The 230,686-nt window shown below is 38.4% G+C and carries 191 protein-coding genes, 8 tRNA genes and 1 pseudogene (1 of these 200 cut by a window edge); 99 read left to right on the forward strand and 101 right to left on the reverse strand.

The genetic code is table 11. The annotated features are described in order from the left end of the window. Positions 1–70: 70 nt before the first annotated feature. Together BCU84_RS05980 and BCU84_RS05985 are read left to right on the forward strand one after the other, a co-directional pair. A complete protein-coding gene (locus BCU84_RS05980) occupies positions 71–925 on the forward strand; it encodes a diguanylate cyclase (RefSeq protein WP_102527186.1) in 855 nt (284 codons plus the stop codon). Positions 926–1,020: 95 nt separating this feature from the next. After that, a complete protein-coding gene (locus tag BCU84_RS05985) occupies positions 1,021–1,893 on the forward strand; it encodes a hypothetical protein (protein WP_102527187.1) in 873 nt (290 codons plus the stop codon). A gap of 270 nt (positions 1,894–2,163) precedes the next feature. On the opposite strand, the pseudogene BCU84_RS05990 reads toward BCU84_RS05985, so the two are convergent. Further along, positions 2,164–3,301, reverse strand: a pseudogene (locus tag BCU84_RS05990) (IS91 family transposase). After that, complete coding sequence (locus BCU84_RS05995) at positions 3,298–4,188, reverse strand: site-specific integrase (protein WP_102527188.1); 891 nt, start codon at positions 4,186–4,188, stop codon at positions 3,298–3,300. The pseudogene BCU84_RS05990 and the gene BCU84_RS05995 overlap by 4 nt, the downstream one beginning before the upstream one ends. 554 nt (positions 4,189–4,742) lie before the next feature. Here BCU84_RS05995 and BCU84_RS06005 point away from each other — a divergent pair. Continuing rightward, positions 4,743–4,928, forward strand: a complete 186-nt coding sequence (locus BCU84_RS06005) for a hypothetical protein (protein ID WP_102527190.1) — start codon at positions 4,743–4,745, stop codon at positions 4,926–4,928. 213 nt (positions 4,929–5,141) lie between these two features. Here the strand turns inward: BCU84_RS06005 and BCU84_RS06010 are convergent, their stop codons facing one another. Further along, the gene (locus BCU84_RS06010) at positions 5,142–7,160 is read right to left on the reverse strand and encodes a S9 family peptidase (protein ID WP_241906377.1); all 2,019 of its coding nucleotides are present in this window, start codon (positions 7,158–7,160) and stop codon (positions 5,142–5,144) included. Positions 7,161–7,582: 422 nt separating this feature from the next. Here BCU84_RS06010 and BCU84_RS06015 point away from each other — a divergent pair, with 422 nt between their 5' ends. The 8 genes from BCU84_RS06015 (at position 7,583) to BCU84_RS06050 (ending at position 14,903) form a co-directional block, all read left to right on the forward strand. After that, positions 7,583–8,830 carry an amidohydrolase family protein gene (locus tag BCU84_RS06015; RefSeq protein WP_102527191.1) on the forward strand — a complete coding sequence of 416 codons (1,248 nt, stop codon included), beginning with the start codon at positions 7,583–7,585 and terminating at the stop codon, positions 8,828–8,830. A 177-nt stretch (positions 8,831–9,007) separates the two neighbouring features. Continuing rightward, positions 9,008–9,409, forward strand: coding sequence for a GFA family protein (locus tag BCU84_RS06020; RefSeq protein ID WP_102527192.1), 402 nt, complete (start codon positions 9,008–9,010; stop codon positions 9,407–9,409). Between the two features lie 43 nt (positions 9,410–9,452). Next, entirely contained in the window at positions 9,453–10,151 is a 699-nt protein-coding gene (locus BCU84_RS06025) for an aspartate/glutamate racemase family protein (RefSeq protein ID WP_102527193.1), read from the forward strand. Between the two features lie 229 nt (positions 10,152–10,380). After that, positions 10,381–10,842, forward strand: coding sequence for a VanZ family protein (locus tag BCU84_RS06030; RefSeq protein ID WP_133146621.1), 462 nt, complete (start codon positions 10,381–10,383; stop codon positions 10,840–10,842). A 208-nt stretch (positions 10,843–11,050) separates the two neighbouring features. Then, complete coding sequence (locus tag BCU84_RS06035; protein WP_102527194.1) at positions 11,051–11,458, forward strand: hypothetical protein; 408 nt, start codon at positions 11,051–11,053, stop codon at positions 11,456–11,458. Next, a complete protein-coding gene (locus tag BCU84_RS06040) occupies positions 11,448–12,227 on the forward strand; it encodes a hypothetical protein (protein WP_102527195.1) in 780 nt (259 codons plus the stop codon). The genes BCU84_RS06035 and BCU84_RS06040 overlap by 11 nt, the downstream gene beginning before the upstream one ends. A 197-nt stretch (positions 12,228–12,424) precedes the next feature. Next, the gene (locus BCU84_RS06045; protein WP_102527196.1) at positions 12,425–14,338 is read left to right on the forward strand and encodes a S9 family peptidase; all 1,914 of its coding nucleotides are present in this window, start codon (positions 12,425–12,427) and stop codon (positions 14,336–14,338) included. A gap of 148 nt (positions 14,339–14,486) precedes the next feature. Further along, the gene (locus BCU84_RS06050; RefSeq protein WP_102527197.1) at positions 14,487–14,903 is read left to right on the forward strand and encodes a GNAT family N-acetyltransferase; all 417 of its coding nucleotides are present in this window, start codon (positions 14,487–14,489) and stop codon (positions 14,901–14,903) included. Between the two features lie 109 nt (positions 14,904–15,012). Here the strand turns inward: BCU84_RS06050 and rsgA are convergent, their stop codons facing one another. Further along, positions 15,013–16,098 carry a ribosome small subunit-dependent GTPase A gene (rsgA, locus tag BCU84_RS06055; protein ID WP_102527198.1) on the reverse strand — a complete coding sequence of 362 codons (1,086 nt, stop codon included), beginning with the start codon at positions 16,096–16,098 and terminating at the stop codon, positions 15,013–15,015. A gap of 588 nt (positions 16,099–16,686) precedes the next feature. Between rsgA and BCU84_RS06060 the strand changes: the two genes are divergently transcribed. The 8 genes from BCU84_RS06060 (at position 16,687) to lepB (ending at position 29,282) form a co-directional block, all read left to right on the forward strand. Next, entirely contained in the window at positions 16,687–18,225 is a 1,539-nt protein-coding gene (locus BCU84_RS06060; RefSeq protein ID WP_198589536.1) for a family 16 glycosylhydrolase, read from the forward strand. Positions 18,226–18,521: 296 nt separating this feature from the next. Beyond that, entirely contained in the window at positions 18,522–20,063 is a 1,542-nt protein-coding gene (locus BCU84_RS06065; protein WP_102527199.1) for a sulfatase-like hydrolase/transferase, read from the forward strand. Between the two features lie 324 nt (positions 20,064–20,387). After that, on the forward strand, positions 20,388–21,755 hold the full coding sequence (locus BCU84_RS06070) for a hypothetical protein (protein WP_102527200.1): 1,368 nt from the start codon (positions 20,388–20,390) through the stop codon (positions 21,753–21,755). 126 nt (positions 21,756–21,881) lie between these two features. Beyond that, the gene (locus BCU84_RS06075; protein ID WP_102527201.1) at positions 21,882–22,892 is read left to right on the forward strand and encodes a HEAT repeat domain-containing protein; all 1,011 of its coding nucleotides are present in this window, start codon (positions 21,882–21,884) and stop codon (positions 22,890–22,892) included. Between the two features lie 537 nt (positions 22,893–23,429). Further along, positions 23,430–24,881, forward strand: coding sequence for a sulfatase-like hydrolase/transferase (locus BCU84_RS06080; protein ID WP_241906367.1), 1,452 nt, complete (start codon positions 23,430–23,432; stop codon positions 24,879–24,881). A gap of 125 nt (positions 24,882–25,006) precedes the next feature. Beyond that, positions 25,007–26,911, forward strand: coding sequence for a CRTAC1 family protein (locus BCU84_RS06085; protein ID WP_102527202.1), 1,905 nt, complete (start codon positions 25,007–25,009; stop codon positions 26,909–26,911). A 317-nt stretch (positions 26,912–27,228) separates the two neighbouring features. Further along, on the forward strand, positions 27,229–28,422 hold the full coding sequence (locus BCU84_RS06090) for a cation:proton antiporter (RefSeq protein WP_102435612.1): 1,194 nt from the start codon (positions 27,229–27,231) through the stop codon (positions 28,420–28,422). Between the two features lie 188 nt (positions 28,423–28,610). After that, positions 28,611–29,282: a signal peptidase I gene (gene lepB / locus BCU84_RS06095; RefSeq protein ID WP_102527203.1), complete on the forward strand. Its 672-nt coding sequence runs from the start codon at positions 28,611–28,613 to the stop codon at positions 29,280–29,282. On the opposite strand, the gene BCU84_RS06100 is transcribed toward lepB, so the two are convergent. The 4 genes from BCU84_RS06100 to BCU84_RS06115 form a co-directional block, all read right to left on the reverse strand. Then, positions 29,268–29,687 carry a DUF3010 family protein gene (locus tag BCU84_RS06100; protein ID WP_102435608.1) on the reverse strand — a complete coding sequence of 140 codons (420 nt, stop codon included), beginning with the start codon at positions 29,685–29,687 and terminating at the stop codon, positions 29,268–29,270. The two genes, lepB and BCU84_RS06100, sit on opposite strands and share 15 nt — an antisense overlap. A gap of 300 nt (positions 29,688–29,987) precedes the next feature. Beyond that, positions 29,988–31,346, reverse strand: a complete 1,359-nt coding sequence (locus tag BCU84_RS06105) for a sodium-dependent transporter (protein WP_102527204.1) — start codon at positions 31,344–31,346, stop codon at positions 29,988–29,990. A gap of 251 nt (positions 31,347–31,597) precedes the next feature. Continuing rightward, positions 31,598–32,071 (reverse strand): Lrp/AsnC family transcriptional regulator, encoded by a 474-nt coding sequence (locus BCU84_RS06110; RefSeq protein ID WP_102527205.1) that lies wholly within the window; start codon positions 32,069–32,071, stop codon positions 31,598–31,600. Between the two features lie 353 nt (positions 32,072–32,424). Beyond that, the gene (locus BCU84_RS06115) at positions 32,425–34,974 is read right to left on the reverse strand and encodes a TonB-dependent receptor (RefSeq protein WP_102527206.1); all 2,550 of its coding nucleotides are present in this window, start codon (positions 34,972–34,974) and stop codon (positions 32,425–32,427) included. An 808-nt stretch (positions 34,975–35,782) separates the two neighbouring features. Here BCU84_RS06115 and BCU84_RS06120 point away from each other — a divergent pair. From BCU84_RS06120 to BCU84_RS06210, 19 genes are all read left to right on the forward strand, one after another. Then, complete coding sequence (locus BCU84_RS06120; RefSeq protein ID WP_102527207.1) at positions 35,783–37,249, forward strand: sulfatase; 1,467 nt, start codon at positions 35,783–35,785, stop codon at positions 37,247–37,249. Between the two features lie 128 nt (positions 37,250–37,377). Further along, positions 37,378–38,541, forward strand: a complete 1,164-nt coding sequence (locus tag BCU84_RS06125) for a mandelate racemase/muconate lactonizing enzyme family protein (protein ID WP_102527208.1) — start codon at positions 37,378–37,380, stop codon at positions 38,539–38,541. 54 nt (positions 38,542–38,595) lie between these two features. Beyond that, complete coding sequence (locus tag BCU84_RS06130; protein WP_102527209.1) at positions 38,596–39,492, forward strand: SMP-30/gluconolactonase/LRE family protein; 897 nt, start codon at positions 38,596–38,598, stop codon at positions 39,490–39,492. A gap of 393 nt (positions 39,493–39,885) precedes the next feature. Next, positions 39,886–40,182, forward strand: a complete 297-nt coding sequence (locus tag BCU84_RS06135) for a hypothetical protein (RefSeq protein ID WP_102527210.1) — start codon at positions 39,886–39,888, stop codon at positions 40,180–40,182. A 609-nt stretch (positions 40,183–40,791) separates the two neighbouring features. Then, entirely contained in the window at positions 40,792–42,411 is a 1,620-nt protein-coding gene (locus BCU84_RS06140; RefSeq protein ID WP_241903427.1) for an MFS transporter, read from the forward strand. A gap of 100 nt (positions 42,412–42,511) precedes the next feature. After that, entirely contained in the window at positions 42,512–43,291 is a 780-nt protein-coding gene (locus BCU84_RS06145) for a glucose 1-dehydrogenase (protein ID WP_102527211.1), read from the forward strand. A gap of 78 nt (positions 43,292–43,369) precedes the next feature. Continuing rightward, positions 43,370–44,377, forward strand: a complete 1,008-nt coding sequence (locus BCU84_RS06150; protein WP_102527212.1) for a hypothetical protein — start codon at positions 43,370–43,372, stop codon at positions 44,375–44,377. Between the two features lie 235 nt (positions 44,378–44,612). Next, positions 44,613–44,876 (forward strand): hypothetical protein, encoded by a 264-nt coding sequence (locus BCU84_RS06155; RefSeq protein ID WP_102527213.1) that lies wholly within the window; start codon positions 44,613–44,615, stop codon positions 44,874–44,876. Positions 44,877–45,319: 443 nt separating this feature from the next. Beyond that, the gene (locus BCU84_RS06160; protein ID WP_102527214.1) at positions 45,320–46,744 is read left to right on the forward strand and encodes an aldehyde dehydrogenase family protein; all 1,425 of its coding nucleotides are present in this window, start codon (positions 45,320–45,322) and stop codon (positions 46,742–46,744) included. Between the two features lie 78 nt (positions 46,745–46,822). After that, positions 46,823–47,986, forward strand: coding sequence for a mandelate racemase/muconate lactonizing enzyme family protein (locus BCU84_RS06165; protein WP_102527215.1), 1,164 nt, complete (start codon positions 46,823–46,825; stop codon positions 47,984–47,986). A gap of 20 nt (positions 47,987–48,006) precedes the next feature. After that, a complete protein-coding gene (locus BCU84_RS06170) occupies positions 48,007–49,029 on the forward strand; it encodes a 2-dehydro-3-deoxygalactonokinase (RefSeq protein WP_102527216.1) in 1,023 nt (340 codons plus the stop codon). Continuing rightward, positions 49,029–49,664 (forward strand): 2-dehydro-3-deoxy-6-phosphogalactonate aldolase, encoded by a 636-nt coding sequence (locus BCU84_RS06175; RefSeq protein WP_102435578.1) that lies wholly within the window; start codon positions 49,029–49,031, stop codon positions 49,662–49,664. The genes BCU84_RS06170 and BCU84_RS06175 overlap by 1 nt, the downstream gene beginning before the upstream one ends. A gap of 310 nt (positions 49,665–49,974) precedes the next feature. Then, the gene (locus BCU84_RS06180) at positions 49,975–50,715 is read left to right on the forward strand and encodes a FadR/GntR family transcriptional regulator (protein ID WP_102527217.1); all 741 of its coding nucleotides are present in this window, start codon (positions 49,975–49,977) and stop codon (positions 50,713–50,715) included. A 70-nt stretch (positions 50,716–50,785) separates the two neighbouring features. Next, entirely contained in the window at positions 50,786–51,517 is a 732-nt protein-coding gene (locus BCU84_RS06185) for a FadR/GntR family transcriptional regulator (protein ID WP_102527218.1), read from the forward strand. Positions 51,518–51,924: 407 nt separating this feature from the next. Beyond that, on the forward strand, positions 51,925–52,725 hold the full coding sequence (locus tag BCU84_RS06190; protein WP_102527219.1) for a 2-keto-4-pentenoate hydratase: 801 nt from the start codon (positions 51,925–51,927) through the stop codon (positions 52,723–52,725). Positions 52,726–52,951: 226 nt separating this feature from the next. Continuing rightward, positions 52,952–54,331 (forward strand): Na+/H+ antiporter NhaC family protein, encoded by a 1,380-nt coding sequence (locus BCU84_RS06195; RefSeq protein ID WP_102527220.1) that lies wholly within the window; start codon positions 52,952–52,954, stop codon positions 54,329–54,331. Between the two features lie 81 nt (positions 54,332–54,412). Continuing rightward, positions 54,413–54,880, forward strand: a complete 468-nt coding sequence (locus BCU84_RS06200; protein WP_102527221.1) for an NUDIX hydrolase — start codon at positions 54,413–54,415, stop codon at positions 54,878–54,880. 127 nt (positions 54,881–55,007) lie between these two features. After that, on the forward strand, positions 55,008–55,628 hold the full coding sequence (locus tag BCU84_RS06205) for an FMN-binding negative transcriptional regulator (protein ID WP_102527222.1): 621 nt from the start codon (positions 55,008–55,010) through the stop codon (positions 55,626–55,628). Between the two features lie 26 nt (positions 55,629–55,654). Next, a complete protein-coding gene (locus BCU84_RS06210; RefSeq protein WP_198589537.1) occupies positions 55,655–56,128 on the forward strand; it encodes a GNAT family N-acetyltransferase in 474 nt (157 codons plus the stop codon). A 77-nt stretch (positions 56,129–56,205) separates the two neighbouring features. Here BCU84_RS06210 and rrtA read toward each other — a convergent pair whose 3' ends face one another. Next, the gene (gene rrtA / locus BCU84_RS06215) at positions 56,206–56,841 is read right to left on the reverse strand and encodes a rhombosortase (protein WP_102527223.1); all 636 of its coding nucleotides are present in this window, start codon (positions 56,839–56,841) and stop codon (positions 56,206–56,208) included. 101 nt (positions 56,842–56,942) lie between these two features. Then, positions 56,943–57,626: a 7-cyano-7-deazaguanine synthase QueC gene (queC, locus tag BCU84_RS06220; RefSeq protein WP_102527224.1), complete on the reverse strand. Its 684-nt coding sequence runs from the start codon at positions 57,624–57,626 to the stop codon at positions 56,943–56,945. A gap of 238 nt (positions 57,627–57,864) precedes the next feature. On the opposite strand from queC, the gene queE reads away from it, so the two are divergent. Continuing rightward, positions 57,865–58,533: a 7-carboxy-7-deazaguanine synthase QueE gene (gene queE, locus BCU84_RS06225; RefSeq protein WP_102527225.1), complete on the forward strand. Its 669-nt coding sequence runs from the start codon at positions 57,865–57,867 to the stop codon at positions 58,531–58,533. 159 nt (positions 58,534–58,692) lie between these two features. On the opposite strand, the gene BCU84_RS06230 is transcribed toward queE, so the two are convergent. The 4 genes from BCU84_RS06230 to BCU84_RS06245 all read right to left on the reverse strand — a co-directional run bounded on the left by BCU84_RS06230 (position 58,693) and on the right by BCU84_RS06245 (position 60,345). Further along, positions 58,693–59,754 (reverse strand): PLP-dependent cysteine synthase family protein, encoded by a 1,062-nt coding sequence (locus BCU84_RS06230; protein ID WP_102527226.1) that lies wholly within the window; start codon positions 59,752–59,754, stop codon positions 58,693–58,695. A gap of 226 nt (positions 59,755–59,980) precedes the next feature. After that, positions 59,981–60,065, reverse strand: a tRNA-Tyr gene (locus BCU84_RS06235). 80 nt (positions 60,066–60,145) lie between these two features. Beyond that, positions 60,146–60,230, reverse strand: a tRNA-Tyr gene (locus tag BCU84_RS06240). Between the two features lie 30 nt (positions 60,231–60,260). Continuing rightward, positions 60,261–60,345 (reverse strand) — tRNA-Tyr (locus tag BCU84_RS06245). A 124-nt stretch (positions 60,346–60,469) separates the two neighbouring features. Between BCU84_RS06245 and BCU84_RS06250 the strand changes: the two genes are divergently transcribed. From BCU84_RS06250 to BCU84_RS06260, 3 genes are all read left to right on the forward strand, one after another. After that, the gene (locus BCU84_RS06250) at positions 60,470–60,973 is read left to right on the forward strand and encodes a VC2046/SO_2500 family protein (protein ID WP_102527227.1); all 504 of its coding nucleotides are present in this window, start codon (positions 60,470–60,472) and stop codon (positions 60,971–60,973) included. Positions 60,974–61,105: 132 nt separating this feature from the next. Further along, the gene (locus BCU84_RS06255; protein WP_102527228.1) at positions 61,106–61,393 is read left to right on the forward strand and encodes a DUF406 family protein; all 288 of its coding nucleotides are present in this window, start codon (positions 61,106–61,108) and stop codon (positions 61,391–61,393) included. 232 nt (positions 61,394–61,625) lie between these two features. Further along, on the forward strand, positions 61,626–63,803 hold the full coding sequence (locus BCU84_RS06260) for an EAL domain-containing protein (protein ID WP_102527389.1): 2,178 nt from the start codon (positions 61,626–61,628) through the stop codon (positions 63,801–63,803). A gap of 28 nt (positions 63,804–63,831) precedes the next feature. Here BCU84_RS06260 and BCU84_RS06265 read toward each other — a convergent pair whose 3' ends face one another. Further along, positions 63,832–64,314, reverse strand: coding sequence for a YchJ family protein (locus BCU84_RS06265; protein ID WP_102527229.1), 483 nt, complete (start codon positions 64,312–64,314; stop codon positions 63,832–63,834). 147 nt (positions 64,315–64,461) lie between these two features. Further along, positions 64,462–65,073 (reverse strand): DUF4440 domain-containing protein, encoded by a 612-nt coding sequence (locus tag BCU84_RS06270; RefSeq protein WP_241906369.1) that lies wholly within the window; start codon positions 65,071–65,073, stop codon positions 64,462–64,464. A 128-nt stretch (positions 65,074–65,201) separates the two neighbouring features. On the opposite strand from BCU84_RS06270, the gene smrA reads away from it, so the two are divergent. After that, the gene (gene smrA, locus BCU84_RS06275) at positions 65,202–65,792 is read left to right on the forward strand and encodes a DNA endonuclease SmrA (protein WP_102527230.1); all 591 of its coding nucleotides are present in this window, start codon (positions 65,202–65,204) and stop codon (positions 65,790–65,792) included. 789 nt (positions 65,793–66,581) lie between these two features. Here smrA and BCU84_RS20690 read toward each other — a convergent pair. Together BCU84_RS20690 and BCU84_RS06280 are read right to left on the reverse strand one after the other, a co-directional pair. Further along, on the reverse strand, positions 66,582–66,722 hold the full coding sequence (locus tag BCU84_RS20690) for a hypothetical protein (protein WP_157936199.1): 141 nt from the start codon (positions 66,720–66,722) through the stop codon (positions 66,582–66,584). Positions 66,723–67,344: 622 nt separating this feature from the next. After that, positions 67,345–69,219, reverse strand: coding sequence for a M2 family metallopeptidase (locus tag BCU84_RS06280; RefSeq protein WP_102527231.1), 1,875 nt, complete (start codon positions 69,217–69,219; stop codon positions 67,345–67,347). A gap of 193 nt (positions 69,220–69,412) precedes the next feature. On the opposite strand from BCU84_RS06280, the gene BCU84_RS06285 reads away from it, so the two are divergent. Further along, positions 69,413–70,057, forward strand: coding sequence for a TetR/AcrR family transcriptional regulator (locus tag BCU84_RS06285; RefSeq protein ID WP_102527232.1), 645 nt, complete (start codon positions 69,413–69,415; stop codon positions 70,055–70,057). 9 nt (positions 70,058–70,066) lie between these two features. Beyond that, positions 70,067–72,343: an acyl-CoA dehydrogenase gene (locus BCU84_RS06290; RefSeq protein ID WP_102527233.1), complete on the forward strand. Its 2,277-nt coding sequence runs from the start codon at positions 70,067–70,069 to the stop codon at positions 72,341–72,343. Between the two features lie 125 nt (positions 72,344–72,468). Here BCU84_RS06290 and pyk read toward each other — a convergent pair whose 3' ends face one another. Both pyk and BCU84_RS06300 read right to left on the reverse strand, forming a co-directional pair. Further along, positions 72,469–73,908 carry a pyruvate kinase gene (gene pyk, locus BCU84_RS06295; RefSeq protein WP_102527234.1) on the reverse strand — a complete coding sequence of 480 codons (1,440 nt, stop codon included), beginning with the start codon at positions 73,906–73,908 and terminating at the stop codon, positions 72,469–72,471. A gap of 206 nt (positions 73,909–74,114) precedes the next feature. Next, on the reverse strand, positions 74,115–74,969 hold the full coding sequence (locus tag BCU84_RS06300) for a MurR/RpiR family transcriptional regulator (protein WP_076541003.1): 855 nt from the start codon (positions 74,967–74,969) through the stop codon (positions 74,115–74,117). 330 nt (positions 74,970–75,299) lie between these two features. On the opposite strand from BCU84_RS06300, the gene zwf reads away from it, so the two are divergent. The 7 genes from zwf (at position 75,300) to BCU84_RS06335 (ending at position 82,579) form a co-directional block, all read left to right on the forward strand. Next, positions 75,300–76,772 carry a glucose-6-phosphate dehydrogenase gene (zwf, locus tag BCU84_RS06305; protein WP_102527235.1) on the forward strand — a complete coding sequence of 491 codons (1,473 nt, stop codon included), beginning with the start codon at positions 75,300–75,302 and terminating at the stop codon, positions 76,770–76,772. 9 nt (positions 76,773–76,781) lie between these two features. Next, positions 76,782–77,480, forward strand: coding sequence for a 6-phosphogluconolactonase (gene pgl / locus BCU84_RS06310; RefSeq protein WP_102527236.1), 699 nt, complete (start codon positions 76,782–76,784; stop codon positions 77,478–77,480). Between the two features lie 11 nt (positions 77,481–77,491). Further along, positions 77,492–79,318: a phosphogluconate dehydratase gene (gene edd, locus BCU84_RS06315; protein ID WP_102527237.1), complete on the forward strand. Its 1,827-nt coding sequence runs from the start codon at positions 77,492–77,494 to the stop codon at positions 79,316–79,318. A 19-nt stretch (positions 79,319–79,337) separates the two neighbouring features. Beyond that, on the forward strand, positions 79,338–79,979 hold the full coding sequence (locus tag BCU84_RS06320; protein ID WP_102527238.1) for a bifunctional 4-hydroxy-2-oxoglutarate aldolase/2-dehydro-3-deoxy-phosphogluconate aldolase: 642 nt from the start codon (positions 79,338–79,340) through the stop codon (positions 79,977–79,979). 163 nt (positions 79,980–80,142) lie between these two features. Beyond that, positions 80,143–80,820, forward strand: a complete 678-nt coding sequence (locus tag BCU84_RS06325; RefSeq protein WP_102527239.1) for a class I SAM-dependent methyltransferase — start codon at positions 80,143–80,145, stop codon at positions 80,818–80,820. A 68-nt stretch (positions 80,821–80,888) separates the two neighbouring features. Further along, complete coding sequence (locus tag BCU84_RS06330; RefSeq protein ID WP_102527240.1) at positions 80,889–81,878, forward strand: hypothetical protein; 990 nt, start codon at positions 80,889–80,891, stop codon at positions 81,876–81,878. 140 nt (positions 81,879–82,018) lie between these two features. Next, complete coding sequence (locus BCU84_RS06335) at positions 82,019–82,579, forward strand: hypothetical protein (protein ID WP_102527241.1); 561 nt, start codon at positions 82,019–82,021, stop codon at positions 82,577–82,579. 220 nt (positions 82,580–82,799) lie between these two features. Here the strand turns inward: BCU84_RS06335 and BCU84_RS06340 are convergent, their stop codons facing one another. From BCU84_RS06340 to yfbR, 4 genes are all read right to left on the reverse strand, one after another. Beyond that, complete coding sequence (locus tag BCU84_RS06340; RefSeq protein WP_102527242.1) at positions 82,800–83,342, reverse strand: DUF1569 domain-containing protein; 543 nt, start codon at positions 83,340–83,342, stop codon at positions 82,800–82,802. A gap of 203 nt (positions 83,343–83,545) precedes the next feature. Next, the gene (gene adhE, locus BCU84_RS06345; protein WP_102527243.1) at positions 83,546–86,164 is read right to left on the reverse strand and encodes a bifunctional acetaldehyde-CoA/alcohol dehydrogenase; all 2,619 of its coding nucleotides are present in this window, start codon (positions 86,162–86,164) and stop codon (positions 83,546–83,548) included. A gap of 621 nt (positions 86,165–86,785) precedes the next feature. Beyond that, complete coding sequence (locus BCU84_RS06350; RefSeq protein ID WP_102527244.1) at positions 86,786–88,165, reverse strand: anti-phage deoxyguanosine triphosphatase; 1,380 nt, start codon at positions 88,163–88,165, stop codon at positions 86,786–86,788. Between the two features lie 75 nt (positions 88,166–88,240). Continuing rightward, complete coding sequence (gene yfbR, locus BCU84_RS06355) at positions 88,241–88,849, reverse strand: 5'-deoxynucleotidase (protein WP_102527245.1); 609 nt, start codon at positions 88,847–88,849, stop codon at positions 88,241–88,243. Between the two features lie 191 nt (positions 88,850–89,040). Between yfbR and BCU84_RS06360 the strand changes: the two genes are divergently transcribed. Beyond that, positions 89,041–89,949: a hypothetical protein gene (locus BCU84_RS06360; protein ID WP_102527246.1), complete on the forward strand. Its 909-nt coding sequence runs from the start codon at positions 89,041–89,043 to the stop codon at positions 89,947–89,949. A 15-nt stretch (positions 89,950–89,964) separates the two neighbouring features. On the opposite strand, the gene BCU84_RS06365 is transcribed toward BCU84_RS06360, so the two are convergent. After that, positions 89,965–90,810, reverse strand: a complete 846-nt coding sequence (locus BCU84_RS06365) for an endonuclease/exonuclease/phosphatase family protein (RefSeq protein ID WP_277868759.1) — start codon at positions 90,808–90,810, stop codon at positions 89,965–89,967. A gap of 157 nt (positions 90,811–90,967) precedes the next feature. Here BCU84_RS06365 and cls point away from each other — a divergent pair, with 157 nt between their 5' ends. Then, a complete protein-coding gene (cls, locus tag BCU84_RS06370; RefSeq protein ID WP_102527248.1) occupies positions 90,968–92,419 on the forward strand; it encodes a cardiolipin synthase in 1,452 nt (483 codons plus the stop codon). A 142-nt stretch (positions 92,420–92,561) separates the two neighbouring features. Here cls and BCU84_RS06375 read toward each other — a convergent pair whose 3' ends face one another. The 7 genes from BCU84_RS06375 to BCU84_RS06405 form a co-directional block, all read right to left on the reverse strand. Continuing rightward, positions 92,562–93,776, reverse strand: a complete 1,215-nt coding sequence (locus BCU84_RS06375) for a pyridoxal phosphate-dependent aminotransferase (RefSeq protein ID WP_102527249.1) — start codon at positions 93,774–93,776, stop codon at positions 92,562–92,564. A 313-nt stretch (positions 93,777–94,089) separates the two neighbouring features. Next, complete coding sequence (gene efp / locus BCU84_RS06380; RefSeq protein ID WP_102527250.1) at positions 94,090–94,650, reverse strand: elongation factor P; 561 nt, start codon at positions 94,648–94,650, stop codon at positions 94,090–94,092. Positions 94,651–94,696: 46 nt separating this feature from the next. Continuing rightward, the gene (gene earP, locus BCU84_RS06385; RefSeq protein ID WP_102527251.1) at positions 94,697–95,944 is read right to left on the reverse strand and encodes an elongation factor P maturation arginine rhamnosyltransferase EarP; all 1,248 of its coding nucleotides are present in this window, start codon (positions 95,942–95,944) and stop codon (positions 94,697–94,699) included. Positions 95,945–96,215: 271 nt separating this feature from the next. Further along, entirely contained in the window at positions 96,216–96,743 is a 528-nt protein-coding gene (gene fldA, locus BCU84_RS06390; protein WP_102527252.1) for a flavodoxin FldA, read from the reverse strand. Between the two features lie 49 nt (positions 96,744–96,792). Continuing rightward, entirely contained in the window at positions 96,793–97,065 is a 273-nt protein-coding gene (gene ybfE, locus BCU84_RS06395; protein WP_055023987.1) for a LexA regulated protein, read from the reverse strand. A gap of 8 nt (positions 97,066–97,073) precedes the next feature. After that, on the reverse strand, positions 97,074–97,295 hold the full coding sequence (locus BCU84_RS06400) for a DUF2788 domain-containing protein (RefSeq protein ID WP_102527253.1): 222 nt from the start codon (positions 97,293–97,295) through the stop codon (positions 97,074–97,076). 133 nt (positions 97,296–97,428) lie between these two features. Next, positions 97,429–98,193 carry an alpha/beta fold hydrolase gene (locus tag BCU84_RS06405; protein WP_102527254.1) on the reverse strand — a complete coding sequence of 255 codons (765 nt, stop codon included), beginning with the start codon at positions 98,191–98,193 and terminating at the stop codon, positions 97,429–97,431. 334 nt (positions 98,194–98,527) lie between these two features. On the opposite strand from BCU84_RS06405, the gene seqA reads away from it, so the two are divergent. Together seqA and pgm are read left to right on the forward strand one after the other, a co-directional pair. Then, positions 98,528–99,151: a replication initiation negative regulator SeqA gene (gene seqA / locus BCU84_RS06410; protein WP_102527255.1), complete on the forward strand. Its 624-nt coding sequence runs from the start codon at positions 98,528–98,530 to the stop codon at positions 99,149–99,151. 22 nt (positions 99,152–99,173) lie between these two features. Further along, positions 99,174–100,814 (forward strand): phosphoglucomutase (alpha-D-glucose-1,6-bisphosphate-dependent), encoded by a 1,641-nt coding sequence (gene pgm / locus BCU84_RS06415; protein ID WP_102527256.1) that lies wholly within the window; start codon positions 99,174–99,176, stop codon positions 100,812–100,814. A gap of 142 nt (positions 100,815–100,956) precedes the next feature. Here the strand turns inward: pgm and BCU84_RS06420 are convergent, their stop codons facing one another. The 18 genes from BCU84_RS06420 to BCU84_RS06500 form a co-directional block, all read right to left on the reverse strand. After that, complete coding sequence (locus BCU84_RS06420; RefSeq protein ID WP_102527257.1) at positions 100,957–102,138, reverse strand: DUF1501 domain-containing protein; 1,182 nt, start codon at positions 102,136–102,138, stop codon at positions 100,957–100,959. A 1-nt stretch (position 102,139) separates the two neighbouring features. Next, positions 102,140–103,645: a DUF1800 domain-containing protein gene (locus BCU84_RS06425; protein ID WP_102527258.1), complete on the reverse strand. Its 1,506-nt coding sequence runs from the start codon at positions 103,643–103,645 to the stop codon at positions 102,140–102,142. 335 nt (positions 103,646–103,980) lie between these two features. Next, a complete protein-coding gene (locus BCU84_RS20800; RefSeq protein ID WP_198589538.1) occupies positions 103,981–104,145 on the reverse strand; it encodes a hypothetical protein in 165 nt (54 codons plus the stop codon). A 49-nt stretch (positions 104,146–104,194) separates the two neighbouring features. After that, positions 104,195–104,539, reverse strand: coding sequence for a hydrogenase maturation nickel metallochaperone HypA (hypA, locus tag BCU84_RS06430; protein WP_102527259.1), 345 nt, complete (start codon positions 104,537–104,539; stop codon positions 104,195–104,197). Continuing rightward, the gene (hypE, locus tag BCU84_RS06435) at positions 104,539–105,552 is read right to left on the reverse strand and encodes a hydrogenase expression/formation protein HypE (protein ID WP_102527390.1); all 1,014 of its coding nucleotides are present in this window, start codon (positions 105,550–105,552) and stop codon (positions 104,539–104,541) included. Before hypE ends, hypA begins: the two co-directional genes overlap by 1 nt. Beyond that, positions 105,545–106,666, reverse strand: coding sequence for a hydrogenase formation protein HypD (hypD, locus tag BCU84_RS06440; protein ID WP_102527260.1), 1,122 nt, complete (start codon positions 106,664–106,666; stop codon positions 105,545–105,547). Before hypD ends, hypE begins: the two co-directional genes overlap by 8 nt. After that, positions 106,666–106,908 carry a HypC/HybG/HupF family hydrogenase formation chaperone gene (hypC, locus tag BCU84_RS06445; RefSeq protein ID WP_102527261.1) on the reverse strand — a complete coding sequence of 81 codons (243 nt, stop codon included), beginning with the start codon at positions 106,906–106,908 and terminating at the stop codon, positions 106,666–106,668. The genes hypD and hypC overlap by 1 nt, the downstream gene beginning before the upstream one ends. Before the next feature lies 1 nt (position 106,909). Continuing rightward, positions 106,910–107,626, reverse strand: coding sequence for a hydrogenase nickel incorporation protein HypB (hypB, locus tag BCU84_RS06450; RefSeq protein ID WP_102527262.1), 717 nt, complete (start codon positions 107,624–107,626; stop codon positions 106,910–106,912). Between the two features lie 119 nt (positions 107,627–107,745). Beyond that, on the reverse strand, positions 107,746–110,220 hold the full coding sequence (gene hypF / locus BCU84_RS06455) for a carbamoyltransferase HypF (RefSeq protein ID WP_102527263.1): 2,475 nt from the start codon (positions 110,218–110,220) through the stop codon (positions 107,746–107,748). Between the two features lie 9 nt (positions 110,221–110,229). After that, positions 110,230–112,236, reverse strand: coding sequence for a hypothetical protein (locus BCU84_RS06460; protein WP_102527264.1), 2,007 nt, complete (start codon positions 112,234–112,236; stop codon positions 110,230–110,232). After that, positions 112,229–112,783, reverse strand: a complete 555-nt coding sequence (locus BCU84_RS06465) for a HyaD/HybD family hydrogenase maturation endopeptidase (RefSeq protein ID WP_102527265.1) — start codon at positions 112,781–112,783, stop codon at positions 112,229–112,231. The genes BCU84_RS06460 and BCU84_RS06465 overlap by 8 nt, the downstream gene beginning before the upstream one ends. Positions 112,784–112,786: 3 nt before the next feature. After that, entirely contained in the window at positions 112,787–113,452 is a 666-nt protein-coding gene (cybH, locus tag BCU84_RS06470) for a Ni/Fe-hydrogenase, b-type cytochrome subunit (protein ID WP_102527266.1), read from the reverse strand. 29 nt (positions 113,453–113,481) lie between these two features. Next, positions 113,482–115,185 carry a nickel-dependent hydrogenase large subunit gene (gene hyaB / locus BCU84_RS06475; RefSeq protein WP_102527267.1) on the reverse strand — a complete coding sequence of 568 codons (1,704 nt, stop codon included), beginning with the start codon at positions 115,183–115,185 and terminating at the stop codon, positions 113,482–113,484. 3 nt (positions 115,186–115,188) lie between these two features. Next, positions 115,189–116,325, reverse strand: coding sequence for a nickel-dependent hydrogenase small subunit (gene hyaA, locus BCU84_RS06480; protein WP_102527268.1), 1,137 nt, complete (start codon positions 116,323–116,325; stop codon positions 115,189–115,191). A gap of 512 nt (positions 116,326–116,837) precedes the next feature. After that, a complete protein-coding gene (locus tag BCU84_RS06485) occupies positions 116,838–119,324 on the reverse strand; it encodes a sialidase family protein (protein WP_102527269.1) in 2,487 nt (828 codons plus the stop codon). 258 nt (positions 119,325–119,582) lie between these two features. Then, entirely contained in the window at positions 119,583–121,817 is a 2,235-nt protein-coding gene (locus tag BCU84_RS06490; RefSeq protein WP_102527270.1) for a multiheme c-type cytochrome, read from the reverse strand. Positions 121,818–122,011: 194 nt separating this feature from the next. Then, complete coding sequence (locus tag BCU84_RS06495) at positions 122,012–123,724, reverse strand: alkaline phosphatase family protein (RefSeq protein WP_102527271.1); 1,713 nt, start codon at positions 123,722–123,724, stop codon at positions 122,012–122,014. Between the two features lie 136 nt (positions 123,725–123,860). Further along, positions 123,861–124,715, reverse strand: coding sequence for a hypothetical protein (locus BCU84_RS06500; RefSeq protein ID WP_102527272.1), 855 nt, complete (start codon positions 124,713–124,715; stop codon positions 123,861–123,863). Positions 124,716–125,003: 288 nt separating this feature from the next. Between BCU84_RS06500 and BCU84_RS06505 the strand changes: the two genes are divergently transcribed. Next, complete coding sequence (locus tag BCU84_RS06505; protein WP_102527273.1) at positions 125,004–125,252, forward strand: YdcH family protein; 249 nt, start codon at positions 125,004–125,006, stop codon at positions 125,250–125,252. Between the two features lie 314 nt (positions 125,253–125,566). Here BCU84_RS06505 and BCU84_RS06510 read toward each other — a convergent pair whose 3' ends face one another. The 3 genes from BCU84_RS06510 to BCU84_RS06520 form a co-directional block, all read right to left on the reverse strand. Further along, entirely contained in the window at positions 125,567–126,838 is a 1,272-nt protein-coding gene (locus BCU84_RS06510; protein WP_157936200.1) for an ectonucleotide pyrophosphatase/phosphodiesterase, read from the reverse strand. Between the two features lie 205 nt (positions 126,839–127,043). Next, positions 127,044–130,247, reverse strand: a complete 3,204-nt coding sequence (locus BCU84_RS06515; protein ID WP_102527275.1) for an efflux RND transporter permease subunit — start codon at positions 130,245–130,247, stop codon at positions 127,044–127,046. Between the two features lie 4 nt (positions 130,248–130,251). Further along, positions 130,252–131,448, reverse strand: a complete 1,197-nt coding sequence (locus BCU84_RS06520; RefSeq protein WP_102527276.1) for an efflux RND transporter periplasmic adaptor subunit — start codon at positions 131,446–131,448, stop codon at positions 130,252–130,254. 433 nt (positions 131,449–131,881) lie between these two features. On the opposite strand from BCU84_RS06520, the gene galE reads away from it, so the two are divergent. Continuing rightward, on the forward strand, positions 131,882–132,910 hold the full coding sequence (galE, locus tag BCU84_RS06525; RefSeq protein WP_102527277.1) for a UDP-glucose 4-epimerase GalE: 1,029 nt from the start codon (positions 131,882–131,884) through the stop codon (positions 132,908–132,910). 470 nt (positions 132,911–133,380) lie between these two features. After that, on the forward strand, positions 133,381–134,982 hold the full coding sequence (locus BCU84_RS06530; RefSeq protein WP_102527278.1) for a glycoside hydrolase family 43 protein: 1,602 nt from the start codon (positions 133,381–133,383) through the stop codon (positions 134,980–134,982). A 105-nt stretch (positions 134,983–135,087) separates the two neighbouring features. Here BCU84_RS06530 and tal read toward each other — a convergent pair whose 3' ends face one another. From tal to xylB, 3 genes are all read right to left on the reverse strand, one after another. Further along, positions 135,088–136,038, reverse strand: a complete 951-nt coding sequence (gene tal, locus BCU84_RS06535; protein ID WP_198589543.1) for a transaldolase — start codon at positions 136,036–136,038, stop codon at positions 135,088–135,090. A 37-nt stretch (positions 136,039–136,075) separates the two neighbouring features. Further along, complete coding sequence (gene xylA, locus BCU84_RS06540) at positions 136,076–137,395, reverse strand: xylose isomerase (protein WP_102527279.1); 1,320 nt, start codon at positions 137,393–137,395, stop codon at positions 136,076–136,078. Positions 137,396–137,468: 73 nt separating this feature from the next. Continuing rightward, complete coding sequence (xylB, locus tag BCU84_RS06545) at positions 137,469–138,929, reverse strand: xylulokinase (protein WP_102527280.1); 1,461 nt, start codon at positions 138,927–138,929, stop codon at positions 137,469–137,471. A gap of 207 nt (positions 138,930–139,136) precedes the next feature. Between xylB and BCU84_RS06550 the strand changes: the two genes are divergently transcribed. From BCU84_RS06550 to BCU84_RS06595, 10 genes are all read left to right on the forward strand, one after another. Continuing rightward, a complete protein-coding gene (locus BCU84_RS06550) occupies positions 139,137–140,093 on the forward strand; it encodes a Gfo/Idh/MocA family oxidoreductase (protein WP_102527281.1) in 957 nt (318 codons plus the stop codon). Between the two features lie 257 nt (positions 140,094–140,350). Further along, on the forward strand, positions 140,351–141,385 hold the full coding sequence (locus tag BCU84_RS06555; RefSeq protein WP_102527282.1) for a LacI family DNA-binding transcriptional regulator: 1,035 nt from the start codon (positions 140,351–140,353) through the stop codon (positions 141,383–141,385). 365 nt (positions 141,386–141,750) lie between these two features. Then, positions 141,751–142,467 (forward strand): NUDIX domain-containing protein, encoded by a 717-nt coding sequence (locus BCU84_RS06560; RefSeq protein WP_102527392.1) that lies wholly within the window; start codon positions 141,751–141,753, stop codon positions 142,465–142,467. Positions 142,468–142,601: 134 nt separating this feature from the next. Continuing rightward, positions 142,602–143,957, forward strand: coding sequence for an MFS transporter (locus BCU84_RS06565; RefSeq protein WP_102527283.1), 1,356 nt, complete (start codon positions 142,602–142,604; stop codon positions 143,955–143,957). 90 nt (positions 143,958–144,047) lie between these two features. Next, positions 144,048–145,115, forward strand: coding sequence for a glycoside hydrolase family 43 protein (locus tag BCU84_RS06570; protein WP_241906370.1), 1,068 nt, complete (start codon positions 144,048–144,050; stop codon positions 145,113–145,115). 373 nt (positions 145,116–145,488) lie between these two features. Continuing rightward, on the forward strand, positions 145,489–148,461 hold the full coding sequence (locus BCU84_RS06575; protein WP_241906379.1) for a TonB-dependent receptor: 2,973 nt from the start codon (positions 145,489–145,491) through the stop codon (positions 148,459–148,461). Positions 148,462–148,660: 199 nt separating this feature from the next. Beyond that, positions 148,661–149,389, forward strand: a complete 729-nt coding sequence (locus BCU84_RS06580) for a SapC family protein (protein WP_102527285.1) — start codon at positions 148,661–148,663, stop codon at positions 149,387–149,389. 129 nt (positions 149,390–149,518) lie between these two features. Continuing rightward, positions 149,519–151,006: a tryptophan halogenase family protein gene (locus BCU84_RS06585; protein ID WP_102527286.1), complete on the forward strand. Its 1,488-nt coding sequence runs from the start codon at positions 149,519–149,521 to the stop codon at positions 151,004–151,006. A 6-nt stretch (positions 151,007–151,012) separates the two neighbouring features. Beyond that, positions 151,013–151,696, forward strand: coding sequence for a DUF6445 family protein (locus tag BCU84_RS06590; RefSeq protein ID WP_102527287.1), 684 nt, complete (start codon positions 151,013–151,015; stop codon positions 151,694–151,696). 13 nt (positions 151,697–151,709) lie between these two features. Next, the gene (locus BCU84_RS06595; protein ID WP_102527288.1) at positions 151,710–152,558 is read left to right on the forward strand and encodes a ThuA domain-containing protein; all 849 of its coding nucleotides are present in this window, start codon (positions 151,710–151,712) and stop codon (positions 152,556–152,558) included. Between the two features lies 1 nt (position 152,559). Here the strand turns inward: BCU84_RS06595 and BCU84_RS06600 are convergent, their stop codons facing one another. Next, entirely contained in the window at positions 152,560–153,549 is a 990-nt protein-coding gene (locus tag BCU84_RS06600; RefSeq protein ID WP_157936202.1) for an SMP-30/gluconolactonase/LRE family protein, read from the reverse strand. 206 nt (positions 153,550–153,755) lie between these two features. Here BCU84_RS06600 and BCU84_RS06605 point away from each other — a divergent pair, with 206 nt between their 5' ends. Together BCU84_RS06605 and BCU84_RS06615 are read left to right on the forward strand one after the other, a co-directional pair. Further along, entirely contained in the window at positions 153,756–154,958 is a 1,203-nt protein-coding gene (locus tag BCU84_RS06605) for an endo-1,4-beta-xylanase (protein WP_241906371.1), read from the forward strand. A 549-nt stretch (positions 154,959–155,507) separates the two neighbouring features. Further along, complete coding sequence (locus BCU84_RS06615; RefSeq protein WP_241906372.1) at positions 155,508–156,674, forward strand: endo-1,4-beta-xylanase; 1,167 nt, start codon at positions 155,508–155,510, stop codon at positions 156,672–156,674. A gap of 153 nt (positions 156,675–156,827) precedes the next feature. Here the strand turns inward: BCU84_RS06615 and BCU84_RS06620 are convergent. The 3 genes from BCU84_RS06620 to BCU84_RS06630 all read right to left on the reverse strand — a co-directional run bounded on the left by BCU84_RS06620 (position 156,828) and on the right by BCU84_RS06630 (position 158,578). Next, positions 156,828–156,904: transfer RNA gene (locus BCU84_RS06620), tRNA-Val, on the reverse strand. A 22-nt stretch (positions 156,905–156,926) separates the two neighbouring features. Continuing rightward, positions 156,927–157,003 (reverse strand) — tRNA-Val (locus BCU84_RS06625). Positions 157,004–157,207: 204 nt separating this feature from the next. Next, positions 157,208–158,578 carry an MATE family efflux transporter gene (locus BCU84_RS06630; protein ID WP_102527291.1) on the reverse strand — a complete coding sequence of 457 codons (1,371 nt, stop codon included), beginning with the start codon at positions 158,576–158,578 and terminating at the stop codon, positions 157,208–157,210. 30 nt (positions 158,579–158,608) lie between these two features. On the opposite strand from BCU84_RS06630, the gene BCU84_RS06635 reads away from it, so the two are divergent. Then, the gene (locus BCU84_RS06635) at positions 158,609–159,250 is read left to right on the forward strand and encodes a riboflavin synthase subunit alpha (protein WP_102527292.1); all 642 of its coding nucleotides are present in this window, start codon (positions 158,609–158,611) and stop codon (positions 159,248–159,250) included. A 38-nt stretch (positions 159,251–159,288) separates the two neighbouring features. On the opposite strand, the gene BCU84_RS06640 is transcribed toward BCU84_RS06635, so the two are convergent. Next, positions 159,289–159,489 carry a CPXCG motif-containing cysteine-rich protein gene (locus BCU84_RS06640; RefSeq protein WP_102527293.1) on the reverse strand — a complete coding sequence of 67 codons (201 nt, stop codon included), beginning with the start codon at positions 159,487–159,489 and terminating at the stop codon, positions 159,289–159,291. Positions 159,490–159,845: 356 nt separating this feature from the next. Here BCU84_RS06640 and thrS point away from each other — a divergent pair, with 356 nt between their 5' ends. The 5 genes from thrS to BCU84_RS06665 all read left to right on the forward strand — a co-directional run bounded on the left by thrS (position 159,846) and on the right by BCU84_RS06665 (position 163,632). After that, positions 159,846–161,774: a threonine--tRNA ligase gene (gene thrS, locus BCU84_RS06645; RefSeq protein ID WP_102527294.1), complete on the forward strand. Its 1,929-nt coding sequence runs from the start codon at positions 159,846–159,848 to the stop codon at positions 161,772–161,774. A 3-nt stretch (positions 161,775–161,777) separates the two neighbouring features. After that, complete coding sequence (gene infC, locus BCU84_RS06650) at positions 161,778–162,320, forward strand: translation initiation factor IF-3 (protein WP_102527295.1); 543 nt, start codon at positions 161,778–161,780, stop codon at positions 162,318–162,320. 88 nt (positions 162,321–162,408) lie between these two features. Continuing rightward, positions 162,409–162,603, forward strand: coding sequence for a 50S ribosomal protein L35 (rpmI, locus tag BCU84_RS06655; RefSeq protein ID WP_055023949.1), 195 nt, complete (start codon positions 162,409–162,411; stop codon positions 162,601–162,603). Positions 162,604–162,621: 18 nt separating this feature from the next. Beyond that, positions 162,622–162,981 carry a 50S ribosomal protein L20 gene (gene rplT, locus BCU84_RS06660; RefSeq protein WP_012325107.1) on the forward strand — a complete coding sequence of 120 codons (360 nt, stop codon included), beginning with the start codon at positions 162,622–162,624 and terminating at the stop codon, positions 162,979–162,981. 108 nt (positions 162,982–163,089) lie between these two features. Further along, the gene (locus BCU84_RS06665; protein WP_102527296.1) at positions 163,090–163,632 is read left to right on the forward strand and encodes a GNAT family N-acetyltransferase; all 543 of its coding nucleotides are present in this window, start codon (positions 163,090–163,092) and stop codon (positions 163,630–163,632) included. 49 nt (positions 163,633–163,681) lie between these two features. On the opposite strand, the gene trxB is transcribed toward BCU84_RS06665, so the two are convergent. Continuing rightward, positions 163,682–164,632 (reverse strand): thioredoxin-disulfide reductase, encoded by a 951-nt coding sequence (gene trxB / locus BCU84_RS06670; protein WP_102527297.1) that lies wholly within the window; start codon positions 164,630–164,632, stop codon positions 163,682–163,684. Positions 164,633–164,789: 157 nt separating this feature from the next. Further along, entirely contained in the window at positions 164,790–165,269 is a 480-nt protein-coding gene (gene msrA, locus BCU84_RS06675) for a peptide-methionine (S)-S-oxide reductase MsrA (protein ID WP_102527298.1), read from the reverse strand. 174 nt (positions 165,270–165,443) lie between these two features. Between msrA and astE the strand changes: the two genes are divergently transcribed. From astE to nadA, 5 genes are all read left to right on the forward strand, one after another. Then, positions 165,444–166,475 (forward strand): succinylglutamate desuccinylase, encoded by a 1,032-nt coding sequence (astE, locus tag BCU84_RS06680; RefSeq protein ID WP_102527299.1) that lies wholly within the window; start codon positions 165,444–165,446, stop codon positions 166,473–166,475. Positions 166,476–166,625: 150 nt separating this feature from the next. Continuing rightward, positions 166,626–167,804 carry a thiamine pyrophosphate-dependent dehydrogenase E1 component subunit alpha gene (locus tag BCU84_RS06685; protein WP_102527300.1) on the forward strand — a complete coding sequence of 393 codons (1,179 nt, stop codon included), beginning with the start codon at positions 166,626–166,628 and terminating at the stop codon, positions 167,802–167,804. A 2-nt stretch (positions 167,805–167,806) separates the two neighbouring features. Further along, positions 167,807–168,784, forward strand: a complete 978-nt coding sequence (locus tag BCU84_RS06690; protein WP_102527301.1) for a transketolase C-terminal domain-containing protein — start codon at positions 167,807–167,809, stop codon at positions 168,782–168,784. A 9-nt stretch (positions 168,785–168,793) separates the two neighbouring features. Further along, positions 168,794–170,401 (forward strand): dihydrolipoyllysine-residue acetyltransferase, encoded by a 1,608-nt coding sequence (locus BCU84_RS06695; protein WP_102527302.1) that lies wholly within the window; start codon positions 168,794–168,796, stop codon positions 170,399–170,401. Positions 170,402–170,508: 107 nt separating this feature from the next. After that, a complete protein-coding gene (nadA, locus tag BCU84_RS06700) occupies positions 170,509–171,576 on the forward strand; it encodes a quinolinate synthase NadA (RefSeq protein ID WP_102527303.1) in 1,068 nt (355 codons plus the stop codon). 77 nt (positions 171,577–171,653) lie between these two features. Here nadA and gap read toward each other — a convergent pair whose 3' ends face one another. Continuing rightward, positions 171,654–172,664: a type I glyceraldehyde-3-phosphate dehydrogenase gene (gap, locus tag BCU84_RS06705; protein ID WP_102527304.1), complete on the reverse strand. Its 1,011-nt coding sequence runs from the start codon at positions 172,662–172,664 to the stop codon at positions 171,654–171,656. A gap of 234 nt (positions 172,665–172,898) precedes the next feature. Further along, positions 172,899–173,729, reverse strand: coding sequence for a DUF2989 domain-containing protein (locus BCU84_RS06710; RefSeq protein WP_102527305.1), 831 nt, complete (start codon positions 173,727–173,729; stop codon positions 172,899–172,901). Between the two features lie 201 nt (positions 173,730–173,930). Between BCU84_RS06710 and BCU84_RS06715 the strand changes: the two genes are divergently transcribed. The 5 genes from BCU84_RS06715 to BCU84_RS06735 all read left to right on the forward strand — a co-directional run bounded on the left by BCU84_RS06715 (position 173,931) and on the right by BCU84_RS06735 (position 177,576). Continuing rightward, positions 173,931–175,367 (forward strand): glyceraldehyde-3-phosphate dehydrogenase, encoded by a 1,437-nt coding sequence (locus BCU84_RS06715; RefSeq protein WP_102527306.1) that lies wholly within the window; start codon positions 173,931–173,933, stop codon positions 175,365–175,367. 239 nt (positions 175,368–175,606) lie between these two features. Then, positions 175,607–175,682, forward strand: a tRNA-Gly gene (locus BCU84_RS06720). A gap of 10 nt (positions 175,683–175,692) precedes the next feature. Continuing rightward, positions 175,693–175,766: transfer RNA gene (locus BCU84_RS06725), tRNA-Cys, on the forward strand. A 55-nt stretch (positions 175,767–175,821) separates the two neighbouring features. Beyond that, positions 175,822–175,907, forward strand: a tRNA-Leu gene (locus BCU84_RS06730). Between the two features lie 475 nt (positions 175,908–176,382). Then, positions 176,383–177,576 carry an amino acid aminotransferase gene (locus BCU84_RS06735; RefSeq protein ID WP_102527307.1) on the forward strand — a complete coding sequence of 398 codons (1,194 nt, stop codon included), beginning with the start codon at positions 176,383–176,385 and terminating at the stop codon, positions 177,574–177,576. Positions 177,577–177,678: 102 nt separating this feature from the next. Here BCU84_RS06735 and yvcK read toward each other — a convergent pair whose 3' ends face one another. Next, the gene (yvcK, locus tag BCU84_RS06740; RefSeq protein ID WP_102527308.1) at positions 177,679–178,569 is read right to left on the reverse strand and encodes a uridine diphosphate-N-acetylglucosamine-binding protein YvcK; all 891 of its coding nucleotides are present in this window, start codon (positions 178,567–178,569) and stop codon (positions 177,679–177,681) included. A gap of 172 nt (positions 178,570–178,741) precedes the next feature. Between yvcK and BCU84_RS06745 the strand changes: the two genes are divergently transcribed. Both BCU84_RS06745 and BCU84_RS06750 read left to right on the forward strand, forming a co-directional pair. Then, the gene (locus BCU84_RS06745; protein ID WP_102527309.1) at positions 178,742–179,548 is read left to right on the forward strand and encodes a glucosaminidase domain-containing protein; all 807 of its coding nucleotides are present in this window, start codon (positions 178,742–178,744) and stop codon (positions 179,546–179,548) included. 3 nt (positions 179,549–179,551) lie between these two features. Beyond that, complete coding sequence (locus tag BCU84_RS06750; RefSeq protein WP_102527310.1) at positions 179,552–180,184, forward strand: DUF2987 domain-containing protein; 633 nt, start codon at positions 179,552–179,554, stop codon at positions 180,182–180,184. 77 nt (positions 180,185–180,261) lie between these two features. Here the strand turns inward: BCU84_RS06750 and ttcA are convergent, their stop codons facing one another. The 11 genes from ttcA to ccoN form a co-directional block, all read right to left on the reverse strand. Beyond that, a complete protein-coding gene (gene ttcA, locus BCU84_RS06755) occupies positions 180,262–181,200 on the reverse strand; it encodes a tRNA 2-thiocytidine(32) synthetase TtcA (RefSeq protein WP_198589539.1) in 939 nt (312 codons plus the stop codon). Between the two features lie 69 nt (positions 181,201–181,269). Beyond that, the gene (gene uspE, locus BCU84_RS06760; protein WP_102527311.1) at positions 181,270–182,199 is read right to left on the reverse strand and encodes a universal stress protein UspE; all 930 of its coding nucleotides are present in this window, start codon (positions 182,197–182,199) and stop codon (positions 181,270–181,272) included. Between the two features lie 86 nt (positions 182,200–182,285). Then, positions 182,286–183,038 carry an electron transport transcriptional regulator EtrA gene (etrA, locus tag BCU84_RS06765; RefSeq protein ID WP_102527312.1) on the reverse strand — a complete coding sequence of 251 codons (753 nt, stop codon included), beginning with the start codon at positions 183,036–183,038 and terminating at the stop codon, positions 182,286–182,288. Between the two features lie 55 nt (positions 183,039–183,093). After that, positions 183,094–183,783, reverse strand: coding sequence for a sulfite exporter TauE/SafE family protein (locus tag BCU84_RS06770; RefSeq protein WP_102527313.1), 690 nt, complete (start codon positions 183,781–183,783; stop codon positions 183,094–183,096). Next, positions 183,776–184,039 (reverse strand): cbb3-type cytochrome oxidase assembly protein CcoS, encoded by a 264-nt coding sequence (ccoS, locus tag BCU84_RS20805; RefSeq protein WP_198589540.1) that lies wholly within the window; start codon positions 184,037–184,039, stop codon positions 183,776–183,778. The genes BCU84_RS06770 and ccoS overlap by 8 nt, the downstream gene beginning before the upstream one ends. After that, complete coding sequence (locus tag BCU84_RS06780) at positions 184,036–186,444, reverse strand: heavy metal translocating P-type ATPase metal-binding domain-containing protein (RefSeq protein ID WP_102527314.1); 2,409 nt, start codon at positions 186,442–186,444, stop codon at positions 184,036–184,038. Before BCU84_RS06780 ends, ccoS begins: the two co-directional genes overlap by 4 nt. Further along, positions 186,444–186,923 carry a FixH family protein gene (locus BCU84_RS06785; protein ID WP_102527315.1) on the reverse strand — a complete coding sequence of 160 codons (480 nt, stop codon included), beginning with the start codon at positions 186,921–186,923 and terminating at the stop codon, positions 186,444–186,446. The genes BCU84_RS06780 and BCU84_RS06785 overlap by 1 nt, the downstream gene beginning before the upstream one ends. A gap of 116 nt (positions 186,924–187,039) precedes the next feature. Then, positions 187,040–188,008, reverse strand: a complete 969-nt coding sequence (gene ccoP / locus BCU84_RS06790; RefSeq protein ID WP_102527316.1) for a cytochrome-c oxidase, cbb3-type subunit III — start codon at positions 188,006–188,008, stop codon at positions 187,040–187,042. Beyond that, positions 188,008–188,184, reverse strand: a complete 177-nt coding sequence (locus tag BCU84_RS06795; RefSeq protein WP_102527317.1) for a cbb3-type cytochrome c oxidase subunit 3 — start codon at positions 188,182–188,184, stop codon at positions 188,008–188,010. The genes ccoP and BCU84_RS06795 overlap by 1 nt, the downstream gene beginning before the upstream one ends. A gap of 10 nt (positions 188,185–188,194) precedes the next feature. Then, complete coding sequence (gene ccoO, locus BCU84_RS06800) at positions 188,195–188,809, reverse strand: cytochrome-c oxidase, cbb3-type subunit II (protein ID WP_102527318.1); 615 nt, start codon at positions 188,807–188,809, stop codon at positions 188,195–188,197. Between the two features lie 11 nt (positions 188,810–188,820). Next, complete coding sequence (ccoN, locus tag BCU84_RS06805; RefSeq protein WP_102527319.1) at positions 188,821–190,254, reverse strand: cytochrome-c oxidase, cbb3-type subunit I; 1,434 nt, start codon at positions 190,252–190,254, stop codon at positions 188,821–188,823. Between the two features lie 271 nt (positions 190,255–190,525). Between ccoN and BCU84_RS06810 the strand changes: the two genes are divergently transcribed. The 3 genes from BCU84_RS06810 (at position 190,526) to BCU84_RS06820 (ending at position 193,923) form a co-directional block, all read left to right on the forward strand. Then, positions 190,526–190,975 (forward strand): hypothetical protein, encoded by a 450-nt coding sequence (locus tag BCU84_RS06810; protein ID WP_133146622.1) that lies wholly within the window; start codon positions 190,526–190,528, stop codon positions 190,973–190,975. Between the two features lie 101 nt (positions 190,976–191,076). Next, the gene (locus tag BCU84_RS06815) at positions 191,077–191,310 is read left to right on the forward strand and encodes a hypothetical protein (RefSeq protein ID WP_102527321.1); all 234 of its coding nucleotides are present in this window, start codon (positions 191,077–191,079) and stop codon (positions 191,308–191,310) included. 810 nt (positions 191,311–192,120) lie between these two features. Beyond that, complete coding sequence (locus BCU84_RS06820) at positions 192,121–193,923, forward strand: protein adenylyltransferase SelO family protein (protein WP_102527322.1); 1,803 nt, start codon at positions 192,121–192,123, stop codon at positions 193,921–193,923. 205 nt (positions 193,924–194,128) lie between these two features. On the opposite strand, the gene BCU84_RS06825 is transcribed toward BCU84_RS06820, so the two are convergent. From BCU84_RS06825 to BCU84_RS06835, 3 genes are all read right to left on the reverse strand, one after another. Continuing rightward, entirely contained in the window at positions 194,129–194,992 is an 864-nt protein-coding gene (locus BCU84_RS06825; RefSeq protein ID WP_157936203.1) for a DUF1566 domain-containing protein, read from the reverse strand. Between the two features lie 14 nt (positions 194,993–195,006). Next, positions 195,007–195,294, reverse strand: coding sequence for a hypothetical protein (locus tag BCU84_RS06830; protein WP_102527324.1), 288 nt, complete (start codon positions 195,292–195,294; stop codon positions 195,007–195,009). Between the two features lie 162 nt (positions 195,295–195,456). Beyond that, positions 195,457–196,890, reverse strand: a complete 1,434-nt coding sequence (locus tag BCU84_RS06835) for a DUF4397 domain-containing protein (protein WP_102527325.1) — start codon at positions 196,888–196,890, stop codon at positions 195,457–195,459. 814 nt (positions 196,891–197,704) lie between these two features. Between BCU84_RS06835 and BCU84_RS06840 the strand changes: the two genes are divergently transcribed. Continuing rightward, positions 197,705–200,698, forward strand: a complete 2,994-nt coding sequence (locus tag BCU84_RS06840; RefSeq protein WP_102527326.1) for an endo-1,4-beta-xylanase — start codon at positions 197,705–197,707, stop codon at positions 200,696–200,698. Positions 200,699–201,324: 626 nt separating this feature from the next. On the opposite strand, the gene BCU84_RS06845 is transcribed toward BCU84_RS06840, so the two are convergent. The 10 genes from BCU84_RS06845 to BCU84_RS06885 form a co-directional block, all read right to left on the reverse strand. Continuing rightward, positions 201,325–202,611, reverse strand: coding sequence for a site-specific integrase (locus BCU84_RS06845; protein WP_102527327.1), 1,287 nt, complete (start codon positions 202,609–202,611; stop codon positions 201,325–201,327). A gap of 110 nt (positions 202,612–202,721) precedes the next feature. Beyond that, positions 202,722–203,804 carry a response regulator gene (locus BCU84_RS06850; protein ID WP_102527328.1) on the reverse strand — a complete coding sequence of 361 codons (1,083 nt, stop codon included), beginning with the start codon at positions 203,802–203,804 and terminating at the stop codon, positions 202,722–202,724. A 26-nt stretch (positions 203,805–203,830) separates the two neighbouring features. Then, entirely contained in the window at positions 203,831–208,606 is a 4,776-nt protein-coding gene (locus BCU84_RS06855; RefSeq protein WP_102527329.1) for a PAS domain S-box protein, read from the reverse strand. Further along, the gene (locus BCU84_RS06860) at positions 208,593–209,813 is read right to left on the reverse strand and encodes an EAL domain-containing response regulator (protein WP_133146623.1); all 1,221 of its coding nucleotides are present in this window, start codon (positions 209,811–209,813) and stop codon (positions 208,593–208,595) included. The genes BCU84_RS06855 and BCU84_RS06860 overlap by 14 nt, the downstream gene beginning before the upstream one ends. 313 nt (positions 209,814–210,126) lie before the next feature. Further along, a complete protein-coding gene (locus BCU84_RS06865; RefSeq protein WP_102527331.1) occupies positions 210,127–210,507 on the reverse strand; it encodes an STAS/SEC14 domain-containing protein in 381 nt (126 codons plus the stop codon). 114 nt (positions 210,508–210,621) lie between these two features. After that, positions 210,622–210,789, reverse strand: coding sequence for a hypothetical protein (locus tag BCU84_RS20695; RefSeq protein WP_157936204.1), 168 nt, complete (start codon positions 210,787–210,789; stop codon positions 210,622–210,624). 211 nt (positions 210,790–211,000) lie between these two features. Beyond that, on the reverse strand, positions 211,001–211,555 hold the full coding sequence (locus tag BCU84_RS06870; RefSeq protein ID WP_102527332.1) for a hypothetical protein: 555 nt from the start codon (positions 211,553–211,555) through the stop codon (positions 211,001–211,003). A gap of 257 nt (positions 211,556–211,812) precedes the next feature. Beyond that, entirely contained in the window at positions 211,813–212,121 is a 309-nt protein-coding gene (locus BCU84_RS06875) for a YkgJ family cysteine cluster protein (protein ID WP_102527333.1), read from the reverse strand. Positions 212,122–212,294: 173 nt separating this feature from the next. Then, positions 212,295–213,047, reverse strand: coding sequence for a pseudouridine synthase (locus BCU84_RS06880; RefSeq protein WP_102527334.1), 753 nt, complete (start codon positions 213,045–213,047; stop codon positions 212,295–212,297). 110 nt (positions 213,048–213,157) lie between these two features. Further along, complete coding sequence (locus tag BCU84_RS06885; protein WP_102527335.1) at positions 213,158–213,904, reverse strand: hypothetical protein; 747 nt, start codon at positions 213,902–213,904, stop codon at positions 213,158–213,160. Positions 213,905–214,198: 294 nt separating this feature from the next. Here BCU84_RS06885 and BCU84_RS06890 point away from each other — a divergent pair, with 294 nt between their 5' ends. Continuing rightward, positions 214,199–215,179, forward strand: coding sequence for a hypothetical protein (locus BCU84_RS06890; protein ID WP_102527336.1), 981 nt, complete (start codon positions 214,199–214,201; stop codon positions 215,177–215,179). A gap of 205 nt (positions 215,180–215,384) precedes the next feature. Here BCU84_RS06890 and BCU84_RS06895 read toward each other — a convergent pair whose 3' ends face one another. Continuing rightward, on the reverse strand, positions 215,385–216,503 hold the full coding sequence (locus BCU84_RS06895) for an acyltransferase (protein ID WP_102527337.1): 1,119 nt from the start codon (positions 216,501–216,503) through the stop codon (positions 215,385–215,387). A 556-nt stretch (positions 216,504–217,059) separates the two neighbouring features. Here BCU84_RS06895 and BCU84_RS06900 point away from each other — a divergent pair. Continuing rightward, on the forward strand, positions 217,060–217,692 hold the full coding sequence (locus BCU84_RS06900; RefSeq protein ID WP_241906373.1) for a hypothetical protein: 633 nt from the start codon (positions 217,060–217,062) through the stop codon (positions 217,690–217,692). 138 nt (positions 217,693–217,830) lie between these two features. Next, positions 217,831–218,151 carry a glutaredoxin domain-containing protein gene (locus tag BCU84_RS06905; RefSeq protein ID WP_102527338.1) on the forward strand — a complete coding sequence of 107 codons (321 nt, stop codon included), beginning with the start codon at positions 217,831–217,833 and terminating at the stop codon, positions 218,149–218,151. On the opposite strand, the gene BCU84_RS20810 is transcribed toward BCU84_RS06905, so the two are convergent. The 9 genes from BCU84_RS20810 to BCU84_RS06950 form a co-directional block, all read right to left on the reverse strand. Further along, complete coding sequence (locus tag BCU84_RS20810; protein ID WP_198589541.1) at positions 218,148–218,399, reverse strand: hypothetical protein; 252 nt, start codon at positions 218,397–218,399, stop codon at positions 218,148–218,150. The two genes, BCU84_RS06905 and BCU84_RS20810, sit on opposite strands and share 4 nt — an antisense overlap. A gap of 289 nt (positions 218,400–218,688) precedes the next feature. Continuing rightward, positions 218,689–219,030, reverse strand: coding sequence for a cupin domain-containing protein (locus BCU84_RS06915; RefSeq protein WP_102527339.1), 342 nt, complete (start codon positions 219,028–219,030; stop codon positions 218,689–218,691). 125 nt (positions 219,031–219,155) lie between these two features. Next, entirely contained in the window at positions 219,156–219,761 is a 606-nt protein-coding gene (locus tag BCU84_RS06920; protein ID WP_102527340.1) for a DUF998 domain-containing protein, read from the reverse strand. 88 nt (positions 219,762–219,849) lie between these two features. Beyond that, the gene (locus BCU84_RS06925; protein WP_102527341.1) at positions 219,850–220,290 is read right to left on the reverse strand and encodes a UPF0158 family protein; all 441 of its coding nucleotides are present in this window, start codon (positions 220,288–220,290) and stop codon (positions 219,850–219,852) included. Positions 220,291–220,550: 260 nt separating this feature from the next. Continuing rightward, complete coding sequence (locus BCU84_RS06930) at positions 220,551–221,612, reverse strand: serine hydrolase domain-containing protein (RefSeq protein WP_102527342.1); 1,062 nt, start codon at positions 221,610–221,612, stop codon at positions 220,551–220,553. A 247-nt stretch (positions 221,613–221,859) separates the two neighbouring features. Then, positions 221,860–222,384, reverse strand: a complete 525-nt coding sequence (locus tag BCU84_RS06935; protein WP_102527343.1) for a hypothetical protein — start codon at positions 222,382–222,384, stop codon at positions 221,860–221,862. A gap of 43 nt (positions 222,385–222,427) precedes the next feature. Further along, the gene (locus BCU84_RS06940) at positions 222,428–222,853 is read right to left on the reverse strand and encodes a hypothetical protein (RefSeq protein ID WP_102527344.1); all 426 of its coding nucleotides are present in this window, start codon (positions 222,851–222,853) and stop codon (positions 222,428–222,430) included. A 99-nt stretch (positions 222,854–222,952) separates the two neighbouring features. Continuing rightward, positions 222,953–223,498 carry a hypothetical protein gene (locus tag BCU84_RS06945; RefSeq protein ID WP_241906374.1) on the reverse strand — a complete coding sequence of 182 codons (546 nt, stop codon included), beginning with the start codon at positions 223,496–223,498 and terminating at the stop codon, positions 222,953–222,955. 790 nt (positions 223,499–224,288) lie between these two features. Continuing rightward, positions 224,289–227,003 (reverse strand): DUF1566 domain-containing protein, encoded by a 2,715-nt coding sequence (locus BCU84_RS06950; RefSeq protein WP_102527345.1) that lies wholly within the window; start codon positions 227,001–227,003, stop codon positions 224,289–224,291. A gap of 376 nt (positions 227,004–227,379) precedes the next feature. Between BCU84_RS06950 and BCU84_RS06955 the strand changes: the two genes are divergently transcribed. Then, positions 227,380–228,885, forward strand: coding sequence for a DUF1566 domain-containing protein (locus BCU84_RS06955; protein WP_102527346.1), 1,506 nt, complete (start codon positions 227,380–227,382; stop codon positions 228,883–228,885). 267 nt (positions 228,886–229,152) lie between these two features. Here BCU84_RS06955 and BCU84_RS06960 read toward each other — a convergent pair whose 3' ends face one another. Next, positions 229,153–229,557 (reverse strand): hypothetical protein, encoded by a 405-nt coding sequence (locus BCU84_RS06960; RefSeq protein WP_102527347.1) that lies wholly within the window; start codon positions 229,555–229,557, stop codon positions 229,153–229,155. 370 nt (positions 229,558–229,927) lie between these two features. Here BCU84_RS06960 and BCU84_RS06965 point away from each other — a divergent pair, with 370 nt between their 5' ends. After that, a complete protein-coding gene (locus BCU84_RS06965) occupies positions 229,928–230,335 on the forward strand; it encodes a S24 family peptidase (RefSeq protein WP_102527348.1) in 408 nt (135 codons plus the stop codon). Between the two features lie 16 nt (positions 230,336–230,351). Then, positions 230,352–230,686: the beginning of a Y-family DNA polymerase gene (locus BCU84_RS06970; RefSeq protein ID WP_102527349.1), read on the forward strand. 922 nt of this gene lie beyond the right edge of the window; 335 of the gene's 1,257 nt are visible here — the first part of the coding sequence; it begins with the start codon at positions 230,352–230,354; its stop codon lies off the right edge, out of view.

Here is a 230,686-nt window from a genome sequence, read left to right on the forward strand (position 1 = left end):
TCATGAACTATGATCGTTAGGCTCCAGCGAGAATTTTTATATTACTTCGATAGTAAGGATATATAAGGCAGTGAAAACTATCTTCAGTATTTTGGATAAACGTGCACCAAAATCCATATTATTACTAGCACTGCTTGTGATATTGGCTATAAGCATTGCACACATTGTAATAGGTGAAACTATAGATGTTGGGCTGTTCTATATATTTTCAGTTCTACTCGTCAGCTGGTATGGGTCAAAGAAAGCTGGTATTTCGCTGGCTCTTCTTTCTGTAATTGTTTTGGTCGTTACTGAAGATTATTTTTCTCAGTTTTCAGTACCAATGTCAGAATTACTACTATTTTCAGTTCCATATGCACTCGTATTTTCGGGAGTAGCAATTATGACTACGAATTTCAGGAATGTATATCGAGTCGAAACGGAGGCAGCGGATACAGACTCTTTGACAGGAGCTCACAGCGTCAGAAGTTTTTATGTAGAGCTTGCGAATGAGTTGCTTCGTTCTCAGAGGTATGACCATGTGTTTTCATTGGTCTATTTAGATATAGATAATTTTAAGGGGATAAATGATTCACTCGGTCATTCCGTAGGTGATAAACTACTGATAGAGGTTGCAAACTGTTTGGTATTGTCGCTAAGAGCTACGGATATCGTGGCGAGATTAGGTGGTGACGAATATGCTTGTTTGCTACCTGAAACAAAGCAAGAAGAAGCGAAGTCTGCATTTCTTAAAGCAAAAAAGTTACTGAAAGATAGAATGAGAAAAAACAAATGGCCCGTGAGCTTTAGTGTTGGCTTGGTTACATTTGAGAACATTCCAGGGGATATAAAAGAGGCGATGGAAATTGCAGATAAGTTGATGTACTCGGTAAAGAACGAAAAAAAAGACAATATTGCTTACAAAGTTTGGCATACAAAAGCCTAACCAAGCCATCAAAGACGACGCTCGTGCCTCGCGCGTTTTATGGCGACGTTATGCGTATCCGATAATTTCTCCCATCAATCATAATAAGAAGAATTATGCCATTCGAACGATATAAACTTATTGAAGAAAGATCACTTGCATATAGATTGTTCAAACGACACCACACACATTTTAATGATATTTACTGGTCTCATAAAGTATCCTCTGGTCACTCTTTTGCATCAACAAGTAAATTAAACCCGGCTGATACAGTGAACTCTCACTTTAATCCAAAACTTTCTGAAATCAGGAATGAAAGACCCTTAAAAGATTGGGCGCAATGGTATTCTGGTTTTGATGATTGGACAAGAATGGCTGCTGTAATCGGTATTGCAGGATACCTTGAAACATATATTGCTCAAATATCAGCAGCTGCATTTGAATCTACACCTTCATTAATCTTTGGTGGAGGCCCCAAAATTGATGGTGCAAGTTTTTTAAAACATAATTCAGAATATGATTTATTCAGCTATACCGAATCATTGACTCGAGGTGATTGGCAAGCAAGAATTTCAGCATATAAAAAGTTCTTTGGTACCTGTTCATTTGAAAATAGAATTTCAGACCTAGAGAAACTTAGGAAATTAAGAAATGATGCCGGTCATTCTTTTGGCCGTGATATTAAGTCGATGAAGTTTGCTCAAAGCTGGGAAGTTAAAAGCTTACCTAAAATAACAGACAAGAAAATGGCACTTTTCCTTGAGCTTGTTGAAACCATTGCAAGTGAAATAGAAAAACAAGTGGCACAGAACTACATAGGGCAATATGAAGTAATAAAACTCTATCACCTCTGGTTATCATCAAACAGGCAAATCAAGGCCAGCGGGAGAAAAATTGTAGTTAAAGAGTTTAAGAAACATTTTTATAATTTAACGTCTTCGATCTATGGAGCTGGTTTTGATTTATATGACTATTATGATGGGCTGTGAAGTAGGTTACGCATAACAGATAAGGATAGGCCGCGCGTAGCCGCGTCCTTATCCCAAGTGTTGAACAAGCCCGAGTGATACCTTTATAGTGTAAATATCGGCGTAAGAACTTACGCTTTTTCGATGTGTGCTGAGCAGTTACATTTTTTACTAGCCGCATCGATCCCTTAGCATCGCCAGCTAATTTCGTTGCCCCAAAATATCAATGCCTTAGCACTCCTGATACTTTTATTGTTCCGCATCTTAAGTGTTATTTTTTTATCCTTCCGCTTAAACAGTGGCGTTAGGTGTCGTTGTGTTTTTCCTAAGAAAGCTTGTCAGTCGCGCATGCGCTTTTTCATCCCTTCGTTGCCAGCAACCCATAAATATCATCGGTTGTTGGCAACAGGGGCAAGGTCGGACAGCTTTAGTTTTAGTGGTGTTTTCGAGCGGCGAAAACACGGTGCCAGCAACGGCTAACATCAAGCGTATTCGTTGCCGCAGCTTGGCAGCACTGCCTCTGAGTAATCCACTCTCATTGTTAAGAGTCTCTCACTCGCCGTAAGCCTTTCGGCAGTACATGTTGCAGTACCAACCATAGAAACTCAACAGTGGGTAAAGTACGTATTTCAGTGGTGTTGGTTTGGCTACTTTGATACTCAAAGGACACCTGATTACTGGTTGCACTGACGATATTTTTATCAGGCAGTACGCCGCGATAAAGGTATCGCGACAGGTACTTGAGCGCAGGCAGCCCTTTACCTACATGTTGGCAATCTACCACCCACTTTTTGGGGATTGAGGTTGGTATCTTGATGTTGAGCTTATCGGTTAGTTGCGTTAGCAATCTTGCTCGCCACACTTTGGCCAGGTTAAAGGCGTTAAACAGGTATTTACCCTTGTGTTTTTTCCACTGTTTTTTTGCTTTATCGAAGCTACCCGCAGGGATAATGAAATGGATGTGAGGATGAAAGTCACGCCTTCGGTTATGGGTATGCAGCACGCCCGTAAAACCAATCTCACCACCGATTTGCTTTGAGTTTTTAGCGAAGTCTTTGAGCACGCTGGCGGCCACCGAAAACATGGCTTGATACATCATTTCAGGTTGGTGTTTAGTGACGCTTCGTAGTTCATAAGGCAAGGTGAACGTCACCATGTAATACTCCACGGGCAGGAGTTTAGCTTGCTGTTTGTTGAGCCAGTCTGTCGTGGTGTTGTGCTGGCATTGAGGGCAACTGCGATGACCACATGACAGCGGGAAATCAGCAGTATGCGTGCAGCTGCGGCATGCCCAATGGCTGGTTCGTTCAGTATTGCTGCGACAATTAAGCATGGCGAAAATAGCTTGGCGCATGGATGATGTTATTTGACCATCATAAGCCTGATTAAAGGCATCGAGGTGGTCGCGTAAAAGTTCAATGAACTTCATAGGTTACACTCCCACTTGAGCACCAAATTATCAGTCAGTTGGTTAACGGACAGAGCAGTGTTTTTTCGAGTGATAGTGGTGAGGCGGGTATAACGGGCGGTTGTATTAAGGCTGTTGTGACCGAGCAAAGTTTGCACTGAGCGCAAATCTAACCCTTGCTCTAACAGATGAGTGGCGTAGCTGTGGCGCAGATTATGTGGGCTGATGGACTTATGAATATTGCACTCTGCAATGACTCGTTTTAAGGCTTTCTGAATACCGCCTTTATCTATCAATGAATCAGGCTGGCTATCTTTACCAGGAAAAATCAGTCGAGGATGGCGATGAGTTTGCCAGTAATATCGCAGTGCTAATAAGGTCCGTTTGGGCAGCGGAACTAACCTGTCTTTACCGCCTTTAGCGTTACGAATATGTACCTGCATCATTTGTGAATCGATATCACCAACCTGCAGTGAAATCGCTTCACCGAGGCGAAGCCCCAAACTGTACAAGGTGAGAAAACACACTTGATATCGTAGTTTATGGGTAAGACTAATGACGATAGACACTTCTGCGGGCGTAAGAATGTCGGGCAGTCTATGGACTTGCGGCGGCTTAACAATATTAAGCCACTCCCACTGTTGATTAAGCACGTGCCGGTAGAAAAACTGTAAGCCATTACGGTCGAGTTTCACGGTGCTCCATGAATGTGAATCAATTAAACTGACAAAGTAGCGCTTCAAATCATCCGTTGAAAGGTTATCAGGGCAAGCATCGAAATATGCACTAATACGCCTAACGGCGCGGCTGTAGGCATCGATGGTCGCAGGCCGCTTGCCTTGCAGGGTTAAGTTGGTAAGATGTTGTTCATAAAGAAAATCAAAGCGTTGTTGCTCGCGAGTGTTCATGATGATACTCCTAGATAAGTGCCAGAGTAGGCAGGGTCTAGTAAGTATTTAGGATGGGAGAATAAAGGTGAGCTTTTATCTTTTCTGCCGCAGAGCGGCTTCGTTCAACAAGAAAATCAACAAGGACACGTAACAGTTGGCTACGCTTCTCTACACAATTTAGCCAACCATTACTTAGCTTGTTATTTGGGCGTTATGTGTACAAGGAGGTTCCATGGGTAGTATACATAGTTACTATTTAGTTGGGTTCATGCTTTTATCAGCAATGTTAAATGCGTTCATAGAGCATGAGGAAGTCGGAATAAAGTTACTTTGCTTACTTTTATTATTCACGACTTTCATCTTTGCTTCTCTATTTCATTCTTTAATGGTTAAAGTTGCAAAAGAGAAAACAGCAAATGTCGAGTAAGGTAGACATACAAGCTGTTTAACCTGGATTAAATACAGTTGGTTTTTTCGTTCCTCAACATTTTAGCCAACAATATTTTACTCATAAAACAGTGGCGTTATGTGTTGAGGATGATTCGCAGTAAATCAAGGATGAGGAGCCCGAAATGAGAGTTGATAATAAACTTAATCAAGCCAAACTAGGTGCTTTAACCATCTGCTTAGGTGTTTCACTTGGTATGTCTATTTTCGTTGGAAGTACATCACCTTACATTGGATCAATGCTCGGTATAATTACTGTCGGTGTTTTCGTAATGATTGTCTCAGGAAAGTGGGGCACAAAAAGCACATAACCAGTTAATATTTAAAGCTTATATATTGACGAATTTCTCAGGCTTTATACTTTATCTCTACATCGTTTATCTCTCCAAGCTTTATCTCTCTGCCATTTATAAAAAGCTGGTCATTAAAAAAGAATAACGAGTGCGATAGACACTTATTGAATTCCAATAAAAAAAGCCAGCATATCGTTTAACGAAATATGCTGGCTGTTTGTATTGTACCTGTTAGTTGGTTTTCTCTGGTTGGTATTGTTCAAACCACCATAAGATATGGGCAACTTTTGACATTAAGTTACTTGGTCGTTTGTATATACCATGGGGCGCATCTGGGATCCTGACCATAGCGGTATCAATATTGCGTAATTTAAGGGCTTGATAAAATTGCTCAGTTTCAGCAATAGGGGTACGTTGATCCGCTTCTCCCGTTAATAGCATGGTAGGTGTTGTGACATTACCTACATAACTGATTGGTGATAACTTCATATAATGCTCGCTATCTTCCCAAGGCATTTTCTCAAACCAGTTTTTAATTACGAAGGGATAAATATCTGTTGTTAGCACAAAGCTATACCAATTGATCACAGGTTTGGCGACTACGGCTGCTGCAAATCTATCTGTATGGCCGACAATCCAAGCTGTCAGTACGCCGCCGCCTGATCCACCGGTGACAAATAATGCCTCTTCGTTAATTGCTTCTTTGGCAATAACACCATCGACTACCGACATTAAATCATCATAATCTTGGCTAGGGTAATTGTTATAAATGGTTTGTGCGAACTCTTTACCGTAACTGTCGCTTCCACGTGGGTTAGCATAGACAACGACATAACCACTGGCTGCCATTAATTGTACTTCTGCAGAGAAGTGAGGGCCGTAGTTCGTTACTGGACCACCATGAATCTCTAAAATTAGCGGGAAGGTTTTACCTGCTTTTTTATCCGCTTCATAACCTGGTGGATAGGCTACCCATGCTTGAATATCTCTATCATCAAAAGAGGATTTCACGTTCAACTCTTTTATTGAAGCTAAGGTTTTATAACTCAACGCATCATTATTTAAATCGGTAAGTTGGTTAGTTCTTCCTTTACGGGTAATGGCAATATCTGCGGGACGTTGAGGGTCTGAATAGGTAAATGCGATAGTGCCATCTTCAGCGACATCGAATTGGCTGCCCGTGTAAGGTCGACCAAATGAAAGGCCACCAAGGTTTTTAGCGGCAATTTCACGCTTACCTTTTAATGACTGATACGCCACATAAGTTTCACCTTTATCATGATAACTCATGTATATGGCTTTACTGTTATCAGCCCATTTTATGCTGTTAATCGAGCGATCTAAGTCGGCAGTGATAGAACGTTTATTACTACCATCAATATCCATTATAAACAGTTCAGTATTTTCATAGTTTTTGAAGTTTTGATCGTAGCCTAAGTACGCAATCATTTTGCCATTAGGTGACACGATAGGGGAGTTATCTGGTCCTACTCGATCAGTAAGTTGGGTGACTTGTTGATCATTAATATTAACGGCGTAGATATTGGTGTCTGTCCATTCTAAATCTTTCTCTGCGCGCTTATTGCTCGAGTAAATGAGCTGCTTACCATCTTTAGTCCAACTGATATTACTACGATGATCAAATTTCTCGTGGGTGACTTGTCTTGCTGCGCCGCCATTTGAGGACATCACAAAAATCTGACTATTACCTGCTTGGCTAAAACCTGCGCCATCAAAACGATAATACATGTCATCAATATAAACGGCAGGTTTTGCCCATTGGGCATTTTGTGGCTTACCAGGCAGTGAAACAACAGATTTAGGTTTACTGTTTACGAAGCGATTAAATGCGATGTACTTGCCGTCTGGTGACCAACTTAAATTAGATGGAGATTGGCTAAAGTGGCTCATTTGGCTGCTTTCACCGGTTTCTAGCCATTTCATATGGATTTGAGCTGAGCCACTGGCTGTTGAGATATACGCTAGTTTACTGTTGTCAGGTGATAGGCTTGGTGAGAAATCAACATGCAGGCCATTGGTAACAGGGGTAAGGCGCTTGTTTTTATCGACTTTCCAAATGTTACCTAGCTTTTTATCCGTCTGAATATCCATGTAATTACGTACAAAATACACTTCATCGCCGTCAGCGGTAATGGCTAAACCAGATGCATATTCTAAAGAAAACACATCTTCGAGCTGCAGCGTATTATGGACTTGGCTGTTATCGACATCATTTTGAGCATATGCCATTGTCGATGTTATAGCCGCAACGAGTGGCGATATCATGCATACCAGATAAATACCTTTGTTCATGAGTAATCCTTGACCTTAAATTGAACGATGAATATTTGTTATTAGTAACCCTAACTGAGTTATTGGGGATGAGTCAGCTAGAGAATTATTGATATTTATTGAATAAATTACCATAAGCTTAATAAAACACAAAGTTATGTGAATTGATATTTACATTAATCAAAGCTTAGGTATATTAATGAACAAGATTAATAACAATAAGCTGTAATGCCATGACTTTATTTCCATTTTCAACAAAACATAGAATAACTGAGTTCAAATCGTTCATCTCTACTACAGATTCAAACTCTAACAATATCCAAATCCTTAAGAATGATAAAAAAGCCTTTTCGCTTAGCGCGTTGGTTTTTGGTTGTTTAATGTCTCACTCGGTAATGGCTGATACAAAAGTCATTCATGCAGGTGAGTTGCTTGCTGTACCAGGTAAGGCCCCTTTAACAAAGCAAACTGTGGTCATTAAAGATGGTGACATCATTGCGGTTAAAAAAGGTTTCGTTGAGGTAAATAAAATTTCAGCTGATGCCACCTTGATAGATTTATCAGATAAGTTTGTTATGCCGGGCTTGATGGACATGCATGTTCATTTACAAATGGAGTTAGGACCGAATAATGTGTCAGATACTGTAAAACTATCTGATGCCGATGTCGCAATGAAAAGCGTTCACTATGCCAAAACCACCTTATTGTCTGGGTTTACTACAGTACGTGATTTATTAAGTGAGCCAGAGCAAATGTATGCACTGCGCGATGGTGTAGAAAAGGGCTGGATTGAAGGCCCACGTATTATTGCCGCGGCGGGTGTCACTATAACAGGTGGCCATTTAGATGCTGATGGCATGGCACCTGATATTTTAGCGATGAAATCCCCTAAAACGATTTGTGATGGCCCATATGAATGTCGAAAGGCGACGCGTGAAGCCATAAAATATGGCGCGGATGCCATTAAAGTGGCCTCAACTGGTGGGGTATTATCAGATACCGATACTGGTACTGGTCAGCAAATGACTGATTTAGAATTAAAAGAAATTGTAGAAACGGCTCACGGTTTAGGGCGTAAAGTGGCAAGCCATGCTCATGCAACAGCAGGCATTAATGCAGCGCTTCGTGCTGGCGTTGATAGTGTTGAGCACGGCAGCTATGCCGATAAAGAAACCATTAAGCTGTTTAAACAAACGGGTGCTTATTTGGTTCCTACTTTGCTAGCTGGTGCAACGGTTGTTGAGATGGCTGAAACGTCAGATTTTATGTCTACACCGATTAAAGCCAAAGCCATTAGGGTTGGACCTGACATGCTAGCTAACTTTGAAAAATCATATAAAGCGGGAGTCAAAATCGCTTTTGGTACAGACAGTGGCGTTTCTAAGCACGGAATAAACGCTCAAGAAGCAGTATTGATGCATCAAGCGGGAATGCCAACCAGTGACATTTTAAAATCAGCGACTGTAAATGCTGCAGACCTTATTGATATGTCAGATAAGCTTGGCACTATTGAAGTAGGTAAGTATGCCGACATTATCGCAATTGATACCAGTCCACTTGATAATATTGAAGCCTTATTAGATATTGGTTTTGTGATGAAAGATGGTGTGGTGTATAAGCAGCAGTAAACATTATCTTTGGTTCAATTGATACCAACAGTGATTGAATAAACAATTCATACATCATTTAATAAAAAAGGAGCTTAGGCTCCTTTCTTATTAGCATATTTTATTAATCTTAATTTAAATCATTCTTCTAACTAAGCGTGGTAACGTAAAGCTAGTTCGAACTCACAAGGAAGGGACATGGTAAATTTAACTGAGGTCAATGGTGTTGAGGTTATGCCTAAGCATAGAGCCAGTTGTCATTGTGGTTTAGTGGTCATGGAGCTTTCTTTACCAAAAGGAATACAGGATGTTAGGCGCTGTGATTGTAGTATGTGTCGCCGCCGAGGTGCTATTGTTGCATCAATCAATTTAGATGATATTCAGTTTATTCAAGGTGAACACGAGTTAAGCGTCTATCAATTTAATACCAAAACAGCTAAACATTATTTTTGCCGTCATTGCGGTATTTATACCCATCATCAACGACGCTCAAACCCGAATCAATTCGGCTTTAATGTGGCTTGCTTAGCAGGTATTAATCCGCTGAAAATTGATCAAGTAAAACTATATGATGGCGTGAACCATCCAGCTGACCGTTAGGTCCAGTACAGGACGTGTTAATTCGGTTTATTAGGGAAAAAATATGAAGACCATCGGTTTGTTAGGCGGCATGAGTTGGGAGTCCACTTCTAGCTATTATAAAGCGATCAATGAAGGCGTTAATCAGCAATTGGGTGGTCTGCATTCCGCTAAAATTAGCTTGTTTAGTGTTGATTTTGATGAGATTGAAAAGCTGCAACATCAAGGTGACTGGCAGCAAACAGCAACTATCTTGTCTGAAGCTGCTCAACGAGTAGAACTGGCTGGCGCAGATTTTATGTTGATATGTACTAACACCATGCATAAAGTCTATGACGATATCGACGCCGCCATTAATATCCCCATTTTACATATCGCAGATGCAACCGCAGACCGACTTAAGCTTGATAATATTGACACCGTTGGCTTACTTGGAACAGGCTTTACTATGAAGCAAGATTTTTATAAAGGACGCTTAAAGTCCTTGCATGGTATTGATGTCATCGTCCCTCATGAAGATCAGCAAAAAATCGTTCATGACATTATCTATCGGGAGCTATGTCTAGGAGAGTTTAAGCCGTCTTCTAAAGCCAGTTATCTACAAATTGTCGAGAATTTATTCTCTCGAGGGGCTCAGGCAATCATATTAGGTTGTACTGAAATTGCTTTACTGATTAATCAATCTGACACCGAAATACCACTCTATGATACAACAAGCATTCATGCCGCTGCTGCGGTTAACTACGGGTTAAATCTGAAATAGTAATTTCTTAAATACATGATTTAAGCTAATAAGATTGTCTAGTATCAATAATCGTTTTTTAAGTTAATACAAAGCTGGAGAATGTTAACTCTTTAAGTATGAGACAAGTAAAGTGTTTAGCCGATACAGTTCATCTACAGGGTGTATTTTAGTTAATGTTTCTTGCGTGATGGTGTCGCCGATTGTAGTCTTGAGGTCAAACATGTACCAGGTTAACGAATTCATTTACATGCAAAATACACCAGAGAAATTGCCATTACATAAAATTTCCTTAGACAACTATCATCTCAACTATCGCCTGATAATAAACGTAACTTGTATTTTAGTTTGTGTGAGTTTCTCTTTGTTTATAGGCTGGATTATTTACCAAGCCAATACAGGTGGAAGTAATGTCTTTTTCGATTTAGTTCGCACTATTCCCTATGGTGATAAAATTGGCCATTTTTGCTTATTTGGTTTGTTGACAACAATGGGATTACTGGCCAGTCGTTTAGCACACTTTAGCTTCAGAAATATTCGCATTTACTATGCTGTTCTAGTCGTCAGTATCTTTGTGTTAGTCGAAGAAATAAGCCAAGCTTTTATTAGTACAAGGACATTTGATTTAAGCGATCTCCTAGCCGATGCCTTGGGTATTACACTATGCTCATTTATCACTATTAAGTTGTTTACACGTTATACCTATTCTTAGCCTCCTAAGGATGAGTAAAAAAGATTGCAAATAGTATTTATATAGTTGATTGTAGCAGTTAATTATTTAATTCAATGTTTTAGTGGTTGATTTTATTTCATCTCAACCAGCTAGTTGTGATTGGCTGAAGACGTATTATTAATAATGCTGAAAACCTAAACGGATGTTTAAAAACAGCTATAAATTAGAAGTCTTATTGGAATAATTTATGCGCGGCTTGTTTGTTATTATCATATTAATTTCGTCTTTCACTGTCCATGCTGAGCAAATCAAACCGTTCACTTCAGATGGATGTAGTGTATTTCCTGATGGAACCTTTAGCCAAAATGAATTGTGGTTATCATGCTGTACTGCTCATGATTACGACTATTGGCAAGGAGGCACTTTTAAGCAACGTCTTGAATCGGACAGACGATTAAAACAGTGTGTAGCAAAAGTGGGTGAGCCTCATATTGCCAATATAATGTTGGCAGGAGTTCGAGTCGGTGGCAGTCCATATTTTCCCACCACTTATCGATGGGGGTATGGCTGGCCTTATCCGAGAGGGTATAAAGCGTTAACCGATAGTGAAATAAGCAAAATAGAGATAATTATTAAGGAAGATAATGACAATTGATTATTCAAAATACTCATTGGAAGAGTTATTAGACGTTAAAGAAAATATTAATGCAGCTAAGTACCCACGACGATATCAAGATCTATTAACAGAAATAGACAATCGGGCTAATAGCCCTGAAGAACAGTTATTAGAACAAAAGCAAGTTCAATCTGAAAATGAATTAGAGGACGCATATAATTCAAACTATGGATATAGACTTGAATACTTTGAGTTTGAAGCTAGAGGTGATGAATATAAAAGAGCTTTATTCTTACTGGCTTTTCTTCTGATTAATATCGTTTTTCTATGCTGGGCTGTACCTCAATATCATGTGGCTCCATTATCTGATGTCCACGAGTTTCGAACCTTAGTAGACAAAGTGAAGTGTAAAACAGAAACAGTTTACGACGAGGAGTTAGATAAAACTACTCGTTATTATGATCTTTATCTTCAGTCATACCCTGAAACATTTGCTGCGCTTGGTATTAGTCGAGCATTATGTCAAAAAATAGCAAAGACAATATCTGTTTCAATAAATGGGGCTGAAGCTCAAGAGCAAACAGAAATATCCCTATGGCATGAGCAAGGCCTGGTATACCAAATTGCGCACAAAAATCGTATTGTTTTACCTTATACCTATATGAAATCAAAAATTTATAATTTGCAAACGGCTAGTTTCAAAATGAATTGGTTTTTATTAATTGGAATTTGGATTATATGCTTTCCTTCATTCATTAATGCTATTTTTCCAGGTACTTTTGTGAAAAATAAAAGCATCAATGTGTAAACCATGTTCTTAAGATAGTGTAAAAGGAATTTCTGTGCCTGACACGTTTGTGTTGAAATGATTAGCCGCAGTTCAAGGTAAACTAATTGGCCAAAAATACAGGTTAGTGTTAGTTTAATTTGTGTTCAATTTCTTAGTAAGCTGTTGAGTTGTCGATTTATTGAGAAAACCAATTTCAAGCTAAATAAGGATATATTATGCTTAAGACATTGATGAGTACTGCTGTCATCGCGTTAGTATTGACAGGTTGCTCTACCGCAAATAAACAAGCTGCGCCGGCTCCACAGATATCCCCTCAAGCTCAAATCAACTTTGAAACTTACACAGCTGAAGAGTTTTATAAAACGACCAGTGTGTTTGGCTCATCTATTAATCATTCCGGAAGTGCGGTTTTGGTAAGTAATGATGATTCAGGGATCTTCAACGCATACAAAGTGCCAGTAGATGGCTCCAAAACAACTCAATTAACGTTTTCCACAGAAGAATCAATTTTTGTTGAATCTTGGTTCCCTAAAGATGATCGCTTTCTTTATAGTGCTGACAAAGGGGGAGATGAATTAAACCATCTATTTGTTAAAGACCTCGAAGGCAATGAAGTAGATTTAACTCCAGGTGAAGGCTTGAAGGCCATGATGTTGTCATGGCATGAAGATGATGATTCGTTTTTTGTTATGACCAATGAGCGTGATGCTAAATATTTTGACGTTTATCAATACAGTACTGCAGACTATAGTCGTAATGTAATTTATAAAAATGAGTCAGGATTTACAGTTGAAAGCATGAGTCCCAATGGTCGTTTTATTGCCTTAAGTAAGAACCACTCTAATAGTAATACTGATTTATATTTGGTTGATTTACGACTAAAAATGAACAAACCTCGCTTAATTACAGAGCATGAAGGTGATGTGTCTTATTATGCTTACACCTTCACCAAAGACAACAAGCAGCTGTTATATGCGACAAATGAGTTTGGGGAATTTAACCAAGCATGGACCTATGATATTGCTACCAGTGAAAGTGAGTTAAATTATAAAGCCGATTGGGATGTAAGTTTCAGTTACTTCTCGAAAGATGGTCGTTATCAAATCACAGGTATCAATGCTGATGCTCAAACTCAATTAACGATAACCGATCACAACAATAATCGTGAACTCTCTTTGCCTACATTACCAAGTGGCGATCTCCGTGGCGTTAACTTTTCACAAGATTCTAAATCAATGGTGTTCTATATCAATTCAGATACATCGCCATCAAATTTATACAGCCATAAAGTTGGTACTGATAAGGTATTGCGTCTGACGAACTCAGGCAATCCAGCCATTAAAGAGCAAAACTTAGTCGCTGGCGAAGTGATTAGATTCAAAAGCTTCGATGGCGTCGAAATTCCGGCTATTTTGTATAAGCCAAAACAAGCTGAATTTTCCAAGGTTCCTGCATTAATTTATATACACGGTGGTCCTGGAGGGCAATCGCGTAAAGGCTACTCAGCTACAGTTCAGCACTTAGTGAATAATGGCTATGCTATTGTAAAAATAAATAATCGTGGTTCAAGTGGCTATGGCAAAACCTTCTTCCATTTAGATGATAAACGTCATGGTGAAGACGATTTACAGGATGTGGTTTACAACAAAAAGTACCTACAAACCCTAGATTGGGTTGATGCTGAAAAAATTGGCGTGATGGGTGGCAGTTATGGCGGTTATTTAACTATGGCTGCAATGGCATTTACCGATGAATTTAAAGTCGGCATTAATATTTTTGGTGTCACCAATTGGGTAAGAACCCTAGAAAGTATTCCGCCTTATTGGGAAGCATTTAGAAAAAGTCTTTATGACGAGCTTGGAGACCCTGCTACTGATAAAGAGCGCTTACATAACATTTCACCAGTATTTTTTGGTCATCAAGTTAAAAGTCCAGTACTTGTTGTGCAAGGTGCTAATGATCCAAGAGTGCTAAAAATCGAAAGTGATGAAATGGTCGAGTCTATTCGCTCTGGTGGTACTCATGTTGATTACTTAGTTTTTGATGACGAAGGTCATGGCTTTAGTAAAAAAGAAAATCGCGTCAGTGCTTCGAACAAATACTTGGTCTTTTTGAAAGCATATCTATAACGTTTATCTCTTAAATGACTGAAATGTTAATTAAGCCATTTGTGTAAACAAATGGCTTTTGCATTTATAGCAGTTATAGATTGGTATTAATGATAAAATTAATATAATCATAAGTTTGAATGTGAAAAAACATGTAAGAGGAAAGGATGTGAATATAGAAGTTTTACACTCAGAAGAGTCGAAAATTGTTGATCAACTTGTTGATGGTGTTAGGGAGTTTAATTTTAGCCACATGGGTAATGAAACGTCCAAACCTTTGACTGTAATTATGCGAGATAGCAATAACACAATCGTTGCTGGCATATCTGGGCGAACGATATACCATAAATTTTTAATCAACGTGGTGTGGGTCAGTGATGAATACCGTGGTCAAAGACTCGGATATCAGTTGATGAAGTTAGCTGAACAGGAAGCCAAACAGCAAGGTTGCAAAGCTGCGCAAGTCGATACGCTGGCATTTCAAGCCCCAAACTTTTACCAGAAATGTGGTTTCGAGGTTATTGGAACAGCGCCTGGCTTTGACGGCTGCCCCGAACAATATTTCCTATTTAAACGTTATGAATAGTAAAGGGAAGCTCGCTGGTTAAATGAATTAAAATACTATTTGGCCTGCAATGGTTTTTAACAGAACTAATAGATTAATTTATTGAGCTAAGAACTTAATTACCACAGCGTTAATAAGTGCCTTTTTTAAAAGAACGCGAGGCTGTTTGCACTGAATTAATCATTTTTCCAAGTGCTTTATCTTTAGCTCTTTTTTGCGCTAACGTCGCGCTATTCATGGCTTGTTCTCGCATTAGTTTCTGATAGCTAACCAATCGTCTTTGATCAATATCCCCTTTATCTAATGCATTTTGAATCGCGCAACCAGGTTCTGAGTTGTGCTGACAATCTGCAAAACGGCATTGTGTTGCCAGTTCAGTGATTTCACTAAAGGTTTCACTTACCCCTTGCTCACAAGCACTGAGTTGTAATTCTCGCATACCGGGAGTATCTAGAATTAATCCACCTTGTGGTAATAATCTTAATGCTCTAGAAGTTGTCGTATGGCGACCTTTACTGTCATCTTCACGGATATCACTCGTTAGCTGCGTATCTACACCCATTAAGCCGTTGACTAAGGTAGACTTGCCCACACCAGATGACCCAAGCAATGCGATAGTTTTACCTTGTTTGCAATAACCGCTGAGTTCAATTAAATGATCTTTATCTAGAGCGTTTAATGCATGAACCATCATAAATGGATCAAGTGACTGTACTTGCTGACGTTTAACATCAGTATCTTCACATTGATCGGTTTTCGTCAGGATTATAATGGGTTCTACTTGCGCTTCTTTTGCTAACGCAAGGTAACGTTCAATTCGGCTTAAATTGAAGTCTTGGTTGAGCGAACAAACAATAAATAAGCTATCCACGTTAGAGGAAATTAGCTGAGTATCGATTTTACTGCCCGGTGCTTTGCGCTGAAACAATGATTGTCTTTCTAGTAAGCGTTCAAACTGAAGTTGAGTATTGAATAACAGCCAATCTCCGACACACAGTCTGTCAGTCTGTGTTGCTTGAAGGACTGTTTGGGTTAATGAAAATTGGCCTGAGCCATTCATCACCACAACCCCATTTCGATGGTGTTCAATAACACGTCCTGCATATAGCTTTTCATCAAGATTTTCTACAGACAATAACTCAAGTTCATTGAGCGACAATTGTTGTTGAAAAAATGGTCGCCAGCCAAGTTGTGCTAATGATGTTTGTGGGTTCATATTGAAGACCTTGCAAATCTTTATGGTTATTTAGCTCGAAGACGGGCTGTAAATTATCAACGTGTTTTAAGCGATGACGAAATTGATGGAGAGATTTTAGCAAGAACTAAGAAAAGGGGATTGTACAAATACGACAATTTTTAATATTGGTTTAAAGCTCCAGTAATCTTAATTGTTAACAGAAAAGCCTGCCTGCATGGTGAACAATGTCATTATTAAAACCTTATTGTAGTGATTTGTTTTGTGTGATGTAGAGGGAGTAGAACAAGTGTTGTTATTTATGGATATATTTTTAAAGGCAATTATATTAACTGGTTAGGTCTGCTAGTGTTGCGTGTGCTCGCTTGAATGATAGTGATGTTAAATATATCGAATATGGCTAATGTAAAGTAATGCAAAGCAACAAATAGATATTGCAAATGCAAACATCATATGTTTATATTGAGTTTCAATTTAACAAATTTCACAAATCTGTAAAGCGTGTTTTGAACGTTTTAACTGGACAATGTGGGGTTGATTTCAGTAAGTACAAATCTTGTTGGATGTGATTGTCATCATGGGATTTGATTATTAAAAGGACGTCCGTAAATGAAGCCTATTGTTGCCAAGTCAAATTTCGCTAAGACGATATTTGCACAAAGTGCTTTGGTGTTACTTATTTCTCAAAGCTTAATGGCTTGTCAAAATAATGAAAAAGCGCCTGAAACTGAGTTGGTAAGTCAACAAAGCAGTCAATCTTCAGTGGCACTTGATCAAGTTATGCCGTACTCAGATCCGAACAATGAAGGTGGCTGGGTATTAAATACTGAAATCAGTGATGAGTTTAACGCAGATGTTATTGATCAAGAAAAATGGTTTGTTCAAGGTGCAAATGATGAATACTACATTTGGAAAGGGCGCGCACCATCGCAGTTTGCGCCTCATAACGTTATTTTAGAAGATGGTTTACTCAAACTTCGCAGTCAGTGGGAACCCGACTTTGATTTTGCTGACGAAGCTTACGCAGATGGAAAAATTAAAGCCAAATATGGCACTGCAGAAAGTGGCGAGTTTATGCCTATTACTACTGCTGCTATTGTGAGTAATAAACGTTTTCTTAACGGTTATATGGAAATACGCTCTAAAGCGGTTAACGCATCCATGACTAGCGCCTTTTGGGCTATTGGTTACCAGTCTGAGCTTGATATTTATGAGCAAATTGGTAATCCAAAAATCATTGGTGATATTAAACCTGATCAATCTAAATCAACCGTTCATGATTGGAGCCCACCAGCAAAACGTCCTACACGTGTTTTTCATCATAAAGAAAACTTGCCATATCGCGTAGCTGATGAATTTCATATTTATGCAGCTGAGTGGGGTGAAGATTACTTAAACCTGTATTTAGACGGCAAATTACTGGAACGTTTTACTCAAAAAGAATTAGGCGATCGTTGGGTATTGAATAATCCACTAGAAATTTGGTTAGATTCAGAAATCTTTGCATGGCTTGGCATGCCAAATAAAGATGAACTACCAGCAGATTTCGAAGTTGACTATATGCGTGTGTGGCAAAAGCCTAACCCGCAGTTATTAGATAGAGCATTCTTTGGTTTTGAAGGGCCTATTTTATTCCAAGAAAATAAGCGTCCACTTAAGTTGGTACCTGAAAACTCAGCAAATAATGATTACCAAAAGTTCTGGGATATCAGTACTGAGTCAGCTAAATATGCCGAGATAACTAAAGAGCAACGCATTACAGGTTTGCGTAGCTTAAAAGTGTCAGCATTGGCTGCAGATGCTACGCAACCAATTATTATCAGCTCTCCTGAAGCTGCAGTTAAATTAGATGCTGGTAAGTATGTTTTTTCTATGCGCCTATGGGTTGATACCAGTAATTCGCTCAAAGAGTTTGATGTCACAGTCACTAACGATGCGAATACTGATGTTGGTTTTAATTTAAAGCCGATTAATTTAAGTCATATTGATCATGCACATAAAGCGCAATGGATAACCGTCAGTCAAGAAATTTACTTAACCCAAGCAGTTCCAGCGGATGCCAAACTGACAATCGCAATTGACCCTTCTCTTATAGCTAAAGAGTCAGCTTTGTTTTATATCGATGATATTTCGGTGGTTAAACAGTAAAGGGTACGACTTAGAGATATCAACATAGCTAAAAGCTAGTAAGACTGTTGTGCGGGCAATTTGGGGAAGAGTGTCAATGATCCATTTACATTCTTAAGAGCTCGCGCAGTCTTTACTCGTAGAACAATTTACTTATAAACACTTACTCATAATCACTTAGTCATAATCACTTACTCATAAAGAAGAGCACAATCTAGCATCATTGTTCTAAGGGGTTTTGTAAGTGACTGTTGTAAAACATGGTTTTAAGTAATTGTTTTAAATGAGTAGAGAAAGACCAAACAAGAGACAAAATAATGATAAAAAATAATCTGAAAACATTGCTGACATTAACCTGCGTTGGAATAAGCACATTAGTAAGTCAAGTTGTGCATGCTAATGAAGCAAACGACACCAATTTAAAATCAGCACAACAAGTTCAGCCTAATGTATTGATCTTGATGTTTGATGACATGCGTTTCGATACTTTTTCTTACCGTGATGGCCCAGTTAATACGCCTAACATTGATGCGCTAGCTCATGAAGGTGTTCGATTTGATAATGCAATGACCAGTACCGGTTTATGTTCTCCATCTCGAGCTGCAATGTTTACTGGACGCTGGGGTCATAAAACAGGCTTAGATGACAATGTCGGCTTATATCATTCACGGGTTGATGAATTAAACCCAGAAGAAGGAGGCGTTATTCGCCGCGCCGTTGATGTGGGTTACAAGGTTGGCTACGTCGGTAAGTGGCATATTGGCGCTCAAGGCCCAGCATTACGAGGAGCTGAGTTTATATATGGTCACGATAAAGACGTAGAGCGTCATGGCCGTCAATGGACACCTTATGAAACACAGGCCAATATCGAAAAATTTAATCGTGGTGAGCGTGATGCTAATGGTGAAAAGCACGAATATTACCGTACTATGCCAGGCACTTTTGAAGACACTAAAGCGGGTAAAGAGGTTCGTGAAGGTCAGAAAATGTTGCGCGCAGCCGCTAAAAAAGACGAGCCTTTCTTTGGTATCGTAAGTTTTGAGCAACCGCATCCGCCTTATCGCGTTCCTGAGCCATACGCGAGTATGTTTGATCCGAAAACTGTTGAGCTACCTAAGAATCATGGGATTGAACGTATTCATAAGCCGATGGCTCAAGATGATATTTGGTGGCCTTGGCACGATGTAAGCCATATGACAGATGAAGATTGGCGTAAGTCTCGGACCTTTTATTATGGAGCGATCGCCATGATCGATCATGCTGTCGGTGAACTGATTGCAACGGCTAAAGAAGTCGGGATGTATGATGATTTACGCATCATTATCATTGGCGATCAGGGCAGTATGCTAGGGGAACATAACCTTTATGATAAAGGGCCATATGCTTACGATGAATTAATGAGAATGCCATTAATTATTCGTGACCCAAGTGTTGAACCGAAGATTATCCAACGTCAAGTTTCTATGTTGGACATTGCTCCCACATTAGCAGATTGGATGACGCTTGCTGACGATGGTGATGTGGATGGCCGTTCATTGGTACCACTGATGGAACAAGGTGATGTGGCTGATAAAGGTAAAGATGATATCGCGCTATATGCCTACGAATGGTACAACGGTGGCTGGTTTGGAATAAGAGCTATCCGTACCCCAGAATTGAAATTTGTATGGAACCCAGGTGATAGTCGTGATGAGTTATATGACTTGAACAATGATCCTTACGAAATGACCAATTCAATCAAAGATCCCAAGTACAAAAAACAACTAAAACAGATGGTTAAATATATGCATGACGAACTGGTGCGCTTAGAAGATCCTTCTATCGTTAAGTTTCGTCAACATATGAAAGGCCTTTTGTAGACTTATATTTACCTTGCGAATATTACTCAAGGCGTAATGGTAAAAATAGGTAACAGTAACTTGTCACAACAACCATGAACTAAACAAAAATTGTTGTGATGACATATCGGCGCTGTGATTACAGCATCAGTATTAATGAAAGCTCATGTTAACTAAAGCATATGTTAACTAAAGCTTTTGTTAACAACTGAATGTGTCAATAACACAAGCGCCAACAATCCCTGTTTTAGATTGGAAACCACTTTTGGCTGTATAGCCAAGAGCGGGGTTTTTGCGGCTCCAATGTTGGCAAAGCAGTAAAAATAATGTGAATTAGGAGAAATTATGAACAGCGTTTTTAACACCAGCATCGGGAAAACTGCCCAGACATGTTTACTCGGAAGTATGCTAACGCTTTCAATGGCATCAATGACTTATGTCGCGCCAACAGCAGCTGCAAGTATTGGTAATCAAGGCCGTTATTTTACTAACAAAGTGACCGGAGCAACTGAAACCGTCACATTATCGGGTAGTGCAGCAGTGCAAACGCGAGCACTTCAAGCCGCTATCGATCGCGCTACTAATAAGCCAAATGGCGGCGTGGTAAAAGTGATGGGTAATGATTTGAAATTGGCGCAAGTTGATTTAAAAGCAAATGTTCGATTAGAAATTCAGTCAGGTAAAACCATTAAAATGGCTGATAAAGTTTTATTTAACCTCAACCGTAATGGTCAAGGTCCTCGTGCGCCTTTAATGCAAAATGTGGAGATTACCTCAACCGGTAATGCTCGTTTTAAAATTGACGTCAATAAAAATGCCATTTTTTTAAATGCAATTCCGGTACGTGTGGGTTATGTGAAGAACTTTGCGTTATCAAATTTTGATATCAAGGATAACTATTCTATTTTCCCATCACTATTTATGGTTGCTGATAGTGACGCTAGAACAGTGGCTAACAATGCGACTTATGGTCGCATTCCTCAAAAGGGTGTTGTCGAAAATATCTCTGCTACAAAGGTGGCAGCAGGTTACGCATTGATCCAACTATTCAGCGGTAAGCAGATGCGTCTAAAGAACTTAGATGCTGAAGGGGGGTTAACCATTCGTTTAGAGCCTGGTAGTGGCAGACCATCAGATTACTTAAACCAAGCAGGTCCCCGCGTCGGTAATATTGCAGATATCAAAATGATTGATATTGAAAACACTGAAGGTATGGCTGCTTTGTTTCTAAAACCGCATCAAAAGATTTGTTCTGATATCACCGGCACCAATATCCGTGGTGTAAACAGTGCATTTACCATAATGAGCAACTCAAGTGACTCTAGCACCTTTAGCCGTGGTTATTTTGAGCGCACTAAGTTTACTGGCCGCATATCTCTGACTAAAACTAAAAACACGCCGTTAGCTGATATTGGTGCGTCGTCACAATATTTTGTCGAACCAAGTGAAAGCGCGGGCAGAACTAAGATTGCTGATTTCCCGAACGATCCTTCTGGTCGTCGCTGGCACACCAAACCAATTGCACCAGTATTGTTGGCTTCTGCGCTTAACAAAAATAATGTTGGCACAGCTGTAAAAGGGCGTTTTGGTATTGATATTTCAAATGCCAATATTACAAAAACGGGCAATTACGAACGTGCAACGAAAGTCTTTTACCGTGAAGATGCCGTCAAACTAAATGGCAAAGCCGCGACAGTGTGGATTAACAAATAAGTTTAGATTAAGCCTTAGCTTGGTCATTACGTTAATAAAAGTGTTTGAGCAGTGAGTGATTCGCCGCTCAAACACTATAAACATTAATAGTCATATTGTTGAGTGGGTCATGAAAAGGGGAATGCAGTGTTAAATCATCAGGCAAATTTAGTGTTTAATATTAGAACTAATAAACAAATCGCAGCAGCCTTGTTATTTTCAGTATGCATGATGTTTATTGGTTTTCTGTTTGGGTTCTTCTTTAATGATTTAACTAATAGCGTTTCATCTAGATATGCAAGTGAATATCAAGAACGTGACCAAAACCAAGGCCAATTACAAAACTCAAACCCAAACCCAAACCAAGAGAACCCAGCTCAGTTTACTGATGACTCAAACTTGATTAGGGTAACAAATAACAAACCGCAGCCAATGATTATCGATAATCTAGATGCTGTATCCAGTGAGGCAATGACATTTGAGCAATGCCAGCTGATTTCATCATTGTATGATCAACAATGGGATTTATCTTCTAATACTGAATTTTACCAGTTGATGAGTGATATTAATTCACTGCAAGATTCAGCGATTAAACAAATGGCGATAACAGCCATGTTGTCGATAACGTCTGTTGAGGATGAAGGTTTAGAAGAGGGGATATTTGAGTTTTTAATTGAAAATCCAAATGATGTTATTGCGAATCAACTATACCAACAAAATTATTCACATAAGTTATTGCCAGAACAGCGACAACAATTAAGACAGAATTTAGTCAATATAACAGATCCTAATATATTAACTGACAGCATAAAGCTGACTAGCCAAGTCAGTTACATGGCTGAAGAGAAAAAGCAGCAATTCAATCAAGCGTATCAGCAATTTTATTATTCCCCTTATGACAATGTTCGTGCTGCAGCCATTGGAGTGATTGGTGTGGTTTCAAGGGACGATGAAGTGATGTTATTAACGGATGCGCTATCAGATCCCTCAGATGCAGTCATTGATATGGCTTTAGATGTCATAGGAAAAAGACAATTAACCGATCCGCAATTACTCAGTGCATTAGAAGAATTGCATTACCAAAGAACCGATCAATTAAATACTGCGCAGCAGCGTGACATGGTAGAGCACATTCTTTTTGAATCAGGCGCTATTTGAATAAAGTGCTATTTGACTCAGGTGCTATTTGACTCAGGTGCTATTCGAATCAGGGGCTATTCGAATCAGGGGTATATGCATAAGGCTAATTCGATACATGTTTAGTCGGCAAGTATAAGGTTGCAGCCGGTATAAAACTTTAAGCATGTGTATGAGTTTTTGCAGGAGTTTTAATGTGAGAGTTTTCACATCTCAGTAGCTAGATTTGCTACATAAAATTGTACAGGCAAACGACATTTATAATGCCGTTTGTATCGCGTTAAGCAAAATAAATGATCATATTTTATTAAATGAATTAAGTAACTTAGTTCTAGTAGTGATAATTTACTTTAGTGACGGTAAAGGCTTCGAGCGTTTAATACGTAATAAGTTAATACACGCTAAATTAATACTCGCTTAGTTTATAAAGCATGATTAATGATAATTGCAGTAATTAGAGAAATGGATGCTATGAATAGATTACTTACTACAAGTTCAACATTAAGCCCGTATCAGCACTTGAATTTAAAAAGGGAAGCTAAGGTCAAGGTTAATGTTTTGGGCGTTTTATCATCATTAGCCATGCTAGTGTCAACCTCGGTCACTGCTGTACCAGCTATCGCTGCAGAAACTGCGCATACCAGTCAGCAACAGCCGAATATACTGCTTATTTTGACTGACGATCTTGGCTATAACGACGTTGGATTTAATGGCTCGACTGATATTACAACACCAAACTTAGACGAGTTAGCTGCAAATGGGACTTCATTCTCACAAGCTTATGTGGCGCATCCATTTTGTGGTCCCAGCCGAGCGGCGTTAATGACAGGGCGATACCCACATAAAATTGGTTCTCAGTTTAATTTACCTACCAAAGGTTCATTTGTTGGCGTTCCAACCAATGAGCAATTTATCAGTAAGCTACTGCAAAATAACGGCTACAACACAGGAGCAATCGGTAAGTGGCACTTAGGTGAAGCGCCTGAGTTCCATCCCAATGCGCGTGGCTTTGATGATTTTTATGGTTTTACTGGCGGTGGGCATAATTACTTTCCTGAACAGTTTAAAGCGCAATATGCTAACCAAGTAAAACTGGGCAATACCAATATCAATCATTACATTTTGCCTTTGGAACATAATGGTAAAGAAGTTGATGAAAACGAATACATCACTGATGCGCTTTCTCGCGAAGCCAGTCGTTTCGTTGAAGATGCAGCGACCGATGACAAACCATTCTTTTTATATTTAGCCTACAACGCACCTCATGTTCCTTTAGAGGCGAAACAATCTGACATGGATATGTTTCCTAACATTACCGATGAAAAACGTAAAACCTACGCAGGAATGGTTTATGCGGTAGATCGCGGTATTGGGCGCGTTGTTGACTCGTTAGAAAAGACTAATCAATTAGATAACACCTTGATTGTCTTTTTAAGTGATAACGGCGGCAAGCTAAGCAAAGGTGCTAGTAATTACCCGTTAAAGGAAGGCAAAGGAAGCGTATATGAAGGCGGATTTAGATCGCCAATGTTGTTTCACTGGCCTAAACAAGTTGCTGCTGGTCAGCGCTTCGAACATCCCGTGTTAGCGTTAGATTTATATCCGACATTTGCAGCGTTAGCTGGCATAACAATTCCGAGTCAAAAAAGGTTAGACGGTAAAGATATTTGGCCTGCATTTAGTGCCGGAGAAGATCCGCATAAAGATGAGCTCTTTTATGTTTTACGTCACCGTAAAGGCTATAGCGATGCATCTGTTCGCCGCAATCAATGGAAAGCGGTAAAGCAGGGTGACAAGCCTTGGCAGTTGTTTAATGTTGAAGTGGACTTAAATGAAACCAATGATTTGAGTAAAAAGCATAAAACAATGTTGATTGACATGGTGCGTGAGATGGAAAAGTGGAGTTGGGATAATAAACAACCGCTTTGGTTCCATGAAGCCTATGAAGGCGCTGATTGGCGTTTAAAAGGCATGCCGCGTTTCGATCAAACCTTTTCTACCAGCAAGTAGATTTGACTCTCACTCATCTTAATTGATTGTGTTTATATCATTAGTTATGCACTATTAAAGCTCATCGGTATTAACTCATTAATCTAATTGAGTTAATACCATGACCCTTCATGCAGGAAGCACTCATGTTACAGTTTAGAAAATTATCGACGGCGCTCGCTGTCAGTTTAGCTATTGGCAGTTTGTTAGGTTGTGAAACTACAACTCAAGACTCTGGTTCAGCAGACACAGTGACCAATCAACGCATATTATTCTCAGACCAGCACCAAGATATCAAACTGGAAAGTGTTAATCGCCGTAAATGGGATAATCCGGTGATAGCCGATTTTGACCAGGATGGTTATCCAGACCTTTTGCTGACAGATCATGGATATTCAGTAAAGCTTTATTGGAACAATCAAGGCACATATTCGAAAGGTCATGATTTGATTGTGGGTGACATGCATGGCATTGGTGTTGCAGATTTTAATCAAGACGGAAAAGTTGATATTTTAATTTCTCGTGGAGGCGGTTCAGGCTCCAATGCACGTAATGCCAAGCTGTATTATTTTGATGGCCGAACGATCATTGAAGGTAATGAATTTACCCCGCCATTACAAAACTTACGTGGCAGAACCAGTAAGTTTTTTGATGCAAATAACAATGGTGAATTAGATTTAATATTAATGGGTTTTCCTTCGCGGGCTAAGGGGCCAAAACCTAAAAGTACAACTGAAAACTTTATTTATCAAAATGACGGTAAAGGCAATCTCAGTTATGCGACAGATTTACCGCAAACCTATCAGGATGGGCAAAAAATACTAATTACTGACTTTAACAATGACAAGATTGATGACTTACTTATATACGGTCATGGCCGACTAATCGCTTTAAAGGGAAATGGTGATTTAACTTACACAGAAGTGACTAATGGTGTGTTTGCGCAAGATATAAAACATGTCACTGGTATAGCTGAAATTGATTATGATAATGATGGTGACTTTGACCTCTATCTTACTAGAGCAAGACCATTTGAAGCGGGTGACACCTTCTTTGATAAAGCCAGAAATACTTTTGCCTTTTATACTAAACGTGGCAAGTTCCGCTTTGAGGATTTAATCATTGGTGACACTTTTGAATTAGAAAACTACCAGTCACCTTATCCAAATCAAGATGTGTTTATAGGAGAGGGAGCTTATAAGTACCAATTTGAAGGTGAGCGTCATAGTGGACAAAACATCAAGTTGGTTAGCAGTAATGCATTAGGCTGGCCTGACAAACTACCCAAAAAAGGGCTATATGTTGGTTACATAGGTAATGATACCTGGCGGATTGCTGGAAATACCTTCTCGCCAACTACTGGGGTAGTTAAAGGTGTTGAGTATTATGATGCGACAGAGCAACTGCCTGCGCCTAAAGACATGTTACTTGAGAATCGACATGGAAAATTTGTCAATGTCACGGCTAAGGCTAATCTTGCGATGAATGAGCATACTTCAAGTGTCGCGGTGGCAGACTTTAACAATTCAGGGTATCAAGATGTGTTTGTGGTTAAGCAAGGAGATTTGTCTCAGGCAACAGAACAGCTACTTTGGCTTAATAATGGTGATGGTACATTTACAGTTCAAGCGCACCATGGCATTAAATCACTGGAGCTCGGCGCAGCAGGCTCTGGCAGTGATGTGGTTGATTACAACAGAGATGGTTTTAATGATCTTGTTTACGCAAATGAGCGCGGTCAATGGCATGTTTACAAAAACCAAGCGGTCAATCGCGCTTCGGGGAATGCGAACTTCACTGTAGTAACAATTAATAACTCACCAAAGGATAAAGCAACTGCACAAGGGGCTTTGGTAAAACTTAGTGCTTGTGGCAGTAGTCAAATTAGGCGAGTTGGCGCATCTGGTGCGCCTTACACGCAATCTTATAATCAACAAATCCATTTTGGGTTGGGCGAATGTCAGCAAATTGATTCAGTTGAGGTCAGTTGGACTAATGGCGAAACGTCGACATTTAAAGACATTAACCCTAATCAGATTAATTTATTATGATGACTTTTGTCACGAAGCTAACACTATCTGTAGTCGTTAATGTGAAATTGTATTCTTTAACTGTTTAAGATAACTTTAGCTATTGATTTAAGGGCTATTTATATCAATTGATTCTAGCATTAAGTAGATTAACTAACTGGCCTCGATATATCTCGAGGTTTTTTATGGTGGATATTTGGGCTTGCCTACTAAAACTTGTCGTGCAGGATAATAAATAGGTCATAATCATTGGGTGATGTAATCTAGGTATTTTTAATAATGATTAAATTTAGATGATGCAATGAATTGCGTTAGCGCCTCGATAGGGAGATTGAGTCATGTATTTAGAATTAGCGATATTAGCTGTTTTCGCTTTTAGCTACAGTTTAATTGCAGGCCGAGTCGAGCGATCGATGATATCTGGCCCTATGGTGTTTGTTGTCGTGGGTTTCATACTGGGACCGTCAGCTTTTGGCTGGTTGGGCAATGAACTCGGTAATTCAGCTATGCGGGTGTTTGCCGATTTAACCTTGGCTGTGGTGTTATTTTGTGATGCCTCAAACAGTAATTTATCGATATTAAAACAGCATATAAATATTCCGACGCGGATGCTGCTATATGGGCTTCCAGGTGCCATTGGGTTAGGTTTTATTGCTGGTTATCTACTGTTTCCTAATTTATCTCTATTTGAACTCGCTGCGTTGGCAACCATGTTAGCTGCAACCGATGCCGCTTTAGGTAAAGCTGTGGTTTCCAGCCCTGTAGTGCCTGCAAAAATTCGTGAAGGTCTCAATATTGAAAGTGGCTTAAATGATGGGATTTGTGTACCTATTTTATTTGTATTTCTTGCGCTTGCTGGTGGCAGTATTGCAGAAGGGCAGGTATCCCATTTAGCAATGACCTATTTAGCTGAAGAATTAGGCATTGGTTTAGCGGTGGGGTTATCAGCAAGCTTTATCGCATCAAAGTTAATCAGATACAGTTATAAGAAAAATTGGATCACTGAGGCTTGGAGCCAAAACATTGTCTTAAGTTTAGCGCTATGTTGTTTTGCTATTTCTCAACAATTGGAGGGGAGTGGTTATATTGCGGCGTTTTCTGGTGGGTTGTTGTTTGGATACTTGATGAAAGACGTCAAACATAAATTGATATTACCCACAGAAGGTATTGGCGAAATTCTCGCATTACTGACTTGGATGTTATTTGGTGCCATTGTCATTGGCAATGCTATTGAAACGTTTACTTGGACGATGCTTCTGTATGCTCTACTAAGTTTAACTGTTGTTAGAATGATACCTATCTTCATATCTTTGGGGCGAAGAGGTGAGAATGTCCCCTCAAGATTATTTTTAGGCTGGTTTGGACCCCGCGGTTTAGCATCCATTGTGTTTGTTATCATCATGCTTGATCGTGATTTGCCGGGTGGTGACTTTATTGCGATGACAGTTATTTGTACTGTTTTTATCAGTCTTATTGCCCATGGCGCGTCAGCAAATATATTAGCTAAATGGATCAGCACGCGGGTCAAATAAGCTCATACAAAGGGAAGTACTTAGCTTCCCTTTATGCATTTCTATATTTGGCATAATAATGCCACACTTCTGCTTAATTAAATTAGCACATCATATTGAAGATTAAACATCATTTAAACTCACTGTTGTATTGCATTCCATTTCGCTAATCTACAAGTGAATTTGTTATTTAATAAAATGGAGTTTATATGACGAACAGGATTATAAAAGCGATTAAAGCTAATAAATCGATATTGTTATTTATTATCTTAATGAGTGTTTTTAGAAGTGCCGTTGCAGATTGGTATACAGTGCCGTCAGGTTCAATGAAACCGACAATCATCGAAGGTGATAGGTTATATGCTGATAAAATGGCTTATGATTTACGAGTACCGTTTACGCACATTTCGCTTTATAAGATTGCAGATCCTCAGCGCGGCGATATTATTATTTTCGAATCTACAGCTGCTGATAATAGACTGGTTAAACGTGTCATTGGCGTCCCAGGGGATGTCATTGCATTAACGGATAATGTGCTCAGCATTAATGGAAATACATTAGCCTATCAACCAATAAGTGTAACTGATTCATCCGAGGACAAAATTGAGCAATTATTTTCTGAAACTAGCACGGTTAACCATTTCGTTCGTACCAGTAACAGTGGCTCTAGGCTTTCAAATTTTTCTGAGGTTACCGTACCAGAAGGTCATTACCTAGCACTAGGCGATAACCGTGATCATAGTTCTGATTCTCGAGTGATTGGTTTTGTACCTAGAGATGAAATCATAGCCAAAACATCCAGTGTAGTAATGTCATTTGACTATGATAATTACTACATTCCACGTTCAGAGCGCTTTTTACATAGCTTAATTGAGGGCTAGTGCTTCATAAGCCAGATCATAAGCTTTGCCCAAGTCGACTGTTTTAGGTTTGGCTGACTTATGATCTGCTTCACGCTTATCGGTAGCTCTTAACGTTGCTGGATGCACAAAATCTATTTCACAATTTAATGTAGCTAATATGGCGCCTTCTAATAAAAAAGTTCCCGCTCCACCAGCTCCTTGACCTGTGGTAGAGCGTCGATTAATCACCGCTTTATTGATGTTGTTGGCGTTACAATAGTCCATAATTTGTTGTACTAGTTCTTTCACATCTTTTTGCTCAGGGTGCTTATTCAAAGCGAGCTTATTGAATTTAGCATTAACCATTTCATGACAGGTTCTGCTGCCCGTTAAAGTTACTATTCGCATTTCATTAGCTTTAAGCATGATGCCCATCACATTCATTAGATGATTCTCTTTTGTTTTTTATTGATAATTCAATGCCTTATGTAAACTAATGACATTATTACTATACTGGGATAGTTTAATTTATCATAATACTGTTTATTTATACAGTATTGTGTGTAACCTGATTTGTAGATGTGAAATGGGAAGTGTAAATCGCTTATATTTTACAGTGATAAAAAAGGCCATGTCGTCATGGCCTTTGTGTGATTGATTATTGTTTTAAAAAGATCCCTTTAGAGACTCAATGTTTAATAACGACTTTGCAGATGAACCCTTCGCTTACAGATAAGCTTCTAGCTAACCAATAAATAATTGTAGAATTATCACTGTTATTAATAGCGGACAAATATACTTAACGTAGACAGGCCATAAGCGCCAAAAAAAGCTATCTGGGTTAACAGAATCCTGCTGCGCAATATCTTCCATTAACTTATTTCTATGCCAAACCCAACCCATGAATATCGCAATACCTAAAGCAATTAAAGGCTGTGCTCGCTCTGTTGTTAAGGTAATGATAAGTCCGAATAATGCACTAAAGTTAAACACAATGATGCTGGCCATGATGGCGATAAAGACGCCGACAACTAACGTAGCTTTGTTGCGGTTTAATGATGTCTTTTCGACGATATAGCTGGTGGGCACTTCAACAATCGACATAGCAGAAGTTAATCCGGCAATGGTCATTAACGTAAAAAACACGATAGCGATAATATATTGACTGATGCCACCAATAGAGTCGAATAATGCAGGTAGAACACTAAACACAAGCGTATCTGAGTTGAGTAAGCTGCCATCGTCGGCAAATATTTGAACGCCATTATGTTGCGCCACATACATTGCTGGAATAATCATTAGCGCAGCAAGAAAAGCTACCATAGTGTCAGTTAACGTCACGTAAGCAGTTAATTGGCCGATGTTCTCTTGTTTATTTAGATAGGCGCCATAAACCATCATCGCTCCTGTTCCCACAGTTAATGAGAAGAAGGTTTGTCCTAAGGCACCAATTAAGACATCAGCATTAAATATCATTGAAAAGTCAGGAACTAATAATACCTTTAAACCTTGCATTGCCCCTGGCTGAGTTAAGATATAAACCGCCCCTAACACCAGCATTATCAGCAACAATGGCATTAAACGCTTAGACCACCGCTCGATACCTTTTTGGATCCCTTGTCGGATCACTAGAACAACTAACGTGATAAACACTAAAGAAAAGACTAAGTTCCTTGAAACTGAAAACTCGGTAAACCAGTTTGCAATATCAGGTTGGTCTGCCATTTGTGCAATGGGTGCTAGCGCAAAACTGACAAACCAGCCAGAAAGAATACTGTAAAAGGTACAAATCAGTGTTGCTGTGATAATCGAAATCATACCGATCGTTTTACCTATCTGCTTTGATATTGCAGAATTGCCCAGTTTTGCCATGGCATCTGCAGGGTTAGTTTGACCATGACGACCCACCATTAACTCAGCCATCAGCATTGGGTATCCCAGTAGGATAATGAGCAACACATATACGAGTAAAAATGCGCCTCCACCGTGGGTTGCAGCTTGTGTTGGGAATCCCCAAATATTACCCACACCTACAGCAGAACCTGCTGCGGCCATAATAAAACCGATTCTTGAACTAAAATGTCCGTTTGCTTGTGCACTCATGATGACTCTCTGATGAGGATGAAAATATAAAGAGCGCGCATGATAGTGTTTTATTGACGTGGTGCAATGGTTTTATATTGCTAGATTAATACCTGTGGCGATATTTAATTGCTGTATATAGAGGTTGTGCAGAAAATTAATGTAATATTTTTACATTGATTGAAATATGTTTTCGCCATAGCAACCAAGAAGGTTTGCTGGCGCAATTTAATATATTTATACAGATTGGCACAAACTTGATATAGCGCACATTAACTGATGGGAATGGCTGTGCTACTTTTCACTTTTTTAAGTACAAAGCTTGAATGGATCCCCGCTATATTTGGGTTTGTCGTGAGTTTATCCAGTAAGAATACTTTGTAATGCTGCATGTCTTTGACTAACACTTTAAGGTGATAGTCAGCTTCATTGCCGGTGATTAAACTGCATTCTTGAACTTCTTCATAATTAATAATATCGGCTTCAAATGCCTCTAATATGTCACTGGCGTGTTTTTCTAAGCGGATTTGAATGTACACCGTTAAGGCTAGGTTGAATTGTTCTGCATTTAATAGTGTTGCGTAACCTGCAATAAAACCAGCATCCTCTAAAGCTTTAACTCTACGAGAACACGGAGAAGGCGATAACCCCACATTGATTGCTAATTCTTGATTGGATAAGCGCCCATGGCGTTGTAGCGCTGAGAGAATCGCGAAATCAATTTTGTCTAAGGTGAGTTGTGTCATGGTGCTCCTAGTAAGGTTCTCGATAATTGGCAATCCGACAATTACAGATAACTTAGCAAGCAAGATAAAAAATTACATAGAATTATAATCCTCATGACGTGTGAAGTAACGACTTCTTATGCTGTAGACATAAAAAAACACCCGAAGGTGTTTTTGATACTTCCATCATGTTTAGCAATCACTGTGCTAAAAATCGCAAATTCAATGTAGGGCGAATGAGACAGGAAAGGGGATATCTCATTCGCCCTTATTGAACTGGTTAGCAACGTACTTGTTAGCTACGTGCTGTATTGCTTTAAGCCTTACTATCACTGTTGGGGCAATGACAGTAAGGCAACATGGATTAAACGAGCTTAGAAAGCATATTGCACGCTGCCGCCAAAGAAACGGTTCCAATCACGAGGGTAGAAGGCTTGTCCATAACCTTCTTGGTTGGTGTTTTGACGTGTGGTATATGGCTTGTCGAATAAGTTCTTCACATATAGGCTGAAACGTAAATTGTCTTGCCCAAAGTTAAAGTATAAATCCCAAATACTTGAAGAAGGATTAGCATTTTGATCAAGCGCTAGCTCATTAATAGTTTGTGTATGCGCACCGTTATAACGCCAAGCTGCTTGTACGTTACCATTCCAGCCCGTGTTACCGAATTCAGTTGAGTATTTCAATGTACTAAATACTTGCTGCTCAGCATTATTCGGGAAAGAAAGGCCTGTTTGATCAAATGTTTGACGACCGGTTACAGGATCAGTGTTACAACGATCTGCTAATTCGCCACCATCACCTGCAGGACAGTTAATCGGTGTATCTGAGAAATCTTCGTAACGCGCATCAAAAATGGCGTAACTTGCGGTCCAACGTAAATCTTCTGTGATATCAACTATCGCATCAGCTTCGAAACCCGTTGAGCGTGCTTCTTTTGCATTCACGTAGCCTGCGAAAACGATATTCTCTTCTTCATCAATCACACGTGTTGCGCGTACTTGATAATCTTCAACTGTCATATCAAAGTAAGTGATGTTGAATAGTACGTCATTATCAAAAAAGCCAGTACGTAAACCAACTTCAAAGTTACTTGATTGCTCAGGTTTTGTTGGGAATTGATCAGCATCTAATGGGTTAGTATTTGTAGTAACAAAATACGAAGAACCTTTATAACCCGTTGAGTAATTGACATAAGCACGAATTGAATTGGTAAAGTCGTAACCCACAACAGCCTTGTAAATAAATGCATCATCAGAATCTGAGAACTTGGTTTTTTCAGTTTGACGTTTAATCAATGAAGGATCTGTTTGAGACATTGCTAACACATCAGCGTATGTATCCATACCGATCCCATCTGATGGTGCAAACAAATCAGTACGCTCGAACGTTGCTTCACCTTCTTCATGCAGAGCACGGAATCCGAAAGTGGCATCTAGTTGATCTGTAATTTGGTATTCAAATTGACCGAAGATGGCAAAGTTTTCGAAGTTAGTGGTGAAGTTACCACCAGAGAGCAAACGGCCTGGATTTAGGTCGGCCATCATACTTTCGTCAAACTGTTGGCCTTCGTACATGCTTAAGAAGTTTCTTGTAGACTGGCGATCGTAACAACCAGATAACTCGCCGCCATTGATAAAGCCGAAGTTACCGGCGATACAACCATCTCGGTTTTCTGAACGTTGACCTTCAGTGTTGTGATAAAACAGACCTACAATCCAATCAAACTTTTCATTATCGAATGAGCTTAAACGAATTTCTTGTTGGTTCACGATAACAGATTCATTACCGCCAAATGCTGAACGCTCTAGTGGGAAGTTTAAAGTGAAAAAACCTGAACTGTTATATAGGTCGAAGTCTCGGTAACTACCATTATATGAAAGGGTTAAGTCATCATTAAGGTAATAATCAGCAGCAATAGAGAAACCTAAGTTTTCAGTTGAACCATAGTTTGCTTCGGGGTTACGAGCAGTAACAGGTTTACCTGTATCATCAAAAGATTTTGAAGAATTTATACGGTTATAAGTTGTGCCTTCAATGATGCCATCATCTTTAATGTTGATGATAGGTTTAGGGCCGTAATCTGGATTAACCGGACCAATCTGTGTCATTGAACAACAGTTACTGTCAGTTTCTGCATATTCAGCACGGAACAAGATATTAAATTGCTCGCCATCATCATAAAGAAGTTGACCACGTAAACCTGATTGATCTTTTTCACCTATTTTATAATCTTCATGACCTGGCATTGTATTGTCAATCCAACCGTCAACTTCGCTCCACTGTGCGTTCATTCGAAACGCCCAATTGTCAGAGAATGGCACATTCACTACGCCACTAACATTTATACCATTGTCTTGGGTGAGTTCGGTTCTAACTTTACCGCTAACGCCATTTAAATTAGGCTTTTTGGTCACATAATGCAGCATACCGGTTGAGGTGTTTTGACCAAATAAGGTGCCTTGAGGACCACGTAACGCTTCAACACGTTCAACATCGGCAACCGCAAGGTTTAGCATAGATTGACGGGGTAATACTTCACCATCAATAACCACAAGGTTTGAAGATTGCAAACCGATAGAGTTAGTAAAAGTACCAATACCACGGGTTTTTAATGTTGTTGTTCTAATTTCAGTACTGTCATCGATACCAAAGCCCGGTAGGTATTTAACGAGGTCGAAACCGTCTTGGACACCCATTTTTTCGACTAAATCACCATCCAAAACTTCAATAGAGACGGGAACATCTTTTAGTGCCTGCTCACGTTTTTGCGCGCTTACCATGATGACTTCAATGTCTTTAGTTGAAACCGCTTCTTCATTAGGCGCATCTACAACTTCCGCAGCATATAGGTTGCTTGAGAAGGCTGCAAAAGAACAACCAGCCAGCAATATTGCTTTATGCAATTTACTATATTTAGGCATTTTCTTACTCCGTGTATTTATTATTTATGTCTTATTGCGGGAAATAAATTCCCCCCCCATACAAATCAGAACTTGGTAAACCACGACTTAATGTTTACAGCGTATTTAAATAAGCTTGTTAGTATATGTATAAAAAACAAGCAATACAGTTCATATGAAGTATTTAAACATATGATGTTTAAATGTGCAACATGTTAAATATTTGTTGTTATTACGGTGCTATAGCATTGATTTATTATCATTTATCAGAGAAATTGTCGGGTTTTGTGGTGGTTTTGTAAATGAAATTTGTTAAAAAAACTTCTTCAATCGAATAGGAATTCGTTAAAATTTTGGCGATTTTTGTATGAAATGTTTGCTGTATCAACAAAGGTAATAGGCTTTTAGTTAATATTTTTGTTTGATATATATTCCGAGAAAATAAATTTAAGTTTCTATAATTACAGGGTAAAAAGTATTGATCGCACCAAATGTATGCTCTTTAGTCTCCATTTGTTGTGCCATAAATGATTGGTTGGTACAACATACTGTTTACAAGTGCAAACATCATATGTTTAAATATTTGTAACGTTTTACTGTTTGTTAATTGTTAAGTTAATGTGAGGCAAACTTGGTCTAATACTTTAGACGAGGTTTAGCTGCTTACCTGGCGTGATTTGTCACTGATTTTGATAGTTGAAGTTTGGCACCGTTTGTAGAAGTGCCAAACATGGCTAGTCATTATGAGCCAACGCTTCATTAGACAGCTTTGCGCGAACAAACAATATTAACGATGACAGTCGTTGTGAATACATGGAGCAGTTTCTAAATGAAAGTAAGAATAATCAAAAGCGTAGTGATATTGTCTAGCCTGTTAACCCTTAACGTCTATGCGCAAGGTGAGACGAGACAACAAACACAGAAACAGTCTGAAGCGAAGCTCACTACTGCGACTGACAAACCAAATATCATTCTCATTTTTGCCGATGATGCCGGCTATGGCGACTTTGGCTTTCAAGGCAGTCAAATCATGCAAACCCCGCATTTAGACAATATTGCAGAGCAAGGGGTTATTTTTAGTCAAGGCTATGTGAGTGATGCAACCTGTGGTCCATCGAGAGCTGGATTAATGACAGGTAAATATCAGCAAAGATTTGGCTACGAAGAAATCAACGTACCGGGTTTTATGAGTGATAACTCAGCGTTATTAGGGCCTGAAATGGGCTTGCCAGTTGATCAAACAACCATGGCAGACTACTTAAAAGAACAAGGTTATAAAACTGCCGTATTGGGTAAGTGGCATTTAGGCAGCGCCGAACGGTTCCATCCATTAAACCGCGGTTTTGACGAGTTTTTAGGTTTTAGAGGTGGCGATCGCAGTTACTTTAAATACCCAAAACAAATTGAAAATGACCCTAACAGCACTATGTATGACAAACAACTAGAACGCGGAATAGGCCATTTTGAAGAAAGAGAAGGCTACTTAACGGACATTCTTGGCCAAGCCGCTGCAGACTTTATTGAGCAAAATAAACACGATCCATTTTTCATCTATCTTGCCTTTAATGCTGTGCACACTCCGATGGAGTCAAAGCCTGATGATCTACTTAAATTCCCAAAATTATCGGGAAAACAACAAGAGTTAGCCGCCATGACCTTAGCCATGGATAGAGCAACCGGCATAGTGATGAACAAACTTGAAGCACTCGATTTAGCTGATAATACTATCGTGGTATTTACCAATGATAATGGTGGTCCAACCGATAAAAACGCATCGAACAATGCACCATTAGCAGGCACGAAATCTAATCATTTAGAAGGTGGGATCCGTGTGCCATTTATCATGAGCTGGCCAGCAAAAATTAAATCTAATCAACGTTATGACTATCCAGTTAGTACCTTAGATTTATTACCTACTTTTGTTGCAGCCGCAGGTGGTGCTGATAAAGTAACAGATACTGACGGCGTTGATTTGCTGCCTTATATAAACGGCGACAATGTAAGTCGACCGCATCAACAGATGTTCTGGAAAAAAGAAACGCGCGCTGTGATTCGCGATCAAGATTGGAAGCTTATTCGTTTTCCTGATAGACCTGCAGAGTTATATAACTTAGCTGATGATATTGGCGAGCAACACAATCTTGCAGCAGCAGAGCCTGAGCGCGTTAAAAAGATGTTCAAAGATTTGTTTACTTGGGAGCTCACTTTAGAGCGTCCGCGCTGGTTATTAAAGCGTAAGTTTGAAAAATACGATATGGACAGAATGGATAAATATCGTTTGCCAGCGACGCAGTAAGCTAAGTGCCAGTTAACTAGCGTAAAAAAGTTAAATTATTGGCAAGAAGATTAACTGGTTGTGGTGTAGTCATCGCCAAGAACAGAATAACCGCAAAAATAATGATAATAATTAGATGGTGCATTTAAATGAAAATTGAATCTGTAGAAGCGCTGCTAGGCTGTGTTGGTAGTCGTAATCAGTTACTTGTAAAAGTAGTTACAGAATGCGGAATTATCGGCTGGGGAGAGTCTGGTTTATCTAACCGTGAATATGCAGTGATGGGCGCTGTTAAACACTTTGCCCAGTTTTTAAAAGGCAAAGATGCAAGACAAATAGGTCGTATTTGGCAAGAGCTTTATCGAAGTCACTACTTTGAAGGTGGCAGGGTAATAACAGCTGCCATATCAGCAATTGATATTGCGCTTTACGATATTTTGGGTAAAAAGCTAAATGTACCAGTTTATCAATTGTTAGGAGGTAAACAGCGAGACAATATTCCTTGTTTTGCTTGTTGCTATACTGAGGCAGATCCTGACCGTTTAGATGAACTCGTTAACGAAGCTAAAGCGCTAATAGAACTAGGCTGGACCACAATTCGAGTGATCCCAAGTCGCTTTGACGATCCTAAATTATTTGAACCACAAGAGTCTATTACTCGCACAGCACGTTGTTTAAATGAGCTACGCAAAATTCTTGGACCAGATATTACCTTGGGGATTGATTATCACCATAGACTAAGTGTGGCGGAAACGGCTTCATTTTGTCAGCGATTAGCACCAGATACGCTGGACTTTATCGAAGAACCTATTCGCAATGAATCACCTGATGCTTATAAAACACTGCGCACCATGACAAATATTCCGTTTGCTATTGGTGAAGAGTTTAGTTCGAAATGGGCGGCCAAACCTTATATTGAACAAGGGTTAACTCAATATCTACGTGTCGATGTTTGTAATATTGGTGGCCTAACTGAAGCGATGAAAGTCGCAGGGTGGGCTGAAGCGCATTATATAGATGTGATGCCTCACAACCCATTAGGGCCGGTCTGTACAGCTGCAACAAATCACTTTGCCGCAGCTTTAGCTAATTTTAGTTTAATGGAAACCCATCAAGGACCATTCAGTCCATTCGGAGCCCATGACACTAATTTATTCCCATTACAGCACGAACTTGAAGGTAACGTTTTTATGTTGCCAGATGTTCCAGGTTTGGGTGTAGAAGTAAATGAAGCGGCATTTAGACAAGCAACCCCCATAGAGACAGAAGCCCCACATTTAAGTAAACGTGATGGTTCACATACTAATTGGTAATCAGAATTATTCTGAAAGTGGCGCAAAATACCACAGGCGAATCAAAGGAATAACATGAGCAGTCAGGTTTTTGATAGTAGAGTTAATTATGTTGGCGAGAGCCCACTGTGGCACCCTTTAACTGACACTTTATATTGGGTCGACTTCCCTAATAAGCAGTTGATGAGTAGAAAAGGTGAACAGACTAGCCAGCATACGTTTGATCAAATGGTGACGGCAATAGGTTGGGTCGATCAAAACCACTTAGTCATAGCCACTGAAACGGGCTTGTATAGATTCAATCTCGATACGAAACAAACGCAGTTAATAGTGCATGTTGAGCATCAAGTTAGCTCGAATCGCAGTAATGACGGCAGAGCCGATCCTTGGGGCGGTTTTTGGATTGGCACTATGGATAATGACGCAACGCCAAACAAAGGCTGTTTTTATCGCTATTACCAAGGTCAACTTAAGACCATAATTACCGATTTAACCATTCCCAATGGCATGTGCTTTGATAAATCACGTCAGCGCGCATATTACGCCGATTCTGCCGCGCAAAAAATGTATTGGATTAGCTTAGATGCCGTTACAGGTTGGCCTGTTGATGAATTTTCTGATTCAGAGCTTAGACGTCGAGATGCAAGGCTATTCTTTGACTTTTCAGACTCAGCAGTGTCGCCAGATGGTGCGATTGTAGATGCAGAGGGTAATGTTTGGGTGTCATTATGGGATGGTGGTTGTGTAGTTTGCCTTTCGCCAGAAGGTAAAGAGCTCGAAAGGGTAGATACCGGTACATCAAGACCAACTTGTCCGGCATTTGGCGGAGAACTCGCGGATAAATTATTTACTACCTCAGCACAATGTGGACTCGAGGAAGCGCCAGTTACCGCAAATATCCATGGCACGACAATCCTGTTAGATACTAAAGTCAAAGGGCTATTTGAGCCTGCTGTGAACCTAACGGAATAAGACTGTCAGTTAATAAAGGGGTAAATTACTGACAGTGTTATCTTCACACTCTTGTGGGTCACTCTACTTCTTCAAATTAGCGATTTGAGCTAAGTATGCTACTCAACGTAATCAAGCAGCTAGCTATAGCTTGGTTTCGCTTCGCTACACATTTTGGACTAGCATTATCAGCCCTGTGTTGAAGCTTTTGCACTTTACACTTTACACAAGGAGAGCGTTATCGAATACGCAGAAGAGTTCTCAAAACCTGAAAAGTTTAAGAGGATATTTTTATTTCTTCTATTGGCTGTGCTGATACTCATAATTAATGAAAAGTGGTACCTCCCTTTTATTAATGAGTATGTTGATACTGTACATTGCCGAACTCTGTTCGGTTACTCTGGGATCACAGTCATGTGGCATGCTTTATTTGTAGGTTTACCGCTATTCAGTGCCGTCATAATCGGTTTGGTTACTGTACCTCTTGGATATAAAGGCATTATTCATAAACAGTTTCCGCCTAAAGGGGTAAAAGTATATAAACCCACTCCAATTCTGCGAGGCTGGAAAGCAAGTGCTAAGTCAATATTTCACCTTTTAATACCTAGCTTATTTATATTATTTTCTGTTTGGGGTTATTTCCAAGTAGAGCAAATGCCACACGAAATACCAGATGATTTTGATTTAAGTGTTTGTGAAACTAATAAGTAATTTTGAATGAAGTCATACAGATATAGGCTAGGCGTAACGTTATGCAGAGTTAACACTTTTATCTGACTACAAACTTGTTGTTTCAGCACAAAAATCGTCTCCAGCCTGTTCATAACAATCAATTGAAAGACACGGCTAAACAGTATTGCGCTTATGCTTATACACTCGATAGATATTTGCAGAGTAATTTATCCTTCCTAACTTCGTTTTTCTTTACTGATTTCTTCACCGCTATTTATACGTTTAAAATGTGTATTTTGTAAAAAATATATGTAGTAACAACCTGAAAAGTAAAGTAAGTTACAATCAATTATCGTTGTACTCTGCCATCACCATTAGTCAGATTATTTGATAGTCGATTCAACTATTTTGAATTCCTTATTGCTCTCAGTTGTATCCACTCCACTTAATATCCCAATGTTAATATCCCAATGTTAATATAGTCAACAAACATGTTGCCTATTGAAACATCATATGTTTAAATCTTGTTAATGGAATGATTCATTCTTTATTTTGTATTTGAAAATATCAGCTTTTAATTTGCGTTATTGCATATATAAAGATGTTTTCTGACAGGGTAATTAAGAAACAAGATGTGGGGATATCACTTTGCTAGAAACAACAATGTCAGAAACGGCGTCTACTGGTAATAAGCGGGCCGATAACAAACTGACTGATAAAAATAAGCACTTTCAAGCGATTAAATTTTCGATGATTGCCGCATTTGGTGGCTTTGTATTTGGTTTAGATGCTGCGAATATTTCTGGAGCACTGAGGTTTGTTAGCTCTCAATTTGAGTTAACCAGTTTACAAACAGGTAACGTCGTAGGTTGTGCCATTGTTGGTGTTATTCTAGCTTTGTTCTTCACTGGTAGCTTATGTCAGCGTTTTGGTCGTAAAAAGGTGTTGCTTGGCATTGCACTCACGTACTCGTTATCTACTGTTATTTCTTCATTCGCCAACAGTTATGAAATGCTAGTAGTAGGGCGGTTTATTGGTGGAGTGGCATTTGCGTCAATCACTGTTTCGGCCATGTATATTGGTGAAATAGCCCCTGCAAAACAGCGCGGTCAATTTGTCTCTGTTAATCAGCTGCTTATTACTTTAGGCAGTTTGATTGCATTTGTTATTAACTATTTTCTTGTTAGCTCTATGGGCAGCATTGAATCATTAACGGATGAGAATATTTGGCGTTTAATGCTCGGCTTCGAGATTGTGCCAAATATTATTTGGTTTTCGTTATTGCTTACCATCCCGGAATCACCACGTTGGTTACTGAGCAAGCAGCGAGATGATGAGGCTAAAGCTGTATTTGAGCAAATCACTGCACAAGGTGAAGTCAGCGAGTTAATGACTGATATTAAGCAAACCATTAAACAAGACAGTACAAATACTGTCGTACAGCAGCTTAAATTACTGTTTAGCAAACCAATGCGGTTTTTAGTTATTATTGCTGTTGTGTATGCCGTTGTTCAAGGCGCGACAGGGATGAATGCGGTGCTGTTTTATGCGCCAACTGTATTTGAGCAAATTGGTATGAGTGTAGAAGATACTTTTTTACAAACTATTGTATTAGGTGGAGTTTCAGTACTGTTTACTTTAGTCGCAATTTTTACCGTAGAAAAATTAGGTAGGAAAGTACTTACGGTATCAGGCCTTTTATTGATTGTGTTAGCGCATGGATCAATTTGGTACGGTTTTGATAACGCGAGTTATCAAATTAGCCAGCCTGTTATTCAAAAAGTGGCACTGCAACAGGTCGATGCTGACAAATTATTACCATTTTTGGGTAAAACCTATGACACAGATGTAGCATTAAAAGCAGATTTGGCCAGTGTGTATACTAAAAAAGAATTGCCTTTGATCAGTGGTGTGGTGATTAACGAATCAATAACCATCAACCCAGCATTTGTTTTATTTGGCTTATTCGCATTTTTAGCGGCATTTAATATGTCAATTGGCCCAATTATGTGGGTCATATTCTCTGAAATATTTTCTAGCCGAGTGAGAAGTGTGGCGCTGCCTTTTGCTGCACTAGTGCAAAGTATTTCAAGTTGGAGTATTCAACAGTTTTTCCCGTGGCAATTAGAAAACATGGGCGCTGCGAATACCTTTTTATACTATGGCGGCGTTGCGTTTATCGGTTGTATTGTCATGGCGTTGATTTTGCCTGAAACAAAAGGCAAGACCATTGAAGCGATTGAGCGTGAATTGGTACACGAGCGTTAACACTAACTTTAACAGGGTGTTTACTGTCTCGTTAACTGGTTTGCTTACAGTTCTTAATCATAGTGTGAAAACCTAACTAATTAAAAAAAAAGAGAATAATATGTCTGATCGTTTAATGGGTGAAGTAGCCATTATTACCGGTGGAGCTGACGGCATTGGCTGCACTATTGCTGAAGAATTTTGTCAGCAGGGGGCTAAAGTTTGCGTAGCAGATATGAACCAAACATTAGGTCAACAAGTGGTCGATAAACTGGTTGCTCAAGGTCATCAGGCTATTTTCGCATTTGTAGATATTGCAGATGAAGATTTGGTCAATGCAATGGTAGCAAAAACAGTTAAGGAATTAGGTGAGCCTACAGTGTTAATTAATAATGCCGCCTTAATTAGTCCTGGTAACCAAATTGATGATGTGTCGGTCGATGCTTGGAAGAAAAGTTTTTCAGTTAATGTCGATGGAATGTGGTATTGCAGCAAAGCTGTGTATCCATACATGAAACAAAATGGCCGCGGCAGTATTGTTAATATTGGTTCAGTGCACTCGTTTAAAATTGTACCCGGTTATTTCCCGTATGCGGTTACCAAGCATGCAGTCATAGGCCTGACACGTAATTTAGCTGTCGAATTTGCTGACAGTAACATTCGCGTGAATGCACTTTGCCCTGGGATGATTGAAACGCCAATGGCATTTAAATCTTGGGACGCAACTGACGATCCGCAGAGCTCTCGTCAAGCTATGGCTGAGGTGCATCCTTTAAAGCGTAACGGCACTACCAGTGAAATAGCAAAACCGGCTTTATTTCTAGCCAGTCAAGATTCAAGTTTTATGACAGGTCAAAGCCTTGTCGTCGATGGTGGTCGCTCAGTTATTTATCATGATTAAAAGCGCATTGTTTTGGGCGATTGTCGATGAGCGCTTTTTGATAGGCACATGCTGTACAGTGTTTAGCGTTAATCTGCAGTGTTAAAGTTAATTTATTCTAAAATTGATGGCTTTGAAGCAATCACAATAGCTAATAACCAAGTGTCTATGACTGTCATGCCTCAACTTGGGGGCAAAATCATTTCCCTTAAGTCCGTTACCATGCAGCATGAATGGCTACAACAAACGCCATACGGCCAGCTTAGCAAAGCTCAATATGGTGATTCGTTTGTTGATGGTAATGACATAGGTGGCTGGGATGAGTGTTTCCCAAGTATTAGCCAGGAAATCTATTCCCACCCTAACTACAGTCACGTCAAAATTCCCGATCATGGTGAGTTATGGTGTATGCCATGGCAAGTTAGCAAAGTCGCTGAAATTAATGGGTATGTAGCTGTGACTCTGCTTTGCACAAGTAAACAATTACCGTATACATTTGAGAGAACCATCAGTTTAAGTACTGAAAGTGATTATTTTACAATTGAGTATTGTGTAACTAATCACGGAGCAGATGATTTACCATTTGTCTGGTCTATGCACCCTATATTCGCAGCTAAAGGGGGGATGACTATTCAATTATCTGAATCTATCCACCAATTCAGGGCTGACAGTGGTTTTAAAGACTTTTTTAATTCCTCACAACGACACATAAACTGGCTTTATTTTGGTGAATCAACCGATAAAGTGGTTAGCCTTGCTGACGTAATGCCTGAATCTAGCCAATTTGCTAGTAAACTATTCAGTAATGAGTTAGTTCGGCAAATACCTGAAGATAGTAATCAACTGGTTGAAGTCGCGCTCTTTGAACCAGAGCGCAAGCAGATGTGTGGTTTTCGCTTTAATCGAGGTGAGATTTCACATTTTGGCTTATGGCTTAATTATTGTGGTTGGTCAGGCAGTGATTTAGCGCCCGCTTATGTCATTGGCTTAGAGCCTTGTTTAGGAAGTGCGGATTCATTAAAAGAGGCTGTTGAACGAGATTCTGTAGCAGTTCTTCTTGCAAACAGTTGTCGTAAATGGTCCATCGAGTGCTTTATTAAAGGGTAATTGTTCAGACCTATCTCTTTCGCTTTGTGTCGCAAGTTAAACATGAAAAGCAATCACTATTACGGAGACATTCATTAAGGTCATTTCTTTTTTACTATTTAACAGCACCTATATGCTAACGTTAACAATTTATCCTGCTATGGACCTTTCTTTCATAGTCTCATGCTTATTCTATTCTTAATTGATTGAATTTATGATAGTTTAAATCTTGTATTTAATTTGAAAAGGAACTTCAATGCTTATAATAGAACTGTTTGTAAAATCATTATTGTGGCTTTCAATCGCACTGTCTCCAACGTTATTATGTGCAGGTATTGGCGCAGTATTAAGCCTATATCTAACTGGAGAGTTAACAGGTGTGATATTACCTGTTTGCACAGCTATTGGTTTTATCTTAGGTAGTCACTGGGCCGAAACCGTTCGCAAAGGTGTTGGTTTGTCGGAGTATTTAGGTCGCTTAGTGAGCAGTCAAAATGATGCCAAAGGTAAGTCCAAATAAATACTAATAGCATTACTATCTTTTCAAACATATCATTCTATAGCCTAATTCAGCACCTTAATATAAAACGATAGCAAGACCTTATAGAAGCTTGTTATCGGCTAGCTAAAATATTGCCGCTTTTTAAATATTCCTTCCTAAGTTCTGCCAGTTATTTATCTTCGCCAGCAAAGTCGCAATCCTTAACATCCTACTTGTATCCTCAAAGGTAAATGTTTTGTTAACATTTTTGTAAACATTTAGGCTTTGTATATTGCACTCTTAAACATCATATGTTTAAATACTTATTATGTTATGCGATTTATTCTTTTATTGGTTAACTGCCTAGTCATTAGATGTGTTATCTGTGAGTAAAGAGGGTTTTACTCACCATGGCTTTATGATGTTTATGTAACAGGTTTTAACGAATAGCGTATTAGAAATATACAAATGGAGCTGTGCTAATGCTTATAAAACAACTATATATCGGTGGTGAGTTGGTTTCTAGTGGATTGACAACTGAAGTTATCAACCCTGCAACTCTAACCCCTGTTGGCAGTATTGCAGCAGCAGATATTGCCCAGGCTGAACAAGCATTAGCGGCTGCAAATAAAGCATTTCCAATTTGGTCTAAAACCTCGATTAAACAAAGAACCGATTGGATGTACAAATTGCGTGATGCTGTGATTGAAAACGAACAACATCTTAGAGAGTGCATCCATCTTGAAATGGCAAAACCTTGGTCATCAACAAAAGATGATTACCAAATGTTGGTGGATAGCTTAAATTTTTACGCCGACGCTATGTTGAACCTTGAGCAAGAAACACTTGAAGATAAAGAGGGCACTCATACTCATGAACTTAGACGTGAGCCTGTGGGTGTGGCAGCAGCATTTTTAGCTTGGAATTTTCCACTACTAAACCTTGCCTACAAGATTGGCCCCGCAATGGCTGCGGGCTGTCCGATTGTCATTAAACCTTCAGTTAAAACTCCTTTATCTGCTTACGCCGTTGGTGAATTATGCGCAAAAATAGGCTTACCAGCTGGTGTGGTGAACATTATTTCTGGTCCGGATCATAAAGTGGGCGATGCAATTTCAGCATCAACTATCCCTTCAGTGTTAACTTTAATTGGTTCTACCAATGTCGGTAAACATGTTATCGCAACGGGCGCCACATCCATTAAACGCTACTCAATGGAATTAGGCGGTAATGCCCCTGCAATAGTCTTTGCTGATGCTGATTTAAACAATGCTGCAGACGTGATTTGTGGCGTGAAATTCGCGAACGCAGGTCAGATTTGTGTCACACCAAATCGGGTGCTTGTTGAACAATCCATTGCAGATGAGTTTATTGAAATGATTTTGACCCGTGCTCATTCTGTCAAAGTAGGTTTTGATAAAACAGCTGATATTGATATGGGACCTGTTATGGATGCTTCATCATGGCACCGAATCGATGCACTGGTACAAGATGCGATTGTTAAAGGTGCCACGTTACTAACGGGTGGCGGTAAGCCCGAAGGACATGAAACAGGCTATTTTTATAGCCCAACTGTCTTGTGTGGTGTCACTCCTGAGATGGATATTGCTAAAGAGGAAGTGTTTGGACCTGTTATCAGTATCATGACTTTCAGTAAAGATGATGAGGTTTTAGCTGAAGCTAATAACACTGAGGCAGGCCTGTCATCATTTATTTTCACGACTAATGAAGCCAGAGTTACGCGGTTTGCTGATGAGCTACGATTTGCAGAAGTACAAGTGAATGGCATTAAATATGCGATTAATTTGCCTCATTTTGGTATTAAGCAATCTGGAGTTGGAGTCGATTGTTCCTTGCTAGCGCTGGACGATTACCTTGCTTACAAACGAGTCTCTCGTGCCGTTTAGTTTTTAGCAATAGTTCTTTATTAGTTACTTAGCAAAAGTCTCAGTATCGCTGATTCGGTATTACCAGGAAGTTATTCGATGAAAATTATTGAAATAAAAAGCCACGTATTGCAATACGATCTTGAAGAAGAATTAGGTTATTCGCAGCAATACTACGCCCAAAGAACGACCCATTTAGTTGAAGTCATTACTGATGTAGGTATTACAGGTTGGGGGGAATGTTTTGGCGGTGGCGGTATTGCTTTTGCCAATAAAACTATTGTTGAAAAAGTAATACAGCCGATGATTCTAGGCATGGATCCACTGGATAGGGAAGTAATTTGGCACAAGGTCTACAACCTGATGCGTGATCATGGCCAAAAGGGAATGCCTATCCAATCATTGTCGGGTGTAGATATCGCTTTGTGGGATATTGCAGGCAAGTTTCATGGGCAGCCGGTGTATAAACTACTTGGCGGGGCATTTAGAGAGCGTATTCCAGCCTACGGTTACGGCATGATGCTACAACGTTTTGATGACTTAGAAGCTCGATTTACCGATGAAAGTGCTCGTATTAAAGAAATGGGTTTTACTGCGACTAAGATGAAAATCGGTCTAAGTCCTGATAGGGACATTAAACTCGTAGAAGCTGTACGAAAAGGCATCGGTAACGATATGCGTCTAATGGTTGATGCGAATCATGCTTATACTGCTAGAGAAGCGATTCCATTGGGGCGTGAGCTACAAAATTTAGGTGTTCACTGGTTTGAAGAACCTGTCGCTCCTGAAGATAAGCAAGGTTATCGTGATTTATGTGAAGCGTTGGATATGACCATCGCAGGTGGCGAAGCTGAGTTTACCCGTTGGGGCTTTAGAGACTTAATTGAAAACCGTTGTGTAGACTTACTGCAACCTGAGGTGTGCGCACTTGGCGGCATTACTGAATACCAAAAAGTTTTAGCGATGGCTCATGCTCATTTTATCCCAGTGATTAATCATGTTTGGGGCTCAGCAATTGCCGTCGGTACAAATCTTCATTTACTAGCTGCATTACCTGATTTACCGGGGGCTGCGCATCCAGTACAACCCATGCTTGAATATGACACTACACCGAATCGTTTTCGTGAAGACTTACTTAAAGAGCCGCTTAATATCTTAAAGCAAGTAAAAGACAGTGGCGGCAGTGTTGCCTTACCTCAAGGTCCAGGGATTGGTGTTGAACCTGATCCTGACTTTATTAAACATTACGAAGTCATTAATTAACCTTTCTAGAGAATTCTCCCATGATAGATGCATCATCGCCTCAACCTGCACTTATAGCGGTTGATTGGGGTAGTAGTAACTTTAGATCCTTCTTATTGGATAAAAGTGGCCATATTTTGTCCGAAGTGACGTCACCACAAGGTATGTTGTGCCTTGAAAAAGCGCAATTTGAACCTGCTTTACTTGAACAAATTCAACCTTGGTTGAATGACATTAGTGCGCAGAAAAATGTTGTACCTGTATTAATGGCTGGCATGGTCGGCAGTGCACAAGGTTGGTGTGATGCAGGCTATGTCGAGTGTCCTGCTGATGCTAAACAAGCAGCAACTCAATTACAGGCAGTGAACAATCAAGCAGGGTTACAGTTACATATTGTTCCAGGTTTCAAATGCCAAACATCTAATTTACAACCAGATGTTATGCGCGGTGAAGAAGTGCAAGTGTTTGGCGCGGTGTCATTGATTGAACATGAGTTAGGCCTTTTAAATAACGCCCAGCTTGAAAAATTAGTGTTTTGCTTACCCGGCACTCACTCCAAATGGATAAGAATGGCGAAAAGCGACCATGGCCATACCTTGATAGATGATTTATCAACGCATATGACGGGTGAGATGTTCAACATCGTGCTTGAGCATAGCATTTTGGGTAAAGGTTTAGATAAAAGTGCTGAATCGCATATTGAAGAAATAGATATGGACGGTTTTTTACAAGGGGTGCATACAAGCCAGCGTGAAGGTGGCTTACTGCATCACCTTTTTAGTGCCAGAACACTGAGGCTAGAGCAGCGTTTAGCCGATGATGATGTGACTAGCTATCTTTCAGGTTTACTTATTGGATCAGAACTTTGTTCGGTTTTAGCCTCATCGCCAAACCTAGAACATATTTATCTCATTGGCAGCTCTCAACTAAACAACCTATATAGCGAAGCGTTAAAAGAGTTGGGGTATTTGTCGACTACAGTGAGCAGTGCTAAAGCATCAGCCCTTGGGATGTTGTCGATTGCTAAACAGGCGAATTTAATTATATCTAAGGAAGCAAGTTAATGGCTATTTCGTTAAAAGATGCATTAAATGAATTACCTTTAGTTGCCATCTTACGTGGTGTGACACCTGAAGAAGTTATCGCTATTGCAGATGTGCTAGTAGAACAAGGCTATAAAGTGATTGAGGTACCGCTCAACTCGCCACGACCTTACGAAAGCATTAAGTTATTAAGTGATAAGTACGGTGAAAATCTTGTGATCGGTGCCGGTACGGTGGTGTCCAAAGAGCAAGTTGATCAAGTCGAACTTGCTGGCGGTCGGATAATTATATCGCCTCATGCTGACGTTGAAATTATTAAGTACAGTAAAGCTAAGAATCTTTATTGTGTTCCAGGTTTTTTTAATCCTACTGAAGCTTATGCAGCCATTCATGCAGGTGCGGATTCTTTAAAGTTATTTCCTGCTGATACTCTTGGCCCCAAAGGGTTAAAAGCGATGTCAGTTGTATTGCCTGACATCCAAATTTTACCCGTAGGTGGCGTTTCACCAGACACTATGCAAGCATTTATTGATGCAGGTGCCAGTGGGTTTGGTTTAGGAAGCGGCTTATATAAAGCTGGGATGAGTGTTGAGCAAGTTAAGCATAACGCTATGGCATATGTCCAAGGTTATAAAAGTACCTTAACAGTTCACTAAGCCAAATCTTTAGAGTTCAATAATGCCGTAAACTGAGTTCAGTGAGTTGTATTAGTTCAGTCATTTCAGAGATGATTTTGAACTTGTCTGTTGTCGCTTTATACAAATAGTGTTGTTTTGCTTTCCTTTATACTTATTCCTAGTAAGTATCTGTTGTAGCTTTAGCAGCCGAACGGCTGCTATTTTTTTAGTTACTTCTGCTTATCACCCAAAGCATCAATTTATCTAATGTGAAGTCAATATATTATTAAGTCTCAATCATAGATTGTTTCAATTGACACCTTAAACATACTATGTTTATATTTAACCTATGAGTGAATTAATATATTACGATTTAAAATGCACCCAAGGAATGTCGCCTAGTCTTTCAGTACAAGTTGCTAAAGAACTCGGTCGTCGCATTGTTTCTGGTGCATTCGAAGCCCACAGTCTTATTGATGATGAAAATGCCTTGGCATCTCGTTATCAAGTCAGTCGTGTTGTCGTCCGTGATGCCGTTAAAATTCTAGTAAGCAAAGGTTTACTAGAAGTCAGACGCGGTATTGGTACACGTGTTCAGTCACGCGATAAATGGAACATGCTAGATGATGATATTTTAGCTTGGCATTTATCTGCACCGCCAAACCTTGTGTTTTTAAAACAGTTGATGGACGTTAGGTTAGCATTTGAGCCAAAAGCAGCAAGATGGGCTGCAGAACGTGCAACTGAAGAAAACCTCGCTGAAATCGAATCAGCGGTAGAACGTATGGCAAAAGCTGACGGTACAGCGGAAGACTTTATTATTGCCGACTCTTTGTTTCATAAATCGGTGATGAAAGCAGCTAACAATAGTTTTCTCGCTTCTATGGAAGGAGTGATATATTCAGCTTTATTGGTCAGTATTAAAGTCACCAATAAAGACCCTCGTGATAATGGCGCTTCTGTTCCTTTTCATCGTGAAGTCTTTGAAGCGATTGCAGCTAAAGATGGTGATAAAGCTGAAAAATTAACCGAGAAACTGTTAAATGATGCCAGTATTCGCCTTTCTTTAACTCAAAGTAACAATAATTAACAATTCACGGTTGTCTATTGTCCAAAAATCAGATAAATAGTATGTAGTTATCTTTTTGGAAAAATATTTAATGAGTGAATTAACATACTACGATTTAAGAAGAACGAACTCGATGTCACCGAGTTTGCCTGTTCAAGTAGCAAAAGAGTTAGGTCGTAGGATTGTTGCTGGCACGTTTGTGCCTGGTACGCTTATTGATGATGAAAATAAACTGGCTGAACGCTATCAAGTCAGTCGAGTTGTCGTTCGTGATGCGGTAAAAATTCTCGTTGGTAAAGGCTTATTAGATGTACGCCGAGGAATAGGTACTCGTGTTAAACCTAGAAATAACTGGGCTTTACTTGACGATGATGTTTTAGCTTGGCACCTTTCTGCACCACTTAATCCTGACTTTTTAACTCAATTGATGGAGTTTAGACTCGCATTTGAGCCTAAAGCTGCCAGTCTCGCAGCATTAAATGCCACGGATGAAGATATTCAAGCAATTACTGAAGCACTCGCTGAAATGGAAGCGTCTACAAGCGATGTGGATCGTTTTGTGATTGCAGATGCGCACTTTCACAGTGCTATTTTAAAAGCGTCTCATAATGAGTTATTCATTTCGATGGAGTGCGTGATTTTTTCAGCCTTGTTAGTCAGTATTCGGGTTACTAACCAAAATGATGCTGAAAACAAAACATCGATTCCATTTCACCAAGAAGTATTTGATGCAATTAAAGCTAAAGATGGTGCATTAGCACAATCATTAACAGAAACCTTATTAAGCGATGCTAAAGCTCGTTTGGTTGCATTAATGGCATAAACAGCAGTGTTGTAAAATGAGTCTTTAAAGCTTGAGTATTCAAAGAAACGGTTCAATCATTGATTGAGCCGTTTTTTATTTTGATGTTATTTATGATGAATAATGATCTTTGATACAGCTATTTGACTAGGTTATTTCGCTCCGCTAAGTCTATTCCTTATGTTTAGCCTCTATATCCATGCTATTTGTGTTTCTGTTTCAGTAACATTCTGAGTATCTAAATTAAGTCAGCTGATTTGCGATTTTAATAACTGTCCTTGAAAAAATTCACATTGCACAGTTAAACATCATATGTTTAACTTTATAGAACAGATTCCAACTATTAATCGCTATTTCATAGTTAAATAGTCAACGCACTATTTAAAATCAAAAGATGATTCAAGTTAACTATTACACAAGGATCCAGTGTGGCTCATTCTGACTCAAACAATCTTACAAACAAACTAACGGTTTCAGACAAACTAGTTGGGTATGCCAAACATTTATTAATGCAACGAGGTGCTGCTAAGCCTGTTGCTGAAACGTCACAGACTACTGCACCTGATTCGTTATCTGAAGCGATAACAGTGCAGCAGATTATGGCTGAAATGCATCAACATCCTGTGGTTGGCTGGAAGTGCTTAACCCCACGTGACGATGGCAGTCTTATTGTGGCGCCGTTACTTGGTGAAAGTGTTGTTGAACAAACAATATGCCCAATAGCACCAGTGAACAATCAGGCTCTTATTGAGCCTGAAATTGCTTTTGTTTTAACTGAAGATTTACCCAGCGGTAAAGTATACTCAGAAGCGGAAATCGATAAGGCTGTTGGTGAAACTAGAATGGCTTTAGAGCTTATACAACCAAGGTTTACAAAGGACTATCCAGCTAATCACTTTGAACGCTTGGCAGATGGCTTAAGCAATCAGGGGCTATATTTGGGGCCTGAAATTGAAAAATCTTTAGCTTATAGTGCGTCTAATATTGCTTTGTCACTTCAACAAGGTGAACAACAACAAAATGTAGTGGGAGAGCACCCATGTGGTTTGCCACAAAACCCTTTGTATTGGTTAGTAAATCATTTAAGTGAAAGAGGGATTAGTTTGCAAGCTGGCCAAGCAATCATTACTGGTTCGTATTATGGTGTGGTTAAAATGGCACTAGATGTACCTCTTAAACTCGAATACGGCGGTTTAGGGCGCTTTGATGTGACGTTTATTGCTCGTTAAATTCCACGTTTCAATAAGAACAAACCTATAACCTTGACTGTTTATTCAGTTACCTGCGATATGGTGACTGCTTATTCAGTCATGATGAATTATTCATAGTTGATTTCTTTGTCAAAAATTCTTATTTTATTTGCTGTTTATGTTTTATTTTTGTTGACTCCAAGACATAACGACATTATTTTGCATCTCCATTTTTCAAAATCAAATTTAAACAAGGAAAGACGTCATGACAGAGCCATCTGCGATCAGCTTGATCCCGCCTGTGGTTGTTTTGATATTAGCAATTTTATTAAGAAGACCTATTCTCGCTTTGGTGATAGGTGCTGTTGTGGGTTTATTGATGCTTGAGCCAACAGAAGCATTAAATAACTTTTCAGAAATATCACTTAAAGTCATGGCAGATGAAACCATCGGCTGGCTTATTTTAGTGTGTGGTACTTTTGGTGCTTTGATTGCTTTATTGGTTAGAACAGGCGGTGCATTTGCCTTTGGTAAAAACGCATTAAAAGTCGCCAAAGGCCCTAAATCGTCTTTGTTGATGACGTTTGTATTGGGTGTTGCCATATTCATTGATGATTATTTGAATGCGCTTACAGTGGGTGAAACCATGAAGCGAGTGACTGACAAGTTTCGAATTTCTCGTGAAATGCTAGCGTATGTAGTTGATTCAACTGCTGCGCCAATCTGTGTATTAGTACCATTGTCAACTTGGGCGGTATTTTTTGGCGGCTTGTTGGTAGACAATGGCATTGCAGAAACGGGGCAAGCAATCAGTGTATATATGTCAGCGATACCTTATATGCTGTATGCCTGGGTTGCTGTCATCATGGTGCCGCTGGTTATTTTAGGTATTATTCCTTTAATTGGGCCGATGAAAAAAGCTGAATTAAAAGCACGCCAAGGTATTGGGATCCCTGTCGATGAATCTGCGGATATTCAAACCAGTAATGATTACGCTGTTAAAGCGATGGAAGATGAATTTAAAACTGCTGATCATCAGGGGAAACTACATAATTTTCTAGTGCCGATAATCATGTTGGTAGGCTTTACTGTGTATTTTGACATTGATGTCTGGTTAGGTTTATTAGCAACAATGGTGATAACTATTCCTTATTACGCAGTACAAAAGCTCATGCCATTTGCAGAGATGATGGAGCAAATGATTGATGGCTTTAAAAGTATGCTGCCTGCAATCGGCACCGTTATCGCAGCATTTATTTTCAAAGATGTATGCGATCAATTATTGCTACCGCAATTTGTCATTGAAAGCTTAAGCCCATATATGACAGCGCAGCTGTTACCGGCTGTGGTATTTATTGCTATGGCAATACTCGCGTTTGCTACAGGTTCTAGTTGGGGAATATTTGCGGTATCTATACCGATTGTTATGCCATTAGCACAAGCTGTTAATGCTGATATTCCTTTGGTGATTGGCGCACTATTATCAGCTTCATCTTTTGGTAGCCAGGCTTGTTTTTATAGTGATTCGACTGTACTTGCAGCGCAAGGTGCAGGGTGTAACTTGGTGAGTCATGCTGTTACTCAGCTACCTTATACACTGATTGCAGCGGCCATTACTTTCGTTGGGTTTATTGTTATCGCGTAACTTGTGCTTTTATTAAAACCAGTTTACTAAACCAGTGCTAGTCACTGGTTTTTTTATTGTTTTTTAAGGGATTATTTAACGATGTTGAATTTAATTATCAATGACAACGACAACGACAACGACAATGACAAAAGTAACGAACAAGGATTCACTGGTTGTAAATTGGCATTGTTTTATAACGAGCAATTAGTGGTTTATCTACGTGATAATATCAGTTCAATTCCGTTTGCAAATATGTGGGACTTTCCTGGAGGTGGGCGTGAAGGAAATGAAACGCCTGAACAATGTGTGTTACGTGAATTGCATGAAGAATTTTCTATTGCATTACCTACTGAGAGGTTGATATACAAACAACAAGCCATTAATCAAACATCTGATGGTATTTCATTCTTCTTTGTTGCACAGGCGACACAGCTAGAGATTGAGTCGATTCACTTTGGAGATGAAGGTCAATATTGGCAATTAATGTCGATTGAAGAATATATGAATGACAAAGATGCCATTTTGCCATTACAGCAGCGTTTGGCTTGTTACTTAGAGACTAAATAACATTAACTTAGTTAAGTAAGATTATTTATTCAAAGGATAAGTATTAAGATAAAAAGTTAACCTAAACACGTAGCATAGGGAGTTTATATAAGCTTTTATATAAGCTTTTTATATAGCAGGGAGCAATATGTATATACCTAAGAACTTACAAATGGAATCACTTGAACAGATCCATGACTTTATAGATGAATTCAGCTTTGCCATTTTAACCACTCAAGACTTAACGGCTTCACATCTCCCTTTATTATTAAAACGTGATGAAGGAGAACTAGGCACTTTATATGGTCATCTTGCTAAAGCGAATAGTCATTGGAAAGCTTTTGATACCCAAGCTATTTTAGCGGTGTTTTCTGGCCCTCATGGCTATATTTCTCCCACATGGTATGACAGTTATCCAGCGGTGCCGACCTGGAATTATGCTGCTGTGCATGTAAAAGGGCATATAAGTCTTACGAGCAGCGAAGATACCTTACAAATACTTTCAGACACGATTCAATATTATGAGCCGTCATTAACTGAAAGTGGCGGTTTTATTCCTGAGGAATATAAGCAAAAACTCGCTAAAGCCATCGTGGGTTTTAAAATTGAAATTACCCATGCTGAGGGAAAACTGAAACTAGGCCAGCATCGCTCAGAGGCTGATCAACTAGGTGTGTTAAATGGCCTAGCAAAGTCGTCAAGGATGGACGATAAAGCCTTACTTGCTTATACAAAGAGCCTGATTGAACATTCTGTAAATAAAACCTAATGACTAATTGTGTAAGGCGTGATGGCATGGATAAAAGCGGCAGTGATAGAAAAGACCTCCAAGTGAAAGGCTTTAAAATTAGCACAGATAAAAATGATATTGATATCAACATCATTCATCAATTTATCACTCACTCTTATTGGGCTAAAGATATTCCGATGGCGGTGTTGCAAAAAGCGATAGAGCATTCAAGTTGTTTTAGCGTGCTAACTGAATCAAATCAACAAGTCGGTTTTGCAAGATTAATTACGGACCATGCAACTTTTGGTTATTTAGCAGATGTGTTTATTATTGATGAATACAGGGGCAAGGGATTAAGCAAATGGCTTATCGATACCATTATGAATCATGAACAGATTAAAGATTTTCGTAGAATGATGTTAGCCACACGAGATGCACATGGCCTTTATGCCCAATTTGGATATTTACCTATAGATAATCCAGAAATTCTAATGCAAGTGTGGCGGCCTAATGTATATCAAACATCACTCAACCGATGATATTTTGCATCTACCTAATTTGTGGTTAAAGTATCAAACAAAAATGGGTGAAATTGCACCCATTTAATTTATTCGCTCTAACCAGAAACCAATTTCTGATGTTTGAAAAATCTGATAAGAGGCAACCAAACAAGACCACAAAGTAATCCGCTAAGTACACCAATGAAGTGTGATTCAGTGGCGACTCTTGCATTAATCAGTGAGCTAACACTTTCACTCGCGCCAAAGTACATTTCATAAGCCACTTTAAGACAGACTCCGACGAGTAATAAGTAGCCTGAAATATACCCTTTTCGGATGTCTAATAACGCACCAAAGGTAAATAAGCCGTGCAGTAGACCACTTAAACCGACGTATCCTTTAAGTTCTGGATAAAAGAAGTACAAACCTAGGCCTTCAAGAATACATAAACTGAAAAACAATCCCATAAACTTGCTAGCATGACCTTTGTAGTGCATCTCATGTAAAAACAAAATGACCCAAAAACCAGCTAAGTTCATTAGCAAATGCCATAGGTTAGTATGGAGTAAGTTGCCAGTCGCAATCCGCCATAGTTCACCAGCAGCGATATTGTCGTAACGATAACTGAGTAAAGCATCAATGTTTATGTTTGCCATTGGTGTCATCGTTGAGACAAATAACACAGTGCAAATGACACTGATTACTAGTGCGAAATAGTAGGTTCCTGCACTGCTGTTGCGGCTTCTTGGCATAGTAAAATCCATTTAAATCGAGTCATAGTGTTAATTGTAGCTAAGAATAAATTTTAATCTTTGATAACGATTCTGATTAGAATCAAATAATTCGAATAACGTTATTGCTTAGACTCTAAAGACGCCATCACAGTAGATTTATTACTAAGATAATCATCCAACCCACGTTGACGTAATAAACACGCAGGGCAGTCTCCGCAGCCACTGCCTTTAATGCCGTTGTAACAAGTGAGGGTTTCTTCAGTTACTAATGATAACGAGTGGTACTTATCTGCCAGTGCCCAAGTCTCAGCTTTGTTTAGCCACATTAATGGCGTCACAATTTTAAGTGGCTTATCCATACCTAATGCCAGTGATTGTTGCATGGACTTAATAAATTCATCGCGACAATCTGGGTAACCCGAGAAATCGGTTTCACAAACGCCCGTGATAATAGCGTCGCAACCTAGCTGATACGCATAAATACCAGCAAGAGTTAAGAACAAAATATTTCTACCTGGGACAAACGTACTTGGTAGACCGTTTTCCATCAGTTCATGTGAGACAGGAATTGCATCTCGAGTTAACGCTGAAATAGCGAGCTCGTTCAATAAGCTGACATCCATGACCTTGTGACTGGCGATATTAAGCTGTTTAGCTAATGATTGAGCTATTTCAATCTCTTGACGATGACGTTGACCATAGTCAAAGGTTATTGCATGAACTTCATCATATTCTGTCATTGCCTGTATTAGGCACGTTGTGGAATCTTGACCACCACTAAAAACAACGATTGCTTTTGACATAAAATCTCACTGTAAAACTCATATCGGCTTGTTATTAAACAAACTGAACCTCAGTTGTTTAAGAATGACTCGGTATGAGTTTGAAAAATACATTATCCCGCTATTTTATCTTATTGCAGCAAGCGATAGCAAAAACTTGCAGCTACATTGAAAATCATCTATAAATGCGCCCTCGAAACAAAACATACTCTTTATATAGCAGATAATTATCTGCACTTTTTAAAAGTAAGGCATTTACATGAATTATCCAGTAAACGAAGTGTTTGAAACAATCCAAGGCGAGGGAACGTTTACTGGCGTACCAGCGATTTTTGTTCGCCTACAAGGCTGTCCTGTAGGGTGTTCCTGGTGTGATACCAAGCAAACCTGGGAAGTACTCGCTGAAAACAACGTCTCACAAGAACAAGTTATTCAAGTTGATGGCACTATCGGCCGCTGGTCTGAACATGATGCATCAAGCCTTATTAATGCCTTTAAAGCGAAAGGATTTACCGCAAAGCATATTGTTCTAACGGGCGGAGAACCATGTTTATATGATTTATCAGCATTAACCAATGAATTGATTGACGCAGGTTACGATATACAAATTGAAACCAGTGGCACATTTGATGTGATTTGTCATAAAGACGTTTGGGTTACCGTATCGCCAAAAGTGAACATGAAGGGTGGTTATGCCGTACTTGATCAAGCATTAATGCGTGCAAATGAAATAAAACATCCTATAGCAACTCAAAAACATATCGATGAATTGGATGAATTGTTAAACCCAATAGATACCACAGGTAAAACCATTTGTTTACAACCAATCAGTCAAAAGCCAAGAGCGACTGAACTTGCGATGAAAACCTGTATTGCACGTAACTGGCGATTATCAATCCAAACACATAAGTATTTAGATATTGATTAATAAGTTGTACAAGAGAACTTCACGTTAAGTTACTCAGCATTCTGATTATAAAAAAAACCGCTATTAAGCGGTTTTTTTATGCAAACTAATCAGTCAATAAATAGGCTATTTGAGGGAGCTAGACTATTTGAGTAAGCTAGACTATCTGAGTAAGCGAGACTATTTAAGTGAACCAGACGTATTAAACTTTTCTAACAATGCATCATACTGCGCTGTTGAGCCGATATTGTTATCAATCCATTGTGCATTGTAATAAGTATCAAGATAACGTTCACCTGAATCACATAAAAGCGTCACTAGCGAACCTGTTTGGCCTGCTTGTTTCATTGCGCAGGCAAGTTCCAGCACACCGTATAAATTAGTTCCTGTAGAGGGACCGACTTTTCTTCCAATCAACTTGGCAAGCCAATTCATGGTTGCAAGAGAAGCAGCGTCTGGAATTTTTTTCATGTCATCTACAACACCTGCAATAAATGAAGGCTCAACTCTTGGTCGACCAATACCCTCAATTTTACTGCCATTTTCACACGTGATTGATTGATCGCCTTGATGATAGTAGTCATAAAAGACCGAGTTTTCTGGGTCTACAACACATAACTTGGTCGATAATTGCTGATAGTTCAAATAACGCCCTATGGTAGCGGATGTGCCACCAGTGCCTGGACTCATCACAATCCATTCAGGAATTGGATAGGGCTCTTTTTGCATTTGATTAAATATAGAATCAGCGATGTTGTTATTACCACGCCAATCGGTCGCACGTTCAGCATAAGTAAATTGATCCATATAGTGACCATTTAATTCCTCTGCTAAACGTTGAGATTCTGCATATATCTTACTGCTATGATCAACAAAGTGGCATTGGCCGCCATAAAATTCGATTTGCTCAATTTTGGTTTTTGCGGTCGATGAAGGCATGACGGCAATAAAAGGTAGACCTAATAAACGTGAAAAATATGCTTCTGATACGGCAGTGCTGCCTGATGATGACTCTATGATACTGGTATGTTCGTTTACCCAGCCGTTGGATATGGCATATAAGAACAATGATCGAGCTAATCGGTGTTTGAGACTGCCAGTTGGGTGAGTGCTTTCATCTTTAAGGTAAATATCGATGCCATCAAGTTGCGGAAGGTCTAATTTGATTAAGTGCGTGTCAGCGCTTCTCTGAAAGTCCGCTTCAATTTTGGCGATTGCCTGTTTAACCCATTGTTTAGACATAATGGAACCTTTAAATGAAAAGAGATCAATATCATAGTCTTATTTATATTTTGCTTAAAGGATGTTTTAGCTGATGAAAGGTAAAAATCATTAATTTACAGTTAGGTAATAGAAGGCGTTCTGGTTAATGTGAACAAGATCAAACAAAAAATATCAGTTTAAAAACGGAGCAGACTTAATCAAGAAATAAAGAATAAAATGAGATTTCATTTTAAAGCATAAGAAGTGGTGGAGGGAGAAGGATTCGAACCTTCGAAGGCTGAGCCGTCAGATTTACAGTCTGATCCCTTTGGCCACTCGGGAACCCCTCCACATTTTCTTACTTGTCTTACTTTTTATGCAAAATTGTTGGCCACAACAATTTATTTTTAATAATAACCATACCGATAAATGGTGGAGGGAGAAGGATTCGAACCTTCGAAGGCTGAGCCGTCAGATTTACAGTCTGATCCCTTTGGCCACTCGGGAACCCCTCCACGAAACGGTATATTTATCATTGGTGCAAATGGTGGAGGGAGAAGGATTCGAACCTTCGAAGGCTGAGCCGTCAGATTTACAGTCTGATCCCTTTGGCCACTCGGGAACCCCTCCTCAATTGCGGCGAGAATAATAGTCACGAATTAAATATAAGTAAAGCCAAAATCGAAAATAACTCTCAAGTATTTGTTCAAGTGGTCGATAAAATAACAATCGCAGTAATTAATGATGTTTTTATATGCAAATTGAGTTTCCTTTAGTCAATGAACTACAACTGGGCAATCGTTTAAATGATGCGATTGAACATGATCGTCGTGGTGAATTTGGCCTTCTTTTATCTATGTTGTCTGTTGATGCTCGTGACATGTCACAATTTCAACTTGATAAAGAACTCAATGTCGATGAAAAACTATACAAAACTTTTCAGTTACCTCAAGCTCAACAACTCGTATGTGATTTATCACAACAGCAAGCTATAGATAACGCCACTGATTTTCAACGCGGCGGGGTATCGCAATTTCATTTACAACAAGCTTTAAAACCCGAAGCATTAGTGACTCGCGGGCAATATGAGGATGAAATGCAAATCGTTTTGGCTAATTGCGATGAGCTTACTAAATTAAAACACCAACAATCAGTTCCAGAAATTACAGAAATAAATCAAATTCATTTCTTAGATCAATTAGCCACTCAGCGTAAAATAAGTGAGACTTTAGCAAACCAGCTTTATGCAGTTGCTTGATTTTTAAACTGTAATGATTGTTGTTGTCACATTTGTTGAATATTATGTTCTGCTAATTGTGTGAACTAGCTAGATAATAAATGACAGTTTTTACGTTATGCTGACGCTTTATAGCAGTGAAAGGCGATTAATATGATTAAAACGATTACTAAGCAAGACGTTCAAGTTAGTGATAGCTGTAATGATTGTGGTTCATTTGTTGATATCGGTACTGTGATCGATGAACAAGATACACAGTTGATTTTGCAAGTTGAAGGCGAAACAGCCTTAGCGGATGCTCAGGCGATTATTGAAAAAGCAGAAACACGTTTTGACTCTGTTAACACTCGTTTTGATGAAACCGACAATCACATCACGGTGTTTATTGAGTTTGAATTTACAGCTGAAAAAATGATTTTTCAGTTAGAAAACAGTCTGTAAAAGCGAAAACTCTTGGTTACAATCTAAATTTAAGGGTTACATCTTGCAATTTTATGTCGTAAGTGTAACCTTCGTAACACTAATACTTTTGGGATAGACCTTTTGTTTATTCCTATATACAGGTTTTTTTCTGTATAACACTTATGGGTATGATAATTACCCTGATTTTAAATGGATAAAGACCTCCTAAGAATGAGGTCAACCCGATTGCTATGCTGTCTTTTTGGGAATAATAATGAAGCAAACTGAGCAACACTTATTAGAGTTAATTGTAAACTCTGTGGCTAAAGAAAAGGGGGACTTCACCGGAACCTCTGAATTAGTCTGTAAATTGCTGTTGAAGCATTTTAATGCCACTTGTGTGTCTGTTATTTCTCTACGAAATAAAGCACTTGAGCAAAAAGTTGTTGCCTGCCTTTCCCCTGTAGTCGCTATTAGTGATGCGATTAAGCAATTACGTCATGATAATTTTGCCTCTGAATCATATTTTGAAGAAATCCGCCGTTATAGACACATTGCCAGTAGCATTTCAGCAACTGATAAGCGTTTAAGCTGTTTTTCTGACTATTATAAACAAACTGGAATTGAATCTAATCTTGATGTGGCCATCCGAATAAATGGCCATATCGAAGGTCTACTTTGTATTGAGTTTGATCACCAAGTTGAATTATCCATACCAAACATAGAATTTGCATGTCAATTTGCAGATCAATTAGCACTGACCCTCGCAACGCGTTATGCCTATGACAATAATGAACGACTAACTTTATTTCATAGTGCGACAGAACAAGCTAAGCATGTACTGATGTTAATCAATCTGAAAACTCAGATCATTGAGTACGTCAATCCTGCTCATGAAAAGATGACAGGGCTTGCTCGCGAAATTGTTCAAGATAACGAGTTAATTACTTTAGATTTTTTCCGTGGTAAACGCGAACTTGCCAATGAACTCACTGAAAAAATAATTGCTGGTGAAACGATTCAAGGTGAAGCAGAGCTGGAGAGAGTCGATAACACTAAATACTGGGTACAGTATCAAGCCAACCGCTTTGTAACTGAGCAAGGTAATTATTATGCCTTGGTTTCTTGTATTAATGTTTCTGAGCAGCGTCGACATAAAGACGAATTAGAAAACCTTGCTTGGAATTGTACTTTAACAGGCTTGCATAATCGGCTGCATTTCACCCAGCAACTTGACCGAGCTTCAAATGGTATACTGTTTTTAATCGATTTGATGGGCTTCAAACGTTTTAATGACACCAGTGGTCATGAGCAAGGTGATGCACTGTTAACTGAAGTTGCACGTAGATTAAAACACTTCGCACTAAGTAATAATGCCATTGATGTTGCACGTGTAGGCAGTGATGAGTTTGCCGTTTTGTTACCTGATCTTGAATCAACAGAAATTCTTGAAGAAGTTGTTTTTAAGCTTTATCAAAAGCTAGCTGTTCCTTCTGTTATCGGTCGCGAAAAAGTTGATCCTAAAGCAGCCATCGCGGTTGTGGATGTCGCTGCTGTTGCATCACAATTCTCGCCTTTATCTTGTGCTGATATTGCACTGCAATATGCCAAGAAGAAAGCCATGTTGAATTTTCAGATATTCAATGATGATTTATTAGCCACGTTTAAAAATAATGCTGATATAGAAAGAGATTTAATGTCTGCTATCCGTGGTAGGCAATTTGAACTCTATTATCAGCCGTTAATGGATTTAAAAAACCACAAGTATATTGGTGCTGAGGCGTTAATACGCTGGCATCACCCTAAAAAGGGCATACTTTATCCTGGTGCGTTCATTGAAATAGCAGAACAATCAGGAATGATTAATGCTATCGGTGACTGGGTACTCGAAGCGGCTTGTAAACAGCTTAATTTATGGCAGCGTAAAGATGTCGACATAGTGATGCATGTTAACGTTGCAGCAAGACAGTTCTTCAGTGGCAATTTATTCGAGCAAGTTTGGAATTTAGTCACTCGTTATAGAATAAAACCACAGAGTTTGATTCTAGAAATAACAGAAACTGAATTAATGGGTGATATTCGACATGCCACTCGCTTGTGTCAAGAATTAGCTGACTTGGGTGTAGGCTTAGCCATTGACGACTTTGGTACGGGCTATAGCTCTATGCGTTATCTAAAGCAATTTCCTATTACTAAATTAAAAATAGATCGTTCATTTATATCAGATTTAACCACTAGCCATGAAAGCCGAGAGATAGTTAGCGCAATTATCGCAATGGCCAAAGCCTTGAACATATCATTGACAGCGGAAGGGGTTGAAACTAAAGAGCAGGAAATATTCCTCGAAGATAGTAGTTGCCATCATGCACAAGGGTATTTATACAGTCCCGCTATAAGAGAAAACGAATTTTCAAAGTTCATTTTTGAGCAAAATACAGCGGTTCATTAAGCATTGATGTCACTTTAAAACTTTAACGTTAGACAATTTTTCGCATGCAACAAGCTTTAAACTTTTTTCCACTGTAGCAAACGCACTTATCATTTCGTTTGGGTAACTCAGCCGCTCTTTGTTCTCCTTCTGTGTAATACCACATGCCATTCAACTTCTGAAATTGTGAACACTCGTAAATAGCATCGATGTCATTATTGTTTATATACCATGCTTTAAAAGTGACTGTGCCTTCGACCAAATCATTTTGCGATTCTTCTACGTCTAATCCTAACCATTCAGTGTCATTTGCGCCTTGCGCTAGAAGTTCAACGGTTAAGCCATTTAAGTAGTCAGGGTGGTGGGTGTCGATTAAGTATTGATGATGCTGTAGAACAAAAGCGCAATAACGAGAGCGCATGAGTGTTTCTACATCATTTGCAGTGTTAACTTTTAAGTGAAATGGCTGGCAACACTGGGCGTAAGTGAGTGTTCTGCCGCAAGGGCAAGGAGATTGAATGTTTATTGTCATGTTAATGGCTAATGATCTGCTGGCATTTTATTGATTAGTATTGAAATGACAATGGTACAGATTTTTAAAGCGTAACAGAATATCTTTATCGATTCACCGTCGTTATGGCATTTCTAATTGCGATTTTATTGACTGAACATGAACAAATTAATGGTCGTGTTCGTCAGACTCTTGATGATTTTCATGTAAAGCCGTGGTTTCTTCATGTGATTCTATTAGTGGGTTAAATTGACGCCCGTAGTATAAGTTTGAACTTGGTTTTGCAGAGAAGTAGAAATCAGGTTTAACTTTAGTATTTGAATCAACGATAAACTTCCATTGTTGCTCACCAACTTTACGAGACACGAGAACAAACTTTCCTGAGAATACACTTGTTGGTTCGCCAGTTTCTTTACGGGGATGGAAACGCACTAAGTAATAACCTACATCGGTTGCATTTTCATCGGTCAATTCTCGGTTGATGACTCTAAAATCGACATCGATATGGGCTGATTTTTTGGCAATTTTCTTAAAAAAGACTTTATACAAGGATAAGATATTTTCTTTACCTGTCACAATTTCTTTATCGAAGGTTTCTGAAATGTAAACGGCATCGTCAGCATAAATTTGATCAATAATGTTGAGATCTAATTTTTCAAATCCTGAAGAAAAGACTTTATAGTTAGCATTAATTAAGTCGTTGTCTGTCATTGTTTCAGCAGTTGAAAAGTGACTGAAAAAAGATAAAACGAAAATAAACAAAAGTTTTATATGGCTCATGTAAATATAATGCTCTTAAAATGAGTTTTAAATGAATGCGTATGCAGTTCAAGATATGGATGACACTATAAATTATTATAATCCGCAGCAAAAGCGTGGAATCTTTACAAATTGTGTAGGAGTTGATGATGCAGCAAGAAGGCAGTGATTTATTTTGGGAAGAAATGGCAGGTGTTAAGCCACTTAAGGTCAATGATAGTCATTTTAATCAATCCACTCATTTGCCGACTGACTCACAGTTAGCAAGACGAGCTGCGGCAGCACAAAACGAGTATTTGGATAAACTTACTGTTGAACCTGCTTTGATATTACCGGTTGAACCAGAGGAGATCATTAGCTATAAAATCAATGGTGTTCAAGAAGAAGTGTTTCGTCATTTACGTTTAGGTAAATATAAAACTAAATCTGTAATAGATCTGCATGCTTATCGTTTGGTTCAAGCACGTGAATTGTTAATCGATGCTGTTCTACAAGCCTATGGGCGAGGTGAGAGAAATATATTAGTTATTCACGGCAAAGGGTTTAAAAGCAAACCTTTTGCTGGATTGATGAAGTCGGCTGTTAATCATTGGTTAGTTCAGTTAGAAGAGGTACAAGCTTTTCACAGTGCAACCCGCGAACAAGGTGGAACAGGAGCTTTGTTTGTGATGTTAGTCAAATCTGAACAGCAACGCGTAGTAGCAAGTGAAACCAATCGCAAAGGCAGCGGCTTTAGATAATGCATATGTCGTTAGGAATATGTGATTAATAAAGCCCGTGGGGAAGGGCTTTACGTGTTGTTTATCTTTGCTGCAGTTATATCAGTAAATAGCCAAGTACACCGATAAGAATCACAAATATAATGATTGTGGTTGTGTTGTTTGCTTTATCACTGCTTTCGTTATTTAAACGTTGTGATCGCTCATTTCTGTGTTTTTGATAACTTTTCTTGTTCATGTTGTGCCTAGGTTTCATTGTTTGAAACCGATTTAATGTTTTAGAAGGCTGCGGGATTAGGTTTGATGTCTTGTAGACTCGACCATAACTCCTGGAGATCATTAAATTGTATTAAGTAAAACAAAGGATATTGCGGCTTAGATACACCGATCGGAGTCAGTATTCTTCTCAATAGAAGCATTCAATCAAAGCTAATGATTAAATCTTTTAAGCAAAAAGTTGTAATCAACAACCATTGGTGACAATCACTAATAGCAATCACTAATAACAATCACTAATAACAGTCATTAATTAACAATCACTCATGTTCAAATATTAGTTAGTAGTACTGAGGTTTGAGTGCTTTTGAAATTGATTCCATTAATAACTTTGTCATTTTCATCTAAAAAAATAACTATGTTTTATCCATAAATGTGAACTAGTGAGACATTTCATAAAAGATATTGTATAAAGCAAAGCTGATGGTTATAAAATGTTTAAAGTCGAAACTAATAAGTTAATTAACAGTAGCTTACATGTTGTTTGTTGTTGCTGAATTATTCACAAAAGGCATCATTGAACCGGCTTTGCACTTACATGACGAAATACAACACTGCCATAGTGATGAAGAGAAAGTGAATGCTAGTTTTGTGGTTAGCATAATTTAATGTAGAACCTTTACGGATCCGTTTAGCTCGACCATTTCTTAGTTTTACATAGTTACTTTTTTTCACACAAAACTCCTTGCTCCTGAATAATTCAAGAAAACAATACTTAGAATGAAGAAGGGCTAATTAATAATTGAATGATTAATTATATTTTTAAACGAAGGCGGGTGTTTAACTGTATTGAATCAACAGAAATCCGAATGTGGATTGTTGATGTAATAGGATCACCTACGCATTCGCTGCACAAGTAACTCCATTCACTTTGTGTTCGAACGTAAATTACCACAAAGACTTGTCTCATAAACGGCTATTTATGTGATCTAGATCGTATAAGTCAAAATAACAACAGGTGTCATATTAATGTCGTTAAAAGGTGTGTAGGTTTTGGTTGCTCACCTGTTTCTCATTTGTTTTGATCTGGTTAAATTGTGGCGTTGTGTTCAGTAAAGGGATAAATGAGATTTTGTGTGATTGAAGAAGCAAAAGGTTATGTTGTTGGTATTTGTATTCGATTTATATTAATTGATTAGGATATGCAAAGACTGACATTAGCAGTCATCAGGTTAATGTGCCTAGAATTGATTTAAGGCTAAATATTACTGTAGCTACAAAAAGAGCACCTTAATTAGGTGCTCTTTAATGTTTTGATTATTTACCAAAACCAATAGGTGTATCTATATTGACTCGATTACCAACCGCATTGACGATTTTCGGTTTTATTCTGCTCATCAAGCCAAACCTGCAATGGCGCAAAATAATCCAATACCGCTTTAGCATCCATTGACTTAGTACCAGTAACAATATTCAGTGCTTCAGGCCAAGGCTGACTGAGTCCAGCTTCTAGCATTTGATTTAACTTATCGCCAGCTTCTTTGTTGCCGTAAATACTGCATCGGTGGACAGGGCCTTCATTACCAGCAATGTCACATAACGATTTGTGAAATTGGAATTGAAGTACATGAGCTAAGAAATAGCGTGTATAAGGCACGTTACCCGGTACGTGGTATTTAGCACCGGGATCGAAATCGGCTTCTGTACGTGCTATCGGTGCAGCCACACCTTGATATTTTTCACGTAAATCCCACCAAGCTTGGTTGTATTGTTCAGGTGTTATTTCGCCATTGAAGACTTTCCAGCGCCACTGATCAATCATTAAGCCAAATGGCATAAAAGCAATTTTATCGAGTGCTTGTTTTAATAATAGACCTATGTCTTTAGAAGCATCAGGTACCTCGTCAAGTAAACCTATTTGTTTTAAGTAGCTTGGGGTGATTGATAATGCGATGGTATCGCCAATAGCTTCATGGAAACCATCATTGGCAGAGCCTTTAAATAAATGAGGCTGGTTTTTATAGGCTCGTTGATAATAATTGTGGCCAAGCTCATGATGAATAACAGTAAAGTCTTCAGCAGTTTTTTGAATACACATCTTAATACGAATATCATCTTCGTTGTCTAAATCCCAAGCAGATGCATGACAAACGACATCACGATCTTTGGGTTGAACAAAAAGGGAACGTGTCCAAAAAGTATCTGGTAATTCATCGAAACCAAGGGATGAGAAAAAGCCTTCAGCTTGTTCAACCATTTTAATTTCGTCATAATTATTTGCAGCAAGTAGGGCTGTTACATCATAACCTGGATCAGCATCTTCAGGTGCCACTGAATTGTATATGGTTCCCCATTGCTGTGCCCACATGTTACCCAATAGATGAGCAGGAATTGGACCTTGCTTAGGTGCTATGTCATCACCATATTGCTCGTTTAACTCGCCTCGTACGTAACAATGTAGAGAATCATATAAAGGCTTAATGTCACCCCATAATCTATCGAGTTCTGCAGAAAAGTCGTCTGGTTCCATATCATATTGACTACGCCATAATTCAGATAGATCAGCAAAACCTAAGTCTCTAGCGCCTTCATTAGCAAGTTCAACTTCTCGTTCAAACAAAGGGCGCATCGGCTTAGCTATTTCACGCCAACCTTGCCAAGCCTCTAATAATACAGCGGGATCTTGAGACTCTGCCATTAACGCTGAAAGTTCAGGCTGCGTGAGACAACGTCCATCATCAAAACAGTATTTCCCTTTGCCATATAAGCCGTTTAATTCTGAACTGATTTGTGCAAGTTCTGCATTCTTTACTGGATCGAGAGGTGCGGGCAAAACAAGGCTACTGCGTAGAATATGTAACTTACGGGCATTGACAGGATCGAGTTCTACATTGGCATATTTGGCGGCTTCGGTAGCAAAGCTAACTGAGCGAGAAGTCATTTTCTCACCAATAGCAGCTGAGAGTGCGGCTGTATCTTCAGTAATAAAATTACTATATACCCATTCAGTACGAGCGCCTTCTATAGACAATTGAGCCAACTCAGCTTCTGCTTGATTAATAAACTTAATTGCTGATTCACTATCAATTGTTGATGTTGCTTTAATAACAGTATTTTGAACTTCCGCTGTTGAAGTGATGATTTCTTCTTCTGCTTGTTGGCAGGCAGTAAGCCCTAATGCAATTGAAATAACCAATGCAATTTTGGACGGCTGTTTAAAAGGGTGTTTCATCTTATCGTTTTCCTTATTTTTATTGTCGGCGTTAGTTTACATAAATAAGGCTTATATTGCATATAAGTTAACAGAACCCGCTGTGATGCCTATAAACCTGCTATTAACTTAGTCTGTTAACAGTAAATTAGATTGACAAGTGTGCGCTCAATGTTTAATTTAAACGAGTGTTTTAATTGAAATGGGTCATGGAATGGCAAGCAGAACAGATACAAAAACAAGAATTCTTGATGCCGCTGAAAAATTATTTGCCGAAAGAGGCTTTTCAGAAACATCGTTAAGGTTAATTACCAGTAAAGCTGAAGTCAATTTGGCATCCGTTAACTATCATTTTGGTTCAAAGAAAGAACTCATTCGAGCGGTGTTAGCACGCTACTTAGATGTGTTTATGCCTAGTGCAGCGGCTGAAATACAAAGGTTATTTAAAAATCCAGAGCTTGCTAATTTGAATGAAATATTTTCATCGCTAATTAAGCCCTTGCTGGAACTCAATCAGGTACGTCATGGTGGAACAACGATTTTTCTACAGTTGTTAGGTCGTGGTTATATTGAGAGTCAAGGTCATTTGCGTTGGTTTATCACAACGCATTATGGACAATATTTAGAAGCGTTCGTAAAAGCGGTTTCAGCAAGTGCGCCGCATATTCCGCCTGCAGAAATGTTTTGGCGTCTACACTTTACCTTAGGCACAATTGTTTTCACTATGGCTTCTGCAGATGCATTAAATGAAATTGCTGCAGCAGATTATGGTGAACATAACGATACCGAAGCAATTATACGTAAAGTCATACCATATATGGCAGCTGGCGTTTCAGTACCCATTTTAGCAAAGGAATAAGGGATTAACATGACTGTCCTCATACTAGTTTTAATAGCACTGATTGTGCTATTTGGTGTCCGAAATTTAAGGATGCGTTTTATTACTCGTCCTGTTTTTAGTTTTTTCAAAAAAGTGTTACCACCGCTCTCAAGTACTGAAAAAGAAGCTATGGAAGCTGGCGATGTATGGTGGGAAGGTGAGTTATTCCGTGGTAACCCTAACTGGAATACGTTACATAACTACGGCAAACCAACACTCTCTGCTGAAGAACAAGACTTTATTAACAATCAAGTGATGACAGCACTCACAATGATTGACGATTATGACATTGTTCATAATCGTAAAGATCTACCTCCTGAATTATGGGATTACTTTAAAAAAGAAGGTTTTTTCGCTTTAATTATCCCTAAAAAGTTTGGTGGTCGTGAGTTCTCTGCTTATGCGAATTCAACTATTGTAAGTAAAATTGCTACCAGAAGTATCAGTGCTGCTGTGACAGTTATGGTACCTAATTCACTGGGTCCTGGTGAATTATTGACTCACTATGGTACTCAAGAGCAAAAAGAGCGTTGGTTACCAGCATTAGCGGTTGGTGAAGAATTACCGTGTTTTGCGTTAACTGGCCCTGAGGCAGGTTCAGATGCTGGTGCTATTCCAGATGTTGGTATCGTTTGTCGTCGTGAGTTTAATGGTGAAGATACCCTAGGGTTAAGTTTAACTTGGGATAAGCGCTATATCACTTTAGCACCAGTTGCGACCGTACTTGGTTTAGCGTTTCAAATGCGTGATCCTGAAGGTTTATTAGGTGATGAACAAAACATTGGTATTACTTGTGCGTTAATTCCTACCGATCATGAAGGGGTTGAAATTGGCCGTCGCCATAACCCACTCATGATGGCATTTATGAACGGCACCACCACAGGTAAGGATGTGTTTATCCCACTTGATTGGATTATTGGTGGCCCACAATTTGCCGGTAAAGGTTGGAGAATGTTGGTTGAGTGTTTATCAGCTGGTCGCGGTATTTCTCTACCTGCACTTGCCACTGCATCAGCGCAAATGGCGACTAAAACCACTTCAGCTTATAGCTATGTCAGACAACAGTTTGGTATGCCTATTGGTAAGTTTGAAGGCGTACAAGAAGCTTTAGCCCGTATCATTGCTAATACTTATCAACTTGAAGCCGCGCGTTGTTTAACGACAACAGGTATTGACCTTAAGGTTAAACCGTCAGTAGTAACGGCTATTGCCAAATACCATATGACTGAACTGGGTCGAGATGTGGTTGAAGATGCAATGGATATTCAATCAGGTAAGGGCATTCAGCTTGGCGCTAAAAATTACTTAGGTCATGCATACATGTCTAGCCCAATTTCGATAACGGTTGAAGGCGCAAACATCCTCACTCGTTCTCTGATGATTTTTGGTCAAGGAGCAACACGTTGTCATCCTTATGTCCTTGCTGAAATGGAAACTGCAGCGATGGAAGATCAAAAAGCAGCAATTAACCGTTTTGATGCTTTGTTGATGGGTCATATGGGCTACGCAGCACGTAATGGTGCTATGGCGTTCTTTAATGCATTAACAGCCAGTAAAACTAATTCATCGCCAGTGAGTGGTACCACGCAGCAGTATTACAAAGACATGAGCCGATTATCATCGGGGTTAGCCATCATGACGGATTTGTCTATGCTAATAATGGGCGGTGACTTAAAGCGTAAAGAAATGATTTCTGCGCGTATGGGTGATGTACTTAGCCAACTTTATTTAGCATCTGCCACTTTAAAGCAATTTGAAGACAACGGCCGTCAACAAGACGATTTGCCGATTGTGCATTATGTAATGACAGAACGTTTACATCTTGCGGCTAAAGCGCTTCATGAAGCAACACGTAACTTCCCAAGTAAGCTTGTTGGCATATTATTGAAAGTGATTATATTCCCATTAGGCAATCATTTTAATGCGCCATCAGATAAACAAGCGACGACATTAGCAGACAACTTCTTACAACCATCACCAGCAAGGGATCGTATTACTTTCTTATGTGCTGATTTTGAAGGGGATAAGAGTGGTATTGCTGAAGTTGAACAAGCTTTTCTTGCAAAGATTGAGTGTAAGCATTTATATGCTCGCTTGAGAAAAGCACAGAAGGCAGGTGATCTCACGCCAAAACTTCCTGCTCTAGCTAGTTTCAGTGAGGCGTTAGAAAACAATGTTATTGATCAGCAAGAGTACGACCAATTGGTTGATGCTGATACAAAACGTTTAGCAGCGATTAATGTGAATGATTTTGAATCACTATAATTAATGTTATTTGAAAGATTAAAACACACGTAATAAAAAACCACCTCATTGAGGTGGTTTTTTTATGAAGCTAAATAGCGAGTTAATTGCCATTGAGCTTGATGTAAATGTAGTTACAAAATCAACTAAGCTACGACTAACACTTTACAAGTGTTTGTGCCGCCAACTGTTTCCATCGCATCACCTTTAGTCATTAAGACCATGTCACCTGATTTAAGGTAACCAGCTTTAGCGACAGCTTTTAGTGCTTCCGAAGCTAATGCATCTGCTGCGACGGCTGTAGAGTCAAACTGAACTGGCATCACACCACGGAATAATGCAAGCTTTGCTAACGTCTTTTGATGACGTGACAGCGCAAAAATAGGTAATGATGAACTGATACGAGACATTAATTTAGTTGTCTCACCAGATTCAGTCAAACTGATAATCGCTTTAACACCTTCAAGGTGGTTAGCTGCATACATAGTAGAAAGGGCGATAGTTTCTTCAATAGAATTGAACTTTTGATCCAATCTATGTTTAGAAGACATCACTGAAGGATGTTGTTCTGCACCTTTACAAACGTTGCTCATTGCTAACACAGTTTCTTCTGGGAAGTCACCGGCAGCTGTTTCAGCTGAAAGCATTACCGCATCTGTGCCATCTAATACAGCATTAGCTACATCCATCACTTCTGCACGTGTTGGCATAGGACTAGAAATCATTGATTCCATCATTTGCGTCGCTGTAATAACAACTTTATTAAGTTGACGTGAGCGTTTAATGAGTTTCTTTTGAACAGCCACTAATGCAGCATCGCCAATTTCAACACCTAAGTCACCACGAGCAACCATTACAGCATCAGATGCTTTAATAACATCGTCCATTGCTTCGTCAGTACCAACAGCTTCAGCACGTTCCACTTTTGATACGATTAATGCATAGCTACCAGCTTCTTCAGCAAGTTTACGAGCTAAATCTAAATCTGCACCTGTACGTGGAAATGAAACGGCAAGGTAATCAACTTGAATTTGAGCAGCTGTTAAAATGTCAGCTTTATCTTTTTCAGTTAATGCTGGTGCAGTTAAACCGCCACCTTGCTTATTGATACCTTTATTGTTTGATAGAGGACCAGCAACAGTAACAGTAGTGAAAACTTTTTGACCGTCTACTGAATCAACTCGAAGTTGAACACGACCATCATCAAGCATTAAGATGTCACCGATAACAACGTCGTTTGGTAACTCTTTGTAATCAATACCAACTTGCTTTTCGTCACCTTCGCCTTTGCCTAATGCCGCATCTAAAACAAAGATATCACCTAAATTCAGTTGAATTTTTTTGTTATCTTTGAAAGTAGAAACACGAATTTTAGGGCCTTGTAAGTCACCTAATACAGCGACATGAACGCCTAACTCTTTAGCGATGTTACGAGCGTCAGTAGCACGTTTAAGATGATCTTCTGGTGAACCATGTGAGAAGTTAAGACGCACCACATTCGCACCCGCTGCGATGATTTTACGTAAATTGTCATCACGATCAGTTGCAGGGCCAAGTGTAGTAACGATTTTAGTTCTGCGGAACATAAGATACTCCGTTAATTTAAAGAAAAAGAATTCGGTACATATAATGAAACTATATTAACAGAGATTTTGGCATTATGTAGGAAAGTTACAAACAAAAAGAACGGTTTTTGTGTTTTATTTTTGTGACATAATCGATCTTTAGACAAAAAAAAGGCCGAACAGTTAATACTGTTCGGCTTTTCAGTCTTGTCATTTAAAGGAAATATTTAAATAGTAAGATCTTTATTAACTCGTGATTCTTTTAAAACTTCCTTAACACGCTTCAAATTATCTCGAAAACGTGGGCCTCTGCGAAGGGTAAACCCGGTTGCCAGAACATCAATTGTGACGAGCTGTGCTAAACGAGATGCCATAGGCAAATACATATCTGTATCTTCTGGCACTTCCATCGTCACTGGTAGAGTACATTCGTGTGAAAGAGGGGAATTACGTGCAGTAATACCAATCACGGCAGCGCCGTTCTCACGTGCAATACGGGCTATTTCAATTAATGATTTGGTACGTCCAGTATGTGAAATTAGTACAACCACATCACCTTCATCACAGCCAATGCAGCTCATTCGTTGCATCAGTACATCATCAAAGCATATAACTGGAACATTAAAGCGGAAGAATTTATTTTGCGCATCGTGCGCAACAGAAGATGAAGCACCTAGGCCGAAAAATGAGATAGTTTTAGCTTGAGTCAGGATATCGACTGCTTTATTAACTGCTACTACATCTAGGCTTTGACGTGCTGTATCAAGGGATGCCATTGAAGATTCGAAGATTTTTGTTGTATATGATTCTGGAGAATCATCTTCTTCGACATGACGGCTAACATAAGGCGTGCCGTTAGCAAGACTTTGCGCTAGATGTAATTTAAAATCAGGAAAGCCTTTAGTATCTAGACGGCGACAAAAGCGATTCACCGTTGGCTCACTGACGTCAGCCATTTTCGCAAGCGTAGCTATACTAGAGTGGATAGCTGTTTGTGGAGAAGATAAGATAACTTCTGCCACTTTACGCTCTGACTTACTAAATTGTGTAAGGCTCTTTTGCACCTTTTCAAGGGTATTCATAAGCAATTGTCCGCTAAAATGGATGATGTAATTTTATATCATAAATTACATTTTAATAGTAAATGAAGTAATTTTCGTACTTCTATAAACGTTATGTAGTCAGTTTACTGAGTTATTCTGTAACTATAAAGAGATAGTAGAGTAATTTAATCACCAAAATACTATCAGGTTTTATGTTAAAAAGGCTAGATACAAGACAAACGAATATTTTCAAATTATAGATGCACAAATCTAATTCTGTTGTTATATTACAACAAAAGTGTGTTTTAAATCATCGGCAGCACAAAATAATAGCCAATGAGCACACAATATAAAGGAGTATGTAAAGCAATGAGTAACTCATCATCAGGGGCTAAGGCTTGCGATTTTGTACTTTTTGGTACGAAGGGCGATCTCGCGAGACGTAAATTACTGCCTTCACTTTATCAATTAGATAAAGCAAACCTGCTAGATAAAGATACGAAAGTGATTGGTGTCGCTAAAGATGCCTTCACTCATGAAGAGTTTGTCGCCTTAGTACATAAAGCGTTAAACACATTTGTTAAAGACGAATTGTGTGAAGAAACCCTAGAAAGATTTATTGCTCGTTGCCATTACATCGGCACTAACTTTACAGAAGCTGAAGGCTATAAAGCATTCCATGACTTATTAGAGCCTACTAAGCGTGTCATGGTAAGTTATTTTGCAACACCTCCTTCTATCTTCGGCGATATCTGTCGTTGTCTTAATGAACAAAATCTTATTCACTCTGATACGCGTATCGTGCTGGAAAAGCCAATTGGTACTTGTCTTGAGTCTTCAAAAGTTATCAATAATAAAGTATCTGAGTATTTCAAGGAAAATCAGGTTTACCGTATTGACCATTACTTAGGTAAAGAAACAGTACAAAATCTGATAGCACTTCGTTTTGCAAATTCTTTATTTGCATCGAAGTGGGATAACCGAACCATTGATCATGTACAAATCACTGTCGCTGAAGAAGTGGGTATTGAAGGCCGCTGGGGATATTTTGATACTGCAGGTCAAATGCGTGACATGATCCAAAACCATTTATTACAAGTGTTAACCCTTGTTGCAATGGATCCTCCAGTTAATCTTGATGCTGACAGCATTCGTGATGAAAAGGTAAAAGTCCTTAAATCATTGCGTCCAATCACACCATATAACGTTTTTGAGAATACTGTGCGCGGTCAATACACCGCTGGTTTCTTAAAAGGCAGCCCAGTACCTGGTTACCTTGAAGAAGAAGGTGCAAACGTTAAATCAAGCACTGAAACTTTTGTAGCACTGCGTGTTGATATTGATAACTGGCGTTGGGCAGGCGTACCTTTCTACTTACGTAGTGGTAAGCGTATGCCATTTAAGAGTTCTGAGATTGTGGTTTACTTTAAAAATCCACCGTTGAACTTGTATCGCGACAGCATGCGTAATTTGCCTCCAAATAAATTAACGATTCGTCTACAGCCTCATGAAGGCGTTGAAATTCAAATGATGAATAAAGTGCCTGGTTTGGAAGAGAAACAGCGCATTCAAACTACCAAGCTTGATTTAAGTTTCACCGATACTTTCAAAAACGAACGCATTGCAGATGCTTATGAACGTTTGTTATTAGAAGCCATGATTGGTAACCAAGCCTTATTCGTTCGTCGTGATGAAGTTGAAGAAGCATGGACTTGGGTTGACGGCATCATGAATTCTTGGGAAAACGGCGGCGAAAAGCCAAAGCCTTACCCTGCAGGCACTTGGGGCCCAGTTGCTTCAGTTGCTCTTATTACTAAAGACGGCCGTTCTTGGGACGAGTAAGGATTGATGATGATAAAAGAATCTGTATTTAAATCATTTGATACACCTAGCGATTTAGAAGCAAAGCTTGCTGATAAAATTGCTAGCCAATTACAAGACGCAGTTGATAGCCGAGGTAAAGCTAGCTTAGTTGTTTCTGGTGGCTCAACACCATTGAAATTATTCAAATTACTCAGTAATAAAGCCATTGATTGGGCCGATGTATACATTACATTGGCTGACGAACGTTGGGTTGATGCTGAAGCCAATGACTCAAATGAGCGTTTAGTCCGTGAACATCTATTACAAAATCGTGCAGCAAATGCAAAATTTCGCGGTTTAAAAAACATGTTTGATAGCCCAGAGAAAGGCTGTGATATGACCATTGAGTCATTAGCTAATTTCCCTAAACCTTTTGATGTTGTTGTTTTAGGTATGGGAACAGATGGACACACCTGTTCTTGGTTCCCGTGCAGCGCTGAATTAGATAATGCATTTACCACCGAGTCTTTGTGTGCAGCGGTTAATCCAACGACAGCGCCACATTCACGTATTACTTTATCTAAAGGTGCAATCTTAAACAGCCGTCAAATCTATCTTCACCTTGTAGGTGAGTCAAAATTATCCGTATATCGCCAAGCGTTAGAAAATGACGATGTGAACGAAATGCCTATCAGAGCAGTATTAGCGCAGCGCAAGACGCCCGTTGATGTGTTCTATAGCGCTTAAAGGAGTCCATTATGCACTCAGTAGTTCAAGCTGTAACCGATAGAATTATCGAACGCAGCAAAGATTCTCGTAAAAAATATTTAGCGGCATTAAATGATGCCAGTGCCAAAGGTGTTCATCGCAGTGCATTAAGCTGCGGTAATTTAGCTCATGGTTTTGCTGCTTGTCAGCCTGCAGATAAAGAATCATTGCGTCAATTAACAAAAGCCAATATTGGTATTGTTACTGCGTTTAATGACATGCTTTCTGCACATCAACCATATGAGACTTATCCAGATTTTTTAAAGAAAGCGTGTCAAGAAGTCGGTAGTGTTGCACAAGTTGCAGCAGGTGTTCCTGCAATGTGTGATGGTGTGACTCAAGGTCAGCCTGGCATGGAACTCAGCTTACTTAGCCGTGAAGTCATTGCTATGTCAACTGCAGTGGGTCTTTCTCACAATATGTTCGACGGTGCATTACTGCTGGGTATTTGTGACAAAATCGTACCTGGTTTATTGATTGGCGCACTGAGCTTTGGTCATTTGCCTATGATGTTTGTTCCAGCTGGGCCAATGAAGTCGGGTATTCCAAATAAAGAAAAAGCACGAGTACGTCAGCAATTTGCCCAAGGTAAAGTTGATCGCGCAGCATTGCTTGAAGCTGAATCAAGCTCTTACCACAGTGCGGGGACTTGTACTTTCTACGGTACTGCAAACTCAAACCAGTTAATGCTTGAAATCATGGGGCTGCAGCTTCCTGGGTCATCTTTTGTGAATCCAGACGATCCATTACGTGATGAATTAACCGCTATGGCTGCCAAGCAAGTGTGTCGTTTAACCGAAATGGGCACCCAATACACACCAATTGGCGAAGTCGTTAATGAGAAATCAGTGGTTAACGGTATTGTCGGCATTCTTGCAACAGGTGGGTCAACTAACCTAACAATGCATATTGTTGCCGCCGCTCGTGCAGCTGGCATCATTGTTAACTGGGATGACTTTTCTGATTTATCAGATTGTGTGCCACTAATGGCGAAAGTGTATCCGAATGGTCATGCAGATATTAACCATTTCCACGCTGCAGGCGGAATGGCATTTTTAGTTAAAGAATTACTGGATGCAGGCCTTATTCACGAAGATGTTAATACCGTCGCAGGTTTCGGACTACGTAAATACACTCAAGAACCACGTATTCTTGATGGCAAGCTAACCTGGGTAGATGGACCGATTGAAAGTCTAGACAAAGAAGTTTTAACCAATGTTGCTACACCATTCCAAAATAATGGTGGTTTAAAATTGGTTAAAGGTAATTTAGGCCGTGCTGTGATTAAAGTCTCTGCAGTACCTAACGGTAACCGTATTGTTGAAGGTCCTGCCGTTGTTATTGACGATCAAAACAAACTTGATGCCATTTTCCAAGCGGGTGAATTAGACAGAGATTGTGTCGTTGTTGTTAAAGGACAAGGACCTAAAGCTAATGGTATGCCTGAATTACATAAACTCACGCCGTACCTTGGAACGCTCCAAGACAAAGGATTTAAAGTTGCATTAGTCACCGACGGACGTATGTCTGGTGCTTCGGGTAAAGTACCTGCTGCAATTCATTTAACGCCAGAAGCGTTAGATGGTGGAATGATTGCCAAAGTAGAAGATGGCGATTTAATCCGTGTTAATGCCGAAACTGGCGAATTAAGTTTACTTGTGGATGAAGCAACCTTAGCTGCACGTGTTGCCGGTAAAGTGGATTTACATCATTCAAGTTATGGCATGGGACGCGAACTATTTGGTGCACTTCGAAATAGTTTAAGCAGTCCTGAAACAGGCGCTCGCAGTACCAGTGCCATTGACGAAATTTACTAATTTTAAGGAAGATTAACGAATGCTTGAGAATAACTGGACAATACAGCCGCAAGAAATTTTTAAACGCAGTCCGATTGTTCCTGTAATGGTTATCAATAAAATTGAGCATGCTGTACCGTTAGCGAAAGCATTGGTTGCGGGTGGCATAAGTGTTTTAGAGATTACTTTACGCACAGAGTGTGCTTTAGAAGCAATTGAATTAATTGCTAAAGAAGTACCAGAAGCGATTGTGGGTGCAGGTACAATTTTAAATGAACTTCATCTTCAGCAAGCCATTGATGCAGGTTCACAATTTATCATTACCCCTGGTGCTACAAAAGGATTACTTGAAGCTGCGAAAAAAGGTAATGTGCCTTTAATTCCTGGTGTTGCGAGTATTTCTGAAGTTATGGTTGGAATGGAGCTGGGTTATACCCACTTTAAATTCTTCCCTGCAGAAGCGTCTGGCGGCGTGAATGCGCTTAAAGCTTTCTCGGGGCCTTTAGCTAATATTCGTTTTTGTCCAACGGGTGGTATTACACCATCGAGTTACAAAAATTACTTGGCCCTGCCAAACGTTGATTGTATTGGTGGAAGCTGGATTGCGCCAACTGATGCAATGGAGCAGGGTGACTGGGAACGTATTACTCAGTTATGTAAAGACGCGATTAGCGCACTTTAATTATTGCACTAGCACTAGTTTAGTTCTAGATACGCAATGATTGTAAAAACCACCTTAGGGTGGTTTTTTTATATCCAAAAATTGTAATATTGGTTAATCTTTTACCCACTGGGAATTGAATATTTTTGTTTCTGTAAGCTGACTAAATGGACTGAATAATTATATGGATAAGGTCAATGAGACTGTCTCAACTTTTAATAAAATGGCCCAAAAATATCAAGATAAATACATGGACTGTGATTTATATAGCGACAGTTTTGATAAGTTATGTGGACTAATCTTTGAAGAACAAACATTGCATAGATCAACCATACTAGAGGTCGGTTGCGGCCCTGGTAATGTTAGCCAATACTTATTGAACTGGCGCTCCACAGATAACGAAAAACTTAATATTGATATTGCCGGTTTTGACCTTGCACCATCGATGATTAAACTTGCTAAGCAAAACAATCCGCAATGTCATTATCATGTTAGAGATATGCGTGACTTGAATGATTTACGCCCTCAATCTTCAGCTGATACATTTAATATTGCTATATGTGCGTTTTGTATCCCTTATTTAGACCAACTCGAGTTAACACAATTTATTACTGATTTAGCTAATGTATTAGCTGCCAACAGTTTATTGTTTATTAGCTTTATGGAAGATGATTATCAGAATTCCGTCACCCAAGAATCAGCAGTTGGTGACCGCGTGCATATGCACTACTTTCAATCTGAAGATGTGATTAAACTATGCCAAGCGCAAGGTTTTGAGCTTGTTGAAAAACATACTAAAGATTATCTGGTTGATGATGTTAAACAAGCCACGGATTGTTTTATTTATCTAAGGCGAGAGTAATTAATTCAGCTATTAATGACTAATGGTAACAATACTAAATAATGTGTTTATAAAGGAATATATCCACCATGACAATGCACAAGTTAATACTAAAGCTTCCTTTTGTTTGCTTCGTTTTCATGTCGATAGCTTGGTGGTATTTTTATACCCATGATATGTGGCTAAACGATTTTGGCAGAGTAAAAAGTGAATGGCTTTTACTGATTGATATGATGGTGACAATGCCATTAATTTGTTTTGTGTGTGTAAAATCCAATAAGTTAGCCTTGCTCAAGTCATTAAGTTACTTTGCGCTGTTTGTCGCTCTCGGTAGTTATGTTATTCCAGCTGAAAATCAAGTCTTATGGCTACACTTAACAGATTTACGCTATGTACTAATTACGGGATTTTTTATCATAGAGTTAAGTGCTATTTTGTGCGTAATACTTGCTATTAGGCAAGCCGTAAAAAGCGGTGAAGATCCTGATATAGCTATTGAAAATTCAATTATAAACCTTGTAGGCAATGGCATACTGGCCAGTGTGCTAATGCTTGAAACGCGAGTATGGAGTTTTGTTTTTTGCAGTCGTTTTATTAAACCAAGTAGCTATAAAGGGGAGCAACATTTTTATTATCACCTTAAGGATGCTAATCAATCGAATGCACTTGGTTTTATGTTAATGATTGCTTTTGAAATCCCCTTAATGCATTTACTGATTCATTTTATATGGTCACCTTTTGCTGCAAACATCATTACTGGTTTAACCTGTTTTAGTTTGGCTTTTTTCATTGCAGAGTATCGCGCGATGTCACGTCGTCCTATCAGCATTGACCAACAAACATTATATGTGCGTTATGGGGTGTTTAACCAATTTACGATTAGTCTGTCTAACATCACCTCAATTAATATCAATCACGATGTGATTGCTCGAAGTGAACATATTAAGCGTTACAATTTCAGTGGTGTACCTAATGTCCGTATTTTACTCACATATCCTGTCAACGGTATTGATGCCATTTATCTTGGTGTAAATGAACCACATAAGTTCATTAAAGCGATTAGTCTGATTAATTTATAACTTTTAATTAAAGCTCACTCAATTCTGGCGAGAACTAATTAGTTACATGACCGAAAGACAAATTCACACTACTGCAATAATCTTCGTGTAAATTACTATACAACTGTCAAGTGCAAATAAAGTAATGTATGGGTAGTTAAATGAATAAAATAATGTCGTTGGCTAACTTTTTTCTGTTGTTTTGTTTTACAATTTCGTTAGTTGATATTAAATCTGATTTTGGATTTTTTTTACTAGAATTCGCTTTAGTACTGTATGTGGTAACTGATTTTATAATTGTCCTTGTTTTGTATAGGCGGTTAATATATATGGATTTTGTTGGTGTTGATGAAACAATTCAAAAAATAGTTACGAGTTCAGGATTAAATGGTTGTTTTTCAAATTTTATCCAAATACAGCTACGAGTTCTGATGTATCTGAATACGTCAGATTATTATCATTATGAGTTAATAAAGAATAAATATTCACATTTTTCTAAAGCAGTTGCAAAAAAAATGATAATTAAAAATATTTTTTTGCTAATCATTTTATCTCCATTTACCCTATACGTTCTTCATGACACATTTGGCTTTACATTAATGTTTGTTTTTGGTTTGAGCATCATTTCAATCATAATGTTTTACATAGCAGAATATAAAGCTGTATCTTTTAGAACCGTGTCTTTTGATAAAGATAACATTTACATACGTTATGGTTTATAAAATCCTACAACCATACCATTAACTTTGGTAAATAGTGTATCCCGAGCTTTTATGACTAAACCCCAATCAAATAAAGTTAAAAAGATTAGTTATGGACAAAATTGTAATATTTGTATAAAGCTAAAAACGCCTATAGGGTATATTTGCTCAATTCATATGAATCTTGATAAACCTGATGATTTTATTTACGAGTTAACAACGATATGATTTGACGTGTTATTTAACTTAAATGGTTATTAAAGTGCATCACATGTGCTAATTCATATTCTGATTTCGTTAATTCGCCATAAGCGAAGTGTGGTTGCAGCTTACCTGCGTGTTGCTGGAAATCAGTTAATGACAGTTGCAGACGATTTAAAGCCACATCAATATCTTTAGGGGTGAGTAGTGGTGCGCCTGGTATTGCTTCGCTCAGGTTATGAGTCATTTTCCCTTTTGCGGCAAATGCTGAAAACGCGAAGCTACCGAGGGTGTTTTTGAATAACTCAGATTTATGCTCTGGGTATCCGGTGATAGAGTATTCAACACTTTGAGCACAATGATTTAAAATCTGGCTAAGTTCCCAATTACCAGTCGTTAAAATTTTTGAATCGTTTGTCTGTAAATTCAGTAAATTCTTTTTCATTTCAGCAATGCGCTTCAACGTATACTCAATAGTTAACGGACCTTCTTCGGTATCTATGGCAATCCAAGTGGTTGCGCCTGCAACCGTTAATATAGCGCTACCAGTTAATACAGATTTTAGAAGTAAACGACGTTCCATTCAGACCCACATGATTGTTGTGTTAGCTGACTAGTTAATCAGAAGGGCAAGAAAACAGCAATGGATTAACAATAAACAGTGATTGATTAGATTAATTAAATTAACTGTCAAAAATGAAAAACGCCAATCAATTGATTAGCGCTTCATTATTGAAAGCTGAATAGTAAAACAGAATCTATTCAGACTGAGTACTTTGACTATGACTATGCCTGTTTATCTTGATACTCTGTACCGTAAAAGCTATCGAGTAAAATCTGTTTTAGCTCTTTGATTAATGGGTAACGTGGGTTAGCACCAGTACATTGGTCATCAAAAGCATGTTCTGCTAATTCATCTAATTTTGCTAAGAAATCAGCCTCATTTACACCCGCTTCTTGAATAGAGGCTGGAATGCCCACTACAGACTTTAATTGATCAATTTTAGCAATTAATAACTCAACTTTTTCACTGTCAGTATCAGCAGTGTCGACGCCTTCAATTTTTAAATGTTCAGCTATGGTCGCATAACGACAAAGTGCTTTAGGGCGATCGTATTGGCTAAATGATGCTTGTTTTGTTGGCATATCTGTGGCGTTAAATCTAATAACATTACTGATCAATAATGCGTTTGCTAAACCATGGGCTAGGTGGAATTCAGCCCCTAGTTTATGTGCCATAGAGTGACAAATTCCAAGGAATGCATTTGCAAATGCAATACCGGCAATCGTTGCGCCATTGTGGACTTTTTCACGTGCCACTGGCGCATTTGCACCTTGTTCATATGCTGCTGGTAAATATTCAACCAGTAAGTCTAGTGCCTGCAAAGCTTGCCCGTCACTAAACTCATTAGCCATCACACTGACATAAGCTTCAAGTGCGTGTGTCACTGCATCGATACCACCAAATGCTGTGAGTGATTTTGGCATATCCATGACTAAATTTGGATCGACAATAGCAATGTTAGGCGTGAGTTGATAATCGGCAATAGGGTATTTCATACCAGAAACTTCATCTGTGACTACCGCAAATGGAGTTACTTCAGAGCCTGTTCCTGACGTAGTTGGTATCGCGACCATTTGCGCTTTTACACCTAACTTAGGGAATTTGTAAATACGTTTACGAATGTCCATAAAGCGCAGTGCTAAATCGGCAAAATCTACATCTGGATGCTCGTATAATACCCAAATGATTTTGGCAGCATCCATTGGCGAACCACCGCCCAAAGCAATGATCACATCTGGTTGAAAACTTTGTGCGACTTTAGCGCCTTGTTTGACGATAGCTAAAGTTGGATCAGCTTCGACTTCGTAAAAGACTTCAGTTTCTAAACCCTGTGCTTTAAGTATTTTAATTGTTTCATCACAATAACCATTATTAAATAGGAACTTGTCGGTAACGATTAAGGCGCGCTTTTTAGTTTCCAGCTCTTCCAGTGCAATAGGTAAGCTGCCGCGACGAAAATAAATAGATGAAGGAAGTTTATGCCACAACATATTCTCAGCCCTTTTAGCGACGGTTTTCTTATTAATTAAATGGCTCGGTCCGACATTTTCAGAGATAGAATTACCACCCCAAGAGCCACAACCTAAGGTCAGTGATGGTGCTAACTTAAAGTTATATAAATCACCAATACCCCCTTGCGACGCGGGTGTGTTAATTAAAATGCGGGCAGTTTTCATTCTAAAGCCAAAGGCTTTAACACGCTCGGTTTGACCGTCTTGGTCTGTATACAAACCTGATGTGTGGCCAATACCACCTAGGGTGACTAAAGCTTCAGCTTTATCCATTGCATCATTAAAGTCAGTTGCGCGATACATACCTAAAAGAGGCGATAGTTTTTCATGGGCAAAAGCTTCGGCATCACTAATGTCAGTCACTTCACCGATAAGTACTTTGGTCCAGCTTGGCACATCTATGCCCGCCATATCTGCAATGGTTGATGCACTTTGACCGACAATATCTGCATTTAAATTGCCATTTTTCAGGATCACATCTTGCATCGCTTTTGTTTCGGCAACGGACAAGATATAACCGCCGTGGCTGGCGAATCTTTCTTTTACTTGCTCATAAATACTATCAACGACTACAACAGCTTGCTCTGACGCACAAACCACGCCGTAATCAAAGGTTTTAGACATTAAAATTGAGCTAACTGCGCGCTTAATATCGGCTGTTTCATCAATAACGATAGGGGTATTACCAGCGCCAACTCCAATGGCTGGTTTTCCTGATGAATAAGCCGCTTTCACCATACCAGGGCCGCCAGTCGCGAGAATTAAATTGATTTGCTCGTGGGTCATTAATTGATTTGATAAAGCCACTGATGGTTCATCAATCCAACCGATAATGTCTTTGGGTGCACCTGCTTCAATAGCAGCTTCAAGCACGATTCTTGCTGCAGTAGTCGTCGACTCTTTTGCACGAGGGTGAGGTGAGAAGATGATCCCGTTACGTGTTTTAAGGCTGATTAATGCTTTAAAGATTGCAGTAGATGTTGGGTTGGTAGTTGGTACGATGCCGCAAATAATGCCTACAGGCTCGGCAATTGTAATGGTGCCGAACGTCACATCTTCAGCAATGATGCCACAGGTTTTATCATCTTTATATTTGTTATAAATATACTCTGATGCAAAGTGGTTTTTAATTACTTTGTCTTCTAACAAACCCATATTGGTTTCATTGGCTGCCATTTTGGCTAATGAAATACGCGCATCAGTTGCAGCGAGGGCTGCCGCTCTAAAGATTTTATCAACCTGTTCTTGGCTGAAATTAGCAAACTCTTTTTGCGCTTTTGATACGCGGTCCACTAACTGGTTAAGTTGCTCAGTGTTGGTGACAGTCATAATCACTTCCTTTAAAAATAGTTAACTAAACAGTTTTAGGTAACGACTCTCAAATATCTTTAAATCATTTTGTTTATAGTTAAGAATTCTTAATCCTTGTTATAAAATTACCTCTTTAGGGGCATAGTTATCGTGATCAAACCCACAAAATGATGCTTATTGGTAATTTTATTACGTTGTTTGGTTTGTAAATAAAGGCTAGGTCACATAGTAAACCTAAACGTTGTTGTTTAAAGATTAATGACAGTCAAATCAACTGAAAGTTGAAGTCTACATGAAGGCTATTAGATAAGGGCTGTTAGATAAGGGTTATTAGATAAGAGCTATTAGATAAGAGCTTTTAGCATTGTCCAAATTGTTTGTTTAAGCTTCAGTATAAGTATAAGTTTCTTTATAAATAAGGCTCAAACATTAAGAATGAAAGTTTGGCATAGTGAGTAGAAGATATTGAGCAAGAGGAAGTGTGCAAAAGGTCGTGTGAAAGAAATAGCGTGAAAGAGATAGTGTGCACGGATAGAGTCCGACCTGCCCATTCAACTTCTAACTTGGTTGAATAGGCTAATCATAAAAGTGAAATTAATTTTTTTATCTTTGCTGTTTAGTTGTGTATTCAGAAAAATATCAACGTTCTAGGCTAATTTCAAAAATTCCTGCTGATTTAGGGCCGAAAAGTTGTTGATGTAATCGTCCTGCAAATTCATCGGTCATACCGGATATATAATCAGCGATAACGCGCATTTCATTTAAATTATTATCTTTAGCATGTTGCCAACGCTCCTGGGTATTAAGTGGCAATAACCTTAAAGGATCTGATTCAAATGCTTCAAACAGCTCCATGACAATTTGTTGGCCTTTGTACTCTAGCATTTGTATTTCTGGTTTACGGATAACATACTTAAACACGAACTGTTTTAATGTATTTAATGCATCTGCGAATGCTGGCTGAAGTTTGGCATTGTATCTCAATAAAGGTTCTTCAAATTGAGTATCTTCGACAACAATGATATCAGTTACAAAACCATTCACTAACGTACCAATGGCATCTTTTCTTAAGTGATGATGCGGTGAAAATAGCTTGTCTGCTATCGTTTTAAATTCGTTGCTAAGCCATTCATCTTCACTTTGAGATAAGTGACTTGCGACGTCTTGTTGCCACTGCGCTGGGGAGACAATTCCCATGACGATAGCGTCTTCTAGATCGTGTACTGCGTAAGCGATATCATCAGCTAATTCCATGATGGAACAATCAAATGATTTATATTGAGTTCTATTATGCGGGTAAGTGTCGGTTTTACTGGGTTTTGAACTCACAAAACGGTTTCTGTCTTTAACAGATAAACCTGCCAACACCCAATCATAAATGTCTTTATCATCATCGAATAAACTTTTAACCGGTGGCCATTGTGACGGTTTAAGCTGACGATGGCTTTTAATTTCTTCAGTACCTAGATCTATATGTAATTGACTGTATAGAGCAGGGTATTTAAGGATCCCTAACAGCGTACGTCTTGATAGGTTCATTCCCCAATATTGGGTGTAGGGCTCAAGCCTTGCCAAGATACGAAAGGTTTGCCCGTTTCCTTCAAAGCCTCCATGGTTTCGCATCATGTAGTTGAGCGCGACTTCTCCACCGTGGCCAAAAGGTGGGTGGCCAATATCATGGGCTAAACACAAGGATTCAATCAAACTCATTGAATCGAGTAAATCGTTAACATGGGGGTGTTTTCGTTTTAGTTGCGCAGCGATCCCTGTTCCTATTTGCGATACTTCAAGTGAATGAGTCAATCTTGTTCGGAAAAAGTCGTTCATGCCGATGCCGTGAACTTGGGTTTTTGCTTGTAATCTTCTAAATGCAGCTGAATGTAAAATTCGTGCTCGGTCACGTTGAAAAGGGCTGCGATGATCGTTGCGTCTTAACTTATCTTCACCCAAGCGTCTATCATGCCAAGGATTATGGGGTTCATTGGTATCAGGTTGTTTATATGAAATCGTATCTGGCATTGTCATTCCTGTTATCAAGTGAATTAATACATCAGCTCATTACGTTAGAAGGGTTATCGCTAAAGTAACAAGGTTTTAAATATGTGGATCATTTTCAGTTAGTTTATCTAAGGTTGATGTGCAACTGTCTAAAAAGATATCGATAAAGCATTTTACTTCGGGTAGCTGCTGCTGTATTTCGTTAAGTTTTTTATCTAAGTTGTCTTTGACATGATGAAATTCGTCATTGTTAAACCTAAGCTCATTCATGGTTTTAACGTATGCCTGCAATATATCTGCTGCTTTTACGATGGCTTTGTATTCAGGATCAACTTCAGACTGGACCAGTAAAGGTTCCATCTCTTCTCTTAAATCTTCAGGCAGCGAGGCTAAACATTCTTTCTCTGCTAAATCTTCTAACTTTTTAAAGGCTTTAGTAAATTCAGGGCTGTGATACTTGGTATTTGAATTGATATCTTGGAGCTTGGTTTCTGAGACTTCATGATAAAGGGCAATAGTGGCGGCTGTTTCCGGGTTCAAATTACCATTAAACCGTTTGTTTTTGATGACAACCAATAAATGTGCGATGACTGCGACTTGATGGCAATGCTCTGACACGTTTTCTTTTTGGAAGCAGTGCATTAAAGCCCAGCGTTCGAGTAAAGGCATACGGGTGATCCATGCCATAAAAGTACTTGATTTCATATGCGTCCCCTAGAGAGTGTGACTCGCTGAATACGGAAGATGGTAATCCTCTTATAGTTATAACATTACTGTAGTTGCAGTCGAACTGCCAGATAATCAATTTGTTTTTATTCAATAAATTAACACTATAATTTGATCTCATATCTGCATAGCTTTACTCTTAGTTATTGGAATAAATATAGAGTACTAAGATGGATGATGCCCGTTGTGTTGAATTACAAAAGACTGTCACAAATGAAGATTTGTATTTAATCGACGACGTTAAATCTTATCAGTTTGTATGTGACGAGTGCGGGGTTAGTTTAATACCATGTTCATACAAAAAAGCAGTTAATCTGCGTAAACCCTACTTTAAAACAGGTAAAAACAGCGAACACCTTGTTGGTTGTTATGCTAAAGCAACCTCTAAAATACGCGAACAAGCTAAAACGGCTAGGATTTCAACTGATGAAGGCTTTCCATTAGCCTATCCCAATCGTTTCAATTTAACGGCTGCTAAATCAGTTAAAACAGAGAAAAGTTCAGCTAGTGATATACAAGCACAGCATGGCGTGATTAAAAAACAATTTGATAATGCCAATCGAGCTAACAGCAAGCAAAACTATGTGACCAGTTCTTTTCAAACCTTAGTGGACCAATATTTTAATTTTCCCTTCGATCGCGATCGTGAGCTAACGTTTGTTGGGATTAGTGGTCATCAATATCAGCAGGTTTTTCAGAAAATACAAAACCCGATAGGTAAACAAAAATTTCGTTTTCAATCTGAGAAACCGGAGACAAAGGTCTTTTTTAGTAGCTTGTCCTGGGAGAAACCAGAAATTATTGATGATCAGATTATTGTGAAACTGTCAGCTGGTTGGTGGCAAGAAAGTGACGGTAAGAAAAAGAATTTACGCCCCTATTTTGTCGAAATCAATACTACAGAATGGAGTAAAACAGTCCTTAATAATTTTACACAAAGGCTAACTCAAATAAGAGAGTTAGTGAAAGGTACAGATAAGAAAGCCATGATGGTGTTTGCTGGCAAGCAAGACCGTGAACAGGATTTTTATCGTTTTACCTGTGATGAGTCGCGGCTGATTTGCTTTAAAGTATTTTAAGTTGCGAGTAGAGACTTAACGTAATTCGAACTGAGTTTGTATCGGATTATGATCAGATGCTGTGGTTTTATCTGAATTAGCACCCGTTAGATGCAAACCACGATAATATAAGTGATCTAAAGGTAGCCCGAATACGCGTTTTCTAAAGTCGACTTTGTAATGGGCTTCTTCTAGTCGTAAACCTTGCGCTAACTGTGTGACAATATTCATCCGACCTTCACGCCATGTATTGAAATCCCCAGCTAAAATCACCGGCCCTCGATGCATTGTGACCTTATGCAGAATTTGTTTGAACTGGGCTTCAAAACTACTTAATCGCACATCAAAATTCACACCATGTAAATTAATGACTAATAGCTGTTCACCTGATGAGAGCGGGTAACGGCTGACTAAGGTTGATTTAGCAAAACGAATGAGTGGCTCGGTTGTTTGATAGGCGCAGGCTTCATTAGCCGGTTGTGTCGATAGATTCATGACCCCCATTGGCACATTCATTAACTTGAAGCCTTTAGCCATCAATACATGAAACTGATGGTCATCAAGATATTGAACAAAGGTACTGTTAAGCTTTGCTTCTTGAAGTAATACTAAGTCGTTTTGTTGGGTTAATTCTGTTAGTACAGGCTGCCAATCAATTTTCTGCTGTTTATAAATATTCCAAACAGCAACGTTTAGTTTACCTTGTCTATCAATCGGGGCAGATTCAGAAGACTGACTAGAGCACTGAGATACAAAAAAAGGCGGCTGTTCACTCATCATTATCTCCGGTTGGCCATTAAACGTCGAAATTACATACATATAAGACAACAAGGTGCCGATTATGATGATGAACAATAAAGGATATATGACACGTTTAATAATAAAGACCTTATTATTGTGATGTTTATTAGCACTTTAAATAGAATAGCACCTATAAAGCTACGCAAATTATGACGTTTGATCGAATATTCAGTACAATCAAACTCTACTATTAATTTATAACAAATTCACTATAAAGCTTAGGGCGAATCAAATACCTATGGATCAAATAACCCAAATAATTGCAGTGCTCGGTGTTTTCCTTTATTGGTTAATTCTGGGCGGCGTTGCAACGCGCATTGTGATTAAACGCAGAAGTGTTGGGGTGTCTTTTTCGTGGTTATTGATTATTTACTTCCTGCCTTTTGTGGGGGTTATTGCTTACTTATTATTTGGTGAATTACACCTTGGTAGAGCGCGTTCTAGCCGTTCTAAAGCCATGTATAAACCTTATGCTGATTGGTTTTCAGCTTTATATCAGCACAACGCACATCAACCTGAGCGTCAAAGTGATTATGCGAGTTCGATAAGTAAATTATGTGATGTGCAATTAAATATTCCTTCGTTAACAGCAAACGAAATAGCGCTGCAACAAACACCTGAACAAATACTGAACTCGATTATTAGTGATATTAATCATGCCGAATCGCTCATCGATATGGAGTTTTATATTTGGCATCCTGGAGGACTAGCAGATGAGGTTGCTATAGCACTCATCAATGCATCAAACAGAGGTGTTTCAGTTAAGCTACTACTAGATGCTGCGGGTAGTCGTTTGTTTTTCAAATCATCTTGGCCTTCAAAAATGAGAAATGCTGGGATTAATGTTGTTGCTGCATTGAAAGTTAGCCCACTAAGAATGTTTTTTAGAAGAATGGATTTACGCTTGCACCGTAAAATAGTGGTTATAGATAACACGGTTGGTTATACCGGCTCTATGAATTTAGTTGATCCCAAATGCTTTAAACAATCTGATGGTGTAGGTGAGTGGATTGACATTATGGTTAGAATTACTGGCCCAGTTGTGCCGGTTATGAATACTGTAAGTGCTTGGGACTGGGAAGTTGAAACTAATGAGCGAATTTTACCGGAAATGCCGCCAGAGGCGCATTGTACTGATACATCCTCTTTAGTTCAGGCTATCCCGTCAGGACCTGGTATGCCGGAAGAAGTTATTCATCAAGTATTATTGCAAAGTCTGTATCAAGCTGAACATAAAATTATTATTACGACTCCTTACTTTGTTCCCAGCGAGCAATTGCTAGATGCGCTAGTGACAGCTTCATTACGAGGAGTGGATGTTAACATCATCATTCCACGTAAAAATGATTCTACTATGGTGAAATGGGCTAGCAGCTCCTTTTTTACAGAGTTATTAGCAGCAGGAGTGACGATTCACCAATTTAATGGTGGTTTATTACATACCAAGTCAGTGCTGATAGATGAGGAGCACTGCTTAATTGGTACTGTGAATATGGACATGCGCAGCTTATGGTTAAACTTTGAATTAACCTTAGCTGTGGATGATGTCAAATTCGCCGCAAGGTTAGGGCAACTTGTACAAGCCTATATGGATGACTCAGATATTTTAACCGATGAAGAGTGGCAGCAACGTCCTATGTATAAACGTTTTATTGAGCAAGTCTTTTATCTATTTAGTCCGCTTTTGTAATGATTAAGCATTGTAATGATTAACGATTGCAGTTTATAACGCCTCAAGAATAAAATTAAGCGCATATGACAACAAAAAGCCACTTAGAGAACTGAGTGGCTTTTGGTTTAATGGGTTGTACTACCAACTTAATCTCTGTGGTTTATTGGGAATAATCTGCTAAAAAGTTACCAAAGTCGGTGAGCGCTTTAGATAAGTCTTCTTTATGTGGTAAGAACACCACTCGAACATGATCTGGTTCTGGCCAGTTAAAAGCCGTTCCTTGTACTAATAAAATCTTTTGTGATTTCAATAGGTCGAGCACTAATCGTTCATCATCGCGCAAGTTAAATTTTTTCATGTCTAACTTAGGGAATGCGTACAAGGCGCCTTTTGGTTTTTTAACACTGATTCCAGGAATACTATTAAGTGCATCAAAACATACATCTCGTTGGGCTGTTAAGCGCCCATTTGGCAGTATTAACTCATTAATACTCTGATAACCGCCTAATGCAGTTTGAATGGCATGTTGATTGGGCACATTCGAGCATAAACGCATTGAGGCCAACATATCTAACCCTTCAATGTAATTAGCAGCAGACTTTAAATTTCCGCTTAGTACCATCCAGCCAACTCGGAAACCTGCGGCGCGATATGCTTTTGAAAGGCCGTTAAAAGTAACCGTCAAAATATCGTCTGAAAGCGACGCCGCATGGGTGTGTACTGCGTCATCGTATAAAATTTTGTCGTAAATTTCATCGGCAAATAAAATGATGTCATGTTGGCGACAAAGTTCGATCACATCTAATAACAACTCTTTACTGTATACCGCACCAGTGGGGTTATTTGGATTAATGATCACAATACCGCGAGTACGGGAGGTGATTTTACTTTTGATGTCTTCTAAGTCTGGGAACCAATCTGACTCTTCGTCACAGCGATAATGAACCGCTTTACCACCTGCAAGGTTTGCAGCAGCAGTCCACAAAGGATAATCAGGTGATGGTATTAATACTTCATCATCAGTGTTTAGTAAGCCCTGCAGTGCCATACAGATAAGCTCTGATGCGCCGTTACCAATATAGACATCCTCTATATCAATACCGTGGATGCCCTGAGCCTGATAATGCTGCACAATCGCTTTACGGGCTGAGAACAAGCCTTTAGATTCACAATATCCTTGCGCGCTCGGCAAGTTTAAAATCACATCGCGAACGATTTCTTCAGGGGCCTCAAATCCAAATGGGGCCGGATTACCAATGTTAAGCTTTAAGATTCGATGTCCTTCATCTTCAAGACGACGAGCTTCTTTATGTACAGGGCCACGGATGTCATAGCATACGCTATCGAGTTTATTGGATTTGATTATAGGGCGCATACTTGCCTCAACATTACTAATTACGACTTAAGTCTGCGAACAATAACGAATTTAACCTTTAGTTTAAAGGTTTTTTTATAAGGTTTTTTGCAATAATCAGCGTTTTATACTGTGGCGATGTTTTATTAACACTTGCGGTGAAGTTTAATTCTGTACGTTCGCAACTGGGTAGTTTATTAATCTTCGAAAGGGCTGTTGGGTAGATGTTGTCTCTTATGAACTCAAATTGGCTTTAACCAATTAAAAACAATAAAAAAAGCCAGCATGAGCTGGCTTTTTATACATATCGTAATCTAGATCTAAAAAGCGTGGATTAAACGCGCTTTTTGAATTCGTTTGTACGAGTATCAATTTCAATCATGTCGCCAATTTTTACGAATTCAGCAACAGTCACAGTACCGCCACCAGTAATAGTCGCAGGCTTCATTACTTTACCTGAAGTATCACCACGAGCAGCTGGTTCTGTGTAAGTCACTTCACGTACGATTGTAACTGGTAACTCAACAGAGATAGCTTTACCTTCGTAGAAAGTTACTGAACACTCTTCTTCCATACCGTCAACGATATAAGCAGCTGCATCACCTAAGTTATCAGCTTCAACATCATATTGATTGTACTCAGCATCCATGAATACGTACATTGGATCAGCGTAGTAAGAATAAGTACATGCTAAACGTTCTAGGATGATATCTTCCATCTTGTCATCACCTTTGAAGGTGGTTTCAGTGGTTGAATCTTGTAGAACATGCTTAAGCTTCATTTTAACGATTGCAGCGTTACGGCCAGAGCGAGTTGTTTCAGTTTTCTGAACAACCCATGGGCTGCCATCTAACATGATCACGTTACCAGGACGGAGTTCATGAGCAGTTTTCATTACTTTATTCCTATTTTTAGGTATTAATTTTTAATTGCGCAGTATCTTAGCTGGTTTTCACAAATTCAACCAGTCGTGAAGCGAGATCTGCATCCTTTTTAGCATCAACCGGCCAATCTTTAGCATGCTGCTGCAGTGGCAATTGTGCTGAAATGAGTTGCTGCCAATGTTCAACGACATTGGTATCTTGCTGATTAAAAGCAAAATTGGTTTTAGACCAAGTATTTGCGATATCATTTTCAAGTTTCAGGCTGTAGATATTAACAAAAGCCTGTAATTTTACTAGATGATAATCATCTTCTTGTGGGTATATGTGCCAAATAAATGGTTTTGCTGCCCATTGCGCCCTTAAAAATGAGTCTTCACCGCGAACGATATTAAAATCGCAGCTCCATAAAAGACGATCAAACTCAGTCTGATCAGTCATGGGCAATATATGTATGGTCAAATTACCCATAGAGAATCGCTGGGTTGCTTTTATAGTGTCGAACGACACACCTAATAAACTGATAATACTATGCAGACTCTTACCCATGGGAATTAAGGCATGTATCTTTTGGGTGTTAACTTCAGACTTAGCTGCATTAATCCAATACTGGCATAAAGCGGTTAGCGCGTCAGTTTCATAACTAAAAACGCTAATAACGTAATCATTTACATTAATACCGGTTAAACCAAGCCGCTTAAACAGGGCTAGTTTATTTTTATCATCCGATTGCCAGCTATCACGTTGGTTAAATAAATTTTCTTCACAGATTAATCCACCACTGTGATGACTAAATCCTGGGAAGTAGAAATATTTTTTAATGCCGCTTGCTTGCATTGAGGGCAGACCATGGCATCCATCAACCCAATCTTCAGCCGAAAGGTATTCAAGGTTTATCCATACAGGTGGTTCACTGACATTATTTGCTAAACTGCTATTTGGCTCAATTGTCTGATGCGCTTTATGTTGCGATTCAATTATGTCGATTACTGATGAGGGCAATTCACAGGCGAAAGCTTCTATTAATAGTGAACCAGGAATGTAAGGTATATCCAGAGGGGTGTTCCATTGTAAAATATTCACACCAAAAAAGCGCTGCTTTGAGAGTTTACAATCTAGCTCTGGTAAAATATGTGAGAAGCTTTGTAAGTCATCGACCCACAAGTTAATGTCAATTTGATATTCAGCTGCTAACTGTTTTGCTAGACGCCAAGTAACACCAATATCACCATAGTTATCAACCACAGCACAAAAGATATCCCAGTGTGTTGCTTGGTTTTGAGTAAATGAATCACTCAAGCTTGTCATATAGCGTTTCCTTTGTACTGAAGTTGTAGTTTGTAAACTTGCTGCCATTGGCTCTTTCTAGCAATTAGGTGTTATGGATTGTAAAAATTAATTCTAATATCGAATTTAAAAATTGACTTAAATAAGCAACTTAAATAAGCAACTTAAATAAGCAATTAGAATAACCGGCTTCTACAATTAAATTTAAAAACTAGATTCAAAAAAAGCGGCTAATGCCGCTTTTTTTATTCAAGCTATCGAACTGATATCCGATAACTGATGAGATATGTGGTTAGTCTTCTAACTCTGCTAAGCACATTTCTTCGTAAATTTGTTTAACCCAAGCGTCTACACGCTCTTCTGTTAATTCAGGTTGACGATCTTCATCGATACCTAAACCAATAAAATGCTTATCATCGACTAAGCCTTTAGAAGCTTCAAAATCATAACCTTCAGTTGGCCAGTTACCAATGATAATGCCACCACGTGCAGAAACGATGTCACCAACCATGCCCATAGCATCAAGGAAGTATTCAGCATAATCTTCTTGGTCACCACAACCGAAGATTGCGACTAACTTGTCAGTAAAGTCTACTTGCTCAAGTTCTGGGAAAAAGTCATCCCAATCACATTGTGCTTCACCGTAATACCAAGTTGGGATACCGAATAAAATTAAATCGAATTCAGCGATTTGTTCTTTAGTGCTCTTGGCGATGTCTTTCACATCAACCATTTGCTTACCCAGTTTCTTCTGGATCATTTTGGCTACAGCCTCGGTATTACCAGTGTCACTACCGAAAAAAAGACCTACAGTTGCCATTTGCTATCCTTTAAATATCTATTTCGCTTTGCGAATTATAAAATATGGTTCAGTTGTCGATTTGTTGTTGCAGGATTAATTCGATTAACTGGCTACGGCTGATGTTACTGGCCAATGCTTGTTCGTTCAAGGCGTCATACAAAACTTGTGACACCTTTAACTCTATTCGTTTTAATCCATTAGCGCGATCCCGTTGGATCTGATTACGCTTATTGATTTTTAACTGTTGTTCCCGACTTAAGGGATTGCTTCTTGGACGTCCACGACGTTTTTCAGAAGCAAACAAGTCAATCGTTGTTCTGTCTGTTGATTCTTTTGCCATCGTTTTGTTTAACCGATGCCTGAGCCTTCCCAGGTCATCTGAATAATACCTTTTGCTACAAACCCGGCACAGCCAAGGAATAATACTAACCAAACGATATATCGACCAAACTTAGGCACTTTGCCTTGTTTGAGTACATCGTGAATCGCCATGCCGATAAAGAAAAAAATTAAAGCAAAAAACAAGTTTAGACCGAGAGTCTCAATTTGATCCATGTATTGATTCAACATGTTTTTACCTTCAGTTTTACTTTAAGGCTAAAAGAGGGCGGGAATATACCACAATGATGATACGTGGGCTATATCTGCAGAGTTCATTTTTTTAAATTTACACAGATGCCGACCTAACTGAGCCTTATGCTAGTTAACTTTGGTGCTTATCAATAAATTCAACCACTAAACGATTAAATATTTGAGGTTTTTGTGCATGTAACCAATGGCCTGTGCCATTGATTGTTTTTGCGCTTACTTGTGGAAACTGTTTCATAATGGCGCTTGTATGTTCCGCCAATACATATTCAGAGTCACCACCCCGAATGAAAAAACATGGTTTTGGATATACAGCATCAGGCATGTCCCAACCAATAATATGTGGGTAATTTTCGATTAAACCTTCTAAGTTCATTTTCCATTCAAAACCATTATCGGTTTTCTGTAAATTTTTAAGTAAAAATTGTGCCGTACCAAGATCAATGTCTGCGTGAGTGAGGTGATCTAAAGCAAATTTTCGTGAAGTAACATTTGCTAACGGTAAACTTGTTAATCCGGCAAATACTTTTTGATGGCGTGGGCTGTATGCGACAGGGGCAATATCAGCAACGACCAAACTCGTGACCATTTCAGGGTGCAATAAAGCTAACGCCATGGCCACTTTACCCCCCATGGAATGACCGACAAAATGCGCCTCAGATAATTTTAATTGCTGTAAAAGCTCAACACATTCCTGAGCTAGGCTTGGATAATCCATAGAATGCCAATGCTTACTATTGCCATGATTGGGCAAATCAACACGAATGACTTGGTAGTTTTGTTCTAATGCACTGGCTAGGTTTTTGAGATTGTCTGAATTACCAAATAAGCCATGAATTAAAATTACTGCTTGGCCTTCGCCTGATGAAACAAAATGCATTGAATATTTATCCGTTGTCACTATCATTTAGGCGGTGATTTTGCCTGTAAATTAACTTAAATTTCAACACTTGATGTGATTTTTTCTTGAAACAAATGTTCATTAAACAATCCACCAGCAAATTGATTTAATGAAATTGACTAATTATGAACGATTTAGTGACTTTAGCTCTTTAACCTACAGCGACAGATGGGTAGACTGTAATAATTAATTTGATCGATCAAAATCGATCCTTTAGCCGCCATTATTCAGCATCTTATTAAAAGAAGTGCACAAAAAAGATTAACAGCATTAGGCGGCATTCGTTTTTTAAGACCAAAGGAAGCAGACTAATATGAAATATATTGAGATAGACGAAGAACTCTATCGTTATATTGCAAGCAAAACGGAACGTATCGGTGAAAGCGCATCAGATATATTACGCCGATTGTTAGACCTTTCTGTTGAAACATCAGAACCTGCAGAGCCTCTTGCTATTAGTCACCCTAGTTTAGAATCTACCAATGACGCCATTGAAATAAAGCCGGTTACAAACAATCAAGTTGCTAACGTTCAAGTTAAAGAAGAAAAAGTTCCAGTTGCTGAAGCTGAAAATCTCATAGACACTAGTGAAAATGTTGATGTCGATTTTAAAGATGTTGTGCATGAACATATGCTTGCTCAACAAAAAGGTGCAGTAGGGCGATTTATGTTCTTGTTGGAATCATTGTCTGCATTAACACCTAAGACATTTGAACAAATCTTAAAAATCCAAGGACGCGGGCGTCTTTATTTTGCCCGTTCTAAGGCTGAGTTATTATCAGCAAGCCAATCAGCTAATCCAAAAGAAATTGGCGAGAGCGGTTACTGGGTGACAACCAATAATAACACCGCTAAAAAGCGCACTATTTTATCAGAAGTGTTATTGCAATTAGGTTGTAATGAAGAACTGGCACAATCGATTTCAGAAAGAATTTAAAATCTAAATAGGGAGAACATGGGTGGCGATTCACAATAGAGCAGGAAAGGTGGCGTTACAAACGGATTTGATCAATTTACCCAAATTGATGAGTTATTATTATCGTATCACCCCCAACGTTGAAGATGTGCAACAGAAAGTCACTTTCGGTACATCTGGACATCGCGGCAGTGCATTAAAGTCGAGTTTTAACCAAAACCACATTTGGGCAATCACTCAAGCCGTAGTTGATTACCGTCAACAAGCTGGCATAAAAGGGCCTATGGTTGTTGGTTTTGATACTCATGCATTGTCTTACGCAGCTTATATGTCAGTACTTGAAGTATTGACAGCTAATCAAGTCGCTGTGAAAGTTCAAAAAGACGATGGATTCACCCCTACACCCGTTGTATCTCAAGCCATTATTGCAGCTAATGCAAATGGTGGGGAATTAACTGATGGGTTAATTATTACCCCTTCACATAATCCGCCACAAGATGGCGGTATTAAATACAATCCTCCCCATGGCGGTCCAGCGGAAGCTGATATCACCAAACAAATTGAAGCAAAAGCGAATCAATATTTAGCTAAACAGCTATCTGGTGTGCAGAAAGTTAATTATGGCGTTGCGCTCGATTCAGGTTGGATTGATGAGGTTGATTTCATCGCGCCTTACGTCAATGCGTTATCTAGTGTGATTGATTTAGAAGCCATTGCTAAAGCTAAAATACGTATTGGTGTTGACCCATTAGGTGGTTCAGGTATTTATTACTGGGAACATGTTGCTAAGCAACATGGTTTAGATATTACCTTAGTTAATGAAAAAGTTGATCCGTCATTTGGTTTCATGACATTGGATAAAGATGGCAAAATCCGCATGGATTGTTCATCCCCTTATGCGATGGCGGGTTTGTTAGCTCATAGTGAAAGTTATGATGTTTGTGTGGGTAACGATCCAGATTACGACCGTCACGGAATCGTGTGTCCTGGTTTTGGATTAATGAACCCTAATCATTACTTAGCTGTAGCAATTGATTATTTGCTGACATATCGCCAAGGTTGGTCTGCAGATTTAGCCATTGGTAAAACATTAGTATCAAGTGCGATTATTGACAGAATTTGTCAGTCTCATAATCGTCAATGTTTAGAAGTGCCAGTTGGTTTTAAATGGTTTGTGGACGGCTTGGCAAATAGCACAATTGCATTTGGTGGTGAAGAAAGTGCAGGCGCTGCATTTTTAAATAAAGACGGTAGCACTTGGTGTACCGATAAAGATGGCTTTATTTTAGCCTTACTTGCCGCTGAAATTTTGGCCGTAACCGGTAAAACACCCGCGCAGCGTTATGTTGAACTTACTGAACAGTTTGGTGAAAGCTTTTACACTCGCATCGATAGCCCGATCAGCTTGAAGAAAAAAGCCAAGTTTGAAAAGCTATCTTCCGACAGTTTTACTGACAAAGAGCTTGCAGGTGAAACTATTACTGCTATTTTGTCACATGCGCCAGGTAACAACGCGGCAATTGGCGGTATTAAAGTGACGACTGAAAATGGTTGGTTTGCAGCGCGTCCATCTGGCACCGAAGCGCTATTTAAAATATATGCAGAGAGCTTCATAAGTGAAGATCACCTTGCTGAAATAATCAGTCAAGCACAAGTTATGATTGATGCAGCGCTTAAAGCTTAGAGTTAACATCATTAAAGCCACTTCATAAAGATTTGGCTTTGAAGTGAATGGTAAAAATGCCTGACTATTTAATATGATAGTCAGGCTTTTTAGTATTTTGCTCTTGGTATGTAAGTAGGGATTGAAAACTTATCGCATATTTTTACATCATTATTTGATTACTATATGGCTTATGTAAGGGAAGGACTTTTGCGATGGCGTCATCGCTTAACTGCCAATGTTGCTTCAATATACTGGCTATCCAACTAAAACTATTAGTTGTTGGCTGTAAATCACGTTGTTTAAATAGTTGCTCAGTTTGAAGACCCGGCCAATCACCTAATACTTTACCGCCTTTTACCTGGCCACCAGCAATGAACATTGCACTGCCTGTACCGTGATCGGTTCCTTGAGTGCCATTTTCTTTTACGGTGCGACCGAACTCTGTCGCTACAATCACAACAGTGTCATCCCATTGAGAACCCAAAGAGGACTTTAAGGCTGCTAAGCCACTGTCTAATTCAGTTAACTGTTTCAATAAACGCTTATGCTGATTGTTGTGAGTATCAAAGCCACCCATTTCCAACATGGCACAATCAATGTCATCACTCTTTACTAAGAAATTACCACATGCTTTTGCTAACTCGATAAATTTGCGACTGGTTTTTTTACTATCATCAATCATGGCAGTGTCTTGAAGTGCTAACCCATCGGTTAAATTCTGCAGTAAACTTTTATCATCTTGATATAAGTTATTTAATTGACGATAAATATCGTCATCTGCAGCTTTGATATTTGCTGGGTACCAGGTGTTAACAGCGTTGCTTCCACGTAAGCTAATTGGCGTACTATTGGCAATCGCAATCGCTGATGAAGTTTGTTTACTATATTTACTCGTACTTATAGCAGAATTAGAAAGACCACTTAAAGATCTCGCTAACCATCCAGAATCTAAGTTATTTAAATTACCGCCGCTTTCGAGGTAATCTTGACCATCAAAATGTGAGCGACTTTCATAACCTGATGATACAGCGACAATAGGCAGTAATTGCTTGTCTAAGTACCATTTATGTAAATGAGTTAAAGCGGGATTAAGCCCAAACTGGTTATCTAATGCTAAGGCACTTTTCATCACGCTCTTAGCTAGAGTAGGCCGTAACGTGAGTAAGTTGTCGTCTTTTATCGGAACTACAGTGTGCAATGGGTCTAAAGCGCCTCTAAGCATGACCCAAACTAGATTCTTTTTATTGGTTTTGATATCGGTTGCTAGTGCTGATGTCGATACTCCACTACTTAACATCACTAAACTGGCACCGAGTCCTTTGATAAATTCGCGACGTTCCATGTTATCTCCTTAAAAATTCAGGACTCAATAGCAGTAATGCAAGTGCTTGATCGCGACTTTCAGCTCGGGTAATGGTCTTATAAGATGACTCTGTCATGGTTTGACCAAAAGTATTTACAATCAAATCTGCTGCCATTTGTTTACGTTGTCTCTCCGCTAATCTCACCGACCAGTTAATTTTGGTCATCAGCGCATTGGCTCCATTCCAATCTTTCTCATCGTCACTAAAGCCTGCTGGAGAATTAGCTTTAAAAGGCTGCTGACCTAACTCCGTGAGTAACTGAATCATTTTTCGACCTTTAGGCACAGAAATATCAAATGCTCGATAAGCTGAGATAACAAACTCTGTGGGTGTTTTAAACTTCTGCCGTATAGGTTGCCATGCCTCTGTTGAGCTAATCATGGTGATCATCACTTGCTTGATATTCCCGTTAGTGCGAATCCAGGTTTTCACTAATTGATTTTGTAATGACGCGGAAGGTTTATCTGCAATAAAGTGTTTGGCTAACTTATAACAAAGATGTTTTGCAGTTTGAGGATGCCTTGCTATATCTACCAGCATGGTTTGCCCTTGTTCAATACCGGATTGAGGGTACTGTTTGCCAAGTAACTTTCTTGTTCCTGATTCATGGCCATTTGAGCGAAACAAAAAACCGGTTTGTTTGTCTCGTTTTGGGTTAGCAATACTCCAACCACTAATGCCTTTTGCTAGTTCAATCACATCAGTTTGTGAATAGCCGCTATTTACCCCTAAGGAATGTAATTCAAGGATTTCACGGGCGAGATTTTCATTTAAACCTTTGCCTCTTCTACCTAATTTTGAATTAGCGCCAAAAGACTTTTCATTGTTTAAATATTTAATCATTGCAGGATGGGCTGTAACAGCAAGCAACATATCTTCAAACGAGCCTAATAGATTAGGCGCGATAGCCTCACGTTCTAGCGTCGGTGCTAGTCCTGTCATGAAAGGCCCTTGAGCTGTAACGCTGAAGTGATTAGAAAAGAATTGTAATAGCCGCCAACTCAGGGAGTTCGGTGAGTCAATTGCGCTCTGTAAACTACTGGTGGTTAATTCAATAAAAGCTTTTCTAAATGGCGGTTTGTTTTTCGGCTTTAGAGGAGCAGCCTTGACATTGTCTGTCGCATCTGAGTTAGCCATACTTGTATCAATAGACATACTGTTAGCAGTTTCTGTGGGTATATTTATACCTACAGTGCTCGTTTCAACCGCTTTTCTATCTCGTTGTTTCTGTTTTTGATAGTCTGCTAAAAGCTGCATTATTGAATCAGAACTATATTGAGTGGGTAAAAACTTAGGTATGACTAATTGATTAATCAAAAAGGCTTGCGGATCTTTTTCCGCATGGGTTAATTCGTTAGGTTTTGCGCCGAGACCAAAACGATTTACTGCAATCACGGCATTATTTTTTGAAATGGCATTTTTAGTTGAAATGAAGTCTGCAGCTTCACTTACAGTAAATGGATCATCTAGCAATTCTTCTGGCATCACGCTTCCTTGAATATGTCTTAATTAGCTTCGATTAAACTGTATGAACTTCATGATTAAACATAACCCATTATTTTATTAATTAGTAAAAAGTGACATAGCTTTACATTGCTTTGCATAAATGGACATGACTCTGATTGTTTTATGTTCAAAGTTGGAATAAAAACAGCGATAGGAGATTAATACGATTCGACATAAGCGTTTGCAGTTTGTGTGTATCTCAATTTTACAATGTAATAAACACAAGTTTGCTTCAAAGATGGGGCAAAAAAATAACCTACTTTAAAACGAGAGAGCCCTGTATCTAGAGCTCTTCGAGAGATATCTATCGTTATTTATTTAGTTTTTTGATAAATAACAAATGCGACGATTGCAACCAGTGTAATTGCTGGTGCTAGTTCATATAAATGATGAAATAAGCCCATACCACCATGACCTTCATGGGCAAAAACAGCCGTCGGTGCAGTCGCGAATAATAGAGCAATTAATTTAGTGTTCATTATTAATTTCCTTTTGTAAGAATTGATTCTAAGTACCTATTTTGTTTTATTACGTATTCATCTCTAATTGCATCAACATCATTTCTTCACCTTCAACAACTTGAGTGTTATGACTCATACATAAAGGGCAGATAACATTTCGTTGTTCAAGCGTTGTTTCTTTATCACATTGCCTACATTTAATTATTAAGGGCTGTAGCTTGATGTTAAGCAATGCAGACTTACAAATTGTTTCCAGTTTAAAAGTATCAAATGCACGCTGAAGTAAATCTGGCTCAACACCACTAAGAACGCCCACTTTAATATCAACCCTCACAATACTGGTGGCCTGGTTATCTTTGGCTAACTGCTCAATTTGTTCCATTAGTGACATGACGATGGAGTATTCATGCATTAGCAAATCCTTGGCAATAATTCACCTTGAGGAATGTCTAAGTATCGACTGCTTCCCCATGGGGTATTTAAAATGACTTTGCCATTGTGCGCGTCTGTGACATAACCAATAATACTGGCCTGATCGCAATGACAATACTGGGTCATGACTTCTAATGCTTTATCTGCTGCGGCTCGTGGCAATGCCATGATGAACGTCCCCTCATTGGCTAAATCATAGGGTTCAAAACCATATAGCTCGCATAAACCTTGCACTTCGGTCGAAACAGGAATCAATTTTTCATCGACACTAATGCCAACATTAGATGCCATTGCCCATTCATTTAATACTGCAGATAAGCCACCACGGGTTGCATCTCTCATTGCATGAATGTCAATATTTGCTGTGATAAGTTGCTCAACAATAGGCCACAGACTTGCACAATCACTGGTTAAATCTGATTCTAAAGACAAACTGTCACGGGCCATGAGTATTGCAGCACCGTGGCGTCCAATATCCCTTGAAACAATGATCACATCATCATTTTGAAGATTGTTGACTGATATGCCTTGTTTGATAATTTTGCCGACACCAGAGGTATTGATGAATATGCCATCGGCGCAGCCTTTAGGGACGACTTTGGTGTCACCGCAAACAATATGAGCCCCACTTTGCTGCATTTCTTCAGCCATGCTGGTCACAATGGTTTGCAGATCCTTTATGGCAAAACCTTCTTCAATAATAAAACTACAACTTAAATATTCTGGCAGTGCGCCCATCATGGCAAGATCATTCACTGTTCCAGCTATAGCTAGTTTTCCAATATTGCCACCAGCAAAAAATAAAGGGTCGACAGTAAAAGAATCAGTAGTAAAAGCCGTTGCGCCTGATAGTTGTAACTGAGCTGAGTCTTCTTGAGATGTTAGAATTGGATTCGCAAACGCAGTAAAGAACATATCGTTAATCAATGCATTCATTTCTTTGCCACCCCCGCCATGACTAAGTTGTATTTGTTCGAACTTTTTATTAAGCATGAGATACCCCAGCATATCGATAATAAGCATTACAAGCGCCTTCAGAGCTCACCATACAGCTACCTAATGGAGTTTCAGGAGTACAACCACGCCCAAATACTTTGCAATCAGGTGGGTTAGCTATGCCCCGTAAAATATCACCACATTGACATGCTTTATGATCGTTGATTTCTTCTGTAGGCAGCACTGTTGAATAAATAATTTCAGCATCGCGATGGGAAAACTCATCTTTAAGACGTAAAGCCGAATTGGGAATGGGGCCTAGTCCTCGCCACCTAAAACTGTCTCGTAGGGTCAAATATTTGTTGATTAACTGTTGAGCTGCAAGATTGCCGTCTTCAGTCACTGCTCGGCTATATTGAATATCCAGCTCAGCAATTTGGGCATGTTTTTGTTTAACGATACGTAAAATTGATTCCATAACATCAACTGGTTCAAACCCTGATACAACAAGCGGTGTTTGATATTGCTTTACTGCAGGTCGATATACTTTAGCGCCACTAATGACACTGACATGAGCAGGTCCGATAAAAGCATTAACCTTACACTCTGTATCAGCCATGACAGTGTCAATGGCGGGTGGAACAAGCACATGGTTGATGTGAAACAAAAGGTTTTCAATGTTTTGTTTCTCTGCTTGATCAATTAATACTGCAGTCATAGGGGTAGATGTTTCAAAACCAATAGCAAAGAAAATGACTTTTTTATACGGATTCTCTTTGGCTATCGTGATCGCATCTAAGGGATCATAAAGCGGTCTAATATCTGCGCCTTTAGCCCGAAATTTAGCCAGGTTCCCCTTAGACCCTGGTACTCTAATCATGTCACCTAATGTCAGTAAAATCGTATTGGGTAACTGGGCAAGGGCAGCGGCGTGGTCTATTCGCTCTTTTGGCATAATACAAACAGGACAACCAGGGCCGTGAATAAATTTGATGTTTGCAGGTAGTAGTTGGTTCAAACCATATTTCATTATCGTATGAGTATGCCCCCCACAAACTTCCATGATATTAATATCCGTTTCGATTTTACTTGCGATTTTTTTTATCGCTTGCGACAAAGCTCTTATAGTTTCAGGGTTTCTGAACTGCTGGTATAAATCAGAGAGTATCATTAGGCTTGCTCCTCAAGGGCTAGCTTTTCAACTATCTCTTTATAGAGAGCTAAACTTAAGTTGGCTTCTGTTTCATCAATTTTATTCATCACGAAACCAATATGGATAAGAACAAAATCTCCAATTGCTAATGGTTCCGTCATTAAATGAGCACTGACACGTCGCTTAACACCTAATGTATTAACGGTTACGCTTGCATCATCATGTAATTCAGTCACTTGTGAAGGAACAGATAAGCACATATTACAATTCCTCTTGATGTTTAAGGATCCACTGAGCCACAGCCGTAATCGACTGTGGATCTTTTACTGAAACAGGCATTAAAGTGACATTAGGGTTTAATTTTTCGAGTTGTTTACGACACTCAACTAAGGAAAAGTTAAAGTGTTCTGCTAAATCCATTTTAGTAATCAGGACTAGATCTGCGCGGCGGAACATGACGGGGTATTTTTCAATTTTGTCATCACCTTCAGGTACAGATAATAAGACGATGTTGTGGTGGGTACCTACATCATAACTGGCGGGACAAACCAAATTACCGACATTTTCTACAAAACAAACATCGATAGGCTTTAGATCGATATGGTGTAATGCTTGATGCACCATGAAAGCGTCTAAATGACATGCCGAACCCGTTTGAACTTGGTATGCCTCAATTCCTTTAGCTATTAATCTGTCAGCGTCCCTTGAGGTTTCAAGATCGCCTTCGATTACCGCATATTTTTTAGGTAAGTATTCATGTAAGTGCTCAAGTAGGGTTGTTTTACCGCTCCCTGGACTACTCATGAGATTGAAAGCTGTCACTTTATTCGCTTCAAAGTGCTGTCGATTATGTTGCGCTTCGTGATCGTTCTTATCTAAGATTTTATGAATAACAGATAATGTTTTGGTGTCATTAAGCTGTGGATTCGTATGAAGGTTTGAGTGATCCGTTAATGAACATCCGCAATCTTGGCACATACTTTAACTCCTTTAAAAACCCTATTAACCATTGTCGTACTGGTTATTGTTTATTCAATATTAACTCGTCATTCATTTGATACTTTGATTAACATCAGTAAATCTAAACTCTTTAATTTCTAATGCCGGGTTTGTGATTTGTTCAGTTGTTGGTAGGCATACCAAATTTGTCCTAATGAAATGCCTGCATCATTTATGGGAACCAATTTGCTTGGTAACACCTTATCTAGTGAATAATTAAAATGACGATTTAGATGTTGTAAGGTCATCTCATATAACAATTTATTTTGAAAAACACCGCCACATAAAATCAGCTTATAACTCGGGTATAGCTTTGCCATGTAGCAAACAACTTGGCTTAAACTTTCGATAAACTCTAAACACAGTTGGTTAGTCACGTCTGGCAGGTCGTTGCTATTTTTTGTGTTTATTAAACGTGTGATTAACTGATAGATAAGTTGTGAAGGTTCAAAAATTTGAATACTTTTTGTTTTTGTTTTTGTTTTTGTTTTTGTTTTGGTGAGGGGAGTTACATCATTAATAAGATCCTCATTTGAGATTATCGACAACTTACCTGAGGTCGATGGGGCACTGATTAGATTGTTAGCGTCATTATATTGTTCTGTTTCAATAGCCATATTTGCGTGAGTGCTTATCAGCATTCCAGCTTGTGCTTCAAAATCATTTTCAATTATAAGGTTCAGGGCAACTGCAACAGCATCGAAAATACGTCCTACCGAGCGGCACTCAATACAAGCGCTGTTATTAAGCCACATGTTGTGAAGATTATTGACTGTTGATTTATCCATTTGCTGTATGGCATTAATCGGCAATGTCATGATTTCATCAACAGACATGGTGTCGAATAACAAGGCTAACAGAATACGTACTGGTTGCTTTATCGCTTGCTCACCACCTATCAGTTTAAATGTTCTAAAGTGCGCTTTAATTTCAAAATTATGCGCATCAGCAAGCATACATTCGCTGCCCCATAATTGGTTGTCATCTCCAAGCCCTGTGCCATCAAAGCTAAATGCTAAGACTTGTTTATCATAATTGTTGGCAGCGAGAACACTCAATACGTGAGCATAGTGATGCTGAACATTGGCAAGCGGGAGTTTTTGTTCATTGGCCTGTGACTTAGCCCATTGTGACGATGTATATTCTGGGTGCTTATCAGCGATGATTTGTTCTGGTGTAAATTGATAAAGGCGGCGAAAAGTATTGATTGTTTGCTCGAAATATTGATTAGTTTCTAGATTATGTAAGTCACCAATATGTGGACTTACAAATGCATTTTCGTTAAACGCAAAACACTGGGTATTTTTCTGTTGAGCGCCAACAGCTAATAGGTGATGCTGTAATTTATTGCTTAAAGGGATGCTAAGTGGTGCATAACCTCTTGCGAGTCGAATGACTTGGATCTTATCGTCAATGACTTGCACCACACTGTCATCGCAGGCATTAACTATTGGCCTGTTATGATCAACAATTCCGTCTACCACCTCGCCAAGCTTTTGTTTGATTTCATTACCATCGGTAATGATAGGTAAGCCAGAAATATTAGCACTGGTTGCAACTAACGGTTTTCTAAAGGCTTCAACTAATAGATGGTGCAGTGGTGTATATGGCAGAAATATACCTAAAGTATCAATATCAGGCGCAAGCGAAGGACTTAGGTTAATCTCCATATCACTTCGCTTTTTCATCAGTGTAATAGGGTTTTCTGCTGAACTAAGGATTTGCCATTCTTTAGGTGTACCTTCAACCATTTGACGAGCATTAGGTAAATCGGTTGCCATAACCGCTAAGGGTTTAGCTTTACGATGTTTGCGCTGACGTAGACGTTTTACTGCAATATCATTAGTGGCATCACAAATGATATGAAACCCACCTAATCCTTTTATGGCAATAACTTTTCCATTATTGAGTTCACTAACAATTTTGCTGATTATTTGTTGGTTCGTAAGAGCACTAAAACTGTTTGAATTAGCTGTACAGTCGATATAGTTCAGTTGTGGCCCACATTTGGGGCAACTGACCGGCTGGGCGTGATATCGTCGGTTTAAAGGATCGTTATAGGCATACGCGCATTCATCACACATCACGAAGTTTGCCATTGATGTATTGATGCGATCGTAAGGCAGATTGTTAATGATGCTATAACGAGGTCCGCAATTGGTGCAATTGGTAAATGGATATTGATAGTGACGGTTTTTGGGATCGCGCATTTCCAGTAAACAGTCACCACAAACACTTTTGTCGGCAGAAATAGACACGACAGCATCATCACTACTTGTACTTGTTTCAATAACAAAGTGTTGCAGTGAGCTATCTATAGCTTCTTCTTTAATTAACAACTTGTCGATACGTGCGAGAGGTGGGGGATTGACTTTTAATTGATGTACGACCTTATTGATATCAGTATTTAAACCTTGTAAATGAATACACACACCTTGTTGGTTATTTAACACTGAACCCACTAAATTAGATTGAGTTGCAAGCCGGTAGACAAAAGGTCTAAACCCAACCCCTTGTACGATGCCGTTTATATTTAACCTGACTTGTTGGCGATAACCACTATGTATTGTCATCAATGGCTCCTATCGACGTCGTTTAGCAAGGTACAAACCACCAACAGCAATATTGGCACCTTCTAAATCAAGTTGACGATTCACAACTAAAGGATAGTTTTTGCCAAGTCGGATACACAATCTGTTTGCCATGACTTCATAACTAAAGTCGTTTCCGGCTAACACTACCGCATCTATGCCTTGCTCTTGTTCTAAATGATCTATCCAGTTGCTCAAATAGTCGGTTAACGAATCAAAAAAACCAAAGGCTAAAATTGCAGGGTTGGCACCCGCTAATTTAAAGCTCATTAAACTTGCGAGTGTTTTACGCCAATTAATAGAACGTTTATGTAGGGCATTGTTATCTTCACTATTAATCGCACACAGCGGAAAATCGACTCTAGGAGCATTATTTCCATGATAACTTTGAGCCAATGCGTGGAATATGTCTGCTAACTCTTGGGCATTACAAACAGGGGCATTAGCAACAGGGGCGTTAGAAAATGGTGAACTAGGACCATTCTTTCTAACTTCTTCATCAGGTAATACTATTAACGCTGCGTATGCCATAAAGCTTTGTAAGCTATCTGCTTGAGTCCCTGAAGTTAACGTAAAATCAGCTAGTAACTTGAATACTTCAGGGTAGGCAAGACAATATTTGTTAAATATAGTGTTCTTATCAGAGGCGACTAACTCTTCAATTAATTGCTGACCACTTTGTGGCAGTGTAGGCATTTGTAAAAATGAACTAATTTCGCCTTGCTGATTTTGAGTAATCACAGAGCTTGATTGACTATTTGATAAATAAATACAAGCGAGCTTTTTAAGACTAGATGAAGCCTCTAATGAACTATTAATGCTAGTAACACAACCCGTATTTAATAAACCAGCATGTAAAGCACAAGTTGCTGCGTCTATACCTTGTAATGGTTTATGTTGAATCAGACTGCTAGCTAATGTTTCATTTGATTCAGTAACGATACATTTCAACGTATTTTTTTGCCACGATACATTATATGTAAGATTGCCTTGAAGATATCGATTGTCATCGTGCTTTGGCATGGGGGCTTTAAAGTTTAAGTTAGTTGTCGTTTGGTTTTGAACCCACACATTATTGACCCAAGACACGCTAAGGTTATTTTGTGGCTTTTTGATATATAACCAATCAATTTTTTGTCTTTTTAATAGTGCTGCAACACGAATGAGTAACCGGCTGTCAGCGAAAGTCACATTGTAATAGCTTTCATTTAAATCTTGATTTAGTTCAGTCCGATCGATGTTTGATTTTTTATTAGGGGCAAGCTTTAAAAAAGGTTTCTCGAAGCTAGATAAAGCAAGAGACTGGTGCTGTTTAATGATAAATGAAGATGAAATAACAGCTGGGTGGGTAATCAACACTTGCTGTAAGGAACTTAGTTCTAAGAGGTTAGGATGTAATTCTGTGGTTTGATTAGTAATGATGGGATTCAAACTCAAACTAAGTGAGTTTTCTTGCTGGTCAATCCAAACTTCTTCACCTTGCAGTATCCTATTGACTAGGTTTGATATATCTTGATGATTGAAACCAATTTCATACTGTTTAAGGTTGCGCTCACCTAAACAGTGGGGGCAGGGAACGGCTATTTCTATTTCTTTATTTAAACCTTTATATAAGTCTTTATCTAAGCTGTTATCTAAGTTCGAAATCAATGGCTCACATTCACTACAATAACCTTGATGGACTGCTTGGTGTTGTAAACACGTTTTAGTGCCTTTTCTTACGTCGATAGCAATGACTTCGGCGCTTTTAAGCCAAATTGAATATAAAAATTTAGCCGCTATTTCATCAGCTAATTGGGCTAATTCAGACTGTGAAGCTTCTACTTCAATAAAGTAAGTATGTATCGGTGTGAATTGGGCATGTTGAGCGATTTGGCCATTATTAATATTATGGCCAACAGTAAAATCAAAACGGTTATCCGCGAGGTATGAATTACAGAGATCTGCATATAAAGGAATATCGCGATGGCAAAAAAAGTTAAAACTGATTTTAGGCATATGCTAGTGTTCCGCGTTTATATGAATCAGGAATAAGTGCGTTAATATCTACTTCAGCTTTTTGCTGATAAGTAAACCCTTGTTCAGTAAGGTGCTTAAGTAATACTTTTTCCATAGTGGGGACCGCTGCTTGGATAGAAGGTGTCAGCCCCAACGTCATCGGTTCTATCACTGTTGGTGTAACCCCCACAACATGGGTATCAGGTCTATCGCCAACCATTTCCATCATGATAAGGGTTTGCAGCATCTCAACTTCATGAGCGCTGCCTTGCCAATCGATTTCCGGTGGCGCTTGATCAAAGTTAAAATAATATACTTCACCGGGATTAACTCCTGGACTGTTGACAGTATCAACAACAATTAAGTTATCGTAGCGACATAGAATAGGGATTAACCCTTGTGCGAGTGTGCCACCATCGAGTAAATCAATGCTGTCTGTTGGGTGGTAAAACTGATATTTCTCTTGGATATAATTAACGAAATGTACGCCGATACCTTCATCAGCGTACAGTACGTTTCCTATCCCGATGAGTAGAGTAGTAGACAAGGCTTAGTGATCCTTATGGTAATCATAACCAGAGACAATTGAGTCAACAGAGTTATGTTTAAAGCGAATACCTGACCAAACAGCCATGTAAACATGGATAACCATGAATACAATAAATGCCCATGTGATAATGTGGTGCCAAATTCTAACTTGTGCCAGTCCTCCCATAAGGGCAGTAAACCAAGCTGAAATCTCCCATATAAATCCACCGAATCCTTCATGGTACACATTAGCGTAAAGCACTAAACCCGTTATACACATGAATAATGCTGCCAATGAAATACCTACATAAGTGACGAATTGTAGTGGACCATATACACCAGCTTTATTAAGGTGACCCATCCAAATGTAAGATTTAATTTGGGTTATCCAGCTGTTAATACTTAATACATCTTTAACTGAACGTCTTTCAATGGAACTCCTTCCAAAGAAAAACAAATAAAAACGCACTATGGTGACGCTGGTTAATGCAAAGCCAAAAATAACATGGGCAAAACGTATCCATCCTTGCACTAATACATCGGATGATTCTGGTGCCACTAAAAATGGCCAAGAAATGTAAAATCCAGTAGCTATGAGTACTACAATCGATAATGCCCTAATCCAATGAAATATTCGGATGGCAGGTGAGAAAATTAATTCTCTATGATGGGTAGCAACCTGAGTCATAATCAATTCCTCTTTGGTTTGCGAAACGATTAAAGACCATTAGGGTCAATACGGAACTCACCCAAACTTGTGCCTTTGTAGTTCATGACATGAACTGCACATGCCATACAAGGATCAAAAGAGTGAATTATACGAATGACTTCAAGTGGTTTACTCGGATCTTCAAGCTCTAAGCCTATTAACGAAGCTTCATACGGACCAACTTTACCGTTGGCGTCTACCGGCCCAGCATTCCAGGTAGTAGGGACAATCGCTTGGTAGTTTTCAATTTTACCGTCTTTGATCCTTAACCAATGACTGAGCATGCCTCGCGGCGCTTCAATCATCGCGTGGCCAACGTACTCTTTCGTTGAATCAATCTCAGGCGTAACGTAAGTACTTTCATCTGACTGCATGTTGATAAGCATCGCATCAAATGTCTTTAACCCTTCTTCAGCGACAATAACAGTTTGTAGCATCCGAGCAGCTGTTCGACCAAGCGTGGTAAATAAGGCTCCAATGGGTAAGCCTGTTGCCTCAAGTAATCCGTTTACTGCACTAACGACGACTTGGTTTCCACGAGCATAACTCACCAATAATGATGCCAGAGGACCAACTTCAACGGGTTCGTCTTTGTATCGAGGTGATTTAACCCAGCTATATTTTCCATCGCCATCTACTGTAGGTAATTTTCCGTAGACAGTATCTCGTTCGACGAAACCGGTGTAATCGGGTACGGTCGTTCCGTCATAGGGATGTTGTGGGCCATCAGCTTCATACCATGCGTGCGTAACATCTTCTTTGATTGAATCTGGGTCAATGTCTGTCACACCAGCAAGATCGCCAGCCATAATCACGCCTTGATCAAACATGTATTGACCGTCAGCCAGCACAAAGTCATTGGTTGCCATGAAGTTGTTTACATTAACGCCCCCTAGCACACTTGGCTCATTACCAAAGGCAGCTGCAGCCATCACAATATCGGCTTTATATGCGCGAATAATAAAATCTTGCACTATGGCATGTTTTTGCTTCCATTCTTGCAAACGAGCAGGGCTTAACATGTCTCGAACAGAAGTGACGCCACCTACAACTAGCGATTGTGGGTGAGGGGATTTGCCACCGAAAATGGCTAACATCTCTGCAGCGACGCGTTGAACTTCTAACGCTTTTAAATAATGTGATAAAGCGATTAAGTTTTGCTCTGGGGTAAATCGATAGGTTCTATTACCCCAATAGGCATTGGCAAATGGCCCTAACTTACCTGTATCCACGAGACCTTTAACGCGCTCCTGTGCAGCGCGTAAATCACCTTCACCGGCAGCGATAGGATTTGTAGTGTATTTACCTGCCTCTTGCGCTGCTAATGCAGGATCCGCGCTCAATGCTGAAACCACATCAACCCAATCTAAACCATGTAAATGATAAAAATGAACAATGTGGTCATGCATATACAAAGAGGTTTGCATCAGTGAGCGCAAGTATTTTGCATTTAAAGGAATTTTCACACCTAATGCATTTTCTACTGCTTCTGTTCCACAGCGATAATGAGAATAAGTACAGACACCACATATACGTTGAACAATAAGGCCCACATCCATCGGAGTACGACCTTTTAAAATAACTTCAATGCCACGCCATAAAGTAGAAGAAGACCAAGCCTTTTTAATAACATTATTTTCATCAACTTCGACTTCTACACGTAGGTGACCTTCGATTCGAGTAATAGGATCGATTACAACACGTTTGTTCATGAGTTATTCCTCTAAAGGCTTAGCAAATAGGCTTGCGACAGCATGTGCACCTATACCAACAACGGTTGCGCCTAGTATTACAGCGCCAATGGTGTCAGCTGTTGCATCAACCCCATGCAATAACTGTCTCCCTAATGGTTTCTCGAAATCGGCCATGTCATCCCAGAAATTAGGTTCTGAGCATCCAATACAGCCGTGCCCCGCTAATACAGGCCAGCTTGTATGATGATTAAAACGTTCAGTAGGGCAGTTGTTGTATGTGTACGGTCCTTTACAGCCCACTTTATATAAGCAGTAGCCATCTTTTGCGCCTTGATCGCCAAATGTTTCAACGAATTCGCCTGCATCAAAACGTCCACGTCTTTCACAGTTATCGTGTACGCGTGCGCCATAAGCCCATTTAGGTCGATTGAACATGTCAAGCGCAGGTAGTTTTCCAAACATAATGAAATACATCAAAGTGCCAACAATATTTTTTTCACTTGGCGGGCAGCCACCTAGATTAATAACAGGTTTATCAATAACGTCTTGAACACCTTTGGAACCCGTAGGGTTTGGCGCTGCCGCTTGAACACCACCGAACGCTGCGCAAGTTCCCACCGAAATAATCGCCGCAGCACCTTCAGCTGCCTCTTTGACAATCTGCATTCCAGTGTGGCCTTTACAGCCAACAGTTAGAAATGCACCGTTATTTGCTGTTGGAATGGCGCCTTCAACTGCCAATAAATAGTTGCCTTTGTAGGCTTCCATGGCATGTTCAAGGTTTTCTTCAGCTTGCCAGCCAGAAGCTGCCATTAATGTTTCGTGATATTCCAATGAAATATGATCGAAGATTAAGCTGTCGAGGTTGGGCGTATCAGTGCGGATTAGCGACTCAGAGCAGCCTGTACATTCGGCCATATGTAACCAAATGAGTGGAACTCTGTCAGCCAGCTCTGCGGCTTCAGCTACTAAGTTGGTAAAAGGAAGGGGAAGTGCAAGTAATGCGGTTACTGAAGCACTCCATGTTATGAATTCGCGTCTTGTTATGCCGTTTTCTTTTAGTTTTTCATCTAACGTTACGGTTTGTCGAGGCGCTGTTTCACGTAGTTCTGCTAAACGGCTTTTACACCGATGATATAAAGCTGAATGTGTATCCATGTTATAACCTATTCCGTTTGGGAGGAACAAACTGCCTGATCCCAATATAACGGGATGGATAGATTAAATATTGACCTGAATCAAAGTTGAAACAGTTGATTGAACTTTTTATGAAACAATCGTTGTTGATTTGTTTTTAATCAATTAATGCTAATTAAGGACAGTTTCAACTGAGCATAATTTTTGATAAAAGTTTGATGTTGAGCAGTTATTACGAAGGGTTATTTCATTTTTTGCAATTTGGATTCCGAAAAATGGAAATGCGGATGTTACATAATGAAAAGTGAATTAAGAAAAATGCAAACGGAAATGACGTTACAATTTGCTGTTGGGAACAATCTGTATGACTCCATAACGACTTGAGGTTTACATATACTGCAGGCTTGACATGATGTTTTTTATCACAAAAAACGCTCAACAAATTTTGTTGAGCTATTACTCTTTCTAGATTGACCAATTTCTAGATTAACCCATTTTTAGATTAGCGCATTTTTGGATTGATAGTGTTCAACTTACTGACTCATCGAAATCTTGCGTAAGCCCCAATTGGTGTCAGTTGCAGGGCTAGATATGTTATTTAACCATTTAAACTCTATGATTTTTTCACCTGTAGTGTCTATAGGAATTAGAATTGACGATTGTTGCCACTCTGTGTCTGAGGCGGGCACAGTTAACTGAGCCTTTGACTCACCATTAACGATAACTTCTATTATAAAGCCAGGGTAGTTGTCAGGTAGTTTTCTTTCTCCAGGCTTATTTATCGATTCAAAATTGATAGCAATATCTTTAGTGTTTTCTACGGTAACTTTCCAGCTTATAGCAGCATCACTTTTCCATACGGATCTGGCTTGTTCATCTTCGTAATAAGACCAAGCCCAACTATCTTGTAATTTATAAAAATTGTTAATGTTAACGTTTAAATCCTGGATAGCTGAATAATCACTTATATCTATTTGGCTGATCCCTTGGGAATATCCAGCTACAAATAATTGCTGAGAACATGTTGAAAAGACCAAATCAGCTATACCAATTCCGACATTTGCATTAATTTTTTGCCAATTGATACCAGCATCATTACTGATATGTAATTCACCTTCGTTTTTGTGAATCCAATTGGTTAAACTCACGACAATTCGTTCTGGATTAAGTGGATCGATTACCATGGCATCAACAGCACCTACGACGTTAAAGTCTTTAACCAGTTCCCATTCACTTTCTGGATTTTGCTTTTTGAAGACAGCAGCTCCATGTCCGTCCTGTTCAGAATTAGCAGAACCAGCATAAACAGCGCCATCCTGACTAACTACAAGGTCATATACATACTTCTTTTTAAGACCAGTATGAACCCATGTCTCACCATCATTGTTGGTACTATAAACCCCGTTGGATGCTGTACCCCAGTATAAAATATTGTTTAATTTATCTTGATCTAAAGCATTATAAATTCGTTTACTCGGAGGCTTAGTAAGCGAGCGCTGCCATTCATATCCACCATTCGTAGAAATATATAAACCATGACCATCAATGCCTAAATAGAACTTGTTTGGATCATTTTTATCAGCGATTAAAGCTCTAGCATAACCTTTGCTCCAAATTGGCCAGTCTGTAGAATAATAAGAAGGAAGTCCCTGACTGACACGCTGCCAAGTCACGCCACTATCTTCGCTGATGACTATTTGGTTTGCTTCAGATTGCCAGGCGCTGCTGGTGGCGATTATTTTTTTAGATTGAACAATAACATTCCAGAAATGTCCCGCCATATCGTTATCAAAATATTGGTCTGTAGCGATTGGTAAAAGTGACGTGGGTTGTCCATTTGTTGGGTAGCGGATGAGGCCAACGTCCATTGAAGCGGTAACAACATCACCATTTTCAGTAATAGCAATACCTGAACCCACAGTGTTAGAGGCGCCAGTTTTGAAGTTTTCAGTCCAAGTCTCGCCAGCATCAATACTTCTCCATATGCCCCAATAAGTCGTGAAGTAGAGTATGTTTTCATTTTTGTAATCAAAGTTTACCGACATGATTTTACTGATATCGTTATGGTTCCAACTTCGGGTTGGGTTTGTATTTGAATAATCAATTTCTTTTAAACTGTTTTGCCAGGTTTTCCCTGAATCATGGCTGACCAAGATCCCCGACTTCCAATCTTCATACCAAGCAACTATAAGACTGAACTCTCCTAAGCTATTACTCTTGACCGCGAGTCTATGTGCCACACTCGTATCAGAGATGTGTGCTTCAAGATTAAGAGACTCCCATTGCACACCGTCATCAACAGAAATTAATACCTGATTGTTGCTTGTAGCAAATAGAGATTGCTGGTCATTTAATCCAGCTACTGTGAGATCCAGTGTCGTACTCGGATGTTGTTTCGTCAGTTGCCATTGATTGTTTAGCTGACGAAAAATATAACGGCTAGTTGATGTGCCTGCCACTATAGTACCTTGATTACTAACAATAAGACTTGAAATTACTTCTTCTGTTGGGGTTGTGATCAGTAGTTGAGCATGTTCAGATTCATAACGATAGATATTGCCTTTTCTGTCACCAAAAATGAATTCAGTTGGCATTGACTCATCGATAGCGATGTTATTGAACGTTTCCCATCGTTTGAAATTTACGTTATCGGGGAGGTTGTTGAGATCTTGCCATGTTTCACCACCATCAATGGTTTTAGAAATACCTGATTTTGTTGTTGCGTAACCAATGAGTGGTTGAGATGTAGAAAAGACAATATTCGATACACTCAGGTTAGCAAGACCTGAATTAGTTTGTTGCCATTCAGCTTCAGCATAACCTGCATTCCAGATCCCTGAAACATCCGATATTAAGTAAACTTTATCGTTGTGGCTTAAAATTTTAGGGTAAGCACCGCCACCAGACCAGTCTAATTGGTGTTGGTTTGTTGGACAAATTTTGATTTGTTCTGCTAAACAAGATGATATTGACAATATAGCCACAACTAATGTGATACACCGTATAGAAGTAATATCCATATTCAATTTATCCCTTAGCGTAAAATTCATCTTTAACTTTTAAATAAAGTAGTACTCAATATTATAGTGAGATGGTGGATTAATAACGCCAACTTTAGTTGGAAATACAGTTATAAGGATGAATTATACTCAGCAAACCTTTCGATTTTGCTACGAAAATAAAGCAGCACTCAAATACTCAACATGCATTCATATAATTGCTTCCTCACTCGTTCAAAAGAGAGGAAGCCATTATTTAAAGAATGATTGTCTTATCAATTATTTTCCTATCAATTGTTGTACAACTTGCGGGGGGACTATCTTAGCAAGTTGATTGATACAAGCTTGTGTCGTTGGATCTCGATGCCTAATTTTAAACTCACAAAGCGCATATAGATGTTGAGGATTGCCACCAACTTCATAAGCCTTGGTAAGCGACTTCATTGCTTTGGTAACACTGACTTTTTCTTGCGCAAGACCTAGTACATACCAGTATTGTGGGTTAGTCGCTTCAATCTCAGTTGCTTGTTCTAAATAATCAATCGCACCTGTTAGTTGTTGCTGTCTGTAAAGATTTAAGCCAGCGCTGTACCTCAACAATGCTGCCTTTGGTTGATTCGCAATCCCTTTTTTTAAGGTCGCTAATGATTTCTCATCATCACCAAGTTGACGGTATAAGTCTGCAAGGTTTGCATAGCTTGTTGCAAATATTGGTTCTATCTCGATGGCTTTTAAGTAAAGCTTTTCTGCTTGCTTTATGTTGCCTTTAGCGTTGTGAATATTACCGAGGTTCATCAATCCGAAACCTCGGTCAGAATTGAATTGTTGAATTTCAATATATTCATTCAAAGCAGGGGTCAATAGTGCTCTTTGATCATCATTCATATTTTGCCATTCACTCACCAAAGTGCTGGCAGTTTCAGTTCTGACAGCATATACAGTATCACTGAGTAATGGACTGACTATTTGCCAGCGGTCATTAAACGGATAAGGAGCAGAACCGGTTAATGCACCTAATCTTATTTGAGGGTCTTTATGCTTTATACCTCTCATCACTGCGACCATAGTATTTTGGCTTGGGAATCTATCCATTCTACTAAGCGCCGAAGCCCGGATAATGTTGGATTCTAGGTGGTTTTGAGCAATATATGAAAGCTTATCTCCACTTGTTTGCACACCGGCAGATGCTTGTGCGAATGCTAACGAAAAACTGTCACTGTTTTGATAACTGGAGTCTGGAAATTGCTTTTCAAGGGCATTAACAGCCCATAGATTAGATTTTTCATTGTGACAAGAGGTACATACGTTTGGTGTGCCGATTTTTTTACTAATATCGGGTCTAGGAATTTGAAAACTATGATCTGCTCTAGGGTCTACTTCCATATAGGTTGTTTTTGGCATGTGGCAGGTTACACATTGAGCAGCTTCAGTTCCATCTTGGTGTTGACTATGTTTGGCTGAAGTATATTCGCTAGGTAAATGGCATTGAAAACAAATTGATTCAATTGGCGCTTTAAGTTTAGTACTGTGCGGATTATGACAATCGCTACATACAACGCCAGCAGCGTGCATTTTAGATTGTTTGAACGACCCCATGACAAAGACTTCCTCGTAAATTTGTCCGTCGGGATAATATAAACTTGGTGTGATTGCATTTAGATTATATTTATCGAAAAAATCACCTTTAATAGGGTCATGACTGTTATTGAGTTGTGCTCTTCTACTATGACATTGGGCACATGTATCTAACTGATCGGAGTCTGTCAGTTGTTTAGGTTGAAGTATTTTTTGTCCTTTCGTAAATTCCCATGAGCCAACTTTAGGTTTCAAGTTACGATCAAAGCCATTTAAGGGATTCGTATTATTAGGAGTTTGAGCCCATATGATGTGATCGCTTGCCGGTCCATGACACGCCTCGCAGCCAACGTTAATTTCAGACCAAGTGGTGTTATAGGTGTTTGTTTTACTATCATAGTTTTTGTCGATGTTTGTAGAGTGGCAATCTGCGCACATATAGTTCCAGTTTTGGCCATTATTAGTCCAAAAAAACTCATCATGTACATCCATGTCAGGATAAAGATTAAACCAACGTTGGCCACCTTGGCTTTTATCTCTGCTATCCCAAGCTAGTGGAATAAGTTGCACTCTACCATCCGGAAATTTAACCATATATTGTTGTAATGGCTCATAGCCAAATGTATAGCTAATTTCATAGTCATGGCTTTTACCGTCAGGTCCTTTGGTATTGACCCAATATTGAGTGCTTTTACGATAAAACCTGTGTGATTGATTGTTTTCTTGAAGCGTTTGATTATCAAAATCACCGAGAACGGAATCTTCACTAGCATGGCGCATGGACATATCGTGATGAGAAGCTTGCCAGTCAGAATATTGTTGCTGGTGGCAGTCAACACATTGTTCAACACCAACATAATCAGCAGCGACAGAGTGAGTTTGATGTATAACAAAAATGATGACTAAACAAATAAAAACAACTAGCTGATTGAATTTCATATTAAAACTGTACCCAAGATTAATTAACCCTATCTTAAGGTTTAATTAACAAATCACCAACACCAAACCTGTGACTATTTGTAAAATTCAATCTCACTATGAGTTAATCATTTTTATAATGAGAAAGGCTGCCTACAGCAGCCTTTATACCAACATCTATAAATTGAGGTGGATTTACGTTGAGAACCGTGTAGTTACTTTACCAAAACCTCTTTTAGTGGGTATCCGACAGAACTTGAAGGTGCGTTGATATTCATCAATGCACTGAGTGTCGGTGCTAAGTCGACCGTTGCAACAGGCCTGTTTATAGTTTGTCCTTTAAGTTTCATGCCTGCAAATATAATAGGAACATGGGTGTCATAGCGCCACGGAGAACCATGTACAGAGGCAACATTGAGACCGTCAAAATCTGCCACAAACACATTTGGCTCAAAAACTAAGTAAATATCTCCTGAACGGCTAGGGTAAAAACTGTTTTGCACTTTTTGAGTAATTTCATCGTTAGGCACATTGCCATTTAATAAATGATTAAAGCTATATGCTCGATGAATACCCGAAACACTATTGAGTATATTAGCGACTTGTGTTGTTGCTTCTGCTAATGGCACTTTTTGTTTAGCTAGCTTGTCATGATCCAAATTAATATAGGGTTGCCATGCGTTAACAAACAAATCCCCTGTAATTTTCCATTTGCTTTTTAAAGACTGAATGGCAGCATTTTTTTCTAAACTTGCTAAGTCGAAATGTTTAGCTTTGATACCAAATTGCGTTAAGTATCCTGGTGCCTCAGGAGCACCATGATCAGCTGATAACACGATCAGTGTGTTTTCTAAACCAATGTTGTCATCAATAAAACCAAATAAAGAGGCCAATGTCCTATCGAGTCTAAGTAGATTATCTTCTGCTTCTAAGCTGGATGGGCCAAAGATATGGCCAACATAATCGGTTGATGAAAAGCTTATCGATAAATAATCAGTCACGATTTGGCTATCATGACTATTGTTACCAAGATTATTGTTAGTAATGACTGTTTTAGCGAAATCAGCAGTCATTTCATCACCGATAGGGCTTACGGTTAAAAAAGTACTAAAGTAGGGGTTATCACTAGGGCCAAATTCATGTGGGAATGTAATTCCGTAACCCGGTAATTTTGTTTTCCAATCGTGATTCTGATTATCACCGAATAAATATTGCTGAGCAGGTTTTGATAATTGCCATTGGGTGTTGGCATATGTCGATATTGGATTCGCTTTATTCCAGTTTGTTACCCATTGTGGATATTGTTTGTAATAATAATCGCTACTAACAAATTCACCGGCTGATTTAGAAAACCAAAATGCTTTTCCTGTGTGACCTGCTAATGTGATAGCTCCGCGGTCCTTAACTGATACTGCAAAGACTTTAGATTGGCCATTGTTACTGGCAGTAAGCTCATCACTAAACGTGGTCGCCATAATATTTTTTGGTGAACGGCCTTCAACTTTACTGGCTTTTTGTGTGGGATCGATTTCATTTTTTGCATCGACAGCAGCATTTGCACTTAAAAGTGGGTGTTGTTCATCTTGTACATTGTAAATTGGTTGCTGCATTTGCTTATCAAACCATAAATTACTCACCATGCCGTGTGTTGAAGGATGTGCTCCTGTGGCTAGCGTTGTATGCCCGACAACCGTTTCAGTAATCGCATGTTGATGATGAGCTTCTTTGTAATAAATCCCTTCATTGATTAAATATTCAAAGCCATCGTCAAAGAAATGCTGCTGATAACGTTGCAATAAATCCCCCCTGAGTTGATCTACAGTGATTTGTAAAATCAATTTTGGTTGTTTTGCCTGAGCATCTTTAAATGGGGTGACTAGTGTAATTAAGCTTATCGAGACGATTGATATTGCTGGAAGCCATTTCATCAACTATTCCTTCTATTAGTACTATTTGATAACAAATCCTTGTATGAATAGTATTAGCAGAGAAATAGGCAATGATAAATAATGCTTTGGTGTTGATAAGCAAAGAAAAGGGTATTGCTAAAGTAAATTCTTAAATCTACTGATAGCCAGATAAATGTTGCTGACACAGTGCTAAATTAAAACGAATTTTATCTAACCATGTTGAAGCTTCATTATCAGATAAATACCAAAAGCCTGATAATTTTTCAGGGTATTGGTCGAAAAACACTTGTTCAACATCAAGCAGTTTTTGTTGTGTCACTGCAGCCAACCAAGCAGACTGCGGAAGTTGGTTAAGATATCGTAAATTATTGAGGGCAGCATGGGAGCTTTGATTTTGTAACGTTAACTCAATCATTAACTGATATGGGTCATGTATTTGATGCTGAATAGAATCAGTTATAGGTATAACTTGTGTAATACGGCTAGATTTTTGAGTCTGGAAATCAGTTTTCCGTGCTGCCGTTTCATTCAATAATAGAGCAGGCCACATAGCTTGTTGTGCATTACTTTGTTGATGTACTTCTATTGCAATCCTACGTTCACCAAGCCAATTATGAACAACACAGGGTAAATGTTGTTTTAACGACATATCTTCACTGCGTTTAAGGCTAGGTAGTAATGACATTCTTTCAAGTGCTAACTCACAGTTTAATCGACTAAATAACACAAAACTGACTAACCCAGATGAAGGCCAGCATTTGAGCTTTAATTCTAATTCGCGAGCGACTATTGATAAATTGGTTGTTAACCAATCACTATGAGGTCCAGTAACGACAAAATCTTCAGTTGAACCCGCATAAGGACCATTACAAATATTGATAATGTTATCGCCACTAGCAATAGTGCCATTAAATATAATGGTATAACCTTGATTAGCAGCTTGCCAATCACCATTGGCATTACCAATAATAGTGACTTTGCCAAATTGGGGTTGTGCTTTAGATGACATATTGAATTCGATTCGTACTCTTTTTTATTGGCATATATTTTAGCAGTGTTTCAATACTTTTATTCAAAGTTTTGAATAGATTAGATCAAACACCTTGTATTTATAAAAGGGTTGAATGTTTTTTAAGCATTTATTTTGTGTCAGAAATTCTATATTGAGAAAATATGCTTGTATTTTATGCTAAGTGCTCTACATTTTATATGAGATTTAAAGTTGAAAATCGTTACCTTAAAAACTCGAAAATAGAACCAATGAACATGTAATATTAAGATAAATAAATGAGGCTATATGTTAGGTGAAAATCACTCTCTTCGAAATGAATTTCCTGATCACTTAGACACCATTGCAGCGCTAAATAAATCTGATGCTGAATTCGCAACTGTATTACAGCAATACGATAAGTTGGACAAACAAATTCGTGAATTAGAATTAAAAGATTCACCCATATCTGATGATTCTATTCATGACTTAAAGCAACATCGCGTTGAGATGAAAGATAAGTTATATCAACAAATCATGGCGGCCGAGAAAAGTTAGTGAGATTCAGTACAACAAAGGCCAATTAAATTTACGTAATTGGCCTTTTAAGTTGGATTTATATAATTGATTTTTTACACAAAACGTACCTGATAGGCTATTCACCCGTTATCAATAATTTTATATCTAGTTTGTGCATCTCTTTACCTAAGCATACAGGTTACCACGAAGGCGTTTTGCCTCAGCAATCATGTGATTCATAATGTTCCCTTACATTTACGCTTTCAATGCGGTAACAAACCAATTTAACCGTTTAGCTTACTCAGTTAACTCGTCATAAAAGGCTTTAGATTGGTTTTATCCATTTAGTTGTTTTAATGTTTTAAAAGCGGACTTAATACTGACAATTCACCATCAATCTTTTCTGTTACTGTTAAACCTAAAATATGAGCGATGAGAGGGTACAGGTGAATGTTTTTAGCTTGTTGTATCGTAGCGCCTTGTTTAAACATTGGCCCTTGAGCATAGAGTACGGTATTCATATCTGTGATTACTTCAGGATCATAACCATGCTTGCCGATAACGCCTGGTTTAGCATCAGTACTAGTAATATAGTAATTATTACTCACAATGACAGCATCCCCAATTGAAGCATTACCGGTAAAGTGCAGGTGGCTTGGCACATCTGCTTGTAAGTAAAACTCGAGTCCTTCAACCTGAGAAACCAACTCTTTAAGTTGCTTGAGATCCTGTTGTTTATCTTTACCCGTTGCTGTGACTAACGAAAATGCCGCGTCATTGTTAAAAATAAACTTTTTAATTAGTTTTTGATTATTAGCGATTAACTGATCTGTATATACCCGATCAAATTCATCCACTTTTGCCATACCATGATCTGAAGTGATAATCACGTTAACTTCAAAAGGTAAATCTTTTAATTCAGTAAGCAAATTACCGATCATAGTGTCTATATATAGTACTGCATCTCGCGTTTGTGATGCTTCTGGACCATGGTGATGTCCTGCGCTATCAACATCTGAAAAGTATAATGTCACGAATTGTGGTCTTTTATCTTCAGGTAACGAAAACCAGTCTATCACTTGCTGGACTCTTTCTTCATTAGGAGTACGTCCATCATATTTGAGCCAGTAATTCGGTCTAAAACCCCCTATTTCAGCTTCTGAACCAGGCCAAAAATAAGTAGCAGACTTTAACCCTTGCTGACGCGCTAATGACCATAACGGTACACCTTGATAAAATTGACCATCCGTTACGGCTTCACTAATGTTCATCGCATAATCATGTTCTAATTCAGGATTATAAAAACGGTTTGAAATAATGCCGTGATTCGCAGGATACAGGCCGGTAACGAGTGTCAAATGATTCGGGAAAGTGACTGTTGGAAAGGAGGGCACAAACTGCTTAACGGTGGCAGCATTGTTGGCAAACTCTTTGATATGTTGTGGTTGGTGTAGTTCATTATAGTCATAGCGGTAACCATCAATTGATATCAACAATACGTGCTCTTGTGTAGATTCTGAAGCATCATTAAACGGCTGTTGTATATCGGTAGCTGTGACAGATATCGATAATATAATACTGCCTAATGTAAATATGAATTTCGAAACTAAGGGAATCTTTGACACAATTGATCCTTACTAATTATTGTTATGTTCATTCTCATCATAGCGTCACTATATGACATTCTTTTGTAGTTGTAGCTGATTTAACAAAACCTCTAGGCATCGATACTAAATTTATGAGCTATTACAAAAAAAGCGAAACTGACGTTTCGCTTTTTTGATTAAGGTAATCGTTTAACGATAAACCGATTAATACATACTGAGTTATTTAACTAGCACGATGACTAGGTTGTTGCTCTAAGCCTGAATTTGTTTCTGCTGGTTCCGGAACATATAATCTCCAAATTCTTTGAGCAATACCGCGCATATCTTCAATGGCGATATAAAGACAAGGGATTAAACAAAGCGTCACCACCGTTGCAAACAAAACACCAAAGGCTAGTGATACAGCCATAGGAATAACCATCTGCGCTTGCATACTGGTTTCTGTCATAATCGGCATCAAACCAATAAATGTAGTTAACGAAGTCAACATGATCGCTCTGAATCGACGACAACCCGCATTAATAACCGCTTCATTTAACGGTATACCTCGCTTACGAGAGTTATTAACGTAATCGACCATGACCAGAGAGTCATTCACCACCACACCCGCAGCTGCAATAATACCGAATACAGAAAGGGCACTTAAATCAATACCTAAAATGATATGGCCTAACATCGAACCAATAACACCGAATGGGATCACAGACATAATCATAAATGGCTGTACGTAAGATTTAAGCGGGATAGCAAGTAAACTGTAAATCACTAACATTGAGATTATAAAATCCCGTAGTTGCGTGTCAGCACTGTCCAATTGCTCTTGAATATTACCTGACACTTCACTTTTAACCCGTGGATATTTGGTTAATAGTTCTGGCATGAAGTTATCACGAATATCTTTTGCAAGTTTAAACGGCTCAGCTTGCTCAGCATCTACAGATGCCCATACATTAATAGTACGATTACCGTTTTCGCGGCGAATACTATTAACCCCTTGTACTACTTCAATGTTAGCGACTTCAGATAAGGGAAGTTCTGCACCTTGAGGTGTTTTAATTAATACCTCTTGTACCAAGGCGATGGAGTTTCGTTGTGCTTCAGGGTAGCGAAGCATTACTTTAATTTCTTCACCATTACGAATGATACGTTGTGCTTCAAGACCGTAAAAACTATTACCTACCTGCGAAGCAATATTCGCCAGGGTTAGCCCAAGACTATGGGCTAATGGTTTTAAGTTAAACTGCACTTCTTTCGCTGAAGACTGACGGCTGTCATTAACGTCACTAACTCCTTTTAAGGTATTAAGCTTATCTTTTAGTGCTTGAGAAGCAGCGATCAGCTGTACGTCATCGTTGCCTTCTAATCTAAAGCTAATATCACCATCATCGCGTCCACCACCAAACAAGCTATCTTGGACTTCAAAAGACTTAACGCCGGGTATTTTCGGCATTGCTTGACGCCACATTTCAGCGACTTCAAAGGTATTAATCGGCCTTAATTCTGGGTCAACAAGTTTGGTTCTTACTTCAGCACGAGTACGGCCTTGTAATTCAACTTGTAATTCAGCAATCATGCCTTGCCCGTATTTATCTTCAAGCTCAGTTTCAACTTGTCTTAATGCGGCTTCGATAGAATGCGCTGCATCAAGTGTTGCAGTCTCTGCTGCATCAACATTCATTTCCAAGCTGATCCTTGGAAAATCATGTGGAATTTTGGGTTGCCCAATAAAGCGGACTAAACCACTAATATATAACGCAGCACAAATCACAATGAGCATAATAAAGGTTGAAATAACCGCATAACGGTATTTAACGGCTAATGTAAGACTTGGTTTGTAGATATTACTGATAAATAGGGTTAAGTACTTCTCAATTTTACCCTGAACAAAATTAACCCCATTTCGTAACCAATCTAAAGGATTTTTAGAGCCTGGTTGAACAACCTTAGGTTTATTCATGTGGGCTAAATGAGATGGGAGGATCAGTTTAGATTCTACTAATGAGAACAGTAAACAGAGTATCACTACAAAACCGATTGCCTGACCAAAGGCAGAAGAAGGGCCATCATCAAGAGTGATTGGCAAGAATGCGGCTATGGTGGTTAATACACCAAATGTTGCCGGCATTGCGACACGCTTTACACCACGGATCACGCTATCAATATTCTGACCATTTTCTTGGCACTCAGTATGGGCACTTTCACCCATCACAATGGCGTCATCAACGACAATACCCAGTACTAAAATAAACGCGAATAAGCTAATTACGTTAATGGTTACATCAATAAACGCCATCGGCATGAATAATAAGGTACCGAGGAAACAGACGGGTAACCCCATCATCACCCAAAAAGCTAAACGTACACGTAAAAATAATGCCAGCATGAAAAAGACCAACACAGCACCTGTTTTCATGCTGTCTAGCATTAAATCAAGGCGACCATCAAGATAGTAGGTCATATCTACCCATGGCTCTAGCGTGACTCCTTCTGGTAGTAAGGCCTGCTTCTTGGCAATGTAGGCTTTCATGGTATCAGCGACATCGGTGATACTCTGATTTTTAGCCGCACCGACAAAGAAAGTCACTGCATTTTGGCCATTGAATTTAGAATACTGAATCCCTTCTTCAAAGCCGTCATTGACAGTCGCAACATCGCCTAATAAGAGGTTTGTCCCATCATCTAAAGTGAGTAAGGGCAAATCTTCGAATTCATAACCGACATAAGCTTGGTTTTCTACACGTAGGTTAATATATCCATTTTCTGCTTTAATTTGACCAGCAGACATGTTGCGAGAATAACCTCGAACTGCTTCAGCAACATCATTAAAATTAAGCCCAAACTCACGTAATCTATCTTTACTGACTTCAACACTAATTTCATAATTTAACCCACCATAGAAGTCTGCAATGTTAACGTTAGGCAGCTGCATGATTTCTTTATGGATTTTTTCACCTAAATCTTTAAGTTGTCGCTGTGACAAATCTCCATAAAGACTTAAGTACATGACTTCTTGACGAATTTTGATACGTTCTACTTTTGGAAACTCCATTCCAGCAGGGAAGGTAGATACTGAACCAATTTCAGATTTAACTTCATCAAGTACGATTTGCGGATCATAAGAATCTTCAATTCGAAAGTAGCCATTAGCTTGATTTCGATTAGAGTAGGTGATGACACGTTGTAATCCCTGAACGGTTTCAAGTGCCTGTTCAATTTTTACGGTAATGCCTTCTTCTACTTCTTGCGGAGCAGCGCCTGGATATACAGCACTGAATTCAATCCAGTTGATTTCAACAGCGGGGAAAAATTGTTTACGAATCGTATTTGCCGTTAACAAGCCGCCTAATAAAATAATGATCATTAATAAGTTTGCCGCAACGCTGTTACGGGCAAACCAAGCAATTATGCCTTTATGAGTATCTTCCATGAATTTATTCCTTATCGTCCATGGCGATAGCAGTGTCAGAATCAACACCAACCTTAGGCTCTACTTGAAGAATTTTATCGGTCGGTAAGGCCACCGTCATTCCTTCAACAGGGTAATCAAGTGCAGAAGTAATGATGCTCATACCTTCTGCTAAACCACTTGAGATAATGACGTTGCTGCCATCTTGTCTGATAATATTAACGGGCAGATAACGTAATTTTTTGTCTTTATCCATTGTCGCAACGAGGCCATTCACGATTAAATGGCGCGGGACAACGGCCACTTGACCTGCATGAGTACCGCCAATGTGAGCAGTAACATAAGTACCGTATCTTAATTCTTTATGGTTACTATTAAGCCCATATGGGTCATCAATCTCAGCAACTAAGTATGTCATCCGACTTTTACTGTCAATCACCCCTTCGCTACGAACGATAGTGCCAATCCATTCTTGTTTTTCACCTGCAAAGTTACCCACCAAAGTGACTTCTGCATTTGCACCTTTACGATCTAAATATTGCATTTCTTTGTCTGCAAGTGGTAATCGAACTTCAGCTTTATCAGTGCTATAAACTAAACCGATAGGCGATCCGTTACCTACGTATGTGCCTAAACCGATATTACGACTGCCAATTAATGCATCATAGGGCGCTTTAATTATTGCTCGTTCAAGGTTCCTTTTTGCACGTAACAATCCAGCTTCAGCACTTTTTAGTTTGGCAATTTCTTGGGCTAATTGTGGTTTACGCAAGCTTAAATCACTTGGCTTACTGTCAGTAATCTCAGCCCATTCACGTTCAGCTACTTGTGCGTTAGCTTTTTCTTGAACTAACGTTGCTTTGGCAGAAGCCAAATTAGCTTGTGCATCTAACAGCGCTGACTCGTAGTCGCTAGGATCTATTCTTGCGAGGACGTCGCCTTTTTTAATGAAACCACCTTTAACAAATGCGTCAGATAAATAAGTAATTTCACCACTAACTTGTGCCACCAATTCAGTATGATATTTGGCATTGACGACACCATAAGAGCTAACGGTAAATGTCATTGGTTTATAATTAATGGTTTCGACAGATACAAGCGGGGTATTATCAACTGGCGGTTTCTCTTCGGGTGGTTTTTGCATAGAAACCAACAAACCAGTAATGATTACGCCTACACCTATTATGCCAATAGGGAGAATAATTTGCTTTGCAGTAGCCACGGCACTTCCTCTTGCTTAAAGCTAAATCATAGACTTGTGCCTATGACAAATTCGTTAACAGTATTATAAGTGCATGTTACAGAGTTTGTTAAACCCTTACTGTTTGAATGTGTAATTTTATGTGTCAGATGTTTCAAACTGGTTTTAATTTTTAATAACCGTAGAAATATCAATAGGATGAGCGTAAATAATTAAATTACTGAGTCAAATTTAGATATAATATATTCAGGAGTAAGCCAAAAATCATATCTCAACTTTTTAATTTAACTGTAATAAAAGAACATAAACGCATTGTTTACAGTGGTTTTTGTTGAACCCCGCTTTTTTTATTAGCTTTTTTTGTAATAAAAGTTCAAAATCAGTAAATGTAAACATGATGTGAGCAGAAATGGTTAATGACCATTAAATAGTATGAATTCATTAAGGAAGATAAATGAACGTTTTAGTTACAGGTGGTGCAGGGTATATCGGTTCGCACACTGTTTTGTCATTATTAGAAAATAACTGCAATGTAGTCGTTTTCGATAATTTATTTAATTCAAGTATTGAATCTATTAAACGTGTTGAATCATTAACAGGTAAAAGTGTTACCTTTATTGAAGGCGATATAAGAAACAAGCATCAGCTGTCCAACGTATTTAGTTCGCATAATATTGATACAGTAATCCACTTTGCAGCGCTTAAAGCTGTAGGTGAATCTGCACAAATTCCGTTAGAGTATTATCAAAATAATGTTCATGGCTCGGTTTGTTTGCTAGAAGCGATGGCAGAACACAAGGTCAATAATTTTATTTTTAGTTCATCAGCAACCGTTTATGGTGAAGAAAATGAAGTGCCTTATGTAGAGACCATGAAATTAGGTACGCCATCAAGTCCTTATGGGGCAACCAAAGTAATGGTTGAACGTATAATGGCAGATACTGCAGCTTCAAATCCGCATTTTAGAGGTGTGTCACTGCGCTATTTTAATCCTATTGGAGCACATGAAAGCGGCAAAATTGGTGAGTCACCAAAAGGTATCCCAAATAATTTATTACCTTATGTAGCGCAAGTGATGGTAGGTAAGCGCGAAAAACTGAGCATATTCGGCTCAGACTACCCAACAAAAGATGGGACGTGTGAACGAGATTACTTACATGTGATGGATCTTGCTGAAGGTCATGTCGCAGCAATGAAATGGTTGAACGACAATCAAGATTTTGCTGGAGTTGAATCGTTTAATTTAGGAACAGGCAATGGTGTGTCTGTTTTTGAAATTGTTACTGCGTTTGAGCAAGCAGTAGATAAGAAGATACCCTATGAAGTTAGTCCACGTAGAGCAGGTGATTTACCCGCTTTTTGGGCAAATGCAACTAAAGCTAATGATGCCTTAAACTGGCAAGCCAATCGCTCTTTAGATCAAATGATGGTCGATACTTGGCGCTGGCAATCAGCCAACCCTAATGGCTATGATGAAGATTAATAATGGAATGAAAGTCTAAACAGTGTTTTTGTTCCTTATTCAAGGTTTAGACATGAAGTCGCAGTTACATATTGCTGGTTTTAAAAACGATAAGCTAATTTTGAATCTTAATGTCACTCATAACAGAGTGACATTTTTTTAGCTGTTTAACACCATATAAATTTTCTGATAAATCTTAGTTTAAAAATAGTTCAACTAGATTCTAAGTATTAATCTTCATTTTAAAACTATGTTTTAATTTACCCCGCAAACCAATACAGAAATTCGAAAAGTATTGCGTCCTTTTCAATAGTAAAAACACGATTAAATGCTCCCTCGATTTAACTTTTGTGCTGTTTTCTCATGATTAATTAGTAATCAGTTTAGTAATGGTGAATGTAAATTCATTAAATGTGATGTTAGCGCTAACAGTGATGTTGTGATATAAAAACAATCAATGAATAACATTTTAGTCACACTGCAGGTTAATTATGAGTCAACAAATAAATCCAATTTTGCCAGGTTTTAACCCAGATCCCAGTATTGTGAGAGTGGACAATGACTATTACATTGCCGTATCCACTTTTGAATGGTATCCAGGGGTACAAATTTATCACTCAGTGGATTTGGTAAACTGGACATTAATCAGCAGGCCATTAAACAGAGCTTCATTATTGGACATGACAGGTTGCCCCGACTCTTGTGGCATTTGGGCACCTTGTTTGAGTTATTCAGATGGTTTGTTTTATCTCATTTATACTAACGTCCAACGATTTGATGGTAACTTTAAAGATTGTCCTAATTACCTTACGACTTGCTCCACAATTGATGGTGAATGGAGCGATCCAGTTTACTTAAACAGTAGTGGTTTCGATCCATCATTATTTCATGATGATAATGGCAGTAAATGGCTAGTGAATATGTTGTGGGATCACCGTCCTGGTAAGCATCCTTTTGCAGGTATTGTGCTACAACAATATTGCCAACAGCAGCAAAAACTCATTGGCACCGCAGTCAATATATTTTCTGGCAGTAAACATCAGCTGACTGAAGGACCGCATTTATACAAGATTAATGATTACTATTACTTATTAACTGCAGAAGGCGGGACGAGCTACGAACATGCTTGCACGTTTGCACGCTCTAAAAGTATCACCGGTCCTTATGAAATTGATCCTAATGTTCATGTGCTAACGTCTAAAGATAATTTGGATAAGCCTTTGCAACGAACTGGACACGGTGGATTAGTGCAATCTCCAGATGGACGATGGTTTTTGACGCATCTTCTGTCTAGGCCGATTACATTAGAAAACGGAGACAAGCGCAGTCCACTTGGTCGAGAAACAGGTATTCAAGCCTTAATTTTAAAAGATGATGGCTGGTTTAGCTTAGCATCGGGCCAAGTTTACGGAGAAGTTAATCCTATAGGACTAACAGGAAAACCGCTGCGAGATTATTCACATCATGATGATTTTTCTAGCCCTGTATTACCTGATCATTATCAATGGCTAAGAATCCCCAATCCTGAATGCTTTTATAGTTTAACTGATAACAAAGGTGCGTTAACGCTATACGGAAAACATTCAGTTGGCAGTACGTTTAAACAGGCATTAATTGCCAGAAGACAGCAACATCATTCATTCGTTGCACAAACACAATTGCGCTTCAAACCTATGAGTTTTCAACAACAAGCAGGATTAATTTGCTATTACAATGCCCATAAATTTCATTATCTCTATGTATCATATGATGAAAGTGGGATACATATCGATGTCATGAGCTGTTTAGGTGATGAGTCTTTAAAGGCTGACTTTCCTATTTATCAACAACGTATACCTATTACCAGTCAGCAAAGTGAACGCATAGGCTTAAGAGCTGATATTGATTATGGACGGTTAACTTTTAGCTACTCTGTAGATGGTAATGCGTGGCTGCCGATATGTGAATTAGATTACAGTCTCATTTCTGATGAAGCAGGTAAGGGTGAAGGTGCTAACTTTACAGGGGCATTTGTGGGTATGTGTTGCCAAGATCTAACGGGAGCGAATATTGCTGCTGAGTTTGATTATTTTACCTATAGCGAAAGACATTAGTACATTCTTCATCGATCGATAAACAAACATTTGGAATTAACATTAAGGCCATCATAAAAATTATGATGGCCTTAATAATAACTTAAAATTCAGTTAACCTTTTGATTAACTTTCTGCTTTGCCAAGCTGTTGGATCATTTCAACTAAGATAGTCTGATCTTTAGCAAAATTACGGATCCCTTCTGATAATTTATCACAAGCCATTTCATCTTCGTTTAGCTGCCACGAGAATTGTTCAAAACTCAACGTTTTAAGTGCCTTAGGCTTAACTTTACTTATTTCTTTAGCATTTAATTTATGGACTAACTCACCTTGAGTATTGTTTAATACAGTCAGTAAACTAGGTGCGATAGTAAGTAAATCGCAACCGGCTAACGCTATAATTTCATCAATATTTCTGAAGCTTGCTGCCATAATTTCTGTTTGATAGTCATATGTTTTGTAATAGTCAAAAATAGCTTTGACAGACAATACGCCAGGATCTTCAAAAGCCTCAAATTGTTTACCCGATTGTTGTACATGCCAGTCTAAAATTCGTCCCACAAAGGGGGAAATTAAGGTGACTTTTGCTTCAGCACAGGCTATGGCTTGATTCATTGAAAAAAGCAAGGTGAGGTTACAATGAATACCCTGTTTTTCAAGCTCTTCAGCTGCCTTAATACCTTGCCATGTCGCGGCTAATTTAATTAGTACTCGGCTTTTATCTATGCCATTGGCGGCATATAAAGCAATTATCTTTTTTGCTTTCTCAATGCTTGCTACCGTGTCAAATGACAACCTAGCATCAATTTCACTGGATATACGTCCTGAAATACACTTTAAGATTTCACAGCCAAAATTAACGGTTAAATGATCACAAATATCATCGATGTTGTTTTTACCTTGAGATATCGATTTAATAACAAGGTATTGGTATTGTGGTAGTTTTGATGCTTGTAAGATCAGAGAAGGGTTAGTCGTTGCATCTATAGGTTTGTGAAGCTTAATCGCATCAATATCACCGCTATCAGCAACTACAGTTGTGATTTTTTTTAATTGTTCCAACATATTCATGATAAAAAAATCCCCCATTTATTAGATGGGGGAACAGTCCTTAGATATAACGATTGACGACGTTTTCGAGTAGTTCTTGTCGCCCTGAAGTCGATGTAGGATTGATATTTTGTTCATGAACGACTTTTGATAAGCTTTCTAAGCTATGTTGTCCATCAAAAATATCTTTACCTAGGCCTTTATTCCACCCTGCATAACGTTGCTCTACAAATGAAGATAACGGTGCATCTTCAATAAGTTGGGCTGCGTTGAGTAATGATTTAGCCATGGTATCCATACCGCCAATGTGGCCATGAAATAAATCGTCATTTTCACATGACTGACGACGAAGTTTTGTATCGAAATTTAACCCGCCAGTGGTAAAGCCACCTGATTTTAAAATTTCATACATGACTAACGTACACTCAGCTACGTCGTTCGGGTATTGGTCTGTATCCCAACCATTTTGCATATCGCCACGGTTAGCATCAATACTGCCCATAATGCCTTCAGCACATGCTACAGCTACTTCATGATGAAAACTATGACCAGCCAAAGTAGCGTGATTCGCTTCAATGTTGACTTTGATTTCATTCTGTAAACCGTGCTTGTGTAAGAAGCCTGCAACTGTTGCGGTGTCATAGTCATATTGATGCTTAGTCGGCTCCTGTGGCTTTGGCTCAATTAATAATGTGCCTTTAAAACCGATTTTATGTTTGTGTTCTACGACCATTTTTAAAAAGCGAGCATACTGTTCACTTTCTTGTTTTAAATTAGTATTAAGTAGTGAGTCATAACCTTCACGGCCGCCCCATAAAACATAGTTCTCGCCACCTAAACGGTGAGTGACTTCCATGGCATGTTTAACTTGTGCAGCGCCATAGGCAAAAACTTCAGGGTTCGGGTTTGTTGCACCACCGGCACAAAAACGTTTATTTGAAAATAAATTGGCTGTACCCCAAAGTAATTTAACCCCAGTGCGTTGCATTTCTTTTTCTAGTACATCAGCAATATGATTTACGTTAGCATGGCTTTCTTTTAACGTAGCTCCTTCAGGTGCTATGTCTGTATCATGAAAGCAAAAGTAAGGTACACCGAGTTTTTCAAAAAATTCAAAAGCGACTTTAGCTTTTTGTTCTGCTAATGCTAGTTGATCACCGACAGGTTGAATCCAAGGTCTATCAAAGGTGCCTTCACCAAATATATCAAAACCTGTAGAACAGAAGTTATGCCAGTAACATGCAGCAAAACGTAAATGTTCTTTCATTGTTTTACCCATTACTACGCGGTTTTCGTCGTAGTAACGAAATGCAAAAGGGTTTTTACTCGATTCGCCTTCGAATTTGATTTTTTCTACGTTCTTAAAAAATTGTTCGCTCATGATGACTCCATATTTTTTCGGTTAGTTTGTATATGATTTGTTTTAGATTTTTATCTTTTTTATAAGGTGCTAATTATATAAAGAGGTGTTTAGTGGCTTGATATAAACTTTTGAATTGTTGATATTGCGTGGCGTAATATCCCTGCATTTCAGGATTAGGTAATACAAGGTGTTTAAGTTTGCCAGAGGTACAGACTTTTTCTGTGGGACTTTGCTCAATGGCTATTCTTGCTAATCTAGCGGCACCATAGGCAGGGCCAACTTCGCCGCCTTCACGATAGGACAATGGACGGTTTAATACGCTAGCAAGAATATCTCCCCATAATCGGCTTTTTGAGCCACCACCGATAACCGTTATTTCTTCAATCGTTGCACCAGCATCTAATAAAACTTGTTGCCCATCGGCAAAAGCAAAGGCTACGCCTTCTAATACCGCTCGACCCATGGTGGCGGCATCAGTGTTATGGTCTAAACCAAAGAAAACCCCTTTAGCCGTCGGATTATTGTGAGGTGTACGCTCACCTGATAGATAGGGTAAAAACAATACTGAGTTTGGTTGGCTAAAATCACATTTAGCTATTTGAGCTAATAAAGCCGATTCGTTGTCGTAGCCCGTTAGTTTAGTCACCCAGTTCAAGCAACTTGCTGCACTTAATACCACAGACATTTGGTGCCATGTATTACTCAAGCAATGGCAAAATGTATGTACCGCATTATCCGGATTGGGTAAATATTGCTCATTTGCCACAAAATATACCCCAGAGGTGCCCAGTGATAAAAATGCTTGATTTGGTTTTATTACACCAATACCTATAGCTCCAGCCGCATTGTCACCTGCACCTGCGACAACAGGCACCGTGTTCATCCCCCATAAACTGGCGATGTTCGCGCTTAATGTTCCGGTAATGTCAGTGCCTTCATATAACAACGGCATTTGCTCAATCGTCATTGATGTTGCTGTTAACATTGCTTCAGACCAGCAACGGTTCTTTACGTCTAGCCAGAGTGTCCCGGAAGAATCAGACATGTCAGAGGCATAGTCTCCGGTCATTTGTAAACGTAAGAAGTCCTTAGGTAATAGAACCTTAGCAACTTTATTAAAGTTCTCTGGTTCATTCTCCTTTACCCATAATAATTTAGGAGCAGTGAAGCCTGGCATCGCGATGTTGCCAGTAATATCACGTGAATCAGGTTCAATTTCTTCTAAGGTTTTACATTGAAGTTGGCTACGGCCGTCATTCCACAATATCGCTGGACGAATAATTTGGTCATTGCTATCGAGTAGGGTGGCGCCATGCATCTGGCCTGACAAACCAATAGATTTAATTTTTTTGAGTAAATCAGCTTTGGTTAATTTGAGCTTAGCCATTGCTAAACAGGTCGCTTGCCACCATTGGTTCGGATCTTGTTCTGACCATTGTGATTGTGGTCGAGATATTGTTAGTGCTGAACTAGCTTGCGCTAACAACTGATCATCATTGTCTAAAATAATGACCTTTACACAAGAAGTTCCTAAGTCGATTCCAAGATACATAATTCAATCCGTTGTTATATTGTGTTACACTTTGTTAGCGCTAACATTAGCATTGAGTTTTAAATCTATCAAGGGTATTTTGTGTAATTAATGTTAACGTCTGTTGCTTGTTAATTATTGCTATAGCCAATTAACCTTGGTGATAACACAGTAATTGCAATGTAGTTTTTGGCAAAATATATCTTTAAACACAAAAGGGAATGAGAAATGACTCAACTAAATTGGGGTATTGTGAGTGCAGGAAGGATTGCAGGTTTATTTTGCCAGGACTTAGTGTTTTCAAAGAACAGCCATTTATATGCAGTAGCCGCAAGAAAGCAAGCTGACGCTAATGAATTTGCTAAACAATATAATGTTGAAAAATCCTACCAAGGCTACCAAACATTATTTGATGATCCCAAGGTGGATATTGTTTACGTCGCCACGCCTCACAATTTTCACTTTCAACAAGCCTTTGATGCCTTATCTGCAGGAAAACACGTACTGTGCGAAAAACCCATGACAGTCTCACATAAAGAATGTGAAATATTAGTCAGGTTAGCGAAAGATAAAGGTTTGCTAATAATGGAAGCATTATGGACCTATTTTTTACCAGCGATGCAAAAAGCTAGAGAGTGGTTAAATGATGGCCGCATTGGACAGCTTAAACATATTAAAGTTGATTTCGGTTATCCTGTGCCATTTAAATTAGATGGCCGAGAGTACAATTCTAATTTAGCGGGAGGGTGCTTATTAGATATGGGTATTTACCCGTTAGCTATTGCAGATTTCTTTCTTGAAGCAGATATCGATAACTTGTTTGTTAAAGCCAATTTCTGTGAAACCGGTGTTGAGGATGATGTCATTATCATAGGTAAAAGTGATGATGTGATGGTCAGCCTTGCGACATCCTTTCAATGTCGATTAAGTAATAATGCCTATCTTATCGGTGATGAAGGTTATATTTTAATTCCTGATGCCTTTAGAACTAAAGAGTGTCGTTTATTTCACCTTGATGAATTAGTTGAAAGTTTTACTGATAACAGGCAATCACTGGGCTATCATTTTGAAGCAGATGAAGCATGTCGAGTCATTGAAGAAGGGAAGTTAGAAAGTGCGGTTGTTAGCCATCAACATAGCTTATTATTTCAAAGCCAGCTGGCCAGTGTCAAAGCTCTTTTTTAGCGCTCTAATTTAGTTCTCATATTTATATAACTACTGATTGTCTTTAGAACGTTACTAGCAATTACGTAGAACGTGTAGCGTGAGTTTGATTTCATTATTTGAATATGGCTAATGGTCGTTTCTTAGGAAAGTACGTTTTTACATTTATGATTTTAAAAATGTTATTATTCAGAATGTAACGTATCAAAATAGCTGTCTATCTTCATACAGTTATTAACTGTTTAATTTCTCGATGTAGTTTTATTAGTAGGTAAGCAATGGTCAAAGTAAAAAAAGCCCGCATACAAGATGTAGCGCTAGAAGCGGGTGTGTCAATGATGACTGTATCAAGAGTGTTAAATCAAGATCCTAAAGTCAGTGATAGCACTCGCAGTAAAGTGCTAGCCGTTGCCGAACAGTTACAATATCGACCTAATGAATCTGCTCGTCGTTTAGCCAGTAATAAATCTTATTTAATTGGATTACTTTATGATAATCCTAGTGATGCCTATATAAGTCAGTTTTTGTTAAGCGCGTTAAAAAGTTGCCGAACTAAAGGGTTTCATTTAGTCGTTGATGAGGCGGATAAGAACATTGAAAAAACACTGCAATCTGTAAAAGATTTGATCAATGAAACCAAGGTCGATGGGATGATATTATTGCCGCCTGTGTGTGAGCAAAAAGAAATTATTGATTGCTTACAAGATGCTAATGTTCCATTTGTGAGAGTGGCTCCCGACAGTCAGTTAACCATCTCTCCGTATATTTGTATGGATGATTATCAAGCTGCGTTTGATTTAACTGAAATGCTTATTAAGCAAGGCCATAACAAAATTGGCCATATTATCGGTGATGCTAATCAAGGTGTTAGTCGCTTACGCTATCAGGGTTATTTAGATGCTTTACGCTCAAATAAAATCAACACGCCACCAGAATACATTGAACAAGGTTGCTTTACTTATCAATCTGGCATGGTTGCAGCGAAAAAAATGTTAGCTTTAAAAGACAAACCTAGTGCCATATTTGCTGCCAATGACGATATGGCGGCAGCGGTAATCTCAATTGCACAAAATCAAGGGATCAATGTCCCAAATGATTTATCCGTTGTCGGGTTTGATGATACAACCCTTGCAACGGTTGTATGGCCAAATATTACGACAGTAAGACAACCTATTGATGAAATGGCAAAGTTAGCTGTGAGTTTGTTTACTTCTAATAAGGTTAAAGATTTTACCGAGTTAAAAAGCAATCAATTACGTAATATTTTAGATTTTAAAATAATTCAAAGAGAGTCCAGTAAACCAATTGAATAAGCTTTTGTGGTAAAAAATTTTATACAATATAAGCAGGACTACAGTTTCGAGTTAGTCGCTGAATGAATATTTACAGATAAATATTCAATTTATTTTGTAAACACAAAGTGTCTGTTTATCAATTGGCCAAAACCGCAGCTATACAGACGCTTATCACACCAGGTATTTCTTCCTTTTTATTCAACTCTTCATCCTAAAAGCGATAAATGGATTCTGTAACAGTCATTTACAATTATGTTTTTGATGAGTAAAGTGATTATCAATTCTGTTGTGTTTAACTGTTAGAACATTTGGTAGTGGTGACTTAACTGCCGTGCGTCTTAATGTTTTATATCAAAGCTTGCTTTAATAATTGGAAACCTCCTGTGAATTTTATAAATGAAGTTATTGATGAAGAAACCATCCCAACTGATTGTATTAGTAACTTAACCGTCGATAATCTTATTTTTACCCTACATGAAGGCAAACTGAAAGTGTTGCTGGTTAAATATAATCAAGGGCTTGCAACAAATAAGTGGGGACTAGTAGGTCACTGGGTTCGTAGTAATGAAAACCTTGAAACGGCAGCATCTCGAGTTGTAAAAAATACTACAGGTGTTGAAAACTTGTACTTAGACCAACTTGGTGCATTTGGCGATGTTGACCGCTATCCTGCTAGACGCATTATTACCATTGCTTTTTATTCCTTAGTCCGTTTTGATGACACCAACTTAACTCATGGTGCTAATGCGATTGAGTGTGAATGGTTCGATGTTAGACAAGTACCAACACTGATGTTTGATCATGATAATATTTTAGCCAGTTGTTTAAATCATCTGAAATACAAAGTAAGGCATGAACCTATTGGTTTCAGTTTATTACCTGAAAAGTTCACTCTGTTACAACTGCAAGATTTATATGAATCTATATTGGGCGTAACGCTAGATAAACCCAACTTCCGCAGAAAAATATTAAAAATGGATTTACTCATCGACTGTAAAGAAAAGCAACGCAATGTAGCGCATCGTGCCGCTGCACTGTATCGGTTTGATGTGGAAGTCTATGAAAAATTAGCACAATTCGGTTATACATTCGAATACTAAAATCAAATTTAAAAATATCACAAAGACAGCATTCGCTGTCTTTTTTTACATCTCGCTAAAAGTTAATCAAAGTTGTTTACAATGTTAATGGTTTGATATAGTGTTTGTGACTATAACCTTTAGTTGGAACAGTAATGGACACTTTTATTAATAAACTCAGCATTAAAGAAAAGCTTGGATATGGCCTTGGGGACACTGCAAGTAATATCGTGTTTCAAATGGTCGCTAATTTCATGCTGATTTTTTATACCGATGTTTATGGCTTGTCGGCAGCTGCAGCTGGCACATTACTTCTATCAGTACGATTGTTTGATGGATTCACTGATCCAATTATGGGCGGAATCGCCGACAGAACCCGTACACGTTGGGGCTCATATAGACCTTACATTCTATTTTTAGCATTACCTTACGGTCTATTAGCCTGTTTAGCGTTTATAACCCCTGATTTTGATAGCACAGGCAAACTCATATATGCCTACGTTACTTATGGACTGTTAATGACATGTTACACCGCAATTAATATTCCTTATGGTGCATTAGGCGGAGTGATGGCGTCGGATCCTAAAGAACGTACATCATTACAATCATATCGATTTGCCATGGCAATGGCTGCATTAGTGGTTATCGTGTGGGCAATACCGCGTTTAGTTGAATATTTCGGTCAAGGCGAAGATGCTGTTGGTTATCCGCTAGCGATGATATTCATGGGCTCATTAGCTGCAGTTTGTTTTTTATTGTGTTTTGCAATGACAAAGGAAACATTAACCAACGAAACTGATAAACATGAACGCTCAACTCAGAGTATTTTTAAAGACTTTTTTCAGCTATTTAAAAATGACCAATGGCTGGTTATCGCGATTATTAGTCTTGCTACGTTGATCCTTATCGGAATTCGAGCATCTGTTGCACCGCACTATATTAAATATTACATCGGTGATGAGGACTTACTATCAAACTTCTTAACCTTGGCGGCAGTTGGTTCAGTCTTGGGGGCAATCTCGACTAACTTCCTCTCTAAATTCATTGAGAAAAAGATTCTGTTTCAAGTGGCTTTAGTGGTTGTGATCATTTCTCATTCATTATTTTACGTCATTGATAGTAATCAAATCGCACTTATATTTATGACTTATTTCATTGCTAACTTTGCACATATGATCATAACGCCCATCATGTTTTCTATGGTTGCTGACACTGTTGATTATGGTGTTGAGAAAATCGGTAAAAGACTAACTGCAATTACATTTTCTGGACATTTACTGGCAATTAAATTTGGTTTTGCAATTGGTGGGGCGTTAGCTGGTTGGATATTATCAGCTTATGATTATATTCCTAATCAAGTGCAAACAGATCATACACTATCAGGTATTTTACTTGCCTTCGCTGGTATACCTATTATTTGCACGGTTGTTTGTCTAGTTGTTATTAGTAAATATCGATTAACAGAATTAGAAGTTAAAAAGATTCAATTAAACCTGGCTGAAATTAAGTGAAGTTAAGAAACCTTATTCATAATAATTAAGGTTTAACTTACTTATGTGCTGGTGAATTAAACATATTATAAATATTTTTGAGGAATTGTTATGGCTTCTGCCGTAAATAAAAGGGAAATCATGATTAATAATGAAGTGAGTGATGCTGAAAGGAAGCAAGCGTTAGATATTAAAAAAGCCAATTCTTTTAAACAAAAGGATGAAGCATTAATTACTAGCATTTATACAGCAGATCCATCTGCTCATGTTTTCAATAATAAAATATATATTTATCCTTCTCATGATATTGAAACAGATAATGCTATTAATGATGATGGCGACCACTTTGCAATGCGTGATTATCATGTCTTGTCTATTGAGAATGACACAAATGAAGTTATTGATCATGGTGTCGCATTGAGTCTTGAGAATGTTAAGTGGGCTAGCAAACAACTTTGGGCGCCAGATGCAGCGCATAAAAATGGCACTTATTATTTCTATTTTCCCGCACGAGATTTAGAAGGGATTTTCAGAATAGGCGTTGCGACAAGTTTATCTCCAGCAGGGCCATTTATCGCTGAAGACAGTTACATCGAAGGATCTTTTAGTATCGACCCTGCTATTTTTGAAGATGATGATGGCAGTTATTACTTATATTTCGGTGGTTTATGGGGCGGTCAATTACAAAACTGGCATCAAGGACAATTTTCATCTAAAGATCAATATCCAGCTGATGATCAAGCCTCATTACCGGCAAAGATGGCGAAACTATCAGACGATATGTTGTCACTTGCCGAACCTGTGAAAGATATTGTGATCCTTGATGAAGATGGAAACGCCATTACAACTGAAGACAATGAACGCCGCTTTTTTGAAGCGTCATGGGTTCATAAATATAATGGTAAATACTATTTTTCATACTCAACAGGCGATACCCATAATATCGCATATGGTATTGGTGATAACCCTTATGGGCCTTTTGTTTACCAAGGAGTGATATTAAACCCAGTGTTAGGCTGGACAAATCATCATTCAATTGTATCCCATCAAGGCAAATGGTTTTTATTTTACCATGACTCCACTTTATCAAAGGGACAGACACATTTACGATGCGTTAAAAAAACAGAATTACTTCACGATGAAAATGGAAAGATAATCACAATAACGGCTTATGAATAAAGAAATCATAGTTTAGGTTGTGATTTTTATTTGTTTAAATAAGTAATAGTCAAAAGGACTAATAACTAATAACCAATTAGGTTTTAAGCCTAATAACGCAGAAAAGTTTACACATTTAATAAAGCAATAAATGAGCAGAGAATCGACAAACTATAGCTTTACATTGAATTTAACGATTTAATAACATACGAAATCGATTGCCGTCTTTGTTAGTACTCTTTATTGGATTTTTAAATCAAGAAATTAGTGACTTCTGGGGAAGTTACTAATTCAAAAAGGAGTCATTGCCATATTGGCAATAACGAAGCGAGGGGAGAGTGAAATGTTTAATAAAAAGATAATAACCACTTCAATTCTAGCAGCACTAGGTTCTATGGCTGCAACACAAAACAGTTTTGCTGATGAAGCAACTGATGAAGTAGAAGTGATTCAAGTTACAGGTATTCGTAGCAGTTTAGTCCGTTCAATGGATTTAAAGCGAGAAGCAAATGGCGTAGTCGATGCTATTTCTGCTGAAGATATCGGTAAATTCCCTGATACTAACTTAGCTGAATCATTACAACGTATCACTGGTGTTTCGATTGATCGTTCAAACGGTGAAGGGAGTACTGTCACTGTACGTGGTTTTGGGTCAGAGCAAAATTTAATTACTTTAAATGGTCGCCAACTACCGAACACTACAGGTAGCCGAACCTTTGATTTCGCAAATATAGCTGCAGAAAGTGTATCAGGTGTTGAAGTTTATAAAACTTCAGATGCCAGTGTTACTTCTGGCGGTATCGGTGCGACAATTAATTTAACCAGTTTTAAACCACTAAGCGCGCCTGGTTTAACAGCAACGATTTCAGGTAAAGCTGTTGATGATCAATCAACTGAGACTGGTGGTGTCACGCCTGAACTGAGTGGTTTATATTCACAGACTTTTGCTGATGACACATTCGGTATCGCTATATCGGGTAGTTATCAAGAACGCGAAAGTGGTATGAAACAATTCCTTCAAGATCAGGGGTATCGCGCAAGTGATTACACCAATACAGGTTGGGGTGGTGTTCCTGCTGGTGAAGCCGGTGGTTCAAACCGTCCAACATCTGGAATTTACTCAAACCCTCAACAGCCACGTTATGTTATTGAAGAACGTCAACGTGAACGTATTAATGGTCAATTAACGCTGCAATACCGTCCTATAGAAACGTTAACTATTACAGCGGATTACACGACTTTTAGAAATACTATCGAAGAGCAACACACTGATGCATCAGTTTGGTTTAACTATGCAGGTGATCGAAGTGAATCAGTATGGACTGGCGAGCCCAATGCTGTACCCCTTATTTACTCTGAAATTTATGACATTAATAGTCCTGCAGATTTGCGAGATACTTCATTAACAGTAGGTGCTTGGGGCCGTGAAGAAATCACAGATTCAATAGGGTTAAATATTGATTGGCAAGTAACTGAGGATCTAGTGTTAACACTGGATCATCACAGCTCTAAAGCCAATATGGAAGCAACTGATCCACGCCATGGTACGCGAAACAATGTTCAATTGCCTTCATATACTCGTACTCGTTCTGGTCTTGATTTAACAGGAAGCCTACCTGGTATTGCTATCGGTGATATTGAGAACTTTAATCCAAGTACCATGCGTTTATCGGGTAGTTGGTTTGCCAATGATAAATATACTTCAGAAATTGATCAAACTCAGTTGGATGGTAAGTATCATTTAAACAGTGATTTAAGTATCGATTTTGGTGTGTCAGTTAATACAGTCAATAACCGCTATCGCCATACCCAAGTACAACGTCCTGATTGGGGCGGAGTGGGTGAAGAAGGTGATTTCGAAGATATTAATTGGACTGAAGACACCATTTTAGACAAGTTTGATGACAGCACTGGCAATTTTGAAGGAACAGCGACTCAAAGTGATTATGATTTATTCAATCGTATTTTCTTTGCTGATTTTGACGAAATTATTAATGCTGCAGAATACGCAGATCCCGTAGCTAATGTTGATGGTTTATATGGTGACTGTCAGGCCGCATCAGGCGCAGCAGCTGGACCTAATGGTGAAGGCCAGTTCTGTGCTTCAACCCAGTGGGATGCTGATACTAACCGCTTTACCGAAGAAGAAACCACCGCTGCTTACATTCAAGCCAATTACTTAGGTGACATGTTTGATATGCCATTTAGTGTGCATGTTGGCTTACGTTACGAGCAAACAGATGTGGTATCAACAGCATCAGCACCAGGTTATAGCCGTGTTGAGTGGAATGAAGATACATCGACTTCAGTTACTGGGCAAACAGGTATTGAAACCTTAAGTCAAAGTGCAGATTATGATTTGTTCTTACCTAACATTAACTTCAATCTTGATGTAACTGACGAATTACGTGTCCGTGCTGCTGCGGGTAAGACGATTTCTCGTGCGGGTTATAACTCATTACTAGGTGGAACCACAATTAATACCGGCGGTAACTTAAGCGGTTATACCGGTAGTTCAGGTAACCCTGGTCTTGAGCCATTAGAGTCAATCAATTACGACTTATCGACAGAGTGGTATTACGATGAAGGAAGCTATGCATCTATCGGCTACTTCAAAAAAGACGTGTCGAACTGGATTAGTTATGGATCGAAACAATCTGATATTTTCAATTTGTCAGATCCACTTAATGGCGATAAATTTAATGCGGCAGTTACTGCTTTAGGTGCTAATGCGTCAAATGAACAAATTAGAACTTATATCTTTGAAAATTATGCAGATGATCCAAATGTAACACCAAATTTTGATGAAGATGGACTGCTAGATGGCGGTAGTATTGTTGGCGACCCATTAACAGATGAAGGTGTAGTATTTAACCTTAATGTCCCTGTGAATGGCGATACAGAACATACTATCGATGGTTTTGAATTCAACGTTCAACATCTATTTTGGGACTCAGGTTTTGGGGGGATAGCTAACTACACCATGGTTGATTCTGACCTGCAATATGATGATAGTTCGCTTGAAGATACTGAAGCATTGGTTGGCTTAAGTGATACCGCAAATTTAGTCTTGTTCTATGATAACTACGGTTTTCAAGCTCGTATAGCTTATAACTGGCGCGATCAATTCTTATCAGACAAAAGAGTTAACGGTGATTTAACTACGCCTATTTATACTGAAGAATATTATCAAATAGACTTTAATGTTAGTTATGATATTCCTGCTGTTGAGGGCCTAACCGTCTTTGCTGAAGGTATTAACATCACTGAAGAAGTCGTAAGAAAACATGGTCGTCAAAGCCAATTAGTGTTTGAAACAACACAAACTGGCGCAAGATATGGATTAGGGGTTCGCTATACGTTCTAGTAGCGAGCTGTAAATGATAGCGGCTGCCCCCAGTCGCTATCACCCTTTATCTAAATCTAGTACAAAAACTGAATTTAAAGCTAATCACAACTCGCTGTTAAATATGCATATTGTCTTCACAAAAATCATCAAATTGTATGCTTAGTTCTTCATTCACGCATGACTCAACAGTAATCAATTATTATCAAAGGGTATACCCATGGCCAAGCATGTACTGCTCAATAACATTGAACATAAAGACCTTAAAATCATTACCGAGCGTTCTGCAAAATACGGCGATGATCAGTGGTTTTCCCAAACATTTGTGGCGGAATTTAAAACCGTGCAAGCTCATTATCCGATTATGTTCCAAAAGAATGCTGATACGGGAGAATTTACCCCAGTGACTTTATTTGGCTTTACTAATAATGAGAATCTATTCTTAAACGATGGTCATTGGGATGCCAGTTATATCCCTATCTCAATGCAAAGAATGCCTTTTTATATTGGAATGCAGCAATCAACGCTAAGCAGTAACACTGAACCTCAACGTGTAATTACGCTTGATATTGACTCCCCAAGAGTGAATGAAGAAACAGGTATTGAGCTATTTCTATCCTATGGTGGTAACAGTGAATATTTGGAAAACATTGCCAATATGTTGGAGTTGCTTCACCAAGGAGTTGATGAAAATAAGATGTTTATCGAAGTCCTTACAAGATATGAGTTATTGGAAGCGGTCACTATCGACGTTGAGTTAAACAATGCCAGCAAACATCAACTGATCGGCTTTTATACCATTAACGAAGATATATTGGGTCAATTAGCAGCAGAAAAAGTACTGCATTTGCACAAAGAGGGTTATCTAGAAGCAATATATATGATCATTGCTTCACAAGCCCATATAAGAAAGTTGGTTGAACTTAGAAATAAGCAGCAAACACACTAGTCATTTTTTATGCCTTAAAGTGTTTTTAAATAAGTTTATCAAACTGTTTTATATAGATTTTATTTCAAATTTATCATAAGTTATAAAAACAAATTCCATTAGTACTAATAAATTTTGCAGGCGACTCACATGACAAAAAAAATCACCAATGTAGTAATCGCTGGCGGCGGCACTGCAGGGTGGATGGCCGCAGTGGCTTTCTCAAAGTTATTAGGTAAAAATATTAATGTGACGTTAGTTGAATCGGACTTGATCCCCACCGTAGGCGTGGGCGAGGCCACAATACCCACCTTGCACGTGTTTCATGATTTATTAAAAATTAAAGAAGCCGACTTTATGGCGGCTACCAATGCCACGTTTAAGTTAGGTATCTCATTTGAGAATTGGCGCGATGTTAACCAAGACTATATGCATTCATTTGGCTATATTGGTCAAAGTTGTTGGGCTGCGGGGTTTCAGCATTTTTGGCTTAAAGGCTTTAATCAAGGCGTTGCTAGCGACATCGGCGACTATTGCCCGGAGCATGTAGCAAGTCGTGTCGGTAAATTTGCAGTGCTACCTAACCAAGATAGAAACCATGCTTTTCATACTGATGCAGGCTTATATGCCCGCTTTTTAAGAGCCTTTGCTGAAAAGCACGGTGCAAATCGTATCGAAGGAACAATAGCCAAGGTAAATTTGAATAATGAAAATGGCTTTATTGATTCATTAACGTTAGCTAATGGTGAATGTATTGCTGGTGACTTATTCATTGACTGCACAGGCTTTAAAGGCCTGTTGATTGAAGAGGCGCTTCATACTGGTTATGACGACTGGCGCCACTGGTTACCTTGTGACAGTGCTGTGGCAGTACAAACTAAACAAACAAAACCATTAGTACCCTATACTCGTTCTATTGCGCGAGAGTCAGGTTGGCAATGGCAAATTCCACTACAAAATAGAATGGGTAACGGATTGGTATTTTGTAGTAAGTACTTAACTGATGATCAAGCCAAAGCCTTGTTAGTGGAAAATATTGAAGGTGAACAACTTAATGAACCTCGGGTATTAAAGTTTCGCACCGGTACACGACGCAAGCATTGGAACAAAAATTGTGTGGCTATTGGGTTATCCAGTGGTTTTATTGAGCCGCTAGAATCAACCAGTATTCACTTGATCCAACAGAGCATAGTAAGATTAATGCAAAATTTACCAACAACAGCCATGGAAAGCGGCGTTGTTGATGATTTTAATCAGAAAATGCGAGTAGAAATAGAAAATATTCGTGATTTTATTGTACTTCATTACCATGTAACTGAACGTCAAGACAGTGAATTTTGGCGTTACTGCAAGCAAATGGATATACCAGAGAGCTTACAAAAACGAATTGATATGTTTAAACAAAGTGGCCAAGTGTATAAAACAGATCAAGAGTTGTTTGGCGAAGCTTCATGGCTACAAGTGATGTTAGGCCAAGGGTTGTTACCTGAACAATATCACCCCATTGTCGATAACATGTCAGATCAAGAATTGGCACAATTTTTAGGGACAATTAAGCAGTCTATAAAGCGTCGAGTTAATAGCTGGCCTAACCATATTGATTTCATTAATAATTATTGCAAATCTAATATACTGTAAAGCGCTATGTTCAGTATTAACCCTAATATTACACCCAGTGTTGAGTATATTGGTAACAGTAGAATACCTATTGTTATTATTGATGATTATATTGCAGATATAGCACTTGTTCGTGATGTCATTATTGCTGGCGCATATTTTACACAGGACAAGCATACTCAATATCCGGGAATAAGATCTGCCATGTCTAAAGCTGATGTGGTTTCCTATCTCAAACCTTTGATGCAGCCTTTATATAGCGTTTTTAACTTGCCTCGGGAGCTTACTCCAAGCCCACGTGATAACTACTATTCGTTACTGACAACACAGGAAACTGATTTGTCATTAATACAAACCATTCCGCATTTTGATACTTATCAACCAAACCTGATTGCTTGTATTCATTACTTATCTAAATATCAACATGGTGGTACAGCATTTTATCGACATAGAAGCAGTGGTTATGAATTTATTAATGAAGGGCGTTTACCTGAATACCAAGCGACAGTAAATACGATATCACACAGTGGTTATTGCGGTGAGCATCATCCAGATTTTGAATGTTATAAAGTGATCCCATACCAAGAAAATAGGCTGATTATTTTCCCTGGTCAGTTACTGCATTCTAGCCTAGTAATACCAGAGTCAGACATCAATACCAATCCAATGACTGGAAGGTTAACAGCCAATCTATTCATTAAATTTAACTAGGATACTAATGATAATGAATACGTTTTTTAAGCACGAAATACCTCAATCCAATTTGACCATTAGTCATTTGTTGTTTGTTTTTTTGCTTGTCGTCTTTTGTCTGCCTATTAATAAATCAGCTCATGCAACGAGCTTTGACTCTCTGCCTGACAAACAATTCAACGTACTGTTGTTTACTAAAACAAATGGCTGGCATCATAAGTCAATTCCAGCAGGTGTTACGGCATTAGAACTGCTAGCAGACAAACATTTTTTTAATTTGATTTGGCATGAAGAAAGCCATTACTTTAACGACGAATATCTCAGCAATGTTGATGTAGTGATATTTCTATCGACGACAGGTGATATTCTGTCTAATGAGCAGCAACAAGCGTTGAAACGCTATATACAGTCGGGCAAAGGGTTTGTCGGTATTCACAGTGCATCTGATACAGAATACGACTGGCAATGGTATCAACAACTCGTTGGGCATACTTTCGTTATACACCCGGTGGTGCAAACAGCTAGGCTGTCTAAAGTGTCTAGTGAATTTCCTGGTCTAGAGTCAATGCCTGAAAAGATGCTGTGGACTGACGAATGGTATGAGTTTGGTGAAGCTAATTCAACGGGACTGAATTATCTTTTGACTGTCGATGAAACCAGTTATAACCCTAACGCTGATTGGGGCACTAAGCAGGGCAAAGGTATGGGAAGCTTTCATCCCATTGCTTGGTACCAGAACTATGATGGCGGCCGCTCATTTTATACATCATTAGGTCACATCAAACCTGTTTATCAAAATGACCTGTTCTTAGCTCATTTATACGGCGGAATATATTGGGCTGCAACTGGAAAAGGAATTGACACCACTATTGAACATTAGATTAATTTAAATAAGTTGGAGTTATACCTGGGATATTAGATCTAAAGGTAAATAAACCATTGCCAGTAGTGACTAGAATGGTTTTTAAGTCTTTTCCACCAAAAGCCAAGTTAGTAATTTTAGGGGCGACATAAACGCTTTGAAGTAATTCGCCCTGTGGGTTATAAACATATAAATTACCTTCATTATGACTGGCTGCATAGATGTTTCCTGCGCAATCCACATTAATTCCATCCGGTGTATCAATGTTTATTTTGAACAACAACTCCCCAAGCTCATTATTTTTGGTAAGTTGATGTGCAAATATTTGATGACTGTAATCCCCGATGTATATGGTTTTATTATCATAAGACAAGCTGATCCCATTGGGTTTAATGAACTTTGTTGATAGTAAAGTAACTTTATTACCTTCACTGACTTTGTACACGCCAGTGAAGGGGGTTTGTTGTGGTCGTTCACTTAGTTGCCAGTCAGGATCAGTAAAGAATAACTCACCAGAAGGATGTTTTATAAGGTCATTGGGAGAGTTAAACAGCGCGTCGTTATAATCATTTACCATTACCACTCGTTCTTTAGTCGTTAGCGAAAAATTACTCACTGAACGTGTATCATGATTCATGCTGATTAACTGTTTACCATCAGACAAGAGTCCGTTGGTACCGCTATTTTCAATAAACAGTTCAATACCGTCTTGTTCGCTCCATGAATAAATAGCGGCTTCTGGCCCATTTGTTTGAGGGCTATTAAAATCCATTTCTGAGAAATAAAACTTATCTGTAAACGCTGACCAAGTTGGCCCTTCTAAGAATTTTAGCTCAGAAGTAATTAACAGGGGTGATAAGTCACTTGCAAGAGGCAGTATGTTTTTAGGACAAGTTTCTATTATTTCAGGAATTGTATCTTTTATATCCATACTGTGTAGCTTATCAACTGCCATGGGATGTGATGAAAAAGCGGCCAATACTCCAAATGTAAAAAATCTTTTTATCATTATATTACTTATTGTATTCATTCTAAAAATGTCTCAGTGAGTATTGTCATCAATGCAATTTCTTGGATCGGTTTGAGCAATAAAGTTAACGGCCTAGAGCAGCGCTGCAACACCAAGTTAACAAATATAAACTTAATGGTCAAATTGACTATTAGCTGAAAATCCTAATAAGATGACTAACACTATTTTATACAAAGGATGTAAGAATGAGACAAATCTTAAAAACGTTATTTTTAAAACATCAGGGTTTAAAACAATTGGTGGCAATGTTAGGTGTCACAATATTTCCGATAATGTTTTTAGCTCATAGCTCAGCAGAAGAAAAGGCAACGTTAAATGACTCAAATAATAAAGAAATTTTACAGCAACATTTTAAAAATGATTTTAAAATTGGTGTCGCTGTAAATGATGAAATAGTCTCAGGGCTTGATCCCGTTAGTGCAAAAATTATCACCAAACAGTTCAATACCATCACCATTGAAAATGCCATGAAGGCAGAAATCGTTAACCCACTTCCAGATCAATTCAACTTTACGGCAGCGGATCAATTTATTGATTTTGGTAAAAATAACGATATGTTCGTCGTTGGGCATACGCTTGTGTGGCATAACCAAACCCCTGATTGGTTTTTCAAACAAAAAAATGGTGAACAAAATTCTCCAGAACAACAAATTGAACGTATGGAGCAACACATTAAGTTAGTTGCAGGAAGGTATCGTGGCAAAGTGGATGCTTGGGATGTTCTCAACGAAGTCATTGGTGATGATGGCAACTATCGTCAAACCGTGTGGACTAATGTCATCGGCAATGGTGATGAAATGGCAAAAGCCGCTTTTACCTTTGCCGCCAAGTATGCGCCCAATACTGAACTTTACTATAACGATTTTAATGCCTGGAAACCGGCCAAGCGTGATGGCATTGTTAAAATGATTAAAATGCTCCAACGTGAGGGCATTGAGATCGATGGAATAGGGATTCAAGCCCATTGGGGGCTCAACTTTCCTAAACGTCATCTCATCGAAGACGCAATAGATGTATACGCAGCATTGGGGCTGAAGGTGATGATAACTGAACTCGATATTGATGTGTTGCCATTTACCAAAGAAGGGCAAGTTATTGGGCAAGGGTTTATGCACCCGCAGTTTCAAGAGCAAGAATTTAAAACTTACTTAGATCCATATTCAGATCATTTACCCGCTGACATTGAAGCAAAATTAGCAGCACGATATACAGAGCTATTTGATATATTCAAAGCAAAGCGTGAAAAGATCGATAGAGTCACATTTTGGGGACTACATGATGGAATGTCGTGGAAAAATGACTATCCAATTCCGAACCGCACCAATTATCCGCTGCTATGGGATAGAAAACACCAACCTAAGCCTGCATTCAAGGCACTGTTTAACTAGACATCCGATTTCAAGCTGAATGCTTAGCGCCGCTGATAGACATTGTTGTTATTTATTTTTAGTGGTTGATAAACCTTATAGCCATTTGGTACTGGCTTTAACGGCTATTGGTGATAACGACTCTAATCATTCGTTTGGTGCTGAAGTTAAATCGTCAGTGAATATAAAATTAATGTTACTTAAATGTTTTAATAAGCAGCCAAATAGTCTATTTTAGAACAACTTGTTGTCCAAAAGACTATTTGGTGGTTTCTCATTCTAACCTAGCAGTATAGGAATAATCATAATGAGTGCTTTGGACTTGATTTACAAAAAGGGGCGACCAACTGAAAACTTTACTCATCAGTTAGGCATTTCTAACCTTGGTATTAGCAGGCTATTGGTTGCAGGCATAATTAAGAGCCTGTAATTAAAGCCAATATTTATTCGGATGAGAGACTGTCAGTCACTAATTAGATCCGATTAAACGACAACTATAAACCTTGTTTGGTCTATGTATTGCGTTAATATTCGGCCAGATTACTTACAAATAGCTGGACATGGAAAGTAATGAAAATAATTAATAAATTCAATAAATCGTTAATTGCAACTTGTGCCACGGTAGTTTTAGGGCTGTCAGGCTGTAATAGTGGCCAAGGTGTCACTCAGCAAGCAAAACCTGAAGCACCAGCAACATTGACTCATGATATTATTTTAAAAAATCAATTTGCTGAAAACTTTAAAATGGGTACAGCAATCAGTAAATCTCAAGTATTGAACCCTACCGATCCAGAGCTATTGTTAGCGGCTAAACACTTCAATACCTTCACGCCTGAAAATTCGATGAAATGGGAGTCAGTGAATCCGCTACCTAATGAATATCAATTTGACGTTGCTGATGCATTAGTAAACTTTGCTATGAACAACAATCAACAATTGGTTGGGCACACTCTTGTTTGGCACTCGCAAACGCCAGATTGGGTGTTCGAAGATGATGCAGGAAACCCTTTAAATCGTGAGCAATTATTAAAGGTTATGGAAACACATATTAAAAATGTCGCTGGTCGTTATGCTGATCAAATATTTGCTTGGGATGTAGTCAACGAAGCACTTAATGAAGATGGCAGTTTACGTGAATCAAAATGGCAGCAAATTATTGGTGATGACTTCATTGAACAAGCCTTTATTTATGCACAACAAGCAGCGCCAAATGCCAAATTGTACTACAACGATTACAACATGTTTAAACCTGAAAAAAGAGCAGGCGCTATTGCGTTAATCAAGCGACTGAAACAAAAAGGCATTCAAATTGATGGTGTTGGCATGCAAGCGCATTATTCACTAGATTATCCTGACTTCAATGAAGTTGAAGATTCAATTGTCGCGTTTGCTGCAGCAGGCGTTGATGTCATGGTCACAGAGCTTGATATTTCAGTCCTACCATTTCCTGAAAACTTAGCAGAAGGTGCTGATGTTTCATTAGATGTCGCACTGCAACAACAATATAATCCGTACGCTGCAGGTTTACCCATTGAAGTAGAGCAGCAATTAGCATCCCGCTATCAAAATTTGTTTGCTATCTATAAAAAACATAGCGAAAGCATAGGCCGTGTTACGTTTTGGGGCGTGAGTGATAAGCAAACTTGGCGCAATGGTTGGCCAATGGAGGGGCGAACAGATTATCCGTTACTCATTGATAGAGATATGAAGTTAAAAGCTTTCGTGAATTCTTTATAAGCCTTTATACAAACGACAAAACAGCCACTTTTTGAACTATCACTGAGTGGTTTTTTTATGATATGTGGAAATAGTTGATTATATTTTTGTAAATCTTAGGAATTTTGAACACAAAAAAACCAGCTTTCGCTGGCTTAATCTCAATTATTGATTTGGTACAACTGAGTGGATTCGAACCACCGACCCCTACCATGTCAAGGTAGTGCTCTAACCAACTGAGCTACAGTTGTATATCAAAATCAAATTTAGAGATGGTACAACTGAGTGGATTCGAACCACCGACCCCCACCATGTCAAGGTGGTGCTCTAACCAGCTGAGCTACAGTTGTATTGTTTCAAGAAAATAAATTCATGTAATCTTTGGAACGAGCGATATATTACGGTATACAGAGACTGATGCAAGTAAAAAAACTAAAAAAGTGTTCGAGTGGTGATTTGCTGTTCACATTGAACTTAATAACAGCATATAAGCTTAAATATTCGTAGCTTATATGCTGAAAATTAATTTATTGGTTTTTAACTCTTAACCTTTATCAGCTGTGATCAGAAATAACCGCTTTTAATTTTCCTGAAGTTTGTATGTATCGCAGTCTTATGGCAAAAAGGATTGCAGCACTGGTTAATCCTGCGATTAAGCCAATCCAGAAACCATGAGCGCCCATCGCAGGGACAATCAAATCTGTTCTTGCCAAGGTATAGCCTAATGTCATTCCTATAGCCCAATAGGAAACCAAGGTAATATAGAACGCACTCTGAGTATCTTTATATCCTCTTAATGCCCCAGCTGCGACGACTTGAATAGAGTCAGACAACTGATACAAGGCAGCTAAGAACATCAAACTACCTGCTAAGGCGACAACCTCAGGATTATTATTATAAAGCAGCGCAATTTGGGTTTTGAACAAGACGGTAATTACTGCAGTGAATACGGCTAATGAAAACGCGATAAATAGGCCAATTTTTGTTACCAAGTTACTGATCTCAAGCTTATCTTGACCAAGGTAGTAGCCCACGCGAATTGAAACGGCAATACCTATTGATAATGGCAACATAAATACGATAGAAGAAAAGTTAAGTGCAATTTGATGACCTGCTACCACTGTTGCGCCTAAAGGGGCTAACAGAAGGGCGATTACTGCAAATAAGCTAACTTCAAAAAACAATGCCATCGCAATCGGCATACCATGTTTAGTCATTTCCCAAATGGTTTTCCAGTTTGGCTTGTTCAATGTACTAAAAGGCGCGATTTGTTTAAACTTTTGATGAAACTGCATGTAAATCATCATAGCAATGAGCATTGCCCAGAACACTAAAGCTGTTGCAATACCACAACCTGCGCCGCCCATGGCTGGAACGCCAAAGTGTCCATATATAAATATATAGTTAGCGGGAATGTTGACAGCTAAACCCACAAAACCAATTACCATGGTAGGTAATGTATAGGATATGCCTTCAGAGCAACCTCGTAAAATTTGATAGAAGATGAACGCAGGTACACCCCACATAAAACCATGTAGGTATCCTGCACTTAAATCTGCTAATTCAGGATCCAGCTCCATTATTGTAAAAATGGTTTTAGAAAATGAGAGGAACAGCAAAACACCTATAGTACCGATTATGGCAATATAAAAAGCTTGCGACATTAATGGCTGTATTGCTTTCGGGTTATTCGCACCATGGTGGTGGGCAAATACAGGTGTAAATGCGAGAATAAGACCTTGTACAAAAAGTAATGCTGGTAACCATAAACTGGTTCCAATTGCGACAGCAGCCATATCGACAGCACTGACTCTGCCAGCCATTACAGTATCGATAAACCCCATCATTGTTTGGGTAACTTGTGCAATTAATACTGGCAATGCCAGTTGAATTAATTTTTTGGCCTGAAAGCCTGTGTGATTCATTAGAAAACCTTTTAACTAACGAGTGAAAATATGTTTACTGGTATCGTGCAAGCCACATGTGATGTGGTTTCGATTAAAGAGCAAAGCGGTTTAAAAACGTTTGAAGTCAAAATTCCAGAAGAGCTGCAACAAGGTTTAGAAACCGGTGCGAGTGTTGCAAATAATGGCGTATGTTTAACTGTCACTAAACTCGAGAATGATAGAGTTTATTTTGATGTAATGGAAGAGACGTTACAGGTTACAAACCTAAATTTTGTTGAGCCAGGTAGCAAAGTTAATATAGAGCGGTCATTAACCTTCGGTAAAGAGATAGGCGGTCACATTTTATCTGGCCATATTCATGCTATGGCAACCATAACCGAAGTAAGTGAAACAGACTCACATTATAATCTCACCCTAAGTGTTCCTGAAAAATGGATGGATTATATTTTTTATAAAGGCTTTGTGGGGGTTAATGGTTGCAGTTTAACCGTCGGAGAATTAGAGAATAATCAATTTAAACTGCACCTTATTCCTGAAACACTTAAATTGACTAATTTAAGTGACTGTATCATTGGTGATAAAATTAACATCGAAATTGACAGCCAAACACAAGTAATAGTCGATACTGTTGAGCGTATTCTTGCCAAAAAAGCATTAACGAATATCGACCTAGCCAATCTAATCAAATAACACTTAACCCAAGACATTAGGATGAATAGCTTTAATTATTAATAAAGCTGTTCATCGTCAGAATCTATAAAGAGTTGAATTGTTCGATTAGAATCATTCACTTGTAGGCGCATGTGGATTGAATTACAGCAAATACGGCAATCATCATAATATTCCTGATCCCCTAAACTGGTGTCGATATGCACATGTTGGTTATGTCCGCAGTGTGGACAGCTAATTATTTTACTCACTAAATTCATACAAACTCCTTGATGACTTGAATAAGTGTGTATCTGATAAATCCGTTTCTTTCGTCAGTAATTATAGTTGACTCTAGTCAATGTCAATTGACTTTAATAACTAAAGCTTCAGTCAATTTAATTCCATTTAAGAAGGAATATTTTAATCAATACCTTAAATAACAGAAAAAGTGTCAATATTGTAGATTAACACTAGCGCATCACTTGCTTGCAAAAGTGCTTTTCACATACAATGCAACTTCATGTCACTATCAGCTCAGGCTCCTGTAATGTCTGTAGTTCGGTGGCATTTCTTTTATTTATTATTTATTACCAAGTGGCCCTACGTGTGGGTCACCACTGGATAAGGAAATTTAATGCCAATTATTACATTGCCTGATGGCAGCAAACGCGAGTTTGCAGATTCTGTTTCAACGTTAGATGTCGCTGCAGACATCGGTCCTGGTTTAGCTAAAGCATGTATTGCTGGTCGCGTAAACGGCGAGTTAGTTGATGCTTGTGACTTAATAACCACAGATTCAGAGCTTTCAATCATTACGGCTAAAGATGAAGAGGGTGTTGAAATCCTTCGCCATTCTTGTGCACATTTACTTGGTCATGCAATTAAGCAAATGTGGCCAGAAACAAAAATGGCTATTGGTCCTGTTATCGACAATGGTTTTTACTATGACATCGATTTAGACCATAAATTAACTCAAGAAGATATTGATGCTCTTGAGAAACGCATGACTGCGTTAGCAAAGACAAATTATAGTGTTGTTAAGAACGTTGTTTCTTGGCAAGAAGCCCGCGATACTTTCGAATCACGTGGTGAAGAGTACAAAATTGCCATCTTAGATGAAAACATCAGTAAAGATGCAACACCGGCTTTATATCACCATGAAGAATATGTTGATATGTGTCGTGGCCCACACGTACCTAATATGAAATTCTGCCAACACTTTAAGTTAATGAGTGTTGCTGGTGCATACTGGCGTGGTAATTCAGATAATAAGATGCTGCAACGTGTATACGGAACAGCATGGGCTGATAAAAAAGCATTAAAAGTACATTTAAACCGTCTTGAAGAAGCGGCAAAACGTGACCACCGTAAAATTGGTAAACAGCTAGATCTTTACCATATGCAAGAAGAAGCACCAGGAATGGTATTCTGGCATAACGATGGTTGGAGTTTGTACCTAGAGTTAGAGAAGTTCATTCGACAAAAACTAGGTCAATACACTTACCAAGAAGTTAAAGGTCCATTAATGATGGATCGTAACTTATGGGAACGTTCAGGCCATTGGGATAAATATGCAGATGCGATGTTCACTACTAACAGTGAAAACCGTGAATATGCAATTAAACCTATGAATTGTCCTGGTCATGTTCAGATCTTTAACCAAGGTCTTAAATCATACCGTGATTTACCACTTAAAATGGCAGAGTTTGGTTGTTGTCATCGTAATGAGCCATCAGGATCATTGCATGGACTAATGCGTGTTCGTGGATTCACCCAAGATGATGCCCACGTATTCTGTACTGACGCACAAGTTCAAGAACAAGTGAGTGAATGTATCCAAATGGTATACGACACTTACGGCAGTTTCGGCTTTAGCAATATCGTCGTTAAATTATCAACTCGTCCTGAAAAACGAATTGGTGATGACGATATGTGGGATAGAGCTGAAGAAGCATTAAAGCAAGCACTTGTTGCTAACGAAATTGAATTCGAGATTTTACCAGGTGAAGGTGCCTTCTATGGTCCAAAAATCGAATTTACACTTCATGACTGTTTAGACCGTGCATGGCAGTGTGGTACTGTGCAATTAGATTACGCATTACCATCTCGTCTTGGAGCAACTTATGTTGCTGAAGACAACACGCGTCAAACGCCAGTTATGATCCATAGAGCTATTTTAGGGTCTCTTGAACGTTTCTTAGGTATTCTAATTGAAGAATACGCAGGTAAATTCCCAACATGGCTTGCACCTGTGCAAGTAATTGTTATGAATATTACAGACAAACAGTCTGATTATGTTGACGAAATTGTTAAATCTTTCAAAGAAAGTGGCATTCGTGCATCTAAAGACTTGAGGAATGAGAAAATAGGCTTTAAAATACGTGAACATACGTTAAAGCGTGTACCTTATTTATTGGTCGTCGGCGATCAAGAAATGGAAAATAAGGAAGTTGCGGTAAGAACACGTGATGGTATCGATTTAGGCAAAATGAAAATCAATGATTTCAATGCCAAGATACAAGAACAAATTTCTAGCCGTAGTCTATTATTGTTGGAGGAATAGGTCATAAAGATCAAGAGAGCAGCAGGGCGACAGCCAGCCCCTAATCGTATTAACGATGAAATCACTGGCGTACCAGAAGTTCGTTTATCGGATATTGATGGTGAGGCAGTTGGAATCGTTAGTATTTCACAGGCACAGGAATTAGCTGATGAAGCAGGTGTAGACCTGGTTGAAATCAGTCCTAATGCTGAGCCACCTGTCTGTCGCATAATGGACTACGGTAAGTTCCTTTTTGATAAGGCTAAAGCCCAAAAGGAACAAAAAAAGAAGCAGAAACAGGTCCAGCTGAAGGAAATAAAATTCCGTCCTGGCACTGATGAAAACGACTATCAGGTAAAACTACGCAACCTGATTCGTTTTCTTGAAGATGGGGACAAAGCGAAGATTACGCTGCGTTTCCGTGGTCGCGAAATGGCACACCAAAGCTTAGGTATGGATCTTTTGAACCGTATCAAAGCAGATTTGGAAACATATGCTGTTGTTGAATCTTTCCCGAAAATGGAAGGTCGACAAGCAGTTATGGTCCTCGCACCTAAAAAGAAATAGTAGGGCAACCCACTAAAAAGTAGCAAAGTCCTTTTGAGGATTTTGCTCGCCTTACGTTTTATTAATGTCCCAATGCGGAGTTTTAGCAATGCCTAAAATGAAAACAGATAAGGGTGTTCAAAAGCGCTTCAGAAAAACCGCTAATGGTTTCAAGCGTAAACAAGCACACTTACGTCATATTTTGACAAAGAAGAGCACTAAGCGTAAACGTCACTTACGTGCTAAATGTTTAGTTGCAAAGTCTGATGTGCCAGCAATCGCACGTCAACTACCATACGCTTAATTAAAGGAGATATGAACAATGCCTAGAGTTAAGCGTGGTGTAACCGCTCGTGCTCGTCACAAGAAAGTACTTAAATTAGCCAAAGGTTATTACGGAGCTCGCTCACGTACTTACCGTGTTGCTGTTCAAGCAGTAACTAAAGCTGGTCAATATGCTTACCGTGACCGTCGTCAAAAGAAACGTCAATTCCGTCAACTTTGGATTGCACGTATCAATGCGGCTTCTCGTCAAAATGGTCTTTCTTATAGTCGTTTCATTAACGGCCTTAAAAAAGCATCAATCGAAATCGATCGTAAGATTTTGGCTGACATCGCTGTATTCGACAAAGTTGTATTTACAACTTTAGTTGAAAAAGCAAAAGAAGCTTTAGCTAAGTAATTAGTTAAAATGCTTTAAAAAAGGAGCCTTCGGGTTCCTTTTTTTATGCCTATAATTTACGGTATCTTATTGTTAGCCTTAAACAATCATTATTAACGGAATACCACGATGACTGTAATTACTACAGAACGCCTTACTATCTCACTTATGACACTTAATGATGCGGATTTATTATTTGAATTAGATCAAAACCCTGTTGTGATGAAATATATCAATGGCGGTAAAAAAACAACTCAACAAGAAATTGATGAGGTTTTTATTCCACGCTTAGCCAGTTACCTTAACCCTGCTAAAGATTGGGGGCTTTGGAAAGTATTTTTAAATGATAAACAATTTGCAGGTTGGATTTTGATTAGACCAATGGGCTTTTTTACAGAGTCGCCTGAGTTTAACAATATCGAAATTGGTTGGCGATTTAAACAAGAAACTTGGGGTAAAGGAGTTGCAACCGAAAGTGCCATAGCGGTCATTAAACACATTGTATCTCATCAACAAAATGTGAAAAAGTTTTCCGCTATCGCTGATAAACACAATAGCGCTTCAATAAACATAATGGTTAAATTAGGTATGACATACCAAAAGACAATTGTGCACCCAGATGTCGATGGCGAAGTCGATGTAGTTTTATACTCAATGGATTCGACACAATAAAAAAGCCAGCATTCGCTGGCTTTATCTTAATACATAACGCGTTTATTGATTACTGAGCATCAAGGAATCGTTCAGCATCTAAAGCCGCCATACAACCTGAACCTGCTGATGTAATAGCTTGACGGTAATGTTGATCCATAACATCACCACAGGCATAAATACCTTCAATGCTGGTTTGTGTTGCATTACCTTGTAAACCACTATTAACCGTAATGTAGCCGTGATTCATATTCAGTTGATCATTAAAAATACTAGTATTAGGGCTATGACCAATTGCAATGAATACACCTGCAACTTCTAGAGGCGAAATAGACCCGTCTTTAGTGCTCTTCATATTCAAACCAGTAACGCCCATATTATCACCAGTCACTTCATCAAGCGTTTGATCTAAGTGAAGGATAATATTTCCGTTTGCCACTTTGTCCATTAGTCGATTAATTAGAATCTTTTCTGAGCGGAAAGTGTCACGGCGATGAATTAAATGAACTTCTGATGCGATGTTACTTAAGTAAAGTGCTTCTTCAACAGCGGTATTACCGCCGCCAACAACGGCTACTTTCTGGTTACGATAAAAGAAACCGTCACAAGTTGCGCATGCTGATACACCACGCCCCATAAATTCTTCTTCAGAAGGCAAACCTAAATATTTAGCAGAGGCTCCAGTTGCGATAATTAGTGCATCACAAGTAAATTCGCCGTTGTCACCTTTTAATTTAAAAGGGCGCTCACTAAAATCGACTTCATTAATGTGATCAAAAATGATTTCAGTTTCAAATTTTTCTGCGTGCTGTTGCATTCTTTCCATCAAAACAGGACCGGTTAAACCTTCAGCATCACCTGGCCAGTTTTCAACTTCTGTTGTTGTGGTCAATTGACCGCCTTGCTGCATACCAGTGATCATGACTGGTTTTAAATTCGCACGAGCGGCATAAACTGCAGCAGTATAACCAGCAGGACCTGAACCTAAGATAAGTAGGTTAATATGACGAGCTTGACTCATTTTTGTATTTCTCCGTATTCATGCCTTAAGCAATTTGCATGGATTGTAGGGAATTTAACGGATGGGGTAAAGTGCAGAACTGTCTAAGATATAGATTGTATTAATCGCTTTTGTATAAAAAAGGCACCAATACAAGTGCCTTAAGTCATTTCATAAACTAATAACTAATATGACAGCTTGGTAACTCATTCTTCTCTAAGTAATTTTGATGATATTCTTCTGCAGGGTGGAACTGCTGAATTGGGACAATTTCAGTTACAATATGCTTAGTTCCCCATTTACCACTGCGTGCTAGATCAAGTTTGGATTTTTCAGCAGCGTCTTTTTGAATTTTACCATGAAAAAATACAGCACTGCGATACTGATTACCAATATCGCCACCTTGTCTATTCAGAGTGGTTGGGTTGTGATTTTGCCAGAACACTTCCAAAAGCTCTTGGTATGAAACAATTGATTCATCAAACTCTACTTGAACGACTTCAGCATGACCTGTTGTGCCTGTTTTGACTTCTTCATAACTCTGAAACTGATCTCTTCCGCCCATGTAGCCGCATTGTGCATTGGTAACACCATCTACTTGCTTGAAAAAATATTCAACACCCCAAAAACAGCCTGCACCAAATGTTGCTAAAGTCATACTCACATCCATAAAGAAGTCTAGATGGCTAAAATTATATTTATTCTGAATGAGAATGCAAGTAAAGTTTTACACTATGTTAATTGTCCCTTAACGTCAGCTTCCACTTGTTGTGTTAGAATCAACATCTGTTATTGAAACCAATTTCGTTTTACCGTTTTTCAAGGAGTCTTCGTGTTTCAACAATTAATGGAAGAAAAAGATTTTTTAGCGTTCACTTTAGCTAACATCGATAAAGTCATTACCTCACACAGTTTCACCTTATCTAATCAAACAATAGTCAAAATACATGATAACGGTGTCATCAGCTTTACTCCTGCAACAGGTTCTACTAAGGATATTGTTTTATCGTGTGCCATTCATGGGAACGAAACTGCGCCTATTGAGATTTGTAATGACTTAATCCAAGCGTTACTTAATGAACAAATACAGACAGAACACAGAGTATTATTTTTAATTGGCAACCCAGATTCCATTTTAACTGAAACCCGTTTTGTAGAAGAAAACATGAACAGGTTATTTAGCGGCGCGCATTCAAAAGGTGAAGGGCTTTGCAACAAGGAAAGAGTTCGCGCTAAAGCATTGGAGGATTATGTAAGCGATTTTTTCCTCGATAATCACGTATCACAACGTATTCATTATGACTTGCACACAGCGATTAAGCCTTCAAAACACGAAAAATTTGCGATATATCCTTATCGACCAGGACGTAGTTTTAGTGCTGAACAAATTATGTTTCTTGCTGGTTGCGATGTGGACACCATTTTATTTCATCACGAACCGACAACGACATTTAGCTATTATTCGTCAGAACAATTTAAAGCCGACGCTTTCACCGTTGAGCTTGGAAAGGTGATGCCGTTTGGTCAAAATGAAATGAGTAAGTTTGCTAATACGCGCAAAATGCTAAATCACTTGATAACCAAGCAGCAAGTATCAGTTGCTGAATTTAACAGCGACCAGCTTAACTTGTATAAAGTGTCTCGTTCAGTAAACAAGCAATTCGACGATTTTACATTCGCATTTCCAAAAGCCACGGTTAATTTTACCGGCTTTAAGCAAGGTGAAGTATTAGCAACTGAAGGCGGAAAAGAAATTTTAATTGAATATCCGTATGAAGCTATCGTTTTTCCAAATGAAAATGTACCTGTTGGTCAGCGCACGGTATTATGCTTAATACCAGCTCCTAACGAAGATATTCAGTAATTTGTAAAGCTAGATATACAAATTAAATGAGAAGTTATTCACTAGATGGAATGAACATTAGTTGATCGCTAGTTTACGTTAACGTAATGTTCGTTCGCATAGTATAAATTAAGCTTTATTTTATAAGGCCTCACATAATAAGAGCACAATATGAGCAACGCACCACTGAATAATGAAACAGTGCATCGTGTCAGCTTCTTAGACAAAGCTTCATTGCACATTCCTATTTTAAAAATTCTTCAAGCTGATGGTACGACATACGAAAATGCCGTCATGCCAGTGATAGATAAAGCACTCGCTGAGCGAATTCATGATACTTGTGTTTTTACCCGAGTATTAGATGAACGTATGCTAAGTGCGCAAAGACAAGGTCGTATCAGTTTTTATATGACATGTACTGGTGAGGAAGCATCAATTATCGGCAGTACAGCGGCGTTAGATGATGGCGATGTAATTCTTGCTCAGTATCGCGAACATGCCTCATTACGATACCGTGGTTTTACTACTGAACAATTTATGAATCAGATGTTCAGTAATGAAAAAGATTTAGGTAAAGGCCGTCAAATGCCGATTCATTACGGTAGTAACGAGCTAAATTACCAAACCATTTCATCCCCACTTGCAACACAAATTCCACAGGCAACTGGCGTTGCACATGCTTTTAAATTACAAGGTAAACGTAACGTAGCCATTTGTTACTTTGGTGAAGGCGCAGCATCAGAAGGGGACTTTCATGCAGGTTTGAATATGGCTGCAGTGTTAAAATCTCCAACGATATTTTTCTGTCGTAATAATGGTTATGCCATTTCAACGCCTACTGAAGAACAGTTTGCCGGTAATGGCATTGCTAGTCGTGGTGTGGGTTACGGTATGCATACCATTCGTGTTGATGGTAATGACATGTTAGCTGTGCTTGCAGCAACTCAACAAGCTCGCGCGCACGCGCTTGAACACAATGCACCTGTATTAATCGAAGCAATGACATATCGCTTAGGTGCGCATTCATCATCGGATGATCCTTCTGGTTATCGTTCGAAAGAAGAAGAAGCGAAATGGGAACAACATGACCCAGTTAAACGCTTCAAGCTTTGGATGATAAATAAAGATTGGCTTAATGAAGCAGATGATGCAGCACGTTATGAGAAATATCGTGAGGAAGTACTTAGCGCCGTTAAAGTGGCTGAAAAAGTGCCTTTACCACACATAGATGGTTTGATTACAGACGTACTGGATAAGCCTACACCTGTTTTAGAAAAGCAGCTTGCAGAGCTCAAACAACATATTAAGAAATATCCAAAGTCGTATCCTAAAAGCGCAGGGAGAATTTAATTGTGGCTGAAATGAATATGTTACACGCCATCAATGATGCATTGGCAATTGCAATGACTGCTGATGAACGAATGGTTGTGTTTGGCGAAGATGTGGGTCATTTTGGTGGCGTTTTCCGTGCAACATCAGGATTACAAGAAAAGTTTGGCAGAGATCGTTGTTTTAATACTCCTTTAACTGAACAAGGCATTGCAGGTTTTGCTAATGGCTTGGCATCAAATGGTATGACGGCCGTTGCTGAAATTCAATTTGCTGATTATATTTTTCCTGCATTCGATCAAATAGTGAATGAAACAGCAAAGTTCAGATACCGCAGTGGTAACCAGTTTAACGTTGGTGGGTTAACTTTTAGAACCCCGTACGGCGGTGGTATTGCAGGTGGTCATTATCACTCGCAATCGCCAGAAGCGTATTTTACCCAAACCCCTGGTTTAAAAGTCGTCATTCCACGGAACCCAGAACAAGCCAAAGGTTTGTTATTAGCTTCAATTCGCGATCCAAATCCGGTCATTTTCTTTGAACCAAAAAGATTGTACCGTGCATCTGTTGGTGAAGTCCCTGCCGGCGACTTCGTAATTGAGCTTGGTAAAGCTGATGTCGTTAAAACGGGGACGGATATTACCTTACTTGGTTGGGGCGCTCAGATGGAAACTCTTGAAAAAGCGGCAAAAATGGCTGAAAAGGACGGCATTTCTTGTGAAATTGTCGATTTAAGAACCTTGTCACCTTGGGATATTGATACCGTTGCTGCATCTGTCAAGAAAACAGGTCGTTTGCTCATTAACCATGAAGCACCGTTAACGGGTGGTTTCGCCGGTGAAATCGCAGCGACAATTCAAGAAGAGTGTTTCTTACATTTAGAGTCACCTATAAGCCGTATATGTGGCTTAGATACACCATATCCGTTGATTCTGGAAAAAGAATACATGCCAGATGAACTTAAAACTTACGAAGCCATTAAAGCTTCAGTCAATTTCTAGGAGCAAGATATGATTAAAGATTTTATTTTGCCTGATATTGGTGAAGGCGTCGTAGAGTGTGAGCTTGTTGATTGGATGGTTCAAGAAGGTGATGTTGTTGTTGAAGATCAACCAATTGCTGATGTGATGACAGACAAAGCTTTAGTTCAAATACCTGCACCTCATGCGGGCGTCATTACCAAGCTATATTACGCGAAGGGTGACATTGCAAAAGTTCATGCGCCGCTTTATGCAGTAGAACTTGAGGCAACAGGTGTTAACACTGCTGATGAATCTAGAGCACCTTCTACTCAAGAAACGGCAACAGAAGCTAATGAAGAAACCAGCAATGAAGTTGCAAGAAATGTTGAACAAATAAGTCAAACTACCGCACGTGATGTTGAAGAGTTCTTACTCCCTGATATCGGTGAAGGTATTGTTGAATGTGAACTTGTTGAATGGCTTGTCGCTGAAGGTGATATTGTCACAGAGGATCAGCCGATTGCTGATGTGATGACAGATAAAGCTTTAGTTCAAATACCAGCGATTAAAAATGGCAAGATTGTAAAATTACATTACAGAAAAGGCCAATTAGCTAAAGTTCATGAGCCGTTATTCGCAATCGAGGTTGAATCTACAGGCACTCAAGTTGAAGCGGCTCAAACAGTCACGCATTCAGCTGCCGTTAGCGAAATCGTTACTAGTGAACCAGTTGCTCAAGGTAAAGCGTTAGCAAGTCCTGCAGTTCGCCGATTAGCTAGAAGTTTGGATATCAATATTGCTAACGTGCCAGGTACGGGTAAAAATGGTCGTGTGTATAAAGAAGATGTTGAAGCGTTTGCTAATGGCTCCACAGCAAACCAAACCTCAGCCTCTAAAACGACTAACGTTTCTAATAGCGCTGCAATACCAGCTAATATTCAAACAACAAATGCAGACAGAGTTGAGCCAATTAAAGGTGTTAAAGCTGTTATGGCTAAGATGATGGTTGAGTCTGTTTCTACGATTCCTCATTTTACATATTGTGAAGAATTTGATTTAACAGATTTAGTTGCATTACGCGCCGAGATGAAACAACGTTATTCAACTGACGAAGTTAAATTGACAATGATGCCTTTCTTCATGAAAGCAATGTCATTAGCCATTAATGAATTTCCAGTATTAAACAGTCAAGTCAACCCTGATTGCACTGAGTTAACCTATAAAACGAGTCATAACATTGGTATGGCTGTTGATTCAAAAGTGGGTTTGTTAGTACCGAATGTTAAAGATGTACAAAGTAAAACTATTTTACAAGTTGCCGCTGAAATTACACGACTCACAACTGCTGCTAGAAGTGGCCGTGTAAGTCCTGCTGATTTAAAAGGTGGAACAATATCAATTTCAAATATTGGTGCTTTAGGTGGGACGGTTGCTACGCCTATTATCAATAAACCGGAAGTTGCGATTGTTGCCCTAGGTAAATTACAAACACTCCCTCGTTTCAATGCCAATGGCGAGGTAGAAGCGCGTAAGATTATGCAAGTCAGTTGGTCTGGCGATCATCGTGTAATCGATGGTGGAACCATTGCTCGTTTCTGTAATCTTTGGAAGCAGTACTTAGAGCAGCCACAAGAAATGTTACTCACAATGCGCTAATTCTATAATGGCAATCTAATTAACTCATTAAAGGACGCTATTGCGTCCTTTAATTTTGTTAACTGATTTTGTATAATCTCCGGACGTTGTAACTTCTCGGAACCATAATGATCACCTCGGCACCGAATATCGAATCTATCGAGTATCCTTTTCCTGCGAAACCTGCTTTATTGTCTCATGCTGAAAAAGCTGCAGCTAAAGCAAGAATAAAACAGCTATTGATCGACCAAGATGCTGTTTTAGTTGCACACTATTATACAGATCCTGAAATTCAAGCACTGGCTGAAGAAACCGGTGGTTGTGTTTCTGACTCCCTCGAAATGGCACGCTTTGGCCGTGACCATCCAGCAAAGAAACTGATTGTTGCTGGTGTAAAGTTTATGGGGGAAACCTCTAAAATTTTAAGCCCTGAAAAAACTGTCTTGATGCCTACGTTAGAAGCCACTTGTTCTTTAGACATTGGTTGCCCAATTGATAAGTTTTCAGCATTTTGTGATGCCCATCCAGACCATACCGTAGTTGTTTATGCGAACACCTCCGCGGCAGTAAAAGCCCGTGCAGATTGGGTAGTAACCTCTAGTATCGCGCTAGAGATTGTTGAACATTTGGATAGCGAAGGCAAAAAGATTATTTGGGGACCTGACCGTCACTTGGGTAGTTACATTGCTAAAGAAACTGGCGCTGATATGTTGATGTGGCAGGGCGATTGTATTGTTCATGACGAATTCAAATCTAAAGCATTAAAGGAACTTAAGATACAGCATCCTGATGCTGCTATTTTGGTTCACCCTGAGTCACCGGCAAATGTCGTTGCTTTAGCGGATGCTGTGGGCTCTACGAGTCAGCTAATTAAAGCTGCACAAAACATGGACAACCAAGAGTTTATTGTGGCGACTGACAGAGGCATTTTTTATAAAATGCAACAAGCAGCACCAGGTAAAACACTCATTGAAGCACCAACTGGTGGTAATGGCGCTACATGTAAAAGCTGTGCTCATTGTCCTTGGATGGCAATGAATGGTTTACAAGCTATTGAAGCGTCACTGACAGCAACAAATAAAACTGAACACGAAGTGTTCGTAGATGATGCATTACGTGATGATGCACTAGTGCCATTAAACAGAATGCTTAATTTTGCGAAAACCTTAAACATGAAAGTGAAGGGTAACGCTTAATAAAATTGATAGCTAATAACAAAAAGCCCTGCAAGTGCAGGGCTTTTTAATGTTTCTTTTTTATAAATTAAAACAAATTATTTAGCTGTCATTAATGCAACAGTATTATCTAACATGCGGTTACTGAAACCCCATTCGTTATCATACCAAGCCATTACTTTAACAAGTCGACCATTAACACGTGTTTGAGTCGCGTCAAAGTTAGAAGAAAATGCATTATGGTTGAAATCGATAGAGACTAAAGGTTCAACATTAATAGCAAGCGCTTCATTCAATGGTGAAGTTTTTGCTGCATCTGCCACTATCTGGTTAATTTCTTCAACTGTTGTGTCACGAGACGCTTGGAAAGTTAGATCCACAAGAGATACGTTAACTGTCGGTACACGTACAGCTAAACCGTCAAACTTACCTTGAAGCTCAGGAACCACTAAACCTACAGCAGCAGCTGCCCCAGTTTGCGTTGGGATCATAGACATTGCTGCTGCACGAGCACGACGTAAATCAGTGTGGTAAACATCTGATAAGCGTTGATCATTGGTGTAAGCATGAATAGTAGTCATTAAACCAGATTCAATACCAACAGAGTCATTCAACGGTTTCGCAAAAGGAGCTAAACAGTTGGTTGTACATGAAGCATTTGAAATAACAGTCATATCACTGGTTAACACTTCATTGTTCACGCCGTAAACAACAGTTGCATCAACATTTTTGCCTGGAGCAGAAATAATAACTTTCTTAGCGCCAGCTGTTAAATGCGGTTGTACTGCTTCTTTAGATGTGAAAATACCAGTACATTCATAAACAACATCAACGTTTAATTCTGCCCAAGGTAATTTAGAAGGGTCTCGTTCTTGAAAAGTCAGGATTTTATCGCCATTAACGTAGATGGCTTCATCATCATGATCAACTTTAGCGTTGAAACGACCATGAACTGAATCATATTTGGTAAGGTGAGCATTGATTGAAGCATCACCCAAATCGTTTAAAGCTACGATTTCAATTGGGTAATCCTTTTCGCTTTCATAAAGCGCACGTAAAACATTTCTACCGATACGGCCATAGCCGTTAATTGCTACACGGATAGTCATTGCATATCCCTCAAGTGATTATAAATCTGTTACGTAAATCATATGGTAGTAAAATTACCAAATTAACGATTTTCGTCAAGTAAAAAAGCCTCAAAACGCTAATAAAGTGCAAAATATCTGTATTTAATTTACAAATTACAGAAATAAGCTGCTGTTGGCTATTTTTTTGAAAGTGTAATACAGCGTTAACTGTTAATTAATTGTACTCAGTGTAGCTAACAAGGTGGTCTTTGTTTATTCAAATTTTGATTTAATTTCACTTGTATCGAACTGAGCTGTTTTTAATAGTCTAACGAGCTCAATCGCTTCTAAATCTAATTGCTGAGCTCGGTTACTGTCATTAGCTATAAGCGCTAATAATTTTTCTTGTGAGGCAATGTTGTCACTCATTAATGTATTCGCCTTAGTCAATAAATATTCATTATCAACATTTTGCTCCCAACGATAAATTGTAGCGAGAGCGAGTAACCAATCAGGGTCAATTGTTTTAGGCTTAACGTGGGACAATAGGTGTAAATAAAGCATCTTTGCTCTATTCATATCCGTTTTAATATAATGTGACGCAAGCTGAGCAAGTATAAATGGTTCTGTTATTTCACCATTTTTCTCAGCTTTAATTAACGTATCACGCGAAGGTATATCGTTAAACGTTGTCCAACGATAATACACAAGGTAATTGTCTGGGTTGTCCTTGGTATATTCTCTTAACTGGATTAAATTTTGTGTGCTAACAGCATATGCTCTTTCTCTATCTAAAGTCCGGTCGGTGTTTTGTATATGGATAACACCAGCAGCTAATTCTATGCACTTGCTATAAGACTCAAGCTTTATTAATTGGTCGTATAGTTGTTTTCCAGTAGGCTCAGTGGTTATCTTTAATTGGTATCTACTACGAATTAAGTCGCCTTTTTCTACTAAACACCAACTATCTCGGTGTAAATCCGCACAAAGTTCAGGATTTTTTTTACAAATGCTGCCACTATTTCGGCCAACATCACAACCAAATAAGCCGAATAAAGCAGCAAATATTGAAAATGATGTAATTATTACTAAACTTTTACTCAAAACAGGCTCCAAAAGTGGAATTTCTCTAATAAAATTACACGTTTACTAAAAATTTCTTACTGGCGAAAAAGCGTAAATTTCATTACAATGTCGCCGACCAAACGGGGATAACCCTATCAAATAATGACTATTGGTCTTTTCTTTTTGTTACTCAATGCTTTCTGCACCCTACGCTGAAATGTGAGATAAAGGATCTTTTTAATGAGCGCTGATAAACACCTACAAAGTTGGCAAGAACGTTTCGAAATGGCAGAGGCTATGCAGCCTTTACTTGGTAAACTATATCGTAATCAAGGCGTTGAAGTCTTAGTTTATGGTAAACCACTTTTAAACGCATCTACAATTGAAATTATTAAAGCGCATCGCCTAGTTCGTCGTCATATTGGCGAAAAATTACGCCTTCGTGAAAGCTTTCCATTCGTTGAAGCATTAAGCAAGTTATCAGTAAAGCACTGTAAAGTGGATATTGGCAAGTTAGCTATTAATTACTGGCGTGATAATGCTGATGCTTCTCAAATTCAAGCCTACATGACTAAAGAGTTAGAGCAAGGCTTAAACTTTGGTGACGATGTAGAATCTAAAGATGTTGTCTTATACGGTTTTGGACGTATCGGCCGTCTATTAGCCCGCTTAATGATTGAAAAAACGGGTAAGAGTAATAAGCTTTGTTTACGTGCAATCGTCTTACGTGGCGGTAAAAAAGGTGATTTAGAAAAGCGTGCTAGTTTATTACGTCGTGACTCAGTTCATGGTCCATTCAATGGCTCTGTTGAAGTAGACGAAGAAAATAACGCCATTATTGCTAATGGTACATATATTCAAATCATTTACGCTAATTCACCTGATCAAGTAGATTACACACTATACGGCATCAATAATGCGCTTGTTGTGGATAATACCGGTATTTGGAAAGATGAAGATGGTCTTGGTCTTCACCTTAAGAGTAAAGGTGCAAGTAAAGTACTGTTAACCGCTCCTGCTAAGGGTGCAATTAAGAACGTCGTTTACGGTGTGAATGAAAATGATATTCTTCCTGAGGATATGATTGTTTCGGCAGCAAGTTGTACAACCAATGCTATTACACCTGTATTAAAAGCAGTGAATGATAAGTATGGCATTGAAAACGGACATGTTGAAACAATCCATTCGTATACTAATGACCAAAACTTAATTGATAACTATCATAGTGCTGACCGTCGTGGTCGAAGTGCGCCATTAAACATGGTTATTACTGAAACAGGTGCAGCGAAAGCAGTTGCAAAAGCATTACCTGTAATGGAAGGTAAGTTAACTGGTAACGCTATCCGTGTACCGACACCAAATGTTTCAATGGCCATTATCAGTGTTAACTTAAACGGCGAAACAAATCGCGATGAGTTAAATGAATACCTAAAAGATATCGCATTGACTTCTGAGTTGAAAAACCAAGTTGATTACACTGATTCTACTGAAATTGTATCAAGTGACTTAGTGGGTTCTCGCTATGCTGGTGTTGTTGACTCTCAAGCAACTATTGCTGATGGCAAACGTGCTATTTTATACGTGTGGTATGACAATGAGTTCGGTTATAGCTGTCAAGTAGTCGGCGTCATGCAAAAAATGCTTGGACTTACAACGCTTTCTTTACCAGAAGCGTAAACTTACTCATTTAAGAACCATCATTTCAAAGGCACTTCTTAGTAGAAGTGCCTTTTTTGTTGGCTGTCATGGTTTAATAGACAATAATTGTTCAATACGTTGATTTATACATCAAACGGTTATAAAAGCCCTAAAATATAGTAATTCTGCATTGACACATTTGCGTAAAACGGTAGAATTCCATTCCGCACTCAGGGACAAATTGATTTATCGTTTTAACTAAGTGTTTTGTTTGATATGCGACATTAGCTCAGTTGGTAGAGCGATACCTTGCCAAGGTATAGGTCATCGGTTCGAACCCGATATGTCGCTCCAATCAAACAACGGCGCGATGGCAGAATGGCTATGCTGCGGATTGCAAATCCGTCGACCTCGGTTCGACTCCGGGTCGCGCCTCCACAATTTTTGTTTAATTGTTTAGTGCCTTAAACTAGCCGGTTAAAACAACACTTATGCCCGAGTGGTGGAATCGGTAGACACAAGGGATTTAAAATCCCTCGCTTAATAGGCGTGCCAGTTCAAGTCTGGCCTCGGGTACCATTATAAATAAGCCTCGACATTAGTCGGGGCTTTTTTATGTCTGACATTTGAGTAATTGAAGCAAGATAAAATCCCTCGGCGTTTTAAAACCAGGCGTGCCAGTTCATCTCAGGCCTCCGGTGCCATATTCTTAATACAAGAATATGATACATAAGCAAGATACGAAGGCTTCAACATGCTTTACGCTAACGATGGCTTCTTATGTCGTTAAAGTGCGATGTTTAACATCAAATTCCATAGGATTTTTAAACTAAGACGCTTAGTTGAATTGTTAGCCATATCTATGAATAGTCATTTATGAATATGGAAAATCATCAATACGTTATTAAATATCCATTTAAAACCTAATTAAAATGTCAAATGTTCAAACTGTGAACTAATTCTTTGTTCATGACCAAAAGTCACTATTTCAAAAACCTATTCAATGGTATAAATACTAAAAATAGTGGTTCACTTCATACGAAGGAAAGAAGTAATGATATTTTCTCAGGTCCCTCAAGCTCCAGCCGATCCTATCTTAGGTTTAACAGATGCATTTAAAAAAGACACACGTAGTGAAAAGGTCAATTTAGGTGTTGGTATTTATAAAGATGAAGCAGGGCAAACCCCTGTACTTAAATCTGTTAAAAAAGCTGAAGCAATTTTATTAGAAGCTGAGAAAACGAAAAATTACTTAGGGATCGAAGGTGTAGAACAATACAATGCAGTCGTTCAAACCTTACTATTTGGACAAGGCAGCGACATCATTAATGACAAGCGAGCCTTCACTGCACAAGCACCAGGCGGAACAGGCTCATTAAGAGTTGCCGCTGAATTTCTTGTTAGGAATACTGAATCTAAGACCTTATGGGTAAGTAACCCAACATGGGCTAATCATCAAAACATATTTCAAACTGCTGGCTTATCAATAAAAGAGTATGGCTATTACAAAGCAGAAACCCATGATATGGATTTTGATGCGATGATTACTGATTTACAAAGTGCTCAAGCTGGCGATCTTATTTTATTACACGGTTGCTGCCACAACCCGACTGGTATCGACTTAGATGCTGCACAGTGGGAAATTGTTGGTCAACTTTGTGCAGATAAAGAACTTGTACCTTTATTTGATTTTGCCTATCAAGGTTTCGGCGCAGGAATTGAAGAAGATGCTCAAGGTTTACGCATTGTTGCTGCAAAAGTACCAGAGCTATTAATTGCCAACTCATTTTCTAAAAACTTTGGCTTATACAATGAACGTATTGGCGCAGTTACTATTGTTGCTGCTGATGAAGACGCAGCCCAAAAAAGCTTTAGCCAGATCAAGAAAACTATTCGAGCAACATATTCAAATCCACCAGCACATGGCGGTTTGATTGTGAGTACTATTCTATCAGATGATGCTCTACGTCAAGAATGGGAATCTGAACTGACCGAAATGCGTCAACGCATCGCCGAAATGCGTACTTTGTTTGTTGAGACATTAAAATCAGAAGGCGTTGACCAAGATTTCAGTTTCATCTCTCGTCAAAATGGTATGTTTAGTTTTTCTGGACTGAATAAAGATCAAGTCAATCGACTTAAAGATGAGTTTGCTGTCTATATTGTGGGTTCAGGACGTATCAGCGTTGCGGGCATGACAAAACAAAATATTCCGGTTATCTGTAAAGCGATTGCGCAGGTTATTTAAATCCGTCAGATAACAAACACATTGTGATTACTGTCTAAGCCTATAAGCAAATACTTATAGGCTTTTTTATAATCTTAATTTAAGTTGATTTGTTCATGACTGTTATTTGTTCATGACTGTTGATAATGCAGTAGCTAAAGCTTCTTTGTTATGTAAACCCGCATGGTGATCACTGACAAGCGGAAAAAAACTTACAAATTCACCAACATCAATATGTTCTGCGTGACTGATGACATTATTGACAGCATTTCTTCCCAACAATTGGTTTATCCAGTTTAATTTATCTTCTAACAACAGTTTATTTGCTGCACATACTTCGTTTGTTAAATTATCGATGAAAATAATTTGAGCATTTGAATTGGAAATGGCAGTAGCAATTGCTGGAAGTAAAAGAGGAGGTAATACACTAGTGAGAAAGCTTCCTGGGCCAATGATTATCAGCTCTGCTTTATTAATCGCTTGAATGGCTTCACAAGTTGCTGTTACCTGAGGTTCGAGATTTAGTGAACTAGGCACCTCACTCATTTCATCAACGTTCGTTTCACCAAATATCATCTGACCTTCGACATTTAGTGCAGTTAAATGTGTGGGTTCTTCAGACATGGGAATAATACGAGTATCAATTTTCAGAATGGTTCTGATTAATTTAATCGCTTCAAGTGGTCTGACGCAAAGTTGTTCTAGGGCATACAAAATAATATTGCCAAGATTATGGCCATTTAGCTCATTATCGCCATTAAATCGATGATCAAATAACATGGTACCGATAGAAGGACGATTGGCGAGCTGTGATAAACAGTTACGTAAATCCCCCCATGCAATAGTTGTTTGATCTTGGCGGATACGACCAGTTGAACCGCCATTGTCAGTTGTTGTTACAATTCCAGTTAACTTGGGTCCTAAAAAGGATAATGCAGCAAGGACTCTGCCTAAACCGTGACCTCCGCCCAATGCGACGACGTGATCATATTGCTGTAATGGTTGGTTCATCATTTTTTGATTCCTTTCATACTCTTGATGACTTTTATTGCGACCATGGATAATGTCATTTCTAGCTATCGTCTGATGCTAAAAATGCATACTTAAAATAATAGCACAAACACAAGACTGCTTTTAGTTATGATTCTCGGTATAATCAATGAAAATTATATAGGAAGGATTGTTTTTGAGAACAGGTAGAGTGGGTAAGTTCACCCTTGGGTTAGGGGTTGTTATAATTAGCATTATTTTGATCCGTGTTTGGCTTGTTCCTACACTGGAGAAAATTTTAGTATCAACACCAGAAATTCAGCAAAATGAGAAAGAACAAGAAACAATTCCTAATTTTACTGAGATCAGTGATATTCCAACTAAAAAACAAGTGTTTTTTGATTATATGGCGCCAGCTGTAAATCATCAAAATGCGCTTATTTTAAAAGAACGAAATTTTTTAAAAGTCATCCTGGCAAACCTAGCCAATGAAAAAGCATTAACCGATGCCGAAGTCTTTAAGCTAAAACAATTAACACAGAAATATAATTATTCTGTAAAAAAGTTTGACGAAACGACCTTAACGCCCTTGTTAATTAGAGTCGATACCGTGCCAGCAAGAATGGTATTAATACAAGCAGCAAACGAAACAGGCTGGGGCAGCTCTAGGTTTGCTAAAGAAGGCAACAATTACTTCGGACAATGGTGTTTTTCTAAAGGTTGCGGTTTAGTGCCTTTATCCAGAAAAGCAGGAATGAACCATGAAGTAGCGTCGTTTGATACACCTGAAGATTCAATAGCAGCTTACATGCTAAATTTAAACACCAATTCAGCATACCGTTTATTAAGATCAATGAGAGCTGACTTACGTTCACAAAATATCGAACCTTCAGCTGAGAAATTAGTTTTCGGACTCATTCATTACTCAGAACGTAAAGATGCTTATATTGATGAACTACTAGAGATGTTACGCCAAAACAAAGCGTATTTAGCAGGATTATAGAAAATGAAGTTAGTAAAGATACCAATGTTAGTCGCTTTCGTGTTGTTAAGTCCAACATCGATCGCTGATTCTGTTTCTATTCCATATGCAGGTTTTTATGAAAGACTAAAACAAGTTAATAAAAATAATTATCAGTTGGTTGAAATTGCTTTTAGCGTACCTAAAAATGATAACTGTAAAATGATTTCAGGTAACATCACCACTGAAAAAGATGAATTCCCACTGACTTACGATAAACACCAGCGTTTATATTTGCCATTTGATGCACAGTTAAAGTCAGACCGAGGTTTGTTAAATATTGAAGTAGAAGGGGACTCTTCACTTTGTGGTGTTGCAATGCAAGTACGTGCTAAGTCAACTCAACAAGAGTATGTTCAAGCGGAACTCATGGCAGTTAAGGATGATATGGATGCATTGTTAGATGGTCAGCAAGGTTTCCCAATGAAGTATTTCCGTAAACCAATTACTGGACTTACATTTAGCTTTTCGGATTCCGACTTACCTGTTACCGCAACAATTGATGGTAAAGCACAATCAATTTCAAACCAGTTACAACTCACTTCTGAACAATTAGCAAACCTAAAAGCCTTAAGTTTTAATGCCATGCCCTTTGTTGTCAGCCCTTATGTCATTTGAACTGTTGAAATAGCAAAGCATAGAAAAAACAAAGCCCTCAGTTGAGGGCTTCTTTTTTGCAAGAACAGACCAACCATTTACGGTTTGTAAGTTGTCACTATATTAATTTTAGCTGCTTCATCTAAATTGATATGACCATTATTCGTGGTATCTAAAAAATCAAAAGCAGGTAAATCAGACTCGGCTACATCGCCGGATAAAGGAGCATCTGCATCACGCTGCAAACTGATAAAATCAAAAGCGTTTCTATCAACACCTTGAGACGGTGACGTGTTCTGCATCGCAGTAAAAATTGTTTCAATACGACCTGGAAAGTCACGATCCCATTGATTCAACATATCCTTTACAGCGCCACGTTTTAAGTTCTCTTGTGAACCACACAGATTGCAAGGGATGATAGGGAATTTTTTCAGCTCCGCATACTCTGCAATGTCTTTCTCTTTGCTATAGGCTAAAGGTCTAATGACCATGTTAGCACCGTCATCTGATAACAATTTAGGTGGCATTGCTTTCATTTTTCCACCGAAGAACATATTTAAAAATAATGTTTCAATGATGTCGTCTCTATGATGACCTAGAGCAATTTTTGTCGCACCAATACGTTGCGCAAATCCATATAAAGTTCCGCGACGCAGACGAGAACATAAAGAGCATGTTGTCTTGCCTTCAGGGATTTTATCTTTAACGATTGAGTAAGTGTCTTTTTCGAGAATATGATATGGCACTGCTAACGTATCTAAGTACGCAGGCAAAATATCTTCAGGAAATCCAGGCTGCTTTTGATCTAAGTTAACTGCAACAATTTCAAATTTAATTGGTGCACGCTTTTGCAAGTTCAACAAGATGTCGAGCATTGCATAGCTGTCTTTACCGCCAGAAAGGCAACACATGATAACGTCACCTTCTTCAATCATTTGATAGTCTCCTATCGCACGACCAACATCATGACGTAATTTCTTTTCTAATTTAGCTTGGCGATCTGCCAAGTGTTTTTCTTGTTGTTGCATTTCAGACATTAAAAAGCGCCCAGTAACTATCGTTTCAGGGCGCGTATTATTCCAGCATTCAAGCCGATGGTAAAGACTTTAGTCTTCAAGAGGTGATTTATAACCCTCAGGCTTTACTGCAAGTAAGTCACAATTGATACTATCGATGACATGTTCAGCGGTATTACCAATTAAAGCTGCTGAAAAACCAGTTCTGCCCACAGTCCCCAAGATGACTAACTCTGCATCGAGTTTTAAGGCAAGCTCAGGAATAACATCTTCAGGTAAACCTTCTTCTACATGGCAGTTTTCTAAAGGGATATTAAAACTGTTGGCCAAATATTGAATTCGCTGTTCATGCTGCATTCTGACGGTATCGTTATAACTTGCAGCATCGAATTCAGGTAACTCAATGGCTAAATTAACCGGGGTACCAGGGTAACCATTCACTAAATGGATTTGGGCTGAGAATTTAGCTGCAAGATTCAACGCATTTTCAATTATTTTGGTATTGAGTGTTGAATGCTCATCATCTTCTGAAGCCACATTTACTGCACATAAGATTTTACCAGCCACTGGCCAATCATGATCTTTTACCATTAATACTGGAATAGGGGCTTTACGTAATAAATGCCAATCAGTTGGAGTAAAAATAATAGACTTTAATTTGTCGTGTTCATGGGTACTTTTTACTAATAAATCGACATCTTGTTCGATGGCGTATTTTATAACGCTTTCGAAAGGCCTGTTATGCCAAACCACTTTAGTATCAATTGTTAAGCCTGATTTTGCGTAAGGCAAAATAGCTTCAGCTAACCAGCTTTCGCGTTGGTCAATAACACCCTGACGCATAGCTTCTCTTTCGTGGCTTGAAAGAATTGAAGTCATTTCATAAGAAAAATCAAAAATGGTGAGAAATGCAGTGATAGATGCATTGGACTTGGAAGCAAGTTCAACGGCTCTAGCCAGAGCAGGTTGATGGTCAGTCATTGGGTTAATGACTACCAAAATCTTATTATAATCCTTCATAAAACCTCCAAGCTGTTTTTATATTACTATCACTCTTAACTGCGGTGATGTCGTTGCGTTAGATCATAAAATGAAAACTAACTCAATTAAGTGGCAATTCTTGAGTTTCCAGCTAATTGGCTGAGTGCAACATGATCAATAATAGTGATGTATTTACCTTTGACTTCAATCAAACCTGCTTTTTGAAACCTGCCCAGTAATCGACTAATTGTTTCAACCGTCAAACCAAGATAGTTACCAATATCACCACGGGTCATCGTTAACCTGAATTCATGAGGTGAGAAGCCTCGACTGCCGAAACGGTTTGCAAGATTATTGATGAATGCAGCAAGACGTTCTTCTGCATTTTTCTTCGACAATAACAAAATCATTTCTTGATCGCCCATGATCTCATTACTCATTAAACGCATTATTTGCTGTCTAAGCTTTGGCATTGTGCCAGAGAGAGTATCTAATGTGTCATATGGGATTTCACACACCATTGCAGTTTCTAAAGCTTGCGCAAAACTTTGGTGAATTTGAGAATGAATGCCATCAAAGCCTATAACGTCACCAGCTAAATGGAATCCGGTAATTTGTTCATCACCTTGCTCAGTGATAGTGAAGCTTTTGATTGTACCAGAGCGAATAGCAAATAAGGATTTGAGAGGATCACCTGACTTGAATATCTGGTCGCCTTTTTGTACTGGTTTTTTACGCTCAATAATTTCGTCTAGTTTATCTAGTTCGTTATTATCTAACGTGAAAGGAATGCAAAGTGACTCCATGCTGCAATCATGACAATGAATTGCACAACCACCAGTAGATGCACGAAGCTGTTTAGTTTGATCTGTAGGCATATATACTCTCAATTAATTACTACAATACCATGTTAAACTAATAACAAAGCTTGAGCTAGTTTAGCTGCATGATGGCGATATAAATAGTTTGTAAGCCAAATACTACAATCAAGATCCCACTTAAAAGTCGTACTTGCTTTTTTTGAACCCATCCAGCTAATTTTTTAGCGGTTAATCCAGCACTTAACAATGCAGGCAGTGTTCCAAGGCCAAAAGCAAACATCACCAAAGCTCCGTTCAATGCATCACCTGATGCAACTGACCAGGTTAAGGTACTGTAAACTAAACCACAGGGTAACCATCCCCAAATCATCCCTGCAATCGTTGCTTGAAACTGGGTTTTAATCGGCAACAATTTATTAGCAATAGGTTTGAGTAACGACCATAAACCTTTACCAAGTTTTTCAATATGGACGACTCCGAACCATATTTGGGCAATATAAAGTCCAGTTATTATCATCATAATGCCGGCAAGTATTCTTAAACCAATGAGATAACTGTCAACATCGAACATGTAGCCTAATGCAGCACTACTTGCTCCAGCCAACGCACCTGCAATCGTGTAACTCGCAATACGGCCAAAGTTATAACTGAGTAAAAAACTTAATTGGTTTGCTAAACGATTTGAAGATGTTGCTGGCAAATTAGTAGCAAAAGCGCCAATTAAACCACCACACATTCCAAAACAATGTGCAGCGCCCATTAATCCGACCAGGAATGCTCCCCATACATTATATTCAATCAATTTGCGGAGTCTTTTTGGTTGCAGATTTATCCGAATCAATTTGCTCATCATCAAAAGAGTTAGCAGTTACCACGTCATCATTGAGCGTCTTAGTATTATCTGTAGTCACAGTAGGCTTATCTTCATCAAATAATATCGACACACTTTGCCTATCAAGATCATCGAATTGTTCTGATTTTACCGCCCAAAAAAATACGGCTACAGCGACCACGACGAAAAGCATGGCAATGGGAATTAATACGTAGATGATACTCATAGTTTTACCCTTAGCAGGCGAAGACTGTTAGAAACAACAATAATTGAGCTTATCGACATACCAATCGCCGCTATATACGGAACGACATGACCTGTTACGGCTAACGGCAATATAATGATGTTGTAAGCAAACGCCCAAATTAGATTTTGTTTTATTATTCTATTGGTTAGTTTAGCAAGTTTTATTGCTTGAATGAATTTAGAAAGATGATCGCCAAGTAAAATTAAGTCAGCGCTATTTTTAGCAATTGCGCTGCCACTTCCCATTGCTACTGATAAGTTGGCACCAGCGAGTACTGGGGCATCATTGATACCATCACCAAACATAGCAACATGCTGTTTTTGTTGTAAATTATTTATCAATTCAAGTTTGTCTTGTGGGCTTAAGCCTGCATAAGCTTGTTGAATATTTAATTGACGGGCTATTTCAGTGACATGTTTACTGCTGTCACCACTTGCCATGCTGACTTGAATACCTAACGCCTGAAGTTCCGTTACAGCTTGTGCACTATCAATACGGATAGCATCTTGCAATATAAAGCAGGAAGCTATTATGTCATCAATAGATAACCAAAGTAATTGGCCTTTACAATGTGACGCATCGAGGCCGACAAACTGAGCATTACCCAATTTGACGGTATGTTCATTAACCTTAGCAGATATTCCTAGCCCAACATGGTGGATGATCTCTGTTGCAATAATGTCTGAGTTAACAAATGGCGCAAAAGCTTTTGCGATGGGATGAATAGAACCCATTTCAAGCGTTGCAGCATAATTAAGAGCTGAATGCTCATTAACAAGTTCATCTGTAATAATTGTTTTTTGAATAGAGACAGTTCCGCACGTTAATGTGCCGGTCTTATCAAATACGACATGTTCAATTAATGGTAGTTTCTCAAATACGCCAGCTTTTTGAACAATAATCCCCAGTTTGGTAAATATTGCCGTAGAACATGTGATTGCAGTTGGTGTTGCTAACGCAAGTGCACAAGGGCAGGTAGCGACTAATACTGATAACATGACCCAGAAAGCATCATCTGGTGAAATAAATAGCCAACTAAAATAGGTGATCCCCGCTATAGCAATGATGGCCGTTGAAAAATAGCTGGCAGATTTATCAACGAGCAAAGCAATTTTAGGTTTCGTATTTGAGGCTACCTCTTGTAAACGGATAATTTCAGCGACTAATTGATCTTGACCTAATGCGGTTACTTGAACAGTAATAGGTTGGTCTACATTAATAGTGCCAGCATACACGGTATCTCGCTCACTTTTGATAAATGGCATTTGTTCGCCAGTTAACATTGATTCATTTAAGCCTGACTTACCTGATAATATGATCCCATCAGCAGCAACGACTTCACCAGGTTTGATTAAAATGGTATCTCCAACTTTTAATCGCTTAGCTGGAATTTCAGTTACTTCACTAGTAGAGGAGTTATTTATTGAATCAGATATTAAATTAGCTGTTAACGGTACGAGTTTGTGTAGATTACTCGAACTGACGGATGCGGTTTGTTTTGCTTTTTGTTCGAAAAAACGCCCCAATAGCAAAAAGAAAGTGAACATGGTGACAGACTCAAAATACACTTCACCAGTGCCGTTTATTGTCGCGATACAACTGGCTACATAAGCTCCAGCGATAGCTAAAGAAACGGACAAATCCATATTAACCTTACCGCCGAGCAAACTTCTAACGGCACTGAAGTAAAAAGGTTGAGCAGAGTAAAAGACCACAGGAGCGGCAAGCGTCATACTGACCCAGCGAAAGTAATCCCTCATTTCAGTATCTTCTAAAATGAAGTAGTCAGAATATAAAGCCAGTGCAAACATCATTACTTGCATGGTGACGAATGCAGCTAGTCCAAGACGAAGTAGAAACTTTCGCAATTCTTGTTTACTGAGTTTTTCTTGTTCGTCTATTTGATAAGGCGCAGCTTGATAACCAATACGGCTGATTTCTGATAATATTTCACTGAGTTTTACACGTGAGTCATCCCAACAGACTAATGCTCTTTGGGTAGTAGAGTTGACCGCAATGCTAATTATGCCAGGAAGCTGTTTTAATTTATGTTCAATTAGCCAAGCACAAGCTGCACAAGTTATCCCTTCGATAGAAACTGAAAGCGTATTTTGGTTATCTTTTGAATGGACTAAGTCTTGTTGGATTTCAGGAAGATCATACGCAGAAAATTGAGCCAACTCAGATGGAACAAGCGCAGTTTGCTTACTGCCTGGTTCACTTCTAAATTGATAATAGCTACTTAACCCAGAGTCGATGATGGCTTGTGATACAGCCTGACAACCAGGACAACACATAGGTTGTGCCTGATTATCAATAACGGTTGTAAATTCGCTACCAGTTAAAACAGGTTCATTACAGTGAAAGCAATTTTGCATGAAGATTAATTCAACCAGTATTCTACATCATCTTGTATATCAATACGTTGCTGGATACGCCAGCTATTATCAAAGCCTTGTAATCTTACATTCCACGGACCTGAAATTGCTTCAGATAATCCGATTCTGAAATCACCGTTACCATCTGCAGTCGCATTGATTCTAAAATCTTTGTCTTCAAGAGTCGGGTGAATGAAACTGACTTGAAGTGCGGCGCGGTATTCAGGGCCGCCGTGCTGGGAAATTTTTAATTCATGGTCATGAACTTCAATTAAAAACTGCATACCTAAGTTTTTAGCTTGCTTAATTTTACGTAAATCCATATTGATGGCTTTACCTTCTTTATAATAATCATCAGAAACCAGCGAGTCTGCATTATCAATTGCAATGCTCATTGCCACCATACTTTTAATGACAACGACAAGAAGTAGAACAACAATAAACCAAGGCCAAAAATGCTTATACCAGGGTTGAACATCAGACATAAAAAGGTCCTAAATATTAAGAATTATTATTGTGTTATTTTACCTTGAAAAGGCTTAAGAATCACTTAAAAAAAAGGCTTCGTTTTCACGAAGCCTTTGATGTTACCGAGGTGTAACTATTTGTTTGATAAGCTATAAACGTAAGCAGATATTACGTGAACTTTTTCTTCACCTAAGATGTCGTTCCACGCTGGCATAACACCAGCACGACCGTTTGCAATTGATTGCATCACTTGCAAGCGACTGCCACCGTATAACCAAGCATTGTCAGTTAAATCAGGTGCGCCCATAAACTTATTACCTGTGCCGTCCATTCCATGACAAGCAAAACAGCCTTTCATAAATGAACCTTGACCTTGCGCTGCTAACGTAGCGTCATGATCACGACCAGATAGTTTGAACACGTATTCAGCTAAGCCTTGTATTTCACTGTCTTCAATCGGTAAACCGCCTTTTGGAGGCATCATACCGTTTCGACCGTTCATGATAGAAGTCTTAATTGTGGCTAGTTCACCACCGTATAACCAATTACCATCAGTTAAATCAGGGAAACCAATACCACCACTACCTGTTGAACCATGGCATTGAGCACAATTTTGCAGGAACAAACGTCCACCAACTTTTAATGCTTCTTCATCTTTAACTAAATCTTCTAACGGTGTCGCTAGATATGCAGCAAAGATAGGACCATATTTTTCATCAGCAGCCGCAACTTCACGGTCATATTGTGATAAACGATTTTCAGCTTTAGCGAGTTCGACAGCAGCTTTCGAGTCAGCTTTAATACCTTCTTCGTAACCCACACTTTGGTTAGAACTCGTCCAACCAAATAAACCTTGGTAACTACCAAGACCTGGGTATAACGCTAGGTAAATCAGGCCAAAAACAATACTGAGATAGAACATGTATGCCCACCACTTTGGTAGTGGGTTGTTTAGTTCTTCAATACCGTCAAAGGTATGACCCATTGATTCGCCTTCTTCAATTCCGGTCTTGTTCTTTGAACAAGCACGTAAAAGGAAGAAACAACCAGCAATAACTAATAGCGTCGGAAAAATAATCCACACATTCCAAAAGATACTCATTACTTATTATCTCCTGAATGATTAGTTTGGCTTTTAATTTCTTCGTCAGAAAAAATCAGGTTAGCGGCTTCATCAAAACCTGCTTTGCTTTTAGAGCTATACGCCCAATAAAAGATGCCAGCAAATACGACCATAACAATAATGGTAAGAATGCCTTGTAACGTTCCGTAATCCATAATTGCCTCCTTATTTCAGCGCGTGGCCTAAAGACTGAAGGTAAGCGATTAACGCTTCTAATTCAGTTTTGCCTTCAACAGCCGCTTGAGCGCGAGCAATTTCTTCTTCGGTATACAGATTATGATCCGGATGGAAATTACTTAAGATTTGCATCTTCTTACCAGTGAGTTTTCCGTCTAGTTTATTTTCAGCTAACCAAGGGTAAGCTGGCATATTAGACTGTGGAACGACATCACGAGGGTTAATCAAATGCACTTCATGCCATTTGTCACTGTAACGACCGCCAACTCGAGCTAAGTCAGGTCCAGTACGCTTAGAACCCCACTGGAATGGGTGGTCCCAAACTGACTCACCAGCTACAGAGTAATGGCCATAACGTTCAGTTTCTGCACGTAAAGGGCGGATCATTTGGCTGTGACAGTTATAACAACCTTCACGGACATAAATATCACGACCTTCAGTCTGTAATGCAGTATACGGAATTAACCCTTCAACTGGTTCAGTTGTATCCTTAGAAAATAGCAACGGAGTGATCTGAACTAAACCACCAAAACTGATGGCAATAACAGTAAAGATACCTAGCAGACCGATGTTTTTTTCGATAATTTCATGATTAAATTTCATCGTTCTGCTCCTTATGCTTTTTCTTCAGCTAATGCTGGTAAAGTATCTTTAGGTGCATTAACGGTACGAATGACGTTGTACGCCATAATGAACATACCAGTTAAGAAGAACACACCACCAATAAAGCGGACAAAGTAGAATGGGTAAGAAGCTTCTAAGCTTTCAACAAAGCTATAAGTTAATGTACCGTCAGAGTTAACTGCACGCCACATTAGACCTTGCATCACACCAGAAATCCACATTGCTACGATGTATAACACGGTACCAATCGTCGCTAACCAGAAATGCACATTCACTAGGTTAGTACTGTACATACGGCCGTGACCGAATAACACAGGTATTAAGTGATATAGCGAACCGATAGAAACCATCGCAACCCAACCTAATGCACCAGAGTGAACGTGACCAACAGTCCAATCTGTGTAATGCGAAAGGGCGTTTACTGTTTTAATCGCCATCATTGGTCCTTCGAAGGTAGACATACCATAGAAAGATAATGAAACAACTAAGAATCGTAAAACTGGGTCGGTACGTAACTTATGCCAAGCACCTGATAACGTCATAATACCGTTAATCATGCCACCCCAAGATGGAGCAAATAAGATTAACGACATCACCATACCTAGAGTCTGAGTCCAGTCAGGTAACGCAGTATAATGAAGGTGATGTGGACCAGCCCAAATATACAATGCAATCAATGCCCAGAAATGGACGATAGAAAGACGGTAAGAATAAACAGGGCGACCAGCTTGTTTAGGTACGAAGTAATACATCATCCCTAAGAAACCTGCAGTTAGTAGGAAACCAACCGCATTATGTCCATACCACCACTGTACCATCGCATCGACTGCGCCTGAGTACATGGAATATGATTTGAATAAGCTCACAGGAACCGCCATTGAGTTAACAATGTGCAGTACTGCTACCGTGATAATGAAAGCACCAAAGAACCAGTTAGCAACATAAATGTGCGACGTAGTTCGTTTAATGATTGTGCCAAAGAACACTACTGCATAAGCAACCCAGACAATGGTTATTGCGATATCAATAGGCCACTCAAGTTCTGCATACTCTTTACCTGAAGTGAAACCCATTGGTAAGGTGATTGCAGCTGAGAGGATAATGGCTTGCCAACCCCAGAATGTAAATGCAGCTAATTTAGGTGCAAATAATCGGGTTTGACAGGTGCGTTGTACGATATAGTAGGATGTTGCGAAAAGGGCTGAAGTACCAAACGCGAAAATCACAGCATTCGTATGTAGCGGTCTAAGACGACTATACGTTAACCATGATGTTTCAAAGTTTAGTTGTGGCCAGATTAACTGGGCCGCAATCAATACACCAACTGCCATACCAACGATTCCCCACAAAACTGTGGTTAATGCGAATTGGCGAACAATAGTGTAGTTGTAATCAGCGCCTGTAGGCTGGGAATGATTCATCATAATGCTTCCACGGCTTATTACTTTTACTTTTAATTATAGTAAAGAAGAACTTTACCTGTTTAGGCTGACATTCGCTGAAAAAACAACCTAAAATGAAGTTGCTTTTTAACGCGCTGTCAAGGTGTTACCTCATGTTTTTTGTATCTATCATGAGGCAATGCAATGATACTTGAGCTGCGTCAAAAAAGATACTCAGAGAACCTGAGGAAACTTGATCCAGATCAATTTCCTAAAGATAATGTTATCAATTTGAATCATGAGGTTATTATTTGTGCGATTTTTAACAAAGTGTGCTTTCTTGTTATTTTTTATTGCTAATTTAGTAGGATGCGATTCTCAACCTCCAATCGAAGTAAGCCAAAGTGAAGTTGTTGATCAAACGTTATGTCAATTTGCAGAAGAAGTTTGTGAACAAAGTGTAAACAACCAAACCGTGTCTCTCATGATAAACCCTGTTTTCACACCAAGTGAAAAACCATTAGACATCCAACTTACGTTTTCAGTACCTGTAAGCGATGTACAGATTAGAATTGAAGGTCGCGATATGTTTATGGGCGTTATTCCAGTCAGACTAGAAACAGACGATCAAAAATCATTTAAGGGAACTGCAATTTATGGATCTTGCAGCAGTAATTATATGGTTTGGCGAACAATAGTGAGCTATAAACAAGATGGGGTCAGCAAGTCTACCTGGTTCGATTTTTTAGCTGATAACCAATAATAAGGCAATTAACATAAAAATATTAGTTATCAGTTTAAATCGTGTTGATAATCATTCTCATTAATATATAATTGCTATATTGAATTTTTGAGGACAACACAATGACACAACTTAATATTTCTATTCCACTTGATAAAATGGCTTCGCTTATCCAAAGTGGACACATCTGCGTTGCAGATATTAAAAGTTTAGATATAGAAACAAAAAAGCAGCTGTGGCAGCTATGTTTGATGTCTTGTAAGAAACGCGTGTATTGTGACGAGGCTGTGACAGCTAACCATCAATCACCTGAACTGATAGATGAGCAGCTTATTTCAATGTTTCGTAACGATTAGACACTATTTAGGATTAAAATATTAGGGATTAGACTTAAAAGGGGTTAGCTTCTTTATAGGATACTCATAATTCGTTTCGCACAATCTATAAAAACGCAATTTGATATAACCTAAAGCTTATAAGCAACTATCATCCGCTTTGTGCCTCATCAAATATTGTTTAAATTTTAAACTTACATAAAAATCCAAGCCATTTCTGTAGGCTTTGTGTTTGTGTTTGTGTTTGTTTTTGTTTTTAGCATTCAATTTAATGATTCAATACACCTAGAATAGATAAGTGCTTTAGAATCGATTCTCCACAAATATCACATTCTACTTCTAGATTATTCTAAAGCTTATATAGATTCAGATTTAGCTGGATAAGTCGTTCTAGTTTTGATCATGTCATCGATATGCTTTATTTCATATTGTAATTATATCTTCTGCATCAATGACATAATGGGTATCCCATTAAGTGTTTAGATTTCTACCTTAACAAGGTTATCAGTCAGCAACATTCTACGTTCTATCAATGTTGCTATTGCTTGTTTCATTGCTTGCTTAATGGATTGTTTAGTCATACTGCATGCTTCAAATCGTTAATCGTTAATCGTTAATCAAAATTACACATGTTTATTGGAAATTATTTTACTGTCACTTGATTTTAGTCACGCATCCTAAAGCATGACTACTAAAAAGACATCCTTAACGCACATCATTTTTTAAGATGATTATTTTTTTGTTACTTGTTAAAACTATTAACTTATCAACTGAACCGTTAGGATAAACAATGCATTGAAAATTTTCTTATCAATCTTGGTATAACTATATATGTCCAATCGTCAGTCTCAACAAAACAGCGTAAAAATAACGACATTAACTCAACTCGCTAGTTCAGCAAGTTATTCACTTTTGGATACCTTACATAGAGATCCAGATGCTACAAGTAGCGGTATTGATTACCAACCTCGACAAGTATTCTCAGGCCATTATGTCCCAGTTAGACCGACTCCTATTAAAGATCCCAAATACGTTGCACACAGTAAAAACTTGTTTTTAGAACTTGGATTTGACGACAGTTTGGCGACGTCCCCTGATTTTGTACGTCTATTTTCGGGAGACTTGTCTCAGGTTCCCGAGCCTATGCGTCAAGTCGGGTGGTCAACTGGTTATGCACTTTCTATTTACGGTACTGAATATATTCAGCAATGCCCATTTCAAACGGGTAATGGCTATGGCGATGGTCGCGCGATCTCAGTATTTGAAGCCGTTATCAACAACCAACGTTGGGAAATGCAATTAAAAGGAGGCGGGCGAACACCATACTGTAGAGGTGCTGACGGTCGAGCTGTATTACGCTCAAGTATTCGTGAGTTTTTAGCTCAAGAGCATATGCACGCTCTAGGTGTACCTACATCGCGTTCTTTAAGTTTGTATGTTTCAACGGATAAAGTGCAACGTCCATGGTACTCAGAAGAATCACGCTCGGAAAATCCTGATATATTAATATCCGAATCTGTTGCGATTACAACGCGCGTAGCACCGTCCTTTATTCGAGTTGGACAACTTGAGCTTTTTGCTCGCCGTGTCCGTCATCAAGAACACGCAAATGCATTGCAAGAACTCGAAAAGATAGTGTTACATTTAATACAGCGTGAATACGCTGATGTAATCGATAAGGAGCTTCCTTTAGCTGCACAAATAATTTTATTGGCAAAAGAGTTTAGAAGTCGGCTAACATCGCTCATCGGACAATGGATCCGAGTTGGTTTTTGCCAAGGTAATTTCAATAGTGATAATTGTGCAGCAGGTGGTTACACACTTGACTATGGCCCCTTTGGTTTTTGTGATGTTTTTGATCCTCAATACTCGCCTTGGACAGGTGGAGGACTACATTTTGCTTTGATGAACCAACCTAACGCAGCACAAAAAAACTTTGATAGTTTTTGTTCAGCTTTACGTCCGTTGTTATCTGCTGAGCATGATTTTTTAAGACAATTTGATGAAATTCAAGAAGGTTTTTCAAATGTCATGCATACACAAATGAATACCATGTGGGCAAAAAAGCTCGGCTTTGAACATTTAAACATGAATAATCATCAACAACTTTACAACTCGATGCTCAGTGAGCTAGACAAGCTGATGAAGCAAACGAAGGTTGATTATACTATTTTCTTCCGAGAGCTCTCCTCTATTCCAGACGATATAACCCCTTTGCAAAAAAGTTTTTATTCCGATTTAGCAGGCGGGGCAGATGAACAAACATTGAATCATCGCTGGAAAGTGTGGCTTGATGATTGGAAAGTACTAATCAACATTAGCATTAGTGATATCAGTGGTGATAATAGTATTACTAACAGTACTAATAACAATGTTTCTGGACCACAATCGACCAAAGAAATATCTGCACATATGAAACTTGTAAATCCCAAATATATTTTGCGTGAGTGGTTTGTTGTACCTGCTTATCAACAAGCAGCTGAAGGAAATTATGAATTGCTGCACGAACTGCAGGACGTAATGACACAGCCTTATGCAGAATTATCAAAGGATATAGAAGCAAAATACTATCGTTTAAAACCGACTCAATTATTTGAAGTCGGGGGCTTGTCACATCTTAGTTGTTCATCGTGATGACAATGAAATACATAAGCCCATTGTTGATATGCAAAGCTTGTTCAACAGTATCAAGACGAGTAAATAGATAATTAGAAAGGAACAAATTTATCTAGCCGCTTAACAAGATAATTTTAATTGGCCAGTAGAACAAACTGGCCCATGCGGCGGTTAAATTTCACTGCTAATTATTTAGCATCTCGAACCAAGCGGACCCAATTATTTATGGAAATGTAATCACTTGCCATTTCAGAAGCAAGTTCATAATCCGATGGTTTACCACTTTTCGGATCGCTTCGCTGCGCACCAGCCCCGTGCCAATCAAAATATTCTGTAGCATTTGAGCCTTTCTTGCTCCAAGCTTGCGCAAACGAAACTGTTTAAAGTCGCCTTGAGTCGTACTCGTCCAAACATAATAGGCGTCCTTTTGTGATTTAAATTCAGTCTGGGTCACGTTAAAAAACTCAGTGTTTATTGCTGGTAAGTCTTTTTTCTCATAATCAACTAATGATTTAAGCTCTTTGGCATTGGGTAATCGCCAATCGTTATAACCTGCAAGCAAAGCGTTATCTGCAAAAGCTAGAGCTTTGACCCAATCCATTTGTTGACCACTATCATTTTTAGCCCACATCAAACCAGTTGATTGGTCAGTGATAGTGCCATTATTGTTATCAATATAGTCCATATCATAGAGCGTTGTAGTATTGCGAACTGCACGTACAAAATTGCCAGGTACAAACATATGGTCAGATTTTTGAATGGTAGTTTGATCGAAAAACAAGCCTGTTTCATATGATTTAATATGCCCATCAGCAAAGTTAAAGCCAAACCCTCCCTGAAGACCGCCATGTGCAGTAAAGTTTTGCACTGCGCTTTTATTGTAAACAGTACTTGACCAGAAAGCGCCAGCAAATGGAATACGTTTATCATAATTGAAATCAAAATAAGCGGTATCAAGGTACGGACGACTCTCCTGACCACTTTCAGGCTTCATTAGTTGCCCATCAAAATTGGCCAGTGAATAGAGTTCTTTAATTGTAGGTAAACGCCAATCATCGTAACCACCTAAGGTCATATTGTTTATCACTTTAGTTGATTCAGCTAAATTCCTTTGGTCGTATCATGGCTTTTCTGCCACATTAACCCGGTATTTAAGTCTGTAACCGTTCCACCTTCATTATCTTTATAACTCAAAGAGTTACCTTCAATTGAAGCGTCTTGACCAGTATACAAGCTACTATTAGAGATGGATAAAGGCTTTCCCTTTACATCATATTGAACACTTTGGCCGGTGTCTGGTAATTTTTGGGTTTCTATTTGGGCATATACAGGATTCAACAGGGTAAACATGAATACTAGAAATAATGATACGTTGAACACAAGAGACATTTAGCGCTCCTTTGTTGTGACTTACAGGGATTATGCAGACAACGATTAAAATTTAGTAAACACAGAAAGATACTCATTAGTTAACTATAGGTCATTGATTTATAGAATGTGAGGTCAAAGTAGGGCGCATGGTCCCACTCTGATTTCTGAGCTATATTGCTTTTATTCGTTGTAATAGGTGTGTAGCTGATAAGGTGTACCACCGTAGGTGTAGTCAGTTGCAATTAAATTCACAACTTCTCCTTTTTCAATACCACGTAGTGATGTTTCAATAATTAATTCACCAGTTGAGGCGTTATAAATATAAACATCGTAGTCACCACTTTCTAATTCATAATCAGCATTGCCCATATAACTGAGTTCAATTTGTGCAGAATAAGTATCTGGGTTACTGCCATCATTTATAATCAAAACATCAATAGCATCACTTTTTATATCATCAATACTGTGGCTTATTAAAACTTTCGCGTGAGTGTCTATAATTCGAAGCTCTTCTTCGTAATCATTTACTGTAATGGATGATGATGTATCACCCGATGTTAAGATAAGCATGCGACTACTAGGCTGTAAATCAACGCTGAATGTATCAATTTTTTCTTCTTTAATACTATCCATTATGTAAAAGCTGCGCGTATCGCTCGTATCTACATTTTCAATTTCAATATCAACTAGATTAGACAAAGCACCAAATTCTAATGTATTAGCTATCAAGTTGGCTTCGTTATCGATATCTGGATTGGTTAAGTAAATGTCGAGAAAAATGTCTGAGTAATCAGGAGCAGAGATACCATGTGAGAAACGTATCTTTGCTGCTTGCGCTTCATTTGTGAGTTCTCGAGCACTGTCTGTTTCAATGTTGATAATGCTATATACAGGATCGTCTGAACCTGCAGTTAGGTAGTTAGTCAACGCAAATATTTGAGCATCACCAGTTGATACTGTAATACTGTCACTCGATGCAATAATATTATCTGTACCAGATTCAGTTAAAACCAATTTATAAATACCTGATTGTATTTCGACTTCATCACTCGAATTTTCATATGATAAAGTGTGATCGGCGACTTTGTTTAATAAATCTTCTCCTTCGTTTAACCAATAAACATCGATATCAAATGCTGAGTTTGATAAATGAATAAACTGAATTATTGCATCATAGTTTTCATCAAAATCTTCATCGAATAATTCTGAAATATCAGTCGTTAATGTAAGCGAAGATGGCACATCAGTATCACCATAAATTATATATGTACTAATTATATCGTTGGACACACTAACACCATCATTGCTAGTGAATTCGTCGTTTGAGGAGTTAGGTAAAATTTGATTAAATCCTAAGTCGTAGCTGTCCTTCGCTACAGACTCAATAGTGCTAGCATCTCCGAATGCTAATTCAGCGATAGATTGATCATCGACCAGAAATTCGATGATAGGAGACTGGGGAACTAAATTTACAAACTGGTAATAGCCAGTTGAACTCGTAGAATCGCTAACTTCATCAAGCAGATCCTCAGCCCATTCACAAGCTGTTAAGGTTAACGATATGCCGACAATTAAACTTGTAACAATTGTTTTTTGCTTTTTTCCCTTAAACATAATCAATGTATACCCAAATGAATTTGATGCATTAATTATACTTTTGCAAAGTGTATAGTTTCGTCAGTATTAAGGAAAAAATGTGGAGCTTTAGTATAAGTAAGTCAATAAAGCCTTTGCCTAAATTATTTTGCCCCATAAAGAGTTAGTATTTAACTCGTTGCAACACAGAGGGTTGCAATGTTTAAGATAAATCCATTATTACTGATTTTTATGTGGCTATCTATAAGGAGTCATGTTGAACACCATTACTTAAAAACAATAGTAAGACTAAAAGGCCGTAATATTTCAGTTGTTTTATTCTAAATAGGTTAGGGTAATTAAAACGAGTAAAGGGTAATTACACCTTGCTCAATCTATAAAAGGCAGCTTTGTCATCTCGTTAAATTGGCTAAGTTGCAAACGGTAACTTTGGGGGAATCGCCAGGAAAACCTTAAAATATTTCTATATAAATTCACAATGTCATAGCGAACGACAAACCAAACGGCTCTAGTCAAAGTAATAAGTTAGGACCTCAAATAACATTATTTAAAATAAAACCTTCTAAGTGTTTAGACCTCAACAAACACCAATAAACGCCTAAAAAACAAACAAATAGACACTAAAAGTCACACAACCCACCAAGATAACCAACAAAAAAACACCATTAACCAACTTATCTTTAGATTATTTTCATTGTTAATAACATTCAATTGGTCTACTTTACCACAAGCTTATGGTCAATAAGACTTATAGCTACCTCGTAGTATAAAAAATAAAAAGCGATTTTATAAAATGACTAATTAAAAATACAATACTCTTCAGGAAATATAAATGAATATACAAAACGATAGATTTAAATTATCCAGGACAAGCTTACTCGTTTCACCTTTATTACTATTATTGTCGGCATGTTCAGATGATGACAAAAAAACACCAGTTGTGCCTCCAATACCCGTAGTGCCTCCAGTCGTGGAAGTCGATCCCGATCCGTTAGTGACTAATTTAGTGGAAGCGGCAAACAAAGCAAATAAACGCATTGGTACTGCGTTAAGTCATGGTGTTTTAAGCAATAACGAGACTGACTATATCGACATAGTAAAGAAAGAATTTAACTATGTGACTCCTGAAAATATAGGTAAATGGGGATCTATTCAAAATGCTACCTCTGACGTTTGGGATTATGACGCTTTAGATAGCATGATCGATTTTGTCGAAGAAAATGATATAGCGTTTAAAGGCCACGCATTAGTATGGCATCGCCAAGCACCATCTTTTGTTAATGGTGATGTAACAGCTGAAGATTTAACCATATTAATTAATGCGCATATCGATGCTACGGCTGCGCGTTATAGTCGACAAATATATGCGTGGGATGTGGCAAACGAAGTGATGGGTGATGATGCTAATTATCGTGACTCTGTATTCTTTGAAAAGCTAGATAAAAACTACATTGCTGATGCGTTCACTAGAGCACATGTTGCTGATCCTGAGGCGAAGTTGTTTTATAACGATTACAGTATCGATAACATCAATGCTAAGTCTGATGCTGTATTTACCATGGTTTCAGAATTAATCAATGCTGAAGTCCCGATTCACGGGGTGGGTTTTCAAATGCATTTAGATGCATCAAATGCACCATCAACCCAGCAAATGACCGATAACCTGCAACGTTTTGCTGATTTGGACTTAGACGTTAACATCAGTGAAATTGATGTGCGTTTATCCGCCTTACCTTGGGACCAAGTGACTAAACTGGCTATTCAACAACAGGTATACCATCGTGCAGTCAATGCATGCATGAATGTTGACCGTTGTGACGCTGTCACGGTTTGGGGGTTCACAGACAAATATAGTTGGATTGATGGCGAGTTTGGACCCGATGATCCACTTTTATACACTGCTGATTACCAAAGAAAACCGGCTTATTTTGCGATAGCTGATGCCTTTATGGGTATTGAAGCTGATGAATCAGGTGTGATGCCAAACTTAATTGCCAATGGTAACTTTGAAATAGGCACAGACGGCTGGACAACCTTAGGCGAAACAACGACAAGAACCACTGAATATCAACAGAATGGAATAACATCGCTGTTATCTTCAGCAAGTGAAGATGCTAAAGCGACAGCTAGCATTGATATCACCAACTTACTTAAGGCAAACAGCGTTTATGACCTTGAAGCTTGGGTGATGAATGCTAACGAAACTACATTAGCAAGCTCTGTAAATGTAATGCTCGAATGTGTCACTGAAGAAGTGACTACTATCGTTGTTAATTCAGTCGTTGCCAGCAACACTGAATTTAGCCAATTATCAGGTTCATTTTCCGTACCTAATTGTGAGCTTGTCAACGCCACTATATCAGTTGAAGGCGCTGATGTAAGTGAAGATTTTTACTTAGATGCAGTAAGCCTTCGACCACAAACTTTAATGCCTAAGACTGATGGATTTGGCGATAACCTGTTAGCTAACAGTGATTTTGAAATTGATGCTTCAGGGTGGGAAGGTTACGACACATCAGCAGTTGCAATCACCACAAGCAAAGTATTTGCCGGAAGCCAAAGTCTAGTCGGTACTGCGCGTACCCAAGAATACCAAGGGCCATCAACGAATATTTTGAGTCTTGTTGAGTCAGGCCAAACTTACCAATTGTTTGCTCGAACGGCAATTAGTGAAGGTTTAGCTCAAGTTAAAGCGACAATTAGTGCAACCTGTTCAGATGGTGTTAAGTACTTAGGCACTGGTGCTACGGAGGCTAACTCAACTGATTGGTCTTTAATTGTGGGGCAGGTAACGTTACCTACCTGTGCGATGAGCGATGCCATTCTTTATTTTGAAGGCCCTGCAGTGGGTATTGATATCTATGTCGATGACGTTACTTTTCATCAAGAAAAGAAAGATCTAGGTCCTAACTTAGTAACAAACAGCGACTTTGAAATAAACACTGATGGCTGGTCAGTTTGGGGCGGCACATTAGCCAGCTCAACAAACTATGCCAACACAGGTAATAGTAGTGCTTTACATAGTGATAGAACAGGGACTTGGCAAGGCCCGATATTTAATTTACAGCCTTTTGCTGAAACCGGTAAGACCTATGAAATTACCACATATGCCCGCATTGAAAATACTAATGAAGATCTGCTAAACATTACCTTAAAAACCTTATGTGAAGGTGATGAAGAAGCTGATGCATCTTACACTCAACATGGTGCTATAACGGTTACCAATAGCGAGTGGACAAAGTTAACCGGTAGTTTAGTGTTACCAAATTGTGCGCTAACTAGTGCCGTTGTATATTTTGATGGCCCCGCAATTGGTGTCGATATTTATATCGATAGCGTGTCTATTACCAGTGACATTACTGTGGACACTGATAATTTATTGACCAATTCAACCTTTGAATCGGGTATAAATGGCTGGGCAACTTGGGGGGCAAACATTGAAGAAAGTACTGATTTTGCGCATACAGGTGAAAAATCAGCATTAGTTAATTCTCGTACCAATGATTGGCAAGGACCTGTTTACGACTTTTTGGGTCGAGGAGTTGCAAACACCCCTTATGATATAAGCGGTTGGATAAGAGTTGCAGGTTCAGACAGTGAAAACGTTAGCATTAACATCAAGCAAACCTGTGAAGGTTCAGAGGCGATTTACACCGAGGCAAGCCCAGCCGTTACTGTATCAGACAGTGATTGGACATTAGTGAGTGGCACATTTACACCCCCTGATTGTGAATTAACTGAGCTCTCGGTGTATTTTTCTAATGCCGCAGTAGGTGTTGATATTTATTTAGACGACGCAGTAGTTAAGTTGGCTTCTGTAGAATAAATAGACTCTGTTTATTTACTCAATAAGTATGCCGTTTAGTAAATAGTACCCAAATAAGCATAGATTTATATCGAGCAGAGGGGCGTTTCATCAAGTTCTGACCTCAAGCATTGTTTGTAGATTAATTAAATTAATTTATCTAATCTACAATATCGTTATATGTTTATTTAGCAAACTATCTATAAGGAATGTTGATAATTAATTATCAACATTCTTTTTTTAAACTGCCATCATTAGATTGTTTGTTAATATCACAACAAACCAGCTCGAGTATCGCTATAAATAAGTTCTTCTAATAGATTAATGACATTTGAATATTGCGATTGAAAATCTCTTATTTGGTTTTAGATAATTTAAAACCACAAACACTTTTACAACAGCAGTTGGCTTTAACCGCAGTTCATATCGAATAAAGCACTGAACGAACTTTCGAATCCTTAAAGAAACATTCAATTTAACATAATATACATTGTGCGCAGTTATGTGTAATCGTATTAACCGTGCTGTTTTAACAAGAATCCGCCACTTTACAGGCAAAACAGCACATTATTTATGGCGTCGCTACGTGAAATCTGAACCTAACACCCTTGATACTCATTCAGATTTCACATACGAGCGCCTAAGTTTTAGGCTAAATGATCCAGTGGTTTGTTGGCAGCACTTTGATGACGTTCTGTTTGTGTGGTGTGCAAGTACTGTGACGTTGTATCAATGCTTTCGTGTCCTGCATCAGCTTGAACATGTGATAACGGCCTTTTATTAATATTGATGTCATGAGTAATCCCAGTATGCCTGATATTGTGTGCAGATAGTTTCCTCATCAATTCACTGTCATGATCAAAGCCATCTTCTAATGCTTTATCTGCTGCAAGATTGATGAGCGTATCTATTTCTTCTCTTATTTGCCTGATACCTAAATTTGCATTTAACTCACCAGACTCTCGGCCATGAGAAGCTGCTTTGTGTCTAATAAAAATTGGCTGTTGCTCATTAATATTAGGTAAATCACTAAGCCCAAGAAAATGGCGATATGTTTGAAGACCGTCTAACAGTGACGCAGATATTGCAATACTTCTAGCTTTGCCGCTTTTTGAAAATGGTACGTAGAAATACCAAATGCCATTGTGAGCATCTTTTCTAAACTGACTCATCATTGGTGAGTAACCAGCACGGGCGCTAATCTCAGAAATACGTAAGTAACAGCTATATAATATGTTGATTAAAAACAGACTTCGTTGATGTTTTTCTGGTTCTTTTTCTGCCAATTCAGTTACTGTACTGACGACATATGACCATTGTAATTTAGTAAAAGCATGATGGTTGTCATCGTCATTTTTTACGTATTTACGATTAACAGCAAAACGACTGTGTTTTAACCATAATTGTGCAGGATTTCGCTCAGTATATTCTTCACTATTTAAATAGCCGTAAAATGATGAAACAATTGCAATTTTAGTCTTTAATGCATTCTCACTTAGGCTGTATGGCAATTGTTTACCAAGCTTTTTCTTACCGATAAACGGTCTCCATGCAGAGTTTGGATACCTTATTCCTGAAGGTTTATCTGTCTTAAATTGTGCCACATTAAAATAGCCAACAAGATCAATTGGCGGGTTTTCACAGTAGTTTATATAACGGGCAATATCCTTACGCGTTACTTGAATCGGTGAAAGTGACGCGACATCAAAACACCAATGCAAGAACGTTGTTAGCTCGCTACGATACGCTTTGTAATTATTCTCAGATTGTTTTTGTTCAAATAACCAATCGGAACAATGCTCAATAATTAAGCCAGCATCTGGCACTTTATGAAGCGTTATCGTGGTGATATGTTGATTAACAAAGCTATTACCCGCAAGGATAAAGTCAGCGGAATCAAATAGAGGGTAAACTGGAGGTTTCTCGTTTAGCATAATCTTATCTTGCTGAAATAATTGATTAATTATACCAGAATTACTTAATGCCGATAACGTTATTTATCGGCACTAAAATAGCCGTTTATATTGAATTTAATACCTTTAAGTTAAATTACCGCAAGTATTTTTTTCAGTAGTGTTTCTGCATTTGTAGGTTTTACAATGTAATCAATAGCACCCAATTCACGGCATTCGATAAAGCTTTCTTTGTCTGTGTTACTTGTTAGCATAATGATTGGAACCTGGCTTAATTCATTAATTTCTTTTATGGCTTTTAGTGTTTGAATTCCATCCATTACTGGCATATCAATATCTAATAACACAAGTTCTGGCTGACAGTTTTTTAGTTTGTTTAGTGCTTCAGCCCCATTAGTTGCGACTTCAACATCAAAGCCTTTGGGTTTTAAAATTGTGGTAATAATTTTAAGCATTACATTTTGATCATCAACCACAAGTACTAAAGGCATTTTTTTCTTAAAGCTAGGCTTAGCAGCCCTTACCTTGCTGCCTATTTCGTTAAAATATTTCTGATTATGGGCCTTAAAATTTTCAACTCTAGGTTTAATCTTTTCTACTTGCACTTTGACTTCAGCACTCTCAGTCATATCTCCTTTGCATAACTGATCGACTTCAGAAATAAGCTCGGTTAGTAAATTATGCTGTATGCCCTTTTCGTCTGTTAAAGATGTTTCAACTTCATGCAGCTGCTGTGAAACAGATTGTAATTTTTTAATCACTGCCTTTTTATCTTGTTGGTAAGAGTTAACTTTATCTTGGCTGGTTAATAAGTCACCCATTTGCGTTATTGAAAGCCTAATCCTATTCATATCATATACGGGTCTAAAAGTTTCATAGCTATAGAAGCGCCCTTTCGAACACTCAAAATAGGCAGCTTCACGATGTTCTCTGCAACAGATTAATAAAGATAAATATTTATCACTATGGATTTTCTTGTTTTTATTGAGTTCTACAAAAATATCATTAAATTCAATTGCTTCTTCAGTTTTTTCAAAAGCATAAATAAATAACACTGGCTGAGATTTATCCGTCATAAAAGCAATAAACTGTTCTTGGTTAGTATTAACATCGCAGTACAAAATACTTTGATATTTATTTCTAAGGATTTCTCGAATCACTTTTTTAATTTCAATTGAATGATAAAAAACCACCACACTCATTAAATTGTCCATAAACCGCCCTGTTGCTTATCAATGTACTAGAGTACTGTTCTGGTTTCTAAAACACGTTTAATTAATACTAATTCTGCTTCAATTTCATTGATATGAGTTACTATCCCCTCAAAGTTATCGTTGTTTTTCTCGATCCACTTAAATAACTCACCTAATGATATTGCGCCACTTGATACGGAAGCGCCTTTTGCTGCATGGCCTCTACTTCGTATTGTTTCTGGGTCTCTATTTTCAAGCCCTTGCTTAATTAACTCAAAATCATCTACTACACTTGACCAAAACATAGCTAAAATCTCATCAGTAATGTCTTTATCGTTGGTACCAATCACAGCTTCTAATTGACTGAAATCAATCACGGACTGTGTAAACTCTTGAGTTGGTAAGTTTGAATCTGCCGTTAATGTTGATTCTTGACTGTTAATGTCTAAATACTTTGCTAGCTTTTCCTTTAAAGTACTTATTTCTATTGGTTTAGCGATATAATCATTCATACCTGCATCAAAACAATTGTCAGACTCGCCGACCATGGCATTAGCTGTAACTGCGATAATGATAGTAGGAGTCTTATTCTCGAGGTTTTCTATATCTCTAATGGTTCTAGTTAATTCTAATCCATCCATATTTGGCATATGCCAATCAGTTAGTAATAAGCTAAACCGACCTGTTTTCCACAGTTCGAGGGCTATAACACCATCTTCAGACATTTCATAAGCATATCCAAGGCTATCTAGCTGTTTGCCTAATACTAAACGGTTGGTAGGTTGATCTTCTGCCACCAAAATTAACGTATTATTTAACTCAGCTTCTGCAATAGTTTGAGGCACAACAGCTTTATTTGATTGATTATCTTCAGTGGACCAATCAAGTATCGGACTTTCTAGACCGCATAACACTGCAAGACCGAATATCAATTCTGTCGGTTTAAGTGGGTGTGTTCCTACCACATAAGTGTAAGGGTCAATATGCCCTTTTTTTTCAATAGGATCTGAGTTTAATTGTAAGGTTTTAACTTGTTTACATTCATTAGTACATTTAAATTGCTCTGTGTCGGTAAGTAATACAGCAGGCATTGATGATTGTGTAACAAGATAACAGTCGTCAATAGATATAACGTGGATATTGTGATGTTTAAGTTGCGCTAAAATTGTATGGCAAGAATTAGCAAGGTCATCATTAGAGCATGCAATAAATACTGCATACATAGAAAAATCGAATTGCTCAAATTCCACTTCTTTAGATGATTCTGCTTGTACAGGAAGAACAACTTTAAATGAGCTTCCTTCACCAAGCTCACTGTTAATTTGTATGTCGCCTTTCATTAGTTCAGTAAACGATTTGGTTATACTTAGCCCTAAACCTGTACCGCCAAACTTCCTCGTTGTTGATGAATCGGCCTGTGAAAAAGGAACAAATAATTTTTGTTGCTGCTCTGTTGAAATCCCCACACCATTATCAATCACTTCTAATGACAATAAATTTTCTTCAAACTGTGTTTTAACCGTTACCTTTCCTTTGTCCTCTTTGCCACCTGAAAATTTAATCGCGTTTCCTAATAAATTAAGCAGAATTTGTCTTACCCTAACAGTATCCAGCATTAACTCTTTAGGCATTGATAAGTCAGGGTTGATGTACAATTCAACATTTTTGTTTGATGCATTAATCCATAGGTTATCCATGGTTTTTTCGACTATCGAAAGTACATTACATGGTGTTAAGTCAATTTCAATTTGACCCGACTCTATCTTTGAAAAATCTAAAATATCATTAATAATATCTAACAATGAAAACGACGAGTCACGAATGGTCGTTACCATTCTTTTTTGGTCTGAGTTAAGAGGTGTGTTTTTAAGAAGGTCAATCATCCCTATTACACCATTCATCGGCGTTCTAATCTCATGACTCATCGTAGCTAAAAATCTAGACTTAGATTTACTTGCCTGCTTGGCCGCCTGGCTTTCTTTTTCTAGCGCCAATAGAATTTTTTTTTCATGTGTAAGATCAATATTAATACCATACATGGTGACTGGTTTTTGATTTTCATCCAACAATAAGTCAGCTGAACACTGAACCCATCGAATGGACTTATCTACTTTATTGATGACTCTAAATTCAGTTTTAATTGAACAAATATTGTCTATAGCATCAGCGACTTCTTGTTCTGCTATTTCAACATCATCGGGATGAACCCCATTTCGCCAATCTTCATAAACTATAGTTTGATTCTCATCAACACCATATAATTGGCACATACGCGAATCCCAATTTAGTTCTCCAGTTTGAAGGTCATAAGCCCAATTACATACGCCTGCGGCTTCTGAAGCTAAATTGATACCACTGAGTAATTTATCCCTTTCGTCGTTTGCTAGGAGTAATGCATCTGCCGATGCGATTCGTTCTGAAATATCTTCAACAACAGCGATAAAAAATAAAGGTTGTTGAGTGGCATCTTCTCTGACTAATGAAACAGATAAATTAGCCCAAAATACAATTCCATCAGCCCTAATATAACGCTTATCTGTAGTAAAAAATGACTTCTTGTTTTCAAGTAGATCTTTTATATATTGAAATGATTGAGGAATATCTTCCTCATAAGTGACATCTTTGATTTTTTTAGTCAATAAGTCGCTTTCTTCGTAGCCTAAAATCTCACACATCTTTGTATTAACTTCTAAAAAATTAGAATCGGTTCCAACACGTGCAATGCCAACAGCAGCCTGATCAAATGCTGTTCGATAAATAAGTTCCTGATCATGTAATTGTTTCTGTAATTCAAGTTCTCGCCGTTTAGTCTGCTCCTGTACAGAAATATCCCTTACAATCGCTACATACATTGTTTCTGCTTCAAGAACTGTTTCACCTACGGAAAATTCAAGTGGGACTTGATGCCCTGATTTATGTAAACCATAAATTTTCTGTGTTTGTCCGATGTAATTTCTAAGCCAATCTTTAAACGGTGATTTATGCAATTGATCTTGTTGATTATATTGTAAGCTGACGAGTAATATACTGATGTTATAATCAATTAACTCTGTACGTGTCCGACCAAAGATTAACTCTAAAGATCGATTTACATCTTTGATATTACCTCGTTCATCTAAAACAATTGTGCCGTCAAAAGTGGTATCAAAAACAGCTCTTAATCTGTTGGCAGAGTCTTTAGATTCTTTCGTTCGCTCTTCTAATATCAATGCCATTTCTACCATCGATGCTTCTTCTTTTTGCTTTTCTTCGGTTATGTCATTTTGCACACCGATGTAATGAGTTAACTGGTTATTTTTATTAAACACTGGCCCTAAAGATAAGTTATTAATAAACGAATGACCTGCTTTGTTGTAATTAGTAATGACAACGTCACAAGGTTTTCCTTTAGTAATAGCATGTGACATCTGCTTTATTAATGCTTTTTCAGTATTGGGACCTTGCAAGAAACGGCAGTTTTTACCTAAAACCTCTTCTGCGCTGTATCCAGAGATATCACTAAAAGCTTTATTGATAAAAATAATAGGTTGATCTGGCAGTCTGATGTCAGTAACAACAATTCCCGTTTTGGTTGAATCAATTGCACTTCTTTGCAAATCTAATATTTCTTGTTGTATTTTGTTTTTATCAACCAGCTTTTGGTTATCGATAAATTTTTGCTTTAAATCGTCAATTATAATATGTGTCTCGTGATCAACATTTGTTAATCGATGCTTACTATTTGGGTTTGTTGATAAATTTTTTATAGAGTGAGTTAAGTTATTAAGTGGTATAAGTAGTTGTTTATATATCAAATAACCTAAAGTGAGCAAAAGTAAGAAGCTAATTATTAATGTTTGATATACATTTTTGTCGAATAACTGAGAAACAGAAAAAGCATCCTGTTGATCAATACGAATAATGGTTGACCAACCGATATTTGGGCGTTGTTTATGACCTGAAAAGTGGCTAAAAATTATGATCTGTTCAACGTCTTTAGTTTCGTGGCTGGTTAATTCTACACCAGAAAAGCCAGCTATCGCTCGATCAGCCCCTTTAACCCCTGCGTCTATTAAATTAACTTGATTCAATATAGAAAAATCACGTTGATAACTGTTTTGGTGTTTACTAATGGGGTCAAAATCAATTAACAAATAACCTTGGTCGTTAATTAACGCCAACTCGAGATGATGTAAGTCGTTTAGCGCTAGTTGTTGATAGGTATTTTTAAAAATTTCTTCTATGAGGCTAAAATCGATAATGTTTATCCATATCGCGATCTTATCTCCGTTTTCAGCAAAAATTGGATGACCTATTAGTAAGTCATATCTATCAGGATAATTATCAATAAATTGTTGTTGCGGCCCAAACAAGTCAGCCTGTTGAATGCGATTAACCTGGTTGTTTCGAATTGCTTTAAACCATTCTGAATTAGCGATTGTTAATTGGTCTACGTTAAACTTAGGAACATTAGCAGACAATTTATTTTTAGTGGTTTCGACTAAGACCTTACCTTGTAGATCTAATATCGCAATTTTGATGTAGTTGTCTTTTTGTGTGGTTAGCGTATTTAGTTTAGTTTTAAAACTCTCAGTACTAATAATATCGATCAAGTTATTTTCATTTACTGGCCCCATGATTAAAGGCTGTAATTGAGTATCGTTTAGCTGCTCATATAAACTCTTTTCGACTAACCCAGTTAGCATCTTTGATTGTTTTTCATAGAAAGATACCGTCTGTTCTTGAAGTAATTTATCGTTATTTTGTGCAAATATATAAATACTAGTTAACAAAACAACAGAAATAGCCAAAAAGCTTACAGTCATTAATTTATTTTTGTTCAATTGGACTTACCTCTTCTTTTGCACCAAAACCCAAGCCTAACTGATTAATTTTATTCACGACTTCATTGGCAGGTAATGGTTTAGAAAAGAAAAACCCCTGGGCAATTGAACAACCAAGTTGCTGAATTAAACATTTAGTTTCATAGTCTTCAACACCTTCTGCTACTGCGAGTAAATCAAGGTCATTAGCTAATGAAATACTTCTTCTGAAGAGAGCTTGAGACTTTGTGTTATTTAAAATATCTGACACAAAGCATCGATCGATTTTAAGCTCATCAAAAGGCAACATATGTAATTGCTCTAATGAAGCAAACCCAGTACCAAAATCATCAATTGATAATTTAAATTTCAGCATCCTTAACCTGAGTAAGGCGACAATCATGATCGAAGGGTTCGATGGAATGGCTGTTTCTGTTAGCTCACAAGTAATGGCGCTATTTGCAATCGCGTTTGCAGATGCGGTGCTTTCAATCCATTGCGGTAGAGTGTCATCCACTAAAATCTTTCCGGACAAGTTAATTGATAAGTTGAGTGATGAGAATGTGTTATTTAATTTTGAAAAGTTTTCAAAGGCATCTGTGATCACCGCTTTCGTTAACGGTAAAATCAAGCCAGTATTTTCTGCTGAATTAATGAATTGCGATGGCGAAATAACGTTATCGCCATCGACTATTCGGGCTAGTGCTTCAAATCCCGAGACTTGATTTGTATTTAGATTATATTGAGGTTGAAAATATGCTTTTACATTACCTTGCTTTAGATGAAACTGAAGTTGTTCTTGTGTGAGCTCTAGTAATGGTTCTTGTACTGTAAATGTTTTTAGAGAGCTCGCCTGCTTAATCAGAGATTTAAGCATCATTGAAGTTATTGGTTTGGGAACGATTGAAAGGATGTTTAAGTGGTAATGAGAGGCTAATACTTTCGCTGAGTTAAGCAGATTTTCATCTTCACCACTAAATAATACGATTGGGCTAGTGTATTTAATTTCGATTAATCGTTCTAATAGATACAAACCGTCTTTGACTGGCATGTTTAAATCACAAAACACCATATCAAAATTACATGTTTTAATAAGATTGAAAGCATCTAATCCATCAGCTGCTTCAGAAATATCAAATTTACCCAACAGCTGTAGGCTTTTGATAAAAATCTTTCTGATGATTGATTGGTCATCGACAATCAGTATAGAACGTATTTCCTTAGCCACTATACCTCCACTTATTCGAAATTCCTTTTCATAAAATAAGTATAGACATAAATAAGAAAAAACAAGGAAGAAACAGGATGTTGCCAGATAAGGTTTAATACATTGATCACATAAAGACAAAGCAGTTTGAAACTTATCACTTATTCAAAGCTTTTGACCGAAGCAATTAACCTAAGTAAATAACCTAAGTAAATAACCTAAGTAAATAACCTAAGCAATAAAGATTGCTCAAATGCTGCTAAGCCTTATAAACCCTAAGCATACCTCGTTAACTTTTACTTATGGTAAACAAGGTGTGTTTAAGGTTTCGGTATTAGTTCAATAACCACTGAAGTGCTTTGTCTTTATCTTCAAAGAACTGTGATTTACCGTGTATAAACCATTTCGCAATTTTGCCAGCAAACTCTTGCCAGCCTTTATTGCCGTAAATAGCTATTTTTTCAAATTCGTTGCCATGTTTCAGCCCTAACTTTAAATCATCCCACGCAGCTCTCATTTCCCAGCCGTCTAACTCGGTACCATCAATGAAAACTTTTACCTTAGGATTGTTAACTTCTGCTAAAGCAGATTCGATAATTGGCGTTATTGTAAGATAGTCCTGATGAGTTAATGTCCCTTTTGCTTTTAGTGATAAAAAAACATCACTGTTAATTCTCTCTATGCCTATAGAAAAGCCATGTGATTCCTGGGTCATAAATTTCTCCTTCTAACATTGATAGCGACGAACCGAATTACTAGAACACTACTAAGTTAGCATATTTGTCCAAAAAAAAAGCTACCCAAAGGTAGCTTTTTACAGGTATTGAATTTAGAAATTCATACGTGCATTGAGACGGAATGTTCGGCCTGTTTGGTACTGATAAACGGTACGTGAGTCCGTCGCATTACCTGACAGTGGACTACCTTCATCTAACACTTCACCATTAACACAGAGGGACCAGCTAGTGTCATACTGACGTTCACATCCTTTATTCAAGTGCACTGCTTTAACTTAGGAAGAAAAACTCTTCATACCCTTTAGCCAAAATCATTGATTAAAGCCTGCAACTAAGAATTTAAGCTTGCTAATAAGTGATAAGCTGTTAGCGCAATGGTGAACTTTAAATGTTTAAATACATCACACCACAGTATTGTCGACGGCTGCTAAAATAGTTCACCGATACCTATCTCATTCTTGACTATAGTGACTATTCAGATTGTAATTTCAATTGATTCAAATGGTCGACCATGACGAAACATAATTCAATATATTGAATAGCTTCTACTTTCCCAACCTCATAACCTTTTGCATGAGCCACTTTGTTGCGTAATTGGCGAAGTTCACTAAACAACTTACCTTTCTTAGTATCAATTAAATCTTCAGTCACTAAAATCTCTTCAATGTCTTTGTATCGAGTGTCAGAATCGAAACTAACATTGGCTATTTTCGCTTTAATTAGCCCTTCAGCAGCGCTATCAACTTCAGCCCACGCTTGTATAATTGACGAGCTAGGTAAATTTTCAACTGAAGCAATCAAAACTGATTTCTTGTCAATTTCAAGTTCAGGGAAAGCACCTTCAGCTTTTTTAGATACTGCCTTTAATTCTTGACCAAACTCAATTTCAAAGTCTTTAAATTTTAATTTCTTAGCTAATGGTATTAAGGCAGTAAGTGGTTTCTGAAGCGTTATGATGCTAAAAATAAACACCGCAGGCCAAATTAACTTATCTAACAGTTCAATAAAAAATTGCATTCCATCCATGTTGATTCACATATCCTTTGTTCTGTCTGTATAAGGTTAAAACAATTACGCAAGTAACTCAGTCAACTTATTGAAATTAGTCATTAAACACTATAAATATTTGGACGACAAACTACCCATAATATTTACAGAACGGCTTTGTGTTACATTATTGGTGTTTAACATTAAAGCTTTGACTTTAAGTGATAAATTTAGCTATTGATTGAGAAATAAAATTGAAGGAAAACAACTAACAAGAGTAAAATCAAACGGGTTAATTACAGTTGTTGTCTTTCTTCAACACACTCATAAGAGCCCATTTCAAATTCACGGCAAACCCAAGGGCGGTTTTCATAGATAGTACACATAAGTGTTTCTCTATCTACAGCTACACACCAACCATCATCTAATCGCTTCATGACTTCCCCGCCCCATTGATCTTCACCAATATATTCTTCAGGCACGCCAGTATCCGAGATTAAAATCACTTCAAGTTTACAGCAGCAGGCCTTACAACCTGTGCAGGTGATATTGGGATCAATATCTGTGCTATCAACACTGAGGATTTCGGTGATTTCAATTTTCATTTAAACCATTTATTTTGGTAATAGCTAATAATAAAGCTAGTAGTTTAGCGATAGATGTAGCTAGGGAATCTATTCTGTAGCAGATAATAACCTAGAGGCGGCTTTCTACATAACATAACATCTGATTTCAGTGCTGTTTGCACTCGTTTTCAACAGTTCGTAACTAGGATTGGTTAGTTAATGAATGAATTAACTTCACATTGAGTTAAATATCGCCAGTGACCGAGCGGTATATCTAACTTAAGCTGGCCGATTTGCTCACGATGCAACGCATTGACGCGATTACCTACGCTGAAAAACATCCTTTTTACTTGATGATAGCGCCCCTCTGTTATGGTCAATAATACTTGCTGTGGCATCTGAGTTTTATAACCATCTTGCTGGTTTTGGCTTGGATCTGGTACGAATGCTTGTTCAACTCTAATTTTCTTCAGTTTAGCTGGCAGTGTTGGTTTTGCCTCACCCGATAACAATACCCCTTTCTCAAAACGTTTAACGACGTCATTCGCAAGTGGTTTGGACAGAGTCACCCGGTAAGTCTTTTCGCAATTTTGTTCAGGCCGCATAATGTTAAATGACCAACGACCATCGTCTGTGATCAAAACGAGCCCGGTTGTATCTGCATCTAACCGCCCAGCAATATGCAATTCTTGTTTATCTTCAATATTAATTTGATTAAGAATAGAGGGATAGTCACCATCAACATTTGAGCAAATGGTATTGGCTGGCTTATTAAACATCAAATAACGAAATGCTCTAGGAATGAGTTGCTCACCCAGATAATTAATCAGATTATTTTCATGCACTTGGTAACGAACATCTGTTATGACTTGTTGATTAACAGTGACTTCACCTGATTCAATACAAGTGGTTACTTGTTGCTTCGTTAATCGAGTGCTGCGCATTACAAATTTGTCTAATCTCATTTATTTATCTAATCACTTATATTGGCGAGAATTTTACACTTAACACCCAAACAAAAAACGGCCCTGAAGCCGTTTTGATACTGAAATGATTTACTGATTAGCAGATAACGTTAGAACCAAACTTCTTCTATGGCATCAGCAATAACCGGCGCAAAGTTACCTAAGATATTACTGTGACCACCGGTGTAAATAGCAAAGCTATTATCAATAGGTTCTAACGATTCATCTAAGGTTAACATATAGGTTAATGATGGAAACAGAACCGTCGTAATGTCATCCATTACTTCAGCACCAGCAACTAATGTATAGTCGTCATTTGATAATTCAGAATATGTGGTTTCATATAACTCATCAGTTGAGACTTCTTCAATCTCACTTACATTAGTCAATAAAACAGGATTATCACTATCACTTGCTAATGAAAGTGATGTGGTTTCGTAACCTTCAGGCTCAGACCATGTATAGCTATAACCATCGCTTTGAATATATTGGCGAGTATTCTCAAAATACACTTTTGATGCAGAGTCATCGGTCGCTAAATGAAATACAACACGGCTATTATTATAGCTACGGGCATTATCTTTATTGATAACCGCTTGTTCCATTGAATATTCAATTTTCACTTCTCGGACGTCGTTGTCATTGACTGTATTAATGCAATGGGTGTCGATTTTTTTAGTGGCCACACATAAACGATTAATGACCGCATCAGACAAGCCTAATTGGCGTGCCTGATCTTTAAAACCCGAATCTATCTTAGCGTCAGGAACAATGGGTTTAGGGTGAATAATATCATCGAGTAAATCACAGCCACTAACACTGACACATAACACACCAAAAACGATCAATTGTTTCATTTAGATTCTCATTAGATAGCACACTTATAAATGTTATTGTGTCAAAAAATAATTAAAATCAGTAGCTTTAATTTTATGGTTTAGCAAAAAGTGGGGAGATTACAGATGTGCTAACGAAAAATTTAAACAGAATGTGCCTATTTTTACAGATTATTTACCCTAAATAGCAATTAGGTAATATGTCCTGCTACCTTTTAATACAGAGAATCTAATCTCTCATAATAAGATGTTTTGTTGTATTTACAGTTTAAGACTAATCTATAAACAGAATGATGATTAACAAGGATAAGTTACATGACCTTTAATCCCCTTAAAATAACTACACTTTCATCAATATCTTTATTAGCTATGGTAAGTGTTAATTTATCTGCAGCTTCTTTAAGTGGTCTCAGTCAATACAAAGGCTCAGGAAGTATTACCCAAGGCTTAGCTAAAACAATTGAACCGAATATTTTTGACTGTAAAAGCGGGCGCAGTCGCATGGCTGGTATTGGAGAAATTTCCGATTCAAAAGGTAAAGTATGGACTGTTCCTGCTACAAACCACTTTACTACAGCTCCAAAAGCAATCGATTTATATGAGCAATGTGCAGGCATCACTCACAGCAGTATTGCTGATGTCAATCAAGCTGATGTGCCACTCGTTGTTGTTGACCCTGATGGGGAAGAAATTACTGGCTATATTTTTGCTGACAATTATTTTGAGCTATATATCAACGGCAAAATGATCGCAGTTGATACCGTTCCTTTTACGCCATTTAATTCAAGTCTGGTTAAATTTAAAGTCCGTACACCCTATACGATTGCAATTAAAGTCATTGATTGGGAAGAAAATCTGGGATTGGGAACAGAAAAGAATCGAGGTAAAGCTTATCACCCTGGTGATGGCGGTTTTATAGCAAGTTTTAGTGACGGCACTGTCACTAATGAAGATTGGCAAGCGCAAACTTTTTATACCTCGCCTATTTATGATTTGACTTGTTTAACAGAATCTAAAGGTAAACGTATGTCCAATACATGCAGTACACTAGGGACTGATGAAGGACAAGATGCTTTTGCTGTTCATTGGCAGACACCGAATAACTGGATGACTAAAGAGTTTGATTCAAGTTTGTGGCCACAAGCAACGCTATACACAGAAGATGAAATTGGTGTAAACAATAAAAAAGCGTATATGAACTTTATTGATAAATTTAGTGGTGCTGGCGCCAGTTTTATTTGGTCAACGAATGTAGTACTCGATAACGAAGTATTATTAAGATACACAGTAAAATAATACGCTTAGGTTATTTTTAATCATACCCACAAGGAGTGAAATGATGCTCCTTGTGGTACCGTTAATGAATTCATCAGGCACATTCCAACGTTGAGTTTCAAGCCCCTATCTCAGATAGGTTCTATTGTAAAAAAGCGACTATATCCTTAACACTTTAGTGTTTCGAATCTGTGATAATTTCATACTATCTGCTCAGCTACCTAGGTCATGCACCGATCAATTTTCTCGAGCTATTTGAGAATATTTTTTGAAATATGAGTGTAAGTAAGACACTTGCCAAAATAGAGCCAACTAAACTAGCGAGCCCATATAAACCTATTTCGAATGTATTTCTGTCAGTTATTAGCCAATTTTGAACTACATAAATAATCCAGCCCATAAAAAATACATGTAAAAAATAAACTGAAAACGCCATATCACCTAACACAGTCACCAACGATAAGAATGAGATTTGCTTTGGTGTCTTTGCAGATTTAGGTTTTTCTGTTGCTAAATACAACCCAACTAACACAACACCTGTAATAATCAATTTTTGCAAATAGATTAATGACTGCCTAACAGAAAACCAACCAGTATCGTAAAAGTCGAAAAAATAACTAGCGACAATCGCTACACTTAACACCACTAATAACAATAATAAGCTTTTGATGTGTAGATTAATCAAATCTAAAATTCGCTTGAAATGACAGCCGAAGAATAAGCCTGTTGCGTAGGCTCCAGCAAAATAAAAAAACGTTTGTAACTTAATAAAGTCAGGAAATGGACTACGTGAAATGACCAAAGGTATCAGCATAATGGTCAATGTAAGCCATTTATATTGAGGATTGCTAACCAATTGCCATAACAATGGCGTTAATAGATATAGCACCATTAACACGGGGATATACCACAAATGAATTGACGCTTTTCCTAACAACAAACTGATGAAAAATTCATTTTGAGGCATTTCGCTTTGCCACCCCCCATAAAACGAAAAGTAAAATAACGATACTGCAATATAGGGTAAAATTACATGTAATAACTTTTTTTCATAAAACTGTTTCCAGGAGCGTTTTGCTAATACCATGCTAAATAGCACTCCAGAGATAAGTGCAAAATAAAGCGTTGAGCCATGAAACAACATTTCAGTTATCGAAAAAAGAACCTTAAGTCCTATCGAGTCTAACGACCCTGTCCAAAAAATCATAAATGACCAAGCATGTGCGCCAACAATTGCAATAATGGCTAAACCTCTAAACAAATGTAGAGGCAGATTAAAGCTTGTCTTAGTTTGGCTGTGTTTATTAAGTGCTAGTTGGTTGAATATTCTGTATAGCTTTGGCATGTTTTTATCTTAATTAGCAATCCCTTAACTTACTAAGCTAGCGACTGTACTAATAATATTCAATTACATACGATTGCAGGTAATTTCTTTTATACCCCTATTTATTTTTTATCAGTGAGCTAACAACATTATTCCGTTCATCAGGGCTTCTTTTTTAAGGATTCAGGGATGATCAGCTAATGCGACTTGAGGGGTAATATGGTGGAAATTAATGCTGGTAAAACACTAGTATGAAATTTTATTATGTTGCCTAGTTATTATTAATTTCAGCTATTTTTCTCAAATACCTTAAAGGCTCAATGATAAACTTCCACAATGAGACAATGTATCTCAGCCGAATTTGAACACTGTCACCCTTAACACTGTCATCTTTATTACTGCCATCTTGAATACTGCCATATTGAATACTGTCACTCATCTGATTTAATTGTACTTTTAACTAATTCTGCGACATTTAGTTAGGTTAAATTTACCAAGACACACTTGTCACAAGCTATTAACATAGGTAGCATCGAGCCATAAAAATATTCAATTATGCACAATAGGATTTCCCAACATGGAAAGTGGTATCCCGCCAAATTCTCAAGTAAATGATCAAGTAATCAACCAAACAGAGACTGAGCAAAGGTTAGCTACCAGAGAACAGCAAATTGACAACCTCATCGTTCAACAATTGGCTAAAAAACCTTGGTATCAGAATCCTGAAATGATTGTTGCTTTTTCTGCATTAGTCATTGGCATTGTGACCACTTTTACCTCGATTTATTCGGCAGCAATCGATCGCGCATACGCTAGAGCTTCAGTTTGGCCCAGTGTTGAAATAGCTAGAGGCTATGGTTACGATTCATTTAGATATATTGTTTCTAACAATGGTACAGGACCAGCGGTCATCAAGTACGCTAAGGTAACACACGATAAAAAATATCTATCCCAATGGAGAGATATCAATGTATTCGAAGAGGTTACGCAATCTCACATAGGAAAAACGGTGTTATCTGCGCAAAAGACGATCACGCCAGTGCTGTACAAAGGTAATAAAGTTGATGATATTTTAAAAGTGGATAATTTAATTTCGATAGAGCTTTGCTACTGCTCTATTTACGACGAATGCTGGATTGTGAATCGTGATAATAATCCCATGCCAATTGAGCAATGTGTGATTGATGATAAGCACAAGTTTTTACAATAATGAACTCAACTCATTCATCTGAGTAAATAAAAACTCATCGAATTAAATTTAACATAAAAATTGATAATAACTTATTGTCAGATTCAATGACGCTAAGTTATTTCTCTAAACCACTCATTACTCCACGGAAGGTGTAAATTGAAAAAGTTATTCGTTTTAATCGTTCTTTATGCGTTATATCAAAATTGGGATGCCATAACCAATAACACGAACAAGCCCACTTTTGCAGCCGACAATGTCGTTGTGATGTACTCAACGGACTGGTGCGGTTACTGCAAGAATGCACGTCAGTTCTTTAATGACAATAACATCGCGTTTGCTGATTATGATATTGAAAAGTCTTATGATGCTAATGAGCGCTATGAAGCATTAGGTGGGCAAGCGATTCCCCTCTTACAAGTCAATGGCGTGATTATCCGTGGGTTTCAACCTCGTAAGATTGTTGCTTCATTGCATTAAGCCTTGCTAGATGCTTGTACTTGCAATAACGCTATGATTTCATCCGTTACTTGAATCATATTCTTCTGAATATTTTCGGATAGTAATTTTAGGTTATTAAAATCTGGTTTATTGATTATTACAGCCTCAATAATTGAATATTGAGGCATTTCACTGTTCTTTTTATTCCACTTTGTTGATTTTAACCAGTTCCAGTATTCTTTTTGAACTGGAATAGTATTTCCTAAAAGCCAAACCTCGAATCTCATTTCTAAGTGATTTAACACAAGAGCAAATTTTAAATTTTTACGCTTTAAAAATCATTGGTGTAATAAAAATATGTGAAATCCATGTAGCCATGGCGAATTTTTGTAAAAGAGTATTGGTGTTCTAAATCTTTTACTAGTTCCGTTCTGGTGTTCATTACAAATTTCACCAACTCGTTATACGCAACTAATATATCGCCTTTGCGCAGCTCTTTATGATAAAGAGTCACAATGTCATTCAAGTTTTTCATTATAACCTTCCCACTTACACCTGCACTGATACCTAGCCTCATTATATTTCAATTCGGTCACCATGACTCGGTGGCGTCGAAGTGACTGTAAAGACTAAATCAAGATCGTGTTGGTTGCTCAATTGATGTCTTGAACCTGCAGGAATATGTATCCCCTCATTTGGGGATAACCTAAAAGTTTCCCCCTCAAGTTCCATGGTTCCAATACCGGATAATATAAAAAAGAATTGCTCAGCTTTAACATGGAAATGGCGAGACTCGGCACAACCCGCAGGAACTCTTTCCTGGATTACACTTAAGCTATCTGATTTTACAAGGTGCCAACCATCACATTGATTGCCCCAAGTATAATGTTCAGCTGATTGATGACTAATGACGGTCAAGCGTGCTCCTTAAAATAAAACGCTACGTTAAACGGAGCAATAATCGAAAAATTATTATGAAATAAATGATGAGAAAAAGAACAGTCACAGTAGATTTTTGGATTAATGACCATGTTAATTCACAATTACACCAATCCTAATGAAAAACAACTTAACCACATGAGTTGAATACCATAAGACATACGTTGATGAATGCCAGGGTTACTTTGAGATTTTACGGCTTTTGCCATAGCGAATAGATAATAAATAGCAGCGATAACAGAAACAACTGAAAAAATACGGAAATATAGAGGGATAATTATTGTTGTTGGACTTATAGCAACTAAGACTGGTGCTACAACTAACGAAAGTAACATAATGAAACCGGCCCAAGAATGTACCTTACAATTAAAAGTTGGATTCTTAGTAAATGGATCAGCGTCCATAGGAAAGTAACCTGCAATCCAAGTACCAATGCCATGAACTATTACCAACCCACCAGCCACATTAACTAAGATTGATACATTTGAGAGTTGCGCCAGGTACCAACCGAAAAAGCAAAATAGAAAACCAAGAGGATAATTGTTGATTATGGGAGACAATTTTTCTGTTGGGCTACCAGTTGCCCCTAATTCACTGCAAAATTGTTTAGAATGATTGTAACCATCGTAAAATCTGCTTACTACGTATACACCCATGAAAATCCAAACTGTTGCAATTAACCCTGAATAGATCGCAATACTTTCAAACACCACTAAAACCCTTTTTGTAAACTTACGCGCGTTAAGAGCACGAAATAAAGTAAACTAAACACCTAAAGATTCTAAAAAAATCAGATACTTACCTGTTGATTGACAGTTTATTAGCTGATATTTGTGTAACACCTTGTTCTGCGCACCATTCTTGTAGTGCTTCCTCAGTACGTTTTGATTCATATTTATACCATTCTTCAATTTTATCAGCGCTCTCTAGTAACGTTTTGAACTTTGCATAAGCACCTTTACGATTAAAGATTGAACGTACATTTTCATATTCTGTAGGTAAGTGTTCTAGCGTAAAATCGAAAGCGAGATTATTACCAAGGTTTAATTCTGTTTTATGAGGGATTGCCAAGTATTTTTCATCATTAATATCGGCTGGTAATTCTTCTTCATTATCACCAAACTCAGAATAAAAATATGTTTTACCTGATTCTTTACAAATGTAGCCCTCATGATCAAAAGGAGCACCAAAATTGACGAGTTCAAATAGATCTAAAACGTCGCTAAATTTTATATTCATGCTGACCTCTGATGTGTAATTTAGTAGCTAACACCCTGTTAATTTGTAAAAAATGTTTGCAAAAAATAGCAACCAAGAAGAAAACAAACTGTGATTTATCAATTAGAATCAGTTGTTAACTTATTATGTTTTTCACGTTAGAGTAACTTCCAAGTTCCTGCTCATAAGTCACAACAGTCCATCCCATCTTTCTAGATTATCTGCTTATGTTATTCAAATGACGCTCTACTTCTTTGCAAGCTATCTGCACCAAGTGCTATTTATTTTAGTTCAAAGGTTAGAGTACGAATTGGAAATTTCCGAACGTTTGCCAGAATAATTACAGTAAGTTGGTCATCTGTATAACGATGTAAATTTGATGAAAAGCCATCCATTGAACCACCGTGACGGGTTAATTTACCAAGTATATTATGCTTGCTACTTCGTTGATATTCTCTGATTCTAAAACCATAACCGTAATAACCAAAAGCTTTACTCTCCCCATTGAATATCAAGTCGAGACTTTGTTGTGATAAAAAGCTTGTCGTATAGAGAGCTTGCTCCCACTTTAATAAGTCTTCTACGGTTGAGTAAATATCACCTGAACCGAGGGCATAGGAAACAATATTTTCATCTCTATTGATACCAAACACACTTTTTCGATAACCATTAGCACGGTTTTTGGGTGGATTAGCAATACGTTCAACACCAGATTGCTGCATATTTAATGGCGCAAAAACTAGAGCTTGCATTGCCTCTGCGTAGTTTTTTCCCGTAATATTTTCAATGATGATTGCAGCAAGGTGATAATTTAGGTTTCCGTATTCGTATTGTGTTCCAGCTTCGAATGATTGTTCTGATGTGTTGATAATATTGAGGATTTCACTAGACGTGATATCTTTTTCTTCAAAGCTTGCAAGGTGCTCTAAGTGGCGAGTAAATCCAGATTGATGTTTCAGTAAGTGGTGCAAGCTAACACCGCTCGCCAGTTTACTATCAAGTTTTGGAATATATGTGGTAATAGGAACATGTAAATCAAGTTTGTTTTGTTCTACCAAACGCATTACAGCAACTGCGGTTAATGATTTAGTCATTGAGCCAATAAGAAACTGATGGCGCGTTGTATTTGGCATTTCTTTTTCGATATCTGCATAGCCGTATGCTTTCTTAAATAGGATTTTACCTTGTTTAGCTACAAGAACAGCACCTTGAAAATTATCCTCTTCAACATAATACTCAATACGCTGATTTAGTTTATCGCTAACTGTCATGAGTGTTTTTCCGTAAGCCAAAGATTGTAAAAAGAGCATTAATACAATACTAATAACAACTGATTTAATCATAGTACTTCCTTTTGAGCTGGTTATGTTTTGCTGCTTACGATACGACAAGTAATCTTGCATCACTGCAAGGAATTTAAGATGTAGCTAATTCAATTAATATGATTTATTCACAAATATATACTTATAAATAAGGCTGGTTAAAACCTTATGCCACATGAAGATGCTAAAAATAGTTGGTTCCAAAGTTCAGAGGGATGAAGCCTAATCCACTGTTTTTAAGCTGTTTTAATAACTTTCTGCATTACATTTACAAAAGGGCTTCTCTATAACTGCTATCGAAGTTAGCAAGCAACTTACTTAGGTATTTTAAATTTATTTTATTTGGTTTAAATCCAGAGTTTATCTGAATATTATCGATATGCTTTTTTAAGCTCTGTTCATCTTTTGACCAAAAAGCTATATTCCCCAACACAAAGTCATTCCAATGCATTGGAAACTTAGATAAGTCTTCGTTGTCGATTAAAACACTTTTTGCGTGTGTGATTGCTTGTTCATAATTTCCAGCAAAGCCCTCCATTTGAGCAAGGTGCCAGATTAAAGCATTCTCTTTTGAATTATTATGTTTGATGAAGGCTTTAATTAAACTTGCTGCTTCAGCATAACAACCTGACGCTTCTAACAACCTAAAACCTGAATCATTTGTTTGATCAAATTTCTGATAAGTTAAATTCAAATCTGCTTCGAGTCTATCAGCAAGTTCAGATTTACAATCAGCGAGAACTGAATTAGAAAAAGTAAGTAATAGAATTGCTAGTGAAACGCCAATCTTCATTGTGATACTCCTTTTAAACAACTTGGTCTGTGTTTGATTGCTGTTAAACCTCGTTTGAGATAATTTTTACTTTTTCTTTTTTTACTTTATGTGACAAACGAAGACCATAGATAATTGAAGCTATGCCAAGCAGTGATATCATTAGTGCTTGTTGAGATCCTGCAAAGAATGACCATACTCCTGGAATTAAAATAATTACACCAATGGCATAGAAAATAGTTGGTCCTATTAAGCGTTTAGACTTTTTAGAATGCCCCTTATATAAGGCATCTTTTCCAAAGCTTATAAAAGAGCTTCCAAATAGTATTAACACGACCATCGCACCAATAACAAAACTATCATCTTCTTTCCACATCATTCCTTCCAACAGTCTGCCAATAACAAGCCAGAAAGCACTGACGACAGAACCAGTACCAATAATAAAAAATGGTATAGCTATTATTACCCTTGAAGTTTTTAACTTATTCATTTAATCCCCGTTATAAAACAGAACTAATAACTCTTCACATATGGAGCAGATGCTTGCTAGTTACTATTTTTTGTTTAATTTCCCCAAAAAATATTTTAGCTACCAGTTTTCACTGTATTTTTTATTAGCTTCAAATGCTTCCATTTCTAACGGTGCTTTATCGTATTCGTATTTCGACATATCGGAAAAATGCTGGCTTACTACTATATCCAAGCTGGCTCTTTCTATTTGTAGTACATGAACCAATTCATGAGCTAGTCTCGTCCTATTTAACTCAAAGTCTTTACGAGCGTATATTGAATAACCGAAGACTTGAGCATTGTTTATTATTCCTTCACCAACAATCCCAACCCCTTCACCAAAAACCTTTAATGCGAAGTTTTCATAAGGGAAAGGTACTTCATTAACATAAACAATTCTTACTTTTTCTGGATGTACGATTCCAATTTCAGCTGCGAGCAACAACTCTTTTTTATCTAAGGAGACGCCTATTTCCTGCCCTTTTCGATCTACCTCATATGCCCAGTCTATATACTGAGGCAACAATACACTGGTTATAATTTTTTCATAAGAAAGGACAATAACAATGGCTACAGTTATAAACATTAAAGTTATGATTTTAAGTATTTTCATTTTATTAAACATTCTTTCTCTTATTTGATATTGATCTTCCGCTTTCCTATATGTAACTTGTATTATAATTCCCTTATATTCAATTATTTAAAACTAATACATGCGGAACTTAAATTAGCATGCCGACTAACAGGCTTATTAGCATAATTCCGAAAAACATCCTTAGCTATTCAACGCAATATATATCGCTAATATGCCTAAATCATCAATATTTTTAGTAAGTTATCAGCTTAGTAACCTTGAAACAATTATCCTTTTGGGTAGATAAAACAGAAAATAAATTTTAACGAGAATCTTTATTCTCGATAAAAAATCCGCAGAGTTTTTAAATTGCGCTACATATCAATACGTTAAGTTCTCATAATCTAAAATCGAGAATTTTATTGATTACATAACGAGAAATAAAATGGCGCAAATTTAAAGAAATAAATGATACCTGCGTGAATACACAGGCATTAAAGCTAATGAGAGATTGAGTGTGTTAATGAATATTTTGTGCTGCTTCTCTTTTAGTACATTATTTTACAATGGCGAGTTAGGTAAAGCTGTTTACATGATGGAGACAGACAAATTTAATACTCCGTCTGTTCCATGTTGTAGAAGTAAGTGACTGTGACTACCCTTGCCTATATCGACATAATCACGTATTCAAGCCTGTTAAACTTAAGCCTCTGCTATATGAAAACAATATAGGTTGTTGTTAGTTATTAGTTATTAGTTATTAGAATTTTTTAAAGCTGTCTTTAAGATTGCACCAAGAGCTTTTATAAAGAGCAAATTGCAAGCGTCATTGACAGTGTAATTAGTTTAATTGACTTAAACCTTCATAGCTTGATTCATATCTTACTGCTCTGAACACTTCTGAGCCTACGTTATATTCCCACGTAATATTGAAGTTGTTGTCGTACTCAAATAAACGGCCTTCTGTCCCTTCACAAACGAGCGTATTACCATTGGTTAATCTTTGTGCACCTGAAATTCGCGATGCATAAAACTCACCAGTCACACCTTCGCTATAACTGCTGAGCATTTCACCTTCAGTACAATCATTTTCTGCTGAACAAAACTCATCGACTGATGAATAATCGCCTTCGGGTCTGTTAGTCCCATTATTGAAGACTAAGATATTGCCTGCCCCAGCAAGCCCTTCATCAATCCATTGTGCGTCATGCTGTACAAACAATGTTTGTTCACCTGTACTCTCATATGCAGCAGGATTACCAATACGTGAAACGATTCCTTGAGTTGAATCTTGATGGTTTACAATCCAGTATTCATTAAAGTTATGCACGCTTAACAAAATTTGATCTGTATCCACGTTGTAATCTACCGAATTAATATGGGTCCAGTCTGAAGCGCCGGCACCATTAAAGTAATTAAGGTTAATTTTGTCACTGTGCGCCGCTATGTCTGAAACAAAAGTATCGCTAATTTCTTCATCAACATTTTGCACGATATGATCCCAAACACTCCAACGCCAGACTGTATCTCCATCAATACAAGGATTACTGCTACTAGCACGGCAGATTTCATATACCGCACCAGCCCATAGTGAATCATCAGCGACTTGTGTTCGCCCTAGTGCTAGGGCTTCCTCTGCAGTTTTTGCTTCCCAAACTATGGCAAGGATATTGCCATTGGGTAACACTTCTACATCGTGATGACTTAAATATTGATCAGTTGACAGACTAGTACTCCATACTGGATTACTGTCCCAATCCAGTATTTCGATAATCCCACCTGTTCCGCCCGCCATGTCAGCAAAAACAGGATCGATATTATCGCTAGTACCAGTGCGTAATAACGTGCCATCTTCTAAAAGGTAGACTGATAAACCAGGGCGGTAATTACTTTGCCAACTATGAACAGTTTCACCAAGTTCATTTATAAGGTAAGTTTCGGTAGATTTTAACGGTGAGAATAAAGTGAACTGCTGGGTATCAGTGCTATTGGATTCGATATCTCGAACACAACGGACTTTATTATTACTCCGTAAGATATCACCCTGAGGCCCTTTATAATAAAACACCCCGTCTGTTCCTTGTGCTGATGTTGCGCCAGGTTCACTAGCAACATCAAGTTTATCGTTACTTCGTTGTGAGCCTGCGCCATGAACATCTAAAATCGTACTTTGCATGTAACCTAAAGCTCGACCAAATGACACGTAGACTGCATTACTGCCGTCTCCGTCGTTATCAACGTGTGTCGTTGACGCCCAGTAGTAGCCCCAATCAATAACACCTTCTTCATTCACAAACGAGGTACTATTAAATATGCTGTTTATAGCTGCCTGGTTTTGGGTATCTGGCGAAACAGTGTAATCAACAATACTTTGTAGTTCTTTTGCATTAGGCAGACGCCAATCAGTTTGGCTTGCTGTTGTAGCTGTTTGGCACTGTTGTACTGCATCATCCCAATTGTTCGAGTCAGTGTCGTTTTGCTGCCACATTAAGCCTGTTGCATTATCACTCACTGTTTTATTGTTATTATCAAAAAATTGATTAACGCCATAGTCTGTATTACCAGCAACACAGCGAACATAATATTCTTTTGTATCAGTCGGGTAGCCTTTAATTCTTCCGTCAACATAGTTAACACCAAACATGGTTGGGTCGCCAAACATCGTGTTGCTGACATAAAGTGTGGTTGATGCATATTGACCATCAATGATGCGATCATTCTCGGAATTTAAATCCCCAAATGCCCAATCAAAAACAGGATCGATAAAAGGGACAAGCGTTGATGTATCTGTACCTTGATAGTTACTCGCATCTTTACCACTGAATAGAATAAGTGAATATGCTTCTTTTACGCTGGGCAAACGCCAGTCTTCTCGGTCTGCAAAATCGAGCGCTTCGCAATATTCAACGGCTTCATTTTGATATAATTTGTCATCGTAATTTACCAGGCCGTCTGCATTAATATCGGTGCTTTGTAACCAAATTAAGCCAGTCACATTATCGGTAACGGTTGTGCCATCATTACTGAGTGTATAACTCGGTTGATTTCCCGAAATATCAGCATCGTAGCCGCTGCCTTCACATGTTTCAGCTTGGCCTGTTGATGAGTCATAACAAATGATTTGATTGGTATCTACTATGGTATAAGTGTTTTCTGCACTGGTGGATGAACTGCTTATAATGACCGTAGCAGCCTCACTATTATCAGTGCCATCGTTGACTGTAAGTGAAATAACATAATCACCATCGGTATCCGCTATAAAATTGGGTGTTGAACTCGACGCATCAGATAAACTTACGATGCCGCTAGGGGCAGAAGTGATGATCCAGTTGTAGGTTAACGTGTCACCATCTGGATCTGTACTAGCACTTGCATCAAGGGTAACCAACTCTCCAGTCGTTACCATTTGATCATCGCCAGGGTTCGCAATAGGAATCGTGTTATTCGGTAATTCTACAGCGGCAGAATCAGAATCTCCTGAACCACAGCCAATAAGAGAGAATGAAAAAAATATCATCACAAGTGACAGATTTATCTCTCTAACTTTACTATGCATCTTTATACTTATTATCTGAGTTATTGTAATTAAATTATACACATACGCATGTAAACAATAATGAGTAACATGTAAAGCTAAGTAAATTATACTATTAACATGTCAACCGCATAAATTGTAGTTCTGCTAAGCCTAATGTATCGCCAACCTAGTACTACAAACATCTAGTTAAAATCAATAGATAAAATACTCATGAAACGTATTTAAAGTTAAGTAAAATTTATTTTTGTTGGCTTTATTATTGCTATTTTAATTAGTGATAAGGCATTAATCACGACTCGATTAAACCTGAGTAATAACATAACTACCATTAAGTTGTTATGCATAATGTTTATTAGATAGGTTTTATTAGATGGTTTTTAAAAATAGGTATTTTATGAAAAAGCGAATTCTTGGAGTTTCAGTGTTTATTTCATTGCTAGCAGCTTCTGCATATGCAACAGATTTAGCTAATTCATCATTTAATATAACAAGTTACCCAATTGTCGAGACAGGGCAAAGAATATCCTACAACAATAATGCCGCAATGCCATTACCTGACAAGGCCAATAGCTTTTATGGTCAGGATGCAAACTATCGCTCTAATCCTCCATCATATACAGACAATAATAATGGCACGATTACAGATAATGTAACCGGCTTAATGTGGCAGCAACAAATGGGTGAAAAACTTACCTATGATCAGGCATTACAAAAAATATCCAGTTTAAAGTTGGCTGGCTATGGTGACTGGCGGATCCCTACGATTAAAGAGCTCTACTCGCTTATTCAATTTTCAGGCAGCGTTAAAGGGCAAAAAGCCCTTACCCCTTTCATCGACACCCACTTTTTTAGTCAACCCATTGGTAATACTCAAGCTGGTGAACGAGAAATTGATGCTCAAACATGGTCTAGTACTGAATATGTTGGCAAAACAATGAAAAATGATCAGACGATTTTTGGCGTAAACTTTGTTGATGGCCGAATTAAAGGTTATCCAAAATATAATCCTCGCACAAAATCTGCGAATAAAATGTACTTCAGATTCGTCAGAGGCAATGAAGCTTATGGTAAAAATAATTTCATTGACAATAATGATGGCACCATTACAGATTTAGCCACAGGCTTAATCTGGCAACAAGATGACAGCAAGCATGGTCTGAATTGGCAAGAAGCATTGCAGTATTCAGAAAACCTCACATTAGCAGGCCATAGCGATTGGCGCTTACCCAATGCAAAAGAATTGCAAAGTATTTTGGATTATAGTCGTTCACCCGAAACCAGCCACTCAGCTGCTATTGACCCTATTTTCTCAACAACAGCAATAACAAATGAAGCTGGCGATAAAGATTACCCTTATTATTGGAGCTCAACCACTCATCTTGATGGGCCAGTGCCTGCATCTGGCGCTGTTTATGTTGCTTTCGGTAAAGCTTTGGGCGTAATGCGCGATAATACAATGGATGTTCACGGTGCGGGTTCTCAGCGCAGTGATCCTAAAACGGGTAAACCCATGTCCCGTGGGCCACAAGGCGATTACATTCGAGTTGATAACTATGTGCGTAGCGTAAGGGCTGGTAATATTGAGCTTGCCACTGAAGTAAGCCGCCAATACCAAGCTGAACAAGTGTATCAATATTCAAATAGCTCTTCGGCGATAGTTGATACTACAAATACAAGCATGAGTACAAGTTCAGACATCAAAACTCATAAAATGACCCATAACAAAAACAGTTCTCCACATAATAAATTCATTAATCGATTTGATAAAAATGGCGACGGAAAAGTATCGGCTTCAGAGTTTCAAGCAAGTACAAAACGATTTAATCATTTTGATGAAAATAAAGATGGTTATATCACTGCTAATGAAGCCCCGATAGGACCACCTAAAAATACAAAATAGAACATAGAACATAGAACATAATGTTGCAGTATATATTCTAAGCTTTTGTAAAATAGAGAGTATAACTGTTTACTAACACGAGATATTCACGAGGCTTTACATTTAAATGCCCGGTCATCATTATGTGCTTATTATTTGCACATAACGATGATTTATTGTTCTGTATATTTCAACTATCTATTTATAAGCGGCTATTTTTAAGTGATTGCTTCTAAATGCCTGTTTCGGCAAGCCTATATTATGATTTGTTTCTATTGATGGATAGCTTTACAGATTAGCATAATGCACGCATTGGTTTTGAACTGCGGTTTGCTTAAGCAACTGAGTGAATTGCGCCTTACCACCTGCTCTTTCATCATTTAACAATTTTTCCATGTGTTGTGCTTGTGAAACAACTTGCTCCATTGCCGTTTGTCTTGCCTGTTGTTCTGATTGCCCTGTTAATACTAATTGCTCAACAAGGTTTGAGTAATTCTCGTAAACCATGCCTTTGTAATAATCGGCTTCAGTCGCCATTGGCGTATGGGAATAAATGATAGAACAGCTCACGGCTGATTCTATGTTTGCTCTAGCTTGATCGATTTGGATTACAACTGACTGCTGCGTTGAATAGCTGGCATTAGCTGCCACAGAAAAGAAAGCAAACATTGCGACCATGATTAATTTATTCATATTTCGTATACCTTTTACGTCGATGCGAGTAAGCCAGTGATGTAGTTAACTTGTACTAAGGTAACGACTTTCATCATTTATTAGTTACCTTTTTGCGCGAGTTAGTCCCAAAGATTTTTTACATTACATACCGCTTTACTGAATTAGCTAACTTGATAGCTATTTTACCTACTTTTGCTAAACCTAAGCTGAACAACCAATTAACTTATTCAATTCATGATGGTTCTTTTTAAGAAGCCTCAACGCTATCTTCGAATAAATAACCAACAGATTGTTCAAATCGAATACAAATAAACGGAATTGATTGCCAATTTTACGGGGAGGACTATAATACTGTATAAATATACAGTTATTTTTAGATGTGAAATTTATGAACGTTATTCCTATTTTAGCCAGCGCTGGGATCACCGGGTTTGAGTCCCCTGCAGCAGAATATCGACAACTACCACTCAGTTTAGATGAACTGTTAATTGAGCACCCGAGTGCCACCTTCATTGGTCAAGCCAGTGGTGACTCAATGGAAAAGATAGGCATATTTGATAAAGATATTCTGATTGTCGATCGTCACGTCAACGTTGAAAACCATGATGTAATCGTGGCTAATTACAACGGCAACTTCGTCTGTAAGCTGATTGATACCAAGCGCCGATTACTGTTGTCGGCCAATGACCATCACAATAGCGTGTTAATCCAAGAGCACGACAATTTTAGTGTTGAGGGCGTGGTGATCCGTTCAATTCGTTGCCATCGCCAAAGTCCTTTATTAGTTAATGATTAGAATGGGCGGTTAACTTATGTACGCCTTGGTTGATGCCAATTCATTTTATTGTAGCGCTGAACAGGTTTTCAGACCTGAATGGCGCGGTCGCCCTATTGTTGTGTTATCCAATAATGACGGTTGTATTGTTGCCGCCAACCGACAAGCAAAAGCGTTAGGCATTGGTAAGTTTGGCCCTTACTTTGAAGTCAAAGACTTATGCCACGAACTTGGCGTAATTGCGCTCTCCTCTAACTATGAATTATATGGTTCGCTTTCTAGTGCGATGATGGACGTCATTGGCCGCTTCGCACCAGAGCAACACATATATTCAATTGATGAATCCTTCTTATCATTTAAACAAACTTATCC

Origin of the sequence: Shewanella sp. 10N.286.51.B7, from assembly GCF_002873615.1 — a bacterium.
Classification (GTDB): Bacteria; Pseudomonadota; Gammaproteobacteria; order Enterobacterales; family Shewanellaceae; genus Shewanella; species Shewanella electrodiphila.

What these genes read in the sequence shown, in the direction of transcription:
- BCU84_RS06630 (WP_102527291.1), bottom strand. Translation starts at nt 158,578, where the DNA reads ATGAATCACACAGGCTTTCAGGCCAAAAAATTAATTCAACTGGCATTG.
- BCU84_RS06010 (WP_241906377.1), bottom strand. Translation starts at nt 7,160, where the DNA reads ATGGCATATGCTCAAAATGATGTCGATAACAGCCAAGTCCATAATACG.
- BCU84_RS06375 (WP_102527249.1), bottom strand. Translation starts at nt 93,776, where the DNA reads ATGCGCCCTATAATCAAATCCAATAAACTCGATAGCGTATGCTATGAC.
- BCU84_RS05985 (WP_102527187.1), top strand. Translation starts at nt 1,021, where the DNA reads ATGCCATTCGAACGATATAAACTTATTGAAGAAAGATCACTTGCATAT.
- queC (WP_102527224.1), bottom strand. Translation starts at nt 57,626, where the DNA reads ATGTCAAAAGCAATCGTTGTTTTTAGTGGTGGTCAAGATTCCACAACG.
- BCU84_RS06180 (WP_102527217.1), top strand. Translation starts at nt 49,975, where the DNA reads ATGAGTGAATTAATATATTACGATTTAAAATGCACCCAAGGAATGTCG.
- BCU84_RS06640 (WP_102527293.1), bottom strand. Translation starts at nt 159,489, where the DNA reads ATGAATTTAGTGAGTAAAATAATTAGCTGTCCACACTGCGGACATAAC.
- galE (WP_102527277.1), top strand. Translation starts at nt 131,882, where the DNA reads ATGAACGTTTTAGTTACAGGTGGTGCAGGGTATATCGGTTCGCACACT.
- BCU84_RS06120 (WP_102527207.1), top strand. Translation starts at nt 35,783, where the DNA reads ATGAAAGTAAGAATAATCAAAAGCGTAGTGATATTGTCTAGCCTGTTA.
- BCU84_RS06505 (WP_102527273.1), top strand. Translation starts at nt 125,004, where the DNA reads ATGTTAGGTGAAAATCACTCTCTTCGAAATGAATTTCCTGATCACTTA.
- BCU84_RS06865 (WP_102527331.1), bottom strand. Translation starts at nt 210,507, where the DNA reads ATGACCCAGGAATCACATGGCTTTTCTATAGGCATAGAGAGAATTAAC.
- BCU84_RS06900 (WP_241906373.1), top strand. Translation starts at nt 217,060, where the DNA reads ATGGAAAGTGGTATCCCGCCAAATTCTCAAGTAAATGATCAAGTAATC.
- BCU84_RS06125 (WP_102527208.1), top strand. Translation starts at nt 37,378, where the DNA reads ATGAAAATTGAATCTGTAGAAGCGCTGCTAGGCTGTGTTGGTAGTCGT.
- BCU84_RS06185 (WP_102527218.1), top strand. Translation starts at nt 50,786, where the DNA reads ATGAGTGAATTAACATACTACGATTTAAGAAGAACGAACTCGATGTCA.
- BCU84_RS06935 (WP_102527343.1), bottom strand. Translation starts at nt 222,384, where the DNA reads ATGAAGATTGGCGTTTCACTAGCAATTCTATTACTTACTTTTTCTAAT.
- BCU84_RS06685 (WP_102527300.1), top strand. Translation starts at nt 166,626, where the DNA reads ATGAGCAACGCACCACTGAATAATGAAACAGTGCATCGTGTCAGCTTC.
- ccoS (WP_198589540.1), bottom strand. Translation starts at nt 184,039, where the DNA reads ATGAGTATCATCTACGTATTAATTCCCATTGCCATGCTTTTCGTCGTG.
- BCU84_RS06205 (WP_102527222.1), top strand. Translation starts at nt 55,008, where the DNA reads ATGTATATACCTAAGAACTTACAAATGGAATCACTTGAACAGATCCAT.
- BCU84_RS06550 (WP_102527281.1), top strand. Translation starts at nt 139,137, where the DNA reads ATGACTCAACTAAATTGGGGTATTGTGAGTGCAGGAAGGATTGCAGGT.
- hypD (WP_102527260.1), bottom strand. Translation starts at nt 106,666, where the DNA reads ATGATACTCTCTGATTTATACCAGCAGTTCAGAAACCCTGAAACTATA.
- BCU84_RS06575 (WP_241906379.1), top strand. Translation starts at nt 145,489, where the DNA reads ATGGCTGCAACACAAAACAGTTTTGCTGATGAAGCAACTGATGAAGTA.
- BCU84_RS06060 (WP_198589536.1), top strand. Translation starts at nt 16,687, where the DNA reads ATGAAGCCTATTGTTGCCAAGTCAAATTTCGCTAAGACGATATTTGCA.
- BCU84_RS06835 (WP_102527325.1), bottom strand. Translation starts at nt 196,890, where the DNA reads ATGTTTAAGGGAAAAAAGCAAAAAACAATTGTTACAAGTTTAATTGTC.
- BCU84_RS06115 (WP_102527206.1), bottom strand. Translation starts at nt 34,974, where the DNA reads ATGCCTAAATATAGTAAATTGCATAAAGCAATATTGCTGGCTGGTTGT.
- BCU84_RS06460 (WP_102527264.1), bottom strand. Translation starts at nt 112,236, where the DNA reads ATGCCTAAAATCAGTTTTAACTTTTTTTGCCATCGCGATATTCCTTTA.
- BCU84_RS06250 (WP_102527227.1), top strand. Translation starts at nt 60,470, where the DNA reads ATGCAAATTGAGTTTCCTTTAGTCAATGAACTACAACTGGGCAATCGT.
- BCU84_RS06695 (WP_102527302.1), top strand. Translation starts at nt 168,794, where the DNA reads ATGATTAAAGATTTTATTTTGCCTGATATTGGTGAAGGCGTCGTAGAG.
- BCU84_RS06255 (WP_102527228.1), top strand. Translation starts at nt 61,106, where the DNA reads ATGATTAAAACGATTACTAAGCAAGACGTTCAAGTTAGTGATAGCTGT.
- BCU84_RS06230 (WP_102527226.1), bottom strand. Translation starts at nt 59,754, where the DNA reads ATGTCTAAACAATGGGTTAAACAGGCAATCGCCAAAATTGAAGCGGAC.
- hyaB (WP_102527267.1), bottom strand. Translation starts at nt 115,185, where the DNA reads ATGAACAAACGTGTTGTAATCGATCCTATTACTCGAATCGAAGGTCAC.
- BCU84_RS06875 (WP_102527333.1), bottom strand. Translation starts at nt 212,121, where the DNA reads ATGAAAATTGAAATCACCGAAATCCTCAGTGTTGATAGCACAGATATT.
- BCU84_RS06795 (WP_102527317.1), bottom strand. Translation starts at nt 188,184, where the DNA reads ATGGATTACGGAACGTTACAAGGCATTCTTACCATTATTGTTATGGTC.
- BCU84_RS06590 (WP_102527287.1), top strand. Translation starts at nt 151,013, where the DNA reads ATGTTCAGTATTAACCCTAATATTACACCCAGTGTTGAGTATATTGGT.
- seqA (WP_102527255.1), top strand. Translation starts at nt 98,528, where the DNA reads ATGAAATATATTGAGATAGACGAAGAACTCTATCGTTATATTGCAAGC.
- BCU84_RS06400 (WP_102527253.1), bottom strand. Translation starts at nt 97,295, where the DNA reads ATGTTGAATCAATACATGGATCAAATTGAGACTCTCGGTCTAAACTTG.
- uspE (WP_102527311.1), bottom strand. Translation starts at nt 182,199, where the DNA reads ATGAAGGATTATAATAAGATTTTGGTAGTCATTAACCCAATGACTGAC.
- BCU84_RS06830 (WP_102527324.1), bottom strand. Translation starts at nt 195,294, where the DNA reads ATGTCTCTTGTGTTCAACGTATCATTATTTCTAGTATTCATGTTTACC.
- BCU84_RS06045 (WP_102527196.1), top strand. Translation starts at nt 12,425, where the DNA reads ATGCTTAAGACATTGATGAGTACTGCTGTCATCGCGTTAGTATTGACA.
- BCU84_RS06485 (WP_102527269.1), bottom strand. Translation starts at nt 119,324, where the DNA reads ATGGATATTACTTCTATACGGTGTATCACATTAGTTGTGGCTATATTG.
- queE (WP_102527225.1), top strand. Translation starts at nt 57,865, where the DNA reads ATGAATTATCCAGTAAACGAAGTGTTTGAAACAATCCAAGGCGAGGGA.
- rrtA (WP_102527223.1), bottom strand. Translation starts at nt 56,841, where the DNA reads ATGCCAAGAAGCCGCAACAGCAGTGCAGGAACCTACTATTTCGCACTA.
- earP (WP_102527251.1), bottom strand. Translation starts at nt 95,944, where the DNA reads ATGACAAGCTTGAGTGATTCATTTACTCAAAACCAAGCAACACACTGG.
- BCU84_RS06895 (WP_102527337.1), bottom strand. Translation starts at nt 216,503, where the DNA reads ATGCCAAAGCTATACAGAATATTCAACCAACTAGCACTTAATAAACAC.
- BCU84_RS06955 (WP_102527346.1), top strand. Translation starts at nt 227,380, where the DNA reads ATGAAAAAGCGAATTCTTGGAGTTTCAGTGTTTATTTCATTGCTAGCA.
- BCU84_RS06930 (WP_102527342.1), bottom strand. Translation starts at nt 221,612, where the DNA reads ATGATTAAATCAGTTGTTATTAGTATTGTATTAATGCTCTTTTTACAA.
- BCU84_RS06285 (WP_102527232.1), top strand. Translation starts at nt 69,413, where the DNA reads ATGGCAAGCAGAACAGATACAAAAACAAGAATTCTTGATGCCGCTGAA.
- BCU84_RS06160 (WP_102527214.1), top strand. Translation starts at nt 45,320, where the DNA reads ATGCTTATAAAACAACTATATATCGGTGGTGAGTTGGTTTCTAGTGGA.
- yvcK (WP_102527308.1), bottom strand. Translation starts at nt 178,569, where the DNA reads ATGATGAACCAACCATTACAGCAATATGATCACGTCGTCGCATTGGGC.
- BCU84_RS06735 (WP_102527307.1), top strand. Translation starts at nt 176,383, where the DNA reads ATGATATTTTCTCAGGTCCCTCAAGCTCCAGCCGATCCTATCTTAGGT.
- BCU84_RS06130 (WP_102527209.1), top strand. Translation starts at nt 38,596, where the DNA reads ATGAGCAGTCAGGTTTTTGATAGTAGAGTTAATTATGTTGGCGAGAGC.
- BCU84_RS06965 (WP_102527348.1), top strand. Translation starts at nt 229,928, where the DNA reads ATGAACGTTATTCCTATTTTAGCCAGCGCTGGGATCACCGGGTTTGAG.
- BCU84_RS06030 (WP_133146621.1), top strand. Translation starts at nt 10,381, where the DNA reads ATGCAAAATACACCAGAGAAATTGCCATTACATAAAATTTCCTTAGAC.
- BCU84_RS06065 (WP_102527199.1), top strand. Translation starts at nt 18,522, where the DNA reads ATGATAAAAAATAATCTGAAAACATTGCTGACATTAACCTGCGTTGGA.
- BCU84_RS06750 (WP_102527310.1), top strand. Translation starts at nt 179,552, where the DNA reads ATGAAGTTAGTAAAGATACCAATGTTAGTCGCTTTCGTGTTGTTAAGT.
- BCU84_RS06885 (WP_102527335.1), bottom strand. Translation starts at nt 213,904, where the DNA reads ATGAAACAATTGATCGTTTTTGGTGTGTTATGTGTCAGTGTTAGTGGC.
- BCU84_RS06325 (WP_102527239.1), top strand. Translation starts at nt 80,143, where the DNA reads ATGGATAAGGTCAATGAGACTGTCTCAACTTTTAATAAAATGGCCCAA.
- hyaA (WP_102527268.1), bottom strand. Translation starts at nt 116,325, where the DNA reads ATGGATACACATTCAGCTTTATATCATCGGTGTAAAAGCCGTTTAGCA.
- BCU84_RS06530 (WP_102527278.1), top strand. Translation starts at nt 133,381, where the DNA reads ATGAGTCAACAAATAAATCCAATTTTGCCAGGTTTTAACCCAGATCCC.
- ccoP (WP_102527316.1), bottom strand. Translation starts at nt 188,008, where the DNA reads ATGAGTATCTTTTGGAATGTGTGGATTATTTTTCCGACGCTATTAGTT.
- BCU84_RS06880 (WP_102527334.1), bottom strand. Translation starts at nt 213,047, where the DNA reads ATGAGATTAGACAAATTTGTAATGCGCAGCACTCGATTAACGAAGCAA.
- BCU84_RS06070 (WP_102527200.1), top strand. Translation starts at nt 20,388, where the DNA reads ATGAACAGCGTTTTTAACACCAGCATCGGGAAAACTGCCCAGACATGT.
- BCU84_RS06665 (WP_102527296.1), top strand. Translation starts at nt 163,090, where the DNA reads ATGACTGTAATTACTACAGAACGCCTTACTATCTCACTTATGACACTT.
- xylB (WP_102527280.1), bottom strand. Translation starts at nt 138,929, where the DNA reads ATGTATCTTGGAATCGACTTAGGAACTTCTTGTGTAAAGGTCATTATT.
- BCU84_RS06175 (WP_102435578.1), top strand. Translation starts at nt 49,029, where the DNA reads ATGGCTATTTCGTTAAAAGATGCATTAAATGAATTACCTTTAGTTGCC.
- BCU84_RS06280 (WP_102527231.1), bottom strand. Translation starts at nt 69,219, where the DNA reads ATGAAACACCCTTTTAAACAGCCGTCCAAAATTGCATTGGTTATTTCA.
- rsgA (WP_102527198.1), bottom strand. Translation starts at nt 16,098, where the DNA reads ATGAACCCACAAACATCATTAGCACAACTTGGCTGGCGACCATTTTTT.
- BCU84_RS06300 (WP_076541003.1), bottom strand. Translation starts at nt 74,969, where the DNA reads ATGAATACCCTTGAAAAGGTGCAAAAGAGCCTTACACAATTTAGTAAG.
- BCU84_RS06025 (WP_102527193.1), top strand. Translation starts at nt 9,453, where the DNA reads ATGAAGACCATCGGTTTGTTAGGCGGCATGAGTTGGGAGTCCACTTCT.
- BCU84_RS06945 (WP_241906374.1), bottom strand. Translation starts at nt 223,498, where the DNA reads ATGTTTAATAAAATGAAAATACTTAAAATCATAACTTTAATGTTTATA.
- hypB (WP_102527262.1), bottom strand. Translation starts at nt 107,626, where the DNA reads ATGTGCCAAGATTGCGGATGTTCATTAACGGATCACTCAAACCTTCAT.
- BCU84_RS06595 (WP_102527288.1), top strand. Translation starts at nt 151,710, where the DNA reads ATGAATACGTTTTTTAAGCACGAAATACCTCAATCCAATTTGACCATT.
- BCU84_RS06950 (WP_102527345.1), bottom strand. Translation starts at nt 227,003, where the DNA reads ATGCATAGTAAAGTTAGAGAGATAAATCTGTCACTTGTGATGATATTT.
- msrA (WP_102527298.1), bottom strand. Translation starts at nt 165,269, where the DNA reads ATGACTTTAGCAACATTTGGTGCAGGCTGTTTTTGGGGTGTTGAATAT.
- BCU84_RS06195 (WP_102527220.1), top strand. Translation starts at nt 52,952, where the DNA reads ATGACAGAGCCATCTGCGATCAGCTTGATCCCGCCTGTGGTTGTTTTG.
- BCU84_RS06635 (WP_102527292.1), top strand. Translation starts at nt 158,609, where the DNA reads ATGTTTACTGGTATCGTGCAAGCCACATGTGATGTGGTTTCGATTAAA.
- BCU84_RS06200 (WP_102527221.1), top strand. Translation starts at nt 54,413, where the DNA reads ATGTTGAATTTAATTATCAATGACAACGACAACGACAACGACAATGAC.
- zwf (WP_102527235.1), top strand. Translation starts at nt 75,300, where the DNA reads ATGAGTAACTCATCATCAGGGGCTAAGGCTTGCGATTTTGTACTTTTT.
- BCU84_RS06585 (WP_102527286.1), top strand. Translation starts at nt 149,519, where the DNA reads ATGACAAAAAAAATCACCAATGTAGTAATCGCTGGCGGCGGCACTGCA.
- BCU84_RS06320 (WP_102527238.1), top strand. Translation starts at nt 79,338, where the DNA reads ATGCTTGAGAATAACTGGACAATACAGCCGCAAGAAATTTTTAAACGC.
- adhE (WP_102527243.1), bottom strand. Translation starts at nt 86,164, where the DNA reads ATGACTGTCACCAACACTGAGCAACTTAACCAGTTAGTGGACCGCGTA.
- BCU84_RS06870 (WP_102527332.1), bottom strand. Translation starts at nt 211,555, where the DNA reads ATGGATGGAATGCAATTTTTTATTGAACTGTTAGATAAGTTAATTTGG.
- BCU84_RS06615 (WP_241906372.1), top strand. Translation starts at nt 155,508, where the DNA reads ATGAAAATAATTAATAAATTCAATAAATCGTTAATTGCAACTTGTGCC.
- rpmI (WP_055023949.1), top strand. Translation starts at nt 162,409, where the DNA reads ATGCCTAAAATGAAAACAGATAAGGGTGTTCAAAAGCGCTTCAGAAAA.
- BCU84_RS06570 (WP_241906370.1), top strand. Translation starts at nt 144,048, where the DNA reads ATGGCTTCTGCCGTAAATAAAAGGGAAATCATGATTAATAATGAAGTG.
- BCU84_RS06035 (WP_102527194.1), top strand. Translation starts at nt 11,051, where the DNA reads ATGCGCGGCTTGTTTGTTATTATCATATTAATTTCGTCTTTCACTGTC.
- BCU84_RS06165 (WP_102527215.1), top strand. Translation starts at nt 46,823, where the DNA reads ATGAAAATTATTGAAATAAAAAGCCACGTATTGCAATACGATCTTGAA.
- BCU84_RS06715 (WP_102527306.1), top strand. Translation starts at nt 173,931, where the DNA reads ATGAGCGCTGATAAACACCTACAAAGTTGGCAAGAACGTTTCGAAATG.
- BCU84_RS06350 (WP_102527244.1), bottom strand. Translation starts at nt 88,165, where the DNA reads ATGCCAGATACGATTTCATATAAACAACCTGATACCAATGAACCCCAT.
- BCU84_RS06020 (WP_102527192.1), top strand. Translation starts at nt 9,008, where the DNA reads ATGGTAAATTTAACTGAGGTCAATGGTGTTGAGGTTATGCCTAAGCAT.
- BCU84_RS06405 (WP_102527254.1), bottom strand. Translation starts at nt 98,193, where the DNA reads ATGCATTTTGTTTCATCAGGCGAAGGCCAAGCAGTAATTTTAATTCAT.
- efp (WP_102527250.1), bottom strand. Translation starts at nt 94,650, where the DNA reads ATGAAAACTGCTCATGAACTCCGTCCTGGTAACGTGATCATGTTAGAT.
- BCU84_RS06495 (WP_102527271.1), bottom strand. Translation starts at nt 123,724, where the DNA reads ATGAAATGGCTTCCAGCAATATCAATCGTCTCGATAAGCTTAATTACA.
- BCU84_RS06105 (WP_102527204.1), bottom strand. Translation starts at nt 31,346, where the DNA reads ATGAGTGCACAAGCAAACGGACATTTTAGTTCAAGAATCGGTTTTATT.
- BCU84_RS06100 (WP_102435608.1), bottom strand. Translation starts at nt 29,687, where the DNA reads ATGAATGTGATGGGCATCATGCTTAAAGCTAATGAAATGCGAATAGTA.
- trxB (WP_102527297.1), bottom strand. Translation starts at nt 164,632, where the DNA reads ATGAGTCAAGCTCGTCATATTAACCTACTTATCTTAGGTTCAGGTCCT.
- hypA (WP_102527259.1), bottom strand. Translation starts at nt 104,539, where the DNA reads ATGCATGAATACTCCATCGTCATGTCACTAATGGAACAAATTGAGCAG.
- hypC (WP_102527261.1), bottom strand. Translation starts at nt 106,908, where the DNA reads ATGTGCTTATCTGTTCCTTCACAAGTGACTGAATTACATGATGATGCA.
- rplT (WP_012325107.1), top strand. Translation starts at nt 162,622, where the DNA reads ATGCCTAGAGTTAAGCGTGGTGTAACCGCTCGTGCTCGTCACAAGAAA.
- BCU84_RS06840 (WP_102527326.1), top strand. Translation starts at nt 197,705, where the DNA reads ATGAATATACAAAACGATAGATTTAAATTATCCAGGACAAGCTTACTC.
- etrA (WP_102527312.1), bottom strand. Translation starts at nt 183,038, where the DNA reads ATGCCTACAGATCAAACTAAACAGCTTCGTGCATCTACTGGTGGTTGT.
- BCU84_RS06265 (WP_102527229.1), bottom strand. Translation starts at nt 64,314, where the DNA reads ATGACAATAAACATTCAATCTCCTTGCCCTTGCGGCAGAACACTCACT.
- lepB (WP_102527203.1), top strand. Translation starts at nt 28,611, where the DNA reads ATGACGAACAGGATTATAAAAGCGATTAAAGCTAATAAATCGATATTG.
- hypE (WP_102527390.1), bottom strand. Translation starts at nt 105,552, where the DNA reads ATGCTTAATAAAAAGTTCGAACAAATACAACTTAGTCATGGCGGGGGT.
- edd (WP_102527237.1), top strand. Translation starts at nt 77,492, where the DNA reads ATGCACTCAGTAGTTCAAGCTGTAACCGATAGAATTATCGAACGCAGC.
- BCU84_RS06500 (WP_102527272.1), bottom strand. Translation starts at nt 124,715, where the DNA reads ATGTCATCTAAAGCACAACCCCAATTTGGCAAAGTCACTATTATTGGT.
- hypF (WP_102527263.1), bottom strand. Translation starts at nt 110,220, where the DNA reads ATGACAATACATAGTGGTTATCGCCAACAAGTCAGGTTAAATATAAAC.
- BCU84_RS06565 (WP_102527283.1), top strand. Translation starts at nt 142,602, where the DNA reads ATGGACACTTTTATTAATAAACTCAGCATTAAAGAAAAGCTTGGATAT.
- xylA (WP_102527279.1), bottom strand. Translation starts at nt 137,395, where the DNA reads ATGAGCGAACAATTTTTTAAGAACGTAGAAAAAATCAAATTCGAAGGC.
- BCU84_RS06335 (WP_102527241.1), top strand. Translation starts at nt 82,019, where the DNA reads ATGAATAAAATAATGTCGTTGGCTAACTTTTTTCTGTTGTTTTGTTTT.
- BCU84_RS06605 (WP_241906371.1), top strand. Translation starts at nt 153,756, where the DNA reads ATGAGACAAATCTTAAAAACGTTATTTTTAAAACATCAGGGTTTAAAA.
- BCU84_RS06845 (WP_102527327.1), bottom strand. Translation starts at nt 202,611, where the DNA reads ATGCTAAACGAGAAACCTCCAGTTTACCCTCTATTTGATTCCGCTGAC.
- BCU84_RS05995 (WP_102527188.1), bottom strand. Translation starts at nt 4,188, where the DNA reads ATGAACACTCGCGAGCAACAACGCTTTGATTTTCTTTATGAACAACAT.
- BCU84_RS06085 (WP_102527202.1), top strand. Translation starts at nt 25,007, where the DNA reads ATGTTACAGTTTAGAAAATTATCGACGGCGCTCGCTGTCAGTTTAGCT.
- BCU84_RS06210 (WP_198589537.1), top strand. Translation starts at nt 55,655, where the DNA reads ATGGATAAAAGCGGCAGTGATAGAAAAGACCTCCAAGTGAAAGGCTTT.
- BCU84_RS06015 (WP_102527191.1), top strand. Translation starts at nt 7,583, where the DNA reads ATGTCTCACTCGGTAATGGCTGATACAAAAGTCATTCATGCAGGTGAG.
- BCU84_RS06785 (WP_102527315.1), bottom strand. Translation starts at nt 186,923, where the DNA reads ATGTCTGATGTTCAACCCTGGTATAAGCATTTTTGGCCTTGGTTTATT.
- BCU84_RS06940 (WP_102527344.1), bottom strand. Translation starts at nt 222,853, where the DNA reads ATGAATAAGTTAAAAACTTCAAGGGTAATAATAGCTATACCATTTTTT.
- BCU84_RS06815 (WP_102527321.1), top strand. Translation starts at nt 191,077, where the DNA reads ATGACACAACTTAATATTTCTATTCCACTTGATAAAATGGCTTCGCTT.
- BCU84_RS06290 (WP_102527233.1), top strand. Translation starts at nt 70,067, where the DNA reads ATGACTGTCCTCATACTAGTTTTAATAGCACTGATTGTGCTATTTGGT.
- BCU84_RS06005 (WP_102527190.1), top strand. Translation starts at nt 4,743, where the DNA reads ATGAGAGTTGATAATAAACTTAATCAAGCCAAACTAGGTGCTTTAACC.
- thrS (WP_102527294.1), top strand. Translation starts at nt 159,846, where the DNA reads ATGCCAATTATTACATTGCCTGATGGCAGCAAACGCGAGTTTGCAGAT.
- BCU84_RS06040 (WP_102527195.1), top strand. Translation starts at nt 11,448, where the DNA reads ATGACAATTGATTATTCAAAATACTCATTGGAAGAGTTATTAGACGTT.
- BCU84_RS06580 (WP_102527285.1), top strand. Translation starts at nt 148,661, where the DNA reads ATGGCCAAGCATGTACTGCTCAATAACATTGAACATAAAGACCTTAAA.
- BCU84_RS20800 (WP_198589538.1), bottom strand. Translation starts at nt 104,145, where the DNA reads ATGAACACTAAATTAATTGCTCTATTATTCGCGACTGCACCGACGGCT.
- BCU84_RS06850 (WP_102527328.1), bottom strand. Translation starts at nt 203,804, where the DNA reads ATGGACAATTTAATGAGTGTGGTGGTTTTTTATCATTCAATTGAAATT.
- cls (WP_102527248.1), top strand. Translation starts at nt 90,968, where the DNA reads ATGGATCAAATAACCCAAATAATTGCAGTGCTCGGTGTTTTCCTTTAT.
- nadA (WP_102527303.1), top strand. Translation starts at nt 170,509, where the DNA reads ATGATCACCTCGGCACCGAATATCGAATCTATCGAGTATCCTTTTCCT.
- BCU84_RS06340 (WP_102527242.1), bottom strand. Translation starts at nt 83,342, where the DNA reads ATGGAACGTCGTTTACTTCTAAAATCTGTATTAACTGGTAGCGCTATA.
- BCU84_RS06925 (WP_102527341.1), bottom strand. Translation starts at nt 220,290, where the DNA reads ATGAATATAAAATTTAGCGACGTTTTAGATCTATTTGAACTCGTCAAT.
- BCU84_RS06490 (WP_102527270.1), bottom strand. Translation starts at nt 121,817, where the DNA reads ATGAAATTCAATCAGCTAGTTGTTTTTATTTGTTTAGTCATCATTTTT.
- smrA (WP_102527230.1), top strand. Translation starts at nt 65,202, where the DNA reads ATGCAGCAAGAAGGCAGTGATTTATTTTGGGAAGAAATGGCAGGTGTT.
- BCU84_RS06820 (WP_102527322.1), top strand. Translation starts at nt 192,121, where the DNA reads ATGTCCAATCGTCAGTCTCAACAAAACAGCGTAAAAATAACGACATTA.
- cybH (WP_102527266.1), bottom strand. Translation starts at nt 113,452, where the DNA reads ATGACTCAGGTTGCTACCCATCATAGAGAATTAATTTTCTCACCTGCC.
- BCU84_RS06890 (WP_102527336.1), top strand. Translation starts at nt 214,199, where the DNA reads ATGACCTTTAATCCCCTTAAAATAACTACACTTTCATCAATATCTTTA.
- ccoN (WP_102527319.1), bottom strand. Translation starts at nt 190,254, where the DNA reads ATGATGAATCATTCCCAGCCTACAGGCGCTGATTACAACTACACTATT.
- BCU84_RS06135 (WP_102527210.1), top strand. Translation starts at nt 39,886, where the DNA reads ATGTGGCATGCTTTATTTGTAGGTTTACCGCTATTCAGTGCCGTCATA.
- BCU84_RS06170 (WP_102527216.1), top strand. Translation starts at nt 48,007, where the DNA reads ATGATAGATGCATCATCGCCTCAACCTGCACTTATAGCGGTTGATTGG.
- BCU84_RS06960 (WP_102527347.1), bottom strand. Translation starts at nt 229,557, where the DNA reads ATGAATAAATTAATCATGGTCGCAATGTTTGCTTTCTTTTCTGTGGCA.
- ccoO (WP_102527318.1), bottom strand. Translation starts at nt 188,809, where the DNA reads ATGAAATTTAATCATGAAATTATCGAAAAAAACATCGGTCTGCTAGGT.
- BCU84_RS06270 (WP_241906369.1), bottom strand. Translation starts at nt 65,073, where the DNA reads ATGAGCCATATAAAACTTTTGTTTATTTTCGTTTTATCTTTTTTCAGT.
- BCU84_RS06515 (WP_102527275.1), bottom strand. Translation starts at nt 130,247, where the DNA reads ATGGAAGATACTCATAAAGGCATAATTGCTTGGTTTGCCCGTAACAGC.
- ybfE (WP_055023987.1), bottom strand. Translation starts at nt 97,065, where the DNA reads ATGGCAAAAGAATCAACAGACAGAACAACGATTGACTTGTTTGCTTCT.
- BCU84_RS06420 (WP_102527257.1), bottom strand. Translation starts at nt 102,138, where the DNA reads ATGGAACGTCGCGAATTTATCAAAGGACTCGGTGCCAGTTTAGTGATG.
- ttcA (WP_198589539.1), bottom strand. Translation starts at nt 181,200, where the DNA reads ATGTCTGAAATGCAACAACAAGAAAAACACTTGGCAGATCGCCAAGCT.
- gap (WP_102527304.1), bottom strand. Translation starts at nt 172,664, where the DNA reads ATGACTATCCGTGTAGCAATTAACGGCTATGGCCGTATCGGTAGAAAT.
- fldA (WP_102527252.1), bottom strand. Translation starts at nt 96,743, where the DNA reads ATGGCAACTGTAGGTCTTTTTTTCGGTAGTGACACTGGTAATACCGAG.
- BCU84_RS20810 (WP_198589541.1), bottom strand. Translation starts at nt 218,399, where the DNA reads ATGAGATTCGAGGTTTGGCTTTTAGGAAATACTATTCCAGTTCAAAAA.
- BCU84_RS06090 (WP_102435612.1), top strand. Translation starts at nt 27,229, where the DNA reads ATGTATTTAGAATTAGCGATATTAGCTGTTTTCGCTTTTAGCTACAGT.
- BCU84_RS06145 (WP_102527211.1), top strand. Translation starts at nt 42,512, where the DNA reads ATGTCTGATCGTTTAATGGGTGAAGTAGCCATTATTACCGGTGGAGCT.
- BCU84_RS06360 (WP_102527246.1), top strand. Translation starts at nt 89,041, where the DNA reads ATGGATGATGCCCGTTGTGTTGAATTACAAAAGACTGTCACAAATGAA.
- pyk (WP_102527234.1), bottom strand. Translation starts at nt 73,908, where the DNA reads ATGTTCCGCAGAACTAAAATCGTTACTACACTTGGCCCTGCAACTGAT.
- yfbR (WP_102527245.1), bottom strand. Translation starts at nt 88,849, where the DNA reads ATGAAATCAAGTACTTTTATGGCATGGATCACCCGTATGCCTTTACTC.
- BCU84_RS06425 (WP_102527258.1), bottom strand. Translation starts at nt 103,645, where the DNA reads ATGCCAGAAGAATTGCTAGATGATCCATTTACTGTAAGTGAAGCTGCA.
- pgl (WP_102527236.1), top strand. Translation starts at nt 76,782, where the DNA reads ATGATAAAAGAATCTGTATTTAAATCATTTGATACACCTAGCGATTTA.
- BCU84_RS06155 (WP_102527213.1), top strand. Translation starts at nt 44,613, where the DNA reads ATGCTTATAATAGAACTGTTTGTAAAATCATTATTGTGGCTTTCAATC.
- BCU84_RS06330 (WP_102527240.1), top strand. Translation starts at nt 80,889, where the DNA reads ATGACAATGCACAAGTTAATACTAAAGCTTCCTTTTGTTTGCTTCGTT.
- BCU84_RS06555 (WP_102527282.1), top strand. Translation starts at nt 140,351, where the DNA reads ATGGTCAAAGTAAAAAAAGCCCGCATACAAGATGTAGCGCTAGAAGCG.
- BCU84_RS06600 (WP_157936202.1), bottom strand. Translation starts at nt 153,549, where the DNA reads ATGATAAAAAGATTTTTTACATTTGGAGTATTGGCCGCTTTTTCATCA.
- BCU84_RS06110 (WP_102527205.1), bottom strand. Translation starts at nt 32,071, where the DNA reads ATGACACAACTCACCTTAGACAAAATTGATTTCGCGATTCTCTCAGCG.